The sequence below is a fragment of the Embleya sp. NBC_00896 genome, assembly GCF_045207785.1.
In the GTDB taxonomy this organism is placed as follows: Bacteria; Actinomycetota; Actinomycetes; order Streptomycetales; family Streptomycetaceae; genus Embleya.
Window position 1 is genome coordinate 4235978 of the sequence record NZ_CP108776.1, and the last position, 228200, is coordinate 4464177.

Sequence of the window (228200 nt, forward strand, 5' to 3'; positions counted from 1 at the left end):
GACGCGCGGCGGGTGGCCGACTTCGACTTCTTCATCCAGCGCGAATTCACCGCGATCGTCGAGGACTTCGTGGATCTCGCGGAGCTGCGGAACAGCACCACGCGCATCGTGCCCGCCACCGGCGCCGACACGCCGCGCACGGTCTTCGACCACCGCGCGGCGGCGGAGCTGGCCGCCCTGGTCGGCGTCGAACTCGCGATCTTCCCCGGCGGGCACAACGGCAACACCTCGCACCCGCGGGTCTACGCGGCTCGCCTTCGGGAGGTGCTGGGCGGGTAGGGGCGCGGTGATCCACCGGTTCGGGCATCGGTCACTCGTAATCCGCCGCGGCCGCCGGCGACCAAGCCGGCCCTGGCCGGAGGCTGATTGGCCTCAAGCGCCGGCCAGGCTGGGTGGCCTCAAGCGCCGGCCAGGCTGGGTGGCCTCAAGCGCCGGCCGGGCTGGGTGGCCAAGCGCCGGCCGGGCTACTTGGCCTCAAGCGCCGGCCGGGCTGGGTGGGCTCAAGCGCCGGCCGGGCTGGGTGGGCTCAAGCGCCGGCCGGGCTGTTTGGGCTCAAGTGTTGGTTGGGCTGTTTGGGGTTGGGTGTTGGTGGGTTGGCTGGGTTGCTCCGGGGCCGTCAGGGCATGTCGTGTGGCGGGCGGTTCGTTTGGGTTGGGGGGTGGGGGTGCGGTAGACGTGGTCGTTTTCGATCCAGGTTGTGTATGTGCGTAGGGTTCGGCAGGGGATGTCGCCGATCGAGCGGCCCGTGGTGATTTCGAAGACTCCCTTGTGTGCCGGGCAGGTCAGTTGCTCGCCGACCAGCACTCCGCGCGACAGGATTGCGCCGGCGTGCGGGCATCGGTCCTCGAACGCGTGCACCGTCTCCCCGTGTCGGACCACCGCGACCGGCGGGCTCGTGCCGACACGCTTGGGTACGTCTTCGGGAAGGCTCGCGAGCGTGCCCAGGCACACCGGCGGCCGATCCCGGCGAAATGGCGACATCCGGCCCCCGGGGGTAGGCGGTACCGCCTCAGGCTAGGCAGTCCGACCCGACTTGGCCAGCGCCGGTCACGGCCGTGACGGGCCCGGTTGTGATGCGCGTGACCACGCGAAGTCTTTCTTCCCGCAAAGCTTCTGACGTACCGTCAGCTCAGCACCAGGCTCTGGCTTCGCCATGTCCTGGCGCCGTACCCCCGGCCCAGCTTCCCGCGCGGAGGACACGTGTCTGACCCGATCTACGACGCCACCACTCTCTGGGAGCTGGTGGAGCGCCGCGCGGCGGCGACTCCCGATGTCCCGATGCTGCTCGACCCGGAGGACCGCAGGGTCACGTTCGGCGAGTTCAAGGCATGGGCGGAGCGCGTGGCCGCGGGCTATCACGCGCTCGGGATCACCGCCGGAACACGCGTGACGTGGCAGCTGACCACCCGCATCGAGTCGATCGTGGCGTCGTTCGCGCTCGCCCGGCTCGGCGCGGTGCAGAACCCGATCATCCCGTTCTACCGGGAGAAGGAGGTCGGCTTCTGCCTGCGGCAGACCCAGGCGGAGTTCTTCCTGTGTCCGCGCTCGTGGAAGGGCTTCGACTTCCTCGCGATGGGCGAGGCGCTGGCGAAGGACCTGGACCGGCCGCCGACCGTGCTGGTCGCGTACGACGAGCTGCCCGAGGGCGATCCGGCCGACCTGCCCGCCGCGCCGACCGACGGCGACGAGGTGCGCTGGCTCTACTACACCTCCGGCACGACGTCCGACCCGAAGGGCGTCCAGCACAGCGACTCGACGCTGCTCGCGGGCGGCAAGGGCCTGGCGATCGCGCTCGACATGTCGCAGACCGACGTCGGTTCGATCGCCTTCCCGTACGCGCACATCGCGGGCCCCGACTACATCGTCACGGTGCTCGCCTCGGGCTTCCCGGCCGTGATCGTGGAGAACTTCGACCCGGCCGGCGTGGTGCCGGTGTACAAGCGGCTCGGCGTCACGATGGTCGGCGGCGCGACCGCGTTCTACGTCGCCTTCCTGAACGAGCAGCGCAAGCAGCCCGGCGACAAGATCATCCCGACCCTGCGGATCGTTTCCGGCGGCGGCGCCCCGAAGCCGCCGGAGCTGGTCGCCGAGGTGCGCGACGAGATGCGGGCCATCCTGTGCCACGGGTACGGGATGACCGAGGTCCCGATGATCGCCCAGGGCGGCCCGCACGACTCCGAGGACCAGCGCTCGTACACCGAGGGCAAGCCGGTCAGCGGCATCGAGGTGCGGATCGCGCGGGCCGACGGCAGCGTCGCGGGTACCGACGAGGAGGGCGAGGTCCGACTGCGCGGGCCGATGGTGTTCAAGGGGTACACCGACCCCGCGCTCACCGCCGACGCGTTCGACGAGGACGGCTGGTTCCGCACCGGCGACCTGGGCAAGCTGCGCGCCGACGGGCACCTCTCGCTCACCGGTCGGCTCAAGGACGTGATCATCCGTAAGGGTGAGAACGTCTCCGCGCGCGAGATCGAGGATCTGCTGTTCGCGCACCCGAAGGTGGCCGACGCGGCGGTGATCGGCCTGGTCGACCGCGAGCGCGGCGAGCGGGTGTGCGCGGTGGTCGAACGGCAGCCGGGCGAGCCCGATCTGGAATTCGCCGAGATGGTCGCCTACCTGCGCGAGGCCGGTCTGATGCGGCAGAAGATCCCGGAGCAGCTCGAACTCGTCGACGCGCTTCCGCGCAACGAGACGCTGCGCAAGGTACTGAAGTTCAAGCTCCGCGAGGAATACGACAAGAAGCCCTGGACGCCCGGGTACTGACGATCGGTCAGATCGCTTTCGGCGCTACTGATGCCCCGTCACTTACAAAGTGACGGGGCATCAAGTTTCAGTTCCAGGCATTCAGTACGGCGTCGACCGTGGTGATCGTCGCGATCGCGTTGAACGTGTTGGCCAGCACCGCCTCGGCGTACTCGGGGGGAAATCCGGCCACCGCCTCGCGCGGCAGGACGAACTGGAAACCGGCGTTGACGGCGTCCATCGCGAAGTTGAGCATGCCGACGTTGAGCGAGACGCCGACCCCGACGATCGTGCGCACGCCCATGTTCCGCAAGGTGGCCGCGAGACCGGTGTCGGCCATCGGGCCGAGCCCGTGATACCGGGAAAGCACCAGGTCGGAGGGCTCGACGGTGATGCCGTCGGCGACCGCGGCGGCGTGCGAACCCGGCTCCAGGAGCACCGGCGCCTTGGCCGCGGCGCCGAACATCCGGGCGTTGGTGTTCGCGCCGAGCCCGTCGGGGCGGCGGACCGCGAGGCAGTGCACGACCGGGAGTTCGGCCTTGCGGGCAGCCTTCGCGAGCCGGTCGACGGCCGGAATCAGCTCCTTGGTGTGCGCGGTCAGCGCGGGGAAGACCGCCTGTGCGCCGATCACTCCGTTCTGGCATTCCTGGGTGATCAGCGCGGTGTGTCGGGGGGCGATCAGTTCTTCGAGGCGCAGGGCCATCCGTGATTCTCCTGACGTTGTGTCAGCTTGTGGTTCCCTCCGCCCAGAGATTACGCTAAATCTGACGGTCCATCAGATTTCAGTGAGCGGGAGGGGCCGATGAGCACCAACCAGCCCGGGCAGGCTGCTACGCAGTCCGGAAACTCCTTCGGTGAGCTGCCGAAGATCATCAGCGTCGATGACCATGTCATCGAGCCGGCGCACCTGTTCGAGCGCTGGCTGCCGAAGAAGTACCACGAGCGTGGCCCGAAGGCGGTCACCACGGGTATCGGCACGCTGGAGTACACCGGCGCGAGCTACAAGATCACGACCGACCCGAACGGCCCGCTGGCTGACTGGTGGTTCTACGAGGATCTGCGCTTCCCGTACAAGCGCAACATCGCGGCCGTCGGCTTCAGCCGCGACGAGATGACCCTCGAAGGGATCACGCGCGCCGAGATGCGCCCCGGGCTCTACGACCCGGCCGAGCGCCTCAAGGACATGGACGTCAACCATGTCGAGGCCTCGCTGTGCTTCCCGACCTTCCCACGGTTCTGCGGCCAGACCTTCTCGGAGGCCTCGGACAAGGAGGTCGCGCTCGCGTGCGTGCGCGCCTACAACGACTGGATGGTCGAGGAGTGGTGCGGCGACTCGGGCGGTCGGCTGATCCCGCTGATCATCATCCCGCTGTGGGATGTGCAGCTCGCGGTCGAGGAGATCAAGCGCAACCGGGCGCGCGGCGTCACCGCCGTGTGCTTCTCCGAGATCCCGGCCTTCCTCGGCCTGCCGAGCATCCACACCGGCTACTGGGACCCGTTCTTCGAGGTCTGCGCGGACCTCGGCGTGACGATCAACATGCACATCGGCTCGTCGTCGACGATGCCGGCCGCCTCGCCCGACGCCCCCGCCGCCGTGCAGGCCTCGCTGAGCTTCAACAACGCGATGGCCTCGATGGCCGACTTCATCTTCGCGGGTATCCCCGCCCGATTCCCGAAGATCAAGCTGGCCTACTCCGAGGGCCAGATGGGTTGGATCCCGTACGCCCTGGAGCGGATGGACGACGTCTGGCTGGAGCACCGCGCGTGGGCGGTCACCGGTGAGGTCCTGCCACAGGCGCCGTCGTACTACTTCCGGCGGAACATGTTCGCGTGCTTCTTCCGGGACCGGCACGGGGTGAACTCGCTCGACGCGATCGGCGAGGACAACGTCACGTTCGAGACCGACTACCCGCACGTCGACTCCACGTGGCCGCACACCAAGAAGATCGCCGAGGAGCACCTCGCGGGCCTGAGCGAGGAGACGGTCTACAAGATCATCCGGGGCAACGCGATCCGGATGCTCGATCTCGACTTCGACCGGGACCGGGTGCCCTCGGTCTGACCGTTCGTCGGTTCATCGGCATCGACGCGAGATCGGGACCCGGTCCCGGCAGCGCGGCAGGGAGCGGCTCGTCGAATCCTTCGGCGGGCCGCTTCCGAGGTATCCGACTCGTCGTCGGCGCACGTCGTCGGCACACCAGAGACACCAGAGACACCACAGACACCAAAGGGGCCTGGAATGAGTGGGATCTGCGAGGGGCGCGTCGTCATCGTCACCGGTGCCGGCGGCGGCATCGGGCGCGAGCACGCGCTGGCATTCGCCCGTGAGGGCGCGCATGTGGTGGTCAACGACATCGGTGCCTCGCGCCAGGGCGACGGCCGGTCGCCGGGTCCGGCCCAGCAGGTGGTGGCCGACATCGAGGCGATGGGCGGCCGGGCCGTCATCAACGCGGACGACGTCGCGGACTGGGCGGGCGCCGAGCGCCTGGTACAGACCGCGATCGACGCCTTCGGCCGGCTCGATGTCGTGGTCAACAACGCGGGCTTCCTGCGCGACCGGATGATCGTCTCGCTCGGCGAGGACGAGTTCGACGCCGTCGTGCGCGTACACCTCAAGGGCCACTTCGCGGTGATGAAGCACGCGGGCGCCTACTGGCGCGCGCAGGCCAAGGCCGGCAACCCGGTCGACGCCCGGCTGATCAACACCACCTCCGGCGCGGGCCTGATGGGCTCGGTCGGCCAGGGCAACTACGCCGCCGCCAAGGCCGGCATCACCTGCCTGACCCAGATCGCCGCGGTCGAGATGGGCCGCTACGGCGTCACCGCCAACGCCATCGCGCCGGCCGCGCGGACCCGGATGACCGAAGAGGCCATGCCCGACATGGTGCGCAAGCCCGAGGACGGCAGCTTCGACTTCTACGACCCGGCGAACATCTCGCCGCTCGTGGTGTGGCTCGGTTCGCCCGAGTCGCGTGAGGTGACCGGTCGGGTCTTCGAGGTCGAGGGCGACAAGGTCTCGGTCGCGACGGGGTGGCAGCATGGCCCCGAGGCCAGGGCCGGCCGCCGCTGGGACCCGGCCGAGCTGGGCCCGGTCGTGGCGAAGCTGATCGACGAGGCGCCCGCCCCGACGCCCGTGTACGGCGCCTGAGTCCGAGTTCCGACAGGGAGTCGAAAGCCATGGATCTGCGGTACACAGAGGCCGAGGAGAGCTTCCGCGCCGAACTGCGCGCGTGGCTCGACCGGGCCATCCCGCTCCTGCCCGCCAAGCCCGACCGCAACGACTGGCCGGGCCGGCGCGCGTACGACACGGCGTGGCAGCGGCTGCTGTTCGACGCCGGGTACGCGGGCCTGCACTGGTCGGTCGAGGCCGGCGGCAAGGGCGCGACGCCGACCGAGCACCTGATCTTCCTGGAGGAGACCGAGCGCGCCGGCGCGCCCTACGTGGGCGCGAACTTCGTCGGCCTGCTGCACGCGGGACCCACGATCGACGCGGCCGGCACCGAGGAGCAACGGCGCAGGTACCTGCCGGGCATCCTGAGCGGGGACGACGTCTGGTGCCAGGGCTTCTCCGAGCCGGGCGCGGGCAGCGACCTCGCCTCGTTGCGCACGCGTGCGGTGCGCGACGGTGACGACTACGTCATCAACGGGTCGAAGATCTGGACCTCGCACGCGGAGGTCGCGGACTACTGCGAGATGTTGGTGCGCACCGACCCGGAGGCCCCCAAGCACAAGGGCATCACCTGGTTGATCGTGCCGATGGACACGCCCGGCATCACGATCCGTCCGCTGGAGACGGTGATGGGCACGTCCGAGTTCGCCGAGGTGTTCTTCGACGACGTGCGGGTGCCGGTGGCGAACCGGGTCGGCGAGGAGAACGACGGCTGGCGCGTCACGATGGTCACGCTGTCCTTCGAGCGCGGCACGGCCTTCGTCAGCGAGGTGGTCGCGTGTCAGCGGCTGCTGCGCGAACTCGCCGCGCTGTCCAAGAAGGTGACGCGTCGTCAGGCCAGTGCCTGGGACGACGTCGCGCTGCGCCGCGAACTCGGGCACCTGACCGCCGAGTTCGAGGCGCTGTGGGCGCTGACCAAGTGGAACGTGTCCGAGGCACAGCGCTCCGGGGTGCCGGGTGTGGGCGGCTCGGTGTTCAAGCTGCGGTTCTCCGAGACGAAGCAGAAGGTCTACGACCTGGCGCACCGGCTGCTCGGTCGGGCCGCCCTCGCCGTGGACGACGTCGCGGGCCTGCCCAGCGGCACGCTCATGGACGAGCGGCTCTCGTCGCTGTCGTACACGATCGCGGCGGGCACGTCGCAGATCCAACGCAACATCGTGGGCGAGCGGATCCTCGGCCTGCCGAAGGAACGGTGATCGGGGCATGGATTTCCAGCTGAGCGAGGACCAGCGCGATCTGCGGTCCGGCGTACGGGAGTTCTGCGAGGGCCGGTTCGACCGGGACCGGATGCGGGCGCTCGTGGACACCGCTCCGGTGCCGGGCATGGTGGACCGCGCGCTGTGGAAGGAACTGGCCGAGACCGGCTTCTTCTCGCTGCGGGTCGCGGAGGAGGACGGTGGCGTCGGGCTCGGCGTGGCCGAGGCGGCGCTGGTGTACGAGGAGGCCGGGCGGGTGCTGTTGCCCGGGCCGCTGGTGGCGACGCACCTGGCCGCCTCGCTGCCCGGTGACCTGGGCACGGACGCGGCGTCGGGCGTGGCCGTGGTCGGGCTGGTCGACGGCGACGTGTGGCCGCTGCTGATCGAGCACCTGGACGCGCTGGACGCGCTGCTCGTGCTGACCGACGAGGGCATCCGGCTGGTCGACCCGTCCGCGGTGCAGGGCGTGCCGGTCGGGCATCCGGTGGATCCGTTCACACCGGTCACGGCCGTGGACGAGTTGCCCGCGGGCGAGTTGGTGGCCGACGTGGCGACCGCGGAGCAGTGGCGGCGGATCGGGGCGGTGCTCACGGGCGCGCTTCAGCTCGGGATCGCGGGCAGGCTGACCGAGATGGCCACGCAGTACGCCAAGGAGCGCGAGCAGTTCGGCCGGGTCATCGGCGGCTTCCAGGCGGTCAAGCACCTGTGTGCGGAGATGCTGGTGCGCACCGAGATCGCCCGGGCGGCGGTGTACGCGGCGGCCGTGACGCTGGACGACCCGGCGGTGGGCGACCCGGAGGTGGCCGTGCTGACGGCCAAGATCATGGGCGACGACGCGGCGACGAAGAACGGCAAGGACGCGACGCAGGTGCACGGTGGCATGGGCTTCACGTGGGAGGTCGACGTACACCTGTACCTGAAGCGCGCCTGGGTCCACGCGACCCAGTTCGGCGGGGCCGAGGAGAACGAGGAAGCGTTGGCGGCGACGCTTTAGGCCGTGAGCCGGGGTGGCGTCGAGCGCCGACCGGGCCGTCCATGGTGCGGCCGGCGCTCGACGCCGCGTGCGGCAGCCGGGTGCCGGCGGCGTCGGATCAGGGCAGGACGACCAGCTCGCAGTCCGCTGCCGTCACGTCCAGGTCGGGGTCTGCCATGACGACGTCGAAACCGGGGCCGCATTCGATCCGGTCGAAGCCGCCGTTCAAGCTGATGATCTCGTCGTCGCCGGCGTGCCCGGAGAAGCTCGGCGCGTCCGGAAGCGCGGGCCATCCGTCCGGGTCGGTCAGCCGGTCGTCGCCGTTGCCGCCTTCGACCTGGTCCCTGCCGGGACCGCCGTCGACCTCGGCCGGAATCGCCAGGTCGGTGATGCCGACGTAGTCGTCTTGGTCTCCGGCGTCGAGGTGGAGCCCGCTGGTGCCGGCGACCGGCCCACAGGTGACGTCCAGGGCGCTGAGCGCGGTACACCCGGGGCCGGCGGAGATGCCGTTCAGGTCCACGACCTGGACCTGGTCGGTGTACTGGCCCATCCAGGCGAGGTTGGCCTCGCCGTCGGGTGCGGTCCAGCGCACTTCGGAGTCCTGGCGGGTGACGGTGGACGGGTTCGCCGATGCCGGGGTGGCGATCGCCATGGTGAGTGTCAGCGCCGCGGCGATCGGTCCGAGCACGCGTGTCGGGCGCAGCAGGGATGCAGTGTTCACGTCGTGTTCCTCCGCGTGGTGATCCCCGAGAAGGTTGCCGCGGGCACTCGTGTGACGGCCGGCGGTTCGGGCGACGGTCGATACGGCGGGTACGAGCCGCAGGTCGCCGTCGCTCTGCTACCCGACCGGCGAATCCGGCATGCCGGTTCGCCCCGGCACCGCCCGATCGGCCCGATCGGGTCGAGATCTTTCACGGGGCCGGTTCCCGACGGATCGCGGGCGTGCGGCGTCGGGGCGGTGATCGGGCCCCGCTGGACGGGCGGCGAAACGCACGGTGGTGGTGTATGTGCCGACCCGAGTGCCCGGGCGCGCCGACGGCGACCTCGGGCATCCGGTCGGTTTCGCTGTTTGGGCAGGTCAGAGGCGTGATCCATTGACAGTTTGCGACTGCCCGTATATTTCTGACTAACCGTCAGATCAGTGGGGCGCCGACGCAGGGAGCCAGTCATGGAGCGCGACTTCGAGAGCCGGACCGGTGCGGTCGTGGTGGTCGGGGCCGGCGGTGGGATCGGGGCCGCGATCTGCCGGATGTTCGCCGAGCGGGGCGCGGACCTCGCGGTGACCTACCGGCGCGGGGCCGCCGCGGTCGAGGCGGTCGCGGAGGAGGCCCGGGCCGAGCACGGCCGGCGGGCTTGCGCGTGGCAGGTGGACCTGACCGACGCGGACGCCGTGGCGGCCTTCGTGGACGCGGCGGCGGCGGAGTTCGGCGGCGTGCACACGGTCGTGTACGCGGCGGGGCCGCATGTACCGATGCTGCACCTGAGCCGGGTCTCGCCGGCCCAGTACCGCGAGCAACTCGACGGCGACGCCGCGGCGTTCTTCAACCTCGTACACCCCTCGCTGCCGCACCTGCGCACGGCGGGCAACGGCAGCCTGGTCGCGGTCACGACGGCCGCCACGAGCCGCTTCCCGGTCCGCGACGGCTTGTCCTCGTGCACCAAGAGCGCGGTCGAGGCGGTGGTACGCGGAATCGCCGCGGAGGAGGGCCGGTTCGGGGTGCGCGCGAACTGCGTCGGCCCCGGCATGCTCACCGACGGCATGGCCGCGCGGTTGATCGACAGCGGCGACCTGGACGAGCGGGCGCTCGACGTGGCCCGTCGCAACATCCCGCTGCGGCGCTTCGGCGGGGCGGGGGACATCGCCGAGGCGGTGTGCTTCCTGGCCTCCGACCGGGCGGGCTTCATCAGCGGCCAGAAGCTGGACGTGGACGGCGGATACGGGGTCTGACCCCGACGGCGACAAAGCCTCGGCCGGTGCCCGGGTCGCGGGCGGGGCCGACCGGTGATCGGTCGTCATCCCACGACGTGCACGCCGGCCGGCATCCTGGACTCGGACCGCCGAAGTCGCCCGCGCGCCGTACCCGAACCGCCGGAGGGGTCGATGACGAAATCGCTGCTGGACAGGATAGGTCGCGAGCGAGTCGACGAACTGATGACCGAAGCCGTTCGCCAGGCGGTCGCGGAACTGCACGCGGCGGGCCTCCCTGCGGTCGGCGGCGATGAGGGCGGCGTGTACAGGGTGTACCCGGACGGCACCAAGGTCTACGTCGAAGAGGAATGACCCCGGCCGCTGTTCCGGGCCGGGATGGCCGCTGCTCTCAGAATTCGGGATCCGGCAATTCGTCGTGAATGCCCGCCTCCAGGCCTGCCATGATGCGCCGCTGTGCGGCTCGCGCTGCTACCTGTCGAAGCGCCTCGTTGACGGTGTCCTCTGCCGTGGTGGTTCCGAGTTCTTCGGCGGCCACGCGGAGCAGGCGGTCGTCCACCTCGTCCACGTCGATGACAGTGCGGGCCATGGCATGCCTCCAGCGAGATATCTCTCGCTCAGTGTGTCAGGCGGCCGGCACATAGCGTCCGTATCCGAAAGGATCGGAACCGGACAGGCAAACGGCCGCCCCATCCAAGGATCGGGGCGGCCGTTCGGGGATCGGGTGTCAGTCCTTGTCGAGGACGTCGGCCGCGATCAGTTCCTCCAGGTAGCGGTCGTCCCACCAGTTGAGCTGGAGGGACTTGGCGCGGCGGAAGTACAGCTGGACGTCGCACTCCAGGGTGAAGCCCATGCCGCCGTGCACGTGCACCGCGAGGTCGGTGACCTCGCGGTAGGTGCGGGCCGTGAAGAGCTTCGCCATCGGGGCCAGGCGGGCGGTGTCCCGGCCCTTGTCGCGGGACCAGGCGGCCTCCCAGACCAGGGTCTCGGCGCCGAGGACGGCGGTCGAGGCGTCGGCCAGGTTGTGCGCGATCGCCTGGAAGGCGCCGAGCGGCTTGTCGAACTGCTTGCGGTGCTTGGCGTATTCGACGGTGATCTCGAGCGCGCGCTTGGCGCCGCCCACGGCCTGGGCCGCGAGCAGGATCAGGCCGTCGTGCAGCACGTCGGACCACACCGGCCAGCCCGCGCCGGCCGAGCCGACCAGCTCGCCGCGGACGTCGGCGAACTCCACCCGGTACTGGGTGTCCGAGGCGATCGTGGTCTGCTGCGTGAGCGTGACCCCGTCCGCCTTCGGGTCGACGAGGAACAGCGAGACGCCCTGGGCGGGGTCGCCGGGGGTGCCCGCGGTGCCGGTCCGGGCGAGCACGAGCAGTACGTCGGCCGCCGACGCGTACGCGACGTGGCGCTTGGTGCCCGACAGGAGGTAGCCGTCGCCGTCCGCCCGGGCCGCGAGCGCGACGCCCTTGCCGCCGTAGCCGCGGTCCGGCTCCAGCCACGCGACGCTCGCGATCGTGGTGCCGGCCGCGATGCCCGGCAGGTACGCGTCCCGCTGCGCGTCGGAGCCGGCCGCGACGAGCACGCCGCCGACCAGGACCGAGCTGACGAAGTGCGGAGTCGGCACGAGCGAACGCCCGAACTCCTCGTAGACCACGGTCGCGTCGAGCGTGGTCATCTCCGACCCGCCCCACTTCTCGGGCAGCGTCAGGCCGGTGAGGCCGGACTCGCCGAGCTTCTTCCAGAAGTCCTGGGGGTATCCGACCGGGTCGTTCTCGAGCTCGCGAACGACACCGAGGTCGGCGTGCCGGGCCGTCAGGCCGCGCACGGTCTCCCGGAGGATGTCCTGTTCCTGGGTGAAATCGAGGTCCATCGCGCGTCTCCTCTAGGGCTTCCAGCGCTCGCCGCGCCGGTCCCACGGGTTGTCGTCGGGGGTGGTGGGCAACGCGATTCGCGCGGTGGCGGTGGTGCGGGGCTCGCCGTCCACGGTCAGCGAGATCTCGGCGCGGACCCAGCCGCAGCCGGCCTCGTCCACCGAGACCTCGTCCACCGTGCCGGTGAGCAGCATGTGGTCCCCGGGGAAGACCGGCTTGGTCATCCGGAACACCATCCGGCCGATCCGGCCGCGGGGGCCGGTCCAGTCGTTGAGGTAGCGCTCGAACCAGGCGGCCTGGTTCGGGGTGTTCAGGAAGATGTCCTGGACGCCCTGGCGCTCCACCGCGAACTTGTAATCGTGGTGCATCGGCCGCCAGTCGCGGCTGGCCAACGCGCCCAGGATGACCGTGGTCGCGGTGACGTCGACGCCGAACGTGGGCAGCGCGTCGCCCTTGGTCAGCCGGTCGAGGGTGAGGTCGCTCATGCGGTGGCCTCCCGCCGGTAGCCGTAGCCCGTGTAGGACTCGGTGCCCAGGAGGGCGCCGTCCTGGTTGTGGTACTCGACGTCGATCACCCAGAAGCGGCCGACGCCGAGCTTGGTGCGCTTCTCCGGGCTGACCGACTTGAGCACCTGACGCGACGTCACGATGTCGCCGAGGCGCACCGGTTCGTAGAACACGTTGGTGTTGTCGGTCATGATCGCCTCGGGCAGTTCGAAGCGGATCTTGAGGTCGAAGTGCACCTGGAGGGAGAGCTGTTCGCCCTCCGCGCCGGGCGCCCAGTAGTGCGGGCGGGCCCAGGCCGAGAGCAGGCTGAGCGGGGCGATCCGACCGCCCGTCAGTTCCTCGGCGACCCGCTCGTCCCAGAACAGCGGGTTGCCGTTCCGGACCGACGCGCACGAGGTCCAGATGTAGCCGCGTTCGGCGGGGAAGTCACCCCGCTTCTCGTACTGGAACTTGCCGATGAGCGCCGCCACGTCCTCGGGCAGCGCGGTGTCTTGTGCCGTCATGCGACCACTCCTGAAGCGCGAAGCTCGGCGACGCGTTCGGGACTGAGCCCGGCCGCGGTGAGCAGCTCGTCGGTGTCGGTGATCTCGGATTCCCGGACCGGGTACGGGTCGACGGGCGCCCGCTGGCCCGCGAGGACCGGACCCACCTGGCGGAACTCGCCCTGTACCGGGTGCTTGGCGGTGGTGAACGCGCCGCGCGCCCGGTACTGCGGGTCCTCCAGCAGCTCCGGTACGGACAGCACGGCCGACACGCAGGTGTCGGCCGGCGCCAGCTCGGCCACCCAGTCGTCGCGGTCGCGGGTCGCGAACGCGGCGGCCAGGTCGGCTCGGATGGCGTCCTGCGCGTCGTCGTCCAGCTGTCGCGGCGCCCACTTGTCGAGACCGGTGAGCCGGCACAGGTTCGCCCAGAACCGGCCCTCGATCGCGGCCACCGCGAGCCACTTCCCGTCGCGGGCGCGGTAGGTGTCGTAGCACGCGTAGCGGCCGGTCAGAATGCCGTGCCGGGGCTCGGGCTCGACACCGGTGGCGAGGTATTCGTCCACGCCGAGCGCCATCAGCGCGAGCATGCCGTCGGCCACCGAGACGTCCAGGCGGGCGCCTTCGCCGGTGTTCTGCCGACGGAAGAGGGCGCCCATGATCGCGATCACCGCGTGCATGCCACCGCCCGCGCTGTCGGCCACGGTCGCGCCGGGGATCGGCGGACCGCCGTCCGCGCCCGGACCCGACATGTGCAGGAAGCCGCCCACGCCGAGGTAGTTCAGGTCGTGCCCGGCCTGCTGCGAGTGCGGGCCGTCCTGGCCGAAGCCGGACGTCGAGCAGTACACGACGCGCGGGTTGCGCGCCGCGACCGCGTCCGGCCCGATGCCCAGCCGGTCCACGACCCCGGGCCGGAAGCTCTCGATCACCACGTCGGCGCTCTCGACCAGGGTCAGGAACGCCTCGCGGCCCTCGGGCGCCTTCATGTCGACCAGCACGCGCTTCATCCGCCGATGCGCGCTGTACGAGTAGTAGGGGGGCGCGATCTGCACGCCGCTCTTGGCCGGGACCGGGCCGACCTTGATCACGTCGGCCCCGTAGTCCGCCAACCAGCGCGAGGCGCGGGCGGCGGGGCCCACGCTCGCGAGATCCAATACGGTGACGCCTTCCAGGAACTCTCCGGACACGACCTGAGGTCCCGTCAGAAGTTCTTGGGAAGGCCGAGACCGCGGCGGGCGATGATGTTCTTCTGCACCTCGGAGGTGCCGCCGCCGATGGTGTCGAGCACGGTGTAGCGGTAGGTCGAGTCGGCGCGACCGGTCATCGGCGCGTCCTCGGTGCCCACCCGCAGCTGGGTGCCCGGCGAGGCGATGTCCATCGACGCGTTCGCGAGCCGCTTGGACAGCTCGGTGGCGTACAGCTTGTAGCCCGACGCCTCGACCGTGGGCGGTTTCCCGCCACCGGCCGCGGCGGCCACCACGCGCAGCCCGAGCAGGCGGGCGACGGCGGCCTCGGTCACCAGGGTCGCGACCTGCTTGCGCACGATCGGGTCCTCGCGCAGCGGCTCGTCGTCGCGCGTGGCCGTACCGACGTAGTCGACCAGCACGTTCAGCCGCTGCTGGATCGGGGCGAACGAGAACATCGTGAAGCGTTCGAGGTCGAGCGCCTGCGAGATGTACTGGAAGCCCTTGTTCAGCTCGCCGACCACGTACTCGTCGGAGACCCAGACGTCGTCGAAGAAGACGTCGTTGGTGCGCTCGTCGCCCATCGTCCAGATGCCGCGGACGGTGATGCCCGGGTGGTCCATCGGGACCAGGAAGAGCGTGATGCCGTGGTGCTTGGGGGCATCGGGGTCGGTGCGCGCGCCGACCCAGTACCACTCGGCGAAGTGCGCCGACGTGGTCCAGGTCTTCTGGCCGTTGAGCCGCCAGCCCTCGCCGTCGCGGACGGCGCGCAGCTTCATCGACGCGGCGTCGGAGCCGGCCTCGGGCTCGCTGTAGCCGACCGCGAACTCGACCTCGTTGTTGAGGATCTTGGGCAGGAACTCGGCCTTGAGCTTCTCGCTGCCGTGCGCGAGCAGGGTCTTGCCGATGATGCCGACGCCCTTGCCGATCTGCGGTCCACCGCGCCCGGCGAGGGCTTCGTTGAGGAGGTATTCGTAGACCCCGTCGCCGTCCTGGCCGCCCCACTCTTGGGGCCAGGTGATGCCGAGCCAGCCCTGGTCGGCCATCTTGCGCATGTACGCGCGGCGTGCGGGGGTGTCGACGACCTGGGCCATGTTCTCCCGGGTCACGTCGAACACTTCGGAGTCGGGATTGGCGTCGAGAAACCGCTCGACCGTCTCGCTGAACGCGGTCTGGTCGGGGGAGAAGTCGAAGTCCACGGGTCGCCTTTCGGGGCGCGCCCATGCCGGCAGCCTCACCTGTGTACGTGCAGGTGAGGCAGCCGGCACAGAACCTGACGGATAGTCAGATCAAGGTAACACCGGCCTGGGTTCATTTCGAGTGGCGGTCGCCACAAGATGTGTGGGCCCCGTCTCGGTCCCGCGCGCGCGAACGGTGCGGCGGACGAAGTGGTTCTGGACAAGTCCGGAAAAGTTACGGCGCGTCCGCGATCGACCACCTATCGTTGATGGACATGAGCGGAAATGCTTGTCCGCAATGTGGTCGAGACCACCCGTGGTGCGAGGTCGAGTGGTCGGCGCGGGAGCCGGACGACTCGGCCGGCTCGGGGTCGGACGGTGCCGACGCCGAGGGACCGCCGTACCGGGTCTCCGAATTGCTGCCCGACATCCTCGACCTGCTCGCGCGCGGCAGTCGCGGACCCGACTGGGCCGGCGCGCGCGAGAGCCCGGGCAGGTCCCTGCGGGGACTGATACCCGGGCCCAGGCACCGCTCTTGACGTGCCGTCAGGAGCGGTGCGCGCGGCACTAGGCGCGCTGCGAGCTGACCGAGACGACCTCGCCGGTCATGTACGACGAGTAGTCCGAGGCGAGGAAGACCATCACGTTGGCGACCTCCCACGGCTCGGCCGCGCGGCCGAACGCCTCGCGTGCGGACAGCTCGTCGAGCAGCTCCTCCGACGACGCCTTGGCCAGGAAGGCGTGCATCGCGATGCTCGGCGCGACCGCGTTGACCCGGACGCCGAACTCGGCCGCCTCGACCGCCGAGCAGCGGGTCAGCGCCATTACGCCGGCCTTGGCCGCCGCGTAGTGCGCCTGGCCCTTCTGCGCGCGCCAGCCCAGGACCGAGGCGTTGTTGACGATCACGCCCTTGCCGCGCGGCTGCATGTGCCGCAGCGCCGCGCGCGTACAGCGGAAGGTGCCGGTCAGGGTCACGTTCATGACGATGTCCCACTGCGCGTCGGTCATGTCGACGAGGTTCGCCTCGCCGCCGAGCCCGGCGTTGTTGATCAGCACGTCGATGCCGCCGAGTTCGCGCGCGGCAGTGTCGATCAGGTTCTGCACGTCCTCCTCGACGGTGACGTCGCAGGGAACGGCCAGCGGACGCGAGCCGATCAGCTTCGCGAGCTCGTCGGCGGCCTCGCCGAGCCGGCGCTCGTGCTTGTCGCTGATCGCGATCACGGCGCCTTCTTCGGCGGCCCGCTTGGCCGCGGCGAAGCCGATCCCGGTGCCCGCCGCGGCGGTGATCAGGACGGTCTTGCCGGCGAGCAGGCCGTGGCCCTCGACGTAGGCGGGGGCGGGGGTGGGGGTCACTTGGCGTCTCCTCGCGGTTCACGGGGCATGCCGAGGACGCGCTCGGCGATGATGTTGCGCTGCACCTCGTTCGACCCGCCGTAGATGGTGTCGGACTTGGTGAACAGGAAAAGCCGCTGGGCTTCCGAGAGTTCGTAGGGTGCCTCGGCGGCCAGCGTGGCAACGGCGCCGCCGACGTCCATCGCGAGCCCGCCGAGCCTTTGGTGCCAGTTCGCCCACACCAGCTTGGCCACCGAGGCCGCGCCGGGGTCGGGCGAGCCGAGCGTGCGCAGCGCGTTGCAGCGCAGCACCTTGAGGTCGATCCAGCTCTGCAACAGCCGGTCGCGCAGGACCGGGTCCTCGATCGCGCCGTTGGCCTTCGCCTCGGCGACGACCTTGTCCAGCTCGATCTCGAAGCCGATCTGCTGGGCCAGCGTGGACACCCCGCGCTCGAACGCGAGCAGACCCATCGCGACGCCCCAGCCGGCACCGACCTCGCCGACCACGTGCTCGGCCCGCGCGCGGGCGTTGTCGAAGAACACCTCGTTGAACTCGCTCGTGCCGGTGAGCTGGACGATCGGGCGGATCTCGATGCCCGGCTGGTCCATCGGCGCGAGCAGGAACGTGATGCCCTTGTGCCGCTGCGACGCGGGGTCGGTGCGGGCCAGCACGAAGCACCAGTTCGCCTCGTGCGCGAGCGAGGTCCACACCTTCTGGCCGGTGATCAGCCAGTCGCCGGACTCCTCGTCGACGACGGCCGAGGTGCGCAGGTTGGACAGGTCGGAACCGGCGCCCGGCTCCGAATAGCCCTGGCACCACAGCTCCTCGCCGCGTGCGATCGCGGGCAGGAAGCGGGCCTTCTGCTCGTCGGTGCCGAACGCGAGCACGGTCGGGCCGAGCAGGTTCTCGCCCATGTGGTTGACCCGGCCCGGCGCCTGGGCGCGGGCGTACTCCTCGCCGAAGACCACCTGCTGCATCAGGGTCGCCTCGCGGCCCCCGTACCGCTTGGGCCAGTCGAGGCCGATCCAGCCGCCCTCGCCCATCCGCAGTTCCCAGGCCCGGCGGATCTCGAAGTGCTCGTGCTCGCTGCCGGGACCGCCGGTACCGACGGCCGCGGCGAATTCACCGGAGAGGTTCTCCCGGAGCCACTCGCGGACCTCGGCCCGGAACTCCTCGTCCTCGGCGCTGTACCGGAAATCCACAGCCTGTCCAATCTCTTCTGCTGCGACGGCGACGTGCGCGCGCGGGGTTCGCGACACCGAACCCCGCGCGCGTGCCGGCCTGCCGAGTGGGCGTCAGTTGCCGGCGGCGGCAGCGGCCTCGGCGGCCTTCTTCTTCGCCGCGGCGGCCGCGTACTCCTTGAGCTGCGCCAGCACCGGCATCGGGTCCTGGCCGATCTGGGTGGGCAGCTTCTCGGCGATCTCCTCGGCCGTCCAGCGGTCGGCCGCGTACATCGTCTTGATCTCGTGCGGCTGGTCCCAGAGCGCGATCTTGGGGCCCGCGGTCGTGTACACCTGACCGGTGATGTTCTTGGCGTGGTCGGAGAGCAGGAAGACCACCAGCTCCGCGACGTCCTCGGGGTCGCCGATCTCCTTGAGCGTCTGCGGGACGCCCTCGGACATCCGGGTGCGGGCGACCGGCGCGACGCAGTTGGCGTTGACGCCGTACTTGTTCAGGCCCAGCGCGGCCGAACGCACGAACGACACGATGCCGCCCTTGGCCGCCGCGTAGTTCGCCTGCGCGACCGAGCCGAGCGCGTACACGCCGGACGTGAAGCCGACGATCGAACCGAAGCCCTGGGTCTTCATCACCTTCGAGGCGGCCTGCACGACGGTGAAGGTGCCCTTGAGGTGGGTCGCGATGACGCTGTCCCACTCGTCCTCGGTCATGTTGAACAGCATGCGCTCGCGCAGGTTGCCCGCGACGGTCACGACGCCGTCGATCCGGCCCCACTTCTCGACGCCGGCCTGCACGATCCGGGCGCCGCCCTCCATCGTGGCCACGGAGTCGGCGACCGCGACGGCCTCGCCGCCGAGCGCCTCGATCTCCTTCACCACGGCGTCGGCGACCTCGCTGGTCGGCTCGCTGCCGTCCATCGCGACGCCGTAGTCGTTCACGACGACCTTGGCACCGTGCGCTGCGGCGGCGAGCGCGACGGCCCGGCCGATGCCGCGGCCCGCGCCGGTGACCGCGATTACCTTGCCCGTGAGGAAGTCACCCATGTGTTGTCCGCTCCTTGTCGGTGGCCTCGTGGTAGGCCCCGGAAATCGAGGGCCGCAGGCCCAGGTCGGGTCGGTCGGTGTGCGCCGCACAGCCCTGTGGACGCAAGGTGCGCGGGCTGTGAGAACGACCTCTCGACATTATCTGACGATCCGTTAGTTTTCCTGGGTAGAGTGCCGCAGCACACAACACTTGACAGCGCGATCATCGGATTCCGAGAGTGCGCCTGTCGGTATTTCGCCTGTGTGAGCACGTGTCACCACCGCCTGGAGGAGGCCCCCTATGTCGCTGCCCCCCGAGTTCCATGAACTGGCCGCGCGCGTCAACAACTGGGGCCGTTGGGGCCAGGAGGACGAGATCGGGACGATGAACCTGATCACGGCCGACGTGGTCAAGGCGGCGGCGGGCTGCGTGCGTACCGGCAAGCGTTTCTCGCTGGCCGTGGAACTGCGCGAGGACGGCATCCAGAACGGGATGATCCCCGGTCGCGACAACCCCAAGCGGACCACGTTCCTGGTCAACCACGAGGTCTTCGGCCCCGGCACGGTGGCCACCAGCGACGACTCCGTGGTGATGGGCATCCAGGCGGGCACACACTGGGACGGGCTGACCCACGCGACCTACGACGACCGCCTGTACAACGGCCACTCCGCCAAGGAGACGGTCACCGCGGAGGACGGCGCGCGCAAGCTCGGCATCCACAACGTCAAGACCCTCGTCTCGCGCGGCGTGCTGCTCGACGTGGCCCGCGCGAAGGGCCTGGACATCCTGCCGCCCGAGTACGCGGTGACCCCCGCGGACCTGGAGGCGGCCGAGGAGTTCGGCAACGTCAAGGTGCGCGCGGGCGACATCGTGCTGGTGCGGACCGGCCAGATCCGGCAGTACTTCGCGGGCGAGAAGGACATGTACTTCTACGGTCCCGGCCTGTCGGTGTACACGCCGGAGTGGTTCCACGCGCGCGATGTGGCGGCGGTGGCCAACGACACCGTGACGTTCGAGGTCTTCCCGCCGGAGATCGAGGACTGCTTCATGGCGGTGCACGCGCTGCACCTGGTGGAGATGGGCATGCTCCAGGGCCAGAACTGGAACCTGGAGGAGCTGTCCGCGGACTGTGCCGAGGACGGCGTGTACGAGTTCTTCCTGGAGGCCTCGCCGGAGCCCTTCGTGGGCGGCGTGGGCACGCCGGTGAACCCGGTGGCGATCAAGTAGGGCGATCGATCCGCTCGATCGAGCGGATACCGTCCGTCGCGCGCCGAACACGCGTAGACGGACGGCACGCGGGCCCCGGACAGGATTGTCCTGTCCGGGGCCCGCGCGCGTTCCGGGCACCGCGACGAGGCCCGGAACGGCGACGGTCCCACTTCGTCGAGGAAACCCGGGGCACTTCCCGGGCGCCTCGTCGTCCCCTCGCGAACGACCGCCACACTCAGGGTGATCAGTGTCGGACGGCGCGTCAACACCCTGCGGGGATCGGATTGCGGTCCCCTGATCACGATTCGTCTGCGTCGCCGGGACGGCGGCGCAGCGGCAACTCCCGTACCACCGGCACCAAAAGCACCACGGCACATCGGCACATCCGCACGTCGGCGCCTTCGCGCCGGTGCATCAGTTCAGCGAGGCACCACATGAAGTTCTGGCAGTCCATGGCGTTCCTGGAAGTGGAGAACCTGACCAGGATCGCCCAGGTGGCCGACACACACGGCTACGAGGGCATCGCGGTCTCGGATCACCTCTTCTTCCCGGAAGTCCTCGATTCGCATTACCCCGTCTCCGCGGACGGCAAGCCTTTCTGGTTCCCGGACACGCCGTGGCCGGACCCGTGGGTCGCGATCGGCGCCATGGCCGCCGTCACCGAGCGCCTGCGCTTCACCACGAACGTGTACGTCGCCCCCGCGCGGGACGTGATGACCGTCGCCAAGCTCGTCTCCACGGCCGCGGTGATGTCGGGCAACCGGGTCGCGCTCGGCGTCGCGCCGGGGTGGTGCGCGGAGGAATTCGCGGCCACGGGACAGGACTTCCGTACCCGCGGCAAGCGCCTCGACGAGATGGTCCCCGCGCTGCGCGCGTTGTGGCGGGGCGGGATGGTCGAGTTCCACGGCCGGTACGTGGACTTCCCCGCGGTGCAGATGGCGCCGGTACCCAGCGCGCCGATCCCGGTCTACTTCGGCGGCGAGTCGGAGGCGGCCCTGCGGCGCGCGGCCCGGCTGGGCGACGGCTGGATCGGGGTCGAGTACGACGAGGAGGGCGCCGAGGCGATCATCGGCCGGCTGCGCGGGCACCTGGCCGACGCGGGGCGCGCGGGCGAGCCGTTCGAGATCATCCTGGCGATGCGGGGCGCGCCGGACGTCGAGGTGTACAAGCGCTGGACGGACAAGGGCGTGACCGGCTTTCAGGTCGCGCCGTGGATGATCGCGAACAGCGCGTACAACCCGTACACGGCGACGCTGGAACAGCGCCTGGAGCGCAGCCGGTGGTTCGCGGACACGATCATCGACCGGATCTGACGGGGTGCGCCCGTCTCGCCCGCCGCGCTTCCATGCCGAATAGTCGAATAGTCGAATATGCGAGATATATACTTGATTGTATGGATGGGTTCCGAGTGCTCGGGACCGAGCCGGAGGGCCCGCCCGGGCGAGCGTGAGCACGCGCACGAAGGGAGATCCTCATGAGCCACCCGCGATGGAAGCTCATCCGCGATTGGAAGCTCCTGGAGAGCCCCACCGGATCGCCGGAGGCCGACGCCGCGCGCTTGGAGGGCATCATCGCCTTCGAGCTCGGGCGGGCGGTGCACGAGCGGCGGACCGCGCTGGGTGTCTCCCAGGCCGAGCTCGCCCGGAGCGCGGACATGACACAGCCGCAGATCTCCAAACTGGAACTCGGCGACACCGTGCCCACACTCCCCCTGCTGTCCCGACTGGCGAAGGCGCTCGACGCATCGCTGCACATCACCCTGAACGGCGACGGTGCCACCATCACCTGCACCCCACACGCGGCTTGAGGCGCACAGAGGTTCGGTCCGAGAGGCCAAGCCCGGTGAGCACGGGCGCTTTTGCATCCTGCCGCACTCTTGGGCAACCCTCGTGCGGGCCCTCAAGGGGCGGCCCGTACACCGCCGTTGACGGACGACAGCCCCACGCGGCCTGAACCCCGGAAGCCAACTCCTTGCCGGCGCCACCCATGCCGGCCACGCAGAGCACGCACCGGCGACACTCAGAACGGCGGTGCGTGGTTGCCGTAGCGCGGCTTGCAGAGTGTGCACGGGATCGGTCGGCCCTCGCGGTCCTCGCCGCGCCAGCCGCGTGTGCAATCGCATGCGGATGCGGGGTCGGGGGTGGGCGTCGGGTCCGGGTTGATGGATCGTCGGAATGTCTCCCGCATGGTCGCGTGCATCTCGATCGCCTCGTCCACGCGATACAGGAGGACGGCCAGCGGTGAACGGATTCCGGGGCCGGTGAGCGGTCCGCGCGTTCGGATGGTGTCCGCGAGGTCGTGGATCAGCACGGTCCGGTCGGCGCGTTGTGCGAGCTTGAGCGCGACCCGATGCAGGCCGGGCAGCAGGAATTGGTGTGACTCCGGAGGGAGTTGTTCGATCAGGACCTTTGCCGCTCGAAACGACGCGGTGTCGGGTGGGCTCGGGCGGGAGGGAGTGGGGGGAGACCCCGTTCCTTCCCTGATAGAGGTAAGTACAGGGAGCGGCTCATCCGGATGAACCGTTGAGGCGGTGCGGTGAGCGGTTGAGTGCTTCCGGGTCGGGTCCGGCGAGGCGCTCTGCGGTTCATCCCGGTGAGCGGCTGAGCCGCCCCTCAAGGATCCACCGGGGTGAGCCGTTGAGGGCAGGAGCAGGGTGTACTCGCTGAGCGACGAGTTGCCGTCCCCGAGCCGATGGCCGCGGTGGACCTGAAGCAGGAGCCCGCGCCGTTGCAACGCGTCGAGCGCACGGCGAACGGTGGAGAGGTGGAAGCCACCTTCGGCGGCGAGGATGGCGTGCGTGACGCGGATGCCGGTGCCGTCGGACTTCGCGTGGGAGGCGAGCAACAGTGCGAACAGCAATAGCGTGCGCTCGATGCCCGGATCGCGGCGCACGGTATCCAGCCACATGGCGCGACGCGCATATGGGGGAATCCTGCCGGGGTCGCTGGTCGGAGAGGAACAGTTCGGGCATGCTTGGGCGTGAGGATGCGCCGGGAACACGGCGTTGCCTTTCGGTTGGTGCGCTGCCTTAACAGCGGGCTGACTAGCGGCGATCACCTTCAGCGAGGTGATCGCCGCTTTCCGTAGTCGAACCGTAACGGCCGTTTGCCCGCCGACGCCCGACTTTCACCCGATCGAGCGACCAACCGTTTCTGACGTTCCGTCACCAAATAGCGTTATCCGACATCATTGCGTGACGGACGTCCGGCGTCACGAACTGCGCTCGCAACATCCCGAGTTCGCAACCGAACGCTGATCCGATGTGGCGCCACCCTTCCCTCGGATTCGGCCTCGGCTCGCCGGGCAGCCCGCGCCGGCGCCGGCTGGGATCGATCAACGCGCCACACTCCGAACGCCTCGACGCCGGAGCGAAGGCCTCGGCTGGACAGCCGATTCCGGAAGCCCGAACAAAACCCCTTGCCCAATGGTCAAGAAGTGTTGACCATTGGGGTCATGCCTACCGATGATGTTCCCGAGACGTTCCATGTCACCACTGACGAGCAGCTACGCGCCGTTTCCAATCTCACGCGTCACCGGATCATGGCCGTGCTCCGCTTCGAGCCCGCGACGATTACGCAGATCGCCGAGCGAGTGGGCCTCGCGAAGGGGAGTTCCAGCTACCACGTACGGCTGCTCGAACGGGCCGGCCTGGTGAAGGTGGTACGAACGCGGAAGGTCCGGGGGGTCACCGAGCGGTACTACGCGATGGCCGCGCGGGCGATCGTGCTGCCGGATCCGGGCGAGGGAGGGCCGGATGTGCTGATGCGGCATGCGGTGGCGGACCTGGAAGCAGCGCCGGTGGATGGCGAGCGGCACGTACGGATGGCGCATCTGCGGCTCACCGAGGAGCAGTTCGCGGAGCTGGGGGCGCGGCTGAAGGCACTGGCGGACGAGTACCGGGAGCTGTCCGATCCGTCGCTGCCGGACGCGTCACTCGTCTTCGCACTGTTCCACCCGACACCGCGCGAGCAGGCCGAAGGGGACGCCAAGTGACCTCAGACGTTCGGAAGTTGCCCACCGGGTTCGGACGGCTGTGGACCGCGCAGACGGTGTCCTCGCTCGGTGACGGGGTGTCGCATGCCGCGCTGCCGCTGCTCGCGTTGACGTTGACGCGGGATCCGATGGCGCTCGCCGTCGTCACGGCCGCCGGAACGCTCCCGTGGCTGCTCTTCGGGGTGCTCGGCGGTGCGCTGGTGGACCGCTGGGACCGTCGGCGCACGATGTGGGTCACGGACGCGGCGCGTGCGGTGCTGCTCGCGATACCGGCGGCAGCGGCCGCGCTCGACGTGCTGAGCATTCCACTGCTCGCGGCCGTCGCCTTCCTGCTCGGCCTCGGCGGACTCTTCTTCGACACGGCCGCCACGGCCTATCTGCCGGATCTGCTCGGCCGCAACCCCGCGCTCCTGGAGCGCGCCAACTCCCGCCTGCGCGGCGCCCAGACCGCCGCGTCCGGCTTCGCGGGGCCGCCTGCGGGCAGTGCCCTGCTCGCGCTCGGGCGGGCGGTTCCGCTGCTCGCCGACGCGGTGTCGTTCGCGCTCTCCGCACTGCTCGTACGGTCGCTGCCTGCCGCACCCCGGCCCGTACCGCAGGCCCGTGAGTCGCTGCTGCGGCAGGCGCGGGCCGGCGCCTCGTACGTATTCCGTGATCAATTGCTGCTCGGGCTCGCGCTGCGTCCGGCGGTCGGGAACATCGCCTTCCTCGCCGTGGAGACCGTGCTCGCCCTCTTCGCGCACGATCGTCTCGGCATCGACACCTTCGGCTTCGGCCTGCTCCTCACGGCGGAGGCCACCGGCGGTCTGCTCGGCGCGGGCATCGCCTCCTTCCTCGGCCGACGACTCGGCACCGGCACCGCACTTACCTGCACGGCCGCAGTCGAGGGACTCGCCATCCTGGGTCTTGCCGTCGCCCCGAACCCGTACGTCGCCGGCCTCGCGCTCGCCGTCTGCGGAGCGGGCATGGGCGCCACGATGGTGCTCGGCCCCTCCCTCCGACAGGCGATCGTCCCCGCCCACCTGATGGGCCGGGTCACCTCCACCTCCCGCATGCTCGCCATGTGCGCCGCCCCGTTCGGCGCCTTCCTCGGCGGCTGGCTGGCCACCACCTACGACGTACGCACCCCGCTCTACACCGCCGCCGGCCTCCTCCTCACCATGACCGCCGTCACGTCGACCATGACCAGCAACCGCCAGGTTGAGGCGGCGCTGCGTGCCGCCGCCCCGGCCGATGATCCAGATCACCCGGAATCCCGGGATCCCGTTCAGGAAAGTGCCATTTAGGGCTCCGCGATCCCCGGCGCCACCGCACCCCTTCGGTCGATCGGGCAGCCGTCCACAGGGTGTGGGCGGGCCCGAAAAATTGTCGGCGTCAGGCGGTCACATTTCTTCGGTGGGCTCCGTCAGTGCTGTGACGGACAAGAACGGGGCGGGCGGTTCGGTGCCGGCCCCGGAGCCACTTCGAAGGAGATTCGGTCATGAGCGCACGTATGGGCAACCCCGCGATGGTCGTCCCCGGTGCCTTCCAGGCGCTGCTGGGGCTGGGCAAGGTCACGAGCAAGGTCGGCCTGTCGCCGGTCCTGACGGAACTGGTCAACCTGCGGGCGAGCCAGATCAACGGCTGCGGCGTATGCGTCCACGGCCACGCCCGCGATCTGCGCAAGGCCGGCGAGAGCGACGAGCGCATCGACACCGTCGCCGGCTGGCGCGACACCCCCTGGTTCACCGAGGCCGAACGCGCGGCCCTCGCCCTCACCGAGGCGGTCACCCGCATCGCCGACCGCCCCGACCCGGTCTCCGACGAGGTCTACGCCGAGGCCGCGAAGCACTTCAACGAGCAGGAACTCGCCGCCCTGCTCCTCACCATCGCCTCCGTCAACGTCTGGAACCGCATCAACATCGCCACCCACCAGGTCGCCGGCGCCGACTGGAGCTGAACCACCACCCGCCCCGAAACGCCCCGGACCTACCCTCCGGGGCGTTCGGCGTTGTCGGGTCGGTTCGCTGCCCATCCCGGTCGAGTCGGCGCCGGCGGTTCGCCGGACCGCAACCGCCGGCCCGCCTCACGCCCCCGGCGGGCCGGGTGCGACATCGGGACGGGATGCGGCCGTCGGGCCGTATCGGGCCAGGAACATGTCGACGCCGCCGGTGATCAGCCGGGCGGTCAGATCGGCGTCGGGGACGGCACCCGCCGACCCGTACGCGATGTGCGGCAGCAGGACCAGACCCGAGAGCTGCATCGCGGCCAAGGGGACGTCGTCGATGGCGAGTTCGCCCCGCTCGACGAGTTCGCCGAGGGCGGTGCGGACCACGACGTGGAACCGGTCCGGCCCCAACTCCCGCCAGGTGCGGCCCAGGTCGGGCAACCGCGGCATCGAGCCCATCACCACGTTGTGCAGCGTGAGCACCTCCGGTGTGGCGTGGCCCGCGACCCACGCCTCGCAGATCGCGGTCAGGTCGGCCCGCACGTCCGTCGAGGAGCCGAGCCGCTCCTCGATCAGGTGAGTCGACTCCGCCAGCGCGCGTTCCAGGATCTCGCCGACGATCGCCGTGAAGAGGGCTTCCTTGCTGCCGAAGTGGTTGTAGACGGTCACCTTCGCGACGCCGGCCTCGGCGGCGATGGTGTCCATGCCCACGCCGTAGCCCTCCCGCAGGAAGGCGTCCGTGGCCGCCTTCAGGATCGCCTTGCGCTTGCCCGCCGCACGATCGCCCGAGGGGATCCGCCTGGGGGCCTGCTCGGTTGTGGGCACCGTCGCCTCCTTTGTCGTCTGGTCGCAGTCTAGGCGAATCCGAACCGAACCGGTGAGTTCATCTGAACTGCACTGTTGAGTTCATGTGAACCGCACTGTATGGTTCAGTTCTCGGCGGGCGCCCCGCCGAAGCAGCCGAAGAGCGGGGGACCAGGACAATGAACCACGACCAGGCCGTGCGGCCGGTACGAACAGGGGCGGCGTTCGCCCTGCTCGGGACGGTGCAGGCGATCCTCAACACCGCCGTCACGATCACCTCGGCGGCAGGGCCCGACATCGCCGCCGACCTCGACCTCGGCGCGTCGGGCCTGGTGTGGTCCGGCGCCGCGTACACCCTGGCGTTCAGCGGTCTGCTGCTGCTCGGCGGCCGCATGGCGGACCTGCGCGGACGGCGCGCCGCCTTCCGCGTGGGCACCGCGGTGTTCGCCGCGGCGTCGCTCGTGGGTGCGCTCGTTCCGGGCGGTGCCTGGCTGATCGCGGCACGCCTCGCCCAGGGCGCGGGTGCGGCGGTCGCCGCACCCGCCGCGATGGCCCTGGTCGGCGACGTGTTCCCCGGCAACGCCGCGCGCGGGCGGGCGATGGCCGCATGGGGCGGACTGTCCGGCGTCGGCGCCGCACTGGGCATGCAACTCGGCGGCGCCACCGCCACCTGGGCCTCGTGGCGGTGGGCGTTCGTGACGCTCGCGGTGGCCGGCTTCGCCGTCGCGGCCCTCGCCGGCCGGCACCTGCCCGCGGGCCCGGCGCCGGTACGCGGCCGTGTGGACGTTCTCGGCGCGGCCCTGGTCACCGGCGGTGTCGCGCTGCTCAGTCTCGGGCTCGTGGCCGTGGGAACGCACGGTTGGCTCGCCCTCGCGGTGCTCCTGCCGCTGGGCGCGGGACTCGTCCTGCTGGCGGCCTTCGGCGTCGCCGAGAGCCGGGCCGCGGCACCCCTGATGCCGCTGCGGTTCCTCGCTTCGGGCCGTCGCGTCGCCGGGCTCGCCACCGGCATGCTCGCGCCGATCGCCGGGTCGACGGCCGCGTTCTTGATGTCGCTGTACTTCCAACGGGTCCTGGGGTGGTCCGCGTTGCGCTCGGCGATGGGCTTCGTCCCGTACACGCTCGTGCTGATCGCCGTCAGCGTGGCCGGCATCCGGGTCGTTGCCCGCCTGGGCGCCCGACGGACCGCCGCGCTGGGCCTGGCGACGATGGCCGTGGCCTTCCTGCTGTTCGCCCGGATCGGCGCGGACGCGGCCTACGTCGGCGCCCCGCTCGCGGGCATGCTCGCCCTTCCCCTCGGCATCGGCCTGACCGCGGCCGGTGCGGTGGTCGCCGCGACCGGAGACGTACCGCCCGCGCAAGCCGCCCTCGCCGGCGGCGCGTTCAACACGACGATGCTCATGGGCCCCACCATCGGCATGGCCCTGTTCGCCTCACTCGCCGACGCCCACACCGGCAACGGCCCTTCCCCCGAACAAGCCGCCACCGACGGCTACACCTTCGCCTTCCAGGCCGCGGCAGCGCTGTTTGCCCTGGCCGCCCTGGCCGCGGCGGGCCTCCGCGCCCGGCGTACGGTCGGCCGCCCCCGACCCGCCCGCGTCTGACCATCACCCCTGCCGATCAACCACCCCTTCACGTCAAGGAGTTCACGGATCATGACGAAGACAACCTGGGTCGCGGGCTTCCGTTCGGCCGTGCTCAGCCCGCACGAGGGCATTCAGATCCAGCCGTCCCGCGGTTTCCACGACCAGACGTTGCGCCAAGTCCTCCACCTCGACGGCGGCGGCACCGCAGTGCGGGTCCTGCTCGACAACGAGTACGGCAAGGAACCTCTCGTCATCGGTGCCGCACGCCTGGCCGTGAGCGCCGGGGGCAGCGCCGTCGACCCCGCCACCGACACCGAGCTGCGCTTCGACGGCGCGACCCAGGTGACCATCCCCGTCGGCGGACGGGTCCACAGCGACCCGGTCGACCTGGCGGTGCACGCCGGAACCGATCTGGCGCTGACCGTGTACCTGCCCGGGGACACCGGCCTGGCGACGTACTCCCACACCCCGTCGCAGAACGCCTACGTCGCGTCCGGCAACGCCGTTTCGGCGGCCTTCGACGACGCCGAGGAGGCAGCCGGCCGCTACTACGTCGCCGGCGTCGATGTCCTCGCCCCCGAGGGCACCGCGATCGCCGTGGCGTTCGGGGACTCCTGGTTCGAGGGCGTCGGCACCTCCATCGGTACCAACCAGCGCTTCCCCAACCAGCTGAATCGGCGGCTCGACCGAGGCTGGGTGGTCAACCAGGGCATCGGCGGCAACCGGCTGCTGACCGACGAGGTCGGCCTCCGCGGACTCGCCCGCTTCGACCGCGACGTCCTCGCGGTACCCGGGGCCACGCACGTGCTGTTCCACTTCGGCCTCAACGACCTCGGACTGCCGGGCATGTCCGGTGAGCCCCCCGCCACCGCCGAGGACCTCATCGCGGGCTTCACCGCGCTCGCCGCCCGCGCGCGTTCGGCGGGACTGACCACCATCGGCATGACGATGGGGCCCTACGCCGGCACGATCTACCCCGGCATCGACAGCCCCGAAGGACGGGTGATCCGCCGGCTTGTCAACGACTGGATCCGTACGACGGCCGTCTTCGACGCGGTCGTCGACGTCGCGGCGGCGGTCCAGGACCCCGACGCGCCGGACTTCATCCGGCCCGACCTCGACAGCGGCGACCACCTGCACCTCAACGACTCGGGTGCGCGAGTGATGGCCGACGCCGTGGACTTGGCGTACCTGCGACTGTGAGCGCGACGGCAAGTCGCCCGCGGGCGGGCCCGCCGCCGAGGGCGGCCCGCACCGGGCATCCCGGGGCTCGGGGCTCGGAGCTCCGGGCCCCGGGCTCCGGGTTCCGGGCTCGGTGCTCCGGACCCGGGCGAGAGCCGTCCACCCGGATGTGGCCGGCGGCTCGTGTGGGGCTGAAGTACCCGCTGTGGTACCGGTGATGAACCCTCCGTCGATGCGACACGTGTGTGATCGACGGGCTGCTCAGAGGCGGTTTCGGTGGGGTACGAGAGGACTGTCACAACCGGCTGACTGAGCATCAGTTCCGGGCTAGAGTGCCGCGCGGGTACGCGTGCGCGCTTGAGCTCCGGAGCCGTCGAACCGGCCACCCGTCGAGCGCCCCGGCTCATCAGCCCATTTCCGATGGAGGAGGAACCGGTGAAGGGCGTTCTTTTCGACGGCAAGGAAGCCTCGATCGTCGATGACCTCGAGGTGCGTGCACCCGGGGCCAACGAGGTCCTGGTGAAGATCGGTGCGGCCGGTCTGTGCCACAGCGACATCTCGGTGATCAACGGCACCATCCCCTTCCCGCCCCCGGTCGTGCTCGGGCACGAGGGCGCGGGCATCGTGGAGGCCGTCGGCGAGCTGGTGACGCACGTCAAGGTCGGCGACCACGTGGCGCTGTCCACGCTGGCGTCGTGCGGCGCGTGCCGCGAGTGCGACCGCGGTCGGCCCACCATGTGCGCCAAGAGCTTCGGCCAGCTCAACCAGCCGTTCACGCGCGGCGGCGACCCGGTCTACAACTTCGCGGGCCTGTCGGTCTTCGCGGAGAAGATCGTGGTCAAGGGCGTCCAGGCGGTCAAGATCCCCAAGGACATCCCGCTCGCCTCCGCCGCGCTGATCGGCTGCGGCGTGCTGACCGGCGTCGGCGCGGTGCTCAACCGGGCCAAGGTGCAGCCGGGCGACACAGTGGCGGTGATCGGCACCGGCGGCATCGGCCTGAACGTGATCCAGGGCGCGAAGCTCGCGGGCGCGGTACGGATCGTGGCGGTGGACGCGAACCCCGCGAAGGAGGCGGTGGCGCGGGAGTTCGGCGCGACCGACTTCGTGGACGCGCGCGCGGTCGAGGACTCGGTCAAGGCGGTCCAGGCGCTGGTGCCCGGCGGCGTGGACCACGCGTTCGAGTGCGTCGGCCACGTCGCGGTGATCCGCAACGCGATCGACATGCTCGGCCGGGGCGGCCAGGCGATCATCCTGGGCGTCGCGCCGTCGGACGCCGAGGCGTCGTTCCACGTGTCCTCGATGTTCCTGGACAAGTCGATCATGGGTTGCCGCTACGGCTCCTCTCGCCCGCAGTACGACATCGCGCGCTACGCCGACCTGTACAAGACCGGCGCCCTGAAGCTCGACGAACTGGTCACCCAGACCTACGCCCTCGACGACTTCCACCACGCGGTCGAGGACGCCGAGGCCGGCAAGATCGCCCGGGGCGTCTTCGTCTTCTGATCCCCGACCGACCCTCCGTCGAAGCGCGCCGTTCGTGATCGGAACGGCGCGCTTCGTCGTGTCCGGAGCGCCGGCGGCGCGCACGGATCCCCGCTGATCGATCGGTTTCCTGCCGTGTCGGATATTGATCGAGACATGCGTGAGTGAGCATTTCAGGTAATGGTTCGGTCGACTGTGGAGTTTCCAGCGACAATTTTGCTCAATTCTGTGGTTCGCGTGGATTCATTGTTTATCCGCGTAACCAGCCAGTCCCGCTTTCAGTTGATCGGATAGGTTCCGCGCGTCCTTGCGGCACCTCTAAACTCGCTCCGCTGCGGCCCCAGGTCCCACGGACCGCGGTCTGGTACCCGATCGGCGCTCCGGGCCACGCGCGGGGTGTCCGCTGGAGAGGAGCCCTACCGCCCCATGCCGACTCCGCACGAGGAAACGCACGAACGACCGCCCGAGCGTGACCCCGCATCGTCGCCGGGTGACGGGAAGCCCGGTGTTCCGCACCAGCGCGCCGAATACGTGGACGACCGCACCGGCTACTTCGAGATGGAGCAGGATCCCCGCTTCGTCGGCCTGAAGAAGCGGCAGCGGTCGTTCATCTTTCCGGTCACCGCCGCGTTTCTCGCCTGGTTCCTGCTCTACGTGGTCATGTCCGCTTATGCGCGCGACTTCATGGCCAAGGAACTCTTCGATCACATCAACGTCGCCCTGGTGTTCGGGCTGCTTCAGTTCGTTTCGACGTTCGTGATCGCCTGGGCCTACTCGCGATTCGCGCGTATCCGGCTCGACCCCGTCGCCATCGAACTGCGAGAGGAACTGGAAGCATGAATCCCTCTCTCGACCTCGCCGCGGAGTCCAGCAACAGAGGCTGGACGTTCGCGATGTTCGCCGTCCTGGTCGCGGTGACCCTCGGCATCACGTTCTGGGCGAGCCGCAAGAACCGTACGGCGTCGGACTTCTACGCCGGTGGCCGCTCGTTCTCCGCCCTCCAGAACGGCATGGCGATCGGCGGCGACTACATGTCGGCCGCTTCCTTCCTCGGCATCGCCGGCATCCTGGCGCTGTCGGGCTACGACGGATTCCTGTACTCCATCGGCTTCCTGGTCGCCTGGCTGGTGGCGCTGCTGCTGGTCGCCGAACCCATGCGCAACTCCGGCCGGTTCACCATGGCCGACGTGTTGGCGAACCGGATGCGCGAACGCCCCGTGCGGATGGCCGCGAGCGTCTCCACCATCGTCGTGTCGATCTTCTACCTGCTGGCCCAGATGGTCGGTGCGGCCTCGGTGGTGTCCCTGCTGCTCGACGCCAAGAGCGACACCGCGCAGATCTCGGTCATCGCCGTGGTGGGCGCGCTGATGATCGTGTACGTGACCGTGGGCGGGATGAAGGGCACGTCCTGGGTGCAGATCGTCAAGGCCGGCCTGCTGATGGTGGGCGCGTTCGTGATGTGTGTCTGGGTGCTGGCGAAGTTCAACTTCGACATCGCCGACCTGCTCGGCACGGCCGCGAGCAAGTCCGGTGCCGGGGAATCCTTCCTCCAGCCGGGCCTCAAGTACGGTGCCACTGACGGCTGGTCGAAGATCGACCTGATCTCGCTCGGTCTGGCACTGGTACTCGGTACCGCGGGCCTGCCGCACATCCTGGTGCGCTTCTACACCGTGCCGGACGCCCGCACCGCGCGTAAGTCGGTCACCTGGGCGATCGGCATCATCGGCGTGTTCTACCTGATGACGCTGATCCTCGGGTTCGGCGCGGCGGCCCTGATCGGCAGCAAGGAGATCAAGTCGGCCGACCCGACCGGCAACACCGCCGCGACCCGCCTCGCCGAGCACCTGGGCGGCGGGGCCGGCACCACCGGCGGCGCGCTGATGCTGGCCTTCATCGCGGCCGTCGCCTTCGCGACCATCCTCGCGGTGGTCGCGGGCCTGACCCTCGCGTCCTCCTCGTCGTTCGCGCACGACCTGTACGCGAACGTCTTCCGCAAGGGCCGCACCACCGACGCCGAAGAGGTCAGGGTCGCGCGCGTCTCGGCGCTGGTGATCGGCTCGGCGGCGATCGTCCTGTCGGTGTTCGCGCGCGAGTTGAACGTCGCGTTCCTGGTGGCCCTCGCCTTCGCGATCGCGGCGTCGGCGAACCTGCCGGCGATCGTGTTCTCGCTGTTCTGGAAGAACTTCAATACGCGTGGGGCGGTCTTCGGCATCTACGGCGGCCTGGTCACGTCGGTGCTCGTGGTGGCGCTGTCCCCGATCTGCTGGGGCGGGGCCACCGAGACCAAGCCCGCGATCAAGCAGCTCAACGCGAAGCAGGCCGAGGACTGCGGCGTGTCGATCGACACCAAGAACATCGGCAACGCGACGGCGCTGTTCAGCTGTACGACCAAGGCGCCGATTCCGCTGGAGAACCCCGGGATCATCTCGATCCCGGTCGGCTTCGCGTGTGCCGCGTTCGGGGCGCTGACCGCCCGGCGTCGCCGAGACGATGACGACGACCGCAAGTTCGCCGAACTCGAGGTCAGGGCACTGACCGGAGCCGGCGCGCACTGACCCGCGTCCTCCCGCCGAAATGATCTTGGACTTATGAGTGTGCGCCGCGGTTCGGCGGCCTCATGAGTCCGAGATCATTTCTAGGCGTTGTCGCTGGGGTGGCCGAACCGGCCCTTGTAGAAGAGCAGCGGCGCGCACTCCACGCGCGGGGCGGCCAGCGCCTGGACGCGGCCGATCACGATCTCGTGGTCGCCGCCGTCGACGACGCTCTCCAGCGTGCAGTCGATCCAGGCGAGCACGTTGTCGAGCCTGGGGGACCCGGTCGGCGCGGGGGTGTGGGACACGCCCGCGAACTTGTCCGCGCCGCTGACCGCGAAGCCGCGGCACAGGAGTTCCTGGTCCTCGGCGAGCACGTTCACGCAGAATCGGCCGCCCGGCCGGATCCGCGGCCACGTGGTCGACGTCTTCGCGACGAAGAACGTCACGAGCGGCGGGTCGAGTGAGAGCGATGCGAACGACTGGCACGCGAAGCCCACCGGGGTGTCGCCGTCCAGTGCCGTGATCACCGTGACACCGCTCGCGAAGTGGCCGAGGACGTGCCGGAACGTGGCGGCCTCGACGATGGCCCCGCCCTCGGGCAGGGCGATGGCCGCGGGATCCGCCGGCTTCGTGCTCGCTGCGTCGATCTGGCCCATGGTGGACTTCCTCGCAGGTGTCTTGGGGCGTCGGGTCTGTGACGCTACGTCACCCGATTTCCTTGCGTCAATCAAAGGAGAACGGGTCCTTCGTCACACCTGACGACTCGTCAGTTGTCTTGTGGCGTAAGGCACAACGGTCGAACGGTGGGCCCGCCGGGGCCCATCCGCCCGCCGTCGTGGGTGTGCACGCCCGTCGACTACCAGCCGTAGTACTCGGGCTTGCGCCGCTCCATGAGAGATGCGACACCCTCGTTCGCGTCGCGCGAGGTCATGTTCAACTCGACGATCTGCGCCTCCTCGTCGAACGCGGCCACCCGGTCGCTGTCGAGCGAGCGGTTCACCAGCTGCTTGGTGAACGCGTACGCCCGGGTCGGGCCGGTCGCGAGCCGCTCGGCCCATTCGCGAGCCACGGCCTGCAGTTCGTCGTCCGCGACGACCTTGTTGACGACCCCGATCCGGAGCGCCTCGGCGGCCGGCAGGTCGTCGCCGAAGAACATCAGCTCCTTGGCCTTCTGCGGGCCCACCAGGCGCGGCAGCAGGTACGCGCTGCCGCCGTCCGGCACGAGGCCGCGACGGGTGAAGATCTGGATGAAGCGCGAACTCTCCGCGGCGATCACCAGATCGCACGCGAGCGCGAGGCTCATCCCGTAGCCGGCGGTGGTGCCGTTGACCGCCGCGATGACCGGCTTCTCGCAGTCCAGGACGGCGTTGGTGAGGCGTTGCACACCGGTCTTCATCATCCGGGTCGCGTAGCCGGTGGGGCGGGCCGGGGGCTTGGGCGCCGCGTCGTCGTCGGCCGCGTCGGGGGCGGCGAGCAGCGACTTGGTGCCGGGGGAGCTGCGGAGGTCCATGCCGGTGCAGAAGTGCTTGGGGCCTGCGGCGGTGAGGATCACTGCGCGGACTGCCTCGTTCGCGGAAGCCTCGCCGAGGAGTTCGATGAGCAGCTCTCGTTGGGCCCAGGTGATTGCGTTGCTGGCCTTTGGGCGGTTCAGGGTGAGCCAGAGCACGCCGTTCTCGATGCGGTGGAGCAGTTCGGGTTCGGGTTCGGGTTCGGTGGTGGGCATGTGCGGTTCGGCTCCCTGATGTCGTTTGGTGTTGTGCGGCCCGTCCTCAATCGCCGGACGGGCTTGTCCTCAAACGCCGGACGGGCTGGAATGCCTGGCCTCAAGCGCTGGCCAGGCTATTTGGCCTCAAGCGCCGGCCGGGCTATTTGGCCTCAAGCGCCGGCCGGGCTGGGTGGCCTCAAGCGCCGGCCGGGCTATTTGGCCTCAAGCGCCGGCCGGGCTGGGTGGCCTCAAACGCCGGCCGGGCTGTGGATGGTTCGGCTGGGTTGTGGATGTGCTGGTTGGGCAGTGGAGGGGTTGGTCGGTTGTGGATGCGTGGGCTGGGGTGGCCGGGGTCAGGATGGCTTGGGTGGGTCGGGTTGCGCTTGAGTGTCGGTCGGGACGTAAGTAGCCCGGCCGGCGTTTGAGGCCGCCCAGCCCGGCCGGCGTTTGAGGCCGAAGAGCCCGGGCGGCGTTCGAGGGCATTGTCAGCGCCCCACGGCGAGCGCGTCCAAGGCGACCGTGCCGCCGCCGCGCGGCATCACCATCAGCGGGTTGATGTCCAACTCGGCCAATTCGTCGCCCAGTTCGAGCGCCATGCGCTGAACCCGCATGACCACGTCCACGAGCGCGTCCAGGTCGGCCGGCGGCTGCCCCCGCAGGCCCTGGAGGCACTTGAGGCCGCGCAGCTCGCCGAGCATCCGCTTGACCTCGTACGCGCCGAACGGCGGTACCCCGATCGCGATGTCGTCGAAGACCTCGACGAAGATCCCGCCGAGCCCCACCGACACGGTCGGCCCGAACAGGTCGTCGTGCGAGATGCCCACCACCATCTCGACGCCGCGATCGACCTGCTGGCACACCAGCACGCCTTCGAGGCGTCCCGCCCCGGCCTCCTTGGCCGCGTCGGTGATCTCGCGGTACGCGTCCCGCACCTGGCTGGCCGAGCGCAGCCCGAGCTTGACCAGGCCCAGGTCGCTCTTGTGCGGCAGCTGCGGACCGCACGCCTTCATCACGACCGGGTAGCCGATCAGCCCGGCCGCGCGCACCGCCGCAGCGGCCGAGGTCACCAGCTGCTCGCGCGGCACTCGGATCCCGTACGTGCGCAGCAGTTGCTTCGCGGAGTGCTCCGACAGCGGCTTGCCCGACGACAGCAGCCGCTTGGCCTTCGCGGCGGCCGGCGACGCGGTACGCGGGACGTCCTCGAACGGCGACGCGTACTGGGTGCGGAAGCGGTGGTAGTCGAAGTACGCCCGCAGCGCCCGCACGCAGTTGCCGAACGTACGGAAGACCACGACCCGGTTCGACTTGAGCAGGATCTCCCGATAGGCGTCCTCGTCGGCCACCGGGGAGCCCCAGACCACGCATACGACCTTGTCCGTCGCCTCCGCCGCGTCGACGAGGTCCTGCGCGAGCCGGTCGCTCATCGGCGGGAACGCGCCGGTGATCGGACACACCAGCACCCCGATCGAGGGGTCGGCCAGGATCGTGTCGATGATCTTGCGCCCGCGCTCGTCGCCCGCGGGGTGCCCGCCGTTGTCCACCGGGTTGGACACCGTCAGGTACGGCGGGATCCACTCGTGCAGCCGCTCCTGCGTGGAAACCGCCAGCTGAGGGACCGTCAGGCCCTCGGCGGCGGCGAGGTCGGCCATGTGCGCGCCGGTGCCCCCGGAGATCGAGTACACGCACACCCCCTGTGCGCGAGGGGTCTTGGTGCGCGCGAACAGCTGTGAGGTGTCGATCAGTTCGTCGAGACCGTCGACGCGGGTGACGCCGTACTGCCGGAAGACCGCCGAAGCGGTCCGGTCGCCGCCGGTCAGCTTGCCGGTGTGCGACTGCGCCATCCGCGCGCCGGTCTCGGTTCGCCCGACCTTGACCACCACGACCGGTACGCCCTGCCGGGCGGCGTGGTCGGCCGCGAGCGCGAACGTGCGTCCGTCCTTGAAGCCCTCGACGTACGCGGCGATCACGCCGACCTCCTCCTGGTCGGAGAAGTGCCGGATGAAGTCCGCGATTTCGAGGTCGGCCTCGTTGCCGACCGGGGCCCAGTGCGAGACCCGGATGCCGATCTCCTGCGCCGCGAAGACCGGCCGGCCCTGGTGGCCGCTCTGGGTGATCAGCGCGATCGCGGGGCCTTCGAGGTCGGTGCGGAACTCCTCGAACGCGTTGAGGTTGGTGTTCGGCCCGAGCAGGCGCAGCGAGCCGCCCGACGTGAGCTGGGCGAGCCGGGCCTGCGCCTCGGCCCCCGCGGCCCCCGACTCGGCGAATCCGGCCGCGAACACGACCGCGAAGCCCACCCCCGCTCCCGCGAGTTGCTCCAGCACCTCGGCGGGGTCGCCGACCAGGACGACCGCGAGGTCGATCGGCTCGGGGACGACCGAGATGTCGGCGTGACACGGCAGTCCGGCGATCCGCTCGTGTTTGGGGTTGACGGGGAACAACCGCGCGCCCACACGCTCGGCCCACGCGATCAATTGCGCGGTGATGCGCGCGCCGGGTCGGCCCTCGGTGTCCGAGGCGCCGATCACGGCCACGGTGCGCGGTCGGAAGAAACGATCCAGGTCGGCGGGGCGGAGCGCGAGTGGTCGGCCGGTCACGTCGAGTTCGGCCGCCGGATCAGCGTTCGCGGTGACGCTGGTTCGAGTGTGCCCCGGGAAGTGGTGTCCTCTGCTGTCGTGAAGCATCATCGCGCCCGTCCCTTTTTCGATCTTTCGTCGCCGCCGGATCCGATCGACACGCAACCGAGCCGGAATCGAGCTGACGGTTAGTCAGTTAGCTTGCTGATGGGACGTCAGGGCTGTCCACTGTCTCACCGGCCCGGTCCCCACGCATCTGTCCGATCACCTGGACATTTGCTGACTTGGTCAAACATGTAGCGGATATCTGCTGGTCATCGCGCGGTTACTAAACGTCCCCGAACGACTTCTCACGTTCCGTCAAGGATCTGCGGTCCACCTTGTCCATGCCGGTCAACGGCAACTCGGGAACGATGCGGATCGCCTCGGGGAGCTTGTACGTCGACAGTCGGGAGGCCGCGAACTCGCGCAACGCGGCGAGTGACGGCTCGGATGCGGCACGTGACACCACGACCGCGACGCCGATCTCGCCCATCACCCGACTGGGCCGCGGCACCACCGCCACGGACGCCACATCGGGGTGGTCGAGCAGGACCGCCTCCACCTCTTGCGGGTACACGTTGTACCCGCCGCGGATGTACATCTCGGTCATCCGCCCGGTGATCCGCAGGCAGCCGGCCTCGTCGATCCGACCGAGGTCGCCGGTGCGCAACCGACCGTCGCCGTCGAGTGCGGCCGCGGTGGCCTCGGGGTTGCGCCAATAGCCCGCCATCACGGCGGGCGAGCGCAGGCAGATCTGCCCCTCCTCGCCCGCGGGCCGGATCGCGCCGCTGATCGGGTCGCGAATCTCCAACTCCGTGCCCGGTCGGGGACGGCCGACCGTGTGCAGGGCCTCGGAGTCCGGGGCGTCGAAGGCGGTGAGGGTGCCGAGTCCACCGGACTCGGTGGACGAGTAGCGAATCGAGTAGCCCGCCCCGAACCGGGTCCGGGCCTCGTGCACGACGGGGGCGGGGGAGGGGCCGCCGCCGACGATCAACCCGCGCACGTGCGCGAGGTCGTACGTGTCGAACTCCGGCCGGCCGAGCAGCAGGGAGACCTGCGCGGCGACGCCGCCGAGGTAGGGGATCCGCTCGCGGGCGACGACGCGCAGGGCGTCCTGGGCCCGCCATCGGCCGAGCATGTGCAGGGTCGCGCCCATCTTGAGATAGCCGGCCAGCTTGGTCATGAAGCCGACGTGCGGCAGGCCGGTGGCGACCAGTTGCGGGCCGCCCCCGCCCCAGTGGTCGCCGGTGTCCAGGGCGGTGATCGCGGCGATCTGGCGGGACGTGAACAACGCGCCCTTGGGAATCCCCGTGGTGCCCGAGGTGAACACGACCGTCTCGGGCAGGTCCGGGTCCTGATCCCCCGTCACCGGCGGTGCGGGCGGGATCTCGTCGAGCCGAAGTTCGGCCCAGACGTCGTGCGCGCCGGCGGCCGGCACGCAACGCACGAGCTCGGGGCCGGCGGGGACGCCCTCGGTCAGCTCGTCGGTGGCCAGCACCAGGTCCGGTGCGGCCTGGGCGAGGATCGCGGCGCGTTCGGCGGGGGTGTAGCGCGGTCCCACCCCCGTGGTGATCGCGCCCAGTCGGGCCAGGGCCGTGTAGGCGACGACGTACTCGAGCCCGGACGGGAGCACGAGTGCGACCAGGTGTCCCGGCCGCACGCCGCGGCGGGCCAGCCCGGCGGCGACCTGGTCGGTCACCGCGTCCAGGCCCCCATAGGTGAACCCGCTTCCGCCGTGCACGAGGGCCCGGCGCTCGGGGAAGCGTCGGGCGGCCTCTCGAAGCACCTGGGCGAGAACGGTCACAACGGGGTCCCTTCGGCCTGCGCGCGCAAGAAACGGCGTGGGGGTGGTCTATGCCACACAACACGACACGCCCGGGGTAACGCGACGTTTCAGAGGTGTGACGAAAGCAATGTTCCAAGGGTATGACGGTGTGTCAGATACTGGTGCTCGCGGGCTGCCGGATCGTCAATGGGGCCGACCGGAACTCGGGCCGGGCAACCGACCCGGACCCGCGTGACATGAGTGCCAAGGAGTTGCGGTACGTGGACGTCGAGTTCAGCGATGAGCAGCAGGAGATCCGCAGAGCACTTCGGGACGTGTTCGACAAGCACAGCGATTCGCCCGCGGTCCGGGCCGTGATGGCCACCGAGACGGGCTACGACGCCAAGGTGTGGCGGCGCGTGTGCGAGCAGACCGGGCTGCCCGGTCTCGCGGTTCCGGAAGAGTACGGCGGGGTCGGCTTCGGCTTCACCGAATTGGTCGTGGCCCTGGAGGAGATGGGCCGGTCACTGTTCCCCTCGCCGTTCCTGGCGTCGTCGGTGCTGACGGCGTACGCGCTCGTGCACGCGGGCGACGAGGACGCGCGGGCCGAGTACCTGCCGGGGATCGCGGCGGGCACCACCCTCGGCGCGCTCGCGCTGGCCGAGCCGGGACGGCGGGACGTGCGCGCGGTGGAGACGACCGCCCGCGCCGAGGGTGACGGATGGCGCCTGGACGGCGTCAAGACACACGTGATCGACGGGCTGATCGCGGATCTGATCGTGGTGGTGGCACGGGTCAATGGCGACCTCGCGCTGTTCACTGTCGCGAAGGACGCCGCCGGGCTGACCCGCGCGGCGCTCCCGACCCTGGACCAGACCCGCAAGCAGGCCCGTCTGACGTTCGCGGACACGCCCGCCAGGCTCCTGGGTACCCCCGGGGCGGACGCGGCCCTGGAGCGGGTGCTGGCGCTCGCCGAGATCGCGGTGGCCGCGGAGGCGGTCGGCGGTGCGGCGCGCTGCCTGGAGCTCACCGTCGAGTACACCAAGGGCCGTGTGCAGTTCGGCCGCCCGATCGGCTCGTTCCAGGCGATCAAGCACCGCTGCGCGGATCTGTACGTCGAGGTCGAGACGGCTCGCTCGGCGCTGTACTACGCGGCCTGGGCGGCCACCGAGGCGGAGGCCGCGGGGCTCGCGACGCCCGGCGAACTGGCGGTGATGGCACCGCTGGCGATGACGACGGCGACGGCCGCGTACCGGCACGTCGCCGAGGCGATGATCCAGCTGCACGGCGGGGTCGGCTTCACGTGGGAGTACGACTGCCACCTGTACCTGAAGCGGGCCACCACGTCGGCGCTGCTGTTCGGCGACCGCACGGCGCAGCGCGAGCGGATCGCGGAGTTGGCCGGCATCTAGGGCCTCGGCCGGCCTGCTGTCCTCGAACGCCGGACGGGCCGAATTCGGCCCGTCCGGCGTTTTCGCGGGCGGCGTGGTCGAAGACCGGGTCGAGCGGCGGCTTCGACGCGCCGACCGGCTCAGCGAGTCGGCGGCTTCTTGCCCGTGACGCCCATGTAGACCAGCGTCGAGAGCGCGGGGCGGACGTCCTTCATCTTGATGTTCCAGGACTCGAAGCCCTTCTGGTGCCCGGCGACCGCCGCGAGCATCGCGACGAGCGTGCCCGCCATGGCGTTGGGCTGCACGTCGTCCGCGACCTTGCCCTTGGCCTGCATGGCCTCGATGGCCTCGGTGAGCGATCCGGTGACCGCCGTCAGGATCTTCTGACGCACCTTGTAGAAGCGCTTGTCGCCCTCGGCCGAGGCCAGGTCGACGACGCGCAGGATCGGCTCGTAGTCCCGCCAGAAGTCGAGGAAGCCGTCGGCCAGGGCCTCGGCCGCGGCGTAGCCGCCCTTGCCGGCCCAGTTCTGGTCCTCGGCGAGAGTCTTCAGACGCTGGCCGTCCTTGGCCATGTCGTTGGCGATCTCGAGGATCGCGCTCTCGACGTCCTGGAAGTATTGGTAGAAGGTGGCGGGAGAGGTGCCTGCCATACGGGCGACGTCGATGACCTTGACGTCCCGGTACGGAGACGTGTCGAGCATCTCGCGGAGGCAGTCGAGCAGCTTTTGCCGCGTCGCCTGTCCGCGTCGCCCGGCGACGCGGCCGTCGACGGTGCGAACTTGTCCTGTCATGCCGTCAGTTTACGGGCGCATGATCGGTTTCGCTGTCCGCCGCACGGAGGAAAGCGGGCATTTCCCCGCCGCCGTGCATGAGCAGTTCGGCTCCACTGACGTACCGTGACATGGGCGACGCGAGGAACAGGCAGACGTCCGCGACGTCCGACGCGTCGGCCAGCCGACCCAGCGGGATGGTGTCCGCGACGCGCTGCACGCCGGCCTCGTCGCCGTAGTGCAGGTGCGCCTGTTCGGTCCGTACCAGGCCCACGATCACGGAGTTCAGCCGGATCTTCGGCGCCCACTCGACCGCGAGGGAGCGGGTCAGCGAGTTCATCCCGGCCTTGGCCGCGCCGTACGCCGCGGTGCCGGGCGAGGGCCGTACGCCGCTCACGCTGGAGATGTTCACGATCACCCCGCCGGTTTCTTGACGGTGCATCAAGCGGTGGGCGGCCTGCGCGAAATACAGCGGACCGAGCAGATTCAGCTCGATGATCGCCTTCGAGAATCGCGGCGACGCGGTGGCGGCGTCGGTCTGCGGTGCCCCGCCCGCGTTGTTCACCAGCACGTCCAGCCGGCCGAACCGCTCCTCGATGAACTCCACGGCGGCGAAGGCCGTGTCGGGGTCGCGCACGTCGGCGGGGGTGTAGACCGCCGTCCGGCCGCCCGCGCTCGGCAGGGTCTCCGGTTCGCTGCGCGAACACACCACGACGTCGGCCCCGGCGGCCAGGAAGCGTTCGCTGATGCCGCGTCCGATGCCCTTGCCGCCGCCGGTCACCAGGACGACGCGCCCGGTCATGTCGAGCGGGTTGGTGGAGGACGTCATGGCCTGCTCCTGAAGGGCTCTGGTGTCGTGGGCGCCACGCTCGGTTCGTCTGGCGTGGGTCGCTCGGGGTCAACTATGGTGGCAGAAATCTGACGATCAGTCAGATCGGGTGGTGATGTGCCTCTCACGACCGGACGGCCGCGTCGGCCGCACCCGCCGGTACATGGGTACGTGACCAGCCGATCCGACGCACGCGGCCGAATGGATCTGGTTGCCATGGCTATCCGTTACGAGGTGCGTGAGGGCATCGCCGAGGTGGTGCTCGACGCACCCCCCGTCAACGCGCTCACCGTCGCCGGCTGGTTCGAACTCGCGGACCGACTCCGCGACGCGAGCCGCGACCCGCAGGTCCGGGCCGTCGTGCTCCGGGCCGAGGGGCGCGGTTTCAACGCCGGCGTCGACATCAAGGAAATGTCGAACACCGAGGGCTTCGACGCGCTCGTCGCGGCCAACAAGGGCTGCTTCGACGCGTTCGCGGCCGTGTACGACTGCGAGGTGCCGGTGATCGCCGCGGTGCACGGCTTCTGCGTCGGCGGCGGGATCGGCCTGGTCGGCAACGCGGACATCATCGTCGCGTCGCACGACGCGTTCTTCGGCCTGCCCGAGGTGGACCGCGGCGCGCTCGGCGCGGCCACGCACCTCGCGCGGCTGGTCCCGCAGCACCGCATGCGTCAGATGGTCTACACGTCGGAGAACGCCCCCGCGGCCGAACTCCACGCGTACGGCTCGATCTACAAGCTGGTGGACCGCGACAAGCTGGTCGAGACCGCGTTCGAGGTGGCCCGCAGCATCGCCGCGAAGAGCCCGACCGTCATCCGCGCCGCGAAGGCGTCGCTGAACGGCATCGACCCGGTCGACGTCAAGCGCTCGTACCGCTATGAGCAGGGCTTCACGTTCGAGCTGAACCTGACCGGTGTGTCGGACGAATTGCGCGATGCCTTCACCGAGGGTCGCGACGCGGACACCTCGAAGTAGACGGGAGCAACCATCCATGGCCGACAAGCGCATGACGCCCGATCAGGTCGTCGCACAGCTCTCCGACGGGATGACCGTCGGCATCGGCGGATGGGGTTCGCGGCGCAAGCCGATGGCCCTGGTCCGCGCGATCCTGCGGTCCGACCTCAAGGACCTGACCGTCGTCTCGTACGGCGGTCCCGACGTCGGGCTGCTCGCCCGGGCCGGCAAGGCGAGCAAGCTCGTCTACGCGTTCGTGTCGCTCGACTCGATCCCGCTCGAGCCGAACTTCCGGTACGTCCGCGAGAACGGTCTCGTCGAGGCGGTCGAATACGACGAGGGCATGTTCCTCACCGGCCTGCGCGCCGCCGCGCAGCGGCTGCCGTTCCTGCCCACCCGCGCGGGTCTGGGCTCGGACATCCTCAAGGTCTCGCCGCACCTGAAGACGATCGAATCGCCGTACGGCGACGAGACGTTGGTGGCGATGCCGGCGCTGAACCTGGACGCCGCGCTGATCCACGCGAACGTCGCCGACGAGCGCGGCAACGCCGCGCTGACCGGCCCCGACCAGTTCATGGACGACCTGTTCTGCCTCGCGGCCGAGAAGGCGTACGTCTCGGCCGAGCGGATCGTGCCGAGCGAGGAACTGCTCAAGGCGGCCGGCTGCGTGCACACGCTGACCGTGCACCGCTACATGACGCACGGCGTCGTCGAGGCCCCGAACGGCGCGCACTTCACCGAGTGTCCGCCGGAGTACGGCCGTGACGAGGCGTTCCAGAAGGCGTACGTCGCCGCGGCGGCCGACCCCGAGGCGTGGGCCGCGTTCGAGCGGCGATTCCTCAAGGTCGAGAGCGAAGCGGCGTACCAGGCCGCCGTCGAGGAGTTCAAGAAGGAGACGGCCAAGTGAGCACCGAGACCCTGACCGAGGCACCGGGAGTCGCGAGCCGCGCGGACATCTGCGTCGCGGCCGTCGCGGACTGCTTCCGCGGCGACGGCGAGATCATCGGCAGCCCGATGGGCACGATCCCCACGATCGGCGCCCGGCTCGCCCGCGCGACGTTCGAGCCGGACCTGATGCTGTCCAACGGCGAGTCGTACTTCTTCGAGGGCGACGCCCGACTGGGCGCCAAGCCGGACGAGTTCGCCGTGGTCGGCTGGATCCCCTACCGCCAGGTGCTGGACGTGCTCACCTCGGGCCGCCGGCACGTGATGATGGGCCCGGTCCAGATCGACCCGCACGGCAACGCCAACATCTCGGCGATCGGCGACTGGGCCAAGCCCAAGCGCCAGGTGCTCGGTTCGCGCGGCGGCCCGGGCAACACGATCAACCACACCACCAGTTACTGGATCCCCAAGCACTCGGCGCGCGTGCTCACGCCCAAGGTGGACATGGTCTCGTGCGTCGGTTACGACCGCGCGGCCTCGGTCGGCAGCGCCGGCCGCTTCCACGAGGTCCGACGGGTCGTCACCAACCTGTGCGTGATCGACTTCGAGACCGAGGCGAAGGTGATGCGGCTGCGGTCGCTGCACCCGGGCGTCACGGTGGCGGAGGTCGTCGAGGCGACCGGCTTCGAGCTGGTGATCCCGGCGGACGTGCCGACCACGCGGGTGCCCACGGACGAGGAGCTGCGGATCATCCGCGACGTCATCGACCCGCGCGGCATGCGGCTGCGCGAGGTGCCGGCGTGACGGGCTCCGCGGTGACACCGCACCCCGCGCTGCGCAACGGGTTCACCGAGAAGTTCGGCGTCGAGTACCCGATCGTGCAGACCGGCATGGGCTACGTGTCCTATCCCAGGCTGGTCGCGGCGACCGCCGAGGCCGGCGGTCTGGGCATCCTGGCCTCGGCCACGATGACGTACGACGAACTCGTCGCGGCGATCGCCGCGGTCAAGAAGACGACGGCCAAGGCGTTCGCGGTCAACCTGCGCGCGGACGCGCCGGACGCGGCCGAGCGGATCGACCTGATGGGCCGCGAGGGCATCCGGGTCGCGTCCTTCGCGCAGGCGCCGAAGAAGGACCTGATCAAGCGCGCGCACGACCTGGGCATGCTGGTGGTCCCCTCGATCGGGGCCAAGCGGCACGCGCAGAAGGTCGCCGAGTGGGGCGTCGACGGCGTGATCGTGCAGGGCGGCGAGGGCGGCGGGCACACCGGCTCGATCCCGACCACGCTGCTCCTTCCGCAGGTGACCGACGTGCTCAGGGGCAGCGACGTCACGGTGATCGCGGCGGGTGGCTTCTTCGACGGGCGCGGCCTGGTGGCGGCGCTGGCGTACGGCGCGGACGCGATCGCGATGGGCACCCGCTTCCTGCTGACCTCGGACAGCCCGGTGGGCACCGCGGTCAAGGAGGTCTACCTCGCGACCGACGTCAACGGCACGGTGGTGTCGAAGGAGGTCGACGGCGTCCCGCACCGGGTGCTGGCGACCGATTTCGTGAAGAGACTCGAACAGCGGTCCGTGGTCGCGCGCTACCCGCGCTCGATCGCCAACGCCCTGAGATTCCAAAAACTGAGCGGGACCAAACTCACCGACATGGTCCGCGAGGGCCTGGCGATGAAGAAGTCGCAGGGGCTCAGCTGGCCGCAGGTGCTGATGGCGGCCAACACCCCGATGCTGCTCAAGGCCGCGATGGTCGACGGCCGTCCGGACCTGGGCGTGATGGCCTCGGGCCAGGTCGTCGGCGTGATCGAGGACCTGCCCTCGTGCGCGGAGTTGATCGTCCGCATCACGGCCCAGGCGAGCGAGATTCTGCACGACCTCGAATCGCGGGAAAGTTGATGACGCAATAACCCTGCCCGGGGCCTGAGTTCCCGTCGAGTTTGCTCCGAGAAAATCAAGATCGTTTACGTGATTCTCGGGGTATTCTCGGACGCCCCGTCAATGTGCCTGCGTGGTGTCGCCGTTCCTTCGGCGGCACCACGTTGTGCTGTCCGCACGGGGTGAGGAAACCGTCGCGGGGGTGGGTCCAGACCCACCGCGTTTGGGGGCCGGCTCCAGTGTTCACGGCCGCTCGCGACGACAGACTCGATCTTGTCAGCGCAGCACGCGGTGAATCACGAGGGGACCAGACGATGGCGAAGCACCCGGCGACCGTTCGCGTCGCACGATGGAGTGCCACACACCCGTGGCGAGCGATCGGTATGTGGGTCGCGTTTATCGTCGCCTGTCTGGTCCTCGGCGGGATGGTGGGGACGGAGAAGACCCACGACAAGGACTTCCGCTTCGGCGAGTCGGGTCGCGCCACCGAGATCCTGGACCAGTACGGCATGATCGGTGCGGCCGACGAGAACGTCCTGATCACCGCGAAGGACGGGGCGAAGCTGGACCCGGCCGCCGCGAGCAGGGCCGCGGCCGATGTCACGCAGCGCCTGCGGCAGCTCAAGGAGGTCGACAAGGTCGGCGAGCCGGTCACCGCCGACAACGGCTCCGGGGTGTTGGTGCCGCTCACGATGAGGGGCGACCCGGAGAAGGCGAAGGATCACATCGATCCCCTGCTGAACGCCACGAAGGCGGCCCAGAAGGCCAACCCCGACGTGCGCATGGCGGAGATCGGTGACGCGTCGATGAACGTCGCGCTCACCGAACAGATCGGCAAGGACCTCGGCCAGGCCGAGCTGTTCAGCCTCCCGGTCACGCTGATCATCCTGATGGTCGCGTTCGGCGCGATGATCGCCGCCGCCGTGCCGGTGCTGCTCGCGATCACCGCGGTGGTCGGATCGATGGGCCTGTACGGTCTCGCGTCGCACGTCTTCCCCGACGCGGGCAGCGTGGCCAGCGTGGTGATGATGATGGGCATGGCGGTCGGCGTCGACTACTCGCTCTTCTACGTCAAGCGTGAGCGCGAGGAGCGGGCCAAGGGCCGGAACCGGATCGACGCCATCGAGATCGCAGCGGCGACCTCGGGGCACGCGGTCGTGGTCTCCGCCGTCGCGGTGGTCGTCTCGATGGCCGGCATGTACCTCGCCGACGACGCGGTCTTCGCGGGCCTGGCCACCGGTGGCATCATCGTCGTCGCGGTCGCCATGATCGGTTCGCTGACCGTGCTGCCCGCACTGCTGGCCAAGCTGGGCAACAAGATCGACCGGCCGCGGATCCCGATCCTGTGGCGTCTGACGGCCCGTGAGGACCGCGAGCCCCGGGTGTGGAAGGCCCTGCTGCGGCCCGCGCTGCACCACCCGGTGATCACGCTCGTGGTGTCGGTCCTCGCGCTCGGCGCGCTGGCCCTGCCGGCTTTCGACATGAAGCTGCAGAACACCTCCTCGGACGACTTCCCGCGCGACATGTCGATCATGAAGACCTACGACCGGATGACCGAGGCGTTCCCGAACAAGAACACCCCGAGCGACATCGTCGCGCTGGCCCCCGCCGACAAGAAGGCCGAGACGAAGGCCGCGGTCAAGCAGGCCCTCGCCCGTACCGAGCGGAGCCCGCTGTTCGTGCACGGCTCCGACCCGAAGATCGAGGTGTCCACAGACGGCCGGGCGTTCAAGGTCAGCGTCACCACGCCCAACCGCAGCTCGAGCACCGGGGCCAAGGACGCGCTCAAGGAACTGCGCGAGGTGATCCTGCCCGAGACGGTCGGCAAGGTCCCCGGCGCGGAGAGCGCGGTGTCCGGTGAGACCGCGCAGAACAAGGACTACGCCAAGCGCGTCATGGGCAAGCTGCCGCTGGTCATCGGCTTCGTCCTGCTGCTGACCTTCATCATGATGTCGGTGACGTTCCGCTCGGTGGTCGTGGCACTCACCGCGATCGGCATCAACCTGCTGTCGGCGCTGGCGTCCTTCGGCTTCCTGGTCCTGGTCTTCCAGCACGAATGGGCCGAGGGGATCCTGGACTTCAACTCCAACGGCACGATCATCTCGTGGCTGCCGCTGTTCCTGTTCGTGGTCCTGTTCGGCCTGTCGATGGACTACCACGTCTTCGTGGTCAGCCGGATCCGTGAGGCCGCGCAGAGCGGCCTGAACACCCGGGACGCGGTGGAGAAGGGCATCACCGGCTCGGCCGGCGTGATCACCAGCGCGGCGATCGTGATGGTCTCGGTCTTCGCGGTGTTCGGCACGCTGAGCATGATGGACATGAAGCAGATGGGCGTCGGCCTGGCCGCCGCGGTCCTGATCGACGCGATCGTGGTCCGCATCGTCATCCTCCCGTCCCTGATGACCCTCCTCGGCACCGCCAACTGGTGGCCCAGCCGCATCCCGAGGATCCACGCCCCGCAGCACGCGGTCCCGCAGCAGCCGGCCGACTACGAACCCCACGTGTACGAGCGCCAGTTCTGATCCGACCCGCGAACCCTCGAAGGCGCGGCCACCGAAATCGGTGGTCGCGCCTTTCGGCGTGCATCCGCCGGTTCCGTGCCTGCGCACCGGGATTGCTCGTTGCTCGGTCCGAACTGGTCTGTCCAACAACGGTGTTGATGTGCCGTCAGGTTTCGGGAAACGTGCTTTCGCGGGTGGGGTGGGGGCGCTACGCTCGGCGCGGACCGGTCCGGCTGGTTGGGGGCGTGGGTGTCGGACGGTCTTGTTGATATGTGGCCCGGGGCCCGCCGCGACGCATCGGGGGATGTGCTTGTCGCCGGCCGTCGTTCACTTTTGCGAAAGATGATTGCCTTGACCTTGAAGAAACCTTCATTCAGGACCGTCGGTGCCGTGTGCACCACGGCCGCGCTCGCGCTGACCGCGACCGTCGTGGCCATGCCGGTCGCACAGGCCGTGCGGCCCACTCAGGCCGCGCCGGGTGACCCGGTGGAGCTGGTCTACACCTCGGGTTGGGTATCCGGAGGGTTCGGTCTGCTCCGTGCGGACGGCGGCGGCGGCCGCTCGCCGGTCGCCGAAACCGGGCTCAACACCCTCGACGCCGTGTCCAAGGACGGCAAGCGACTGGCCGGTCGTTCCAGCGCGGCGAACGACTTCCGGTATCGCACGGTCGACGCCGACGGGACCAGGGCCGCGCACATCGTGGTACCCCGCGGCCACGGTCAGGACTCGGCCTTCTCGCCGGATGGTTCGACGCTGTACCTGTCCGGCGACGTTGTCGGGGATCACACCGGGACCCAGTCCCAACTGCTGACGGCTCCCGCGGATCGGGACGCGACCGCCCAGCCACTGCTGCCGGCGCAGACGATCTCGTGCGACCGTTTCCTGTCCACATCGACGGGTCGGTACGCCTTCTCCCGGAAGGCTCCGATCGGCGACCGCTGCGGCGGTGCGTCGTCGGTCATGCTCTACACCCCGGGAACGGGCGCGGTCGAGACCGCCGTCGAGCTGAACGACGCGGGCGTGGAGGTTCCCGTCGAGGGAGTCTTCCCGAGCATTTCCCCGGACGGGACGCGCCTGGTCTACATGCGGATGCTGCCCGGCGGCGAGCGTGCCGAGTTGCGCGTCCTCGATCTGGCCACCAAGCGCAGCAAGGCCGTGTACGAGGACTCCAACCTCTGGCCCGCGCGGTGGTCGCCCGACGGCCGGTTCCTCGCCTTCGGCGTCTTCAACGTCAGTAAGCGCCTCGACCTGGTGACGGGTGCGGTGAACCTCATCGGCCCGAACGGCGGAGAGGTCCAGCCGATCTGGGCGAACCGGACCGTGACGCCGTCGGTGGGCGTGCGCGTGCACGGCGCGAACGCGATCGAGACGGGTGTGGCGACGTCGCGGTTCAAGTACGACGCGGCCGGGACGGCGACGGGTGCGCGCAAGGCGAAGGTCGCGGTGTTGACGCGCTCCGACGCGTTCTATGACGGCCTGGCGGGTGCGGGTCTGGCGGGTGCCAAGGGCGGCCCGATGCTGCTCACGCCGAAGGCGGGTCTGGCGCCGGCGGTTTCGGCCGAGTTGGCGCGGATTCTGGCGCCGGGCGCGATGGTGTACGTGCTCGGCGGTGCGGACGTGGTGTCCACGGCGGTCGACAACCAGGTGCGGGCGCTCGGTTTCGTGCCCAGGCGGCTGGAGGGCGACGCGGTCGCGGATACCGGCGTGGCGATCGCGAACGAGATGACCACGGCGCCGAAGCGCGTGCTGGTCGCGACGGCCGAGGAGCACTACGACGCGCTCGCCGCGGGTGCCGCCGCCGGGTCGCGCTCGGACACCACGGTGGTGTTCACGTGGGGCGAGACGCTTCCGCAGGCGACCGAGGACTACCTGCGCTCGCTGGATCGCTCGGTGACCAAGGTGACCGCCGTCGGCGGACCCGCCGTGACCGCGCTGGAGGACGCCGGACTCCCCGCCGATCTGACCGCGAACGGCACGGACGCGGCGGATACCGCGCGCCTGCTCGCGACCGGGTTCATCGATCGGCCCAAGGCCGCCGCGCTGGTGAACCAGGAGTCCTGGCAGGACGCCTTGACCGGCGGCGCGTTGATCGCCGGCCACGGCCCGCTGCTGCTGACCACCGAGGACGGGCTGCCGGAGGCGACCACCGACTACCTCACCACGACGGCCCCCTCCCTGGACCGGCTCGTGATCGTCGGCGGGCAGTCGGCGGTCGGCGACGCCCAGGCCCGCGAGGCGACCGCGCTGACCGAGCCGGGCGCGATGTACGACTTCGTGGACTCGCCGAACGGCGACGTGAAGGTGCCGCTGGGCTAGGACCGACCGAACGCGGGGGATCACCTCCCGCGTCCGGTGCCGCCCGACGGCGATCCGACGGCGTCCGATCGCCGTGTCGGATCGCCGTCGGGCGGCAAGTGCGTTCATTGGTGGACGTCGTAGTACGGGAGCGAGTCGCCCGCGACACCGATCGCCGTCCGCCTTCGGCGGCGCGGACGGGCCCGGCGCGACCCGCCGCGCCGCAAGTCGTACTCGGCTCCGGCCGGCGGCGGTGAGCCCGCCCGACCCCTGTTCCCGAGTGACCGAGCCCAGTGCGCCGAGCGGTGGCGATCGGCGGGCCCCCGGGGGTGTGGTGACGGTCCGTCAGCTCGGGTGTTCGGGGCGCGTTCGGTGGCCTCGGGGGACGGATGCGGCTCTCGGTGACGGATTTCGTGCTTCGAACAAGTTGGCCGAGCCCCACTCGGGCGGGAGCGCGCCATGCGTGCTTGGATGGGCGGCGACTGGTGGGGCGCGCCGAAACGGCGCGTTGGTCATGGGGCCCTTCGGGGGCGCATCGGATGTGGGTGGCGCACGACCTCGCGCTGCCGAGAAAGGTTGGGCGTCGTGCCCTTGCAAAGTGGTGCGGGGAAGATCCGTCCGGTGTGGTTGACCGCGACGCTGGTCACGCTGATGTGCGCGGCAATGGTGGCCTGGATGCTCGTCCGGGCCGATCACGACTCCCGGGCCCAAGCCGCCCCGGGTCGGGACACCGTGCCCTCGAACGGTCCGCGGACGGACGCACCCGGCGCGGCCCGGACGGCGACGGGCGATCCCACGCCGACGGGCGCGCCCGGCGTGGCCGTGCCCCCGGCGGACGACGATGCCAAGCCCGGTGCGACGACCGATCCGCAGAACGCCCGAATGATCCTGAACATCGACGGTCGGTCGGTGGTCACCGATCGCCGGGGTCTGCAAGGAGCCCGCGCCGAGGTCCCCGCGCGCGACATCCGGATCGAGGCGATCTCCCCGACCGCCGACCGGGTCGCGGGGAACGTCCTGACGGCCGGCGACACGACCGGCCCCGGGCTGCGCGTGGAGTCCCTCGACGGATCCGACCCGGTGAACCTGACGCCGAAGGACGGCGCCTACATCCAGCCGGAGTTCTCCGCCGACGGCGGGACACTGTTCTTCACGCACACGGTCGACCCGCGCGGCTCGGCCGGTCTCGGCGCGCGGATCATGTCCGTCCCGGCGAAGGGCGGCTCGGCGCCCAAGCAACTCTTCGACAACGCGAACGAGTTCTGCGATTCGACGTTCGCCGCGTCCCGGGCCGGGGTGTACTCCTTCACCCGCGCGCGGAAGGCCCCTCGCGACGCGAGGCGGCCCGACGCCGCGCCGACGTGCGAGAGCACGGGTGGTGTCGTCGCGCTGTACAACGCGAAGGACGGCTCCGTCACCGATGTGCCGCGCCCGAAGGAACTCCCCCCGGTGAACCCGCTTTCGGCCATCTCGCCGGATGGCAAGCAGCTCGCGATCGTCTCGGTCGTCACCCACTCGATCCGGCTGTACGTCCAGGATCTGGAGTCCGGCAAGCTGACCCTGATCCCCGGCAACGCGACCAACATGGGCGGCGGCGTCCGCCCGGTCTTCGACTGGTCCCCCGACAGCCGCCAGATCGCGATCGACCATCAGGACGCGGGGGCCGCGGGCATCTCTCGCACGGTGGCCTACGACAGCCGGACCGGCAAGAGCAGCACGGTCTGGCCGGACGGCAGCCGGACCCCGGTCTGGCAACCGGAGCGGTCTTCCTAGATCCGAGCAGACCGAGCAGACCGAGTAGCCCACAGGGCCCTTCATACTCGCGCGACGGGCGCGGCCACCGATCCGGTGGCCGCGCCCGTGTGTGTTCGTGGTCCGTCAGCCCAGGCGTTCGATGATGGTGACGTTGGCCTGGCCGCCGCCTTCGCACATGGTCTGGAGGCCGTAGCGGCCGCCGGTGCGCTCCAGGTGGTGGAGGAGGGTGGTCATCAGGCGGGCGCCGGTCGCGCCGAGGGGGTGGCCCAGGGCGATCGCGCCGCCGTTGGGGTTGACCTTCTCGTGCGGGGCCTTGATGTCCTTCATCCAGGACAGCACGACCGGGGCGAAGGCCTCGTTGATCTCGACCGCGTCGATGTCGTCGATGGTCAGGCCGGACTTCGCGAACGCGTACTCGGTGGCCGGGATCGGCGCCGAGAGCATCTCGATCGGGGACGCGCCGCGCACGCTCATGTGGTGGATCCGGGCCCGCGGGGTCAGCCCGTACTGCTTGAGCGCCCGCTCCGACACGATCAGCAGCGCGGCCGCGCCGTCGGAGATCTGCGACGCGACGGCGGCGGTCATCCGGCCGCCCTCCATCAGCACCTTGAGCCCGGCCATCTTCTCCAGGGTGGTGCCGCGACGCGGCGGCTCGTCGACCGAGACGAGTGTGCCGTCCACGTCGATCGGGGCGATCTCGCGCTCGAAGTACCCGTTGTCGATCGCGTGGATCGCGCGGTCGTGCGAGGCGAGGGCGAACTCCTCCATCTCCGACCGGGAGATGTCCCAGCGCTTCGCGATCAGCTCGGCGCCGTGGAACTGGTCCACCGGCTGGTCGCCGTAGCGCGCGACCCAGCCCTTCGACCCCGAGAACGGGTCGGTGAAGCCGAACTGCGCGGCCGAGGTCATCGCGGCCGCGATCGGGATCTGGTTCATGTTCTGTACGCCGCCGGCCACGATCACGTCCTGCGTGCCGGACATCACGCCCTGTGCCGCGAAGTGGATCGCCTGCTGCGAGGACCCGCACTGCCGGTCGATCGTGACGCCGGGCACCGCCTCGCTGTAGCCGGCCGCCAGCCACGCCGTGCGCGCGATGTCGCCCGCCTGCGGCCCGATCGCGTCCACGCACCCGAACACCACGTCCTCGACCACGTCCGGGTCGATCCCGGTGCGGGCGACCAGCGCCCGGATCGCGTGCGCGCCCAGGTCGGCCGGGTGTACGCCCGCCAGGCTGCCCTTCTTGCGGCCGACCGGCGTGCGGACCGCGTCGACGATGTATGCCTCGGCCACTGGGGCCCCCTCTGGAATTCGACCGATCGAGTATTCGACCGTCTCGACTGACGTTCGGACTGCCCGCGTGTCGGATCGCACGCTCCGTATGGTGTCGCGACACCGTGCGAAGCGGTTAACCTGACGACCCGTCAGTTATGCTACCCGTGTCCGACCGGGTTTCGACCTGTGTGTCCTCGGTCTCACACCCGTCGAGGGAGTCGCCCAGTGGATCTCGAATTCACCGAGCAGGAGCAGGAGTTCCGCCGGGAGGTGCGCGCCTGGCTCGAAGCCAACGTGCCCGCCGAGCCACTGCCGTCGATGGACACGCGGGAGGGTTTCCTCGCCCACCAGGCGTGGGAGAAGCAGCTCTTCGACGCGCGCTGGGCCGTGGTGTCCTGGCCCAAGGCGTACGGCGGACGCGAGGCCGGCCTCACCGAGTGGCTGATCTTCGAGGAGGAGTACTACCGCGCCGGCGCCCCGGGCCGGGTCAGCCAGAACGGCATCTTCCTGTTCGCGCCGACCGTCTTCGAGTTCGGCAGTAAGGAGCAGCAGGACCGCTACCTGCCCAGGATGGCCTCCGGCGAGGAGATCTGGGTCCAGGGCTGGTCCGAGCCGGAGGCCGGCTCCGACCTCGCCAACGTGCGCTCGCGCGCCGACCGCGACGAGGAGCGCGGCGGCTGGCTGCTGAACGGGCAGAAGATCTGGAGCTCGCGCGGCACCTACGGGCATCGCCTGTTCGGCCTGTTCCGCACCGATCCCGAGGCGCAGCGGCACCGCGGCCTCACCTACTTCATGGTCGACCTCGCGTCCGCGGGCGTGACGGTACGGCCGATCCCACAGCTGGACGGGGAGCCGGGCTTCGCCGAGGTCTTCCTGGACAACGTCTTCGTGCCCGACGCCGACGTGCTCGGCGGCGTGAACGAGGGCTGGAAGATCATGATCGCCACGACCGGCAGCGAGCGCGGCCTCAACCTGCGCAGCCCGGGCCGCTTCGTGGCCCCCGCGAACAGGCTGATCGAGCTGTACAAGGACAGTCCGCGCCCGGCCGAGCGCGACGCGGTCGTGCGCGCGTGGATGGACGCCGAGGCGTACCGGCTGTTCACGTTCGGCACCGTCACCAAGCTCCAGGCGGGCGGCGCGATCGGCGCCGACTCGTCGATCAACAAGGTCTTCTGGTCCGAGATGGACGTCGAGCTGCACGCGACCGCGCTGCGCCTGCTCGGCGAGGCGGGCGAGCTGGACGACGGCGACGGCGGCTGGCTGGACGGCTTCCTGTTCGCGCTCGGCGGCCCGATCTACGCCGGCACCAACGAGATCCAGCGGAACACGATCGCCGAACGCATCCTCGGCCTGCCCCGAGCGAAGTAGAAGGATTCCGACGATGCGTCTCGCATACACCGAAGACCAGGAACTGTTCCGCGACACGGTCCGCGACTTCCTCGCCGACCAGTGCACGACCACGCACGTACGCGCCGCGTGGGCGGCCGACAGCGCGATCTCCTCGCGCTGGCAGGAGCTCGCGAAGGTCGGCGTGACCGGCATCGTGGTCCCCGAGGAGCACGACGGCCTGGGCATGGGCGACGAGGAGCTCGCCGCCGTGCTGGTCGAGACCGGCTACGCCGCGCTGCCCGAGCCGCTGCTGGAAGCCGCTGTCGCGGTCGGCCTGCTGGCCGAGTTCGCGCCGGACGCGGGGTGGTTGGCCCGGATCGCGTCGGGTGCGGCGACCGCCTCCGTGCTGTTGCCCGGTCAGCGGCTCGCGGTCGAGGCCGCCGCCGCCGACCTGCTCGTGATCGGGCTCGACAACGGCGACGTCCACGTGGTGAACCCGGCCGACTGCGAGCTCACTGCGCAGCGCTCGGTCGACCGCAGCCGCAAGCTCTACACGGTCGGCTTCGAGCCGGTCCCGGAGACCCTGGTGGCCTCGGGCGCGCAGGCGGCCCTGGCCCGCGCGGCCGACCGCGGCGCGCTCGGCGCCGCCGCACAACTGCTCGGCCTGACCCGACGGATGCTCGACATGACCGTCGAGTACGCCAAGCAGCGGGTCCAGCGCGGCGTGCTGATCGGCACCCACCAGTCGGTCCAGCACCACCTGGCCAACGTGCTGATCAAGCTGGAGTTCGCCAAGCCGGTCGTGCTGCGCGCGGCCTACTCGCTCGCGCGCGACCTGCCCTCGGCCGCCCGCGACGTGTCGATGGCCAAGATCTACGCGACCGAGGCGGCCGATCTCGCGGCCCGCAACTGTCTCCAGGTGCACGGCGCGATCGGCTACACCGAGGAGCACGACCTCCAGCTGTTCATGAAGCGCGCGTGGGCCCTGGGCACCGCGTGGGGCGACGTGGGCACGCACCGCGACCGGGTGGCGACGGACCTGCTCGGCGACACACCGGCGCCGACCACACCGTCGTTCTGATCACCCCATGAACTGACGACGCATCAGGGCGGCCGTCGTCACGCGCGAATGCCTCCGGTTCATTCTCGAATCGGGGGCATTCGTGTCGATCACGGCAACGACTCGATCAGCGGACGATCCTGTGCGAGGACCCCGACGGGCCGGACCCGTTCGGGAGCGTCGACGAGGGGCCGGGCATTGCCCGCAGCGGGCAACTCTCCCAGTAGGCTCATCGATTCGGACCCGCGCATTCCCGATACCTGTGTGTACCGGAATGGATCACAGTGCCCAACGCCATCACCGATCACGTCCGTGGTCGGAAACTCCAGGGCAGCGCCTGGCTGGAGAGCGACGAGCGATTTCGGGTCGAGTATCGCCGGATGCGTCGTCGGGTCCCCGTGTACCGGGCGATCATCGGGGGACTTCGCCTACTGCACAGGCTCACAGCCGACGAGACGCAGAAGCGCGCGGACATGAGTGTCAGATGGTGGCCCCGGATCGGCCCACACGGCGAGATCTACGCCATGCCGAAGTTGTGGACCATGAAGGAGGGCGACGACACAAAGCCCGATCCGCCCGCGACCGAGGCCGAGATGTGGAAACAGCTCGAGTCCGGCAAGCTGAGCCCGCCGATCGTCGAGGATGGCGTGCGACCGTCCGGAAGCGCGGATGAACTGCGCAGGAACGCCTCCTTCGCGGCCCGCCTGGCTCGCGCCATCTCGGCTGACGAATGGCCGCAGATAATCCACGAGTACGAGCGCCGCAAGGAGATTCTCAAGCAACTTCGCAAGGGCGTCATTCCGGAGGGCAATTGGCTCGTCGAGACCGGTGCGGTCCCCGAGGGCGTTCGGCCGCCCCTCTTCGGCTACGCCCGCTACCACTGGGTCGGCGATCGACCGTTGGACCAGGCATCCGACCGACTCATGGACGAGGCGTGGGTGCTGAACCGGACGCCTCCGAGGCTGCACATCCCCTGGAGTCGCGGCAGGCGGCGATACTCGGGTGCGTTCTTCGGCCCGATGTTCGGCGAACTCGGTCGCACGGTTCCGGGCGCGGAGGCCAACCCGGAATTCCTGAGCCTGCGGGCCGCCTACGGCGTGTGGTGGCCGCACCACGCCTCCAAGAAGAACGAGGCCCGAGTGCTGCGCGGGTCGCGGGTCGTGCGAGCGAAGGACCTGGTGAGGTTCGCCCACACGGAACTGCATTGGCATGGCCTGGCTCCGGAGCCCAAAAGGGGACCCGCGTGGGTACGACCGTGGGAGCCTCCGAGACCGGTCGAGATCACGGACGAAGTGGTCACGACGATGGCCCGGGTCGCCAAGTCGGAGCCCGCGAGCAGTCCCACCGCGCAGCGGGCACCGTCGCGGGACGCCGTCGCGGCCGTCGTCGCGGCACACGGACTCGCCGCGCCGTTGCCCCAGCGAGTACAGATGCCCGTCCGTCGCGCCTATGACCGGAAGGCACGGGCCGGTGGCGCCCTCGACCAAGCCATCGCCCGGGCCGTCACGACCGGCGACGGGGTGGTCCGGGCAAGACCCTCGCGGGGACTCCCGGCCATCGACCCCGCCCCCGACGATCGGCCCGCCGGCGTTCATCCATGGCAGTCCACGCCGGGACCGCCCGGTGGCTCGCCCGACGTGGTTCGCGGCACGTTCTCGTCCGGTAGGTCGCGGGACGTCGATCGCGGCAAGTCCTTGGATCGATAGCTCGCCCCGTCGCGGTGGGACATGCACGGTGGGTCGCGGGGCGCGTTCGGGTGAGCCGGCGTCGGTTCGCGCGGATCACCCGAACGAGTGGGCCGCCTCAGCGGACCCGGTACTCCTTGCTGCGGCCCTGGAACAGGCCGGCCTGCTCGGACCAGTCCAGGTTGCCCAGTTCGATCATGTGCGGGGCCATGCTCAGGGCCTGTGCGCGGGTCAGGTCGCGGGCGGCCCAGATCGAGCGGATCGAGCCCTGGACGCCGTGCGGCGGGTAGGACGCGATCGTCTCGGCGGCCCAGCGCGCCGTTTCGAGCAGCTCGGCGGCCGGGACGACCTGGGAGACCAGTCCGGTCTCGTACGCGCGCTTGGCGCTCATCCGCTCCGCGTTGCCCAGCAGGGTGAGCCGCATGACCTCGCCGAGCGGCATCCGCTGCGCGAGGTGCATCGACTCGAATCCGGACACCATGCCGTACGTCGTGTGCGGGTCGAAGAAGGTCGCCTCCTCCACCGCGATCACGAACTCGCACTCGCCGAGCAGGTAGAACGCGCCACCGCAGGCCATCCCGTTGACCGCGATGACGACCGGCTTCCACAGGTCCGAGAACTTCGGCCCGATCTTGAGCATCGGGTCGTCGATCATGAACGGCGACGACGGCTGCGGGATGTCCACGCCGCGGTCGATCCCGGTGCAGAACGCCTTGTCGCCCGCGCCGGTCAGCACGACGCAGCGCACGTCGTCGTCGTGTCGCAGCGCACGCCACAGCGTGTGCAGTTCGTCGATCATCGTGACGTCGAACGCGTTGTGCCGGTCCGGGCGGTTCAGCGTCACCCACGCGACGCCGTTCTCCTGCTCGTAGCCCAGCGTCTCGAACTTGCGCATGCCTCAACCCTCAATCATCGGTGACCACCACATCGCGGTGGTCTGCGTCTCGATCGCCGTTCCGCCGCTTCCCTCCCCGCCATGATCTGACGTACCGTCAGGTTCAATCAACCTCTGGCCTCTCCGGGAGCGATCATGCAAGGGGACCTTGAGTCGGGGAGCATTCCCTCTCTCGTCGACAGGGCGGCGGACCGCTTCGGTGACCGCGAGGCCGTGGTCGACGGCAATGTACGGGTCACCTACGCCCAATTGCGGGACCGCGTCCGGCGTGCCGCCGGTGCGGTCATCGCGGCGGGCGTCGTCAAGGGCGACCGGGTCGGCATCTGGGCGCCGAACTCGCTGGACTGGATCGTGTCCGCGCTCGGCACGCTGACCGCGGGCGGCGTGGTGGTGCCGATGAACACGCGGTACAAGGGGGCCGAGGCCAAGTACGTGCTGGCCAAGACACGCGCCAAGGTGTTGTTCGTCTCGGGCACCTTCCTCGGCTCGTCGTACGTCGGGATGCTGCGCCAGGCGGCCGGCGGTGCGGCCGAGGGTCTCGCCTTCGCGGACCTGCCCGACCTGGCCCGCGTGGTCGTGCTCGCGGACAGCGCGCCGGACGACTGCGTCGCGTGGGCGGACTTCCTGACCGGCGGCGACCGGATCACCCCCGCCGAGATCGACGCGCGCAAGGCCGGCGTCGGGCCGGACGACATCGGCGACATCATCTTCACGTCCGGCACCACCGGGCAGCCCAAGGGCGTGCTCACCACGCAGGCGCAGACGCTGCGCGTGTTCGACACGTGGGCGTCCGTCGTGGGCGTCGTCGAGGGCGACAAGTACCTGATCGTCAGCCCGTTCTTCCACACCTTCGGGTACAAGGCGGGCCTGATCGCGAGCCTGATCAAGGGCGCCACGATGGTCCCGCAGGCGGTCTTCGACCTGGACGCCACGTTGTCGGTGATCCAACAGGAGAAGATCACCGTGCTCCCGGGCGCGCCGACGATCTACACCTCGCTCCTGGACGCGGTGGCGCGCGAGGGCGGCGGCAAGTACGACCTGTCCTCGCTGCGGCTCGCGGTCACCGGCGCGGCGGCCGTGCCGCTGTCCCTGGTCACCCGGATGGCGGACGAGCTGGGCTTCGACTCGGTGCTCACCGCGTACGGCCTGACCGAGTCGTGCGGCACGGCGACCATGTGCCGCCAGGGCGACTCGGCCGAGATCATCGCGTCCACGTCGGGCCGGGCGATACCGGGCGTAGAGGTGCTCACGGTGGACGCCGAGGGCAAGCCGGTGCCGGTCGGCGAGTCGGGCGAGGTGTGGGTGCGCGGCTACAACGTCATGAAGGGCTATTTCGAGGACGCGGAGGAGACCGCCAAGGCGGTCGACGCCGACGGTTGGCTGCACACCGGCGACGTGGGCGTGCTCGACGAGCAGGGCAACCTGCGGATCACCGACCGGATCAAGGACATGTTCATCGTCGGCGGCTTCAACGCCTACCCGGCCGAGATCGAGTCGGTCCTGGCCGGCCACCCGGCGATCTCCGAGGCCGCGGTGGTCGGCGTTCCGGACGCGCGGATGGGTGAGGTGGGCAAGGCCTACCTGCTGCTGCGGCCGGGGGCTGCGGTCACCGCCGAGGAGGTCATCGCGTTCTGTCGCCAGGAGATGGCGAACTACAAGGTGCCGAGGACGGTCGAGTTCGTCACCGAGCTGCCGAGGAATCCTGGCGGGAAGGTGCTCAAGTTCGAACTGCGGGCGCGTGCGGCCGAGGAGGCGGCGCGTCGCTAGGGCGCGGGGCCTTCGGGCGGCTCTTGGCCTCGAGCGCCGGCCGGGCTGGTTGGCCTCAAGCGCCGGCCGGGCTGATTACCCGGCCTTCGGCCGAGGTGGCCTCAGGCGTCGGTCGGGCTATTCGTAGCCTGGCCGGCGCTTGAGGCCGAGTTCGGCCGGCTACTTGCCTTCGAATTCGGCTGTGCTGCGGATTGCCTTGGCTGCGTAGCCCGCTACCGAGTCCTCGGATACCAGTGTGAGGGCTGCCGACATTGCCGTCAGGCCCAGGGCCGCGTCCAGGTTGGCGTCGGTGAAGGTGTCGATGCTGCGTTTGATGCCCTGGACGGCCAGGGGGGCGTTGGCGGCGATCTCCTCGGCGAGGGCGCGGGCGGTCTTGTCGAGGTCGGCCAATGGGACCACCTCCTGGACCAGGTTGAGTCGCTCGGCCTTGGCCGCGTCGATCCGACGGCCCGTCAGGGACAGCAGCTTGGCCCAGCCGGCGCCGGCCTCGCGGGCGATCCGGATGTCGCCGCCGGCGTCCACCGCGACGCCGATCTGCGCCTCGGGCAGCGCGAACTTCGCGTCCTCCGCGGCGATCCGGATGTCCGCCATCAGCGCGAGCTCGAAACCGAAGCCCAGGCAGTAGCCCTGTATCGCGGCGACCACCGGCTGCGGCAGCCTGGCGAACACCCGGAAGCGCTCGTGCACCCAGCGCAGGCCCTCGTAGTAGTTGCGGGTCCGCTCGGCGACGGAACGGCCGGTGATCGCGCCGCCCGGCGCGGTCACGTCGATGCCCGCGCAGAACGCCCGGCCCTCGGCCCGGAGCAGCACCACCCGCACCCGTTCGTCGAAGCGGATCCGGTCGGCCATGATCCCCAACTGACGGGTGGCCTCCCAGCTCCACGCGTTCAGCTTGTCCGGTCGGCACAGCGTCAGGACCGCGACGCCGGTGGCCTCCTCGACCTCCAGACGCATCCGGACCTCGGCCTCGTCGACGCTCGGATCGGTGGTGTTGATCACGGTCCGGTTCCTCCAGGAGCGGTGCTTCGGCCTTGTCTGACGACCCGTTAGATCGGAGTATGTGACACGCGTTCGCCACAGTCCAACGATCCCCCTCGATCCCTCGGAGGCTCTTCCATGGCCGCGATCCTGCCCCCGGGCACCCTGCACGTCGGCATGCAGTTGCCCATCCAGTCGCAGAGCAAGCTGTACGCGGAAGCCTGGGAGGAGACCTCGGGGCCCGACGAGCTTGGCCGGATCGCGCAGGCGTGCGACCGGGCCGGCTTCGCCTACATCGCGGTCTGCGACCACACCGCGATCCCGCGCAGCCACGCCGGGGCGATGGGTACCGAGTGGTGGGACACGATGACCACGCTCGGCTGGCTCGCGGGGATCACCGAGCGGATCCGGCTGATCAGTCACGTGTCGGTTCTCGCGTACCGCCACCCGATGATGTCGGCGAAGGCGTTCGCGACACTGGACAGGATCTCCGAGGGACGCGCGATCGTCGGCGCCGGCGCGGGGCACGTCGAGGCCGAGTTCGAGATGCTCGGGGTGGACTTCAAGACCCGCGGCAAGGCGCTCAACGAGGCGCTGGAACTGCTCGACCTCGCGCTGCGCGACGAGTACGTGACCTTCGCGGGCGAGCGCTGGCAGGTCTCCGACATGGGTGCGCTGCCGCGCCCGGTACAGACCCCGCGGCCGCCGATCTGGATCGGCGGCTCGGCGGGAGCGGCCCTCAAGCGGGTCGCCAAGTACGGCGACGGCTGGCTCCCGCAGGGCAGCCCGCGTGGGACGTACCCGGCCCAGCTGGCCGAACTCAAGGGCTACATGGCGGAGTTCGGCCGCGCCGAGGAGCGCCTGGACATCGGTGCGATCACCGAGATCATGTACGTCGGCGAGGCCGGCTGGGACGTCGGCGCGCACACGCTCACCGGCAGCGCGGACAAGATCGCCGAGTCGCTGCGCTGGTACGGCGAGCAGGGCGCGAACCAGATCCAGGTCCGCTTCCGCAGCCGTGACCTGGCCGAGCTGCTCGACCAGATCGCGCTCTTCGCCGCCGAGGTCGCCCCGAACCTTTCCTGACGCTTCATCAGTCCGCTTGATTCGAAAGGAACTTCGTATGGGCAGGCTCGACGACAGGGTTGTTCTGATCACCGGTGCGGCGCGCGGCCAGGGCGTGGTCGAGGCCCGCCTGTTCGCGGCCGAGGGCGCACGTGTCGTGCTCGCCGACATCCTCGACGAGGCCGGCGAGGCGGCGGCCAAGGAGATCGGCGACGCGGCGCGGTACGTGCACCTGGACGTCTCGAACGAGGACGACTGGAAGCGCGCGGTGCGAGTCGCCGTCGCCGAGTTCGGCAAGCTCGACGGGCTGGTGAACAACGCGGGCATCCTGGCCTTCGAGGCGATCGAGGAGATGTCGCGGGAGGCATACCTGCGGATCGTCGAGGTCAACCAGCTCGGCACGTTCCTGGGCATGAAGACCGCGCTGCCGGCGCTGCGCGCGGCGGGCGGTCCCGGCACGATCGTGAACATTGCGTCGTACGCGGGCCTGGCCGGCATGGAGGGCCTGGTCGCGTACGCCTCCACCAAGGGCGCGGTGATCGCGATGACCCGAGTGGCCGCTCTGGAGGCCGCGCCGCACATCCGGGTCAACGCGATCTGCCCCGGCGGCGTCCGCACGCCGATGACCAACCCGGGCGACATCGAGGGCCTGCACACCCCGCCGCCCGCGCCGGGCGAGCCGGACCCGGTCAGCGACGTCTTCGCCGGCATCCCCCTCGCCCGGATCGGCGAACCGGACGAGATCGCCGCCGCCGCCCTGTACCTGACCAGCGCCGACAGCTCGTACATGACCGGCACCCACATCGTCGTCGACGGCGGTTGGATGGCGGGCGTGAAGTTGTTCTGATTCGGGAACAGGTTGTTCTGATTCGGGGATGAGATATGCCCCAGCGGCATGACTCGGGTGAGACCGGTCTCATCGTGTCGGGAGCCCTGGCGGCCTCGTATATCTGACGTACCATCAGGTCCGTGGGTGTACGAGGCCGTGCATGTGGATGGCCGCGTTCGCAGGCAACACCGAGGGCAGAAGGAGCTTCGCCATGCTGGACCACGTCATCACCGGAGCAACCGTCGTCGACGGGACGGGCGCGCCGTCCTTCCTGGGTGACGTGGGCATAAGGGACGGCCGCATCGTCGCGGTAACCCCCGCCGGCGGCATAACCGAAGAGGCCGCGAGCACCGAGAACGCCGAGGGCCTGATCCTGGCTCCCGGGTTCGTCGACCCGCACACCCACTACGACGCCCAGCTGCACTGGGACCCGTACGCCACGCCTTCGGTCAACCACGGCGTGACCACGATCATCGGCGGCAACTGCGGCTTCACGCTCGCGCCGCTCAAGGCCGAGGACGCCGACTACACCCGCCGGATGATGGCCAAGGTCGAGGGCATGGCCCTCCCGGCGCTGGAGAACGGCGTCGACTGGAGCTGGGAGACCTTCGCCGAGTACCTCGACAAGCTCGAGGGAAAGATCGCGGTCAACGCGGGCTTCATGGCCGGCCACTGCGCGATCCGCCGCTACGTCATGGGCGGCGACTCGGTCGGCAAGGAGGCCACGCCGGAGCAGGTCGCGGCCATGGTCGTCGAGCTGGGCAAGGCGATGGACGCCGGCGCGCTCGGCTTCTCCACCGGCCAGTCGAACCACACCGACGGCGACGGCAACCCCGTACCGTCGCGCGCCGCGACGCCGGCCGAGATCCTCGCGCTGTGCGAGGAGGTCGGCAAGCACGAGGGCACCCAGCTCGAGGTCATCGTCGCGGGCTGTCTGGACAAGTTCTCGGACGAGGAGATCGACCTGCTGGTCAAGATGACCACCACGGCCGGCCGCCCGATGAACTGGAACGTGCTCACCGTCGACGCCGCCGCGCCTGACCGCGCGCCCCGGCAGATCTACGCGTCGGAGAAGGCCAAGGAGGCCGGTGGTCGGATCGTCATCCTGACCATGCCGGTCCTGGTCCCGATGAACATGTCGTTCCTGACCTACTGCGCGCTCAACCTGATCCCGAACTGGGGCCCGATCCTGTCGCTGCCGGTCCCGGAGCGGATCGCCAAGCTGCGTGACGCGGACGTGCGCACCGAGATGCTGCGCAACGCGGACAGCCCCGAGGCGGGCGTCTTCCGCCGGCTCGCGGACTTCGGCCGCTACGTCATCGGCGACACCTACTCGGAGGCGAACGAGGGCCTGTCCGGCCGCGTCGTGGCGGACATCGCCAAGGAGCGCGGCCAGGACGACTTCTGGACGCTGGTCGAGATCTGCATCAACGACGACCTGCGCACGGTGCTGTGGCCGATGCCGACCGACAACGACACGGCGTCGTGGGACCTGCGTCAGCAGGTGTGGGACAACGAGCACGTGATCCTGGGCGGCTCGGACGCCGGCGCGCACCTCGACCGGATGTGCGGCGCGACCTACACCACGCGCTTCCTCGGCGACATGCTCCGCGGCCGCAAGCTCGTCTCGCTGGAGCGCGCGGTGCAGATGCTGACCACCGAGCCGGCCGAGCTGTTCGGCCTCAAGGACCGCGGCCGGATCGCCGAGGGCTTCCACGCCGACCTGGTCCTGTTCGACCCGGAGACGGTGGGCTCGGGCCCGGCCCGCCTGATGCACGACCTGCCGGGCGACAGCCCGCGCCTGACCAGCGAGTCGACGGGTGTGGTCAGCGTGCGCGTCAACGGCGTCGAGACCATCCGCGACGGCGAGACCACGGGCGCAGCCAACGGCACGCTCCTGCGGTCCGGCAAGGACACGGTGACGGTCTCCGTCTGACGGTCTCCGTCCGGCGGTTCATCGATCGACGCGGCGGCGTACGGGAGTCCTCCCGTACGCCGCCGTTCCACGTCCGGGGCGCGGGGTTTCGCGCGGACTGGGATCAGGTCGGGCCGAGGAGGACGGTCAGCAGGCGGTCGAGGGAGCGGGCGAAGACCGCGTCCGGTTCGAGTGGGGGACCGCCGGCGGCCATCGTCGCCGCGAGGTGCGGGTAGTTGCCGCTCGCCGCGACGCCGTAGAGGTACTTGATCAGGTCGGCCTGCCAGGTCTCGCCGCCGGCCGGGGCCGCGTTGGCCCGCTCCCACTGGGCGAACTGGGCGACGAAGCCGTTGAGCATGGACAGGGCCTCCATCTTGGCGGAGCCGTCCAGGTCGGTGCCGGCCAGTGCGGCCAGGAAGAACTCCATCACGCCCAGCGAGTTGGGGCCGAACGACGGGCGCTTGACCAGGAGTTCGACCATCCACGGATGCCGGCGCGAGACAGCCAGCTGCTCGTGCGCGAGCAGTGCCAGGTCGGCACGCGGGTCGCCCGACGGCGCGTCGGGGATGCGGTACTCGCCGACGATCGCGTCGAGCATCAGGTCGAAGAGGTGCTCCTTCTTCGGCACGTAGTTGTACAGCGACATCGTCCCGGCCCCGAGCGATGCGGCGACCCGCCGCATCGCGACGGCGCCGATCCCCTCGGCGTCCGCAAGCGCGATGGCCGCCGCCGCGATGGCCTCGCGGCTGTGCGCGGGCGTGGGACCGCGGCCGGTGCGTTCGGGGCGGAGCCAGATCAGCTCGGGTACGCCGGTGGAGCCGCTGTTTCCCGCGGCGGATGTGGATTTGGCGGATGCCACCGAAGATCACCTCACCCTCATGTTAGTTACGTACGTGGTACGTAGTAGAGTGACGTCGACGCGCTTCTACGTACGCTGTACCTAGTAGGAAAGTGGGAGGTCGGCATGGAATCCATCAGCCTGGTGGCCGAGGGCCTGCACAAGAAGTTCGGCAGGACTCCGGCCCTGAACGGGTTCGACCTGGCCGTCCCGGCCGGTACCGTGTGCGGCCTCCTCGGCCCCAACGGCGCCGGCAAGACCACCGCGGTGCGGGTCTTCGCGACCCTCGTCGCGCCCGACGCCGGACATGCGCGCGTCGCGGGTTTCGACGTCGTGCGCGACGCGGACCGGGTCCGCGGCGTGATCGGACTCGCGGGGCAGCACGCGGCCCTGGAGGAGGGGGTGACCGGGCGCGAGAACCTCCAGCTCTTCGGCCGCTTCCACCACCTCGGTGCGCGCGAGGCCAAGCGCCGCGCGGACGAACTGCTGACCCGCTTCGGTCTGGCCGACGCGGCCGACCGCCTGGTGCGCACCTACTCGGGCGGCACGCGTCGCCGGCTCGACCTGGTCACCAGCCTGATCACCACGCCGCCCGTGCTGTTCCTCGACGAACCGACCACGGGCCTGGACCCGCGCAGCCGCAACGACATCTGGCAGGTCGTCAGAGAGCTGGCGGCACAGGGCACCACGGTCATGTTGACGACCCAGTACCTGGAGGAGGCCGACCGGCTGGCGGACGCCATCGCGGTGGTCGACCACGGCCGGGTGATCGCCTCCGGGACGCCCGAGCGGCTCAAGGCCGGGATCGGGACGAGTGTGGAGGTCGCCGTCTTGCGCCCGGCCGATCTGGAGACCGCCGCCGGCGTGCTCGGCCGACTCGGCACGGGGGAGCCGGACTACGACCGCGACGACCTGCGGGTGCGCGCGATCACCCGCCCGGGCGTGGGCCTGTCGATGCCGCACCTGGTCCGCGAACTCGATATCGCGGGCGTGACCGTCGTGGACGTGGCGCTGCGCGCGCCGAGCCTGGACGACGTGTTCCTCAGCCTGACCGCCGACACCGCGACCGACACCGACACCGAGACGGAGAGGGCCGCCTGATGAGCACCCGCCACGCACTGTCCGACACCACGACCCTCGCCACCCGGATCCTCCTCTACTACCGCCACTCGCCCGGCCTGATCGTCGTGAGCCTGGTCACCCCGGCCGCGCTGGTCCTGGTGTTCGGCTACGTCTTCGGCAGCGCGATGAGCGTGCCCGGCGGCGACTACCGCGAGTTCCTGATGCCCGGCCTGTTCGCCCTCGTCGCGGTGAACACGGTGATGCCCACGATGATCGGCTCCGCGCGCGACGTGGGCCTCGGGGTGACCGACCGGCTGCGCTCGATGCCGGTGTCGCGCCCGGCCCTGCTGCTGGGCCAGGCGGTCGCGGACGCCGTGGTCGGCATGGTCGTCCTGATCGCCGTCACCGGTCTCGGCCTCGCCGTCGGCTGGCGGATCCGGGACGGCTTCGCCGACGCGCTCACCGCGTTCGCGTTGCTCGTCCTGTTCCGCTTCGTGATGACCTGGGTCGCCATCCACCTGGGCCTGCTCGCCGGCCGCGAGGACGTCGCCGGCCAACTCGGCGTCATGGTGCTCCCGATCGCGATGATCACCAACGCCTTCGTACCCACCGAAGGCATGCCGACCTGGCTCCGCGCCATCGCCGACTGGAACCCGATCAGCGCGCTGGTGGCCGCCTGCCGCGACCTCTTCGGCAACCCGGGCGCCCCGACCGCGGACGCGGCCCTACCCCTGCAACACCCGGTGGCGGCGACCCTGATCTGGTCGGCGGCCCTCCTGCTGATCTTCGTCCCGCTGTCCGTACACCGGTTCAACACGCACGGCCGCTGACCGGGTTGTGCCATTCGGGTGACCTCGGGACGACCCGCTCGTTGGTCCGTACGGACCAGACAAGGACCGTGCCGGTGGTCGCGGCGAGTGTCACAATCGGGGCAGGTCGGGGCGACAAGAAGGCGGTGCTACGAATGGCGGCTCTCCCCGCGCAGTCGCACGTCCAGCCCTGGACTGTGGACGAATGGATCGCTCTCAACGAGGACGCGCCGGACGGCAGCCGGTACGAACTCGTCGACGGGAGCGTGCTCATGAGCCCGCCGCCATCCATGGGCCATCAGCTCGCCGGGGATCGGCTTGCCCGGATCCTGACCGATGCTGCCCCAGCAGGGCTCATCCCGGTGACAGCCACCGGGATCCCCATGGGCGACCGCACGGCCTTGATCCCCGACCTGCTGGTCGTTGATCTCGCCGCCTTCGCCGACGGCGCCAAGATGCCCGACCCCTCCCAGGTCCACCTCGTCGTCGAGATCGTCTCGCCCTCGACCACGACCACCGATCGCACCCTCAAGCCGGCCAAATACGCCGCCGCCGGCATCCCGCACTTCTGGCGTCTGGAGACCGCACGGTTCCGCGGGCTCGGGATCGATCGGCTCCCCATCCTGTTCACGTACACGCTCGACGCCGAGGGCGAGTATCAGCTGACCCGCAGGCTCGCGGCCGGCACCACCGCCCGGATCGAGGACCCCTTCCCGGTCCACCTCGACCCCGCCGACCTCGTCGTTTCGTAGCCACCCCGCAGGCTTGTCGAGCCGCTCTCGTTCGGATGATTCCACGCGAAATATCGGGCGAATCACCCGACCGCTGTCTACCATGTATGCGACACATACTGGAGGCATACATGAGCAACACCGTGATCGACATAGACGATGACGCACTGGCCGAGGCCATGGTGCTGCTCGGCACCAAGACCAAGAAGGACACGGTGAACACGGCATTGCGCGAGGTCGCGATGCGCCGCCGTCGTCGGCAGGCCATGGTCGAGATGCAGAAGTCCGCCGCCGAGGGTGGGATCGACCTGGAATTCCTGAGTGACAAGCGGAACTACCGCAGTTGATCGTCGCCGACTACCTCATCGACACGAGCGCCGTCTGGCGGCTTCTGCGGGATACCGCCCTGGTCCTGCCGTGGCATGCCTCGATCGAGGCCGGGCTCGTCGGGATCTGCCCGATCACGGAGCTGGAGATCCTGCGCAGCGCTCGAAGCGCGCGCGAGGCCGCCGATCTGGACGACTGGCTGGGCAATGTCTACCTGCCCTACGAAACGGACGAGCGCGATATCCGACGAGCGCGAACCGTGCAGCAGAAGTTGATGCACACCGGCTCCCACCGCGCCCCGGGGCCGAGTGATCTGATCATCGCCGCGACCGCCGAACGGCACCGGCTGGCCCTGTTGCACGATGACAACGACTTCGAGGCCATCGCGAAGGTGACCGGGCAGCCGCTGGCGCGTGTGACCGGCTCATTGCCGTAGTCGCCGCCCTCTCGGCGCGAGGTCGCGTCGCCCACGTGACGTGCGACACGAGTCGCAATGCCCTCGATCGAGCACGCCTACCCTGGGTCTGTTCGGGGGGCGACGTCGCGTCGGCTCCCGTTTGTCGGTTGGTCGGAGCGTACGAGGTGCGGTCGGCCCGCCGGTACAGCCCGAGCACAGCGACGACAGCGAGGTGTCGCATGACCCCGACCCCCAACGAGGGACGTCCCACCGAGAGTTCGATGCGGCGTGCGCTGCGGCGAGCCCGAGACGGGGTCATGCTCGACGTCTCGGAAGCGGCGGTCCTGCTGCACGCCCGAGGTGCCGATCTGGAGGACCTGTCGGCGTCGGCCGGCCGGGTGCGCGACGCCGGCCTCGAAGCCGTCGGACGGACCGGCGTGATCACCTACAGCCGAAAAGTGTTCATCCCCCTGACGCGGCTGTGCAGGGATCGCTGCAACTACTGCACCTTCGTCACCGTCCCCGGCAAGCTCAAGCGCGAGGGCCACGGGATGTTCCTCAGCCCCGACGAAGTGCTGAAGATCGCCCGCGACGGCGCCGCGCTCGGCTGCAAGGAAGCCCTGTTCACCCTCGGTGACCGGCCCGAGGACCGCTGGCCCGAGGCCCGCGAGTGGCTCGACGCGCACGGGTACGACGACACGCTCTCGTACGTCCGGGCGATGTCCATCCGGGTGTTGGAGGAGACCGGCCTGCTGCCGCACCTCAATCCCGGGGTGCTGTCGTGGACCGACTTCCAGCGACTCAAGCCGGTCAGCGCGTCGATGGGGATGATGCTGGAGACCACCGCCGGCCGGCTGTGGTCCGAGCCGGGCGGCCCGCACTACGGCTCGCCGGACAAGGACCCGGCCGTGCGGCTGCGGGTCCTGGAGGACGCCGGGCGCTCGAACGTCCCGTTCACCACCGGCATCCTGATCGGCATCGGCGAGAACATGACCGAGCGGGCCGAGTCGATCTTCGCGATGCGCAGGGTCGCCCGGCAGTACGGCGCGATCCAGGAAGTGATCATCCAGAACTTCCGCGCCAAGCCGGACACCGCGATGCGTTCGACCCCGGACGCCGACCTGGTCGAGCTGGCCGCCGCGATCGCCGTCACCCGGATCGTGCTCGGCCCCAAGGCCCGCGTGCAGGCCCCGCCGAACCTGATCGGCGAGGAGTACGCGCTGATGATCCGGGCCGGCATCGACGACTGGGGCGGCGTCTCGCCGCTCACCCCCGACCACGTCAACCCCGAGCTGGCGTGGCCGCAGATCGAGCACCTCGCGGCGCACACCGCCGAGGCCGGCTTCACCCTGCGCGAGCGGCTCAACGTGTACCCCGAGGTCATCCAGCGCGGCGAGCCGTGGGTGGACCCGCGCGTGCTGCCGCACGTGCGCGCGCTGTCCGACCCCGACACCGGGCTCGCGATCGAGGGCAAGTGCCCCGAGGGCCTGCCGTGGCAGGAGCCGGACGACATATTCGCGGCCGCCTCCGGGCGCACCGACCTGCACGTGAGCATCGACACGACCGGCCGCACCACCGACCGCCGCGACGACTTCGACAACGTGTACGGCGACTGGGAGTCGCTGCGCGAGCAGGTCGCCGACAGCGTGACCGGATCGGTCGTCCGGCTCGACTCGGAGGTCCGGGCGGCGCTGGTCCAGGCGGCCGCCGACCCGACGAGGCTGACGGACGATCAGGCGCTCGCGCTGTTCCACTGCTGCGGTGCGGCGATGGACGAACTCGCCAAGATCGCAGACGACTTGCGCCGCGACGTCAACGGCGACGAGATCACCTACATCGTCAATCGGAACATCAACTTCACCAACGTCTGCTACACCGGCTGCCGGTTCTGCGCGTTCGCCCAGCGCCGCACCGACGCGGACGCGTACACGCTCTCGCTCGACCAGGTCGGCGAGCGCGCCGAGCAGGCGTGGGCGGTCGGCGCGACCGAGGTCTGCATGCAGGGCGGCATCCACCCGGACCTGCCCGGCACCGCGTACTTCGACATCGCCCGCGAGGTCAAGAAGCGCGTCCCGGGCATGCACGTGCACGCGTTCTCGCCGATGGAGGTGGTCAACGGCGCGACCCGCACCGGGTTGTCGATCCGGGACTGGCTGACCGCCGCCAAGGAGGCCGGCCTCGACACCATCCCCGGCACCGCCGCCGAGATCCTCGACGACGACGTGCGCTGGATCCTGACCAAGGGCAAGCTGCCCGCCGCGACCTGGGTCGAGGTCGTCTCGACCGCGCACGAACTGGGCATCCGCAGCTCGTCGACGATGATGTACGGCCACGTGGACACACCGTCGCACTGGCTCGCGCACCTGCGCCTGCTCGGGCAGATCCAGGACCGCACCGGCGGCTTCACCGAGTTCGTCACACTGCCGTTCGTGCACACCAACGCGCCGGTCTACCTGGCCGGCATCGCCCGCCCGGGCCCGACCCTGCGGGACAACCGGGCCGTGCACGCGATGGCCCGGATCCTGCTGCACGGCAAGATCGACAACATCCAGACCAGCTGGGTCAAGCTCGGCGTCGAGGGCACCAACATGATGCTCGAAGGCGGCGCGAACGACATGGGCGGCACGCTCATGGAGGAGACCATCTCCCGGATGGCCGGGGCCGACAACGGCTCGAAGAAGTCGATCGCCGAACTGGAGGCGATGGCCGCGTCGCTCGGCCGGCGGGCCCGGCAGCGGACCACCACCTACGGCGAGGTAAGCGCGGAGCGCCAGGAGGTCGCGCGCCGACACGACGACGAGGTCGAGAAGATCATGCTGCCGATCCTCACGAACTGACCCCGACGGCGCCCTCGACGGCGCCGTCGACGCAGCGCGCGCGAGAACGCGCTCGGGCCCGAGGGAACCGCGACACGATGTGTCGCCCCTCGGGCCGGGAGCTCGCATTGCTTTGGAGTAGCCACCCGGTGGCCGACTGCCGGGCGGCGAGCGTGACTACCAGCACCGCCTGGTCGGCGCGCCTGCTCCGCGCCTGCTCCGCGCCTACTCCGAGCGTGCCCTGTCGGACGGGTGTACGACCCTTCGACGACCCTCCGCCGGTACGCTGCGGTGGGGTGTCGGGGGAGGGGAGCACACACATGGCCGCACTCTGGTCCAGAGACCGGCTGCAGGATTTTCGGGCACGGGTACGGGGTTGCCTCGTCGGTGGCGCGATCGGTGACGCGCTCGGCGCGGGAATCGAGTTCCTGAGTCTCGCGGAGATCCGCGGACAGCACGGATCCGACGGTGTCACCGGGTATGTGACGGCGTATCACCGGCACGGCGCGATCACCGACGACACGCAGATGACACTGTTCACCGTCGAGGGTCTGATCCGCGCGCACGTGCGGCGCGACACCGGCGCGTGGCATCCGCCGACCGACCTGCACCGCGCGTACCTGCGCTGGAAGGCCACCCAGAGCGAGTGGGGGCCGGACGAGCGCAAGGACGAGGGCTGGCTGGTCCGCGAGGAGTGGCTGTACAGCTCGCGGGCCCCGGGGTCCGCGTGTCTGCGCGGTCTGGAGGACGAGAGCGTGATGGGCACGCTCGAACTGCCCAAGAATCCGGATTCGAAGGGCTGCGGAGCGGTGATGCGCTCGGCGCCGTTCGGCCTCCTGGTCGGCTGGCGGCCCGAGCTGGTCTTCCAACTCGCGGTGGAATGCGCGGTCCTGACGCATGGTCACCCCACGGGCTACCTGTCGGCGGGCGCGTTCGCGGTGATCGTGCACGCGGTGATGCAGGGCGCGCCGCTGGAGGAGGGCGTGCGGGTGGCGCTCGAACTCGTCAGGTCCCGTCCGGAGCACGCCGAGACGTCCGCCGCGATCGAGGCCGCGCTGGCCGCGGTCCGGTCCGGGGTGCCGAGTGCGGAGCTGGTCGAGGCGCTGGGCCAGGGGTGGACGGCCGAGGAGGCGCTGTCGATCGGGCTGTACTGCGCGCTCGTGGCGCCGGACATGCGCACCGGGCTGCTGCTCGCGGTCAACCACGGCGGGGACAGCGACTCGACCGGGTCGATCTGCGGCAACCTGCTCGGTGCGATGCACGGCGACACCGTGCTGCCGGCCGATCTGGTCGCCGAACTCGAAGGCCGGGGCGCGATCCTGGAGTTGGCCGACGACTTCGCGATGGAGATGACACAGGGCACGACCCTGCACGGGTCGGAGGCGGGCGAGACCTCCTGGGCCAAGCGCTACCCGCCGAACTAGTGCGGCACTAGGACCCGCCAAGACTCCGGACAGGGCCTGGGCGGCGGCCCTCCGCGGAGCGGCCGCGCGTCACGTCACGGGCGGCGGGCGTCCACCCACGCGCCCGCCGCCATCACGGCGCGGACGTTCAGGGCGTCGTCCAGGACCACCAGGTCGGCTCGCTTGCCCGGTTCCAGGGTGCCGACCCGATCGGCGATCCCCAGTGCCCGCGCGGGAGTCGCCGACAGCGAGCGGACCACGTCGGCGATCGGCAGGCCGCCCGCGACGCTGTTGCGCAGGGCCCGGTCCAGGGTCAGCGTGCTGCCCGCGATCGAGTCGCCGTCGGCGAGCCGGGCCACGCCCTCGACCACGTCCACGGTCATCACGCCCAGCGGGTACACGCCGTCCGGCATGCCCGCGGCGCCCATCGCGTCGGTGATGAACGCGACCCGGTCCGGGCCGGCGCTCGCGAACGCGAGGTTGACCACGCTGGAGTGCAGGTGCACGCCGTCGTTGATCAGCTCGACCACCGCGTCGCTGTCCTGGAGCAGCGCGGTGACCGGGCCCGGCTCGCGGTGGTGCACGCTGCGCATCGCGTTGAACAGATGGGTCGCCACGCTCGCGCCGGCGGCCAGCGCCGCGCGGGTCTCGCGATGCGTGCCGTCGGTGTGCCCGACCGCGGCGATCACGCCCTCGTCGGCGAGCCGGCGCACCAGCTCGACGCCGCCCTTGAGTTCGGGAGCGAGGGTGACCATCCGGATCGCGCCGTCGGCCGTGCGCAGAAGCGTGGTGACCTCGTCGCGGTCGGGCGCGCGCAGCTGGGTCGGGTCGTGCGCGCCGCAGCGGGCCGCGCTCAGGTACGGGCCCTCCAGGTGCAGACCGGCCAACCGGCCGTCGTGCACGAGCGGGGCGAGCTCCGACACGATCCGCAGCAACTCGGTGGGGGAGGCGGTGACCAGGCTCGCGATCGTCGTGGTGGTGCCGTGCGAGCGATGGAATTCGGCCACGCGCAGGGCCTCTTCCGGATCCCCGGAGGTGTACGAACCGCCCCCGCCGCCGTGTACGTGCATGTCCACGAAGCCGGGCACGATCCAGCCGCCGGCGACATCGATCACCGGTTCGGGGCCGGCGGGAACTCCCGTACCGGCGAAGGCGATCCGGTCGCCGACCACCCCTACCGAAGCATTCTCGACCACCCCGGAGGGCAGTACCACGCGCGCATTGCCGAGCACCGTCACCCGCGTACCTCCAAGGCGTCCCACGCGATCAGGCCGGCGCCGCGGCAGCCGGCCTCGTCCCCGAGTGCCGCCGTCACGATCGGCGGCACATGCTGCACCACGGCGCGCTCCGCGAGCAGCGTGCGCAGTGGGCTGAACAGTTGCTCGCCCGCGAGCGAGAGTCCGCCGCCGATCACCAGGAGCCGCGGGTCGTACAGCGCGAGACCGGCCAACAGGCCGTCCGCGAAGGCCGATACGCCCTGCCCCCACACCGCCGCCGCGACCCGGTCGCCGGCCACCACCCGGGCGACCACCTGGGCCGCGCTCAGCGGCGGATCGTCACCCGGCGCGGCGTCCGCGAAGGCGTGTGCGATCGCCGGGCCGGAGAAGTGCGCCTCCAGGCAACCGACCGCGCCGCACGTGCACTTGCCGCCGCCGGGGCGCACCGTGATGTGGCCGATTTCGCCCGCCTGCCCGTGCGCGCCCGGGTAGGGCCGCCCGTTCAGTACGAGCACCGACGCGAGCCCGGTGCCGATCGCCACGAACAGGAAGTTGTCGCAGTCCCGGCCCGCGCCGAGCCGACCCTCGGCGAGCGCGCCGGTGCGCACGTCGTGGCTGAGCGCGGCGGGCAGGCCCAGCCGGTCCGCGACCAGCGAGCGCAGCGGGACCTCGCGCCACTGGATGCTGGCCGACCACACGGCGACCCCCGCCGCGTCGTCCACGATCCCCGGGACCACGACGCCGGCCGCGCGCGGCACGCCACCCAGCTCGACCGCGCGCTCGCGCAGCTCGGCGGCGAAGTCGACGATGCCCGCGACCACCGCGTTCGGGCCGTGGGTGCGACCGGTCGGGCGCCGCTCCGAGTAGACGAGGTTGCCGCCCTCGTCCACGACGCCGCCCTTGATGTCGGTTCCGCCGACGTCGAGTGCGACGACGCAGTCCGCGCCGGACAGGTCGGACGGCGAGGGGTTCACTTGCGGCATCGGCGTCTCAAGTCTGGTGTATGGGGCCGGAAGGGCGCCCGATGGCGGATGGATCCGGGAATGCGCGTTTGTGCTCACTGGATAGCAGTTGAAAACATGAACATGCAACAGCATCGTTGAGTGAGCACGGTGTCACCGCCGCCCCGGCGCACGACACGTGCGGGCCGCCCGCGAGGATGTCCCGAACAATCCCGACGAAGCTCGGGCATGGCTGTCGGATCGGGCTGGAGGTCACGGGTGAGTCGCTACGAGCGGTGGGGTTCGCTCCTCGAACTGTTGGCCAAGCACGGCCGGCTCGAAGTCGAGGACGTGGCCGCCGAACTGGACGTCTCGCCGGCCACGATCCGGCGCGACCTGGACCAGCTCGCGCAGCAGCAGATGCTGACCCGCACCCGCGGCGGCGCGGTCGCGCACGCGGTGTCCTACGACCTCCCGCTGCGCTACAAGACCGCGCGGCACGCGTCCGAGAAGCAGCGCATCGCGCAGGCCGCCGCGGCCCTGGTCAAGCCGGGCGAGACGGTCGGGCTCAACGGCGGCACCACGATGACCGAGGTGGCCCGGGCCCTGGTCGCCCGGGCCGACCTGCACACCGAGGGCGACTCGACCGCGCAGGCGTTCACGATCGTCACCAACGCGCTCAACATCGCGGGCGAGTTGGCCGTCCGTCGACACGTGAAGATCGTCGTCACCGGCGGGGTGGCCCGCCCGCAGTCCTACGAGCTGATCGGCCCGCTCGCGACCGGCATCCTGCACGAGGTGGCCCTGGACGTGGCGATCCTGGGCGTCGACGCGATCGACGTCGAGCACGGCGCGAGCGCCCACCACGAGGGCGAGGCGAGCATCAACCAGTTGATGGCGGCCGGCGCGGGCCGGGTCGTGGTGGCCGCGGACTCGTCCAAGCTCGGTCGCCGCGCGTTCGCCCGGATCTGCCCGCTGGATCGGGTCGACGTCCTGGTGACCGACACCGCGGCCCCCGAGGCGGCCACGTCCGCCTTCGCCGAGGCGGGCGTCCGGGTCATCCGGGTCTGATCCCCGCGGTGCCACGCCGCGCGCCGAGCGCCCTGCCCGCCCAGGCCCGAGCGCCCGCCCCGCCCAGGCCCCGAGCGCCCCGCGCCCCGGGGTCCCGGGCGGGGCGGGGGCAGTCACGGCACCCGGCTTCCCACCGGCGCGACGAATCTTTTGGCCGGATCGAACCGACACCCTGTGTGTCGGTTCTTCGGCATGCGCGCCCGCATGGGTAACGAATTGCTCTGCAAACTTCCTCGACCCCTCCTCCGAATCCCAGGATTGGTGTAGACCTTTCTTCCAGCGAGGTGTTGACTGCCGACACGGCGAGTCCGCAAAATGCTCGATGCTGCGCAAGGGTTTTCCCGGAGCCCGGTTTTCAAACAGTTTCGCGCATGGGTGTCCAGTTGGCTTTGCATGACGAAACCCGGTTCAACGGTCCTGTTTCCCGAAGGCATGAAGGCGGTTCTGCGATGAAGCGGCACCAGATGGCATTGGCGGCGACAGGACTGTCGGCCGCTCTGCTTCTGTCAGCGTGTGGTGGCTCGGACGATGACAAGAAGGACGACGGCACGGGCGCGGCCGGCGCCCCGAAGGACGGGACGATCAAGCTGGTCGTCGCGGACTACGGCAGCGGCGACGGCAGCATGCAGAAGTACTGGGACGGGGTCATTTCGAGCTTCAACCAGAAGACCCCCGGCATCAAGGTGAACCTGCAGGTCGTCAACTGGGATGACATCGACAAGCAGGTCGCGACCATGATCCAGAACAACGACATGCCCGATATCCTGCAGACCGGCGGTTACGCGGACAAGGTCGTCGACGATCTGCTTTACCCCGTGGACGACGTCATGTCGCCCGCCACCAAGGCCGACTTCGTCGAGTCGTTCACGCCGGCCGCGACGGTCAAGGGCAAGCAGTACGGCATTCCCTTCACCTCCAGCACGCGCCAGTTGATCTACAACACGGATCTCTTCGCCAAGGCCGGCATCACCGAGCCGCCGAAGACGTGGGACGAGCTCAAGGCCGCCGCGGTCAAGCTCAAGGCCGCCGGCGTGGCGACCCCCTTCGGCCTCCCGCTGGGCAAGGAGGAGGCTCAGGGCGAGTTCATGAACTGGGCGCTGGGCAACGGTGGCGGCTACCAGACCAACGGCAAGTACACGGTCAACAGCCCGGCCAACGTCGAGGCCCTCAACTGGGTCAACGACAACCTGGTCAAGGCCGGCCTGACCGAGTCGAACCCCGGTACCAAGAACCGCAAGGACGTCTACACCGACTTCTACGGCGGCAGCGTCGGCATGGTGAACAGCAACCCCACCATGATCGCGACGCTGAAGAAGGACTACCCGAACCTCAAGTACGCCACGGCGATGATCCCGGGCAAGACCGGTCCGATGACCGAGACCCTCGGTGTCGCCGACTGGATGATGGCGTTCAAGAAGAACGGCCACAAGGACCAGATCAGGGCCTTCCTGGACCACGCGTTCAGCACCGACCAGCAGATCAAGTTCCAGGAGCAGTACAGCTTCCCGCCGGTCACCACGTCGGTCATGGCCAAGATGACGGCCAACCCCGCCAACGCCGGTCTCAAGCCGTACATCGACCTCCTGCCCAAGGCGAAGTTCTACCCGCTGAACGACGTCGCCTGGGACGTGCTGTCGCCGAAGATCAAGGAGCAGCTCGGTAGCGCCGTCTCCGGCAAGTCGCCCAAGGACGTGCTGGACCAGCTGCAGAAGGAAGCCGAATCGGCGGTCGCGCAGCAGAAGAGCTGACGCGGTACCGAACAGTCCGAGCACCGAAGGAGGAGGACGGCCCCGTGGCCGAAACCGCCGTACGCAGAGCGCCAACCGTCGTCACCAGAGTCAAGAAGACGCTGGCCCCGCTGCCGTGGATCGGTCCCGCCGTCCTCCTCATCGGCGTGGTCGTGTTGTGGCCCGTCGTCGTGATGATCTGGAGTTCGTTCCAGCGCATCCGCCGCACCGGCATCGTCGTGGGCCCGAACGGCACCGACAACTACACGAAGCTGTTCGACGAACCGGACTTCGTGGCGATCCTGTGGAACACCGTCGTCTGGGTGTTGGTCGTCGTCGCCGTGACCCTCGTGTTGTCGCTGTTCCTGGCGCAACTGTTCAACCAGCACTTCCCCGGCCGGCGCTTCGCGCGCTGGGCGATGATCGTGCCGTGGGCGGCCTCGGTCTTCATGACCGCCGTCGTCTTCAAGTGGATGCTGCACGAGACCCACGGCGCGATCAACACGGTCATGGTCGACCTGCACCTGATGGACGCGGGCAAGGACTGGCTCGGCAAGCCGTCCACGGCGATGCCGTGGATGATGGCGGTCGCGGTCTTCGTGTCGCTGCCGTTCACCACGTACACGCTGCTCGCGGGTCTGCAGACGGTCCCCGGTGAGGTGTACGAGGCGGCCAAGATCGACGGCGCGTCCACGTGGCGCACCTACCTTTCGATCACGCTGCCGCTGCTGAAGCCGGCGATCCTGGTCGCGGTGGTGATCAACCTGATCAACGTCTTCAACTCGTTCCCGATCATCTGGGCGATGACCAACGGTGGTCCGGGCTACGAGACCGCGACGACCACGGTGTTCATGTACCAGCTCAAGGCGTCCGACATCGGGGAGAGCGCCGCGATGTCCGTGGCCAACTTCGCGATGATCATCATCCTGGTCGCGTTCTTCCTCTTTGTCAGCCGTGGGAACAAGGAGACCGACCGATGAGCACCGCCGTCAGCGACAAGCCGGGCGCCGGGGGCGCGAAGCCCATTCCCGACGGGTCGAACTCCGGGGGCACGTCGTCCGGGGCGAAAAAACCCAGGGTCAGGGGCACGAAGTACAGCCAAAAGCAGTTGTGGTTCGGCGCGCTCGCGTGGGTCATCGCGATCGTCTTCGTGCTGCCGTACGTCGAGATGCTCATCACGGCACTGCGGCCCAAGGACGAACTGACCAGCGACGGCTACGTGCCGTCCAAGTTCGAGTGGGCCAACTTCATCGACGTGTGGGACAAGTCCACACTCGGCGACAACCTCAAGGTCTCGCTGCTCGTCGCGGGCATGTCGACGCTGCTCGTGCTCGTGGTGTCGCTGCCCGCCGCGTACTACACCGCGCGCAAGCGCTTCCGCGGGCGCGGAGTCTTCCTGATGCTCGTGCTGGTCACCCAGATGTTCCAGCCGACGTCACTGCTGGTCGGGCTGTACCGCGAGTTCTACATCCTCGACCTGCTCGATTCGTACTGGGCGCTCGTGCTCGTCAACGGCGCGTTCAACCTGGCCTTCTCGGTGTGGATCCTGACCGCCTACTTCAGCGCGATCCCGGTCGAGCTGGAAGAGGCCGCGATGATCGACGGTGCCTCCCGTCTCGGGGCACTGCGACGGGTCACGCTGCCGCTCGCGATGCCCGGCATCGTGACGGCGGTCATCTTCACCTTCATCGCCGCGTGGAACGAGTTCACCGTCGCGTTGGTCCTGGTGACCACGCCCGACAAGCAACCGCTCACGGTCGGGATCAACAGCTTCCTCGGCGCCTACCGGGTCGAGTGGCAGTACCTGTTCGCGGGTTCCGTGGTCGCGATCGTGCCCGTGGTGATCCTGTTCGCGTACATCGAGAAGCACGTCGTGTCCGGTCTCACCGCGGGCTCGGTCAAGTAGCCCGAGCGGGCCGAATGGCGCGGGGAAGCACGAAGCCCACAGGCTCGGGGCCTGTGGGCTTCGGCGCGTTCGGGTTCGCACTCGTGTTTGCGCCCGTGTTCGCGCTCGCGTCCGGTTCGGGGGCTACGGCAGGGTGATGTGGTACGCCTTGCGCAGCGTCTCGTGCACCGTCCACACGGTCTCGTCGCCCTCCTGGAGCACGCACGCGTCGCCCGGGCCGACCTCGATCGTGGCGCCGCCGCGGATCTCGATCGTCGCGCGCCCGGAGACCACCACGAACAGCTCGTTGGCCTCGGTGTCGGTGGCCACGCCCGGCGTGATCTGCCAGATCCCGCGGATCTGCTTGCCGTCCTCCGACTCCCACAGGACCTTGCCTGAGACCTCGGGGGAACCGGAGACGATCTGGGCCGGGTCGAGCGGGTCGGCTTCGAGTTCGGCGTCGGCGATATGGACGGCAAAAGTAGACATGCGGCGGAGCTTATAGGCCATCCCGGGCACCTCGCCCCGCGGGTGATTCGTGGGCTTTTCCGGCGAATCGCCGCGCCGGTGCGCTCGCCCGTCCGTACGGACGGGCACAATGCCGGAGGCGGGTCGACGGGCCCGTCCGAGGCATGGAAGAGGTGACCGATGGGTGAGGAGCACGACGTGCGGCCGGAGACGCCCCTGATTCCCGGGCAGAGCGCTGCGGAGACCTCGCCCGAGCACGTCCCCGCCGGCGGCCTGTCCGAGCGGGACCGGGACATCCTCGAATTCGAGCGCCAGTGGTGGAAGCACGCCGGAGCGAAGGAGCGCGCCGTGCGCGACCGCTTCGGGTTCTCCGCGACGCGCTACTTCCAGGTCCTGAACGCGCTGCTGGACCGACCGGAGGCGCTCGAACACGATCCGATGCTCGTCCAGCGCCTGCGCCGGCTGCGCGAGGCCCGGCAGCAGGCCCGGTCGACCATGCGTCGTACCGGGCGCTAGGGGCGTCCGGTGTCGATGCGCCGCAAGGACGAGTACGACGTTTTCACCGGATTCAGGCGATACGGCCTGATCTGGGCCAATCCCGACCCGGGGACCGACGAAGCCGAACCGGCCGGCGCCGGGGCCGACGAACCGGCGGCCGGGCTCGCCGGCGCGCGCGACCTCGTGGCCGGGCTGTGGGCCCGCCGCGCGGCCCCCGTGCTCCGGTCGCGGCGTGGCCTGATCCCGGTGGCCGCGCTGCTCGTGCTCGGCGCCCTCGCCGGCGCGCTCGCGATCGGCGCGGAGGAGCCCGCGTCGCGGATGGTCGCCGACCGGGCCCATCACGACGCCCCTGGGCAGGTGCCGGGCGCCGCGCCGAGCGGCTCCGCGCGGCCCGTACCGCCCGCCCGCGCGCCGGCCGTGCCCCGGGGCGCGCACGGCAAGGTCGTGCTGCTCGACCAGAGCAAGGTGCCCGCGCTCGCGCAGCGGATGGCCCGTCGGCTGGAGGCCGCCGGGTGGGAGGTCACCGGGACCGACGTGTTCCGCGGCGTCGTCCCCGCGACCACCGTGTACCACCCGGCCGACCAGGAGAAGCAGGCCCGCGCGCTGGCCGCCGACCTGCCCGGGATCGGCCGGATCAAGCCGACCTTCCCGGGCATCCCGCACAATCGGCTCACCGTGATCGTCGTCGACGACCAGGCGGTCCCACTCGCGGATCGTCTGCTGGGGTCGTTGACTACTCGCTAGTGCCGGGCGCCGAGAACCGGTGAACCTTTCCGGTCACGGCGGCACCAGCGCCACGACCGGCACCGAACACCGAGAATCGGCAAACCTTCCGGACACGGCGCTAGGTTGGACGGTATGTCCATCAACCGGTCCACGCTTCCCGAACCCACCACACCGGCCGGGCGGGCGGGGCTCGCCGCGTTGCTCGAGGAGCCGGCGCGTGCGGTCGTCGCGCTCGACTTCGACGGGACGCTCGCCCCGATCGTCGACGACCCCGAGAAGGCGAGAGCCGACGTACGGGCGGTCGAGGCGCTGTCCCGGCTGACCCCGCACCTGGAAGCGGTCGTGATCGTGACCGGCCGACCGGCCGCGGTCGCCGTCGAGTACGGGCGCTTCCGCGGCGTCGCCGGGCTCGAGAATCTGGTCGTCCTGGGCCATTACGGCCTGGAGCGTTGGGACGCGACGACCGGCCGGGTCAGCGCGCCCGAGCCGCCGCGCGGCGTCAACGAGGTACGACTCGCGCTGCCGGGCCTGATCCAGGGCCTCGGTCTGTGGAGCGCCACGTGGGTGGAGGACAAGGGCAGCGCGCTCGCCGTACACACCCGCCGCGCGCCCGACCCGGACGCCGCGTTCGAGCTGCTGCGCGACCCGCTCGCCGAGCTGGCGGCCCGGCACGGACTCGTGGTCGAACCCGGCCGCTACGTCCTGGAGTTGCGCCCCGCGGGGATGGACAAGGGCCGCGCGCTCACCGGCTTCCTGAAGGAGCGTCAGGCCAAGTCCGTACTGTTCGCCGGCGACGACCTGGGCGACCTCGCCGCCTTCGACGCCGTCGAGGAGCTCCGCGGCCAGGGCATCGCCGGCATCACCGTCTGCAGCGGCTCCGAGGAAGTGGCCACCCTGGCCGACCGCGCCGACCTGGTGGTCCCGGGCCCGGAAGGCATCGCCCAACTCCTCTCCGCCCTCGCCACCACGATCACCCCCTGACACCCACACCCCACCCCGCCGCTCCAGCCGATCCGGCACTTCAGGAACAAGCCTCATCCGGCACCCATCCAGCCCGTCCGGCGTTTGAGGACAGGCTTTTCGAGCCGGTCCGGCGTTTGAGGACGACATGCTTCATCCGGCACGCATCCAGCCCGTCCGGCGTTTGAGGACAGGCTTTTCGAGCCGGTCCGGCGTTTGAGGACGACATGCTTCATCCGGCACCCATTCAGCCCGTCCGGCGTTTGAGGACAAGCCTTTCAAGCCCGTCCGGCGTTTGAGGACACCCGGCACCCGGCCGGGCCCAATCCCTATGCCCGCCCGCCGGCACAGTCCGCAGGTTCCGCCTCGGCCACCGCAAACCGAGCCCGTGCATCCAGAAGCAAGGCGACCACCACCCCAGCCGGCTGCGCGGTCTCGACCCGCAAATCGGCCCCGACCACTATCCCGTGCGCGGTCAACGCGGCCCGAGCCCGCGCGTACTCCCCAGGCGTCAGCCGATACGCACACGGCGCCCGAGCCGGCTCGACCCGCCCCACCGGCGCGTTGTCGGCGCCGTCGAAGTGCACCTGCACACCACCCCGTTCGGCCCGCTCCCGCGAGACCCGCACCGCCTGCGCGATGGCGTCGCCGCGCTCCGCGGCCATCCGCAGGGTGGACCGCGCCGCGACCATGTGCGCGGCCACCCGGCGCCGCCCGAGCAGCCCCGCGTCGGTCCGCTCCAGCGGCGACGCGGGCTCCGATTGCACCTCGACCAGCACCGCCACCGCGTGGTCGATGCCCGCCGCGTTGCGCAACAGCCGCTCGTCCGCGTCGCCGGCGACCTGGCGATCCGTACGGTCCTGTCCGTACACGCCCGATCCCCAGCCCGCCGCGCGCAACGCCGGGCCGATCCGGTCGCGGGCGAGCTCGACCGCGAGACCGCGCAACTCCGGGGCCACGTTGAGGTTCCTCGGCCACAGGAACAGGGTCGGGGTGTCGTACACGCCCGCCGGCGTGTCGAAGTCGTGCAGGTCGTGCACGATGTGCGGCCGCAGCTCGCGCAGCACTCGGCGGAGGGCGCGGGCCTCCGGCGTGCTCACCGCGAGGTGGTCGCGATTGAGGTCGACGCCGTCGGCGCTCGCGCGCGTGCCGGCCACGAGCCCGTCCGGATTAGGCGTCGGCAGCACCATGACCGTGACCCGTTCGAGCAGTCGGCGACCGGCCGGCGAGCGGTCGGCGGCCAGGTCGCGGACCAGCTTCAGGCACGCCTCCCGGCCGGCCGGCTCGTCGCCGTGCTGGCCGCACACGAATAACACCCGGATCGGATCGGCCACCGTGCGCGCGCCGGTGAGCGTCACCAGGTCCAGCGGGCGCCCCCGCGCACTCGTGCCGACCCGGGTCAGCGTGATCCTGGCGGCCTCCCACGTGGGCCGGCCCGTATCCGGTTCCGCGACGAGCGAGCGCAGGTAGTCGCGCTCCTCCGCGAGCGTCGTCCAGGTCGTGCCGCCGCGTCGCTCGAACCCGGTCAGGTTCCGTCCGCCCCGCGCGGCGCCCGCCGGCACCAGCGCGAGCGCGACCCCGGCCACCAGCGCCAGCGGGAGCACCGCTCTCGCCGCCCAAGCCCTCATCCCCGAAACACCGTCCCCTTCACCGAGATCGACGCACCGTCACCGATCCGTCGTCCATCGAGCATGGCGGGGGAGCGGGGGTTGATGGGAGAGCGGGACTGGCCTAGGCTCTCCCATTCCGCTGTCCCACCCCGTGCCGAACCCCGAGAACCGGAAGACGTTCCCGGCCACGGCACCGGTGGGCCGCGCGGGCCGGATGTCCGAGAGCGCGCACACCGTCGCGAACCGGGCACAGCGGCCCGTGTCCTCTGCAGGGGCGCACCAGGACGTGGCATCGCGCACGGCCGGGCTCCAATCCGCCGTCGCCCGATCCGGAGAGTCATGTCCGTCCATGCCAGCACCCCCGGCTCCGCCGTGCCCAATCCCGACGCACTCCCCGACGACGCGCTCGCCGTCGAACGCGCCTACCTCGACGCGTCCCGCGCGGCCCTGCGCCGCATGCGCGAGGAGACCGAGGCGCTCGACCTGCGCGACGTCGGCGCGACCGCCGTGGCCAACGAGACCGCGCAGCACCTGATCGCCAAGCGGATCGCGGCGCTCGCCGACCACGCCGGCTCGCCGCTGTTCTTCGGCCGCGTCGACGGCCGCTTCGCCGACGGCGTCGAGGGCGTCGAGCCGGTCGAGGTCACCGCCGACCCGAGCAAGGACGTCGAGTCCTTCTGGATCGGCCGCCGGCACGTACACGACGAACTCGGCGACCCGATGGTCGTGGACTGGCGCGCGCCCCTGTCCCGCGCGTTCTACCGGGCCAACCGGGTCGACCCGCTCGGCGTCGAACTGCGCCGCCGGTTCGGCTGGACCGCCGGCGAACTGACCGCGTTCGAGGACGAACACCTCACCGACGCCGAGGAGACCGACACCGCGAGCGGGATCCTCGCCGCCGAGATCGAGCGCCCCCGCGTCGGCCCGATGCGCGACATCGTCGCCACCATCCAGCCCGAACAGGACGAGATCGTCCGCTCCGACCTCGGACACACGCTGTGCGTACAGGGCGCGCCCGGCACCGGCAAGACCGCCGTCGGCCTGCACCGTGTCGCCTGGCTGCTGTACGCCTACCGCGACCGCCTCGCCCGCACCGGCACCCTCGTGGTCGGCCCGAACCGGTCCTTCCTCGACTACATCCAGCAGGTGCTGCCCGCGCTCGGCGAGGTCGAGGTCGGCCAGACCACCGTCGAGGACCTGGTCACCCGCACCTCCAAGATCACCATCCGCGCGCTCGACGAAGCCGTGCCCGGCACGGTCAAGGGCGACGCGCGGATGGCCGAGGTACTGCGCCGCGCGGTGTGGTCCGGCTTGAGGGACCCGCAGGAGTCGGTGGCCGTGGTCCGCGACTCGCGGACGTGGCGGCTGGCGGTGTACGAGATCGAGGAACTGGTGACCGCGCTGCGCACACGCGACGTGCGCTACGGCGCGGCGCGCGACATGCTCCGGCAGCGGCTCGCGCACGCGCTGTTGTCCAAGATGGAGGAGCGCGGCGAATCCCCCGACGACCGGGTACAGGACGCGGTCGCGCGCAGCCGTCCGGTCAAGGCCGCGGTGGACGCGATGTGGCCTGCGGTGGACCCGCTCAAGCTGGTGTTCCGGCTGCTGAGCGACGCCGCGTTCCTGGCCGCCTGCGCCGACGGGATCCTCACCGCCGACGAGCAGGCCGCGATCCTGTGGGCCAAGCCGCCGCGTGGCGCGGGGTCCGCGCGCTGGACCGTGGCCGACGCGGTGCTCGTGGACGAGACGGCCGACCTGCTCTACCGCACCGGCGGCTACGGCCACGTGGTGATCGACGAGGCGCAGGACCTGTCGCCGATGCAATGCCGGGCGGTCGGGCGGCGCTGCTCCACGGGCTCCGCCACGGTGCTCGGCGACATCGCGCAGGGCACCACGCCGTGGGCGACGCCCGGGTGGGAGGAGACGCTGCGGCACCTGGGACACGAGGGCGCGAAGGTCGAGGAGCTGACCAGGGGCTTCCGGGTACCGCTGCAGATCCTGGAGTTCGCGAGCCGACTGCTGCCACTGATCGCGCCGGAGCTCTCGCCCGCCTCGTCGGTCCGGCGGACGGCGGGCGCGCTCGAACTGCGGGCCGTCGAGGCCGAGGAGCTGTCCGCGCGGGCCGCGGCGGCGGCCGTCGAACTGCTCGACCACGAGGGCTCGATCGGGCTGATCTGCGCCGACGAGCGGGTGCCTTCGGTCGCGGCGGCGTTGCGTGCTCTGGACGCGGCGCATCGGGTCCTGGGCGGCGACGGTGGTCCGGGCGAGGCGCGGATAAGCGTGGTGCCGGCGTCGTTGGCCAAGGGTCTGGAGTTCGACCACGTCGCGGTCGCGGAGCCGGCGGAGATCGTCGACGCCGAGGCCCAGGGATTGCGTCGGTTGTACGTGGTGCTCACGCGGGCGGTGTCGGGGTTGGTCGTGTTGCATGGGCTGCCGCTGCCTGATGCGTTGTCCTCAAACGCCGGACGGGCTTGATTGGTTCGTGGTCGGGCTGCGGATGGGCGTTGGTTGGGGTTGTCCTCAAACGCCGTACGGGCTTGAGCGGTTCCTGTTCGGTGGTTGGGGACAAGGCATCCAATACGAGTGAACTGCGTGTGTCGAAGTGGTTGGTGGTCGGCTTCGCTCGCTCGTTCTGCCATGCTGGCCCGGTGGAACGCATTCAGGAGTCCGCGACCGTGACGCTGCGGGATCAGTGGGCCCGCCTCGTCGGCGAGCACGCCGAGGCCGGCGCAGTCGTCGAGAGCCTGCTCGCGCGCTATGCCGAGCCGCACCGCCGCTATCACGGCACCGAGCATCTGCGCACCGTGCTGGACCTGATCGGCGAACTGGCCTACGAGGCCGACGACGTCGACGCGGTCATGCTCGCGGCGTGGTTCCACGATGCGGTCTACGACCCGGCCCGGGCCGACAACGAGGAGCGCAGCGCGCGCCTCGCCGAACGCGGCCTGCGCGAGGCGGGCGTCGCCCCGGAACTGGTGGCCGAGACCGTGCGCCTGGTCCGGGTCACCGCCGAGCACGCGCCCGGCGAGAGCGACCGCAACGCGCATGTGCTGTGCGACGCCGACCTCGCGATCCTGGCCGCCGACCGCGAGCGCTACGAGGCGTACACGGCGGCGGTCCGCGAGGAATACTCGTTCGTGCCGGACGAGGCGTTCCGGGCCGCGCGCGCCGCCGTGCTGCGCGACCTGATGTCGCTGCCCCGCCTGTTCCACACCCGCCTGGGTGCGGCGCGGTACGAAGAGGCGGCCCGCTACAACATGCGCGCCGAGCTGGAGCGTCTCGAAGGCACCATCCCGCGCCAGCAGTCCTGACCAGCCCGCCCCGCGTCAGCGCGGGGTGTACCGCTTGCGCTGTCGCAGCCCCGCGGCGGTCAGCCGGACCACCAGTTCCCGACTGGAGACCGGCAGGGCGCCGCTTGCGAGTGCCCGCTCGTACAAATCGGCGGGTACGTCGTAGTGATCCCGGTCGAACGCGCGCTCCGGCGCCCCGAGTTCGCGCGCGAACGCGTGCAGTTCGGCGTGCGAGACGTCGCTGACGAGATGCGACCACAGTCGCCCGCGTCCGGGCCAGGCGGGGGGATCGATGAGAAGTGCCACGCGTTCGATTCTCGTATACGCCGCGATCCCGCACACTTGTGGACCATGAGCAAGGACCCGACCGACGTCGCGCTGCTGACCGCCCGCTCCCTCGTACTCGCGGACCTGCGGGTGCACGACGTCGAGACCCCCGAGACCGTGACCGTCGTCGAGCACGCCCTGGTCGAACGCAAGTGGTGGGTCGAGCAGTGGCCCGAGGGCGCCGCGTACGTCCCGGGCCTGATCGGGCAGGACGTCCAGGAGGCGCTGGCCGAGCAGGGCACGATGTGGCCGCGCTGCCCGCTGCACGGCGACCACCCGCTCTACATCGAGCCCGAACTGGGCGAGGACCCGCACTGGGTCTGCGAGAAGGACGCGGTGGCGGTCGCCGCGCTCGGCGGCCTGACGGTCGGGTAGGCCGAGTCAGATTTGGAACATCGCCGTATCCAGGTCGATGCCGAAGGGCTCGGGGATGGCGATCGACGCGCCGATCGGTACCTGAAGACGCCCGTGGTACTTCTTGCCGTCGGGCGCGGAGAAGAGCGTCACGGAAGGGCCCTCCTTGTCCCAGCGGTCGACGAGCAGGTAGAGCGGAACCTGAGCCCTCGCGTAGGCCTCGAGCTTGGTCACCCGATCGTGGTTCGCATTGTCCTTGGAGGTGACCTCGGCGATGAGGAGGGCGTACCGCGCCGGAGTCGGCGCCGTGTCGTGCTTGGCATCCACCCTGATGTCGTCGAGCGGCATCACGACGACATCGGGAATGTAGAGCCGAAACAGCGGCGCGATACTCACACCGAGGGTCTGGAAGATTTCACAGTTCTCCGGGGTGACCGGAACCAACGCTCGCTGGATGCGCGCGGCGATCACATTGTGCGTATTTGCCGGCGGCGGCGACACGATGATCTTCCCCCCCTCGATCTCGACGCGCCAGCCGTCGGGCACGTCCAGCTCCTGCCGTGTGGACACCAGTCGGTGCCAGGTGTCGCTCGCCTCGATCACGGGTGTGGTCATGTCGTCCACCTCATCCACCTCGGTCCGCGCGCGGTACAGGAGCGACGCTACGAGTCGCCCGGAGACCATTTCAGAGTAAGTCGCCTCCGCCACTCGAAGGAGCGAACACGCATCGAACACTCCGGGAAGACCCCAACAGGGCACGGTGTGGCCGCGCTGCCCGCTGCATGGCGACCACCCGCTCGACATCGAGCCAGAACCGGGCGAGGACCCGCACTGGGTCTGCGAGAAGGACGCGGTGGCGATTGCCGCGCTCGGCGGGCTGGGCACCGATCGACCGCCGAACGAGGGCGCCGTCGAGGACGTGTAGCGCGGCCGGCGAGTTCGAGTCTGGCGAATATCGGGTCAGTGAGGGAAGTTCGAGGTGTCCAGGTCGACCCCGAAGGGCTCGGGGATCGTGATCGTTTTTCCGAACGCGATATGGAGAAACTGCCGGTACTTTCCGCCGTCGGGTTCAGAGAACAGAGTCACGGACGGACCTGTGGGATCCCATCGATCAATGAGCAAGTAGAGCGGAACCGGTGCCTGCGCATAGGCGTCGCGTTTGGTCTCTCGGTCGTGATTCGCGTTGCCTTGCGAGGTGACCTCCGCAACCAGGAGGGCGTGGTGGGCCGGAGTCGGGGTCGCGGTGTCTTCGCGAGGGACGATTGCCACGTCGGGGACGTAGAGCCGACCGAGCGGAACGATCTCCACACCGAGGTTCGTGAAGGCTCCGCAACCTCTCGGGGCGGCCTGCCGCAACAATGCGGCGATCTCGTCGACGATCAATTCGTGTGTGTGCACGGGCGGCGGCGACACCGTGATGTTCTCCCCGTCTACCTCGACGCGCCAGCCTCTGGGCACGTCCAACTCTTGCCACATGGCCACCATCTGGTGCCAGTGGGCGCCCGTCTCGATCACGGGTGCGGTCATGTCCTTCACCTCGCCCACCTCGATCCACGCTGTACAAGAGCGATGCTGACGCCGCTCGGAGACCATTTCAGGGTAAGCGGACTGTGCCACTCGAACGAGCGAACACGCATCGAACACTCCGGGAAGACCCCAACACGCGAAAGAGGCGGCCCCCCGAAGGGGACCGCCTCTTTCGTACAGCGACTGACTGTGCGTCAGGTCAACCGATCCTCAGCGGATCAGAAGTCCATGCCGCCCATGTCCGGAGCGCCGCCGGCCGGGGCCGGGTTCTTCTCCGGCTTGTCGGCGATGACAGCCTCGGTCGTCAGGAACAGCGCGGCGATCGACGCGGCGTTCTGCAGAGCGGAGCGGGTGACCTTCGCCGGGTCGATGATGCCCTCGGCGATGAGGTCGACGTACTCGCCGGTCGCGGCGTTGAGGCCGTGACCCGGGGTCAGGTTGCGCACCTTCTCCACAACCACGCCGCCCTCGAGGCCGGCGTTGACCGCGATCTGCTTGAGCGGGGCCTCGACGGCCAGACGCACGATGTTCGCGCCGGTCGCCTCGTCGCCTTCGAGCTCGAGCTTGTCGAACGCGATGGTCGACGCCTGGAGCAGAGCCACGCCACCACCGGCGACGATGCCCTCTTCGACGGCGGCCTTCGCGTTGCGCACCGCGTCCTCGATGCGGTGCTTGCGCTCCTTGAGCTCGACCTCGGTCGCGGCGCCGGCCTTGATGACGGCCACGCCGCCGGCCAGCTTCGCGAGGCGCTCCTGGAGCTTCTCGCGGTCGTAGTCCGAGTCCGAGTTCTCGATCTCGGCGCGGATCTGGTTCACGCGACCCGCGACCTGGTCCGAGTCACCGGCGCCGTCGACGATGGTCGTCTCGTCCTTGGTGACGACGACCTTGCGGGCGCGGCCGAGGAGTTCGAGACCGGCGGTGTCGAGCTTGAGGCCGACCTCCTCGGAGATGACCTGGCCACCGGTGAGGATGGCGATGTCGCCGAGCATGGCCTTGCGACGGTCGCCGAAGCCCGGAGCCTTGACGGCGACGGACTTGAAGGTGCCGCGGATCTTGTTCACGACGAGCGTGGCCAGGGCCTCGCCCTCGACGTCCTCGGAGATGATCATGAGCGGCTTACCCGACTGCATGACCTTCTCGAGGAGCGGGAGGAGGTCCTTCACCGAGGTGATCTTCGAGTTGACGATGAGCACGTAGGCGTCTTCGAGGACGGCCTCCATGCGCTCCATGTCGGTCGCGAAGTACGGCGAGATGTAGCCCTTGTCGAAGCGCATGCCCTCGGTGAGCTCGAGCTCGAGACCGAAGGTGTTGCTCTCCTCGACGGTGATGACGCCTTCCTTGCCGACCTTGTCCATGGCCTCGGCGATCATCTCGCCGATCAGGGGGTCAGCGGCGGAGATCGAGGCGGTGGAGGCGATCTGCTCCTTCGTCTCGACGTCCTTGGCGAGCGCGAGCAGCTGCTCGGAGACGGCCTCGACGGCCTTCTCGATGCCGCGCTTGAGGGCCATCGGGTTCGCGCCGGCGGCCACGTTGCGCAGGCCTTCGCGGACGAGCGCCTGGGCGAGGACGGTCGCGGTCGTCGTGCCGTCACCGGCGACGTCGTCCGTCTTCTTGGCGACCTCCTTGACCAGCTCGGCGCCGATCTTCTCGTACGGGTCCTCGAGCTCGATCTCCTTGGCGATGCTCACACCATCGTTCGTGATGGTGGGCGCACCCCACTTCTTCTCGAGCACGACGTTGCGGCCCTTCGGGCCCAGCGTGACCTTGACGGCGTCGGCGAGCTGGTTCATCCCGCGCTCGAGGCCGCGGCGCGCTTCCTCGTTGAACGCGATGATCTTGGCCATGTGGTGAAGTCCTCCCAGAACGGGGGTGAGTGCCGGACCGCACAGGTGCCCGCGACGGACGACCCGACCACCGTGAGGATCCCTCCCTCACGGGCGCCGAGCCTCACCGGCCCGGTCCGTTTCTGTCACTCTCACATCCAGAGTGCTAACGCCAATGATTAGCACTCGACCATGCCGAGTGCAAGCGCAACGGCCGGTCCCGACCCGCACGCGCCCACCCGCGCGCGTGTCGCACGAAGAACCCGTGCGCGAGCACCGGTGCGTGGACCGGCGCGCGGCGCGTGACGGCCATCCGGCGGGAGGCGGCGCACAACGACCGGGGCCCGGCCCCCGCATGGCGGGAAGCCGGGCCCCGGTCACCGATCACATAGGAGCGTGTGATGCGTGTGTCGTGCAGTCCGTGGTGTGGACCGTTTCAAGCAGAGGAGCGGATAGCCCCCTGGTTCAGGCGGTGACGCGGACCATGTCGGCCTGCGGCCCCTTCTGCCCCTGCGAGATCTCGAACTCGACTCGCTGCCCCTCCTCGAGCGTCCGGTACCCGTCCATCTGGATCGCGCTGTAGTGGACGAAGACGTCCGCACCACCGTCGACCGCGATGAAGCCGTACCCCTTCTCCGCGTTGAACCACTTGACGGCGCCCTGAGCCATTCCTAACTCCCCTGTTACTGGCCCTTTCACGGATACTGCACGCCGCAGCTCCGGGTTCGTATCCAGAAGGTCCCGGCCTTCTGCTACGACCGCGGCTGAATGTATCCGGACGGATGCCCGGAGCAACAGGTCAATCGGACGAGAATTCCCGGATGAATAAAGCTCTCATATTCCGCAAATCAACAGGAAAGCCGTATTTCAATTCATCAGGAATGCGATCTTCGGAACATATCGGATGTGATCCCGACCACGGGTTTACCGACATGCCGCCGTCAAAGGCAGGAAATGGGCCCGGGTAAACCCGTGTATCGCACAACCGTCGGGGGAACCAAGAAATCCGCCACACGGGGCTCCGTGTGGCGGATTTCTTCATTCCGTTTCGGGTCCGGACGATGAAGATCCGGGCCGTCGGCCTATGTCGTCAGCAACCGCCGGCGACCGCCGGGATGATCGAAACGCTGCCGCCATCGGGGATGGCGGTGGCGAGACCGTCGGCGAAGCGCACGTCCTCGTCGTTCACGTAGAGATTCACAAAGCGGCGCAGCTTGCCCTCGTCGTCGAGGATGCGCGCGCGAATTCCGGTGTTGTCCTTTTCCAGGCTGTCGAGGACCTCGGCGAGGGTCGTCCCCTCGACCGCGACCTCGGCCGCCCCACCCGTGTAGGTGCGCAGGATCGTCGGGATGCGAACGGAGACGCTCATGCCAGGCCGGCCTTTCGGAAGGAATCAAGGGTGGGTCGAATGGTCGCGGTGGGGCCGGTGGTCGGCGTGACCGCGTCCAACGTCTTGAGGCCGTCACCCGTGTTGAGCACGACCGTCTCGGCGTCCGGGTCCAACTGCCCCGACGCGATCAGCTTCCGCAGGCAGCCGACCGTGACACCGCCGGCCGTCTCGCCGAAGACGCCCTCGGTGCGGGCGAGCAGCTTCATCGCCTCGACCACCTCGACGTCGTTCACGTCCTCCACCGCGCCGCCGGTGCGCTTGCACACGTCCAGCACGTAGGGACCGTCGGCGGGGTTGCCGATCGCGAGCGACTTGGCGATGGTGTCCGGCTTCACCGGGCGGATCACGTCGTGTCCGGCCTTCCACGCGGCCGACACCGGGGAGCAGCCCGTGGCCTGCGCGCCGAAGATCCGGTACGGCGCGTCCTCGACCAGGCCGAGCGCGATCAGCTCGCGGAAGCCCTTGTCGATCTTGGTCAGCTGAGAACCCGACGCGATCGGGATCACGATCTGCTCGGGCAGTTTCCAGCCGAGCTGTTCGGCGATCTCGTAGGCCAGCGTCTTGGAGCCCTCGCCGTAGTACGGCCGCAGGTTCACGTTGACGAAGCCCCAGTCCTCGCCGGCCGGGTCGCCGATGAGCTCCGAGCAGAAGCGGTTGACCTCGTCGTACGTGCCTTCGATCGCGACCAGCTCGCCACCGTAGACCGCCGCCGTGACGACCTTGCCGGCCTCCAGGTCGGAGGGGATGAACACGCAGCTGCGCAGCCCCGCGCGGGCGGCAGCGGCGCCGACCGCGCCGGCCAGGTTGCCGGTCGAGGAGCACGAGAGGGTGGTGAAGCCGAAGGTGCGGGCGGCCTCGACGGCGATGGCCACCACACGGTCCTTGAACGAGTGGGTCGGGTTCCCGGAGTCGTCCTTGACGTGCAGGTTCCGGACGCCCAGCTCGCGGCCGAGGTTCTCGGCCCGGACGAGCTTGGTGAAGCCGGGGTTCAGGTTGGGCCGCGACGCGACGTCCGCGGACACCGGCAGGAGCGGCGCGTAGCGCCAGATGTTGTTCGGGCCCGCCTCGATCTGCTCGCGCGTCACGGTGCCGAACTCGTAGGCGATCTCGAGCGGTCCGAAACAGGACTCGCACGCGTACTTCGGGCCGAGCCCGGTGCGTTGACCGCACTCGCGACACGACAGTGCGACGGCGGGGCCGAAGGAGGTGGGGGTGGCGCTGCTGGTGCGGGTGGCGGTGGGTGTCGCCATGGCGAGGGCCTTTCTGTCCTCATCTTTACCCGTGGGTTTCCACGGGCCGGACTTGGCACCTGTCCGATCCGTCAGCACTCGCTCGCGCCGAAAGCGCGTCACGAGGAATGACGATCGGATGGTTGCCGGGGCTTCAACGGGCCGTTCCCTCTGCCCCTCTGGATGAGCTGCTATGGCGGTGGACACACCCTTCGCCGGGTGGCCGGTCCGCGTTTGTCCGGCGCGACGTGCGATCGTCGTATCCGGTGACGACGACTGTAACCGAACCGGTGCCGCGTCGATCATCCGGTCCACCTCGCGAGACGATAAAGGGTGGAAACGACCGAGGCCGGAACGTCGGCCGACGACAGGGGATTTTCGAACGTGCAGCCCGAGGTGAGTGCCTGGCTTCGGCGACGGTCTTCCGTCGCCGCCGACTGGCCCGTCGACCAGCTTCTTGACGCCAAACGTGACACCCGGGTCAGCGTCGTCCTGCCCGCGTTGGACGAGCAGGCGACCGTCGGCGACATCGTCAAGATCATCCGGACCGAGCTGATCGAGCGCGTGCCGCTCGTGGACGAGCTCGTGGTCGTCGACTCCGGATCCGCGGACGACACCGCCCGGGTCGCCGCCGACGCGGGGGCGCGGGTCGTGCACCGCGACGAGATCCTGCCCGCCGTACCGGCCGTGCGGGGCAAGGGCGAGGTGCTGTGGCGCTCGCTCCTGGTCACCGACGGGGACGTGGTCGCGTTCGTGGACGCGGACCTGAAGGACTTCTCCGCCGACTTCGTGACCGGCATCCTGGGCCCGTTGCTGACCGACCCGTCGGTGCAGCTGGTCAAGGCGATGTACGACCGCCCGCTCGAGATCGGCGACACCATCGTCCCCGCCGGCGGCGGTCGGGTCACCGAGCTGGTCGCGCGGCCCCTGCTCAACCTGCACTGGCCCGAACTCGCGGGCTTCGTCCAGCCGCTCGGCGGCGAGTACGCGGCCCGTCGCTCGCTGCTCGAACAACTGCCCTTCCCGTGCGGCTACGGGATCGAGACAGCGATGCTCGTGGACACCCTGCGCCTGGTCGGCCTGGACGCGATGGCGCAGGTGGACGTGGGCGTGCGGCGACACAGCCACCAGGACGAGGCGGGTCTGGGCCGGATGTCGGCCGAGATACTCCAGGCCGTCGAGCGCCGCCTGCGACGCGGTCCCACCGGCACGCACCCGGTCGAGCTGAGCACCGCGCTGACCCAGTTCGAGCGGGACGAGGGCGGCTTCCGGCAGCGCACGCACGACGTCGCGGCTCGGGAGCGGCCGCCGATGGCGACCGTCCCCGAATACCGCGAGCGCACCCGCCACGCGCTGCGCTGACCGCCGCCGATCAGCCGCGGACGACCTCCGCGGCCTTGCGCGCGGACGTCTCGTTGTTCGCCCGCACCCGTGCCAGCGCCTGCGCGTCGCGCTCGATCGCCTGCCGCTGGTAGGCCGCGTCGACCGTGAACCACGTGCCCACCACGTTGTGCTCGGTCTTGCACGCCACCGTCGCGGTCGCCGCCGCGATCTCGCGCGGGGTCGGCTGCGCGGTGTCCCAGCTCGGGTCGCCGCCGGCCGCCAACGGATCGGGGTAGTCGTACCCCTTGGCGCGCATACAGCCCGACCACAGCGCGAGCACCCGCGACACCCGCGGATCGGCCATCGAGTGTTCGAACGCCTCGACGTCGATGTGGCTCGCGAGTGCCTCGGTGTCCAGCGCGAGGTCCTCGCCGAGCGCGAACCGGGCCTCGCCCAGGCAACCGGGCCCCGGTTTCCCGGCGCTGCCCGCCGGCGCCGTCGGCGGCACCCCGTCGGTCGCGGCCGCGCCGAACATCGCGACGCTCAGCTCGCGACTCATCGGCGGTTCGACGGGTTTCGGCCTGCCCGTCGCGACCCCCGGCGGGCGGAAGCCCCAGCCGGCCGCCTCGACCGGATCGGACACCCCGTAGCGCCGCTCGGTCCGGGATTTGAGAATCGGGTCCGCGTCCGCGGCCCCGGGCGGCACGTACGTGAACCCCAGACGGACCAGGCAGTCCCGGGTCAGCACCCGCTCGGCCGCGGCCAGTCGGGTCTGCTGCTCCCGCGTCGGCAGGTAGGCCTCGATCGGCAGCGCGAGGTCGGTCGCGGAGGTCAGCAGCGGGATGGGCCCGATCGGCGGCGGGGTGAGCGACGCCGGGGCGCCGGCGCCTTCCCGGTCGCCCGCCGCGGTGCAACCGGCCGACCCGACGCACAGCGCGACGAGCAGCACGACGAGGCCGGCGGGCGCTCTCGACGGCCGCGTCACGGAGAATTCCAACTGCCCGAGGCGTTGTTGTTCTTCACCGCCGCGCTCAGATTGGCCGTGCTCTTCGCCTTGATGTCCTGGACCGGCCCCTGGTAATTGCTGTGGTAGTAGATGTGCACGAAGTGCGTGGGGTCGTTGTTCCAGATCGAGGCGGCGTTGTTCTTCACCGGCTGACCGGCCCCGCTGCTGCCCTGCGGGGACGGCATGAGCGTGTATCCGACGTAGTTCGCCACGTTGTTCCGGTGGTCGAACCACGCGCCGCGCGTATTCGAGTTGTAGTACAGACACGCGTCGCCGTCGTCGCACCGGCCGTCCCCCTCGGCGACGGCCGGCGACGCGCCCGCCGCGAGTGTCACGGCGGCCGTCACGGCGGCCGCCGCGAGACCGTGTTTGCTGCGCATACTCGATTCCCCCTGGATCGATGCGAACCGCAAGAAGTCCAAGAGAAATCACATCTCGACTACTCCCGGTAATGACTCGGTCGCGTGATACTCGCCACACCGCTGCGGGCAGGGCCGCCGTCGAGCCGGGTTTGCGCGCCGACACGTGTGGCTAGGGTCGGGACATGAGTGTTCCCCCTCCCGCCGGTGTCCTGGTCGCCTCCAATCGCGGTCCCGTGTCCTTCTCCCTGGAGGACGACGGCACGCTTTCGGTGAGTCGCGGCGGTGGCGGCCTCGTCTCCGGCCTGTCGACCGCGGGGCAGGGGACCGGTGCCGTGTGGGTGTGCTCGGCGCTCGGCGGGGCCGACCGTACGGCCACCCGTGCGGCGCCTTCGGGCCGGCTGGATCTCGCCGGTCACGACACCGGCGGTCTCGCCGTCCGGATGCTCGACATCGACCCGGGGACGTTCGCGCGGGCGTACAACGCCATAGCGAATTCGACCCTGTGGTTCGTCCACCACCTGCTGTACGACACCCCCTCCAAGCCGGTCTTCGACGCGCGCTTTCGCAAGGAGTGGGCGTCGTACGAGGCGTACAACGAGGCGTTCGCGACCGCGCTCGCCGAGGAGGCCGCCGAGGGCGCGAAGGTGGTCGTGCAGGACTACCACCTCACGCTGGTGCCGGTAATGCTCCGCCGGCTGCGGCCCGACCTGCGGATCGGGCACTTCTCGCACACCCCGTGGGCGCCGCCGGACTACTTCCGGCTGCTGCCCGACGACATCGCGCGATTCGTCCTGGAGGGCGTGCTCGGCGCCGACCACGCGGGCTTCTTGACCAAGCGCTGGGCGCTCGCCTTCCTCGACTGCTGCGCGGACGTGCTCGGCGCGGAGGTCGACCGCGACGCGTTGACCGTCACGCACGCGGGCCACGTCACCGAGATCGGCGTGCACGGCCTGGGCGCGGACGCCGAGTTCCTGCGCGAGCGCGCCTCCCGGGCCGACGTGGACACCCGCCTGGCCGGGCTGCGGGAGGCGGTCGGCGATCGCAAGGTGATCGTGCGGGTGGACCGTACGGAGCTGTCCAAGAACATCGTCCGCGGCATGCTCGCCTACCGCGAACTGCTGCGCACCCGCCCGGAATGGCTGGGCCGGGTCGTGCACGTCGCGTTCGCGTACCCCTCACGTCACGACCTGCCGGAGTACCGGGAGTACACGGCCGCGGTGCAGCGGGTCGCGAAGGAGATCGACGACGAGTTCGGCACCGGCGACTGGCAGCCGCTGATCCTGCACGTCAACGACGACTTCCCGCGCTCGCTCGCGGCGTACCGGCTCGCCGACGTCGCGCTGGTGAACCCGATCCGGGACGGCATGAACCTGGTCGCGAAGGAGATCCCGGTGGTCTCCCTGCTCGACGAGGCGCATGGCGGCTGCGCGTTGGTGCTGTCCCGCGAGGCGGGCGCGTTCGAGGAGTTGGGCGCCGACTCGATCGTGGTCAACCCGTTCGACGTCTCCCAGACGACGGAGGCACTCCACGAGGCCCTGACGATGGACCCCGCGGACCGCTTGTCCCGCACCAGGCGACTGGCCGCGGCGGCGGTCGCGCTGAACCCACAGCAGTGGTTCCTGGAACAACTGGACGCGCTTGAGCCGTAGGCGCGGGGTGGGTGGCCTCAGGTGCCGGCTGGGGTGGGTGGCCTCAGGTGCCGGCCGGGCTGGGTGGCCTCAGGTGCCGGCTGGGCTGGGTGGCCTCAAGCGCCGGCCGGGCTGCTTGGCCTCAAGCGCCGGCCGGGCTATTTGGCCTCAAACGCCGGCCGGGCTAATCGACGTGGGCCGAGCTGTTTGTAGTCCGTCCGGCGTTTGAGGACGAATCGGCCGGGGGCCTACGGCCACAAGCGCGGCGCCCACCGCACCAGCCGTGGTGACCCCGGCCGCATTGGTGATCGGCAGGCTGCCGCCGCCGGACTTGCCCGCGTCCCCACCCGTGGCGTTCGTGCCACTGGTGCCTGCCGGGTAGGGGAGCGGAGTGCGTCACGTCCGGGCGTGGGTGGAGATCCCTTGCCTATGCGGGGTTCTGACGACGATTCAGACGCCAGAGGAGGTACAGCGACACGGCGACCGCGGCCACCCGGACCATCGCCGGCAGCAACTCGCCGTACCGATCCCACGCCTGATCGCGGGTCAGATCCGTGCCCATGTTCCCGGTGGCGCGCAGCCACATCCCGATCGCGAACGCCAGCGCCATCCCGCCGGGGATGTAGAACGCGGCGAATCGGCGCTCCTTGAGCGACCACGCGCCGGCCGTGAAGACCACGAGAACGCCGAGCAGCACCACCACGGTCGAGGCGGTGATCGCCCCGACCGCCATCAACGCGATCGCGAACACCTCGCGCACCTGGGTGCGCAGCGAGCCCGGACCGCCGAAGATGCCGATGGCCGGCGTCGGTTCGGTGAGCGCGTCGTCGTCCCAGGTCGCCGACGTGTCGGAGGCCACCCCGATCGGATAGGCGGGCGCGTGCAGGGAGCCGTCGCCGTAGCTGCCCGGGTCCGGCCGTTCGGGCGGTAGCGGGCCCTCCGGCGGGGTCCGCCACCACAGGGGCTCGTCGTCCGGGTCGGCCAGGGGCGTGGGTTGGGTCGCGGCGGGGGCGGCCCCGGGGCTCGTTCCGGCGGCGGTCTCGGCGAGGGTGGGCGGCCCGGCGTCGGGGGAGACCCGCGGTGCGGGCGTACCCGGCTGCGGGCGGGAGGGGTCGAGCACGGCCGGTATCGGCGTCGCGTCGGCCCGAAAACCCATCTGGCGGGCCACGGTCGCGTACCGCGAGCCACGCATCGACATCGCGCCGACCCCGTCGTCGGCACCGGTGTCGCGCAGGTCGCCGAGCCGGTAGAGCTCGTGGCCCACGACGGAGTCCGGGCTGCCGAGCCGGTCGAGGATGACCTGCACGGTCCCGGTCGTGTGCGCGTTCAAGCGCTCGCGCTCGCTGTTGATCTGACTTCGCAGCCGCTCCACGAGCCGAGCCCGATCCGCGGGCCGAAGCCGCCGCTGCGCGGCGTCGCCGACTTGACCGAGGTACTGCAGGACCAGGTGATCACTCTCGAAGTTCACGGCCTTGCCTCCGGTGAGGGACCACCTGCGGGGTGCATTGCGTGCGCGCACTACATCGCCAAAGCGACAACTAAGCCTAGGGGGAGGAAGGCCAACGGAGCGAGAGCTTGACCGGAATGGGGCGGGCGGGGTGGGGAGTTGGGGGCGTGGGGGTGGGGGTGGGGCGGGCGGGCGCGGGGGCGCGGTGTGGGAGGCGGGGGCGCGGGCTGGGGTGTGGGGAGGCGTGGGGGCGTGGGTGTGGGGGTGTGGGGGAGGGGCGGCGTGGGTGTGGCGGAACTGGGTAGCCGGTGACGCGGGTTCAGGGGTACGGGGTGATTTGGGACGTAGGCGTGGCGGGAGGGGGAGGGCTGGGTCGTGGGTATGGCGGGGTGAGGAGGCCGGGGGCGCGGGCTCGGCGGAAGCGGGATGTCGGTGACGCGGGTGCGGCGGCGCGGGGAGGCCCGCATCGCGGGTGTGGCGGGGCGGGGAGCTGGCGACGTAGGCGCGGCGGGGGGTGGCGGCCGGTGCGGGGGCGCGGCGGGGGTGGGAGGACCCGTGTTGCGGGTGCGGCGGGAGGGGGAGGCCGGGGTCGTGGGTGCGGCGGACCTTCTTTTTGGGCGGCGGGGCCGCCGGCTCCCGAAGCACCACTTTTGTTCCGCTGGCGCTCCACAAAAGCGGCACTCCGCTCGCACGTCGCTGTCCCTCCGCAAGCTCCGGGCCATCGACGTCGTGAAAAGCACAGGCAGCGGCCTCCGGCCGCTCTCCTCGCTGCGCTCGTCGATCACGACCCCGACCCGATCGGTGGGCGCTGACGCGCCAGGACCGCAGCCAAACCCGGCGACCCAGGGCCGGCCCACACGGTAGAACCGCAGCCCAACCCACCCGAACTCGCGCAGCCACACCGGTGGCCACCAGGCCCGACCGGACCCACCGGTCGCCTGAAGAACCGCAGCCCGAGACGCATGACGCAACGGGCGGAGCGGGTGGGCGCAACATCCCAACCCGACCAAAACGCAACCGCAGCGACCCGCACACCACGCACCAGGCAGCGAGGCGCGACCGGGCCCGCCGGTCGCCTGAAGAACCGCAGCCCGAGACGCATGACGCAACGGGCGGAGCGGGTGGGCGCAACATCCCAACCCGACCAAAACGCAACCGCAGCGACCCGCACACCACGCACCAGGCAGCGAGGCGCGACCGGGCCCGCCGGTCGCCTGAAGAACCGCAGCCCGAGACGCATGACGCAACGGGCGGAGCGGGTGGGTGCAACATCCCGAGCCGACCAAGACGCAACCGCGGCGACCCGCGCATCGGCGGGGAGGCCGGGCCGGGTCTGCCGGTTGCCTGCGCAGTCCGCGACGTATAACGCAACGGGCGGGGCGGTCCAGGGGGCTGCGGCCTCGAGCACCGTCTAACGTTGATGGGATGACCACAGCTGCGTCGCCCACCCGATCCGAGGCGGATCGGACCGCCCAGTCCGGACCCCGGACGCTCGCCGAGGATCTGCGGGGGCGCACCGATGCGGCGCTCGGCGCCTTGTTGCGGGTCCGGCCCGACCTGACCACGCCGGTTCCGGTGGACCTGACCCAGCTCGCCACGCGGGCCACCACGCGGGCGTCGATCGCGCGGGCGCTGGAGCGGTTGGATCGGTTCACGCTCCAGGTCGTGGACGCGGCCGTGGTGCTGCCGGACGGGTTTCCGGCGGAGCGGCTGCACGCGTTGATCGGGGTCGAGGAGGCGCCCGCGGCGTTCGAGCGGGCCGTGGGGCATCTGCGGGAGCAGGCGCTGCTGTGGGGGCCCGACGACGCACTGCGGGTGGTGCGCACGGTTCGCGACCTCGTGGGTGCGGGGCCCGCCGGGCTCGGCCCCACACTGGCGGGCGCGCTCGCGCCGACCGCGCCGTCGCGGCTGCAGGAGTTGCTCGCCGACCTCGGGCTCGGGTCCACCCACGACGCGGTGTCCGCGATCACCGCGATGACCGACCTGTTCACCGGGTCCACGCTCGACGCGTTGCTCGCGCAGGCTCCCGAGGCCGCGCGCGAGGTGCTCGACAAGCTCGTATGGGGGCCGCCGACGGGGAGCGTGCGCGGCGCCGATCGGCCGGTGCGCGCCGACGCGGCCCGGACGCCCGTCGAGTGGCTGCTCGCGCGGGCCCTGCTCGTCCCGGCCGGGCCCGACGCGGTCGTGCTGCCGCGCGAGATCGCGCTGCATCTGCGCGGTGGTCGGGTGCACCGCGCGCTCGAACCGGCGCCGCCGGCCCTGGTCACCCGCGCGCACGATCCACAGGCTGTGGACAGCCTCGCGGCCGGCTCGGCGTTCACCGCCGTGCGCCGGGTCGAGGACCTGCTGGAGCTGTGGAGCGCCGGCGGCCCCTCCGTGCTGAGGGCCGGCGGGCTGGGGATGCGCGAGTTCAAGCGGACCGCCGCCCAGCTCGACGTGCCCGAGGCCGAGGTCGCGCTGTGGCTGGAAATGGCCTACGCGATGGGCCTGGTCGCGGGGGACGGCGAGCCCGACGAGCAGTGGCTGCCCACGCCCGCCTACGACACATGGCGGCGGACGCCGGTCGGCACCCGCTGGGCCGCGCTCGCCGGCACCTGGCTGGACACCACCCGCGTGCCCGCGCTGGTCGGCTCGCGCGACGACAAGGACCGGCCGATCGGCGCACTCGGCATGCAGGTCGACCGCACCGCCGCGCCCGAGGTGCGCCGCCGGATCCTGGCCACGCTCGCGACCCTGCCGGCGGGCTCGGCCACCGACGCCGACTCGCTGCTCGCGCACCTGACGTGGCATCAGCCGATCCGGGCCGCGCGGCTGCGCGAGGACCTGTTCCGGGCCATGCTCGTCGAGGCCGAACTGCTCGGCATCACCGGCCGAGGCGCGCTCGCCGACTACGCCCGCACGCTGGCCGACGGGCGCGTGTACGAGGCCGGCGACGCGCTCACCCCGCTGCTGCCGCAGCCCTTGGACCACGTCCTCCTCCAGGCCGACCTCACCGCCGTGGCGCCCGGCCCGCTGGTCATGGAGCTCGCCCACGAACTGCACCTGGCCGCCGACGTGGAGTCCACAGGCGGTGCGACCGTGTACCGCTTCACCGAGGATTCGGTGCGCCGCGCGCTCGACGCCGGCCGGACCGCGACCGACCTGCACCACCTGCTCGCGACCCACTCGCGCACCCCCGTGCCGCAGCCGCTCAGCTACCTCGTCGACGACGTGGCCCGCCGGCACGGCCGGATCCGGATCGGCACCGCCGCCGCCTTCCTGCGCTGCGACGACGACGCGCTGCTCGGCGAACTGCTCGCCGACCGCCGCGCCGCCGGGCTGCGCCTGCGCCGGCTCGCGCCGACCGTGCTCGCGGCCGAGTCCGCGCCCGACTCGGTCCTGGAGAAGCTGCGGGCGATGGGCTTCGCGCCGGTGGCCGAGTCCGCGACCGGCGACCTCGTGCTGACCCGCCCCGATTCCAGACGCACCCCGCCGCGCTCGGCCCCGCCGCGCGTCGCGGGCGAGCCGCCGGCCCCGAGCGAGGCCCTGCTCGGCGCGGCGGTCACCGCGATCCGCGCGGGCGACGCCGCCTCGACCGGCCGTGCCGACGAGGGCGCGGAGCGCGACGGCGAGCCGGTCGAACTCCCGCGCACCTCCGCCGCCGAGACGCTGCTCGCCCTCCAGGCCGCCAACGCCGACCGTCGCGCGGTGTGGATCGGCCACGTCACCCGCGAGGGCCGGGCCACCCAACACATCGTGCTCCCGCTGCGGCTGGAGGGCGGCTACGTCACGGCCCACGAGCAGGGCACCGGCGAGATCCACACCTACCCCCTGCACCGCATCACGGGCGTCGCGGAGGTGAGCTAGCCCCGGGCCTCCCCGGCTCCCCGGCGTCGTGGCTCCTCGGGCTTCCCGATCTCCGCGGGCTCCGCGGGCTCCCCGGGCTCCGCGGGCTCCCCGGGCTTCCCGGGCTTCCCGAACTCCGCAGGCTCCGCGGGCTCCCTGGGCTTCCCGAACTCTGCGGGTTCCCCGGCTCTCCGTGTTCCCCGGCTCTCCGGGCTTCGCGGGCTTTGCGGGCCCCAGGCTTCCCCGGTTTCCCAGGCTCTTCGGCTCCTCGGTTTCCCAAGCTCCCCGGTTTCCCAAGCTTCCCGGGCTCCCCCGCCCTCCGGCTCCCCCGGAGCCGCCCCCTACATCTCCCGCCGCCCGATTCGCCACACCGCGAACCACACGAACGCGGCCGACAGGATGAGCGCGACCAGGAGGCTCTCGCCGTACTCGCCGGGGGTGTGCCCGCGGAGCAGTTCCACCGGTGCGTCGCTCAGCGAGCTCGGCACCCAGCGTCGCAACGGCCGCCACAGCTCCGCGAGCGGGAACAGGATCATCGCGACCAACGCCGCGCCGAAGATCGCCACCGGCCGGCGCAGGAACGCGGCCATCGCCGCGACCACGCTCAGGCTCGTCACCGCGGACACGACCCCGTAGAACGCCCCGTAGAGCACGGACTCGGCGGGCAGCGGGCCGAACATCCAGTGCACCTGGGCCCACGCGATCAGCGTGCCCAGGACGTAGGCGATCGACACGGCCGCGGTGGTCATCGTGTACCGCGGCCACACGAGGTCGCGTGGGCGGTGCAGGCGGGTGCGGTGGAACGCCGCGAGCCCGGGGCGGTGGTCGACCGCGAGCGCGCTCGCCATCAGCGCTATCCCGACCAGGATGGCGACATTCGCGGTGGTGTACGTGTACACCGCCATGCCGCTGTCGGCGCGCATCCCGGTCGCCGGTGGCACCCCGTCGATCCGCAGCGCCCTCAGGATCTCGTCGCGATGCTTGGCGAACGCCGGCCCGACCAGGCCCACGCCCGGATAGGCCACCAGCAGCAGGAGCCACCGCCGGGTGCGCACGAGCCGCAGCCATTCCAGCCGCCACAGCCCCAACCGGCGCGGCCCGCGCGGGCGGCGTTCGCCCGTGGCCACCACGACCGGTGCGGCGGGCGCCGCGGAGGCGGGAGCCTGTACGGCTCCGGAGCGCGTCATCGCGGGCCTCCCGTGATCGACAGGAACGCCGCCTCCAGGTCCGACTCCTCGGGCGCGACCGACACGACCCGCGCCGAACTGCGACTGAGCACCTCCGCGAGATGCCGCTCGCCCGCCTCCAGGGAGCGCGCCTCGACCCGGAACAGCCCGGGACGCAGCGACGACACCCGCGCCACCCAGTGCTCCGCCGCGAACGCGCGCAACAGGTCGGAGCCGCCGCCGCGCACCCGGACCAGCCAGCTCGGCCGCATGTGCGTGTCCACGAGCTGGGCGGTCGGCCCCTGGTACAGCAGCCGACCCGCGCGCACGACGCCGACCTGATCGCAGACCCGCTGTACGTCGGCCAGGATGTGGCTGGAGAAGACCACTGTGGTGTTCCCGCGCAGACTCGCCACCAGGTCCAGCACGTCGGCCCGCCCGCGCGGGTCGAGCGCGGACGTGGGCTCGTCCAGGATCAGCAGTTCGGGATCGGCGACGAGCGCCGCGGCGAGCCCGAGCCGCAGCGTCATGCCGCGCGACAGCGAGCCGGCCTTGCGGTCGGCGCACCCGGACAGCCCGGTCCGGTGCAGCGCGACCTTGACCTTCTCGCGCGGCAGCTGCGGGTCGACGAGGTTTCCGGCCAATTCGATCACCTCGGACGCGGTCAGCCACGGCTCGAACTCGGGCACGTCCGTCGACACCGCGACGCGCCGCCGGTCGACGCCGAAGATCACCTCGCCCGAATCGGCCCGCCGGGTCCCGCCGACGATCGACAACAGCGTGGTCTTGCCCGCGCCGTTCGGCCCCACCAGGCCGTACACGCTGCCGCGCGGCACCACGAGGTTGATCCCGAAGACCCCCGCGCCACCGCCGTAGTCACGGGTCAGGGCACGCGTGGACACGGCGGGACCATTCGGTTCGCCGGGCTGCTCGGGGGTCTCGGCGGCGTCCTGATCGGGACGGGGAACCCGATCGTTGGAGGCCGACGACGTTTGTTGCGCCATCAAGTATCCAGGGTAGGTAGGCCGGCCTGTTTGTGTGTTCCTCCGTAAGGATGGGTCTCCTGCTCCTCCCTGGGCAGTACGGTCCCTAATAGCTGCTCCTCGTGATGACAAGTGGTTTTTGGAACACGGTCGGTCCGCGGATGGTTGAGACTGGTTGGTCCCCACCCCTCCTCCGTGCGGAAAGGCTTGCCCGTGCCCGATGGCCCGTTGATCGTCCAGTCCGACAAGACCCTGCTCCTCGAAGTCGGTCACGAGGCGTCCGCCGACTGCCGGCGGGCCATCGCGCCGTTCGCCGAGCTGGAGCGCGCGCCCGAGCACGTGCACACCTACCGGCTGACCCCGCTGGGCCTGTGGAACGCGCGCGCCGCGGGCCACGACGCCGAGCAGGTCGTGGACGTCCTGCTGCGCTACTCGCGCTACCCGGTGCCGAACGCGCTGCTCGTGGACGTCGCGGACACAATGGGGCGCTACGGTCGGCTGCAGCTGTCCAAGCACCCCACCCACGGCCTGGTGCTGACCACGACCGACCGCGCGGTGCTCGAAGAGGTGCTGCGCAGCAAGAAGATCGCCCCGCTGGTGGGCGCGCGGGTGGACGCGGACAGCGTCGTCGTGCACCCCTCCGAGCGCGGCCAGATCAAGCAGGTGCTGCTCAAGCTCGGCTGGCCCGCCGAGGACCTCGCGGGCTACGTCGACGGCGAGGCGCACGCGATCGAGCTCGCCGAGGACGGCTGGAGCCTGCGGCCCTATCAGCAGGAGGCCGTCGAGGGCTTCTGGCACGGCGGCTCCGGCGTGGTCGTTCTGCCGTGTGGCGCGGGGAAGACGCTGGTGGGCGCGGCGGCGATGGCCACCGCGAAGGCGACCACGCTGATCCTGGTCACCAACACGGTCTCGGCCCGCCAGTGGAAGTCCGAGCTGGTCAAGCGCACGTCGCTGACCGAGGACGAGATCGGCGAGTACAGCGGCACCCGCAAGGAGATCCGCCCGGTCACGATCGCCACCTACCAGGTGGTGACGACGCGCCGGAAGGGCGTGTACAACCACCTGGAGCTGTTCGACTCCCGGGACTGGGGCCTGATCGTCTACGACGAGGTCCATCTGCTGCCCGCTCCCATCTTCCGGTTCACCGCCGACCTCCAGGCCCGGCGTCGGCTCGGCCTGACCGCGACCCTGGTGCGCGAGGACGGCCGCGAGGGCGACGTGTTCTCGCTGATCGGCCCCAAGCGCTACGACGCGCCGTGGAAGGAGATCGAGAACCAGGGCTACATCGCGCCGGCCGACTGTGTCGAGGTGCGGGTCACCCTCACGGACGCCGAACGGCTCGCCTACGCGACCGCCGAGCCGGAGGAGCGGTACCGCTTCTGCGCCACGACCGCGACCAAGACGCGCGTGGTGAAGGAACTGGTCGAGCAGCACCGCGGCGAGCAGACCCTGGTGATCGGGCAGTACATCGACCAGCTCGACGAGCTGGGCGAGGTGCTGAACGCGCCCGTGATCAAGGGCGAGACCACCAACAAGGAGCGCGAGCGGCTGTTCAACGCGTTCCGGACCGGCGAGGTGCAGGCGCTCGTGGTCAGCAAGGTCGCGAACTTCTCGATCGACCTGCCGGACGCGACGGTCGCCATCCAGGTGTCCGGCTCGTTCGGCTCGCGCCAGGAGGAGGCCCAGCGGCTCGGCCGGGTGCTGCGGCCCAAGGCCGACGGGCGTGGCGCGCGGTTCTACTCGGTCGTCGCGCGGGACACGATCGACCAGGACTTCGCGGCGCATCGGCAACGCTTCCTCGCGGAACAGGGGTACGCGTACCGGATCGTCGACTCGGACGATCTCGACAAACAGAAGTAGCAGCGGCGACCGTCGGGCGGATCGGGCGGGTCGATCAGGAGGGGTCCCCGGCCGCCTGATCGGTCCGCCTGCGGCGCCGCAACCATCGTGTACGCCGGGGGTGGACCCGGGCGGCCAGGTGGCGGCCGACGAAGACGTAGGCCAGGCACGCGCCGGCCGCGTTCAGGATGACGTCGTCGATGTCGAACGCGCGGCCGACGATGAACCGACCCTGTACGGCCTCGATCACGAGCATCACGACGCCGACGGTGAGCAGGATCCGGATCGGGCCGCGCAGTCGGGCGGAGACCACCGGCAACAGCACGCCGAGCGGCATGCACATGACCAGGTTGCCGCCGATCTGCTTGACGGCGTCGCGGACCTCGGGGCGATCCAGGTAGGACTCGATCGAGCTGCCCGGGTCGGTGTTGCCGGTGACCAGCTCCTCGGAGCCGGGCTGCGGGGTGAGCGTCGCCCGGGCGAGCACCAGCGCGAACAGCACCAGGGCCAGGACGCCCGCGCCGATCGCGATGGCGCGCAGGATCCGCGCGCCGCGCGAGCGGGTGGGGTCGGGCGGCTCGGCGGGGTCGTGGACCGTCGTCTTCGCGGTCCTCGTGTCCGCACTGCCCACCGCGTCCACCCCCGGGTTCGGTTCGTGCCCTGAGCGGGCGTCTGCCCCGGCGGGCCCGGACCATGCGGGGTCACGGCACCGCGTGCCGCCCGAGGAGGGTCACCCGGACCGCGGTACCGGTGAAGATCCAGGTGCCGCGCGCGACCGTCGCGGTCATGTGCGCGGGCCTGCGCAGCCGGGCTCGGACGATCTCGGCGAAGGGGAGGCCGGTGGCGGAGGCTCCGCGCAGCGACGGCATCCGGAGGGCGTGGGGAGCGGGGAGGTGCGTCATCGTGCTCATGTCCTCGACGCTACGCGGGCCGACATGACAGGCACGTCAGCAAAGAGGCTCCCGTCGTGCTACCCCTCGCGGATGATCGCCCCCTAGGGGTTTGGCCGCGTGGCCGACTCGGCGGCAAGGGTGCCGGGGGTGCCGGGGCCGTCTCCGTGCGCCGCCGACGAGCCTCATGTGTCGGCGGGAACGCCTCAAACGCGCCCTTGACAACGATTTCGCCGTAATGGCCGAGGAACTCCCAGTTCACGGCATTGCCCTCGGAGGGACATCGGCCCGCAATGCCGTGCGTCGTACGCTGAACGAGTGAATGCCCTCACGGTTGGTTTCGACCTGGACATGACGCTCGTCGATTCCCGTCCCGGCATCGGGGCGGCGTGGTCCGTACTCGCCGAGGAGACCGGCGTCCCGATCGACATCGCGCTGGTGGTCTCCCGGCTCGGGCCACCGTTGGAGACAGAGGTCGCGGAGTGGTTCCCGACCGCCGACGTCACGGCGGTCTCGGCGCGCTACCGCGAGATCTACCCGCACCACGCCGTGCGCGGGACGGACGTGCTGCCGGGCGCGCGCGAGGCGCTCGCGGCGGTGCATCGGCACGGCGGGCGCACGGCGGTGGTGACCGGCAAGCACGAGCCCAACGCGCGGCTGCACCTGGACCACCTCGACCTGGCCGTGGACCACCTGGTCGGCGACCTGTGGGGCGCGCAAAAGGGCACCGCGCTCACGGAGTTGGCCGCGAGCGTGTACGTCGGCGACCACCTCGGCGACCTGATCGGGGCGCGCGTCGCCGGCGCGATCGCGGTCGGTGTCGCGACCGGCCCGATCTCCGCCGAGGACCTGCGCGCGGCCGGGGCCGACGTCGTGCTGACCGACCTGACCGAGTTCCCGGCCTGGCTGGACGCGCACGTCGCCAACCTGCGACTGGCGGCCCTGCGCGAGCGGTTGCGCGGGCTCGGCAGCGTCGCGGTGGCGTTCTCGGGCGGCGCCGACTCGGCGTTCCTGCTCGCGGCGGCGGTGCGCACGCTGGGCCCGGACAACGTGCTCGCGCTGACCACCGACTCGGCGAGCCTGCCGGCGGCCGAGCGGGACGCCGCCCGGGCCTTCGCGGCGGACCTGAGGGTGCGTCATGAGCTGGTGCCCAGCGACGAGATGGCGCACGCGGGCTATCGCGAGAACAACGGCGACCGGTGCCGATTCTGCAAGACGGAGCTGATGGGCGTGCTCGGGCCGGTGGCCCGTGCGGCGGGGCTCGCGTACCTGGCCACCGGGACGAACGCCGACGACGCCCGCGTGGGCTTTCGACCCGGGATCGCCGCGGCGGCCGCGGCGGGCGCGGTGACCCCGCTGTTGGACGCCGGCCTGACGAAGGCTCAGGTCCGCGCGCTGAGCCGGGACTGGGGCCTGTCGACGTGGGACAAGCCGGCGGCGGCCTGCCTCTCCAGCCGGGTCGCGTTCGGCATCGGGATAACCCCGGCCCGGCTGGCCCGGGTCGAACGGGCCGAGACCGCGCTGCGCGTTGTGCTCGCGCAAGGCGGGATTCCGGTGCGCAACCTGCGGGTCCGCGACCTGGGGAAGTACGCCCGGATCGAGGTGGACGCGGCGCTGAGCAAGGCGGTGGGCGCGTACGAGCCGGCCCTCGCGGCGGTCCTCGACGCGGGCTTCGCCACCGTCGAGGTGGATCCGCTCGGCTATCGAGAGGGCGCGATGAACGAGCTCCTGCCCGATCCCGAGCCGTACCGCTGAGGCGCGCCCCGATCGCCCCGGACCCGTGCGGGCCGGCTACAGCAGCTCGGGCACCGGCCGGCGTCGGCTGCGGGCCGACCGGAACAGGCCCGCGCCCGCGAGCGCGAAGCCGAGCGGCATCAGCGCGCTGACCAGATAGACCGCCGTCGGCAGCGCGTTCGCGCCGATCAGCAGGGGCGTGACGGTCGCGAGCGTCGCGATCGTGCCGATGGCGAAGAGCACCGCGCCGACGCGGACGAGCCGGTCGCCGGGGCCTGCGGAGTCGTTGTACACGTGACCAGGGTAGATGCCCCGATCCGTACCGGACGCGCCCGGGGCGGGATCCCCATGTCCGGCCGAGAACGCGACCATTAGCCTGGAAGGGTGAACGGGGTGACTACGCGTTCCTGCTCGGATTCGATGTGTGCGCCCTACCCAGCCTGGTAAATGCTCGTAAAAGTCCCGACGAAGCCGTCCCGACACGATCGAGGTCTCCCGTGCCCACCGGCAAGGTCAAGTGGTTCGACACCGAGAAGGGCTTCGGGTTTCTCTCCCGGGACGACGGGGGCGACGTGTTCGTACACGCCTCGGCGCTGCCGCAGGGCCTGGAGACGCTCAAGCCGGGCACCCGGGTCGAGTTCGGCATCGTCGAGGGACGCCGGGGCGAACAAGCGCTCTCGCTCCGCGTCCTCGACCCGCGCCCGTCCGTCGCCGCGGCGACGCGCAAGAAGCCGGACGAGATGAGTTCGATCATCCAGGACCTGCTGAAGGTCCTCGAAGGCGTCGACAAGACGCTGGAACGCGGGCGCTACCCCGACAAGCGCGCGACCGGCAAGGTCGCCGAACTCTTGCGGGCGGTGGCGGACGAACTCGACGCATGACGTCGCGCTGCGGTGGGGGCGCGGTCTGGCGGCCGGCGCGGTGTCCTCAAGCGCCGGACGGGCTGATTGTGTTGGTTGAGTAGCGCGTTCGGCGAGCGTTGCGGGGTGGTGTCCTCAAGCGCCGGACGGGCTGATTGTGTTGGTTGAGTAGCGCGTTCGGCGAGCGTTGCGGGGTGGTGTCCTCAAGCGCCGGGCGGGCTGGTTGTGTTGGCTTGGTGCTTGTTGTATGTGCCTAGGGGAGGGTCAGGGCGCCTGGTGGGAGTGGTGGGACCAGGGCCTCGGAGGCGGCTCGGGTCAGTAGGGCGGTGACCGCCGCGTGGCCGTCCGGGCCGAGGTCGCGGGTGAACTCGTTGACGTACAGGGCGATGTGGCGATCGGCGACGGCCGGGTCCATCTCCTGCGCGTGTTCGAGGACGTAGGCCCGCGACGCCTGCGGGTTCGCCCACGCGTGCTCGACCGACGCGCGCGTGGCGGCGGTCAGCGCGGGCAGGTCGAGGGAGCGCTTCGCGATGATCGCGCCGAGCGGGATCGGCAGGCCGGTGTCCGACTCCCACCAGTCGCCCATGTCGGCGAGGCAGGTCAGGCCGTACCGCTCGTAGGTGAACCGGGCTTCGTGGATCACCAGTCCGGCGTCGACGAGCCCGTCGCGGACCGCGGGCATGATCTTGTCGAACGGCAGCACGCGGATCTCGCCGACGCCGCCGGGGACGTTGTGCGCCGCCCAGAGTCGGAACAGCAGGTACGCGGTGGAGCGTTCGCCGGGCACCGCGACCACCTTGCCGGCCAGCGCCCGCGGCGTGGTCGCGCCCAGGCTCAGCACCAGCGGGCCGCAGCCGCGACCGAGCGCGCCGCCGCACGGCAGCAGCGCGTACTCGTCGAGCACCCACGGCAGCGCCGCGTAGGAGACCTTCATGACGTCGAGTTCGCCGCGCTCGGCGAGGCCGTTGGTGACGTCGATGTCGGCGTAGCGCACGTCGATCGGCGGCGCGTCCTCGATCAGTCCGTGCGTCCACGCGTGGAAGACGAAGGTGTCGTTGGGGCACGGCGAGTAGGCCATCGACAGGGTCATGGCGTCAGGCTCCCTTCGAGCGCGGCGAAGGCCGTGGTGAGTGCGCGCAGCGCGTCGGGGATGCGCCACGCCGCGCGATCGCGCGGGCCCACGGCGTTGGAGATCGTGCGCAGTTCGAGCACCGGCACCCCGAACGCGGCGGCGGCGGTGGCCACTCCGAAGCCTTCCATCCCCTCGACCGCGGCGCCCGGGTGAGCGGCCGTCAGCTCGGCGGCGCGCTCGGCGGTTCCGGTCACCGTGGAGACGGTGAGCGCGGGGCCCAGGACGAGCGGGACGCCCGCGGCGCGCAGCGCGTCACCCACGCGGGTGACAAGTCGCCGGTCCGCCTCGAACGCGCTCGTCCCGAAGCCCAGTTCCTCGATCGGCACGAACCCGTCGGCGGTCTCGGCACCCAGATCGGCCGCGACCACGCGGGTCGCCAGCACGGTCGAACCCACCGGCGCGACCGCGAAGCCGCCGCCGATGCCGGCGTTGACCACCAGGTCGTAGGACCCGCGCGCGAGCGCCGCGGCGGTCCCGGCGGCCGCGGCGGCCGGACCCGCGCCGACGGCCAGCACGGCCGGCTCGGGGGTGCTCTCCGAGGCGTGCCACGAACGCGTACCGCCGAGCACGGCGTCACGCTCCGCGGCCACCGCGGTGATCACCAGGATGGGCAAGAGCTACTTCTTCTCGACCAGGAACGTCCAGACGCCGCGGATCTTCTCGCCCTTGCGCTCGATGATCTGGACCGGCAGCGGCTTGCTGCCTTCGGCGGGCTCGCCGTAGGACAACCGCAGACCCGAGTAGTAGGTGGTCTTCATCGTCGCCTCGGTCTGCTCCTTGCCGTTGACCAGCACCTGCCAACCGGTGTCGGCGATGTCGTTGTCGACGCCGATCGAGAAGCTGTTGCCCTCCGGGACCTTGATCGTCTTGGGCTTGGAGTCGGCGAGGCACTTCTCGATCCGTGCCTCGTCGAGGCCCTTGGTGTCGTAGCAGTCGGCCTCGCTGTGGACCGACGTGCTCCCGGCGACCAACGTGACGAGCGGGGTGGGCTTGTCGACGGAGCAAGCCGTCAGGGCGAGCGCGCCCAGGACGGCGGCGCCGGCGAGCGCGGCAGGGCGGCGAGTCTTCATGATCGGAAGATTACCGGGCGGTCCGCAGCCGGACGCCGGGGGACCGCTTGCGGCGTGCCCGGCGAGTCGTCAGTTTGCGGCCCACGACCACCAGCGCGAAGGTGAGCACGCCGGCCGCGACGCTCATTCCGAGCGTGCCGTTCAGGGGCAGCGAGATGCCGATGCCGCCGCCGATCACCCACGCCACTTGAAGCGCCGTCTCCGTTCGGGCGAACGCGGACGTACGCACCTCTTCGGGGATGTCGCGCTGGATCATCGCGTCGAGCGACAGCTTGCCGAGCGCCTGCGCAAGCCCGGCCGCCGTCGCGACCGCGAGCACCGTGACCAGGCCGTACATGACCGCGGCCCACGCCGCGCACCCCGCGGACAGCGCGAGCACCCCGACGATGATCGCCTCGGGCGCGCGGGACTTGAGCCACGCGCCGAGCCCGGTGCCGACCGCGTTGCCGACCGCCGCCGCGATGATCACCGCGGTGATCGCCTGGGTGGCGGACAGGTCGGCGATCGGGTGCTTGCGCATCAGGAAGCCCAAGAACATGATCAGGAACCCGGAGAACCCGCGCATCGCCGCGTTGGCCCACAACGCCTGGACCACCGACGGGCCCACGCTGCGCAGCCGCCGCGACGTCTTGACCCGGACGGGCTTGCGCTGGGGTGCCGGCTCGGGTTTGCGTTCGGCAGCCGGCTCGGCCGGTTCCTCGGCCGGTTCCTCGGCCGGTTCCTCGGCCGGTTCCGTGGCAGTCTCCTCGGAACCCGGTTCCGGCACCGCCTCGGTCTCCGGCGCGTCCTTGCCGGGCCGCAGCTTGGTCAGCGACACCTTGCGCTCGTGGTCGACGCCGGGCGCCTCGGCCGTGAAGGAGGCCCGGTCCTCGCCCTCGGCGGAGTCGACCTTGGCCGGCAGCGTGAGCGCCAGGACCGCGCCGAGCGTGAACACCACACACGCGCCGTACAGGATCCAGGGCGTGCCGAACGCGTACTTGAGGCCACCCGCGACCGGCACCGCGGCCATCGTGCCGATCAGGCCGAACATGGTGATCCGCGAGTTCGCCTTGACCAGCGACACCGAGCGCGGTTGGAGCCGGGGCACCACGGCGCTGCGGCTGACGCCGTACACCTTCGACGAGACCAGCACCCCGAACGCCGCCGGATACAACTCCAGGCCGCCGTCGTTCACCGAGCCGGCCATCAGCCAGCACAGGTACACGCGGACCAGCATCGCCAGGGCCATCGCGACCCGTCGGCCGCGCCGCATCCGGTCCAGGATCGGACCGAGCACCGGGGCCAGGAGCGCGAACGGCGCGAGCGTGATCAGCAGGTACATCGCGACCCGGTCGCGCGCCTCGCCGGTGGGAACCGAGAAGAACACGGTCGTCGCGAGTGCCATCGTCACCAGCGCGTCGCCCGCGCAGTTGATCAGATGCAGCTCTATCAGCTTCGCGAGGCCGCTCTCGCCGGCCCCCTTGGCCCGGGCGGCGCCGCGTAGTTTTCCGAAGCCGCCGGTGAACAGTCCGCCGAACCAACCCAGCGCGCGACGCGCCGGACCTCGGTTCCTGGCGGACGACCCACGGGCCGAGCCGGGCGCACGAATTGTGCGCCTTGATGCGGTGCTGGTCTTGGAGGCTGACACGCCGGGATCCTGCCCTCACTCCCTCGGATGATGCGGTCACGACACGCCAGGAAGGGCTCGCTCCGCGCGTCCGTTCGGGAATCGGACGTGTTTTGAGGGTATCGACGGCGAAGACCTTCGGTGCGTGAGAGAGAATCACTCTCGTGAGTGCCGCGACCCGTAGTCGAACCCCGGACCGCCTCTGCGCCGAGGCGGTTGATCTTGCCTTCGCTGCTGCCGAGGAAGCCGCAGGTCAGGACTCCGTCGGCGAGCATCTGGGTGTTCAGGTGGATGGTGATCGCCTGGTCACCCACCTGTTCGCGTGCCGCGAGTCCGCCTACCACGGCTGGCGCTGGGCGGTGACCGTTGCCCGTGCGCCCCGCGCCAAGCTCGTGACCGTGGACGAAACAGTCCTGGTCCCGGGACCCGAGGCGCTGCTTGCGCCTGCCTGGGTGCCGTGGAACGAGCGCCTTCGTCCCGGCGACCTCGGCGTGGGCGACCTTCTTCCCACCGACGCCGACGACACCCGTCTCGAATTCGGTTACACCGGAGCGGACGAGACAGAGGAGGAACTGACCGAACCGATCGGGTTCGGTCCCAAGGCGGTCGCGTACGAGTCGGGGTTGGGGCGCGTGCGCGTCCTGTCCCCGGTCGGACGCGAACTGGCCGCAGACCGCTGGGAAGAACAGTTCGGCCGGACCACGCCGATGGCCCAGGCCGCCCCGGCGCACTGCACGAGTTGTGGATTCCTGGTCAAGATCGGCGGTCCGCTCGGACAGGCGTTCGGAGTGTGTGCCAACGAGTACTCGCCGGCCGACGGTCGGATGGTCTCGCTGGCCTACGGCTGCGGCGGTCACTCCGAGGCGGCCGTGATGCCCGCCGCGACGCCCGCCGCCGAGCTGTCCCTCGACGAGTACCGGATCGAGACCGTGCGGATTCGCCCGGTCGAGAGCTCGGTGGACGAGGACGGCCTCCAGCCCGGCGAGGACCAGCTGGGCCACTCCTGACCGCCGGGCGTGTCCCGGAGGGCACGTCCCGGCGCGCAGCGTGTTCGCACGACCTGCGCGACACGCCCGACATGCCGAAGCCGCCACCGATCCGGTGGCGGCTTCGGTGCGTTCCGAACCGCGGTCAGCGGGCCTGGCCGCGATAGCCGACCGGGCCCTCGCCCGGGAACTGCGCGGAGCCCTGGAACCCGGCGCCGTCGTCGAAGAAGGTGATGGTCGCGTTGCCCTCGGGGCCGGACCAGGTCAACTGGGTGCCGGTCGCCGGGCGACCCTTCTCCGGGATCACCGAGTTGCGGTTCTGAACCACGATCGAGAGATCCGCGTCGTCGTGCCAGTCCGCGTTCGGCCCGCCGTACTGGATCTGCGTGCGGTAGGTGGCCACGTGTGTCTCCTTCCGTCGCTGCGGGGGGTTTCCCCCGACCCTGTGTCTACTCCCGTCCCACGGACCGCGGCTAGAGGAGGGAGCTCTGTTGTTTGTGATGGTTTGGTGTGACTTGATCCACTGCCCGTCGTACGGTGGGAACGCCGAGGGGCCTCGCGCTCGGAAACGCAATAGGGTTCCGGCCACATCCGCGAACGAGGGACGGCGCACGGCATGGGCATCGAGGACCGCTTTGGCACCGCATCGCTTCGGCGAGCCGTACTGGACGCCTGGGCCGCATCGCCCGCGCGTTTCCGGGAGGACGCGAACGCCGAGGAGGAACTCGCCCTCGGCGGCTATCGGGACCGCCTCGTGGTCGAACTCGCGCAAAACGCCGCCGACGCGGCCGCGCGGGCCGGGGTGGTCGGTCGACTCAGGCTGACCCTGCGCGACGGCGTGCTGGTCGCGGCCAATACCGGCGACCCGCTGCACGCACAAGGCGTCGAGGCGCTGTCCACGCTGCGCGCGTCCGCCAAGCGCGACGACGGGCCCGACGCGGTCGGCCGGTTCGGGGTCGGCTTCGCCGCGGTGCTCGCGGTCAGCGACGAGCCGTGTGTGATCTCGCGCACCGGCGGCGCGCGCTGGTCCCTCCAGGAGGCCCGCGACCTGGTCGCCGAGCGTGCCCGGGGCAACGCCGGCCTCGCCGACGAGCTGGCCCGGCGGGACGGCGGCGTGCCGGTCCTGCGACTGCCGATGCCCGCCGAGGGGACCCCGCCCGAGGGCTACGACACCTGCGTCGTGCTGCCGCTGCGCGACGGCGGCGCGGTGGACCTGGCCGCGCGCCTGCTCGCCGAGATCGACGACGCGCTGCTGCTCACGCTCCGCCGGATCGGCGAGATCGTGATCGAGACCCCCGACGGGGTGCGCACGCTCACCTGTCGCCAGGACGGCGGCGCGCTCGTGGTCGCCGACAACGGCGTCGAGACCCGCTGGTGGGTCGGCCAGGACGGCGGCGCCCTGGAGCCGGCGCTGCTCGCCGACCGGCCGACCGAGGAGCGCCGGCGCGCCGCGTGGTCGGTGCTGTGGGCCGTCCCGCTCGACGCCGCGGACAATCCGCGCCGGCCGTCCGTACGGCCCGTCGTGCACGCGCCCACGCCCACCGACGAGCCGCTCGGGCTGCCCGCGCTGCTGGTGGCGTCCTTCCCGCTCGACCCGACCCGCCGGCACACCGCGCCCGGGCCGCTGCGCGACTTCCTGATCGAGCGGGCCGCCGACGTGTACGCCACGCTGCTCGGCGGCTGGCCGACCACCACCACCGGCATCCTGAGCCTGGTGCCGGGCCCCACCGCCGAGGGCGAGCTGGACGGGCTGCTGCGCCGCGAGGTGCTGAGCCGGCTCGCGAACACCGCGTTCCTGCCCGCCGCGGCGCCCGTCTCCGAGGCCGAGCCGAACGACCCCGACGCGTTGCTGCTGGACCGCGGCACCGCCGCGCGCGATCGCGACCTGCTCAGGCCGCGCGACGCGGTGCTGATCGAGACCGCGGGACCGCAACTGGTCCACGCGCTCGCGCCGGTGGTCGGCGGGCTGCTGCCCGCCGGCCTCGACCGCAGCGCCGCGCTGCGGGTGCTGGGCGTGCGCAGGCTGCCGCTCGCCGAGGTGGTCGACCAGCTGGCCGGCATGGACCGCGAACCGGCCTGGTGGAGGGACCTGTACGACGCGTTCGACCCGGCCGCGCGGGACGCGCTCGGCGCGCTCCCGGTGCCGCTCGCGGACGGCCGGATCGTGCGCGGACCGCGCGGGATCCTGCTGCCGTGCCCGGACAGCCCCGACCTCGCGGCCCTGGAGGTGCTCCGCCTGCGGGTCGCCCACCCGGACGTGACCCACCCGCTCTTGGAGCGGCTCGGCGCGATCCGCGCGACGCCGCGCGCGGTGCTCGCCGACCCGGCGGTGCGCGCGGCGGTGACCGACAGCGAGGACGGCGACGACATCTCCGAGGCGATCCTGGAACTGGTCCGGGCCGCCCGGATCGGCCCGGGCGACGAGCCGTGGCTGTCCGCGCTGCTGTTGCCGGACGTGGACGGCGACGCGGTCCCGGCCGGCGAGTTGATGCTGCCGGGCAGCCGGATCGCGGCCGTGGTCGAGCCGGACGCGCTCGGGATCGTCTACCCGGACCTGGTCGAGCGCTGGGGCGAGGACGTGCTGGAGGCGGTCGGCGTGCTCGGCACGTTCGGCCTGGTCCAGGAGGACGACGTGGTCCTGGACCACGACGGCTGCGACCACGACCTCGACGCCGAGGACGACTGGCTCGACGACGTGCTCGACCACGTGCCGGACCAGGGCGTGCCGCCGGTGCTGGCGACCTTCACCGCCGTGCGCGACCTCGACCTGGTCGCGGACGACGCGTGGGACGAGGCGCTCGAGGTGATCGCGACGCCGCCGTTGCGGACCGCCGTGATCGAGCCGGCGCACGTGCTGCTGCCGGACGGCGGCCGGGCCCGGGTGCCGTCGTACACGGCGTGGTGGCTGCGCGGGCACCCGGTGCTCGGCGGGCGGCGCCCCGCGGGGCTGCTCGCGGCCGACGGCGACCGGTTGCTGCACGGGCTGTACGACGAGGTGCGGGCGACGCTGGACCCGGTGTTCCTGACGGCCCTGGGGGTGCGTACGACGCTCCCGGCGCTGCTGGCCGACCCGGACGGCCCGGACGAGCTTCTGGAGCGCCTGGCGGACCCGGAGCGGCCCGTGACGCGGGATCAGCTGCGGGCGCTGTACACCGCGCTCGCGGAGGTCGCGCAGGAGCGGCTGTCCGCGCCGACCGAGCTGCGCGGCGTCAGTGGCGGGCGGATGACGGTCGCCGACATCGGGGACGCGCTCGTGGGCGACGCGCCGGACCTGGCGGCGCTGGTCGCGGGCGACTCGGCGCACGTGGTGCTGCCGGTGCGCCCGGACCGCGCGGAGGCGTTGGCGGACCTGCTGGACGTGCCGCTGCTGTCCGAGACGATCCCCGGCAAGGTGCTTTCGGAGGGCACGCTCCACGAGGTCCCGGACGACGTGCTGACCGCGATGCCGGACGCGCCCAAGGAGTACTTCGAGCACGAGGAGCTGATCGTCTCGGGGCCGAACGAGACCGAGCTCGAGGCGGACTGGCGCTATGTCGACGGCCAGGTGCACGCGACCACCTTCGAGGGCGTGGCGCGCGGGCTCGCCTGGGCGGCGGGGGAGTGGCACCGGCGGTTCGAGGTCGAGCAGCTGCTGACCCACCCGGAGAACGCCGAGCACTTCGCCGGCGAACGCGACTTCGACGGGGTCTGAGTCCGCGGGACGGGCGGGGACGGCCCGGGCTCACGCCCGGACGTCCCCGTTCCTCCTGCGCCGTACCCAGCCCGATACGTGCCAGCCCAGTTCCAGCAGCGCCGCGCCGACCACCGCGATGCCCACCGCGGTCCCGTTGTTGCCCTGGTGCTGGGGGTACAGCGCGAAGAAGTCGGCCACGAAGGGGATGTACAGCGCCATCAGGAACGCCGCGCCCATCGCCGCGATCAGCGCGATCCGCCACCACGTGTACGGGCGCGCGACGATCGCCAGGATCCAGATCGCGACCAGGAAGAGCGTGATCACGGCGGAGGTGCGGTCCTGGGCGAGGTTCGAGCCGTGGTCGAGGTGCGCGAGCCAGTAGGACAGGAACGTGACCAGAGCCGCGACCACGCCGCCGGGGATCGCGAAGCGCAGGACGCGCGGGACGAAGCCGGCGCGGGCGCGTTCGGCGTTGGGCGCCAGGGCGAGGAAGAACGCCGGCACGCCGATCGTCAACGAGCCGATCAGGGTCAGGTGCCGCGGCAGGAACGGGAACACCACGCCCACGACGCCGGTCAGCAGGGACAGCAGCAGCGCGTAGACGGTTTTGGTCAGGAACAGGTTCGCGACCCGCTCGATGTTGCCGATCACCCGGCGGCCCTCGGCGACCACCGACGGCAGCGTCGCGAAGCTGTTGTCCAGGAGCACGATCTGCGCGACCGCGCGGCTCGCGCCGCTGCCCGAGCCCATCGCGACGCCGATGTCGGCGTCCTTGAGCGCGAGCACGTCGTTGACGCCGTCGCCGGTCATCGCGACCGTGTGCCCCGTCGACTGGAGGGCCGTGACCATCTCGCGCTTCTGCCGCGGGGTGACCCGGCCGAAGACGGTGCCGTCCTCCAACGCCCGGGCGAGTTCGGCGCGGTCCGCGGGCAGCCGGCGGGCGTCCACCGGGTGGTCGGCGCCCGCGAGGCCGAGCCCCGCCGCGACCGCGCCGACCGAGAGCGCGTTGTCGCCGGAGACGACCTTGGTCGCGACGTCCTGGGCCGCGAAGTAGCGCAGCGTCGCGGCGGCGTCCGGGCGCACCCGCTGTTCGAGCACCACCAGCGCGACCGGACGAGCCCGGGTGCCGGCGTCGTCGGTGAGCTCGTCGGCGGTCGCCAGGAGCAGTACGCGCAGGCCCCGCGCGCCCAGTTCGTCCACGTCGGTGAGCACCGGGTGGCCGTTGGGGAGGAGCACGTCGGGCGCGCCGAGCAGCCACGTGCCGCGGTCCGCGAAGCTCGCGCCGCTCCACTTGCGGGCCGACGAGAACGCCGCCACGTCGGTGACCTGCCAGCCGACCGGCGCGGGGTAGGCGTCCACGATCGCCTGGAGGCTCGCGTTCGGGCGCGGGTCACCGGCGCCCAGCGCGCCGAGCGCCTCGGCGATCGGGAGCGCGGCGTCGAGCGGTCGGACCTCGCCGACGTCCATGCCGCCCTCGGTGAGCGTGCCGGTCTTGTCCAGGCAGACCACGTCCACCCGGGCCAGGCCCTCGATCGCCGGCAACTCCTGGACCAGGCACCGCTTGCGGCCGAGCCGGACCACGCCGACCGCGAAGGCGACCGAGGTCAGCAGCATCAGGCCCTCGGGGACCATGGTGACCAGGCCCGCGACCATGCCGCGCAGCGCGTTCGGCAGACCCTCGTCGGTCCTGAGCTGACTGATGATCAGCAGGATCCCGACCGGGAGCATGAGCCAGGTCACATAGGTGAGGATCCGGTCGAGCCCCTTGCGCAGCTCGGAGTCGACCAGCGTGAACCGGCCGGCCTCCGCGGCGAGCTCGGCGGCGTACGCGTCGCGGCCGACCCGGGTCGCCCGGAACGCGCCGTTGCCGGCGGCCACGAAGCTGCCCGACAACACCGGATCGCCGACCTTCTTGCGCACCGGGTCCGACTCGCCGGTCAGCAGCGACTCGTCGAGTTCGAGCGCGTCGACCTCCAGCACCTCGCCGTCCACGAGGACCTGCTCGCCGGCGCCGAGTTCGCACACGTCGTCCAGGACCAGTTCGCGCGCCGACAGCTCGGCGGTCCGCCCGTCGCGGCGCACGCGCGGCCTGGCCTCGCCGACCACGGCCAGCGCGTCCAGGGTCCGCTTCGCGCGCAGTTCCTGGACGACGCCGATCGCCGTGTTGGCGACGATGACCAGGCCGAACAGGCCGTCCTGGATCGGGCCGACGATCAGGATCACCACGAACAGCGTGCCGATGATCGCGTTGAACCTGGTGAAGACGTTGCCCCGGACGATCTCCGCGACGCTGCGGGAGGCTCGCGCCGGCACGTCGTTGACGCGGCCGTCCGCGACCCGTTCCGCGACATCCGAGGCGGTCAGCCCGGTGATGGTGGCGGGGGCATCGATCATGCCCTGAAGCTACGTCAGTTAATGTCTGATTTTGCGGTGATTTTTGCTAGTCCTCGCGCGCGTTTTGCAGCCTGCGGCAGTACCAGAGCCCGAACAGGCCCAGACCCGCACCGGCCAGCGCGCACCACGGCCACCAGCCGTGGCCGTCCTGTTCGAGTGTGTCGCGCTGGAACCACGCGACGACGAACAGCGTGAACCAGATCAGGCTGCCCGCGGAGACGAGCTTGATGATGTCGCCCTCGAGCGGCGGCGGGGCGGGGCGCATGCCGGTCCCCGGATCGGCGGTCGCGGCCGCGGCGGGGCGGTCGGCGGGCTCGTCCGGGTCGTCCGGCTCGTCGGCGACCGCGGCGAACTCGGCGGTGTGGCCGCCGAGCGCCGGGTCGGTGCTCGGGTCGTACGCGCTCGCGCCGTAGGCGGCCGCCTCGTAGGACTCGGGTCGGTAGGGCTCGGCCGCGAAGGGCTCCGGCTCGTAGGTCGCGGGCGGCGGGTACGACTCCGGCTCGTAGGACTCCGGCTCGTACGACTCGGGCCGGTACGCCCCCGGGTGGGAGGGCTGCGGCTCGGGCGACTCGGTTCCGTACGCGTTCGGGTCGTACGCCGTCGGGTCGTACGTCGCGGGGTCGTAGGCCGCGGGATCGTACGGCTCGGATCCGTACGTCGCGTACTCGCCGCTGCCGTAGGAGCCGGCGTCGAAGGAGTCGTCGACGTGGCCCGATTCCGGGTTCGGGGACGCGTCCGGGTGCGCCGCACCCGTGTCGTTCGGATCCGGCGAGGTACGCCGTCGTTTCCCGCTCCCGTGCCTGCTCACGAAAGACAAGGCTACTTGGCCGCCGATTCGGTGCCCGCGTGTGCCCCGACGACTGTGCGGAGGGACCGGTTCCCGATTCGGGTAGGCGTCTGGCACCCTTTCAAGGTCTCCCGGCAACGTCCCCACCGATGCCGTGCGCGTGTCTCGACTCCCCGTTCCCACGCTCCGAGGATCCGCATGTCCCCGCAGGCCGCCGTCGCGACCGACAAGACCGCTCCCGAGGTCGACCCGACCACGAGGAACGGCCTCGACCGCTTCTTCAAGATCTCCGAGCGCGGTTCCACGCCGTTGCGCGAGGTACGCGGCGGGCTCGCCACATTCTTCGCGATGGCGTACATCGTCGTCTTGAATCCCATCATCCTTGCCTCGGCCGAGGACAAGTACCACGAGCACCTGTCCCAGCCGCAGCTGGTCACCGCGACCGTCCTGGTCGCCGCGGTGATGACGATCCTGATGGGCCTGATCGGCAACATGCCGCTCGCGCTCGCGGCCGGCCTCGGCATCAACGCCATGGTCGCGTTCCAGATCGCGCCGCAGGTGAGCTGGGACGAGGCGATGGGCCTGGTGGTCCTGGAGGGCATCGGACTGTTGATCCTGGCCGCCACCGGGCTGCGCGAGGCGATCATGAACGCGATCCCGCTCGCGCTCAAGCAGGCCATCGGGGTCGGCATCGGGCTGTTCGTGACCCTGGTGGGCCTGGTCAGCGCGGGCGTCGTGACCCGGGTTCCGGACGCCGCGAACACCACCGTGCCGGTCGCGCTCGGTTCCGGCGGCACGCTCAAGGGCTGGCCGGCCCTCGTCTTCTGCTTCGGCCTCGTGCTCACGTTCGTGCTGCTCGTGCGCAAGGTGTCCGGCTCGATCCTGATCGGCATGGTCGCGTCGACGGTCCTCGCGGTGGTCGTGCATCACGCCGCGGGGCTGGACCGGGCGGACTGGGGCCTGACCGCGCCCGAGGCCGACGGCGTGGTGGACACCCCCGACTTCGGGCTGATCGGTGACGTCGACCTGGTCGGCGCGTTCGGTCAGGTCGGCTTCATCTCCGCGTCGCTGCTGATCTTCACGCTGCTGCTGTCGAACTTCTTCGACGGCATGGGCACGATCATCGGCGTGGGCCGCGAGGCGGGACTGCTGGACGCGCAGGGCAAGGTGCCGGGGCTGGGCCGGATCCTCACCGTGGAGTCGGTCGGCGCGATCGCCGGCGGCGGCGCGTCGGCGTCGTCCAACACGGTCTTCGTCGAGTCCACGGCGGGGGTCGGCGAAGGCGCGCGGACGGGGCTGGCCAACATCGTCACGGGCGGCCTGTTCGCGCTCGCGCTGCTGTTCACGCCGCTCGCGAAGCTGGTGCCGGCGCAGGCGGCGACGCCGGCGCTGGTCGTGGTCGGCGCGTTGATGATGGCGCAGGTCAAGCACATCGACTGGGACGACGTGACGGTGGCCGTGCCGGCGTTCGCGACGATCGTGCTGATGCCGTTCACGTACAGCATCACGACCGGGATCGGGGCGGGGTTCATCCTGTACGTGGTGCTCAAGGCTGCGACCGGGAAGGTGCGGGAGGTTCCGGTTTTGTTGTGGGTCGTGTCCGCGTTGTTCGTGGTGCACTTTGCGATTGATCCGGTGGAGCAGGTGCTCGGGGTCAAGTAGGGCCGGGGTGGCCTCAATCGCCGGCCGGGCTGGTTTTGGCCTCAAGCGCCGGCCGGGCTGGGTGGGCTCGGCCCATGCCTTTGTCCTCAAGCGCCGGACGGGCTGGGTGGGCTCGGCCCATGCCTTTGTCCTCAAGCGCCGGACGGGCTGGGTGGGCTCGGCCCATGCCTTTGTCCTCAAGCGCCGGACGGGCTGGGTGTGGGCCTTGTCACGGGGTCCTCAAACGCCGGACGGGCTGAGGTGGCCTCGTCACGGGGTCCTCAAGCGCCTGATGGATCGCTTACGGCCGCTTACCGTCCCACCGGAGCCCGACCCGTTCACCCGGCCGGGACCGGCGGCACGTATCCCAACTCGACCAGCGCGTCCTCGCGCGACATCGTGACTCCGCGCTCGTACGCGCTCGCGAACGCCCGGTCGCCGATCAGCGCCCGGGCGCCCGCGGTGACCCGGTCCACGTCCGGATCCCCGGTCGCGCGCGCCCCGCGCAGCGCCGCGCCGATGCCCAGGAACAGCGCGGCCCGCTCGCCGTTGCCGTCGAGCAGGTCGGCGCCCGCCAAGCCCTCGGCCGCCTCCGATGCCACCGGCACGATTCCGCCGCCGATCACCACCCCGAGCGCCTCGCGATGCCGCGTCCGGGCCCCGCGCGCGTTGCCCTCCGCCTCGGCGACCCGGCCGAGCGCCACCAGCACCGCCGCACGCGTCGTGCCGGAGGTCACCCACCCGCTGACGCAGCCCTTGAGCGCGAGCATCAACAACCGATGCCCCTCGGCGACGTCCCCGCGCAGCCGGGCCAGATTGCCCAGCCCGAGTCGGGCCCCCGCGAGGCCGCCCGCGGTGCGCGCGCGCCGGGCGGTCTCGGCGGCGCGTTCGTACTCGACGGTCGCCGCGTCGAAGGCGCCGCCGCGGACCAGTCGAGCCGCACGCCGACAGAGCAGGTCGGCGGTGTCCTCCACGGCGTCCAGGAGCGTGAGCAGGTCGAGCGCCTCGTCCGACAGCGCGTCCGCCCGCGCGGTGTCGCCGCGCCAGTCGGCGAAGTCGGCCAGCTGTTCGAGAGACGTGGCCAGCCCCCAGCGCTCGCCGACACCGCGGAAGCCCGCCGCGGCCGCCTCGAACATCGACTCGGCCTCCGCCGAGCCGCCGCCGCCGTACAGCAGCACGTAGCCCGCACCGAGCCGGTACAGCGCCTGCGACCACGGATCGGGCCCGATCGTCCGCGGATCGGCGGCCTCCACCACGTCGCTCGGTCCCGTCGACATCGCCCACAGGTAGGTCAGGAGCGGTTGCCTGGGGGCCTCGGTCCGGTCGCGCATCATCGCCTCGGCGCGCTCCACGTGGGCCCGGAGCCGGTCGTCGATCGAGGGCGCCGCGCCCATGGCGTACACGACGCACAGGACGTACGCGTCGTCGAGCGCGCGCGGATCGTCCGCCGGTGCCAGGCGGGCGGGCGCGTCGGCCCCGATCGCGTCGAGCAGGTCGTTCGCGGGCGCGGTGGCCTCGCTGCGCTGTCCGCGCATCCACCAGTAGGCGGTCAGCGCCGAGATCATCAGCATCGCGCGCGCGGGATTCGTGCGGACCGAGCGGTGCAGTGCGGCGAGCAGGTTGTCGTGCTCGGCCACCAGCCTGTCCCGCCACACCAGTTGCTCGGCGCGTCGCAGGTACGGATCGGCGACGCGGGCGAGTTCGGCGTAGTGGCGGGCGTGTGCCTTGTACAGCGCGTCGGCCTCGCCGGCCTCGGCGAGCCGCTCGGCGCAGAACTCGCGGATCGTGTCGAGCAGGCGGTATCGGCCGTTGCCCGGGGCGTCCACGAGCGACTTGTCGGCCAGGCTCTGCAGGAGTTCGTCGGCGTCCTCCGCATCGAGGCCGCACACGCCCGCCACCGCGTCGAGCGTGAACGTGCCCGCGAACACCGGGAGTCGCCGGGCCAGTTCGCGCTCGGCCTCGTCGAGCAACCCCCAGCTCCACTCGACCACCGCGTGCAGTGTGCGGTGTCGGGCCACCGCCGTGCGGTCGCCGCGCGAGAGCAGCCGGAAGCGGTCGGCCAAGCGGAGCGCGACCTCGTCGATCGACAGCGAACGCAGTCGGGCCGCGGCCAGTTCGATCGCCAGCGGCAGCCCGTCGAGGCCGGCGCACACCCGCAGGATCGGCCCGAGCGTGTCGGCGTCCGCGGTGAACCCGGGGCGCACCGCCGCGGCGCGCTCGACGAACAGCCGCACCGCCGGGTAGTCGAGCGCGCCCTCGGGGGTGCTGTCCTCTGGCGCGACGGCGAGCGGGGCGAGTGGGCACAGCGACTCGCCGGTGATCCCGAGCGCCTCGCGGCTGGTGGCCGTCAGCGCGCGGCGGCCGGCCGCGGCGAGCCGGGTGAAGCGGTGCGCGTCCACGTCGTCGGGGTCGACGGCGAGTAGGTAGCCCGCCGGATGGAACTCGATCGGCCCGTCGGGCCGGGCGCCGGTGCGCAGGCTGCGCCGGAGCCGGGAGACCTGCGACTGGAGCGCGTTGGCGACCCCGGTCGGCAGGTCCTGCCCGTACAGGTCGTCGATCAGTTGCTCGGTGGTGACGACACGACCGGCGTTGAGCAGGAGGAGCGCGAGGAGCGAACGTTGACGCGGGCCGCCGACGGCGACCTGATCCCCGTCGGCGGTGCGGATGTCCATGGGGCCCAGGATGCGGAACGTCACCGGGCGATTGTGGCCCACGAGCGGGGTCCGGAATATCTCCGCGACCGAATCCATTGGAAGTTAGCGAGAGTAAAGAGTTAAGCTAAGGAACGTGTCCCTGTCCGAACCCGACCGCGCCACGGTGGCAGCCCTCCGTGCCTCGGTGTTGAAGCTCTCTCGTCGCCTGCGCAACCAGCGGGCCGACGAGACCCTGAGCCCCACGCAGCTCTCGGTGTTGACCGTGCTCGTCGTGCGCGGCGCCATGACTCCGGGCGAACTCGCCCGGCAGGAAAAGGTGCAGCCGCCGTCGATGACGCGCGTGATCGCCGGCCTGGAGGAACGCGGCCTGGTCCGGCGTGAACCGCACGCCGACGACCGCAGGCAGGTCGTGGTCTCCGCGACCGAGCCCGCCGCCGCCGTCGTCGAGGAGAACCGCAGGCTGGGCAACGCCTGGCTCGCGGAACACCTCGCGCAGCTCACGCCCGAGGAGAACGAGGCGTTGCGCGCGGCCCTGCCGGTGCTGGAGAAGCTGGCGCAGGCGTAGGGCCGGTGCGAGTCCGGCGCCCCGCGTCGCGGTTCGGTCGTACAGGGACGGGAGTTCATCCGGCCCAGGCCGATCCGTACGACGAAAGGGGAGCCCGTGGCGGCGACAGCCGGCACCTTCTCATCACTTCGAAACCGCAACTTCCGGCTGTTCGCCATGGGCCAGACGGTGTCCAACACCGGTACCTGGATGCAACGCATCGCGCAGGACTGGCTCGTACTGCAGCTCACCGGCAGCGCGACCGCGCTCGGTGTCACCACCGGCCTCCAGTTCCTGCCCATGCTGCTGTTCGGCCTGTGGGGCGGCGTGATCGCCGACCGCTACCGCAAGCGGCTGCTGCTGATCGGCACGCAGACCGCGATGGGCCTGCTCGCCGCCGTGATGGCGGTGCTCGTGCTGAGCGACGCCGTGCAGGTGTGGCACGTGTGGCTGCTCGCGTTCGGGCTCGGCCTGGTGACCGCCGTCGACAATCCCGCGCGCCAGGCGTTCGTGATCGAGATGGTCGGTCGCAAGGACCTCGCCAACGCGGTGAGCCTGAACTCGGCCAACTTCCAGCTCGCCCGGATCGTCGGACCCGCGGTGGGCGGCCTGCTGATCACCGCGATCGGTACCGGCTGGGTGTTCGCGGTCAACGCGGTGTCCTACATCGGTGTCCTGCTCGGCCTGTTGGCCATGCGCGAGGCCGAGCTGCGCACGATGCCGGTGGTGGCGCGCGAGAAGGGTCAACTGCGCGAAGGACTCCGGTACGTCCGGGGCCGGCCCGATCTGCTCGTGGCGATCGCCCTGGTCGGCTTCATCGGCACCTTCGGGTACAACTTCGCGGTCACCCTCGCGACCTTCTCCAACGACGTCTTCCACGCCGGACCGAGCTCGTTCGGACTCTTGAACACGGTGTTCGCGGTCGGTTCGCTCGCGGGCGCGCTGCTCGCCGCCCGGCGCGGCCCCACCCGGCTGCGGGTCCTGGTGGCCGCCGCGATCGCGTTCGGCCTGCTGGAGACGATCGCCGCGCTGATGCCGGGGTTCTGGAGCTTCGCACTGATCCTGGTGCCGATCGGGATCGCCGGTCTGACCTTCAACACGGCCGCGAACTCGACCGTGCAGCTCGGCAGCGACCCGGCGATGCGCGGCCGGGTGATGGGCATCTACATGCTGGTGTTCATGGGCGGTACGCCGCTCGGCGGCCCGCTGACCGGCTGGCTCGCGGAGAGCTTCGGACCGCGAACGGGTCTGCTCGTGGGCGGCCTGATCTCGCTGGCCGCCGCGCTCGTGGTCGGCGTCCTGCTCGCGCGGCACGCGGGGGTTCGGCTGCGGCCGAGCACGGTGGTCCGGGCGATGCGGCCGGTCGGGTCCGCCGACGGGGCTGTCGCGCCGACACGGTCCGAGTTCGGCAATCCCGTGGTCAAGACCTGATAGAGCGTCAGCACGGGTGTGCGACAGGGTGGTTCTTGTCGCAGGATTCACGCCCTCGGGTGACCCAGACCATCGACACTCGACCCGGAACGCTGGAATCCTCGACACATGGACTACGTGCGGTTCCAGCACCTGTTCCAGGCGGAGGGTCTTCGCCTGGGCCAGGCGGCCGTCACGGACATGGACGCGCCGGTACCGTCCTGTCCGGGTTGGACGGTCGCCGACGTCGTACGACATTCCGTGGTCATGTACACCAGCGCCACCGGGCAGCTTCGCCCGGCGCGCCGCCCGAGCGCGGGCGACGCGAGCAAGGGGGATCTGCTCGACACGTACACCCGAGCGCACGCGGAACTCGCGAGCGAGATGGCCGGGCGAAGCCCGCTGGATCCGATCGAAGGGGAGGAATTCGACCCGAGCGTGGTGGATCCCGCCGACGGGGACGGGCCCGAGCCCGGCACCGCCGGCTTCCTGTTCCGCAGGATGGCGCGCGAGGCCGCCGTGCACCGCGCCGACATCGAGATGGCCGTCGGCACGCCCGGCCCGCTCGACAGCCAACAGGCCCTCGACGGGATCGACGAGGTGCTGACCGTACTGCTGCCGACCCACTACGACGGGCACGCGCGCGACGGCGCGACCGGTCGCACGATCGGCGTGCACAGCAACCGGCACCACTGGCGGCTCACCATGCACCGGTCGGGCATCACGATGTCGCGCGACCCGGGCTTCGCGGACGCGGCGGTCAGCGGCGAACCCGACGAACTGCTGCTCTACCTGTGGGGCCGCAGGCCCGGCACGATCGTCTCGCGCACCGGCGACCGGACCGTCCTCGCGGCCTTCCGGCGCCGCCTCGCGGCCTCGATGGTGTGATGGACGCGGCCTGATCCACCGGAATCTCCCGGGCGGGGCCTCCCGCGCGGCGGGTGCGCATGGCCGGAATTCGGCCGCGCGGACCCGCCGCGTAGGCTCTGGGGCGTGAATCCCCGCACCAGAACCCGCGTCGTCACCGCCACCCTGGCCCTGCTGCTCATCGCCGTGATCATCGGCGCGCTGATGCGTTGACCGATGGAGGCTCGAAGAAACGCGCTAGTGCGCGTTGCCGGCCGGGCGGGCCGCGCGGGCCCGATCCACCGCGATCCGCACGAGTGTGGCATTGCCCGCGACCTTGCGGCCCTGTGGGTCGTAGAGCGTGTCCTCCAGCCCGATCCGGGTGTCCAGACCGGCCGCGATCGCCGCGTCGAGCACCGGCCACGCCGACGCGTTCGCGGCGTGCAGCAGCCGCGGCACCGCGACGCCGTGCCGGTCGAGCACGGCTTGGATCCGGTTCGCCTCCGCCAGCGCGGCCGCGGGCTCGCCGACCTCGACCTCGATCAGGACGCGGGTACAGACCGCCGCGAGGTCGTGCTCCACCAGCCGCTCCGCGTCGGCCTCGGTCCACACCCCCGCCTCGACCCCCACGCCCAGGTGCGCGAGCGCGTAGGCGAGTTCGATCGACCCCTCCTCGGACAGGTTCACCGACGCGAGGTCGGGCAGCACCGTCCACGAGCGCACCGCCGCGAGCCGGGCGGCGGGGTCGGCCTCGATCCAGGCACCCGTACTGACGCCGATCGGCACCCCGGGCGCCGCGCCGCGGATCGCCCGGACCACGGCGGTGAGCACGTCCGGCGCGAGGGTCTCGCGGCCTCCGCGATCCCGCGGGTGCACGTGCACGATCGACGCGCCGGCGGCGACTGCGGCTCGACTGTCCGCCGCGATCTGAGCCGGCGTCAGGGGTAGCGCGGGGTGCTCTTCCGGTCGCCGCGTTCCGTTCAGACAAGCCTTGATCAGTGTCATGGGAGGACTCCGGATGCCGTCGTCGCACGAGCCCCCATCCCATCCCCGAATGGCGGCAAACCGCAATGGATTCGGCCGAGCTGTCTCGATATGGTCCGGGATTCGTGCGGGGTCGAACACGGGCTCGGACAGGACCGTCGCCGGGCCGGCAGGCTGGGCACATGACACGGCGGTACGCGTGAAGCGCGCGACAAGAGGGTGGCTGCGCACGTCGGGCGCCTTGACGGCGGCCGTTGCCCTGACCCTGGCGGTGCCCGCGTCGGCCGTGGCCGACTCCGACGTGCTGCTCACGATCAAGGACGAGCGGATCACCGAGTCCAGCGGTCTGGTCGCCAGTGGGTTGCACCCCGACGTCTACTGGACGCACAACGACAGCTCGGACTCGCCCAGGGTCTACGCGATCGGCAAGGACGGCAGTACGAAGGCCACGATCACCCTCTCCGGCGTGGACGCGCGGGACTGGGAAGCGATCACGATCGGCAAGGACGACGCCGGCAACCCGGCGATCTTCGTCGGCGACATCGGCGACAACCTGCACGGCAAGTGGCCCGAGGTGTGGATCTACCGCTTCGCCGAGCCCGCGACGCTCGCCGACGCGACGGTCAAGGCGACCAAATTCCGGGTCAAGTACGACAACGGCCCGCGCGACGCCGAGGCACTGATGATGGACCCGCGCACGAACAAGCTCTACATCGCGAGCAAGGAGTCCGACGGCGGGCTGTACGAGCAGCCGGCGAAGCTCACCACCGGCGGGATCAACACGTTCACGCGGATCTCCTCGGGCGGCTCGACGGTCACCGACGGCGCGTTCGCGCCGGACGGTTCGCGCTTCGTGCTGCGCGGCTACTTCTCGGCCACCGTGTACTCCGCGCCCGGCAAGGAGCTCGACGGGGTGAGCGTGCCGATCCAGCGTCAGGGCGAGTCGGTCGCGTGGAGCAGGGACGGCAAGGAGCTGCTGTTCGGCAGCGAGGGCAAGGGCAGCCAGATCCGCCGGGTCGACCTCAAGGGCGACAACCGCCCGGACTCGGTGCGCGCGGCGCCCGCCGGCGACGGCAAGTCCGACCCGCGGCAGGACGGTTCGAGCGCCGGCGCGCGTGACGGGAGCGACTCGAAGTCCACGTCCGACCAGGCCAAGACCTACGGCCCCGGCCTCCTGGCGGTGGCCGGCCTGGTGGTGCTGTTCGTCGCGTACCGCAAGCTCGGCGGCCGGAAGGGCTGAACCGGGAGGGGCCGAACGGCGGCGCGCCGCCGCGGAACCGGGTCGGCTCCGGGGCGGCGCGTCATGCGCTGCGGACTCGGATCAGAGCTGCTCGATCACGTAGTCGACGCAGGCCGTCAGGGCCTCGACGTCGGCCGGCTCGACGGCCGGGAACATCGCGACACGCAGCTGGTTGCGGCCCAGCTTGCGGTAGGGGTCGGTATCGACGATGCCGTTGGCGCGCAGCGCCTTGGCGATCGCCGTGGCGTCGATCGAGTCCGCGAAGTCGATCGTCCCGACGACCTGCGAGCGGGCCGCGGGGTCGGTGACGAACGGGGTCGCGTACGACGACTTCTCGGCCCAGGCGTACAGCCGGCCGGACGAGTCGGCGGTCCGCGCGACGGCCCAGTCCAGGCCGCCCTGGCCGTTGATCCAGTCCAGCTGGTCGGCGAGCAGGAACAGCGTGCTCAGCGCCGGCGTGTTGTAGGTCTGGTCCTTGACCGAGTTGTCGATCGCGGTGGCCAGGTCGAAGAACGGCGGGATGTACCGGTCCGACGCGGCGATCCGCTGGGCGCGCTCCAGGGCCGCCGGCGAGAACGCGGCGAGCCACAGGCCGCCGTCGGCGGCGAAGCACTTCTGCGGGGCGAAGTAGTAGACGTCGGTCTCGGCCGCGTCCACGGGCAGACCGCCCGCGCCCGAGGTCGCGTCGACCAGCACGAGCGAGCCCGCGTCGGCGCCGGCCGGGCGCGCGATGGGCATCGCGACACCGGTCGAGGTCTCGTTGTGGGTCAGGGCGTACACGTCCACGCCGGCCTCGGCCCGGGGCAGCGGGTGCGTGCCGGGCTCCGACTTGATCACCGTCGGCTCGTCCAGCCACGGCGCGGCCTTGACCGACGTGGCGAACTTGGACGAGAACTCGCCGAAGGACAGGTGCTGGGACTTGCGCTCGACCAGGCCGAACGCGGCGATGTCCCAGAAGGCGGTGGCGCCGCCGTTGCCCAGGACGACCTCGTAGCCCTCGGGCAGGGAGAACAGGCTGCTGACACCCTCGCGAACCCGGTGGACCAGGTTCTTCACCGGCGCCTGCCGATGGGAGGTGCCCAGGAGAGAGGTACCGGTCGCCGCGAGAGCGGCGAGCGCCTCGGGACGTACCTTGGACGGGCCCGAACCGAACCGGCCGTCGGCGGGCATGAGCGCTGCGGGAATCTGGATCTCGGCCACGCGGAGAGCGTAGTGGTGTCCGATTCGTGGGTGATGTGTATTCCGCACAATGAGACGACCGCGCCCACGATGTGGCGCGGCCGGTCTCGACCCGTGGTCGGTTTCGAGGGGACACGTGGTCGGTTCCGGTCGGTTTCGGACAGTTTCGAGTGAGGATGGCGTGGTGACCGAACAGCCCGGGGACCTCGAAGGCGCGCTGCGGGCGCGGGTGCGCGGCGAGGTCCGCTTCGACCCGCAGGCCCGCGCGCTCTACTCGATGGACGCGTCCAACCACCGCCGGGTGCCGCCCGGCGTGGTGGCGCCGCTGGACGCCGACGACGTGCTCGCGGCGCTGGCGGTGTGCCGTGAACTGCGTGCGCCGGTGACCGTGCGCGGCGGCGGGACGAGCATCGCCGGGCAGGCCACCGGCAACGGCGTCGTCCTGGACCTGGCCCGCCACCTGACCCGCGTGCACGACGTGGACCCGGTGACCCGGATCGCGCACGTCGAGCCCGGCGTCGTGCTCGACGACCTGCGCCGCGAGGCCGGCCGGCACGGGCTCACCTTCGGCCCCGACCCCTCCACCCACAGCCGCTGCACGCTCGGCGGGATGATCGGCAACGACGCGTGCGGCTCGCACTCCGTCGCGTGGGGCCGGACGAGCGCCAACGTCGTGTGGCTGGACATCGCGACCATGGACGGCACCCGCATGCGGGTCGGCCCCGGACAGCCGGTGCCCACCACCGGCCGCGGGGCCGAGATCCACGCGGCGCTCACCGCGCTCGCGGACGCCAACCTCGCGCTGATCCGGCGGGGCTTTCCCGCGTTGCCGCGCCGGGTGTCCGGGTACGCGCTCGACCGGCTGCTGCCGGAGAATGGGCGCGACGTGGCCCGGGCCCTGGTCGGCACGGAGGGCACCTGCGTCGTCGTGCTCGGGGCGGGCGTGCGCCTGGTCGAGGCCCCGAAGGCGCGTGTGCTCGCGGTGCTCGGCTTCGCGGACGACTTCGCCGCGGCCGACGCGGCGCCCCGGCTGTTGGCGCACGGCCCGCTGACCGTGGAGAGCCTGAACGCGGGCCTGGTCGCGCTCGCCGCGTCCGCGCGCGACGTCGAGCTGCCGGCGGGCGCCGCGTGGCTGTTCGTCGAGGTCGGCGCGGACACCGTCGCCGAGGCGGAGGCGCGGGCGCACGCGCTGACCGGCGCCGATCCCGCGCTGGTGGTGAGCGACCCGGCCGGGCAGCGCGCGCTGTGGCGGATCCGCGAGGAGGCGTCCGGCACCGCGACCCGGATGGCCGACGGGTCGGAGGCGTGGCCCGGGTGGGAGGACACCGCCGTGCCGCCCGAGCGGCTGGGCGCGTACCTGCGCGAGCTGGCCGCGCTGCTGGAGCGGTACGACCTGCGCGGCCTGCCCTACGGCCACTTCGGCGAGGGCTGTGTGCACATCCGGATCGACTTCGACCTGCTCTCCGCCCGCGGGGTCGCGGCCTATCGCGCGTTCTCCGCCGAACTGGCCGATCTCGTGGTCGCGCACGACGGCTCGCTGTCCGGCGAGCACGGCGACGGCCAGGCCCGGGCCGAGTTCCTGCCCCGGATGTACGGGCCCGAGATCGTCGAACTGTTCGGTCGGTTCAAAGCGATCTGGGACCCGGCCGACCTGCTGAATCCCGGCATCCTGGTTCATCCACACCCTGTGGACGGCAATCTGCGTTTCACCGGCATGCGCACACCCGTCGCGGTGGAGTTCGGCTATCCGGCCGACGGCGGCGACTTCGCGGCCGCCGTGCGCCGCTGCGTGGGCGTGGGCAAGTGCCGCGAGTCGGCCGACACGGCGTCCGGCGGCGTGATGTGCCCATCGTTCCGGGTCACCGGCGAGGAGGCGCACTCGACCCGCGGGCGGGCCCGGCTGCTGCACGAGATGCTGATCGGCGACGTGATCACCGACGGATGGCGCTCGACCGAGGTCCACGACGCGCTCGACCTGTGCCTGTCCTGCAAGGGCTGCCGCAGCGACTGCCCGGTGGACGTGGACATGGCCACCTACAAGGCCGAGTTCCTGCACCACCACTACAAGGGCCGGCTGCGGCCCGCGGCGCACTACGCGCTCGGCAACCTGCCGCTTTGGGCCCGGGCCGTCGGCGCGCTGCCGGGCCTGGCCGGCGCGGTGAACGCGGCGGCGGGAGTGCCGGCCCTGCGGCGCGCGGCGCTCGGCTTGGCGGGCCTGGACCGCACCCGGGAGATCCCGCCGTTCGCGGCCGAGCCGTTCACCCGCTGGTGGCGCGATCGGCCGCGCACGCACGGGAGTTCACGGCCCCGGGTGGTGTTGTGGCCGGACACGTTCACCAACCGGTTCACGCCGGAGGTCGCACGCTCGGCGGTGGCGGTGCTCGAAGCCGCCGGGTTGGCGGTCGTGGTGCCGCCGGGCCCGGTGTGCTGCGGGCTCACCTGGGTCTCGACCGGGCAACTGGGGATCGCCCGGCGGGTGTTGGCGCGCACGCTGCGCACTCTGCGCCCGGCGCTGGACGCCGGCCTGCCGATCATCGGGCTCGAACCCTCCTGCACGGCCGCGCTGCGCACCGACGTGCCCGAGCTGATGGGCCGCGCGGCGGACGGCCTCGCCGCCTCGGTCAAGACGTTCGCGCAGGCCCTGGAGGAGTACGCGCCGCACTGGTCGCCGCCGGTGCTGGATCGCGAGGTCACCGGCCAACTGCACTGCCACCAGCATGCGGTCCTGGGCGACGCCGCCGACCGCAGACTCCGCGCCAGGGCCGGCCTGACCGGCGAACTGGCGGGCGGCTGCTGCGGGTTGGCCGGCAACTTCGGCTACGAGGCCGGGCACGGCGACCTGTCGCGCGCGGTCGCCGCCGACCGCCTGCTGCCCGCGCTCGCGGCTGCGTCGCCGGACGCGGTGACATTGGCCGACGGCTTCAGCTGCCGAACCCAGATCACCCACGTGAGCGAGCGCCGACCGCGACACGTGGCCGAACTCCTCGCCGCCGGCCTGCCCGCGCCCGCCGACCGGACCCCTCCGAGCCCGTCCGGGGTCTGAGGCCGGCCCGGTCGGGGGGACCGGAAAGGTTCACCGGTGCCGTGGCCGGTACTCCCTAGACCAGGTCGCCCGGGTCGGTGTTGGCGCCGCACAGTATGACCGCGACCTTCTCGCCGGGGCCCGGTGTGTACGCGCCCGAGGAGAGGGCGGCCAGCGCGGTGGCCGCGCCGTGTTCGACCACGATGCGGAAGTTGTCCCACAGCGCCTGCCGGGACTCGACGATCGCCTTGTCGGACACCAGGACCGAGAACGCGCCGGTGCGCTGGGCGGTCGCGAGCGCGGTCTGCGAGACCCGGCGCGCGCCGAGCGAGTCGGCGGCCACCGAGTCCACCGGCACGTCCACGACCTCGCCCGCCTCCAACGCGGCGTTGAGCGCGCGGCAGTTCTCCGGCTCGACCGCGACCGTGCGGATCCCGTGCTCCTCGGCCGCGGTGGCGACACCCGAGAACAGGCCGCCTCCGCCGACCGCGACGATGATCGTGTCGAGTCGCCCCGGCACACCCGCGACGATCTCCGGCACGACCGTGCCGGCGCCCGCCGCGATCAGCGGGTTGTCGTACGCGTGCGACATCAGCGCGCCGGTGTCCTGGGCGAACGCCCGCGACGCCTCCAGGGCCTCCGCGTACTCGCGACCCACGAGCAGTACATCCGCCCCGTACGAGCGCAGCCGTTGCACCTTGACGCGCGGTGCGGTCTCCGGCAGGAACACCGTGGCGGTGACCCCCGCGCCGCGCGCCGCCCACGCGCACGCGAGCCCCGCGTTGCCGCCGGAGGCGATCACGACGCCGGCCTCGGGCATGGTGCCGGCCTCGACGTGCGCGGTCGTGAAGTTCGCCGCGCCGCGCGCCTTGAACGACCCCGTGTGCTGGATGTACTCCAGCGCGAGCCACACGTGCGGCGAGGGATGGATCGGCATCAGGGTGACGGGCTGGGTCAGCCCCACGATGCGCTCGGCGGCGCTCCTGATGTCGCCGTAAGTCAGTTCGGACCCGGAGTTCTCCATCGTCAGATCTTCGCAGGAACGCCGACCGCCGATCGTGGCGCGGGGTCTTGGGCTCGGAACGACACTCGTCGCGGGGCGGGAAGGCACGTCCCGACACGGGGGAGCCGGTCGACGAGCCGGTGAGGGTTCGGCCCGCCGCGTCCGGGGGCTTGCGGGCCCGTCCCGGGGGCGTGCGACGCGATCGCGCGCCCCGGAACAGGCTCCCCCGCACGGGTGGGCCGGGGCGACATGATCGGATACTCCGGGCGGTCGTGTGGACACTGGGTTAGGCAAGCCTTACCTTCGGGTCATGACCGTGCTCGATCTTCGGCAGCCCGTGCCGTGCCCCGCCTTCGCGGACACCTTCCGCGCACTGGGCGTCGCGTGTCCGCTGATCACGGTCGAGCCGGGGCACCCGGGCGCGGGCATGCTGCACGCGTCGCGAGTGGCCGAGGACCCCGCGGTGTTGGCCGACGTGCTGGCCGCCGAGCGCCGGCGGATCATCGCGACCCTCGACGCCGACCCCCGGGCCGACGCCGTCGCGATGTGGGCCCTGCACGGCTATGCGTGGTACGCGTGCCTGATGCTCGCCGGCCCGTGGTTCCTGCAACGCAGGGTCCCGCGGGTGACCCTGGACGACGTGTGGATCGACACCGCCGCCGACCGCCTGCGCCGCTCCTTCACCGTCACCGCCGGCACCTTCGCGTGCCTGCCCGACGATCCGGCCGCCGGAGCGCCCGGCGCGCGGGTGGTGGCCGACCCGGCCGCCCTGCGCGCCGAGCTGCTGCGCGGGGTGTCCGAGCACCTGGAGCCGCTGCTGACCGCGTTCCGACCGCACCTGCGGCGCGGTGAGCAGGTCCTGTGGGGGATGGTGGCGGATGAGGTCGTCAGCGGTGTCTGGTACCTCGGCCGGATCCGCGGCGAGGACGAGCGCGCGGTCCACGACCTCGGCGAACTGCTGCCCGGCGACACCGGCCGGTTCAAGCGCGACGCGGGCTTTCGCGTGCTGCCGGGCACGAAGGGGCGCAGCCACTGCAACCGGACGCAGAACGTGTGCTGCCTCTGGTACACGCTGAACCCGGACTCGCTGTGCTCCACCTGCCCCAGGGCCGACGACGAGCGCCAGGTCCGCATCCTGGAGGGCCGGGCCTGACCGCTCGACCGGCCCGGCGCGTCGGCCCCGCGGCCGGGCTCGGGCCGGGGAGCGGACGCGGCGGAACCCCGCTCCCTTGTGGGGAACGGGGCTCCTGGGTGCGGGTCGAGAATCCGCGTCAGCCGTTCAGGTTGCGCACCGTGTGGTCGTAACCGGGGACCTCGGTGATCGGGCGGGCGCCCGGGCCGACGTACAGCGCGGCCGGACGCACGAGGCGCGAGGTGCGCTTGTGCTCCAGGATGTGCGCACTCCACCCGGCGGTCCGGGCGCAGGTGAACATCGAGGTGAACATGTGCGCCGGCACCTCGGCGAAGTCCAGCATCACCGCGGCCCAGAACTCCACGTTGGTCGCCAGGACCCGGTCGGGGCGACGAGCCTGGAGCTCGTCCAAAGCCGCCTTCTCCAGCGCCGCCGCGACCTCGTAGCGAGGCGCCCCCAGTTCCTTCGCGGTACGGCGCAGCACGCGCGCGCGGGGGTCCTCGGCGCGGTACACCCGGTGGCCGAAGCCCATCAGGCGCTCACCGCGGTCGAGGACGCCCTTGACGTACGCCGTGGCGTCGCCGGTGCGCTCGATCTCCTCGATCATGTGCAGCACGCGCGAGGGCGCACCGCCGTGCAGCGGGCCGGACATGGCGCCGACCGCGCCCGACAGACACGCCGCGACGTCCGCGCCGGTGCCCGCGATCACGCGCGCGGTGAACGTCGAGGCGTTCATGCCGTGCTCGGCCGCCGACGTCCAGTAGGCGTCGACCGCCTTGACGTGCTGCGGATCCGGCTCGCCGCGCCAGCGGATCATGAACCGCTCGACGATGGTCTGCGCCTTGTCGATCTCGCTCTGCGGGACCATCGGCTTTTCCAGGCCACGGGCCGACTGGGCGACATACGACAGCGCCATCACGGCGGCCCTGGCGAGGTCGTCCCGCGCCTGGGCGTCGTCGATGTCGTGGAGCGGTTTCAGACCCCACACCGGGGCGAGCATGGCCAGCGCACTCTGCACGTCTACGCGGACATCGCCCGAGTGGATCGGGATCGGGAACGGCTCGGCCGGCGGCAGGCCGGGGTTGAACGCCCCATCCACCAGCAGGCCCCAGACGTTGCCGAACGAGACGTGGCCGACGAGGTCCTCGATGTCCACACCTCGGTACCGGAGCGCGCCACCCTCCTTGTCGGGTTCGGCGATCTCCGTCTCGAACGCTATGACTCCTTCGAGCCCGGGTACGAACTCGGACATCAGGCGGCTCCTCATGCGATCTCGACTGACTTGTGGCCGGGTCCTTCATACCCCGCACTACCACACCATGTCTTCCCCGAACGAGGCCGGGGCGCACGGTGCCGAGAAGGCTCCGCACCTGGGGTCCGCCGGTGGTTCGGGGAGGTGTCTCGGTCGGTCCGGGCGAGACCGGGGTGGGGTCTCGCATGAAGGAATGGACCGATCGAAGTCCGCTGGCAGGATATCTCTCGATATCGAGACGACCTACATCGGAACACGCCGGGGCGAGTGAGGTCCGGCACAACGCGAAACCGGATCGCATGTCCCGGACGTCATCCGAACGGGGGTAGGTGCGCCCTTCGGCGCCTTCGAGTGGTACTCGTTGTGCGTGGAGTTCACCGAGCTTGCCGCCATGCGCCGGCAGTACCGAGGCGAAGGCATCGACGTCGGCGCGTTGCCGCCGGCCCCCTTCCCGCTGTTCACCGCCTGGCTGGCCGAGGTGGCCGCCGCCGAACTGCCCGAGCCGAACGCGATGGTCGTCGCGACGGCCACTCCCGACGGCCGGCCGAGCACGCGCACCGTGCTGCTGAAGGAGTTCGACGAACGGGGCTTCGTCTTCTATACGAACTACGGCTCCCGCAAGGGCGCCGAACTCGCCGCGAATCCGGCGGCGAGCCTGCTCTTCCCGTGGCACGCGCTCGACCGCCAGGTGATAGTGACCGGTTACGCCGAACGGGTGTCGCGCGAGCAGACCACCGCGTACTTCCGCTCCCGCCCGCGCGGATCGCGGATCGGCGCGTGGGCCAGCGAGCAGTCGAGCGTGGTCTCCGGGCGGGAGCAACTGGAGAAGCGGTACGCGGAGGCCGAGGCCGGATTCGCGCACATCGACGACATCCCGGTGCCGGAGTTCTGGGGCGGCGTTCGAGTCGTGCCCGACGCGGTGGAGTTCTGGCAGGGGCGGGAGAACCGGATGCACGATCGGCTGCGCTACCTGCGCGCGGGCGCGGAGGGCGCCGGGGGCGCCGGCGGCTCGGTGTGGCGGCTCGAGCGGTTGAGTCCGTGAGTCGTGCCGGGACCCGGGTCCCGGGACCTGCGGCAGAGTCCGAATCGGTCCTCGAACCGGTCGAACCGGTTCCGAAACGACAACGACCCGCAGGTCGCTTCTCCGATCACCTCGGTGAGGTGGGACGGAGGCCGGGGGACGATCCCGGCGACCTGCGGGTCGGGTGTCTGCCTGGTGTTGCCGGCCGCCTGCCTGCTTCCGTCGCGGTGCACTCACGACGGGGCCTGCCGAGCCGGTAAACCGGAGTGGCGGCTAGCGGGCAGCCACCTCACGCGTCCGAATGCTATGCAACTTCAGACCACCTCCTCTCCCGTGTGCCAGTGAGGTTAGATCGGCGCTCGGCAGCGTGCAACGCATTTTCGAGGTGCCCGATCCCACACCGGAATCAGGAATAGATGTAGGGCGCATTGGGCTTGGATGACGAGGGTGTCCCCTGCCTCTCAGCGCGTCTCGAAACGCATAGCCGGAGCCGTCCTCGCGGACGTCACACCGCTGCGCGAGTTCCCCGACTTCCGACGGTTGTGGTTCGGCCACTCGGTGTCCTCGCTCGGCCAGCAGATGACCGCCGTCGCGGTCGCGATCCAGGTGTACTCGCTGACCGAATCCAACTTCGCGGTCGGCCTGGTGGGACTGTGTTCGGTGATCCCGCTGATCGTGTTCGGGCTGCTCGGCGGCGCGATCGCGGACAGCGTGGACCGCCGGATCGTCGGCCTGGTGAGCGCGGTCGGGCTCGCGTCGGTGTCGATCGTGCTGGCCGCGCAGGCGGTGCTCGATCTGGGACTCGTGTGGCTGCTGTACGCGGCCGTCGCCGTGCAGTCGGCGTTCTTCGCGGTGAACAACCCCGCGCGGACGTCGATGATCCCCAAGCTGTTGCCGCCGGAACGGCTGCCCGCGGCCAACGCGTTGAACTCGATAGCCATGGCGCTCGCGATGACGATCGGGCCGATGCTCGGCGGGTTGGTGATCGGGCTGTGGAGCTTCCAGGCCGCCTACCTGATCGACGCGCTCGCGTTCTCGGCGGCGCTGTACGCGATGTGGCGGCTGCCGTCGATGCCGCCGACGCGGGCCGAGGACGGGCGGAAGCGGGCGTCGGTGCTGGACGGGCTGCGGTTCCTGCGGAGCCGGCCCAATATCCGGATGACCTTTCTCAGCGACATCGTCGCGATGGTGTTCGGCATGCCGCGCGCGCTGTTCCCGGCGATGGCCGCGACGTTGTACGGGGGCGGGGCGACCACGGTCGGGTTGCTGGTGGCGGCGCCCGCGGTGGGGGCGCTCGCGGGTGGGCTGTTCTCCGGGTGGCTGGGGCAGGTGCGGCGGCAGGGCCGGGCGGTGGTGATCGCGGTGATCGCGTGGGGTTCGTGCATTGCGGCCTTCGGCCTGGGCGGGCCGCTGTGGCTGGGGCTGATCCTGTTGGCGTTCGCCGGGTGCGCGGACACGATCAGCATGGTGTTTCGCAACACGATCATGCAGGTGGCTACGCCCGACGAGATGCGGGGGCGGTTGGCCGGGGTGTTCATCGTGGTGGTCGCGGGTGGGCCTCGGCTCGGGGACTTCGAGGCGGGGTCGGTGGCGGCGTTGAGCACGGAGCGGATCTCGGTGGTCAGTGGGGGACTTGCGTGTGTGGTGTTGGTGATCGCGCTTTCGCTGCGTTGGCGTGGGTTTTGGCGGTATGACGCGCGGGACCCGCAACCGTAGGGGGACGGTGGCCTCAAGCGCCGGCCGGGCTGAAAGGTGGCCTCAAACGCCGGCCGGGCTGTTTGGCCTCAAACGCCGGCCGGGCTGAAAGGTGGCCTCAAGCGCCGGCCAGGCTGTTTGCCTCAAACGCCGGCCAGGCTGTTTGGCCTCAAGCGCCGGCCGGGCTGGAAGGTGGCCTCAAGCGCCGGCCGGGCTGAGTGGGTTGGGCGGCTTGGGGTGGGTCAGTGGTGGGACTTGGTTTGGCGGCGGCGGGCCCAGTACAGGGATGTGATGCCCAGGGTCAGGACTGTTGCGGCGGTTGTGGCTATGACAGGGAGGGATTGGTTGTCGGTGCCGGTTTCGGCCAGGTCGGGGTGCTTGGGGGCGGCGGCGATCGGGGTGGTGGTGTCGGCGGTGGGGGTGGGGGCGGAGGTGGGGGTGATGGCGGTGGTTGGCTTGGTGGTGCTTGGGCCGCCGGGCTTTTGGTATGCCTTGTCCGCTGCTTCCTGGGCTTCCTTGCCCGTGGTGGTCCTGCCGCTGCCGTCGAAGACGACGTCGGAGCACGAGTAGAACGCCTCGGCGCTGTCCGTGCGCTGCCAGATGACGTAGAGCAGGTGCCGGCCCGACCTGGCCGGCAGCTTGCCCTTGAACGTGTAGGTGCCGGCGTTCACCGTCGGACTACCGGTCAGGAACGGCTTGGCCTCCAGGTCCGACCACTTCAGCGGCTTGGTCGGGTCGTAGCCGTCCTTGGTGAGGTAGTACTCGAAGCCGCCCTTGTGCGGGGCCGACGCGAAGTACTGGAACGTGTACTCCTTGCCCGAGGGCAGGTTGGTGGTCGGCCAGTCGGTGCGCGGCAGGTCCAGGCCCTTGTACACCGGGTTGCCCGCGCTGCACAGCTCGCCGTCCTTGATCAGCTCGCGGTGCCGGCCGTTCGCCTGGCCGATGGAGACCGCGTTCGGGTCGTAGAACGCCGCGGCGCTGCCGGTCGCGGCCTTGGCGGCCCGACACGCGGAGTGTTGGGGGTTCTCCGGCGTCTCGCCGCCCTGCGCGGAGCAGATCTGGATCCGGCTCGGCGGATTCGAGGACGTGCCGTGTGCCGAGGCGCTTCCCGTCGCGAGCGACGTGAGCAGGAGGGGCGCGGTCGCCAGGACGGCGACGGAGGCCTTGCGTCGAATGCTCATCAGACTTCCTTACGAGTACAGCAGATGCCGCCGGGGACCGGGCAGCACGCTCGGCGTGCTCCCGGTGCCTGGAAGCTAGCGCCGACTCGAAAGGAAAACCGCTGATCAGAGGCCCTGCCGGGATCCTTATGGCGGGCTTAGGGCCCGGATCGGCGGCGGTTAAGGCTGCCTTGGGAATCGGGTCCCGGCAGGGCCTTGGTACGGCCGGCCCGCCCTACGCGCGCGGGGCGATCCACACCTGTTCGGCGTGCGCGGCGACGCGGCCCTCGGCGTCGTACAGCGTCGTCGCGGTGCGCACCTTGCGGCCGTCCCGGCCGAGTCGGCGGCCGACCACGACGCACGGCTCGTCCGGATACGGCAGCGCGTACACGTGCGCGGTCATCCGGCCGAGCAGCAGCGCGGTGTCCTGATCCATGCCGGTCCAGCCGCCGGGACAGTCGAGCGCGGCCCACACGAACTCGCCCGCGATCTGCTCGGTGTCGGGCGCCACGAGCGAGGCGTGCGGGATCCACAGGCACGCGTCGGTGTCCGGGCGGTCCTCGAGCATCCCCGGGAACAGCCGCAGGCCGTCGCCCTCGGCCCGATCCGGTCCGCACACGAAGCAGTCGGTGTACGGATTCCACGCGGCGAAGCCGGCGAACGCGGCGCTCGCCTCGCGGGCCTGGTCGGGGGTGACCGGGTCGATCGGCGTCGGCAGCGTCGACGCGGCGTCGACCGCGATCGCCTCGGCGATCGGGCCCTCGCCCTGATGCAGCGTCAGCGGACCGCCCTCGGCACCGAAGTCCACCGTGAGGGAGCGGTCCAGTGGTGCCGGGCGGCGCAGCGTCACGGTCACCCCGGCCGCCGGCTCGCCGGCCACGCGCGCGGCCAGCAGGCCGGCCACGTAGCCGCCGTTGCCGCTACCCGGCGGTCCGTTGAACCTGGCCGGCACCACGATCGTGGCCGATCGCGGATCGGATGGGCCGGGCTGCTCGGACACCTGCTCGGGCCGACTCGGCGACGAGGACTGGGACCGCGCGTCGGTATGCACTGCCGGGTTCACCTCAGGTAGAAGATCCGGTCCGCGTGTTCGGCCAGCAACCGCTCGTTCCACGCGGCGCCGCCCTCGATGTTCGCGGACATGAACACCGGGGGTTCGAGCCCCCGGGAAACCAGATGGCCGATCACGCCGACCATGAGCGTCTGCATCACCGCCGAGCACACCACGCCCGAGGTCGGGCCGATCCGCTGCGGCACGCCATCCGCGTCGAGGGCGGCGTCACCGGGCGGGATGGCGGTGTCCAGGACGAAGTCGCAGTTGTCGAGGAGTCTCGTACCCGAGGGATGCCGCGGGGACTCGGCCTCGCTCGCCGCGATCGATGTGACGCCGACCACGAGCGCGCCGCGCTCGCGCGCCTGGCGGGCCATCTCGACGGGCAGCCCGTTGCGTCCGGACAGCGAGATCACCACGAGCACGTCGCCGGCCCGCAGGTCCGCGCCGTTCAGGACCGGGCCGGCCAGCTCGGGGAGCTTCTCGATCGCGCTGCTGGTGGTGATCGGCCGGACCGCGAGGTCGTTGCCGGGGGCGATCAGGGGGTTGGCCAGAATCAGACCGCCCGCGCGGTAGACCACGTCCTGCGCGGCGAGCGCGGAGTGCCCGCCGCCGAACACGAACAGCCGGCCCCCGGCGGCCAGCGCGCCCGCGACACGGTCGGCGGCCCGGTCGATGGTGGACAGCTCGACGTCCCGCAGTCGCTCCAGCAGCCCGATCGCCGCGTCGAGGTAGCGTGCGCCCAGCTCGACCATCCCCGGTCCTTCCCTTCGTTCGTGCACGGATCCGGCACCTTACCGCCGGATGGCCCGGTCGCGACGTGTACACGATCGAGGGATCCCGAGGGAATGCGGGTCTTCCGGGATGGCAATGGCATATCGGAACGTTATGAACGTACGCACTCGACATCGTGGGCCCACACGGGCGGCACACACGTACGGATGACGTGCGGGAGCGGGCGGGACGGCACGAGAACGGGCAAGCCGCGCGGACCCGATCGGCCGGACGTCCGCATGGGGGGTCCAGGTGCGTCAGAATTGGACGGCAGGACCACCAAGAACGGAGCCGCTGGTCGTGAGTGGACTCATCGACACCACGGAGATGTACCTCCGGACGATTTTCGAGCTGGAGGAGGAGGGTGTGGTCCCGCTGCGGGCGCGGATCGCGGAACGGCTGGAACAGAGTGGGCCGACCGTGAGCCAGACCGTGGCACGAATGGAGCGGGACGGGCTGTTGACGGTCGAAGGTGACCGTCACCTGGAACTGACGCCCGAGGGGCGGGGAATCGCGACTCGGGTCATGCGCAAGCACCGGCTCGCCGAGTGCCTGCTCGTGGACGTCATCGGATTGCCGTGGGAGCAGGTGCACGCCGAGGCGTGCCGCTGGGAGCACGTCATCAGTGAGCAGGTGGAACGTCGCCTGCTCGAATTGCTGCGCTACCCGAAGGAATCGCCGTACGGCAACCCGATCCCGGGCCTGGAGGAGTTGGACCAGGAGCTGCACGCCGACTCGTTCAAGGAAGGCGGTCTGGTCACGCTGCTCGAGTCGGCGGGACCGGAAGGCAAGAACGTCGTGGTGCGGCGGCTCGGCGAGCCGCTGCAGACCGACGCGCAGCTGATGTACACGCTGCGCAGGGCCGGAATTCGGCCCGGCGCGGTCGTGAGCGTGCACGAGTCCGCGGGCGGGGTGATGGCGGGCAGTGGCGGCGAGGCCGCGGAACTGTCGCCGGAGGTCGCCTCGCACGTGTTCGTCGCGGCGCGGTAGTTGCGTGTCCGCGCGAGATTAGGGGCCCTCGGAGCCGAGTCGATCGGTTCCGGGGGCCTCTGCCGTGCCGCTGCGGGTGCGTCTTTGGTGGCTTGGGTGAGGTGATCCCACCCGCACCACCCGTTGCGTTCAGTGGGAGGGCTGGGGTTTTTACAGCCCGGGGGAGGCGTGATCGGGCCTCGTGGCCCGGGCGGCGGGTCTTGCGCTACCTGGCCTCGGCCACCGCTCGGCCGCAGGCGTAGGCGATCGGGCTGACCAACTCGCGGGCCTCGGGGAGCCAGCGGTTGAGTTCGGTGGGTTCGCGGGCCCAGGAGGCGCTGCCCGAGGTGCCCATCCGGGACGGCGGGGCGACGACCCAGTCGCCCTCGCCCTTGGGGATCAGGTCGATCGGACTGGAGCCCCAACCGATCCGGCGCAGCATCTCGCCCATCTTGTCGCGCGCGCCGGGCAGTACCAGGAACTGGAGCCGCCGGGTCGGGGTCGCGATGACCGGACCCATGGGCAGGCCCATCCGCTCCAGCCGGGCCAGCGCGAGGCAGCCGGCCTGCTCGGGGACGTCGATCACGTCGAAGCCGCGGCCGGTCGGCAGCAGGATCGCCGCGTCCGGGTGCTCGCTCCACCAGCGCCGCACCAGCACGGGCGAGCTGGCGGCCTGGACCGCCCAGTCGCGCAGAATCGGGTGCGCGCCCGGGGTGGCGCATCCCGGATGGCCGCAGCTGCAACGACGCCCCACGCTGTTCTCGACGACCGAGGCGCCGGGAACCACGTCCCAGTGCCGATCCTCGGCGTAGCGGACTGCGGTATCTACAAGCGTGTCGCGGGCGAGCTGCCGGGCCCCCAGGGTGTCTTCCACGTGCTGCACAACTGCGGGGCCCCGGGATGGTTACGGCCGGCCGCCGCCCCGCTGATCGTCACCCGTACGGTGCACGCCCGGCGGGGCCCGGTCGTGCGCCGCGAGCGCGCGCTCCGGGTGGGCGAAACGGGATGATCAGGGGTGATGGGATCACCGGCGGCCATCCGGCGCAAGGGGGGCGCATAGGTGCAGAACGGGGGGCGCAGCGAGAGGTGCCCTATCCGCTGCTCTATACGGGTCACTACGCTCCGTACTCGGATGACAGTTCATACGACCGCCGGGCAACGTCCGCCATTCCGTCCACGACCGCCCCCCGGCAGGTCGACCGCGTCCGCTTGATACGCATACGGACCGACCAGGCATCAGGGCCCGGACACGACGGCACCGAGCACACCCCCGTCGCGCCGATCCCGCATGCCGGGACCGCACCAACGGTCGGGGAGGGAACGCCGATGGCCGCGCGAACGCAGGCGACAAGGCAGCCCAACGAGAGGTTGACGGCACTGATCCAGGAGGCCGGCTGTTCGAACGCCGGGCTCGCCCGCCGGGTCAACATGTGCGGGGCCGAGCACGGCATGGACCTGCGCTACGACAAGACCTCGGTGGCCCGCTGGCTGCGCGGCCAGCAGCCGCGCGGCGCGGTGCCGAACCTGATCGCCGAGGCGATCGGCCGCAAACTCGGCCGACCGGTCACCGTCGAGGAGATCGGCATGGCCGACGGTCGCAGCCTGGCGACCAACGTGGGCCTGCAGTTCGCCGCCACCCCGGCGGCCACCGTCGAGGTGGTCACCGAGCTGTGGCGCAGTGACGTCAACCGCCGCGACTTCCTGCTCAACTCGTCGGTCGCGGTGGCCGCGCTCGTCGCGCCCAGCCGCGACTGGCTGATCACCGAACCCGACGCGCAGGTGGCCCGGATCGGCGGGCCGCGGGTGGGGGCGTCCGACATCGAGGCGGTGTGCGCGACCACGGACATGCTGTCCGCGCTCGATCACCGCTTCGGTGCCGGGCACATCCGCCCGGTCGTCGTGCACTACCTGGGCAGCGTGGTGACCCAGCTGCTCAACGGGACCTACTCCGACGAGACGGGCCGCGCGCTGTTCGCCGCCGTTGCCCGACTCACCGAGCTGGCCGGTTACATGGCCGTGGACACCGGCCAGCCGGGTCTCGCCCAGCGCTACTACATCCAGGCCCTGCGGCTGACCCAGGCGGCGGGCGATCGCGCCTACGGCGGATACGTGCTCGCGGCCGGGATGAGCCACCTCGCCGGCAGCCTCGGCAACCCGCGCGAGATCACCCAGCTCGCGCGCGCCGCGCAGGAGGGCGCGAAGCACGAGGCCACGCCCACGACCCAGGCGATGTTCCACGCCGCCGAGGCGCGCGGACACGCGCTGCTCGGCGACGCGCGCGCGTGCGAGGCGTCGCTCGCCCGGGCGCGGTCGGCGATGGACGTCGCCATGCCGGACGACGACCCGTCCTGGATAGCGCACTTCTCGCAGGCCTACCTCGCCGACGAGTTCGCGCACTGCTACCGCGACCTGGACCGGCCGCGCCAGGCCGAGGCGGCGGCCCGCGCCGCCCTGGAGGGGCACGCCGACACCCGGGTCCGCAGGCGCGCGGTCGACACGCTCCTGCTCGCCACCGCGCACCTGCAGCAGAACCGGCTCGACGAGGCCTGCGCGGTCGGCGCGGACGCGCTCGACCTGGTGGGCCGGCTGCACTCGGCACGCGGCCTCGAATACCTCAAGGACTTCCAGCGGCGGCTGGAGCCGTACCGGGACGAGCACGTGGTCCGGGAGTTCGCCGAGGCCGCGCACGCCGTCCCGGTCTGACCCCCGCGACACCCCCGAACCGGAGCCGTCTCGTCGTCCGTCGCACAGTCGTGGGCGCACCGCCCGACGGCGAACCGCTGTTCGTCTCTCGAACGTCTGAGTTACCGTCGGGCGGCAGGGGTATCGGTCGCCGGGCGATCCGCGTGATCGCACGGCCGCCGGGGGCAACGGTTCTCGAGGTGACGAACGGGTGGGTGGCATGGGATCCGGTGGAACGGACGGCGGCGCGGGACGGGGGCCGAACGGCGGGGGGCCGGGGCCGTCGCCTTTCGGCCCGCTCGAACTCCCGCGCGACGAGACCGAGGTGCTGCCCAGATTCGACGAGTACGCGGACCAGGGACCACCGCCGCAACAACAACAGGGGTACGACCCTCGCCAGTACCCCCCGAACGCTCCATACGATGCGAACGCGCCCCACAACCCGGCCGGCCGGGCCGGCGCGGCCCCGCTCGGGCCGCCGCCGAACCTCGCGCCGCCCGCCGCGCCGTCGTATGTACCGCCCCGGCCCCCGCACGCGCCACCGGGTGCGCCGGGCGCCGGGGCTGCGCAGCCGGGTGCTCCGGGGCCGGACCCGTACCGCCCGAGCCCGCCGCCCGCCGCCGGACCGGCCGACGCGACGCAGGTCTTCCCGGCCAACCTGTTCCGGGACGGCCCCGGCACACCGCCAGCCGGATCCGCGCAGCCGATGCCGCCGGCCCGCTCGGCACAGCCCGCCGGGTATCCCGGACCGCAACCCGCCGGATACCCCGCGCCGCAGCCCCACACCCCGCAGTACGCGCCCCCGGCCGGCCCACCGCGCGGACCCGCCCCCGGCGACTACCGCGACGGCGGCGGCCGGAACCGGACACCGCTGATCGCCGCCGGTGTCGGCGCGCTCGTCGTGATCGCCGCGATCGGCGTGTTCGCGAGCGGCGCGTTCGGCGAGAACGACAAGAACGACAAGAACGACAACGCGGACAAGAGCGGCGCCTCCACGAGCGCGCCGCCCACCCCGTCGGGAAGCGCCGCGCCCAAGTCCGCCGAGCCGCCCGCCAAGGCCGACGACTCCGCCGGCCAGGCATCCGCCGTCGACCGCCTGCTCCAGATCAGCGCGGGCTCGCGGCAGACCGTGTCGCAGGCGGTCCAGAAGATCCAGCGCTGCGACGACCCCGCGGGCGGCGCGCAGTCCCTCGGCGAGGCCGCCCGACAGCGCGACGAGCAGATCGCCGGGCTGGACAAGCTCAAGACCGACAAGCTCGCCCGCGGCCCCGAACTGGTCAGCGGGCTGCGCACCGCGTGGACCGCGTCCGCCGAATCCGACCGCGAACTCGCCGCCTGGGGGACCGAGATGGCCCAGGGCGGCTGCGCCGACCACAAGGCCGAGAACACCGAGCACAAGCGCGCCGCCGACCGCGCGAGCGGCCGGGCCACCAGCGCGAAGAGCCAGGTGGTGGCCATCTGGAACCCGATCGCGGCCGACAACAACCTCAAGAAGCGCGGCGCCGGCGAGATCTGACCCGGCGTCGACGCGCTAACTCCCGCGTGACCGTCCGGCAACAGCGCCGTAACACGCGTCGGCGAGTCTCACCCCATGGAGACAGGCACGGGGGCCGAACCGCTCATCGGGTTCACCATCGGCGTCACCGCGGCCCGGCGCCGCGAGGAACTCGTCGCGCTGCTCCAGGCGCTCGGCGCCAAGGTCGTCGACGCGCCCACCGTGCGCATCGTGCCGCCCGCCGACGACCCGGTGCTGCGCCGCGCCACGGAGCAGGTCCTCGAACGCCGACTCGACTACGTCGTCGCCACCACGGGCGTGGGCTGGCGCGGCTGGCTCGGGGCCGCCGAGGGGTGGGGCAGGGGGGCTCGCGTGATCGCGGCGTGCCGGGCCGCCGTACTGGTCTGCCGTGGACCCAAGGCCACCACCGCCGTGCGCGCGTACGGCCTGCGCGAGGTGTACTCGCCCGGCTCGGACGCCGGCGACGAAGTGCTCGCGTGGCTGCTCGCGCGCGACCTGCGCGGGCGCCGGATCGCCGTCCAGGAACACGGCGCGCCCCTGGAGGGCTTCGCCGACGCCCTGCGCGAGCGCGGCGCCGACGTGATCGAGATCCCCGTGTACCGCTGGGGCCCGCCCGACGACCCGGGCGTGGTGCGCCGACTCGTCGAGCAGACCGCGCGCCGCGAGATCCACGCGCTCACCTTCACCAGTGCCCCCGCGATCGGCGCGTTCCTGGAGACCGCCGAGGAACAGGGCAGGCGGGCCGACGTGTTGGCCGCGCTGCGCGGCGACGTGCTGCCGGTGAGCATCGGCCCGGTATGCGCGCGGCCGCTCGCCGAGCAGGGCGTCGAGTCGGTGTGGCCCGAGCGGGGCCGACTCGGCTCGCTGGTCCGCACGATCGCCGAGACGCTGCCCGCGCGGGCCCGCCGCGAATTGGACACCGGCAAAGAGCGACTCGTCCTGCAGGGCAACGCGCTGCTGGTCGACGGCCGGACGATCTGGCTGCCCCCGGTGCCCGGCGCGGTCCTGCGCGCGCTCGCCGAGAAACCCGGCTGGGTGCTCAGCCGGGCGGAGTTGCTGCACCGGGTGTGGGCCGACTCGCGCACGGACGAACACGCGGTCGAGGCCGCGATCGCGCGGCTGCGCGGCGCACTGGGGCCGTACGCGGGGCTGGTGCGAACGGTCACCAAGCGCGGGTATCGGCTGGCCGTGGATCCGTGAGCAAAGCGGTATATTTCCTCCGCGCGTTACCCCCCGCCTGGTAGGAGCAGAGGACCAACCCGCACCATGGCTGGGTGACAGGGGGTGAACACGAGCCTTGATACGCATTCGAAGAGGGGTACGACTGCCGGCCGTCGTGCTGCTCGCCACGACCCTCGCCGGCACGGCCGCGTGCTCCGGATCGCCCGAGACACGCCAGGCCGCCGAGACCGTCTCGACGGTCGCACCGAGTTCGGTGGTCGCCCCGTCGGGCGGCCCGAAGAACCCCACCGCGCCACCGGTCGTCCCGCCCGCGGCCGCGGGCGACACGCCCGAGTCGGGCGCGTACGGGACCGAGTTGCTGACGCATCTGCGCACGACCCCGCACGGGGCCCACGTCACGAAGGTGCGCGTGGCGACCTCTTACAAGGTCTACAAGGTCACGCTCGAAACCGACCTGGTCCGCGGCAACGGTTCCGACGTGCAGGCCGAGGCGATCGTGCGGGACCTCTCGGGCAAGCTGCTCACCGCGACCGCGCAATGGGCCGAGGACCATCCGGCGCTCTGGGTCGGCGGGATCGAGATCCTGGACTCGGACCGCGACGCGATCGACTTCCGGCTCGGCGCCGAGCGCGACGACCGCAGGCCGGCCGCGGACGACTACGGGGCCACGCTGCTCGCGGCGCTGCACACCACGGCGCAGGGGCCGCACGTCGGACAGGTCCGGTTCACGCTGGACCACAAGGGCCGGTACGAGGTCGCGGTCAACACCGATCTGTCCTCGCACCTGCCGGGGGACTACTCGACGGAATCGGCGCAGACGTTCAACACCGCGGACCGGATCGTGCTCGCGGCGCAGAACTGGATCCGCGACCACCCGGGCTTCGACGTGGCCGCGCTGCGCGTGTACGACGTCGAGCGTGGACTGATCACGATCAAGGTCGTCGGCTGACCGTCCGGCACGCGGGCCGGGCCGGGACCGAGGACGGCCCGGCCCGGCCCCCGTGCCGGGATCCGTCCGGTCTGCGGCATGATCGGGTGGAATTCGCGGTGATCTGCGGGGATCCCGTCCGGATCCGATCGCGATCGGATCGCGGAAACCGAAGCGCAGACAGGGGAGGAAGCGCCACGATGGCTCGTATGCGCCAGAGCACCGTTCCGTGGTGGCGTTGGCGGGCCCACGTCCGTTCCGCGCTGCACATGTTCGGCGACCCGACGTTCCAGCGTGAGTGCTGGCTGCCCGGCCGCCCGGAGTACGGCACGATCACCGACGCCGTCTACCGCCTCGTCGGCGACTCGTGGCTGGACCGCTGGTCCGCGCGCACCTACATCGGCTGCCTGTTCGTCGACGACGACGAGGCCGCCGCGGTGGACGCCGCCGTGGTCGAGATCCTCGCCGTGCTGCACGAGATCGGCGAGGACGCGCCCGCGCCCGCCTACCTCACGCACGCGCGCTGGCCGCAGGTCGTCGGTGCCTCGCGGGCCGCGCACGTCGCGCTCGCGAAGACCGACGAGGACGATCCGGACGCCTCCCCGGATTCGCTCGACGTCCTGCGGATCCGTACCGGCGGGCGCTGAGCCCGCGCGCGACGTGGGATCCTGTACGACCGGCGGTTTCTCCCGGAGTCCCCGAACAGGCCCGGACGCCGCGTAGGCACGGAAGTCCCGTAGGCCCGGATGTCATGTAGGAAAGGCGCGTCCATGACCGAGCAGACCAAGCCCCTCGGCGGCACCGGCGACGCGTCCACCGGCGGCGGACAGTACGTGCTGACGCTCTCCTGCCCGGACAAGCGCGGCATCGTGCACGCGGTCGCCAGCTTCCTGATGATGACCGGCTGCAACATCGTCGACAGCCAGCAGTTCGGCGACCGCGACACCGGGCTGTTCTTCATGCGCGTGCACTTCACCGCCGAACAGGGCGTCGAGCTGGACGCGCTGCGGGCCGGCTTCACCGCGGTCGGCGCGTCGTTCCACATGGACTGGCAGATCCACGACGGGGACGCGCGGATGCGGGTGTTCGTGATGGTCAGCAAGTTCGGCCACTGCCTCAACGACCTGCTGTTCCGCAGCAGCATCGGCGCGCTGCCGATCGAGATCGTCGGCGTGGTGTCCAACCACCGCGACTTCGAGGAGCTGTCCCGCTCGTACGCGGTGCCGTTCCACCACATCCCGGTCACCCGCGAGACCAAGCCCGAGGCCGAGGCGCGGCTGCTCGCGCTGGTGCGCGAGAACGAGGTCGAGCTGGTGGTGCTCGCGCGCTACATGCAGGTCCTGTCGAACGACCTGTGCAAGCAGCTCGAGGGGCGCGCGATCAACATCCACCACTCGTTCCTGCCGAGCTTCAAGGGCGCGAAGCCCTACCACCAGGCGCACGCGCGGGGCGTGAAGCTGATCGGCGCGACCGCCCACTACGTCACCGGCGACCTGGACGAGGGCCCGATCATCGAGCAGGAGGTCGAGCGCGTGGACCACGCGGTCACCCCCGCGGGACTGGTCGCGGTCGGTCGGGACGTCGAGTGCCAGGCGCTCTCGCGCGCGGTGAAGTGGCACTCCGAGCGGCGCGTGCTGCTCAACGGGACGCGCACGGTCGTCTTTACCTGAGCGTGCCGGGTCTCATCTGACGCACATGACGAGGGCCGCGGAACCCACCAGGGCCGCGGCCCCGCCGGCGATCCACCCGATCCGCGCGGGCCGCGGGAACTCGGTGCGCTCCAGGGGTCCGTCGCCGTCGAAGTCGCGCACGACGGGCGGTACGCGCACCCGACGTCGATCACGCCCGAACACGACACAGGCGACGGCGGTGATCCACGCGCATACCCCGACGACGAACATGCCTTGGGAATGTACGCCCGACCCGGTTGGCTGTCACAGCGGCGCGCGGTGTGTACCGGGGGCGCGCACGAGGGCTCGCCCACTCCTTCCCGAAAACCCTTTGCGGCGTCGGGCGTTGCCGTGGCTTGATGGAGGCCGAACCACGACGGGGCCTTCCGTGTGCCCTGTCCCCGTAGGGAGAGGAGCGAGCCGGTGCGGTTCCGTGACAACAGCCGACGCCCCGTCAGGAGCGCTGCGGCCCGCCGCGTGTAACCCCTGCTTCGCTTCTCTCCGCGGGTCCCGCAGTCGCCAAACCCTGCGGTCCCCGCCACCGGCTGCCCTGTGCCGCACCCGGGCTCACTATCCGGCGTGCGCCGGGGCAGCCACCCAAGTCTTCGAGCCTTCGCGCTCAGTTTCAGCCGTACCCACTCAGGAGAGTGACTCAGTCATGTCGTACACCGAGGTCCCGGGCGCCCGGGTGCCGATCCGCATGTGGACCGACCCCGCCGCGGTCGAGGGCCAGGCCATGCAGCAGCTCCGCAACATCACCACCCTTCCGTGGCTGCACGGCCTCGCCGTGATGCCCGACGTCCACTTCGGCCGCGGCGCCACCGTCGGCTCGGTCATCGCCATGCGCGACGCGGTCTGCCCGGCGGCGGTGGGGGTGGACATCGGGTGTGGGATGAGCGCGGTCAAGACCTCGCTCACCGCGGCCGACCTGCCCGACGACCTGTCCCGGGTGCGGTCGAAGATCGAGCAGGCCATCCCGGTCGGCATGGGCATGCACGGCGAGGCGGTCGACCCGAGCAAGCTGTACGGCCTCTCGACGGCGGGCTGGGCCGAGTTCTGGGCGCGCTTCGACGATGTCGCGGACGCGGTGAAGTTCCGCCGGGAGCGGGCCACGAAGCAGATGGGTTCGCTTGGATCCGGGAATCACTTTGTCGAACTTTGTGTAGATATGTCCGGTTCGGTATGGCTCATGCTGCACTCGGGCTCGCGCAACATCGGCAAGGAACTCGCGGATCACCACATGTCGGTGGCTCGTTCGCTGCCGCACAACCAGGGCATCGTCGACCACGACCTCGCGGTGTTCATCAGCGACACCCCGCAGATGGACGCCTACCGGTCCGACCTGTACTGGGCCCAGGAGTACGCGGCGAGGAACCGCGCGATCATGATGGCGCTGTTCCAGGAGGTGATCCGGCGCGAGTTCCGCAAGGCGCGGGTGAGCTTCGAGGAGCCGATCAGCTGCCACCACAACTACGTCTCGGAGGAGACGTACGACGGTGTGGATCTGCTCGTGACCCGCAAGGGCGCGATCCGGGCGGGCGTCGGTGAGCTCGGCATCATCCCCGGCTCGATGGGGACGCGTTCGTACATCGTCCGCGGACTCGGCAACGTGGACGCGTTCAACTCGGCCTCGCACGGCGCCGGTCGCAAGATGAGCCGCAACGCGGCAAAGAAGCGCTTCACGGTCGAGGACCTCGCCAAGCAGACCGAGGGCGTCGAGTGCCGCAAGGACTCGGGCGTCGTCGACGAGATCCCCGGCGCGTACAAGAAGATCGAGCAGGTCATGCGCCAGCAGCAGGACCTCGTGGAGGTCGTCGCCGAACTGCGTCAGGTCGTCTGCGTGAAGGGCTGACGACGCTTCCGGGGCGCGAGTGCGGAGGGTCCGAGCGATCGGGCTCTGCGCACTCGCAATGCCCTGAAGATGAGCAATGCCACAATTGGTAGTACCGTTGATCCATGAGTGAGGCACGCAGCGGACCCCGCGGTGGGGTGAGCAAGAAGTACAGCGTTTCGCTTCCCGAGGCGTTGGCCGAGGAGGTGCGGGAGCGCATCGGCCCCGGTGCCTTCAGCAGCTACGTGGCGACGGCCATACAGCGCCAGTTGGAGAACGACAAGCTCGGCGAGTTCGTCGACGCGTACATCGAGGAGCACGGGCCGCTTCCCCAGGAATTCCTGGACGAGGCCGCGGAGGCGTTCCGCGACGCCGATCGGTTGAACGAGGCGCACCAAGGCGAGCAGTGGCACGCGAACCGCAGCGCCTGACGGGCGGGTGTCTCGTCCTCGACAGCGCGGGCCTGTCCCTCGCCGTCGAGCGGGACAAGCGGGTGATGTCCTATCTCGGCTACGCCCGGGAACACCGGATCCAGGTGATCGTCAGCGTGATCACGCTGGTGGAGGTACAACACTCCCGACTGAGCGCGTCCGCCCTCTCATATGCCCTGTCCCTGCTGACCCTCGAACCGGTGACGGAGCGCGTGGCGCGGGACGCCTCGGATCTGTTGCGGGCCGTCGGACTGCACGGCCACAAGTACGCCATCGACGCCTTGGTCGCTGCGACGGCGCTTGCTCGGTCCGGGGCGCTGACCATGCTGACCAGCGATGTGGACGACATGCAGCGGCTGTGTGGCAAGCGTGTGCGTCTGGTGCATGTCTGAGCCGAGCGCGTCGGTCGAGCCGTGGAACGTCGAAGTCCCGCCCGGATCCGGGCGGGACTTCGACGTTCCGGGGTGTGGTCAGCGGTTGCGGGTGGCTCGGCCGTGCAGGATCGCGGCTCGGGTGAGGGCGGCCAGGGCCGCCGTACCGGCCAGGGTGCGGGTGATGTTCCAGGCGTTCCAGGTGTTCTCGACGGATTCGCGCAGGGCGGCGGGGTCGGCGATCTTCGCGGGGTCGCCGGCGTCGGCCAGCTTGTTGTTGAGCGGGATGTTGCCGCCGATGGTGACGAGCATGCCGAGGACGGAGAGGGCCACGCCGGCGATGATCCAGCGGGTCGCGTCCTTGTGGCCGAGCTTGCGGTGTTGATGTATGGAGATCGCGCCGAGGATCGGGGCTCCGAAGAAGCTCGCGAAGAAGAACGGGTTCTCGATCTTTTCGTTGACCTGCTGCAGGACGTCGACGAAGGTGCGGTCGTCGACCTGCGCCAGGCCGGGCATGATCGCGACGGCGAAGCAGTAGTAGACGCCGGCCACCAGGCCGGTGGTGACAAGGGTGGCGCCCAGCAGGATGCCGGGGACGCGGGACGATCCGGTGGTGCTCGGAGTGGCGGATGGGTGGGTCATGCCGGGATCCCCGTTTTCGAGTGGCTCGGGTGTTATTTGGTGAGGGCGAGCACGAGGCAGGCCGCGGCCGCGATCCCGGAGAGGGCGCGGAGGTGGTTCATCCGCGTCCACTCGGCGAGGTACGTGGCCCAGAGCCGTTCCTCCGCCTGGGAGTTCGGCTGGACGGCCTCGAGCGCGTTGTTGCGGGGAACGTGGTACCCGGCGGTGATCACGATCGTTCCGACGAGGTAGACCAGTGCGCCGGCGAGCAGGTAGACGGCGTACGCCTCGCTCCACGAGACGATCGCCACGATCCCGACTCCCAGGCAGAGCAGGGCGGTTCCGAACAGGCCGGCCATGAAGGGGGCGGTCACGGCCGTGATGTTGATCGATCGCATGGCCGCGGCCCCCTGAGCCGAAGGCAGCCGGCCGAGGCCTGCCATGACGAACGAGGAGAAGCCGAAGAAGACTCCGCCCATGGTGGCGCAGCCGATGGCCGCTACGAGGGTCAGGACGAACAGGGGGCCGCTCATGGTCACACCTTCCAGACGCCGCGTGCTGCGGCGTCACGTGCGTAGTCGGAGAAGTCGCGGGGGGCCCGACCGAGCGCGCGCTGCACACCGTCGGTGACGTGCGCGTTGCGTCCGTCGAGCACCTCGCCGAACAGGAAGCTCAGGAGGTCGATGACCTCCTGCGGCACCTGGTGTTCGGTGAGGACGGCTGAGTATGCCGCCAACGGCACCTGGACGAAAGTGATCTCGCGGCCGGCGGCCCTGGCTATCTCGGCCACCGCGTCGGCGAAGGACAGCAATCGCGGCCCGGTCACCTCGTAGAGCTGACCCTGGTGGCCGTCCTCGGTCAGCGCGGCCACCGCGACGTCGGCGATGTCGTCCACGTCGATGAAGGGTTCGCCCACGTCGCCGACCGGCAGGGCCATCTCGCCGTCGAGGATCGGGCCGAGGAACTCGCCCTCGTCGAAGTTCTGGGCGAAGAAGCTCGCCCTGACGATCGTCCAATAGGTGCCTGCGGCACGCACCCGGGCCTCGGCGTCCTGTGCCTCGGGCTCGCCGCGCCCGGACAGCAGGACCAGGTGCCGCACACCGCTGTCCGCCGCCAGGTCGGCGAAGGCGCCGACCGTGTCCGCGCCGCCGGGGGCGGCGATGTCGGGCTGGAAGGAGATGTACACGCTGTCCACGCCGCGCAGGGCGGGCGCCCAGGTCGTGCGGTCGGTCCAGTCGAACGGGATGGCCGCGGAGCGCGAGCCGATCCGAACCGAACGGCCCAGCGCGGTAAGCCTTTCGGCCACCCGGCGGCCGGTCTTGCCGGTCCCGCCGAGCACGAGCGTCGTGCCGTCGGAGTGGTCGGTGGTGCCGGTGGGGTTCTGCTCGCTCGTCGTCATGCCCATATTCAAGTCGAGCGGAGTGAGACTGAACATCGCTGAGGCGCGCAATTACATGTTTGATCGTCTACGGTTTCGGGATGGACGCTCTCGCGAGTCTGCTCAACGGCCCCCGAGCACAGGGGGCCTTCCTGCTTCGCTCGATGCTGAGTCCGCCGTGGTCGATGCGCATCCACGACGAGGCCCCGCTGACCCTGGTGGCGATCGTGCGCGGTCACGCGTGGATCAACCTCGATCGCGGCGACGCGAAGCGGTTGGAGGCGGGGGACGTGGCGATCGTCAGCGGCCCCGACCACTACCGGATCTGCGACGATCCGACGTCGCTGCCGCAGATCATCATTCATCCGGGACAGCGCTGTACGACGCCGGACGGACAGGACCTGGCGAAGGCCATGGCCCTGGGGGTGCGGACGTGGGGCAACAGCGCGGACGCCGAGACGATCATGCTGACCGGCACCTATCAGCTGGCCGGCGAGGTCAGCCGCCCGCTCCTGGAGGCGCTGCCCAGGCTCCTGGTGGTCCGGCCGGACGAGCGGGACTGCCCGGTGATCCCGCTCCTGGCCTCCGAGATCGTCAAGGACGAGCCGGGCCAGGAGGCGGTCCTGGACCGGGTGTTGGACCTGCTCCTGATCGCGGTGCTGCGCACGTGGTTCGCGGAATCGGGGCGGGACGCCCCCGGCTGGTACCAGGGCTATCGGGATCCGATGGTCGGCCAGGCCCTGTGCCTGATCTACAACAACCCCGAACAGCCGTGGACCGTCGGTTCGTTGGCCTCCGCCGTCGGAGTCTCGCGGGCCTCCCTCGCGCGCCGGTTCGCCGACCTGATCGGCGAGCCGCCGATGGCCTTCCTCACCTCCTGGCGTCTGGCGCTCGCCGCCGACCTGCTGTGCGAGCCGGGGGCCTCGGTGGGCGGGGTGGCCGAAAAGGTGGGATACGGCGACGCGTTCGCGTTCAGCACGGCCTTCAAGCGGGTGCGCGGGATCAGCCCGCGCGAGCACCGCACGCGCGCGTTGCGGCGCGAGCGGGTCGGCGTCGACGGGTCGCTGCACCAGATGGCGGCGAGGTGAACCGACGCGGTGCGCGCCGGGCCGCGTGTGTCGCGCTGCGCGCGCCGCGCACCGGCGGGGTCGGTCCGGGCCGACCCCGCGCGACCCGCGACGGCCCCGCCGCCCGGCCTCAGCGCGCCTCGAAGCGCATCCGGAACAGCGCCCCGCCGCCCGGCGCGGCCTCGGCGGTCAGCGCGGCGCCGTGCGCCTTGGCGATCTGCCGGGCCATCGCCAGGCCCAGACCCGAACCGGGCAGCGCGCGCGCCGCGGACGCGCGGTAGAAGCGGTCGAAGACGTACGGCAGGTCCTCGGGGGCGATGCCGGGGCCGTGGTCGCGCACGGTCAGTTCGAGGTCGGCGGCCAGCATCACCTCGACCGGGGCGCCGGGCGGGCTGAACTTGGCGGCGTTGTCCAGCAGGTTCGACACGAGCCGGGCCAGCCGAGCCGGCACGCCCGGGATCGTGCGGCCGTCCGCGAGGTCGACGAACGCGAAGGTCGCGGTCGGCCAATGGCCGCGTGCCGCCCCGACGCAGTGTTCGACGAGCGCGCCCAGCGGGACCTGCTCGACCAGCGGCAGCGGCTCCTCGTCCCGGGCGAGCTCGATCAGGTCGTTGACCATGCCGGTCACCTCGCGCAGTTGGCGTTGCAGCCCCGCGGTGGCGCGTTCGCGCTGACTGTCGGTCAGGCGGTCGGCCCTGGCCAGGAGTTCGGCGTTGGTGCGGAGCGCGGTCAGGGGAGTGCGGAGTTCGTGCGAGGCGTCCGCGACGAGTCGGCGCTGGGCCGCTACCGACTGCTCCAACTCGCCGAGCATGGTGTTGAAGCTCTCGGCCAGGCTGGTGAGTTCGTCCTCGCGGTGACCCGGCGGCAGTTCGATCCGCAGGCTCGCGTCGCGGGTCGCGGCGATCCGTTTCGCGGTCGCGGTCAGTCGGGCGACCGGCGCGAGGCCGGTCCGGGCCACCGCGTAGCCGAGCCCGGCCGCGAGCAGCACGCCGGTCGCGGCCACGGCCGCCATCAGCTCGCCGGCCTGCCGCACGCCCTGGTCCACGGTGTCCGAGCGCAGCGCGACCTGGACGGCCTTGCCGGGGCCGGCGTAGGTGGTCAGCATCCTGGCCTGCCGGCCGCCGACGGTGATCTTCGTGTAGAACGCGCGGCGCTCGCCGGCCGCGACCTCGCGGGTGGCCCGGTTGATCGGCAGCACGTACGGCGCGGCGGGGTCGGCGGCCGGGTCGGCGGGCACGATCTGGGTGCAGGGCGGGGCCGCGAGGTAGGCGCACTCGCCGTGCAGGACCTGCGGCGGTTCGGTCCGGTTCTGCTGCCGGACGAGGGTGGCCTGCTGGGTGAGGTTGAGGTCGAGCTGGTGTACGAGTTCGTAGCGGATGATCGTGTAGGCCGCCGCGCAGACGCCCAGCACGACCAGGGCCACCGCGGCGGTGCACGCGAGCGCCAGGCGGGTGCGCAGCGGCCGGCGCCGGCGCCACCGCGCGTGCGCCCTCATCCGCGGTCCGGGTCGCGGTCGAGGCGGTAGCCGACACCGTGCACGGTGTGCACCAGGCGCGGTTCGCCGCCCGCGTCGAGCTTGCGGCGCAGGTAGCCGATGTACACCGCGAGCGAGTTGGAGTCGGGGCCGAAGTCGGCGCCCCACACCCGGTCCATGATCACTTCGCGCGGGAGCACCTGTCCGGGGTGCAGCAGCAGGAGTTCGAGCAGCGCGAACTCGGTGCGCGAGAACTCCAGCGGCCGACCGGCCCGATCGCCGGTGCGGGTGAGCGGATCGACGGTGAGGTCGCCGTACGTGTAGGCGCGGTCCTCGGCCGGGGCGGGGGCCGCGCGCCGCAGCAGCGCGCGCAGCCGGGCGGTCAGCTCGTCGAGCGCGAACGGTTTGACCAGGTAGTCGTCGGCGCCCGCGTCCAGGCCGTCCACCCGATCGCTGACCGAGTCGCGCGCGGTCAGCACCAGGATCGGCGTGCGGTCGCCGAGCGCGCGCAGCCGGCGGCACACGGCGAGGCCGTCGAGCACCGGCATCAGGATGTCGAGCACGATCGCGTCGGGCTGCCAGCCGGCCACCTCGCTCAGCGCCGCCGGTCCGTCGGCGGCGCCGCGCACGCGGTAGCCCTCGACGGCGAGGCCGTCCTCGACGGCGGCGCGCACCTCCGGGTCGTCGTCCACGACCAGCACCTTCAGCCCGTTGCCCATGGGGCCAAGGTTCTCAAAAGCGACGCTTAGAACTCTCTTATCCCGCCCCGTGAGGCTTCGGTGTCATGCGGACACCACACGGGGAACCCGAGGTTCAATCGGCCGACACACGCCGGGACGGCCCGCTTTCGGTGCTGATCGGCGCCGGTGGCACCGGCGGACACATCTACCCGGGCCTGGCGCTCGCCGACGCGTTGCGCCGGGCCGATCCGCGAGCGGTGATCGCGTTCGTGGGCACCGACCGCGGTCTGGAGACCCGGCTGATCCCGGCGGCGGGATACCGGCTGCACACCGTCGACATGATCCCGTTCGACGCGGCGTTGGGCCTGCGGCGCTATCTGCTGCCGGCCGCGCTGCTGCGGTCGGGTCTGCGATGCCGGGAGATCCTGCGGGCGCAGGGCGCGCAGATCGCGGTCGGCATGGGCGGCTATCCCAGTGCCCCGGCGATCGTCGGCGCCCGGCTCGCCGGGTTGCCGAGCGTCGTGCACGAGTCGAACGCGGTACCGGGTCGGGCGAACCGGTTCGCGGTCAGGCTGACCCCGAACGTCGCGCTCGCCTTCGATCGCACCCGCGCCCACCTGCCGGCGGGCATCACCGCCGAGACGGTCGGGATGCCGCTGGTGGGCGAGGTGGCCGAGCTGGACCGGACCGCTCTGCGGGACCGGGCGCGGGCCCGGTTCGGCGTGCCGCGCGGGGCCCGGCTGGTGCTGTTCAACGGCGGCAGCCTGGGCGCGACCCGGCTGACCGAGGCGGCGGTGGCGTTGGCCGAGCGCTGGCGGGACCGGATCGACGTCCGGCTCCTGGTCAAGACCGGCCCGGCCGCGTTCGACGAGGTCCGGTCCCGGCTCGCGGGCATCCGGGTCGCCGAGGCGGTCGCCTACCTGGACCGGATGGACCTCGCGTACGCCGCCGCCGACCTGGTGGTCTGCCGGGCCGGTTCGGCGACCGTCGCGGAGCTGGCCACGGTGGGCGTCCCCGCCGTGCTCGTGCCGTACCCGCACGCGCCGCACGACCACCAGACGCACAACGCCCGGGTGCTCTCCGACGCGGGCGCGGGGCTGCTCGTGCCGGACGGCGCGTGCACCGGCGACCACCTGGCGAGCCTGCTCGAACCGCTGCTCGCCGACCCGTCGCGGCTCGCCGCGATGGCCCGCGCGGGCGAACCGGGCACGCACGCCCGGGCGGCGGACCTGCTCGCCGCGAAGGTGCTCCGCACCATCGGCCGGATCCCCCGGCCGGCGGTCGAACCCACTCACGAATCCCGGAGGATCGCATGAACGACTGGACCGGACGCACCGTCCTCGTCACCGGCGCGGAGGGCTTCATCGGCAGCACGCTGGTCGATCTGCTGATCGAGCGCGGCGCGCGGGTGCGGGCCCTGGTGCACTACAAGCCGTACGCCGAACGCGGCTACCTCGCCGACCACCTGGCCGCCGGCCGGGTCGAGATGCTCGCGGGCGACGTCCGGGACGCGCACCGCGTGCTGGACGCGGTCGAGGGCTGCGACACGGTGTTCCACCTGGCCGCGCTGATCGGGATCCCGTACAGCTACCAGGCGCCCGAGGCGTACGTGCAGACCAATGTGGTCGGCACGCAGAACATCGCCGCGGCGTGCGTGCGCCACGGCGCGCGGCTCGTGCACACCTCGACCAGCGAGGTGTACGGGACCGCGATCACCGTGCCGATCAGTGAGCGGCACCCGCTTCAGCCGCAATCGCCGTACTCCGCCTCGAAGATCGGCGCGGACATGATGGCGCTGTCCTACCGGCACGCGTTCGAGCTGCCGGTGTCGGTGGTGCGGCCGTTCAACACCTACGGACCGCGCCAGTCGGCCCGCGCGGTGATCCCGACGATCCTGGCCCAGCTGCACGCGGGCAGCCGCGAGGTGCGGCTGGGCTCGCTGACCCCGACCCGGGACTTCACCTACGCGACCGACACCGCCGAGGGCTTCCTGGCGGTCGCGCTCGCGGACGCCACGCTCGGTGAGGTGATCAACCTGGGCACCGGCACCGAGGTCTCGATCGGCGCCCTCGCGCAGGCGCTGATCATCGCGTCCGGCCGGGACGCCGAGGTCGTGGTCGACCCGTCCCGGCTGCGTCCGGGCGGCAGCGAGGTGGAGCGGCTGCTCGCCGACAACACCAAGGCGCGCGAACTCGCGGGCTGGAAGCCGCGGGTCGAGCTGATCGAGGGCCTGCGCCGGACCTCGGAGTGGATCGCGGCGAACCCGCGGGCCTTCGCCGCGGACCGCTACCAGGTCTGAACCGCCCGGGTGGGCCCGATGTGGTGGGGCCGAACCGATGGGGCAACCGACGAGGCGATGCGTTCGTGGACGCGGAGGGCCGCGACGTGTACATGCTGCCGCGGGGCGAGGGGCACGCCCCAGGGTTCGAAGACGGCTAGCACGCCTCGGCGCGCGCGGCGAAGACCTCGCGGGCGACGGCGATCGCGTTCAGCGCGGCGGGGAAGCCGGCGTAGCTCACCATCTGGGTGATCGTCTCGACGACCTCCTCCTCGGTGCCGCCGACATTGAGCAGGCCGTGGATGTGCACCGCGAGCTGCGGCGCGGCCGTGCCGAGTGCGGTGCACATCGCGACCGTGGCCAACTCCCGCGACTTGAGGTCGAGTCCGGGGCGCGAGTAGACGTCGCCGAACGCGAACTCGACGATGTAGCGGCCCAGGTCGGGCGCTATGTCGCGCAGCGACGCGAGCACCGCCTCGCCGGCGTGTCCGTCGATCTCGGTCAGCGCGGCCAGGCCGCGGTGGTAGCGATCGCCGTCGGCGGGCCCGACCTGCTCCGGGGCCGCGGTCTCGGCTGCCGCAGGGTGCGTCTCGAACACCTCGCGGGCGGCGCCCATCGCGTTCAACGCCGCCGGGAACCCGGCGTACAGGCCGACGTGGATGAGCGTCTCGACGATCTCCCGCCGCGTGCACCCGACGTTGAGCGCGCCGGCCAGGTGGAAGCGCAGTTGCGGCGCGGCGTTCCCGAGCGCGGCGAGCGCCGCGACGGTGGCCAACTCCCGTTGCGGGAGCGTCAATCCGGGGCGGGAAAGGATGTCGCCGTAGCCGAACTCGACGGTGTAGCGGGCCAGATCGGGCGCGATGTCGGCGAGGCTGTCGAGCACGGCGGGCCGCTCGACGCCGGTTACCCGGCGCAGCACGGCCAAGCCGCGGCCGTAGCGGTCGTCGGAGCCGGTCGGGTCGGCGTGGGCGATGGTGGCGCTGGTGGAGTTCATGGTTCGGACTGTACGAGTTGGAGTGAACTCGAAGTCAACCGATCGAGGCACCGAGCCGGGCCGAAATCGGCTTGCCCGGCGCGGCACTAGAACAACTCCTCCTGCACCGACCCGTCCGGTGCGCGGCCGGTGTCCAGTGGCTTGACGGTGACGCCGGACGTGCGGCCCCGGTCCGGGGTCAGGTGCCAGCCGGTGAGCAGGCGCAGGTCCACGAACAGCGGGCCGGTGTCCGTGGTGATCAGCGCGTCGTGGCCCGCGACGCAGGTGAACTCGCCGTGCAGCAGGGCGTCCTGGGCGAGCGACGCGGCCTGGTCCCGGGTCGGCGGCGGCGCGTCCGTGAGGCCGTAGAAGCCGGTCAGGTCCTGGATGTCGCAGGGGGCCGGGGTCAGAGTGTCCGGCAGCAGCGGCGTCAATCGGGCGTGCGCGTCCGCGAGTTCCTGCGGTGGGCCGGCCACCCGGGGGCGCCACCAGGCCGCGGCCTTGGCCCGGTGCGGTATGCGTTCGCGGACCGTCCCGGTGGCCGAGCACTTGCGTTCGGTGCCGCGCACGGCGACCAGCGGACCGTGTGCGAGCCAGGTGAACATCGGCGCGCCCTGGTCGGCGAGTCGGGCCGCGCGGCGTTCGGTGGCGGTCAGGCCGACCTTGACCAGGCCGGGGCCGAACCACGCGAGGTAGAGCGAGAAGGGCCGCGGATCGTCCATCGCCTGATCGCGCGCGAGGGCCCGGCTCGGGTCGGCGAGCGCGCACCGCTCGCACTGCGCGCGCGGCGCGGTCTCCGGCAGCGCGGTGCTCCGGGGGCACGGCACGCGCCGGCCCGCCTTGGCCCGGATCCCCACGCAGGTGCGTGGGCCGTCGAGCCGCCAGCCGGCGATCGTGCCGGGAGTCAGCGGCTGGAGGGTCTGCTCGTCGGCCGGATCGGTCAGCACCAGGTTCGCCCGGCCGTCGCGCCAACGGATCCCGGTGGCGAGCAGGCCGGTTCGCGGCGGGGGAACGGTCATGGCAGCACGATAGCCGGGCGGCCCCGACGTCGGCCGGGCTCGATCGCCCACGGTCGCCGGCCGGGCCGATCCCGCCCCGGCCGGCAACCGCGGACCGCATGCCCTCAGGCCGACGGCGCCGCCGCGGCCGTCGTCTTGGCCCACCGGTAGTCCGGCTTGCCCGCCGGCGTCCGCGGCACCTCGGCGACCACGACCAGGTCGCGCGGAATCTTGTAGCCCGCGATCTGCCCACGCGCGTGCTCGGCCAGCTCCTCGATGGTCAGCGCGTGGCCCTCGCGCAGCGACACGACCGCCGCCACCCGCTCGCCGAAGCGCGGGTCGGGGAGGCCGACCACGACCGCGTCGTACACCGCCGCGTGCGCCTTGAGGACGCCCTCGACCTCCTCCGGGAAGACCTTCTCGCCGCCGGTGTTGATGCACACCGAGCCGCGCCCGAGCAGCGTCACGTCGCCGTCGTCCTCGATCCGCGCGAAGTCGCCGGGGACGACCCAGCGCACCCCGTCGGGGTCGACGTGGAACGTGTCCGCCGTCTTGACCGGGTCCTTGTAGTAGCCGATCGGGATGTAGCCGGTCCGCGCCAACCGGCCGCTCTCGCCCACGCCCACCGGGCGCAGGTCCTCGCCCAGGACCGCCGTCTTCGGCTTGAGCGGGAACCGGCCGCCGGCGGTCTGCGAGCTGCCCGCGCCGAACTCCGAGGCGCCGAAGCTGTCGGAGATGTACAGGCCCGGGATCAGCCGGGTCAGCTGGGCCTTGACCGACGGCGACAGCAGCGCGCCCCCGGAGCCGATCACCTTGAGCGTCCGGACGTCGTACGCGCCGCTCTCCAGCTCGTCCGCGATCGGCCGCGCCATCGCGTCGCCGACCAGCATCATCGTCACGCAGCCCTCGCGCTCGATGGTGCGCAGGATCTCCGCCGGGTCGTAGCGCAGACCGGTCCACATCACCGCCGTGCCCGCGCTGAACAGCGTGATCCAGGTGACCCACTGGCCGTTGCCGTGCATGAGCGGCGTGGTCAGCATCTGGACCAGCGGCGCGCCCTCGGCCTTTCGGGCGAGCAGCTCCGGCTTCTCGATCGGCTCGCCGCCGAAGTTCCCGCCGCCCATCGCCGAGCAGAAGATGTCGTGCGAGCGCCATTCGACACCCTTGGGGAAGCCGGTGGTGCCGCCCGTGTAGACCATGTACCGGTCGTCGGGGGAGCGCGGCCCGAAGTCGCGGGTGCCGCTCTCGGTCGCGAGCGCCGCCTCGTACTCGATCGTGTCGTCGAGCTTCTCGTCGAACTCGTCCGCGAGCACGAACACGTGCGCCAACGCGGGCGCGTCGGCGCGCACGGCCGCGACCTTCGGCAGGTAGCCGCGCTCGACGACCAGTCCCACCAGGTCGGCGTTGTCGACGATGTACCGCAGTTCGTCTTCCACGTACCGGTAGTTGATGTTGATCGGCACCATCCGCGCCTTGAACGCGCCGATCATCGCCTCCAGCCACTCGGCCCGGTTGCGCGAGTAGATGCCGATGTGGTCGCCGGGGGCGAGGCCCGCCGTCGTGAAGGCGTGCGCGACCCGATTGGCCCGGGCGTCCAGTTCCGCGTACGTCAGGCGCACGTCGCCCGCGATCAGCGCGAGGCGATCCGGACAGGCGTCCACCACGACCTCGAAGAGGTCCGCCAGATTGAAAACGCGCTGAGTCATCGTCAGTTCCCTTCGGCAGCAGGTGCGGGCGCGACGATCCCGCGCAGCCCGTCGGCGCCGAAGACCGGCTCCAGGAAGGCCCGGAAGTCCGGGCCGCGGCGCAGGTGGTGTCCGCCGTCCACGTTGATGTTCTGGCCGGTGATCCAGGTGGACTCCGGACCCACCAGGAAGGCCGCGAGCGAGGCGATGTCCTCGGTCTGTCCGACCCGGCCCAGCGGCGTGCACGCCATGTAGTCGTCGAGCACGGGGCCGCCCTGGGTGACCGCGTCGACCATGTCGGTCGCGACCAGGCCCGGCAGGATGCTGTTGACCCGTACCCCGCTCGCGCCCAGTTCGTCGGCCGCGAGCTTGACCAGGTGGTCGATGCCGGCCTTGCTCACGCCGTAGGCGCCGAACCAGCGGTGCGTGTTCGAGGACGCGATCGAGGAGATCGCCACGAACGACCCGCCGCCCGCCCCCGCCATCAGCCGGGCGGTGTGCTTGAGCACGAGCATCGTGCCGGTGACGTTCAGTTCGACCGTGTCGCGCCACTTGGCGGTGTCCATCTGGGTCAGTGGACCCATCGTGGTGTTGCCGCCGGCCGACGCGACCACCGCGCGCAGCGGCCCGAGCCCGGCGGCCTGCGCCACCGCGGCCTCGACCTGCGCCTCGTCGGTCACATCCGTCACGGCGTACGCGACCCGCACGCCGGCCGCCGCGACCCGTTCGATCTCGGTCACCGCGCCGCGCAGTCGATCGAGGCTGCGGCCGGCGATCACGACGTGCGCGCCGTCGGCCGCGAACCGCAGCGCGCAGCCGAGCCCGATCCCGCTGCCGCCGCCGGTCACCAGCGCCACCGAGTCCTTCAGCGGCAGGTCGGCACGTGTCACTTGACGTCTCCTTCGACCGGGGCGGGGGCGGGGGCGTACGCGGCGCCGTCCGCGGGCCACAGCGGCTGCGCTACCTCGAACCCGATCGGCTCGCCCCACGTGTTGCGATACGCGACCTCGTGCGCCGAGGTCCTGGGCGCGACCCCCCACTTGCCGGTCGGATACCCGAACGACACGCAGCACGCCATGTGCCAGCCCTCGCCGGCCGGTACCCCGAGCACCTCCAGGACGGCGTCCCGGTGCGAGATCCCCAGCACCGCGGTCAGCGCCGTGCCCACACCCTCGGCACGCGCGGCGAGCATCGCGCTCCACACCGCCGGGAAGATCGAGCCGCCGGTGGGGTCGTGCCGGGTGAAGCCGAACATGAACAGCGGGATCCGCTCGAAGTTGTCCGCGAGCCATTGCGACGAGCGCCGGACGCGGATGAACGACCTGCTCTCCGCGCTGTCGGGATCGGCCTCGGCGGCGGCCACGCGCGGTGCGTAGATGGTCTTCCACAGGGCGTCCATGGCGTCCCGGTACAGGGGACCGAGCCGGTCCTTGACGCCCGGGTCGTCCACCAGCAGGAAGCGCCAGCCCTGGGTGTTGCCGCCGCTGGGGGCACGCACCGCCGCGTCCAGGATGCGGGCCTGGACGTCCTGCGGGACGGGGTCCGGCTTGACCCTGCGCATCGCGCGGGTTGTGTACAGCGCCTCGTGAAGTTCCATGGAGCCCCTTCGTTTTGCTGCCGCTGCTGCCTCTGTTGCCGCTACTGCCTGTGCTGCCTGTACTGCCTGTGCTTGCCTGCGCGCATCTACACGTCTACTGCGTCCACCGGGTCGTGACGTTGCGTCAGACGACCGCGCCGGCATCCCGGAGGCGTGTGATCTCGGCCTCGGGGACGCCCCACGCGGTGAGTGCGGTGTCGGTGTCGCCGCCCTGCTCGGCCGGGCCCGGGTGGACGGGCCGGTCGGGCACCGCGGCGGGGGTCCGGGAGAAGCGCGGCGCGGGCGCGGGCTCGGGCAGCCCGTCGGCGTGCAGGAACGTCCCGCGCGCGACGTGGTGCGGGTGCGTGGGGGCCTCGGCGGGGGAGAGCACCGGCGCGAAGCACGTCTCGGTGCCTTCGAGCAGCTCGCACCACGCGTCGCGGGTGCGGCCCGCGAACACCTCGCCGAGCCGGGCCTTCATCGCGGGCCAGTGCGCCGGGTCGTGCTGCTTCGCGAGGTCGGCGAAGACCGGGTCCTCGGTGAGCCCGAGCCGGTGGATCAACTCGGCCCAGAACCGCGGCTCGATCGCGCCGACCGCGACGTACCGGGCGTCCGAGGTCTCGTACACGTCGTAGAACGGCGCGCCGCCGTCGAGCATGTTCGTCCCGCGCGGCCCGAGCATCCCGGCCGCCCCCATCGTGAACCAGGTCGCGCCCAGCGCCGCGGCGCCGTCGATCATCGCGGCGTCCACCACCTGGCCCCGCCCCGAACGGGCGGCCTCCAGCAGCGCCGCGACCAGGCCGAAGGCGAGCAGCAGTCCGCCGCCGCCGAAGTCGCCGACCAGGTTGAGCGGGATGCTCGGCGGTTGGCCGGCCCGGCCGATCGGCTCCAGCATCCCGGCCAGCGCGATGTAGTCGATGTCGTGCCCGGCGGCCGAGGCGAGCGGGCCGGTCTGGCCCCAGCCGGTGAGCCGCCCGTAGACGAGCCGCGGATTGCGCTCGGCGCACACGTCGGGGCCCAGCCCCAGCCGCTCCATGACGCCCGGCCGGAACGGCTCGATCAGCGCGTCGGCGCCCTCCACCAGGCGCAGCGCGAGCGCGACGCCGTCCGGGTGCTTGAGGTCGACCGCGATCGAGTGCTTGCCGCGGTTCATCGGATTGCGCGGCGGCTTGGTGTAGCCCTTGCGGGCGTCGGCGGCGCGGTCGATCCGCAGCACCTCGGCGCCCAGGTCGGCGAGCAGCATCCCGCAGAACGGGCCCGGCCCGAGGCCGACGAACTCCACCACGCGGATTCCCGCGAGCGGTCCTTTTCTGGCGGTCACGGCGTCTCCGGCGTTCGATCGGGCCCCGGTGTCACCCGGAAATTACTGGAACACGTTCTCACTGGATCTGACGAGACGTCAGACTAGACTTCCGTCTCATCCGTAGGCAAGATCACCGCGGAACCAGTCGCAGCACCCGGTTGAAAGCCCGCACCGCACAGTTCCCGAACGCACAACCCAGAGGACAGGCTCAGCCGTGGCCGAACCCCGCACCAGCTCGACGATCACTCTCACCAGGTCGCTCACCCGCGACCAACAGGCGCGCCGCGAGCGACTGGTGCGCGCCGCGTGCGACCTCGCGCTCGTGGGGGGCTACGCCGCCGTGACGATGCACGACGTCGCGGATCGCGCGGGGGTGGCCCGGGCGACCGTGTACCGCTACTTCACCTCGAAGAACCACCTCCTCAGCGAGGTGTCGGCGCTGTGGATCGGCGAGCTCTCGGACGAACTCGCCCGGCAACCGCTGCCCGCCGACCCGGCCGGGCGGCTCGCCGCGCTGTTGTGTCGGATCGTCGAGGTGAGCGCGGAGAACCGGCTGCTGACCGAGGCCGTCGTGCAGGCCGCGACCGCGCCGGACCCGTCCGCCGGCCAGTCGCAGGAGACGTTCCACCAGAGCATCCACCGGATCACCGGGCTCGCGTTCGGCGAGGCCGGCGACGACGAAAGCGGGACCGATCCGGCCCGGCGCCGCGACATCGAGACGGTGCTCGGCCACGTCCTGCTCTCCGGGCTGGTCAGTCTCACCGCCCGCGGCCGCGCGCTCGACGAGGTCCAGGACCTGATGCGCACCGCTGTCCGACTCTTCGTTCCGCTCGACACGTGACCACATCGGAGGCTTGCCATGACGGCTCCCACCACGCGGGACATCCACCTGCTCGACCGCGACTGGTACGCCGGTGACCCCTACGCCGACTACGCCTGGCTGCGCGCGAACGCGCCGGTCTACTACAGCGAACGCGCCGGCGTGTGGGGGCTGACCCGGCACGCCGACCTGTCCTGGGCCGAGCGCAATCCCGAGCTGTTCTCGTCGGCCAAGGGCTCGCGTCCGATCGGATACCCGCAGCCCTCGATGATCGACGCCGACGACCCCACCCACTACCGCCGCCGCAAGCTGGTCTCCAAGGGCTTCACACCCCGGCAGATCGCGGCGATGGAGGACCACGTCCGGGACATCGTCACGACGCTGATCGACCGGATGATCGAGGGCGGCCGCAGCGCCGACCTGGTCCGCCAGTTCTCCGCGCCGCTGCCGATGACGCTGATCGGCGAGATGCTCGGGGTCGGCGCCGAGCACCGCGACCAGCTCCAGCACTGGGCCGACGTCATGGTGATGCTGTCCGACGGCGGCGAGATGAGCCACAAGGCGGGCGAGGCGTTCGCCGAATACGTCGCCTACACCACGCAGGTGATCGAGGACCGGCGCAAGACCCCCTCCGACGACCTGATCGGGATTCTGGTCGACGCCGAGATCGACGGCGGGAAGCTGTCCTTCGACGAGCTGATCGGTGAATCCCTGCTGCTGCTCGTGGGCGGCAACGAGACCACCCGTAACGTGATATCCGGCGGCATCGCCGCGCTGCTGGCCAACCCCGACCAACTCGCCGCGCTGCGCGCGGACCCGACGCTGATCCCGTCGGCCGTCGAGGAATCGCTGCGCTGGGTGTCCCCGGTGGTCAACATGGCCCGACACACGACACGTGACGTGGAACTGCACGGGACGGTGATCCCGGCCGATTCGACCGTGATGATGCTCTACGGGGCCGCCAACCGGGACACCGAGGTGTTCGCCGACCCCGAGCGCTTCGACGCGTTCCGCACGCCCAACCAGCACATCGCGTTCGGCACCGGACCGCACTTTTGCCTGGGCTCCTCGCTCGCGCGCCTGGAGATCCGGGTCGCCTTCGAGGAACTGCTGCGCCGACTGCCCGACCTGCGCCTGGCCCCGGACGCCGAGCTGGTGCACGGGCCCTCGTCGTTCATCCGGGGCCTGGTCGCCATGCCGGTCGAGTTCTGAGCCCGGGTCGCGGCCCGGTTCCGTTTCGGCCCGGCCCGGTTCCGGTTCGGCCCCGGCCCGGGCCGGCATCGAGGGAAGGACCTCGGATCCGGCCCGGACGGGCTGCCGGGGCGGCCGCAAATGCGGACACCCGCGTATTGTCTGGCCAACTGCCGGAGGACGAGGGGGACGCGTTGTGAAACCGCTCGAAGCCGGGGATCCGCGGCAGATCGGCGGCTACCGCGTGCTGCGCGTCCTCGGTGCCGGCGGCATGGGTCGGGTCTACCTGGGCCGCAACCGCGGCGGACGAGTCGTCGCGATCAAGGTCGTGCGCTCCGAGTGGGCCGACGACCCGGGATTTCGCGAGCGCTTCCGCCGCGAGGTGGACGCCGCCCGCCGGGTCGGCGGCGCCTGGACCGCGCCGGTCCTGGACGCCGACACCGAGGCCGCGACGCCGTGGGTGGTCACCGGCTACGTCGCGGGCCCCAGCGTGTACGAGGCGGTCGCCGGGCGCGGCCCGCTGCCCGAGGCGACCGTGCGCACGCTCGGTGCCGGGCTCGCCGAGGCGCTGACCGCGGTGCACGCGGCCGGGCTCGTGCACCGTGACATCAAGCCCTCCAACGTGCTGCTGTCCCTGGACGGGCCGCGCGTGATCGACTTCGGCATCTCGCGCGCGATGGACGCGTCGGTGCTCACCCGCACCGGGCACGCCGTCGGATCGCCCGGCTTCATGTCGCCCGAGCAGGTCGACGGGCGCGACGTCGGACCGCCGACCGACGTGTTCTCGCTCGGCTCGGTGCTGGTGTTCGCCGCGACCGGCACCGGCCCGTTCGGCGAGGGCAGCGGCCAGGCCCTGATGTACCGGATCGTCGCGCAGGAGCCCCGGCTGGAGGACCTTCCCGCCTCGCTCCGCGAGATCGTGGCCGCGTGCATGACCAAGCACGCGGCCTCCCGGCCGACGCCCGCCGAGGTGCTCGCGGCGCTCGCACCGGCGGGGACGACCGACCTCGTGGCGGGCAACTGGCTGCCGGCCGACCTGACCACGGCGCTGTCCCGGCGTGCGGTCGAGCTGCTCGAACTGGACGACGACGGGGTCGCGGACGCCTCGGCCGGGTTCGTGTCGGCCGGTACCGGGCCACCCACGTGGGACGACCGGACCACGTCGTCCGGATACACCCCGGCCGAGCCGACCGAACCCTCGTACGCCCCGCCCGGCCCCGCGTCCGCGCCCGGCCTCGCAACCCCGCCCGGTCCCACGACCCCATCGGCCGAGACCTACGTACCGCCGCCGAGCGACACGCGGGCCAGGCCCTGGTGGCGGCGCCCGTGGGTCTTCCCGCTCGCGGCCGTCCTGATCGCCGGCGCCGTCGCGGCGGCGCTGCTGCTCCCGTCCGACGGCGACAAGGACGAGGCAGGCTCGCTTGGCCAGGCCGGCTCCTCCGGTCGGCCGAGCACGTCCGCCTCCGCGTCGGCACCGACCGACTCGTCCCGTCCGTCGACCGGCGCCACCGGCACCGGCAAGCCGCCGACCGGCGCGGGCACCCTGCCGCCGGCCTACTTCGGCACCTGGAAGGGGACCACGACCTCGCAGTTCGGCGGCAGGTCCGAGGTCACCGTCCGGCTGACCGGCGGAAAGGTCGGCGACACGGTCGGCGTCAGCACGCTGACCGCGACCGGGCTGTTCGGCGAGAAGGCCGACTGCGAGGCCGACCTGGAGCTGCTCACCGTGTCGGCGGACTCCGGGATCAAGCTGACCAGCCACCTGACCCGCAACTCCGGCTGCGCGGACGGCGACGTCGAACTCAAGCAGCAGTCGGCCACGACGCTGTCCTACGTGTCGCCCGGAAACGGCGTGAGCACCAGCACGTCACAGGGCACGCTCACCCGCGAGGCCGGTTGAGCGCCGGCCCGGCCGGGAACCATCGTGCTCGGCCCATGCGTCAAACTGATCACCTGTCGAATGTGCACCGGCCAGTCGGCCGACAAGGGCCGATCGAGTGGGGAATGGCGAGTTCGGACATGCGGCACAGCCCGGAGAACGCGGACGGCGAGCCCGACCCGCAACTGCTCGACGAGCGTTTTCGCGAACTCGTCGTGCAACTCGTACCGCAGGTCCGCAGGCCCCCGGTCGAGACTGTCCACCGCGCGGTCCGGCGTCGACGCGTGCGCAACCGGATCGTCGCCTCGGCGGCCTCGCTGGTGGTGATCGCGGGCGGTGCGACCCTCGTGCACGGCGCGGTGTCCGAGGACTCCGGGCCCGGGCGCCGAGAGGCCGCGGCCACTCCCGTGCTCTCCTCGTCGGCCACCGCGTCCGATCCCGCGCCGCAAACCCCGCCCGCGAGCACCTTGCCACCGTTCCCGGACGCGATGTATCCCGCCGCCTCGGAGTTCCCGGTCGTCACCGGCGCCTACGAGAACTGGCACGTCGCGGACACCCGCGCCGCGTTCGGGGACACCCTCGGGCCGTGCACGACGCAGACCATCTCGGGTCTGGACGCGGTCGCGGCGCAGGAGCGGCTGTACCTGCACGACGGGCAGGGTGGCGGACTGGTGGTCCTGGTCCGGTATCCCGACGAGCGCACGGCCGAGCTCGCGAGCGCGGACTTCACGAAGGGGTTCGCCGGCCCGTGCTCGACGAACCCGCCGAATCCGGACGCGAGCGGCCGAACCAACATCACCGATCTGGCCGTGAACGGTGCCGCGTGGCGCACCCAGGGCGTGGTCAACGGACAGACGCAGTACGTGGACTACGGGATCGCCCGCGACGGCGCGGTGGTCGGCGTGGTGACCCGAACGGTCATCGGCCCCGAGAAGACCCCCGCGGCGAGCACGATCCGGCCGCTGCTGGACGCCCTGGAGTTCCGGCTGGCCGGCGGCGTGCTCCCCACCCGGTCGGTCGGCTGAATCGCCCGAAGATCGAAATCGCCTTTTCTTGTGGCTCCGGACACGTTTCCGGCTCCTTTTCCCTAGACTGGCCATTTCGTAGAGTTTCCCGGGGGCGGATGTGTTCGATCGTCGAATCGCCGATCGGAACCCGGTGACGCAAAGCGCCACCGGTCGATCTGCCAGGTGGCTTTCCGCCGTCATCCGAATTGCCGAGCGGATATGTGCATTTGTTCGAGATGCGCTCCGGCCGATGGCGACGAGGCCGCGTAGCAGACGAGTGAATGCCTTGCGCGTCGATCGAGGCGTGCGCGTCGACACTGGTGCGGCGCGATACACTTTCCCCGCTTCCCGTATCGGCGAACCCGGGGTCGGTGGAGTTCCCTTGCGTGCTCGCTTGTCGATCCGACGGAGGTCACCGCAAGTTTGTATGTTTATTCGTGTTCATCTCTTGGAGGACAAGCCATGGCGGAGTTCAGGCCGCTCGGAATCGCTTGGCGCAAGTCCAGCGCCAGCGCCGCCAGCAACTGCGTCGAGGCCGCTGCCGTCGACGGCGTGCTGGTCAGGGATTCCAAGGCGACGCAGGGGCCGATCCTTGCGTTCGGGCCTGCGCCGTGGGGGATGTTCCTGGATCGCACGCGACCCGCTTCCGACCCGCGGCGCTGAGTCGGCATATTCGAAGCGGCCTGCCGGATTGATTCGACAGGCCGCTCGTTGGGGCCTCGGCCCCGTGGGTTCCCGTTACGCGATGAGAGTGAGCAGTCCGGCGGCTCGAAGCGTGTAATACAGAGCTCCGGCGGTTACCGCGGCCACGGCAACCAACAAGAAGATCACCCGGAGCATGCGCTCGAAGTCATCCTGCACGCGTTCACCCCCTTTCTCGGTGTTCGGTCGTCCGCCGATAAATGGTGGGGCGACAGGGACGACGCTGGCGCCCTGTAATAGATTGTGCATGGAACAAGGGGGATGCGCCATATCCGGCGTATCGACCACGCGGGCCCGGGGTCGGAGAAAATAAAAAGTTGCCCCGAATGTCACCAAATGTGACCCTCGGGGCAACTCTTGTCCGACTTCGCGGTGGCCGCCGCGTCGCCGTGCTGCTCATCGACATCGAGCAACGGATACCCACTTGCCATTATGCGTTGCCTTGCGCAATCAGCCAAGTGTCTCTTTGTAAGTTCTCAGGTGGCGGCGTGGCCGCGAGCGGGCACGCAGAACGCTTTGCGCTATCGGATTACTGGCCGGTAGGTGGTTCCGTCGCCGGCGGGGCCGTGTTTCGCCGGTCGCGGAGCCCCGCGAGCGCGTCCTCGAGCAGGCCCGGCGTCGCGTCGATGGGCGCGAGCTGCTCCAGCTGCCAGAACGTCTCCAGGTACGAGACCGGCGAGATGAGCTCGGACTCGTCGTCGTTGCTCTCGCGAATGACGACGTCGTCGGTCACGGTCTCGATGAACAGGACCGTCTCCTGCTCGACCTCGGGGAACTCCAGGAGCACGTAGGCGATCCGGGAACGGGTGTACAACCCCACGTCGAACGGCACGATCCGCAACGTGAGGTTGGGCCACTCCATCACCTCCTGGAGCCGGCGGATCTGCTCCCGCATCAGGCCCTGCGAGTCGGCGGATCGACCGCGCACGTCCACCGGGCCGTACACCTGTCTGCGGATCACGGCCTCGTCGATGATGAAGTGCATCGTCTGACCGTCGGGCCGCATGATGCGTTCCTGACGTTCGAGGCGAAGACTCACCAGGCCCTCGACGTCGAAGGGCGCGGTCGCCCGCTCCCCGACGATCTGCAGGCTGGCCCGCGCGTACTCCTCGGTCTGCAGCAGACCGGGCACCAGTAACGGCTCGAAGGTGCGCATCACGTCCGCCGCGGCCTCGTAGCCGAGGAGCACCCGGAACTCGGGCGTGATGAGGTTCCGATAGGGGAACCACCAACTTCGCTGCTTGGCGGCCCGGGCCATCTGGACGAACTCGTCGACGTGGCCCCGGTCCGTGACGTGGTAGTACGCCAGGAGGGCGCGCAGGTCGGTGGTGGAGATCTTGACCTGCCCGGACTCGATCCGGATGAGCTTGGACAGCGACCAGTCCATCTCGGAGGCGACTTCGCGCTGGGTGTGTCCCGCCTCCTCTCGCGTCCTGCGCAAAATGGCTCGGAGCTTGCGGCCTTGGAACATCGGATCTCTGCTGGTCGGCATGGCCGGTCCCCCAACGGCTTGGACAGCGATCTCGCATGTAGCGAGGGCGCAGAGCGAGTGGTGCACAAAAGCCACCCGGAGAACAGGATCGCGTCGGAAAGGTGGTGCCGACAAGACCTGTCGCTCATGTCCGGCTCGCAGATCCGACGCTCCGTCAGGTAACCGGAGCGTCGGACCCGTGGATGGGGGCGCGGTGGTCAGTTCTCCAGCGCGTAGGCCTGCGCGCCGTCGGGGCCGACCGAGTTCACGCCCTGCAGGGTGATCCGCTGCATCGAACGACGCATGCCCGCAGGCACGTCGGTGGGCACCAGGTGCACGGTCGCGCGGTTGTCCCAGAACGCGATGCTGCCCGGCTGCCAGCGAAAGCGCACGCCGAACTCCGCGTCGGCGATGTGCTTGTAGAGCAACTCCAGGATGTGCGCGCCCTCTTGGCGGGTCAGCTCCAGGATGTGGCTGGTGAAGTTCGGGTTGACGAACAGCACCTTCTCACCGGTCTCCGGGTGCACGCGCACGACCGGGTGCACCGCGCGCAGACCCTCGCCCAGGAACTGCTTCGCGAGCTTGCCCGGCAGTTCGCCGCGCTTGACCGGGAGCGCGTTGTGGTGCACCGCGTGCAGTCCGTCGATCAGGCCCTTGAGCGGGTCGGACAGCCGCTCGTAGGCGAGCGCCAGGTTGGCCCACTGGGTGTCGCCGCCGTAGGGCGGGACGATCACGCCGCGCAGGATCGAGGCGGTCGGCGGGTTCGGGATGAACGTGACGTCGGTGTGCCAACGGCTCTCCACGAAGCTGCCGCCCCCGCCTGTGCCCAGCTGCTCGTTGTCGAGCAGCAGGATCTCCGGGTGTTCGGGGAACGCGGACGGCAACGTCGGGTGTCCCGGGGCGAGTTCGCCGAATTGCCGGCCGAACGCGATGTGCTGCTCCTGGGTCAGGTGCTGGTCGCGGAAGAAGACGACCTTCCACTTGAGCCAGATCGCCCGGAGCTCGGCGACGACCGCGTCGTCCTGCGGCCGGGTGAGGTCGACGCCGAATATCTCGGCGCCGATGTACCCGGCCATCGGCCGGACTTCGATCCCGAGTGCGGCGGCCGCCGCGGGGGTGGGGTCCTCGTAGGTGGGCTGCTCGATGATGGCGGTCATTGCCGAACCTCCTGAAAGCGGAGCGAGGTCGCGCAAGTGCGGGACCTATTGGGGCCGTTCGATCAGTGCCGAGGTCTCGATGGAGACCGGGGCCAGGAAGAGCGCGACGGCGGTGTCGACCAGGTGCGCGAGAAAGACCCGACGGTCGGTCGGGCGGCGCGAGACGGGGTGGTGGATCGCCATCTCGCGGTCGGCGAGGGCGTGTGTGAGGTACGACGACAGCAACACCCAGCGCTCGTCCCGGATCCGGGCGGGCAACTCGGCGAGCAGGTCGAGCAGTCGCTCGCGCACCGTGTACACCCCGCGCGTCCACTCCTCGCGGGCCAGGTCACGCGCCGCGGTGCCCTCGACGAAGGCCGCGTGTACGCAAAAGCGCAGGTACCAACTCGGCTTGCCGGGCTCGCCGAGCATGTCGGCGAGCGGGTACAGGAACGCCTCGACGAGACCGCGGGGGTCGTTCTCCCGCCCGGCGTCGTCCAGTTCGTCCAACATCGCCAGGCGCCGCGCGTTCACGGGCTCCATGCGATGCCGGAAGACCGCGTCCACGAGGGTCTCCTTGGACCCGAAGTGGTAGCGCGCGGCGGCGGTGTTGCGCTGGCCCGCCTGGGCGCCGATCTCGCGCAGCGAGACCCCGTTGATCCCGCGCTCGGCGAACAGCCGTTCCGCGGCCTCGATCATCAGAAGGCGTGCGCCGGCGCCGCGGTCCGGCGCCGGAACGCCGTGCGTCCCTGTCATGGACCGCACGTTAAACCGCGTGGGTTAATAACTCAAGTGGGTTAGGCGTTCGGCGATCGTCCGCCTCACGAGTGCATCAGGCAGTAGAGCTGATGCCCGGCGTGGTGCAGTTCGCGCGCGAACTTCGTCCAGTCGTGCAACATCCGGTACAGCAGGTACGCGTCGCGCGGGACCCGACGGTCCGGGAACGTCGACCAGATGAAGGCCGCGGCCCCCAACTCCTCCTCGGTCGCGTTGCGCAGCACGTCCATCAGCATCGGCGGCAACTGCATCACCGCGTGCGCGGGGTGCAGCACCACCAACTCCAGCGGCGGCGTCGCGTCCTGCGGGGTGTCCCCGAGCAGTGACAGCACCATCGCGCTGACCGTCTCCGGCTTCACGAAGGACACGTAGGAATTGCTGGGTCGTTCGACCGTGTCGGTCGGATCGATCAGCGGCGGCACCCGGGCGGCGGTCGCGCGATCGGGTGCGCCGAAGTATTCGTATGTCACGCCCACGTGTGCACCTCCCGACGAAGGTCGGCTCCGTGACACGTGCGCACACCCGTGGCGCCCGACGCCATCGCTCCCTGCTCGCTTGTCTTTGTCCGGTCGGTTGTCGACGGGACTCGTTGAAGATCGTCGCAGGTCGCCCGGGCATCCCGTACCGCGGTTGGGTAACAGGTGTGCACCACTCGGAACCGGTCCTGCCCTGGCATGCGTCAGGACTCCCGGCCAGGTGGTCCGTCCGCGAACACCAGACCGAGCGACATGTCGTTCAACGCCTTGAGGAGTACACCCGTTCGCACTCGACCCGAGGGACGCGCGGTGATCTTGACCACGTTCTCGCCGACCACCTCGGCGCGCACGTCGGCGAGCACCGTGTTCCACGGCACACCCGACGCGGTCGTGCCGCCGCCGCCGAGCAGCGCGCGCAGCCGATCGGCCTCGGCCTTGGCGGCCGGAGCCGACGCCGTCGCGACGCACAGCACCTCCGTGCCCGGCGCACCGGCCTTGCCCCGCACACCGACCGCGAGCCGCGGCCCGTTCGCCTTCTCGCCGCCGCCGACCCGGTCGGTGAGCACCGCCGTCAGCGGGTTGTCGAGGCAACTCGTCAACGCCCGCAGGCTCGCGTCGTCGCCCAGGTGGGCGCCGCCGCGCGTGAGGTTGGCGGCCCGCGCGGTCGAGCCGTAGCCGACCTGCTTGTCCGAGACCCGGACCGCGTTGAAGTGATTGGTCGCGAGCGGCAGTTTCTGCGCCAGCGGGTCGTCCAGGCTCAGTTCGTTGTCGGGTCGCAGGCGGTACACGCTCGGGTCGCCCGGATCGGGCTTGCCACCCAGCTCCTTGAGCTTGCCGACCACGGCGTCCTTGCCGAATCCGCCGACCAGCACACCGCCTTGGTCCGGTGGCCGGCCGGCCACCCACGCCTCGCGCGACTTCGTCGGATCGAACCCGAGGGCCGGCGGCAACTGCTCCCGCATGGACGCGAGATCGGGGTATCCGATCCCCAGCAGCGAGCCGTAGGGCCCCGCGGCATCGAGACCGCCGTTGGCCTTGACGATCGCGGCCGTGTCGGCGTACTCGAACCAGGCCCGGGTCGAGGTGTCGTCGCGAACGGCGTCGAGCGCGCCCTCGATTCCCGACTTCCCGTCGCCGGAATCCCCGCCGCACGCGGCCGTCGTGGCCATCAACAGCGTCGCGAGCACCGGTACGAGACCGCCGGCTATCCGGTGGTGTCGCCCGGACCGCCCACTTCGACGTGTTCTCGCCGCCACGCGCGCACCCCGATCGTCGTGCTGCACCCCGCCGGACATGCCTCACCCGTGGGTACGGGTCCGGGTGACCCGATCATACTGCTCCCCCCGCCCGGTTTCGGTTGGCGGATCCCCGGGAACGAACGCGGATCGGTTCGGGGCATGTCGGGTGTCCATGCGGTTGGTCCGCGCACCCCGCTTCCTCCCCGCGAGCGGCGGGGACCGCACCTCGCTCCCTCGGCGCGTCGAGCCCCGGACGGGGCGGCTCGGTTTGTTTGAGAGCATGACGGGGTGAGCTCTGCCAACGAGAACCCCGCACCCGTTTCCGCCGCCCTGTTCGCGCGTGCGCGGGCCGTCACCCCCGGCGGGGTCAACTCGCCGGTGCGTGCCTTCCGCGCGGTCGGCGGCACACCCCGCTTCATGGTCTCGGGCCGCGGCCCGTACCTGACCGACGCGGACGGCCGCGAATACGTGGACCTGGTGTGCTCGTGGGGACCGATGATCCTCGGCCACGCGCACCCCGCCGTGCAGGAGGCCGTCCAGCAGGCCGTCGCGCGCGGCACGTCGTTCGGTACGCCGGGCGCGGGCGAGGTCGAACTCGCCGAGGAGATCGTGTCCCGGATCGCGCCCGTCGAGCAGGTCCGCCTGGTCAGCTCGGGCACCGAGGCCACGATGTCGGCGATCCGACTCGCGCGCGGCTTCACCGGCCGGGCCAAGATCGTGAAGTTCGCCGGCTGCTACCACGGCCACGTCGACGCGCTCCTGGCCGCGGCCGGCTCCGGACTCGCGACCTTCGCGCTGCCCGACACGCCCGGGGTGACCGGGGCCTCGGCGGCCGACACGATCGTGCTGCCGTACAACGACCTCGCCGCCGTCGAGTCGGCGTTCGCCGTGCACGGCGACGAGATCGCGTGTGTGATCACCGAGGCCGCGCCGGGCAACATGGGCGTGGTCACGCCCCGCCCGGGCTTCAACGCGGGCCTGAAGGAGCTGTGCGAGCGACACGGCGCGCTGTTCGTGTCCGACGAGGTGATGACCGGCTTCCGGGTGTCCAAGGCGGGCTGGTTCGGCATCGAGGGCGTGGTGCCCGACCTGCTGACCTTCGGCAAGGTGATGGGCGGCGGCTTCCCGGCCGCCGCGTTCGGCGGGCGCTCCGACGTGATGGCCCACCTCGCGCCGCTCGGTCCCGTCTACCAGGCCGGCACGCTCTCCGGGAACCCGGTCGCCACCGCCGCCGGCGTCACCACGCTGCGACACTGCACCGACGCGGTGTACCGGCACCTCGACCGGGTCTCGCTCGCGCTGCGCACGGAGGTGTCCGCGGCGCTCGGCAAGGAGGGCGTCGCGCACACGGTGTCCACCGCCGGGAACATGTTCTCGATCTTCTTCACCGATCAGCCGGTGCACGACTACGACCAGGCGCGGACGCAGGACGCGTTCCGCTTCTCGGCGTTCTTCCACGCGATGCTGGACGCCGGCGTGTACCTGCCCCCGAGCGCGTACGAGGCGTGGTTCCTGTCGGCCGCCCACGACGACGCGGCCGTGAACCGTATCCTCGACGCGCTGCCGGCCGCAGCCCGCGCCGCAGCGAGTGCCCAGGAGAACTGACGATGGCTCAGAAGCCGCAGAACAACAGCGACGTGACGATCGTCCACCTCATGCGCCACGGCGAGGTGCACAACCCGCACGGAATCCTGTACGGCCGCCTGCCCGACTACCACCTGTCGGACCTCGGCCTGAAGATGGCCGAGCGGGTCGCCGACCACCTCGCGGAGCGCGACATCACCCACGTGGTGTCGTCCCCGCTGGAGCGCGCCCAGGAGACCGCCGCGCCGATCGGCCTCCGGCACGGCCTGGAGATCGCGACCGACGAGAGGCTGATCGAGGCGGAGAACATCTTCCAGGGCAAGACCTTCGGGGTCGGCGACGGTTCGCTGAAGAACCCGAACCACTGGAAGCACCTCACCAACCCGTTCAAGCCGTCGTGGGGCGAGCCCTACATCGAGCAGGTCGTGCGGATGATGGGCGCGCTCGGCGCGGCCCGCGACGCCGCGCGCGGGCACGAGGCGGTGTGCGTGAGCCACCAGTTGCCGATCTGGGTGACCCGCTCGTTCGTCGAGCGTCGCCGGCTCTGGCACGACCCGCGCAACCGGCAGTGCTCCCTCGCGTCGCTCACGACCTTCACGTACGAGGGTGACCGGATCGTCTCGGTGGGCTACAGCGAGCCCGCTCGCGACCTGCTGCCGGCCAAGCTCGCGGGCAAGTCCAAGAACAAGAGCTTCGGGGCATAGCGGCCTATTTATTTAGGACGAATCGGGATGATCTGACGAAGTGTCCATGGCACGACGGACCCCGCGCGGAGCGGCCGTGGGGGCATGCGAAACTTTTCACATGCTCACACGCCGCCTGCCTCGTCGTGCCGCGCTGCTCACCGCCGCGGCCCTGCTCGCCCTCACCGGATGCAGTGGAATGAGCGCCGGCGGCAAGAGCGGCGGCGACGGCAAGGGCTATGTCGACAGCGACAAGAGCGGCATAGTCCGGGCGAAACCGGCGGACCGGAAAACGGCCCCGAAGGTGACCGGTCAGACGCTCGAGGGCAAGGACATCAACCTCGCCGACTTCAAGGGCAAGGTCGTGGTCCTGAACGTGTGGGGGTCGTGGTGTCCGCCGTGCCGCGCCGAGGCCGCCGACTTCCAGCGGGCGCACGTCGAGACCGAGGCCAAGGGTGTGCAGTTCCTCGGCATCAACACGCGTGACTCCACGCAGGCCAACGCGCTCGCGTTCACCGCGAGCAAGGGCGTCACGTACCCGAGCCTGTGGGACCCGGACGCGCGCGAGATCATCAAGTTCACCGGCAACCTGAACCCGAACGCGATCCCCAGCACGCTGATCATCGACCGCGAGGGCCGGATCGCGGCCCGTGTGCTGCGCGCGGTCACGATCGAGGAACTGCGCTCGATGATCGACCCCGTCCTGAACGAGACGGCCTGATTCCGGTGCTGGTCGCAGCCGAAGGGATCAACGGCACGGTCTACACGGGGTCGCTCCTCGCGGCCCTGCCGATCGCGCTCCTCGCCGGCCTGATCTCATTCTTCTCCCCATGCGTGCTGCCGTTGGTGCCCGGCTACCTGAGCTACGTCACCGGCGTCTCCGGCGCCGACCTCAAGGACGCCCGGCGCGGGCGGCTGTTCCTGGGCACGCTGCTGTTCGTGCTCGGCTTCACACTCGTCTTCGTCTCCACCGGCGCGGCGTTCGGTGCCTTCGGCCGGAGCATGGTGGCGCACCAGGGGACGATCACCAGGATCTTCGGCGCCGTCACGATCGTGCTCGGACTGTCCTTCATGGGGGTGATCCCGGGCCTGCAGCGCGAGTTCCGGCTGCACAAGCGTCCGACGATAGGGCTGGTCGGCGCGCCGCTCCTGGGCATGGTGTTCGGCCTCGGCTGGACGCCGTGCATCGGGCCGACGCTCTCGGCCGTGCTGAGTCTGTCCGCGAACGAGGCCAGTGCGAACCGGGGCGCGCTGCTCACCGCGGTCTACTGCCTCGGCCTCGGCGTGCCGTTCCTGCTCACCGCGCTCGCGTTCCGCAAGGCACTCGGCGCGTTCGCGTGGGTCAAGAAGCACTACGTCTGGGTCATGCGCCTGGGCGGCGGGATGCTCGTGGCCCTCGGCACCCTGATGCTGACGGGTGTGTGGGACCAGATGATGCGCGAGATGCAGACCTGGGCAACGCAATACACGATCGGAATCTGATGTGAGCGCCGAGACCCGAACCGACGACGACCTCGAACGGCTCGAGCTGCCCGAGGCCCGGGCGGACGCCGGGATGTCCACGGCGCCCGCACAGGACGACGACGGCGCCGAGGAGATCCGCCAGCCGCAATTGGGCGTGGTGGGTTGGCTGCGGTGGCTCTGGCGGCAACTGACCTCGATGCGGGTCGCGCTGATCCTGCTGTTCATGCTGTCGATCGCGGCGACCCCGCCGACGCTGATCCCGCAGCGGCCGGTCAGTCCGATCAAGGTCTCGCAATACTTCCGCGACCATCCGACCCGCGCGAAGATCATGGACAAGTTCCAGCTCTTCGACGTGTTCGCGTCGTGGTGGTTCGCGTCGATCTACATCCTGCTGTTCATCTCGCTCGCGGGCTGCATCGTGCCGCGCGTGTGGGCGCACGCCAAGACGCTGCTGTCCAAGCCGCCGGAGGCGCCGCGCAACTTCGCCCGGCTGCCCGCGTACGCGCGCTGGGAGACCACGGCCGATCCGGACGCGGTGCTCACCGCCGCGCGTGCCGCGCTGAAGAAGCGCCGGTTCCGGCTCAACCCGGGCACGGGCTCGGTCTCGGCGGAGAAGGGCTACGCGCGCGAGACCGGCAACCTGCTCTTCCACATCGCGCTGTTCGGCATCCTGGTCGCCTTCGCGCTCGGCAGTCTCTACAGCGTCAAGGGCGGCAAGATCGTCGTCGAGGGGCAGAGCTTCGCGAACGTGCTCACCCAGTACGACGACCGCCAGTTCGGCGCGCTCGTCGACGAGGACAACCTGGAGCCCTTCGGGTTCCGGCTGAACGCGGTCGAGCAGACCTTCCAGGCGACCGGCGCCAAGCGCGGCGAGCCGCGCTCGTTCACGTCGCACATCGAGTCCTGGTACGGGCACGAGGGCAAGAACAAGAAGGGGACCATCAAGGTCAACGAGCCGCTGCAGGTGGGCGACACGAAGGTCTTCATGATCGCGACCGGCTACGCGCCGGTCGTGACGGTGCGCGACGCCAAGGGCAAGATCGCCTACTCGGGGCCCACGGTGTTCCTGCCCCAGGACGGCAACCGCACCTCCACCGGCGTGATCAAGGTCCCGGACGTCAGCGCGGGGCTGAAGCAGTTGGGCTTCGACGGCATCTTCGTGCCGAGCACCCCGATCAAGCCGGACGGGTCCTTCTACCAGGACCCGGTCCGCGGTTGGGTCTCCGCCTTCCCGGCGCTGCTGAACCCGGCGCTGGTGCTGAGCGCGTACGAGGGCGACCTCGGGATGGACTCCGGGGTACCGCAGAACATCTACGCGCTCAAGCCCGACAAGATGACCCAGTTCAAGTCCGGTGACCAGCCCTGGTCGGTGGCCCTCAAGCCCGGCCAGGCGGTCGACCTGCCCAACGGCGCGGGGTCGTTGACCTTCGAGGGCGTCAAGATCTGGGCCAACTTCCAGGTCGCCAGCGAGCCCGGCAAGGGTCTCGCGCTGGTCAGCGTGGTGGCCGCGATCGTCGGCCTCGTGCTGTCCCTGTTCGTACGTCGCCGGCGCATGTGGGTGCGCGCGGTGGAAGGTCCCGACGGCAACACGGTCGTCGAGGTCGGCGGGCTTGCCCGCACCGAGGGCGGGGGCCTCGGCGATGAGGTACAGGAGTTCGTGGACGCGTTGCGCGTGGCCGCGCCGGCGAACTCACCCGGCACCAAGGTCAAGGAGTGAGCGTGGGCGTCAACGAGAACCTCGCCCAATTCAGCAATGTGCTGATGTATTCGGCGATCGCCGTCTACCTGATCGCGTTTTTCGCGTACTGCATGGAATGGACGTTCGGCAGCAGCGGGGCGGTCGCCCAGCGGTCGGCCGACCTGGCCGTCGAGGTCCGCGAGCCGGTGGCCGCGGCCGCGAGCGGCGGCGTCGCGCTGGCCGAGCGGCCGATCGTGGTGGTGCGCGACGTCGGCCACGACGGTGGCGACGTCGACGACCAGGGCAACGTGGCGAACGGCAACGAGCGGGCCGACCGGATCGGCCGGGTCGCGGTCTCGCTGACCGTGCTCGGCTTCCTGCTGCACGCGGGTTCGGTGCTGACCCGTGGCATCGCGGCGGAGCGGGCCCCGTGGGGCAACATGTACGAGTTCTCCACGGCCGTGTCGATGGTCGTGGTGGCGGCTTTCCTGGTGCTGCTGTGGAAGTACCCGGTGCGCTGGCTGGGCCTGTTCGTGACGCTGCCGGTGCTCACCACCCTCGGCGTCGCGGTGACGGTCCTGTACACCGACTCCGACCAGCTGGTGCCGGCGCTCAACTCGTACTGGCTGTGGATCCACGTCGCGTCGGCGATCGTGTCCTTCGGCGCGTTCCACATCGGCGCGCTCGCGTCGATCCTGTTCCTGTTCCGGCAGAAGCACGAAAGCAACCTCGCCGACCCGGCCAAGTCGACCGACGGCCGGTTCGACAACATGATGGCCCGGCTGCCCGGCTCGGCCTCGCTCGACAAGACCGCCTACCGGGTCAACGCGATCATCTTCCCGCTGTGGACCTTCGCGATCGTGTGCGGCGCGATCTGGGCCGAGAACGCGTGGGGCCGCTACTGGGGCTGGGACCCCAAGGAGGTCTGGTCCTTCATCACGTGGGTGGCCTACGCGGCCTACCTGCACGCCCGCGCCACCGCCGGCTGGAAGGGCACCAAGGCCGCGGTCGTCTCGCTGATCGCGTTCGCGTGCTTCCTGTTCAACTACTACGGCGTGAACATCTTCGTGAACGGCCTGCACTCGTACGCGGGCGTCTGAGGTCTCGCCACAGCGGGGTCGGCCCGGTCGCCCACGTGGGCGACCGGGCCGACCCCGCTGTTGTTCGTCGCCCAAGTGCCGATCGTGGCGTCCAAGGCCACGGGTGCGTCGGGCCTTCCACCGGCGCGCTCGTACCGCCGTGTCACCGTCAAGCGCACGCCCTACGCCGAGCGGGGTTGGCCTCCGTACGAGTAGGCGCGCGTCGACCCGCGCTGCTGCCTCGCCGCACTCCGTGCCGCCGGCGAGGCAGGCGAACCGACTGCGCCCGGGGGGCTGGGAAGCTTCCGCTGGTTGGTGCAGGGTGTAGTCAGAGAGGTCCTGCACTCTTGTGATGACTCCGTGAAGGCGATGCACAGTGGCGAAGCTGAACGAGACCTGGACGATCGTCGACACCGGCATGAGGGAGTTCGGTGCCAAGGTCGCCAAAAAACTCTTCGGCCAGAAGGCCGCACCGCCATCGGTGGGTGAGGCGGTCGGCACAGCTATGAACGGCCTCTCAGTCGGGCCACAGCAGCGCATGGCCGAGGTGCGAAGGCAGGGCGCCGCCACGCACAACCAGCGGCGGTTTCCCCCGGAATCCGCGGCAAAGCTGGGCGAGGGGGTGGATTCCGCGAAACTCGTGCTCCCGGGGCGCGAGCTATCGGTGGCCGAGGTGGCACAAGCCATGCGGGAGGAACTCCAGGAGGACGCCCGCAGGCGCAGGGCGGGGTTGCGCGAGAAGCCCGCCCCCCAGGCCGCGGCCGCGCGGCCGGTCAGCTTGGTCAAGGAGGGGCGCGCGGCGACCTCGGCCAGGGCGCCGGCCGACAGCAAATCGTTGGCGAAGAGTGCGGCTGCGGGCTTCGCGCCCGCCGCGGGTCGCGGAGCGTCCGGCCGTTCGTCCGCCGCCGTGGCGGTCAACCGCAGCGGACCGGCGCCCGGTGTCGGCGTGAGCAGGGACAGCGCCGGGAGGGAACTGAAGTCGAGCCTCGAAAAATAGCGTCAGGTCCGACGGTCTCTGTGCGGACCCTGCGGTCGTGCGGGAACGCAGCGCCGACATCCCGGGCCTACTGATCACGAGCGTCCCGCGCTTCGGATCGAGGTACACGGTCGGGGAATCGGGCCGGGCCTCTCGGAACCGCTCGGGGCGAGAGGCCCGACTCCCACGGGGTGGTCAGCGCGCTCCGCGCACCAGTCGTCCCGGACGCGCCCCGGTGTCGACGCCGTTTCGCCGGGTCACCTGTCCGGCCACGATCGTGGCGAGGTAGCCGGACGCGTCCTGGAGCATCCGGCCGCCGCCGGCGGGCAGGTCGTGGACCATCCGCGGCCGGTACAGGGTGAGCGACTCCAGGTCGATCACGTTCAGGTCGGCCCGCTTGCCCTCGGCCACCACGCCCCGGTCGCCCAGGCCGTACAGCGCCGCGGTGTCCATGGTCTGCTTGCGGACCAGGAACTCCAGTGGCAACTGCTCGCCGCGGCTCCGGTCCCGGGCCCAGTGCGTGAGCAGGAAGGTCGGCTGCGAGGCGTCGCAGATCATCGAGCAGTGCGCGCCGCCGTCGGCCAGGCCGAACACGCTCGCGGGGTGCGTGAGCATCTCCCGGATCGCCTCGTGGTCGCCGTCCGAGTAGTTGAACATCGGGACCATCAGCGTGGTCCGCGCGTCATCCGCCAACTGCAGGTCGTACAGCGTCGAGAGCGGCTCCTCGCCGCGCGCCTTCGCGATCGCGACCACCGTGCGGTCGGGCAGCGGCTCGTAGTCCGGGACCGCGTCCATCGGGTACATCCGGTCCATCATGAACTGCATCGCCAGGTTGACCGAGTCGCCCGGGACGGTCGGGTCGCTCGGCAGGTCGGTCTCGGCCAGGATCGCGGCCTTGACCTCGGGCCGGGCCAGTTCTTCGGCGAACGCGGCGTCGTCCAGCTCGCCCGCCTCGCGCCGGTCGTTGATCGCCTTGAAGGTCGGCCGCTTGCTGAACGCGTTGCGGGTGCCGAAACCGGTCAGCATGCCGAACGGGCGGCCGGCGATCTGCGGGTGCAGCTGCGCGCCCGCCTCGTTCGCGGCCTGCGACTCGGCCATCAGTTCGCGCCACAGCTCGGGCGCGGCGTTGACCTGGAGCAGTGCGAACGAGACCGGCATGCCGATCTCGGCGGCGAGCCGGCGCATCCAGGCGACCTCGGAGGCCGGCTTGACGATGTCCTCGCCGGACGAGCCGGTCGGTGCCAGTTCGAACACGGCCCGGCCGCCTGCGGCCATCGCCCGTCCCAGGCCGAACAGTTCGTCCTCGCCGGCGAACGTGCCGGGGACCGGCTCGCCGCCCATCGCCTTGTGCGCGACCGTGCGCGAGGTGGAGAAGCCGAGCGCGCCGGCCTCGATCGCCTCCTTGACGATGACCGCCATCGCCTCGATGTCCGCGGCCGAGGCGGGCTCGTTGCGCGCGCCGCGGTCGCCCATGGCGTACGCGCGGACCGCGCCGTGCGCGACCTGTACGCCGATGTCCGCGGCGAACGTGCGCCGCGCCAGCACGTCCAGGTATTCCGGGAAGGTCTCCCAGCCCCACGTCATGCCCTCGGCGAGCGCGGTGCCGGGGATGTCCTCGACGCCCTCCATCAACCGGATCAGCCAGTCCTCGCGGCCCGGCCGCACCGGCGCGAAGCCGACGCCGCAGTTACCGGAGACCACCGTGGTCACACCATGCGACGTGGACGGGTCGAGCACCTCGTCCCACGTGGCCTGGCCGTCGTAGTGGGTGTGGATGTCCACGAAGCCCGGCGTGACGATGTGACCCGTCGCGTCGATCGTCTCCGCGGCCTCGCCGTCCAGCGCCGGGTCCGCGCCGTCGTGCCGGCGCACCGCGACGATCAGGCCGTCCCGGACACCGATGTCACCGACGAACCGATCCTCGCCGGTGCCGTCCACGATCGTGCCGTTGATGATCTTGAGGTCGTACATATGAGCCTCCCCGGTAACGTGAGGCAGACCGTACGGCTGCGCATTGTGCGAGTCAATATGCGCACTATGCGAAATGATCCAGTAGGGTTTCACCATGGCCCCACGACCCTCGCCGCAGACCGACCGGCTCGTCTCCCTCGTCGACGCGATCGCCGGGCGGCCGGCGGAGGGGCTGACCCTGTCGGAGATCGCGCGGCACCTCGCGGTCACCCCCGCGACGTGTCATCCGATGCTCGCGAGCCTGACCTCGCTCGGCTGGCTGATCCGCCACCCCACCCGGCGGACCTACCGCCTGGGCCCCGCGCTGGTGGCGGTGGGCCGAGCCGCCGCGCGCGGGCTCGGGGTGCTCGACGTGGCGCGCCCGATCATGGGGCGGCTGCGCGACGAGACCGGCCTGACCTGCTTCGCGATGACGCCGGGGGAGCACCACGTGGCGATCGCGGAGGTGGTCCGCGCGCCGGGGCCCGAGCTGCACCGGTTGAGCATCGGCGCGCAGGCACCGATCACGCCGCCGCTCGGGATCGGCTACGTGCCGTGGGCCGACGAGCAGACGGTCCGCCGCTGGCTCGACGACGCGGACGATCCGGCGGCGCGCGGGCGGATGGAGCGCGCGATCGACAACGCGCGGCGCCGGGGCTTCGCGATCGAGCTGGTCACCGACGTCGAGACCCGACTCGGCGAGACGCTCGGCGAGCTGGACGAGCACCTGGAGGGATTGGACACGCTGGGCGCGGGAGCGGCGGCGGCGCGGTTGCGCACGCTGTTGGAGGAGATCGCGGCCGAGATCGGCGGGTCCGACGGCGGGCAGATCGACGAACTCGAACCGGACCGGGACTATCGCGTGGGAGCGATCAGTGCGCCGGTGCATGATCGGGGCGGTGACCTGGTGTTGATCCTGAGCTTGCGCGGGTTCGCGCCTCGTACGGATGGGCGGGCGTTGGAGCGGACGGGGCGGTTGTTGGCCGCGGCGGCGGCGGAGGTGGCGGTGGCCACCTGAGCGCGGCCTGCGGCCGGCGCGGCCTCAAGCGCCGGCCGGGCTGGGTTTGACCCGGCCTTCGGCCGAGGTGGCCTCAAACGCCGGCCGGGCTGGATTCGAGCCGGTTTGCGGTTGAGGTGGCCTCATGCGTCGGTCGGGCTGGATTCGACCCGGCCTTCGGCCGAGGTGGCCTCAAACGCCGGCCGGGCTGGATTCGAGCCGAGGTGGCCCTAGCGCCGGCCGGGCTGTCGGGTGGTCAGTCCTTGTCCTTTGTGCGGCCGTCCGGGTTGTCCTGGTCGGGGCTGCGGAGGTCGTCCTCGCGGTGCTTGAGGTCTTCTTCCCAGCGCTTGAGCATCTCGTCTTCGTCGTTGTCCGACGAGGGCGTGTCGCTCGGCTTGCGGTCGTCCTTGTTCAAGGACGCCAGGAACTCGGGGTCGTCGTCCGGCGCCGGCTGACGGCCGCGGTTGCGACCGCCGAAGCCCATCGAACCGCCCGCATACTCACGCTTGGGCCGCCCGGCGACGAACCAGCCGATCGGTCCCAGGAACGGAATCGGAGAGGAGAGCAGCAGAATCAGGACCCACAGCACCTTGGACAGGTTGCGGACCTTCTTCTCGTCGGTCGTCAGGCAGTCGATGAAGGCGTAGACGAGCACGCCGAGGGCCAGCAGGATTGGCAGGACCCTGAGCATGAATTGGTCTCCCTGGCTGGTACTCGGAATTCCGTATCGCGGTGTGTCTCTCCTCCAGCGTAGACGCTCCGCTCCATGAACACGGGACGACTCATAGGCCGACGACCTTCCCCGACGCGTGCAGCTCGTACACCAGGGTCATCCGCCGCCGTTCCCCCGCGCCGAGACGCACGTCGTACCGGACGATCCCCTGCTCGTCGACCGCGTCCGGCGCGGGGTCGCACAGGTCGCGGCGGATTTTGACCTCGACCGCCGAGACCTCCGAGACCGGCACCCGTTCGCGCACCACGACCGTCCCCGGCGGCTCGGCCCCGGGCGCCGCGATGTGCGATACGAACAGCGTCACCGTGCGGGTCAGCACGGTGCGGCCGGTGATCGCGGCCGTCGTGCGCGACTCGGTCACATCCCGCACCACCCGGAAGTCGTCCTCGCTCCCGAACGGCAGCCGGACCTCCTCGCCCGGCGCGGCGAAGTCGAGCTGCCCGCGCCCGGTGTAGCCGCTGCCCCGGACCAGCTCCACCGGGCCCGCGAGCAGCGCGTGGCCGGCGTCGTTGGCGAACCGCACGACCTGGCTCACGTAATGCGACAGCTCGGGCGAACAGGCCGCCTCGGGCGCGCACTTCGTGGTGAAGGTGGTCAGCCGGACCCGGTGGGGGTTGCCGTCGGAGGGCACCTCCACCGGCGCCGGCGCGGCCAGCACCCGGACCTCGCCGCCGTCGTCGACGCCCGGCAGTTCGGCCGACCGCGCCGCGACCCGGCCGACCGTGGCGATCTCCTCCTCGCGCAGGTCCACCTCGACCTGCTTCCTCTCCACCTGGGTGCGCTCGCGCAGGGTGAGCCGGTCCTCGACCAGGCTCGGCGGCCGCGCGGCCAGGGTCGGGCGCGCGGTGGACAGGGACAGCGCGACGCCGGACCAGTCCTCGCCGGTGAGCTGCCACACCATGGCGTCGCACTCGAGCTCGATCGAGTGGCGGTCGGGCGCGAGGGTCGCGCGGTAGGCGGGCCGCCACAGCGCGCACGGCACCAGGTGGACCACGCGCAGCTCGGCCGAGCCGGCCCGCTCGGCCTCGATCACCACCTCGACGGTCGCGGTCAGCTCCTGCGTCTCCCGCTCGGCCAGGCTCAGGGCCGCCTGCGTGTCGCGCAGCCGGCGATCGACCGAGACCAGCTCGTCCGTCAGCGCGTGCAGTTCGGCGTTGCGGTCCTCGGCCTCGGCGGAGAGTCGATCCAGCTCCCCGGCCCAGCGCTCGGGCTCGGCCGTCCCGAAGCCGGTGTATTCGACGATGTCCCGCCGCAGCTCCGCCCGGGCCTGGGCGATCAGCGCGAGCCGGGTGCGCACCCGCTTCCTGCTGCGGGACAGCACGGTGTTGCGCTCGCCGAGGTCGTACTTCAGGCGGCGCAACTCGGACGCGTCCGGACCGGGGCCGGTCGCGGGTTTGGGTGTGTACATCCGCACCACGCGCGCGTCGATCGCGGTCGCGGTGCCGTCGTCGGCGATCACCTCGGCGCGCAGCGACCGGTCCACCGCGAGCGGGGTCACCGGGCCGACCAGCACCCGCTGTACCCCCTCGCTCACCTCGATCCGGCCGGACCGGGTCACCTGGGCCCGGTCCTCCAGACAGGTCACCGCCGTGATCGGCAGCGGCTCCGGCTTGCGTTCGCCCGGCGTGCTCTGTTCAAGCGTCGGCTGAGTCACCGTCAGACCCTCCTGTTGCCGCCGACCACGGCCTTCGCTGCCGGGATCCGGATCTCGTAGCCACCGGTCAGGTTCTTCCGCTCGCCAGGGGCGAGTTCGACGCGCCACACCCGCGCGCCCGGGACGTGTCGCCCGTCGCGCAGCTCGGTGTCCTCGACCCAGCGCGGGGTGCCGGCGTGTTCCTCGATCCTGACGTCCTTGTCGTCGGTGACCGGGACCCGCTCCAGGATGTCCAGCCGGATCGGTCGGGCGAGGTGGTTGACCGCCTCGATCTCGATCCGGTGGTCGAGCACGGCCGTGCCGCCGCGCAGGCCCGCGGTCGACTCGCGCATGTGCGCGTTCCGCGAGACCTGCACGCTTTCCACGACGCCCACCCCGACCCGTTCGCGCGCGCCCGGCGCGAGCGTCGGCAGCGGCACCGTCATCAGGAACTCGCCGGCCACCGAGACGTCCGCCGGGCCCGCGAGCAGCGCGTGCGGGGACGCGTTGGCGAGCACGACCGTGCCGAACACCGCGTCGTCCAGGGCGGGTACGCAGACGAACTCGGGGTCGAGGCCGACCTCGATCTCGCACACCGGGATGGTGTGCCACACGCCGTCGGCGGACACCTCGACCGGCGCCGCGGTGTCGAAGCGGTAGTCGTAGGACCCGGCCGCGTCGCGCGGGGCACGCGCGTGCTCGGGCAGCGCCAGATAGGCGACCTCGTCGGCGCGCCGGCCGTACTCCAGGGCCGTCCCGCCGGGTCCGTGCGCCGCGGGGCGCAGCCGCCCCGGGCCTCCGCGTCGTCCGCGCCGCGCAGTTCGAGCGCCGCGTAGTCGAGAAGGTCGCCGCGCGGTTCGGGCCGCTCCGGCGGCGCGGGTTTGGCGCTCGGCGACATGGCGTCCTCGTCGGCCGGCGCGGCGAATCCGGCGAGCTCGACCCCGACGTCGGGTGGACCGCCGGGGCCGGTCCGGGCCCGCCGCATCATCGCCGCCGCGGGCGGGCGCGGCGCGGGCGGCGGGGCGCCGTAGCCGCCGGCGGCCTGCATCGGCGGCGGCGGGGCCGTCACCGGTGCGGGCGACGCCATCATGAAGTCCGGCGGCAGCTCGATCTCCGTCGTGTCCCCCGGTGCGGGCGGCACCTCGGGGTATGCCGCCCGATACTCGCGGTGGCTCGCCCCGTCCGCCGCGCCCGCGGCCACGGGGTGGGACGGCTCCGGGCGCGCGGCCCGGATCACGTCGTAGCCCGCGAACAGTTCGGCCAGGCCGGCCGGCGGTTCCCGCCAGCCGGCGTGCGCGGGTGCGCTCTGCCGGCGGCCCAGGCGCAGCGACTTGAGCTCGGGCAGGTCGGTGGCCCGGGCCAGGTCCGCGGTGGACAGACCGAGCCGGACCCCGGCCCAGTCCTCGCCGGTGCGCTGCGCGACACACGCCCGCATGACCAGCGTGCCGCCGGTCATCGCCTCGTCCAGGCGCAGCTGGTACATCGGCGCCCAGCGCGCGCCGGGCACGTGGTACTCCAGCGCGAGCTCGATCCGGCCCGGGTCGCCGGTGTGTTCCAAGGTGACCACCGCGGACCCGGAGACCTGGGCCCGCTCGGTGCGTACCGAGTCGGACGCCGCCTTCAACCGGGCCCGGTACAGCGCGGTGTCGCGCCTGGCCTCGCGCAGTTCGTCGTCGCACGCGCCGATTCGCTCGTACAGCGTCTCCACCCGCTCGTCCACGAACGCGGCCAGGTCCAGCAGCGCCGACACCGGCGCGGGGCGCGGCGGATCGCCTCGGCGGACGGTGGGCGGCACCGCCTCGAGCTTGCCGATCTCCTCCACCTCGGCGTCCAGACGTTGGCGCCGCTCACGCAGTGCCCGCACCCGGGACTCGGCCGCCTCCAGGGCGAGCTGCACGTCGGGCAGGTCCGCGTCCTCGACCACCTCGACGTCGACCGCGGGCCGGACGTCGGTGACCCGCACGCCCTCGCCGCCGGCGACCACGCGCGCGCGCAGCCGATCGCCGTGCGCGGTCAACGGAAACCCGGTCACCCGAACCCGCACCGGACCCGCGGGGCCCGCCGGTGGCTCCACCTCGCAATTCCGCACACACACCGCCCCGACGGCGTGAACGACCACTGAACGCAATTCCGAAGCGACCGTGAGCATGTACCCCTCCCTGCTCGGCACGAGGGTCCAACCTAGCCCGACCGGGCGGGTGCGCGTGCGGCCGCGGCGTGTCCGTATCGGATACTGGCAGGCATGGCATACGGGACCTTGCGCGCTTTCCTGAAGGCACTGGAGAAGCGCGGTGAACTGAAGCGCGTGCGCGCCGAGGTCGATCCGCATCTGGAGGTCGGCGAGATCACCGACCGGGTGAACAAGGCCAAGGGCCCGGCCCTGCTGTTCGAGAACGTCAAGGGCAGCTCGATGCCGCTCGCGATGAACGTCTACGGCACCGACAAGCGGATGCTGATGGCGCTCGGCCTGACGAGCTACGACGAACTGTCGGAGAAGATCGGCGGGCTCCTCAAGCCCGAGCTCCCGCAGGGCTTCACCGGCATCCGCGAGGCGTTCGGCAAGCTCGGTGCGGTCGCGCACATCCCGCCGAAGAAGATCAAGGACGCGCCCTGCCAGGAGGTCGTACTCAAGGGCGACGAGGTCGACCTGGACACCATTCCGGCGCTGTTCACCTGGCCCGAGGACGGCGGCTCGTTCTACAACCTGGGCCTGACCCACACCAAGGACCCCGACACGGGCGTGCGCAACCTGGGTCTGTACCGGCTTCAGCGACACGACAAGCGCACGATCGGGATGCACTGGCAGATCCACAAGGACAGCCGCAACCACTACCAGGTGGCCGCCAAGCGTGGTGAGCGGTTGCCGGTCGCGATCGCGTTCGGCTGCCCGCCGGCGGTGACGTACGCGTCGACCGCGCCGCTGCCAGGCGACATCGACGAGTACCTGTTCGCGGGCTTCATCGGCGGCCGGCGGATCGAGATGGTCGACTGCGTGAGCGTGCCGCTCCAGGTGCCGGCCGAGGCCGAGGTCGTGCTCGAGGGCTGGCTCACCCCCGGCGAGACGCTGCCCGAGGGCCCGTTCGGCGACCACACCGGTTTCTACACGCCGCAGGAGCCGTTCCCGGCGTTGACCATCGACTGCGTGACGATGCGCGAGAAGCCGCTGCTGCAGTCCATCGTGGTCGGCCGACCGCCCACCGAGGACGGCCCGTTGGGCAAGGCGACCGAGCGGTTCTTCCTGCCGCTGCTCAAGATCATCGTGCCGGACATCGTCGACTACGACCTGCCCGAGGCCGGCGGTTTCCACAACTGCGCGATCGTCTCGATCGACAAGAAGTACCCCAAGCACGCGCAGAAGGTGATGAGCGCGATCTGGGGTGCGCACATGATGTCGCTCACCAAGCTGATCGTGGTGGTGGACGCCGACTGCGACGTGCACGACTACCACGAGGTCGCGTGGCGCGCGTTCGGCAACACCGACTACGCGCGCGACCTGCTGCTGACCGAAGGACCCGTGGACCACCTCGACCACGCGTCGTACCAGCAGTTCTGGGGCGGCAAGGCGGGCATCGACGCGACCCGCAAGCTGCCCGAGGAGGGCTACACCCGGGACGGCGGCTGGCCCGAGATGGTCGTGTCGGACCCCGAGACCGCCGCCAAGGTGACTCGTCGTTGGAAGGAATACGGACTGTGACGTCCGCTGCTCTACCCGCTCCCGGGCCGTCGGAGGACAGTCGCGTCAAGGCGTTCCTGCGCCTCGTACTGATCGAACACTCGGTCTTCGCGCTGCCGTTCGCGTACATCGCGGCCTTCACCGCGATGTACGACACCGACGGACACCTGCACTACTGGGAGCTGTTCCTGGTCACCGTGGCGATGGTGGGCCTGCGCACGTTCGCGATGGCGTGCAACCGGATCATCGACCGCGAGATCGACGCGCGAAACCCGCGCACCGCGACCCGCGAACTGGTCACCGGCGCCGTCTCGGTGCGCACCGCGTGGGTCGGCGCGCTGGTCGCGTTGTTCTTCTACCTGGTGGCCGCCGCCCTGCTCAATCCGCTGTGCCTGGCGCTCGCGCCGATCGCGGTGATCCCGATGGTGGTCTATCCGTACGGGAAGCGGTTCACCAACATCCCGCACGCGATCCTCGGCGTCGCGCAGGCGATCGGCCCGATCGGGGCCTGGCTGGCGATCACCGGCGAGTGGTCGTGGAAGGCCGTCGTGCTCGGCCTCGCGGTCGGCACCTGGATCGGCGGCTTCGACCTGATCTTCGGCTGCCAGGACGTCGCGGCCGACCGGGCGCACGGCGTCAAGAGCGTGCCGGCCAAGTGGGGCATCGCCAACGCGCTGAACGCCTCGAAGTACACCCACGTGGTGACCACGCTGCTGTTCGTCTGGTTCGGCGCGCTCACCCAGGCGGGCTTCTTCTGGTGGCTGGGTCTGCTGATCGTGGCGGCGGCGTTCGTGTACGAGCACTCGCTCCTCAAGCCCGACGACCTCTCCAAGTTGAACCGGGCCTTCTTCACCACCAACGGCTTCATCGGCATCGCGCTGTTCTGCTGCGCCCTCCTGGACCTGGCGGTGCGGGGGCTGCGGCTGTAAGGCGTGTCCCGGGTCCGGCGCCGGCGCGAGGCGGCGAATATACGTGTGGGGCCCCGGCGTTCGCGCCGGGGCCCCACACGTATAGCGCTGTACCGCGGCTTGCTCAGACGTTCGGGGTGTCGGCCCCGAAGAGGCCCTCCATCTTGCTGCCGAAGGACTTCATCAGCTCGTTCAGGTCGATCGTGTCGCCCGCCGCCGGGGCCTTGGGGGCCACGCCGTTCGGCAGCTTCGAGTACTTGAGGTCCAGCGAGAACTCGACGGTGCCGTCGCTCCCGTCGTCACCGGTCACCCGCACGGGGTACGGCTGCCCGTTGGCCGGCACGTACATCGTGAAGGTCGAGTTGTCCTCGTCCTTGGAGATCAGCGGGATGACCTTGACCCCCTTGATCTCGGTGACGGGACCCTTGGTGACCGGGTCCTCGTCCTTCGAGTCGGAGTCCGAGTCCGAGTCGGAATCCGAGCCGAACAGGCTGTCGAGGGACGGGGTGCCGCCCTTGAGCATGTCCCCGCCGAGCTTGCTCGCCTCCGAGCCGCCGATCTTGAGGTACTTGCCCTCGACCAGCTTGGCGCTCTCGGTGAACATCTTGGTGAACTCGTCGCCGAGCTTGAGGTCCTCGGGGGACTCCGTGGCCCGCGTCTTCGCCTCAGCGCGCTTGCCAAGCTCCATCAGCAGCTCGACCGTGCCCGGCTGGACCTTGATGTACATGGTCTTGTCGACCGCGATCAGGTCGATGCCCTTGTTCTCGAGGGTGACCCGGCCCTCGGCCTGCTCCCCGGAGCCGAACCTGAGGTCGACACCCAGCGGCATGTCGTACATCTTGCCGGTGCCCTCGACGTGCAGGTTGGAGAAGTCCTCGAGCTTGACGTCGTTCGCCTTCTTGGACAGCTCTTCCGCGCTCAGCCCCTCGTTCGACGGGCCCTTGGAGTCGATGGCGTCGCCGACTCCGTCGCCCTTCGCGGAGTCCTTCGACGAGTCGCCGCAGCCCGAGGCCAGCAGGACCAGTGGTACGGCCAGGGCCGCTACGGATATGCGGAGCGAACGCACAGCTGAACTCCCGATCGAGAAATGGGAACAAATGAAAGCTAAAGATTGCCTGCCCGAATGCTATGCAGCGATGTCCACCGGTTTACCCGATCGGTACGCCGCCGGGCGAGATCTGCGACACAGCGCGGCGACGGCGGAAGACCAGCGCGGCGAGCACGCCGCCGATCAGGCCGAAGAGGTGTCCCTGCCACGAGATGCCGTTGTCGGTGGGCAGTACGCCCACCGCGAACGAGCTGCCGTAGACGCCCAGGACGACGAAGCCGATCAGCACGTCCAACAGCCTGCGATCGGCGAATCCCCGCACGACGAGGTAGCCGAACAGGCCGAAGACGAGGATGCTCGCGCCCGCCGAATTCGACCCGGATGGAGAGGTGACCCACACGCCGAGGCCGCCGACGACGATGATCACGAGCAGGACGAGCAGGAAGCGGCCGACCCCGCGCAGCGCGGCGAGGAAGCCGAGCACGATCAGCGGGAGGGTGTTGGAGACGATGTGTCCCGTGCCGAAGTGCAGGAACGGCGCGGTCAGGATGTCGGGTAGTTCGTCCGCGCGGCGCGGCGTTATGCCGTGCGTGAGCAGTGAGTCGTCGCTCGTGTAGTTGATCAGCTGGACGACCCAGATCGCGCCGGTCAGCACGGCGGTCACGAGCACCGCGTCGCGGACGCCCGACACGGATATGCGAGACATGCACACCCCTCCCCTGCGGTCGGCGAGACCGCCTCGAAGCCACAATAGGAGGCATGGACCAGGAGCGGGGCAGTGTGGGAGGACGGCGTCCGTGGATCGTCGGCGTATCGGGGGCGTCGGGCACGCCCTACGCGGCCGCGGTGCTGCGCGGGCTGCTCGACGCGGGTGAGTCCGTGGACCTCGTGGTCAGCCGCGCGGCCCGGTTGACGCTGATCGACGAGACCGGCATCGCCTTCCGCGACGCGCACTGGCGCGAGGACCTCGCCGCCTGGACGAAGCTCGACGAGGCCGCGCTGGATCGGGTCCGCTACTGGCCGGCCGGCGACCTCGGGGCCGGGCCCGCGAGCGGTTCGTATCCGTCCCGGGGCATGGTCGTGGTCCCGGCCAGCACGGCCGCGGTCGCGGGCATCGCGATCGGCCTGTCCAAGGACCTGCTCCAGCGCGCGGCCGACGTGACGCTCAAGGAGCGCCGCCCGCTCGTCATGGTGCCGCGCGAGACCCCGCTGACCGGCACCACCCTGCGGCACCTGGTCCGCCTCGACGACGCCGGCGCGGTGATCCTGCCGGCCTCCCCGGCGTTCTACGCGGGTGCCCAGGACGTCCAGCGGTTGGTCGACTTCGTGGCCGGGAAGACGCTGGACGCGCTCGGCGTCGCGCACACGCTGTACCGCCGTTGGGACGGCGAACTGGGCGGGGCCCGACGCGAGGCGGGGGGCGGGTGAGGGGTGGCCGAAGACCGCCGGCGGCCGTACCCGCGCCCGAACCGCCCGCGCCCGCCCGAACAACCACGCCTACCCGGAAAACCACGCCCACCCGGACAACCAAAAAGGCCCCCGTGGTGACGGGAGCCTTGGCGGGTCTTGCCGGATCTGCCGGTGCGGTCAGCGACCGGACTTGCGGCGGCCGACCAGTCGCTTCACACGCGTCAGCGTGCTCGACGGCTGGGTGGCACGTGAGCGTTCCGCGATGGCATGCAGTTCCTGCATGTGTGCGCGGGCCATCTCCAGGGTGTACACGGTGAGTTCTCCCAACGAGTCGTTATCGGAGGCTCGTGACTTCCGATGCCTTTGATTCTAAGGGTTAGAATCAGAATCGTCCAATGAATTACAGGCCCTGTTGGGTTTACACCTTTGTCATGTCGTGGATCCCTAGTGGACACCATCGATTTATCTGGAGGAAACGGACATGGATGCCGTCGACCGCAAGCTGATCCAGGCGCTGCGCGGCAACGGGCGGGCGTCGTACGCGGAACTTGGCCGGCTCGTGGGCCTGTCCGGGCCGAGCGTGACCGACCGGATCAACCGGCTCGAACAGGCCGGCGTGATCACCGGCTACCGGGCCTCCGTCGACCCGGTCTCGCTCGGCCTGGGCGTGACCGCGCTGATCGGGATCCAGCTCTCCGACGCCGCCGACCACGACGACGTGAGCCGCCGGCTGCGCGACCTCGACGAGATCGAGGACTGCTGGTTCATCGCCGGCGACGACTCGTTCATGCTCAAGGTCCGGGTCTCCGACATGGAGGGCCTGGAGAACGTGGTCCGCCGGCTGTCGGGCACGCGCGGAGTGGCCCGCACGCGCACGACGGTCGTGCTCTCGACGAAGTGGGAGTACCGCGCCGCCGAGTTGCCGGAACCCACCGAGTAGCCGGCCCGCGTCCGCGGGGCCGAGCCGCCTCGTAGGCTGGCCGGCATGACGAATCTGGTGACCCTCGAAGACCTGCGGGCCGCGCAGAAGCGGATCGCGGGCACCGCCGTCCGCACTCCGCTGCTGCCATCCCTGCACGGCGACGCGGACCGGCCGCTGTGGTTCAAGCCCGAGAGTCTCCAGCCGATCGGCGCGTTCAAGATCCGCGGCGCGTACAACGCGATCGCGGCGCTGACCGACGCCGAGCGCTCGCGCGGGGTCGTCGCACACTCGAGCGGCAACCACGCGCAGGCGGTGGCGTACGCGGCCCGCCTGTTCGGCGTCAGGGCGGTCATCGTGATGCCCGACACCACGCCGCCGGTCAAGATCGACGCCACCCGCGCGCTCGGCGCCGAGGTCGTCATCGTCACCCCCGACCGGCGCGACAGCGCGGCCGGCGAGCTGGCGCAGGAGCACGGCTACGCGTTCGTGCCGCCCTACGACCACCCGCGGATCGTGGCCGGCCAGGGCACGGCCGGCCTGGAGATCGTCGAGGACCTGCCCACCGTCGACACCGTGCTCGTCCCGGTCAGCGGCGGCGGCCTGATCGCCGGGGTCGCCGCGGCGGTCAAGCTGACCAGCCCGCGCACGAAGGTGATCGGCGTCGAGCCCGAGCTGGCCGCCGACGCCGCCGAGTCGTTCCGGACCGGCGTGCGCGCCACGTGGCCCACCGCGGACACCTACCGCACCATCGCCGACGGCCTGCGCACCACGTCGGTGGGCGTGCTCCCGTTCGAGCACATCCAGGCGTACGTCGACGACATCGTCACCGTGACCGAGGACCAGATCCGCGCCGCGATGCGCTTCCTGGCCCTGCGCGCCCGCCTGGTCGCCGAGCCCGCCGGCGCGGTCGCCACCGCCGCGTACCTCTTCCGGCGGGACGCGCTGCCGGCCGGCCGCGAGCACGTCGCCGTGGTCAGCGGGGGCAACGTGGACCCCGCGCTGTACGCCGAGGTGATGGCCTGAGCGAGCGCGGCCCGTACGCGGCGTAACCTCGTACGAGCTGTGCAGCGGCGGCCCGTACGGCCGAGCAGCCGTGGAACGAGAACACCAAGAGGGAGTGCTGACGCATGGACGCGGGCCTGCGCAAGGAGATCGAGGACAAGGTATTCGCCGGGGAGCGACTGAGCCGTGAGGACGGCATCGCGCTCTACGCGAGCGACGACCTCGCGTGGCTCGGCGGGCTCGCGCACCACGTGCGGACGGTGAAGAACGGCGACAAGGTCCACTTCAACGTCAACCGCCACCTCAACATGACGAACGTGTGCAACGCGTCGTGTGCCTACTGCTCGTTCCAGCGCAAGCCGGGCGAGAAGGACGCGTACACGATGCGCATCGAGGAGGCCGTGCGGCTCGCGAAGGAGATGGAGCCGGACGGGATCACCGAACTGCACATCGTCAACGGCCTGCACCCGACCCTCCCGTGGCGCTACTACCCGCGGTCGCTCAGCGCGCTCAAGGAGGTGCTGCCGAAGGTCGCGCTCAAGGCGTTCACCGCGACCGAGATCCACTGGTTCGAGAAGATCTCCGGCCTGCCGGCCTCGGACATCCTCGACGAACTGATGGACGCGGGCCTGGAATCGCTCACCGGCGGCGGCGCGGAGATCTTCGACTGGGAGGTCCGGCAGCACATCGTCGACCACGACACCCACTGGGAGGACTGGTCGCGGATCCACCGCCTCGCGCACTCCAAGGGGCTCAAGACGCCGAGCACGATGCTCTACGGGCACATCGAGGAGCCCAGGCACCGGGTGGACCACGTGATCCGGCTGCGCGAACTCCAGGACGAGACCGGCGGCTTCCAGGTCTTCATCCCGCTGCGCTACCAGCACGACTTCCACGACAGCAAGGACGGCATCGTCCGCAACCGGCTGCAGGCCCGCACGAACATGGCCACCGGCGCCGAGGCGCTCAAGGTGTTCGCGGTCTCGCGGCTGATGTTCGACAACGTCCCGCACGTGAAGTGCTTCTGGGTCATGCACGGCCTCGCGACCGCGCAGCTCGCGCTCAACCACGGCGCGGACGACCTGGACGGCTCGGTCGTCGAATACAAGATCACCCACGACGCGGACGACTTCGGCACGCCGAACAAGATGACCCGCGACGACCTGCTCGAACTCATCCGCGACGCGGGCTTTCGCCCGGTCGAGCGCAACACGCTCTACGAGACGCTGCGCGAGTACGACGGCCCGGACCCGGCCCGACGCGACACGCCGCAGCCGATGAAGCTCTGACCCGCACCACCGTTTTGGCGGCCGCGCCGACCGGCGTGCTCGCGACGTTCGATGCGTTCGGCGGGCGGGCAGAGTTCGACCACGGCTGGAGTTACCGGCCATTCGTGTTCGACGACCAGGCGGGGAGCCTGCTCTGTGGCTGAGGAATTGCGGATCCCGGTGACCCGGCACGAGGCCGAGGAGTGGTTCGGGGAGGTGGTCACCCACGACCTCCCCGAGATCGCGCACGAGCCCACCCGGCGCTTCCTGGCCGAGGTCGGCCTGCCGCGCGAGGCGGCGCTGATCCGGTTCGCGCCGGGTGGGACGCGGGGTGTGTCGATCGTGCTCGGCGAGTACGGCCTGCCGTGCACGGCCGCCGGGACGGTGCTGCTCGACGGCGCGACCGGCCGGGTCTACGAGCAGGGGCGCTACGGCGGTCCCGGACGGATGTCGGTGGACGTGTCCACCCTGGTGCGCGACGCCGGCATCGTCGAGGCGATCCGCACCGGACGCGGGCCGATCCGTACGGCCGAGGAACTGTTCGCGTTGCTGGCCGGAACCGAGCCGGAGATCGAGCTCGGGGGATCGTTCTGGCACACCTCGTTCGCCCTGTGGCAGCTGAGCCGCGCGGCGGTGCCGGGCGAGGGGCTGGCGGTCCGGATCACGCCCGCGATGCTCGACCTCGTCTACGAGAACGAGTTCGCCGGCTACGCCGAGGAGCAGGTGCCGGCCGCGATCGTGCACGAGCCGACCCGGCGCTTCCTGCGGGAGGTCGGCCTGGTCGACGCGTGGGCGTACCTGGACATGCGCAGCGACGGCAAGCCGCTGCCCACGCTGGCCGAGCTGGCCGCCGAGCGCCGGGCCGACTGGGACGACGCGCCCGAGCCGCCGGCCGACGCCGAGCACCTGGTCGTCCTCGGCTATGTCAGCGAGGACGGCGACCTCCTGGTGGACGGCCGTACGGGTGTCGTCCGGCGCTGGTACTACGGCGGCGACGAACCGGCCATGGACACGCTCAACACCGACCTGTCCGCGCTCGCCTTCACGATGTGGGTGGTCGGCCGGATGCGGCAGCAGAGCGCGCGGTTCGGGATGGCCGTGCACGACGTCTGGGAGACGATCGCGGTCGACCTGCTGTCCTCGGTCGACCCGGGCGCGTGGGCGGAGCCGTCCGGCTATTGGGAGAACATGATCCTGGACGGCATCAACGGACTGGGTCCGTGAGCCGCCGCGACACGGCTCCGGTCGGCTCGGGACCACCCGGATCCGCGTCGCGGATGCGGGATGCTTGACTGGTGGGGGCGGCCCGGAACGCTCGTGCCGCCACTCGTACCGCTATCGCTAGGGAAACCGAAGGTGACCATGTCGAATCCCGCGCTGCGCTACTCGCTCTACCGGCTCGGCATCTTCGCCGCGGTGTTCGCCGCGGCAATGGTCGTGTTCGGGCTGTTCGACCTGGACGGGCGCGGCAACATCTTCCTCGCGATCGGCATCGCCGCAGGGGTGTCGGCGCTGATCAGCTACAAGTTCCTGAACGCGGAGCGGGACGCCATGTCCGAGGCCCTGTACAACCGCATGCAGCGGGCCAAGGAGCGCATCGCCGAGGACAACCGGGCCGAGGACGCGAACACGGCCGCGATCGCCAGGGAAGCGCTGTAATCGCCGTAATCGCCGTAATTGCCCGGGAAGCCCGGTAGGGGCGCGTGGGTAAAAGTGCGTAAGCGAGCGTAAGCGCTCGTACGCGAGGTGTGGCCGGCGGTGTCCGTTCCGTAATTCTTTGCGCTTATCGGTTTGCTGTGGCTATCCTCGCTCTCGTGATCGGTGCAGGCAACACACAGATGATGCGCGAAGCGGTGGGTTACCCGCTCGTGTCGCGTCGTCATGTGGACCTGGGCCGATGCGCCACCGCGCTGTGTTGCGGCTAGCCGCCGCCGTGCCCCGATCGGGCTGACGCCTTCACGCTCGTCACTTCCCGACCGCCTCGCACGCCGGCCTTTTTGCGGCCGTTCTGCGCGAAGTATCGCTTCTTCGTAGTTTCTCCTGCGGGCACTCGCGTGCCCATTGATGCGCAGGATCACGGCCGCTCCGGTACAGCCACCCCCGTCCCCCACGGTGCCGTTCAGGAGCCCCGCCTTGTCTGCAGTCGATTCGTTCAAGTCTCTGAAGAGAACGCCCTTCTGGGCCCAGATAGTCATCGGCCTCGTCCTCGGTGTCGTGCTCGGCTTCGTCGCCAAGGAATTCGAGTACGACTGGCTGACCGAGACCCTCACGCAGATCGGCACGATCTTCGTCCAGCTGCTCAAGCTGGCCGTTCCGCCGCTGGTGTTCACCGCGATCCTGGTGAGCGTCGTCAACCTGCGCAACGTCAACAACGCGGCCCGGCTCGCCGCGCGCACGCTGCTGTGGTTCCTGATCACGTCGCTGATCGCGGTCGGTGTCGGCCTCGCGCTCGGCCTGCTCACCAACCCCGGCGGCGGCATCGACAAGCCGACCGACGCGAAGGCGCCGAAGACCAACGGTGACTGGCTCGACTTCATCACCGGGATCGTCCCGAAGAACATCGTCACGGCGTTCTCCGAGGTCAACGTCCTCCAGATCGTCTTCCTGGCGGTCGTCACGGGTGCCGCGATCCTGTCGGTGGGCAAGAAGGCCGAGCCGGCCATCAACGCCGCCGAGATCGGCCTGGAGATCGTCCAGAAGGCCCTGTGGTGGGTCATCAAGCTCTCCCCGCTGGGCACGCTGGGCCTGATCGGCAAGTCGGTCGCCACCTACGGCTGGGACCTGGTCAAGCCGCTCGGCACGCTCACCGCCGACATCTACATCGGCTGCGCCATCGTGATGTTCGTCGTCTACCCGCTGCTGCTCGCGGTGGTCGGCAAGGTCAACCCGCTGCACTACTACAAGGGCGCGTGGCCGGCCATCCAGCTCGCGTTCGTCTCGCGCTCCTCGGTCGGCACGATGCCGGTCACCCAGAAGGTCACCGAGCGCCTCGGCGTGCCCAAGGACTACGCCTCGTTCGCGGTGCCGTTCGGCGCCACGACCAAGATGGACGGTTGCGCCGCGATCTACCCGGCGATCGCCGCGATCTTCGTCGCCGACGTCTGGAACGTGAACCTCGGGATCAAGGAATACCTGCTGATCGCGTTCGTCTCGGTGGTCGGCTCGGCCGCGACCGCCGGTCTCACCGGCGCGATCATCATGCTGACCCTCACGCTCAGCACGATCGGCCTCCCGCTGGAGGGCGTCGCCCTGCTGCTCGCGATCGACCCGATCCTGGACATGATCCGTACCGCCACCAACGTGGCCGGCCAAGTAGTAATACCGATCCTGGTCTCGTCCCGCGAGAAGACGCTGGACCTGGAGAAGTACAACAACCCGCTCGACCTGGAAGCCCCGGACGAGCCGGCCGACAAGCCGAGCGTCCCGCACCAGAAGACGTCGGAGCGCGAGCCGGTCTCGGTCTGACGCTCCCTCGGACCGCGCCCCCGACCCCTTCGTGCCGAAGGGGTCGGGGGCGCTTTCGTGCTCCCGGTCATTCCCCGGGCGCGGGCGCGGGCTCGGGTTCGGTCTTGGGTTCGGTCCCGGTCTCGGCGCCCGCGGTCGGAGTCGCCTTCGCGTAGCGTCGCGCCAGTGTCCGGATGTACGCGACGAGTTCCGGCGGGTCCTCGATCTCGAAGTCGGCGTCGAGCAGGCTGACGTAGACGGCCAGGCTCTCGATGCTGGACGCGGTCGTCTCGAACACGCACGTGTGGTCGTCGACGACCGCGAACGAGCCGAAGGCGGGCGGTACCCGCTCGCCGACCACCGCGGCCGGCGCGTGCACCAGGACGCGGGCCCGGATCTGGCCGCGCGCGCTCTGTACGCCCTGGTTCACGAACTCCGCGACGTCGCCGTCGGCGGGCAGTTCGCGGGGGGTGAAGCGCGGGCCGTGCGGCGGGCGCGGGGTGATCCGGTCCATCCGGAAGGTGCGCCAGTCCTCGCGCTTGATGTCCCACGCGACCAGGTACCAGCGGCCCATCCGGTGCACGAGCCGGTACGGCTCGACCACACGGGAGGTCTCCTTGCCGTCGTGCGAGCTGTACCGGAAGCGCAGCTGCTCGTGGTCGCGGCACGCGCCGGCCAGGACGGTCATCACCTCCATGTCCACGCCCGGCCCGGTGTGGCGGACCGGGACGGTGTACTTCTGCAGCGCCTTGACCCGGCGGTGCAGGCGGGACGGAAGCACCTGGTCGAGCTTGGCGAGCGCGCGTAGCATCGCCTCGTCCATGCCGTCCACGACGCTGCCCGCGGCGATCCGCAGGCCGACCACGATGCTGACCGCCTCCTCGTCGTCCAGCAGCAGCGGGGGCAGCGCCTTGCCGGCGCCCAGGCGGTAGCCGCCGACGACGCCGCGGCGGGCGTGCACGGGATAGCCGAGGCTGCGCAGCCGTTCGACGTCGTAGCGGACCGTGCGCCCGCTGACGCCGAGCCGTTCGGCCAGCTCGGGGCCGGTCCAGTCGGGCCGCGTCTGCATGAGCGAGAGCATGCGCAGGAGTCGCGCGGAGGTTTCCAACATGCGCCGAAGTCTGCCGGCTCCCGGAGGCGAAACAGGAACGTACCTTGCCTGTTCCCCATTTAGTTTGGAGAGGTGGAAAACAGCCGCGAGCAAATCCTCGCAACCCGGTCCTCCGTAGGCCCCAAGCAGCGCTGGCTCGGCCTCATGGCGGTGCTGGCCGCCACGTTGATGAACCTGCTCGACTCCAGCGTGGTGGGCGTCGCGGCGCCCGCGATCCGCGAGGATCTGGGCGGGAGCTACTCCAGCCTCCAGTGGATCGCGGCCGGATACACCCTGGCGCTCGCGGTGGGTCTGCTCACCGGTGCGCGGCTCGGCGACATGTACGGCCGCAAGTTCATGCTGATGGTCGGCGTGGTCGGCTTCGTGGTGATGTCGGTGGCGTGCGCGATCGCGTGGTCGCCGGAGACGCTGATCATCGCGCGGGTGTTGCAGGGTCTGCTCGGCGCGCTGATGATCCCGCAGACCTTCGGGCTGATCCGGGACCTGTTCCCGCCGGCCGAACTCGGCAAGGCGTTCACGGTGTTCGGCCCGGCGATCGGGCTGTCCACGGTGCTCGGTCCGATCGTCGCGGGAGTGCTCGTGGACGGCGACCTGTTCGGCACCGGGTGGCGGATGATCTTCCTGATCAACATCCCGTTGGGCGCCTTCGCGCTGATCATGGGGTGGCGGACGCTGCCGACGGTGAAGCCGACCGAGAGCGGCGGCCGGTTGGACACGGTGGGCATGGTGCTCGCGGGTGTCGGTACCTTCATGCTGGTCCACCCCCTGGTCCAGGGGCGCGAACTCGGCTGGCCGACCTGGTCGTTGATCGAGTGCGCGGCCTCGCTCCCGGTGCTCGCGGCGTTCGCGGTGTACCAGCTGCGGCGTGAGGCGGCGGGCAAGGTGCCGCTGATTCGGCTCGGGGTGTTCAAGCACCGCTCGTACTCGTCCGGCATCGGCTTCGTGATGGTGTTCTTCGGTGCGATCGTCGGCATCTCGATGGCGGTCGGTCTGTTCCTGCAGCTGGGCCTCGGCTACACCCCGACCCGGGCCAGCCTGACGATGGGCGCGTGGGCGGTCGGCGCGTTCCTCGGCTCGGGCTTCAGCGGCGCGGTGATGAACAAGCTGGGTCGACGCATCCTGCACATCGGCCTGACCGTGATGGCGGCCGGTATCGCGTGGCTGTACCTGGTGTTCGACGGCGCCGGCGTGGGGATCGGCAGCGGCGACCTGATCGCGCCGCTCGCGCTGTTCGGGCTCGGGATGGGCATGATCTTCGTCCCGGTCTTCGACATCATCATGGGCGAGGTCGAGGACCACGAGGTGGGCTCGGCGTCCGGTGCGTTGGAGTCGCTGCAGCAGCTGGGCGCTTCGCTCGGGATCGCGATCCTGGGCACGGTGTTCTTCGGCGTGATCGGTACCCAGGCCACGCAGAACTTCGACGCCTCGGCGGCGCCGAGGCTGCGGACGGAGCTGTCGGCGGCCGGTGTGCCGGTGGGCACGCAGGACGCGATCGTGTCCGGCCTGCGGGCGTGCGTGGACGCGCGGGAGAACTCGGTGGACCCGGACAGGATCCCGGCGAGCTGCACCTCGTTCCCGGTGCCGGCGGCCGCGGCGGGAGCGGTGGCGGAGGCCGGTGCGGACACCCACACGCGCTCCTCGATCGACGCGATCAAGCGCACGACGCTGCTCACCCTCGGCCTGACGGCGGTGGCCTTCGCCCTGGGCTTCCTGCTCCCGAAGCGGGCGCGGGAGAACCAGTTCGCGGCGGAGTCCGAGGCCGCGGGTTCGGCCTCGGAGGAGCGGGAGCCGGCCCTGGTCTGAGCCGCGTGACCGAACGCCGACCGGCGCGGGCCTCTTGCGAGGTGGCCCGCGCCGGTCGGCGTTTCGCGTTCCCGCGGTGATCGCGTAGAGCCCATCCGAGAACGATGCGGAATCAGCCGGCCGGATGGGCTCTGTGCGGATCCGCTGCCGGCGAGCGCCGTGTCATGCGTGGTGCCGGTGTCGGGGGCTCAGATCGCGGTGATCTTGCCGCATTGGCGGCAGGCGAGGTTCACCTGGTCGAGGACCCAGCGTGGGTTCTTCAGGCCGGCGGAGTTGCCGACTGTGACGACGGATTTGTCGTCGACGATGAAGCCGACCACGCCGGTCAGGGCCTCGACGTCGCTCACGTACGACCGGGCGCCGGCCTCGTCGGTGAAGGTCAGGTACGCGCCGAGCTTGGCCAGGGCGGGCTTGGTGTCGGTCGCCTTCGTGTAGCAGTCGTAGCTGCGCATCTCGACGATCCGGCGCTGGTGGGCGACCGGCACGCGGGTCTTGAGGTCGGCGTCGGTCCACTTGCCGACTCCGCAGGTCGGGACGCCCGCGTACGCCTTCTCCATCGCCCGGTTCACGTCGTCGAAGTCGAACGACCCGGTCGCCGGAGGCCGGGTCGAGGCGGGAGCGGTCGGCGTCGAGGTGTAGGAGGACCCGCCGGACGTCGAGCCGGAGGAAGACGAGCCGGACGAAGACGAGCCGGACGAGGACGATTTGCCCGAGGACGAGTGCGAGCCGCCACCGCCGCGGGAGCGGTGCTTCTTCCCGCCGCCGCTGCCGCATCCGGCCGCCAGGCTCCCGGCCACGACGACCGCGAGCGCTACCGTCCCCATTCGCCCCATCCGCACCCGCCGGCTCCTTTGCCTCGTTCACCGCCACTTCGCCGGCCGACCGCCCCGACGCTCCGCGGAGACGCTATCGACCGGACGCCGCGGCGGCACCGGGGCAATCCCTCGTCCTCGACACCGCGAGGACGAGGTCGAGCGGAGAAGCCGATCCTCGAGCGTCGGTCGGGGCCGGTTCCGGTGTCGAAGTCCTGGTCAACCGTGAGAGATACGACCGCGCGCACTGAGCGCCGGCAGCGACGGCGAGCCAAGGGAATCGCCTTTCGGGGCCGGCCCGGCGACCGGTCCCGGGTCGCGCGAGAATAGGTGTCATGACACCCGTCCGGATCAGCGCCATCGACCTCGTCACGTACACCCCCGGCCTGGCCGCGCTGCTCGTGGACGCGGTCGACGACGGTGCCGGGGTCGGCTTCCTGGCTCCACTTCCCATCGACGCGGCCGCGGAGTGGTGGGCGGGGCAGGCGGCCGACATACGCAACAACCGGACCATCGTGTGGGTGACCGCGGACCACGAGGGCGTCACCGGCACCATCCAGCTCCGGCCCGCCACCATGCCCGACAGCCGGCACCGCGCCGCGATCGCCAAGCTCCTGGTCCACCGCCGCGCGCGGGGCAACGGCCTGGCCCGCCGGCTGCTCGCCACCGCCGAGGGCTTCGCCGGCGCGTCCGGCCGGACGCTGCTGCACCTGGACACCCGGACCGGGAGCGCCGCCGAACGCTTCTGCAAGCGCGCCGGCTGGACCGAATCGGGCTCGATCCCGGGCTACGCCACCGACCCGTCGGGCGTGCTCCAGGCCACCACGATCTTCCACAAGAACCTCGGCTGACGCCGACCGGCTACCGTGGAGAGCGATATGACCACCAAAACCTCCAGGGGCGCCAGGCCCGAGCCGCTCGACGCCCGCCTGGACGCCATCGCCAAGCTCCCCTCCCGCGGCAAGTTCCACCTCCCCGGCCGCGAGCGCACCGTGGCCCAGACGCTGGGCGAATCCGGCGTGCGCTGGTACGCGTACGACCTGGTCGCCAGGCGCCTCGGCCCCGCGAAGCCCGCCAGGGAGGGCCGGCAGACCCCTTACCGCGGCCACCCGGTCTTCGTGGCCCAGCACGCCACGGGCACCTGCTGCCGAGGCTGCCTCGAAGAGGTGCACCGCATCTCCACGGGCCACCAGCTCACCAAGGCCGAGCTCAACTACGTCGTCAACGTCATCTGCCTGTGGCTGACCCGCGAGATCGGCCCCGTCGCGAAGCCGACCCGCCGCGCCGCCCGCACCCCGCGCTCGGCGATGCCGGCCATCCCCGAGAACCCGACGGGCGCGCGCTCGACGCGGGCGACGAGGTCCCGCTCCAAGGCGTGACCCCGCCGCTCACGGGCCGGCGGGCGCGACCGTCCGCTCGGCGGAGAAGTCGCCCCACTTCCCATCGGGCAACCTCGCCCGGATCTTCAGGGCGTGTGCGGCCGGCGGCGCGTCGCCGAGCGGGAGGCTGTACTGCGCCGTCCCGGTCGGCGGGTTCGCGCCCCAGATCACGGTCGTGAGGAACCGCCCGTCCAGGTACACCTCGTAGGCGGCGACGGTGCCGTCGACGACCGGCGGCGTCCAGCTCAGGTCGAGGTAGGTGCCGTCCTCCGCCACCCGCGGCGTCGCGGTCAGGCCGCCGGGCGCGGTGCTGCGACCGTCCGGCGCGCCCTGTTCGGTCAGCACGCGCACGGCGTTGCTCTCCGGCGACGAGTTGTCCGCCGCGTCGCGCGCGATGACGGTGAAGCTGTAGTCGGTCCCGGGGCGCAGCCCGGTGACCACCGCGGTGGTCCGGTCGCCCGCGACGCTGTGCACCCGCACGCCGCCCTGCCGGACGTCGTACGCGGTCACCCCGACGTCATCGGCGGCCGCGTCCCACACCAACACCGCCGCGCCGGGCCCCTGCGCCTGCCCCCGCGCGTTCCCCGGCGCGCTCGGCGGCACCCGCTCGCCCTCGGCCACCGACAACGTCGTGGCCGGCACCGCCGCGCTCGCCGCCGACACGTTCCCGGCCCTGTCCCGGGCCCGCACCGTGAACGAGTACGCGGTCCCGGGCGCGAGCCCCCCGACGTCGACCATGTGCCGCCCGCCGGTCACGTCGAGCACCTTCACGTCCCCGCGGTACACCTCGAACGCGGCCACCGCCGTGTCCGCCCGCCACATCACGTGCACCGACACCGAACTCGAGGCCAGCGCCGTGACCTCCCCCGGCACAGCCGGCGCCGTCGTATCCCGCCCATCCTCGGAACACCCCACCACCAACCCCGCAACGACCAACCCAGCCAAGCCGATCCCGGTCATCCGCCGTCGCACAACGCCTCTCTCCACCGAGAGCAATTGGTCTAGACATGTATGACACAGCCCCTGCCTCCAGGACAACGGCCCGGATCAACGAAAAGAGCGTCCACGGCAAGGCCGCAGACGCTCTGACGCAGCCGGCGTAGCTGCCGTCAGGCTGCCGTACGGGGGGTCAGCCGCACGACCAAGTCGGCCCCCAATGCCTTGGCCAGGCGTTCGAGGACCTGAATCGTCGGCACCGTGCCCCCTGCCTCGAACCGCGCGACGGCAGATTGAGTCATGCCGGCAGCCACAGCCAGGCGTGTCTGCGTCATTCCGAGGGCTTCCCGCATCTCCCGCACGCTCCGGCCGAGTTCATAGGCGATCCGCGTGGCCTCGTACGCCTCCTCCGCGCCGGGTTCGGCCATGCGGCGCCGGCGGATTTCCTGCCAATCGCTGCGGCCCACCATGAGATCACTCCTCGCTCTTGTCGACCGTATGAGCCTGATCGATGCATCGCTGTAGTGCGTGCTTGGCGCGTTGGACTTCGCGTTCTTCCCGCATCCGTGTCTTGCGGAACACGGTCAGCAGGATGATCCTGCGGCCGGAGGCGATCCAGTAGGTGACGCGGATTGCATCGCCGTCCGGATGGAAGCGGAGTTCGCGGAGCTTGCCGTCCAACTGTCGCGTGTAGGGCTCGCCGAGCAGAGGGCCTCGTGCTGCGATCAGGTCGATGTAGAAGGCGGCCGTGGCGAACCGTGTCGTCGACAGATGCTCCAGCCAGTGTCGGACTTCCGGCTCCAGCTCAACGGTACCCAGTTCATAGCGTTGATGCTATGAATCGCATTGTGTTTGCGTAGCCCCGATCGGCAGATCGTCACCCGATCGTGCGGCGCCCCCACCTGTGACGGGCGACCCACGCGGGGCTATCCGTCTCGGGTGGTGGGCGCCTCGGCGGTTCGGTGTCGTCGCGCCGACGGGGTCAGCCATCGGATCGCGACGACACCGAAGGTGTACCGGATCAGCCGCCGGCCTTGGCGACGCCCACCGGGCAGCTGACGCCCGTGCCGCCGAGCGTGCTGTGCCATGTGACCCGGTCCGCGGGCTATCAACCGTGGGCGCACCGGTTACTTCGGCTGACGTTTGTAGCGGTTGGCCCGATACTGTTCGACCCAGTTTTTCGTGCTGCGCCAGACGCCATCGTCACCCTTGGACGCTCGTAGCCGGCCACGGCTGGCGGCGACTCGCAATGCGCTCTCGGTCAGGTCGGAAGCTGAAAGCGCGGCCAGTGGAACAAGTCGGACCGGGCCGGCCACCGCTGGGATGACGAACTTGTGCAAGTTGCTGGTGACGCTGCGCGCGATTAGTTCCCCCAGCGGGCCGAGGTCACCGGTGTCGGCTCGGCGCATGGCCTTCAGGTACTTGTCTCGATCGCGCTTGTAGATGATGGCAGGCGGATAGCCGAGGCGTCCGAGCAACAGGTTGAGCAACAGGCGACCGGCTCTGCCATTGCCGTCGAGAAAGGGATGGATGCGCTCGAACGAATTGTGGACGCGTGCAAGCGACTCGGGGAACGGTTGCGAGGCTGGGTTGCGTAGCGCATCGACATCCTCGATCCACTGCCGCATGAGAAGGTCGACTTCGGTCCAGAGCGGGGGTTTCATCCCGCCGGGGAACCGGGCGATCTCGTGACGGCGAAATCCCCCGGGCCCTTCCGCGTCCGAGGCATGAGGATGAGGATCGACTGTCCATACGGGCGTCATGGCCATGTGGTGGACCGAGCGCACTTCATGGAGCGAGAGAAGCTCTCCGTTGTGCCATCCCCCGGGCTCGAGTGCTTGGCCGTAGACCCAGCGTGCGGCGTCTCCGTAGCCTCGAACTTCCATGTAGTCGCGCAACGGCTTGGAACCGACGGCTTTGCCTTCGTCCAACAGTTTTTCGACCTCACGCAAGATGAGGGTGTTGCCCTCGATGGCGGTGCTGTTGTGTGCTTCCTGATGCCAGATGTCGGCCCAGATGTCTTCCGCTTCGGTGGGTGTTGGTAGCCCGCCGAGCCGCTCCCGCAGCTCGGCGACCGCCTCTTCCAAGCGTTGGTACACGGTTGTCCGTGATGGGCGACCTGGCGGCACCTGTACTCCCGAATGTGTTCGGCTGGGGCGAAAAAACCGTACCGAACACTTTGGGGGCACGCCGGTCATGCAGACCCGTCAACACCCGACCGAGTGACGCAAGGGCAGGCACCCGAACCGTTGGTGCCGTCGCTCGCGGGATCTGCTTCCCGAAGCGGGACGGCACCGTCGGAGCGAGGGCGTCAGTCGCCGGCCGGGGCGATGCCGATGGGGCAGGAGGCGCCCCAGTTCTCCGAGGTGGGGTCACTCAGGTTGACGCCCGTGCCGCCGAGGCCGCAGTAGCCGTTGGGGACTCGGTCCAGGTATTGCTGGTGGTAGGCCTCGGCGTAGTAGAACTCGTCGGCCGGGCGGATCTCGGTGGTGATGGTGCCCAAGCCGGCCTTGGTGAGGACCTCCTGGTAGGCGTCGCGGGAGGCTTCCGCGGCGGCCTGGTCCGCGGCCGAGTGGGTGTAGACCGCGGAGCGGTACTGGGTGCCCTCGTCGTTGCCCTGGCGGTGGCCCTGGGTCGGGTCGTGCGACTCCCAGAAGAGCTTCAGCAGCTCCGGGTACGAGACGACGGCCGGGTCGTAGACCACGCGGACCGCCTCCGTGTGGCCGGTGCGGCCGCTGCAGGTCTCCTCGTAGGTCGGATGCGGTGTGTAGCCGCCCTGGTAGCCGACGGCGGTGGTCCACACCCCTCGGGTCTGCCAGAACTTGCGCTCCGCGCCCCAGAAACAGCCCAGCCCGAAGTCGGCTGTCGCGAGCCCCGCCGGGAACGGCGGCTCCAGGCGATTGCCCAGCACCCTGTGCAGTTCCGGAACATCGAAGGGGCGCGTGTCGCGGCCCTTCAGGGCCTCGTCGCGCGTCGGCAGGCGCGGCTCGAAGTCCTTGCGATTGAAAAGCACGCGTGCCTCCGTCGTCGTAGTGCGGCAAAGAGCCTCGTAGAGCGGCAGTTCCCGCACGGGAGCCCCCGCCACCGGCTTCAATGGTCCCTACGGAAACGTTCGCGGAGGCGGGGGCATTCCATGAAGCGTGTGTTGGCAGTCGGAGCTGCCCTGATCGTGAGTGGTGGGCTCACGGTCGGGTGTCAGAGCGAATCATCCGGGAACAGCCCATTCGGGCCGACGACGAGCGCCTCGCCGTCGGTGCGCCCGGAGGTGGACCGGGAAACCGAAGCGCTCCCGCCGCCCTCACCCGACCACCCCACCACCAGGCCGCCCGTGACCACGCCCGGGCCGACCACGACCACCACCCGGCGCCCCGATGTACAGCTCACCCCCGCGCAGGCGCAGACCCTCGCCGCGGCGGTCACGCTCAACGACAAGGACTGGGGCCCGACCTACGTGCCGCAGGAGAAGACCTACGAGTACACCGCGCTCGACCGGATCATCACCGGCACCGACTGCAAGCAGGCCCTCCAGGGCACCGTCCCGGGCGGCCTCGCCACGATGGCACGCTACGTGTACATCCCGGACGGCAAGGCCGGCGTCGACAACCTCAGCAAGACGCTCGCGACGTCCTCCACGACCGTGTACGCCTCGACCGCCCAGGCCGACGCCGACATGGACCTCGCCATCGCCGACGCGAAGCGTTGCCCGAACCAGGTCCTGGGCGGCGACGAGAAGCTGAACGCCATCCAGGTCATCGACCTGACCGTCGGGGGCATCGACGAGGTGCACGTCGCGCGCGCCCAGTGGATCGCCGGGCACGGCGGAGCGCCGTTCCAATACGTGTGGGTGACGGCTCGTCAGGGCCAGGTCGTGCTGACCGCGGCGGTCGTCGACCGCGGCGACAAGACCTTCGAGTCGGCCAAGGACCAGGCCATCGACGCGGTCGGGCTGATGATCGCCCGTACCAACGCGAAACTGCGCTGACTACCATGGGCGGGCACGTTCACGGGGGTCCGACACGGGGGTCGACGACATGTACGGGATGAGAACCACGGCGGTGCGTGCGGCGGCACCGATCGCCGCGATCCTGCTGCTCGCGGGGTGCGCCGACGGCGGCGAGGACCCGTTCGCGGTGACCGCGGGCGGCGCGAGCGCCAAGACGACCACGACGACGACCACGAGCCCGGTCGGCAAGGGCCCCACCGACAAGGCCCCCACCGCGACCACGGCCCCGTCGTCCCGCACCCCCGAGCAGGCGCAGGCGCTCGCCACGACACTCGCGTTGACCCCCGAGGACTGGGGCACGGGCGTCGTCAAACAGAGCACCTACGAGTACGCCGGCGAGACCTGGACCGACTACGCCGCCGACTGCACCCAGCAGAGCGTCCCGCTGCCGGCGACCCTGGTCGGCCAGTGGGTGCGTCAGGTCCAACTGCCGCCGGACGCCGCGAACCCCGGCCGGCTCTCCAGCGGCAGCACCAGCGTGATCGTGCACAAGGACGTCGGCGGCGCCCACGAGCAGGTGCAGAACGCGCGCCAGGTCAAGGACCGCTGCGCGACCCGGATCTACACCGACGGCACCCAGGCCAAGGACACCCCGGGCGCCGCACAGCCGTCCCTTCCCGAGGCCGACGAGGTCTTCGCCGAGGAAGGGCAGATGTTCGACAAGAGCGGCGCCGGCCCGTGGCCCTACGTCGTGTTGACCGTTCGCAAGGACACCGTGGTGTTCTCCGCCTACTTCACCTCCACCACCGCCGACCGCCTTCCCGAGGTGCGCACCCGCACCACCCAGGCGGCCCGCCTGATGCTCGACCGCCTCCTGCGCTCCTGAATCGAGTCCGACGAGTCTTCCGAGGGTCCGGCGGGTCCGGCGGGCCCGGCGGGTCCGCGAGTTCGGCCGCGCGACCCGGCGCCGGCCCGCCGGAAGACGCGCCGGCCGGCCCGGGCGGCTAACGTTCCGGTCATGACCCAATCGCACGGCTTTGAGACCCTGGCGATCCATGCCGGGCAGGAACCCGACCCGCTGACCGGGGCCGTGGTTCCGCCGATCTACCAGGTGTCCACATACAAGCAGGACGGCGTCGGCGGACTGCGCGGCGGCTACGAGTACAGCCGCTCCGGCAACCCGACCCGTACCGCGCTCGAAGAGTGTGTCGCGGCCCTGGAGGACGGCACCAGGGCCCTCACCTTCGCCTCCGGACTCGCCGCCGAGGACTGCCTCCTGCGCGCCCTGTGCGCGCCCGGCGACCACGCGGTCATCCCGGACGACGCCTACGGCGGCACGTTCCGGCTGTTCGCGAAGGTCGTCTCCCGGTGGGGGATGGCCTACACCCCCGCGCACGCCGGCGACCTCGACGCCGTCCGCGCCGCGATCCGGCCGGGCGTCACGAAGATCGTGTGGTGCGAGACGCCCAGCAACCCGCTGCTCGGCGTCGCGGACATCGCCGCCCTGGCGAGCGTCGCGCACGACGCCGGCGCGCTGCTCGTCGTCGACAACACGTTCGCCTCGCCCTACCTCCAGCAGCCGTTGACCCTCGGCGCCGACATCGTCGTGCACTCCACGACGAAGTACATGGGCGGCCACTCCGACGTCATCGGCGGCGCGCTCGTCGTCAAGGACGCCGGTCTGGCGGCCGAGTTGACGTTCCATCAGAACGCGATGGGCGCGGTGCCCGCGCCGATGGACGTGTGGCTGACGCTGCGCGGCATCAAGACCCTCGGGGTCCGGATGGACCGCCACTGCGCGAACGCCGAGCGGGTCGTCGACCTGCTGTCGCGTCACCCGCGGGTGGTCGAGGTGCTCTACCCCGGGCTGCCGGGCCACCCGGGACACGACGTCGCGGTCAAGCAGATGAAGGCGTTCGGCGGCATGGTGTCGTTCCGCGTCCGCGGCGGCGAGGAGGCCGCCGTGGAGGTGTGCAACCGCACCGAGCTGTTCATCCTCGGCGAGTCGCTCGGCGGCGTCGAGTCGCTGATCGAGCACCCGGGCCGGATGACCCACGCGTCGGCCGCCGGTTCGCCGCTGGAGGTGCCGGGCGACCTGGTCCGGCTCTCCGTCGGCATCGAGTCCGCGGACGACCTGCTCGCCGACCTCGAACGGGCCCTCGGCTGACGCCCGACGCGGCGCCTAGCGGGTGCTCTCGGTACACGCCGCGCACGCCGTGACGATGTCGCCGTTGCCGTCGTAGACCGTGATCGAGACCGGCCCCCCGGTGGTGAAAGCCCACAGGTATGCCACCCCCGGCAGCCCCGGGGGCCGGTCCAGGCGCATCTGCCGCGGACCGGCCGTGTCCTCCAACTCGGCACGCACCGCGGGCCCGGGCGGGCTCTGCCCGATCAGGACCGCGACCACCAACCGCTCTCCCGCCGGCGCGTAGACGCCGGGGTTCAGCGCCGCCGCGTCCAGCCGGCCCGGCGTCGGCAGGAAGCGGCACAGCGCGACGGCCGTGCTTTTGCCCGCGTCGTTCGGCGCGCCCAGACACCACGCCGAACCGTGCGTCGGATCCGAGGAGCCGATCCACGCCGAACCGCCGAGGCCGACATCGGTCCGCGGCGTGGGCGGTCCGCCTTCGTCGACCGGCCACATCGGGGTGGGGTCGAGCGGCGCCGGCGGCAACCCGCCACCGGCCTCGTGCCCCGGGGTCGCGAGCCACAGCGTGCCGAGCGCGCCGACGGCCAGCGCGAACGAGCCCAGGAGGTGCCGCAGCCGGCGCAGGTGGGCGCGCCGGCGCACCCGGCGGGTCAGGTCGGCCGGCAGCGGCCGGTAGGGGAACTCCGGCGGCTCGGGCACGGCCTCCGCGTCGTCCGCCCCCGGCGGCAGCACCGTCACGCTCATCGGACCGGCTCCGCGGCCCGCCGCGCCCGACCGGCCGACAGCACCTCGGCCATGCCGCGCCGCCACGCGCCGGCCACCGTCTCGATCGGCAGCCCCATCGCCTCGGCCGCGTCGTGCTCGTCCAGGCGCGCGTACAACCGCAGCACCACCGTCGCCCGCTCGACCCGGCCGAGCCGGTCCAGCGTGACGAACGGCTCGCCCGCGTCCGCGAGTTCGCCCCGATACTCGCGCGGCCCCGGGCGCCACGGGTCCAGGTAGCCACGCATCAGCGCGCGCCACGCGGTGCGGACCGGATCGTGGTGCGAGACCCGGTTCCACTTCAGGAAGGTGGCCGCGAGCGCGCGCTCGACCCGTCGCTCGGCGCGCAGCCGGTCACCGGTCAGGAGGTCGGCGGCATGCAGCAGTTGCGTGCCGACCGTGTGGACGAAGACGTCGAACTCGCGAGCCTCGCGCTTGCGCACGGTCCCCTCCCGCAGATCTGCCGAGCGGAGGCCATCGGGCCGGACCCGGGCCGTTGCCGCTCTCCATCGTGCTGCTGCCCCGCACCCGTTCGGGTAGTCGCGTGTCGCGACATATCGCCCCTCGGCACCGCATCACCGACACCGGACCCGCCTTTCGGTGACGGCACGAAAACCCTCCGTCGACGCAACGGTAAAACCCCGGCCACCCATTGCGGGGTGGAATCGCCCAGTCGGGACCCGGTGGTCCCGGTCCGCGCAATATCCTCGGAGCAACACATCGGATCGACGAACGAGCGGCGATGACACCGGATCAGGCCCAAGACGACCCCACCGGCTCTGCCGACCCGCTCTACGACCGCCTCCAGCACGAGGTCGCGTTGTTCGCCCGTCGGGCCGAGCAGACCCGGCTGGGCGCCGTCGGCGAACTGCGCAACTCGATGGACCGCGCGGCCTACCTGCTGCTCGGCCGGCTCGAGGCGGGTGGCGCGATGGGCGTGAAGGCACTCGCGCAGGCGATGACCATCGACTCCTCCACGGTGACCCGCCAGGTCACCCCACTGGTCGAGCAGGGGCTCGTGGACCGGGTGCCCAACCCCGACGACGGGCGCGCCGTGCTGCTCGAACTCTCGGTGGAGGGTCGGGATCGGCTGCACCAGGTCCGGCGCGCCCGGCAGCGCCTGATGGCGGAGATCTGCGAGGGCTGGAGCACGGACGACCGCGAGCGGTTCACCGAGCTGCTCACCCGCTTCAACAGCTCGATGGAGCGGCGCCAGGCCCGGACCCCGGGCGGTTCCTGAACTCCCGGCGGCTACTCCCCGGTAGCTCGGGCGGGGACCGCGCGGCGGCCTCCGAGTCGATCCCGGGGACTCCCGGGGCGGATGGGACCGACCGCGTACGGCCGGGCGGTTGGTGCGACACTCGGCGTATGAGCAGTCCTGCCCAGGCCCCGGTGACCCTGCACGACATCCGCATCGCGCGAAAGATGCTCGAAGGGGTCGTCCGCGAGACACCGATGAGGACGTGTCGGGCGCTGACCGATCGCGTCGGCACACCCGTCCACCTCAAGTGCGAGAACCTCCAGCGCACCGGTTCCTTCAAGATCCGCGGCGCGTACGTGCGGATCGCCGGCCTGAACGAGGCCGAACGCGCCCGAGGTGTCGTCGCGGCGAGCGCCGGCAACCACGCTCAGGGCGTCGCGCTCGCGGCCCGCACGCTCGGAGTCGCGTCCACGGTGTTCATGCCGGCCGGCGCGCCGCTGCCCAAGGTGGCCGCGACCCGCTCCTACGGCGCCGAGGTGATCCTCGGCGGCGACAACGTCGAGCACGCGCTGACCGCCGCGCGCGCGTACGCGGACGAGACCGGGGCGGTGTTCATCCACCCCTTCGACCACCACGACGTCGTGGCGGGCCAGGGCACGGTCGGCCTGGAGATCCTGGAGCAGTGCCCCGAGGTCAAGACGATCCTGGTCGGCACCGGCGGCGGCGGCCTGCTCGCCGGAATCGCCGTCGCGGTCAAGGCACTTCGCCCCGACGTCAAGGTGATCGGCGTCCAGGCGGCGTCCGCCGCCGCCTACCCGCCCTCGCTCGCGGCCGGCGCGCCCGTGTCGTTGCCGTCGTTCGGCACGATGGCCGACGGGATCGCCGTCGGTCGCCCCGGCGAGGTCCCCTTCGCGCTGATCCACGCGCACGCGGACGGCGTCCGCACGGTGGGCGAGGAGTCGCTGTCGCAGGCCCTGTTGCTGTGCATGGAGCGGGCCAAGCTGGTCGTGGAGCCGGCCGGCGCCGCGTCGGTGGCGGCCCTGCTCGAAGCCGGCGAGCCGATCGAGGGCCCGGTGGTGGCGGTGCTCTCCGGCGGGAACGTGGACCCGCTGCTGATGCTTCGGGTGCTCCGGCACGGGCTGGCCGCGGCCGGCCGCTACCTCTCCCTGCGGGTCCGGATCCCGGACAGCCCCGGCGCGCTGGCCACGCTGTTGGGTCGGTTGGCGGAGACCGACGCCAACATCGCGGCGGTGTCGCACGTGCGCACCGACGCGACGCTGCGGGTCGGCGAGGCGGACGTGGACCTGCAGTTGGAGACCAAGGGGACCCGGCACTGTGCGGCCGTGGTCGAGGCGCTGTACAGCGCCGGCTACACCGTCAGCAAGACCTGAGGCCGTTTGTCGTAGGCGTGTTGTTGGCTCGTCGCACGAGCCATGCCCACCCACGGAGGACGCGGTCGAGCGACGTCAACGTTCGTCGTACCGCTGTCAACCCGTCACGAACAGTTGTGCTTCCGGTGAAAAACAGTCGCACGCTCGGCGCGTTTGGGCGCATGGTGGGAGATCAGAATCGACCGGCCACCCCCTCCCCGACCGCACGAGGAGTGATCCACCGACATGCAGGAAGCGATCGTCGCCGAAGGTCTCGTCAAGACCTTCGGCTCGGTCCGAGCGCTCGACGGCGTGGACGTGAGTGTGCCGACCGGCACCGTCCTCGGCCTGCTCGGACCGAACGGCGCAGGCAAGACGACATGTGTGCGCGTACTGACCACCCTGCTCAAACCCGATTCCGGGCGGGCGATAGTGGCGGGTCACGACGTGCTCAAGAACCCCAACGCGGTCCGCCGCTCGATAGGCCTGTCCGGGCAGTTCGCTGCCGTGGACGAATATCTGACCGGTCGGGAGAACCTCCGGATGGTCGGCGAGCTCTACCAGCTCAGCGGCAAGGACGCCAAGCATCGGGCCGGCGAGCTGTTGACCCAGTTCGACCTGGCCGCGGCGGCCGACCGGCCCGCCAAGACCTACTCGGGCGGCATGCGCCGCCGGCTCGACCTGGCGGCGGCGCTCGTGGTCAGTCCGCCGGTGATGTTCATGGACGAGCCCACCACCGGCCTCGACCCGCGCAACCGGATGGCGCTGTGGCGGGTCATCGAGGAGCTGGTCGCGGGCGGCACGACGCTGCTGCTGACCACGCAATACCTGGAGGAGGCCGACCACCTCGCGAACGACATCGCCGTGGTGGACCACGGCAAGGTGATCGCGCGCGGCACGGCCGACCAGCTCAAGGCCAAGGTCGGCGGCGAGCGCGTCGAGGTGGTCGTGCACGACGCCGAACGACTCGGCGACGCGAGCGAGATGCTCGGCGCGTTCGGCAAGGGCGAGCTGGGCGTGGTCAAGCTCCAGCGGCGGATCACCGTCCCGGTCAGCGGCGGCGCGAAGCTGCTGGCCGAGATCATCCGCGAACTCGACGCCCGCGGCATCGAGATCGACGACATCGGCCTGCGTCGGCCGACCCTGGACGACGTGTTCATCTCGCTGACCGGGCACGCCGCCGAGACCGAGAACGGCAACGGCGACAGCGGCGGCCACGGCGACGGCGAGAACGGCGACATCGGCGACGAGGACCGCGTGGACAGCGGCAAGGCGGTGCGGAAGTGACGGCGACCCTGACCGCCCCCAAGGGCGCACCCGCGACCCGCGGGGGCATAGCGCAGTCGGTGCGCGACTCGATCGTGATGACCCGACGCAATCTGATCCGGATGATGCGGATTCCGGAGATGATCATCTTCGGGATGATCCAGCCGGTCATGTTCGTGCTGATGTTCGCGTACGTCTTCGGTGGTGCGATCGGCATCCCCGGGGTCGAGGACAAGACCGCGTATCGCGACTACGTGATGGCCGGCATCTTCGCGCAGACCGTCACGTTCGCCACGGCGGGCGCCGGCGCGGGCATCGCCGAGGACATGCACAAGGGCCTGATGGACCGGTTCCGCTCGCTGCCGATGTCGCGCGGCGCGGTGCTGACCGGGCGCACCATCGCCGACGCCGTGCAGACCGCGCTGACCATGGTGGTCATGGTGATGTGCGCGCTGATCGTCGGCTGGCGGATGCACGACGGGCTGCTCAAGGGCCTCGGCGGGCTCGCGCTGCTCCTGCTCCTCGGCTACGCGTTCTCCTGGATCGGCGCGCTGATCGGCCTGTCGGTGCGCACTCCGGAGGCGGCCACGTCCGGGGGTCTGATCTGGCTGTTCCCGCTGTCGTTCCTGTCGATCGCGTTCGCGCCGCCGACCACGCTGCCCACGTTCCTGCAGCACGTGGCCTACTGGAACCCGTTCAGCGCGACGGTCCAGGCGGCCCGGGTGCTGTTCGGCACGCCGGGCGCCGACGCGGTGTCGGACGCGTGGCCCATGCAGCACCCCGTGTGGGCGTCGCTGATGTGGTCGCTGCTGATCATCGTGGTGTTCCGCACGTGGTCGGTGCGCAAGTACCGCTCCGCGGTCTCCTAGACGCGAGAAGGCCCGGCCCCGCGTGGGGGCCGGGCCTTCTCGCGTGGAGCTCAGCCCTTGTAGGGCTTGGCGTCCGTGACCTCGACGCTCGTGCTCTTGCCGTTGGGCAGCGCGAACGTGGCCTTGTGGCCGACGGTCTTGCCGTTGATGGCCTTGCCGAGCGGCGACTGGGGGGAGTAGACCTCGACGTCGGTCACGGCGTCCTCGCGCGAGCCGAGCAGGAAGGTCGTGGGGTCATTCTTGTCGCCGTTGAAGACGACGGTGACGACCATGCCGGGCTCGACGATGCCGTCGTCCGCCGGGGCCTCGCCGACCTTGGCGTTCTGGAGCAGGCCGATGAGCTGGCGAATGCGCAGCTCCTGCTTGCCCTGCTCCTCCTTGGCCGCGTGGTAGCCCGCGTTCTCCTTGAGGTCGCCTTCCTGGCGGGCCTCTTCGATCTTCACGGCGAGCTCGGAACGGCCGGGACCCGACAGGTGTTCCAGCTCGGCCTTGAGCCGGTCGTACGCCTCCTGGGTGAGCCAGGTGACGCTTTCGCTGGTCTGGGTCACGGGGTGCTCCTCGTAGGTCTGCGACAGGGACTGCGTACACGGTGCTGCGTACAAAGGAGGTGCATGCGGCCCGACCCGACGAGCGGGGTCACGGGTCACATACACCAGCGCCCCCTCACCGTCCGCGGTGTGAACACCTCGGGTCGTGAGGGGACGAAGCTTCGAGAGTAACAATCTCCCGACGTCTCGGGCAGTCACGCACGAGTGGGTGAATCGGCACCCGGCTCGGCGCCCGGCCCGGCACCCGGCTCGGCGCCCGGCCCGGCACCCCGCTCGGCGCCTCGGCTCGACATCCGATCGGGGTACACCGCTCAGCCGACGGTGTGACAGTCCTCCAGCTCGGCGGTATTGGGCTTGCCCGCCGTCTGCAGCGTCTCGGTCCGGTCGACGCGCTTCTCGCCCTTGGCGAAGCGCAGCTCGCGCCGACCGACCTCGGCGCCGTCGCGGTCGCGCGAACGCAGCACGCAGACGGCTTCCTTGTCGGCGTCCTTGCGGATCTCGACCTGTGCCTCGAGCGAGGAGTCGGATGTGACGCGGAAGCTCGGAATAGACCCGCGGACCCCGGGGTTCGCCACATCGAGGCCGATCCACACCGTGCCGGCCACGAGCAGCACCATGAAGACCGCGAAGGCGATCTTCAGGCCCCGGTCGTTTCGGGTGGCGCCCTTGCCGTAGCGGGTTACGGGCGTTGCGCTCACCGTGTCTCCTGCGGGGACGGGCCCGGGTTTGCGCCCGGGCGAGATCTATCGGCCACTATATGTCCGGTGCAAGAGCGCCCTTCGACAGGTCCCGGCGGAACGACACGGCGGCCGGGACACGGGGGCACGAATGAGGAGCGACGTTCCGGTGAGTGACGATCGGCTGAGGCTGATGGCGGTGCACGCGCACCCCGACGACGAGTCCAGCAAGGGTGCGGCCACCATGGCGCGCTATGTCGCCGAGGGGG

At 70.9% G+C, this 228200-nt stretch carries 210 protein-coding genes, 1 pseudogene and 1 riboswitch (2 of these 212 running past the window's edge); of the genes and pseudogenes, 116 read left to right on the plus strand and 95 right to left on the minus strand.

The window, feature by feature from the left end:
* On the plus strand, positions 1 to 279 hold the 3' end of the coding sequence (locus OG928_RS19350; RefSeq protein WP_406285386.1) for an alpha/beta fold hydrolase. The gene continues 546 nt to the left of window position 1, outside the view; 279 of the gene's 825 nt are visible here — the last part of the coding sequence; its start codon lies off the left edge, out of view; it ends in the stop codon at positions 277 to 279.
* Positions 280 to 552: 273 nt separating this feature from the next.
* Here OG928_RS19350 and OG928_RS19355 read toward each other — a convergent pair whose 3' ends face one another.
* Positions 553 to 981, minus strand: a complete 429-nt coding sequence (locus OG928_RS19355) for a Rieske (2Fe-2S) protein (RefSeq protein WP_406285389.1) — start codon at positions 979 to 981, stop codon at positions 553 to 555.
* Between the two features lie 219 nt (positions 982 to 1200).
* Between OG928_RS19355 and OG928_RS19360 the strand changes: the two genes are divergently transcribed.
* Positions 1201 to 2763: a class I adenylate-forming enzyme family protein gene (locus OG928_RS19360; RefSeq protein ID WP_406285391.1), complete on the plus strand. Its 1563-nt coding sequence runs from the start codon at positions 1201 to 1203 to the stop codon at positions 2761 to 2763.
* A 67-nt stretch (positions 2764 to 2830) separates the two neighbouring features.
* On the opposite strand, the gene OG928_RS19365 is transcribed toward OG928_RS19360, so the two are convergent.
* A complete protein-coding gene (locus OG928_RS19365) occupies positions 2831 to 3445 on the minus strand; it encodes a cysteine hydrolase (protein WP_406285393.1) in 615 nt (204 codons plus the stop codon).
* 99 nt (positions 3446 to 3544) lie between these two features.
* Here OG928_RS19365 and OG928_RS19370 point away from each other — a divergent pair, with 99 nt between their 5' ends.
* From OG928_RS19370 to OG928_RS19385, 4 genes are all read left to right on the plus strand, one after another.
* A complete protein-coding gene (locus OG928_RS19370; RefSeq protein ID WP_406285395.1) occupies positions 3545 to 4804 on the plus strand; it encodes an amidohydrolase family protein in 1260 nt (419 codons plus the stop codon).
* A 177-nt stretch (positions 4805 to 4981) separates the two neighbouring features.
* Positions 4982 to 5890 carry an SDR family oxidoreductase gene (locus OG928_RS19375; protein ID WP_406285397.1) on the plus strand — a complete coding sequence of 303 codons (909 nt, stop codon included), beginning with the start codon at positions 4982 to 4984 and terminating at the stop codon, positions 5888 to 5890.
* A gap of 29 nt (positions 5891 to 5919) precedes the next feature.
* Positions 5920 to 7107 (plus strand): acyl-CoA dehydrogenase, encoded by a 1188-nt coding sequence (locus tag OG928_RS19380; RefSeq protein ID WP_406285399.1) that lies wholly within the window; start codon positions 5920 to 5922, stop codon positions 7105 to 7107.
* A gap of 7 nt (positions 7108 to 7114) precedes the next feature.
* Positions 7115 to 8101, plus strand: coding sequence for an acyl-CoA dehydrogenase family protein (locus OG928_RS19385; protein WP_406285401.1), 987 nt, complete (start codon positions 7115 to 7117; stop codon positions 8099 to 8101).
* A 97-nt stretch (positions 8102 to 8198) separates the two neighbouring features.
* Here the strand turns inward: OG928_RS19385 and OG928_RS19390 are convergent, their stop codons facing one another.
* Complete coding sequence (locus tag OG928_RS19390; protein ID WP_406285404.1) at positions 8199 to 8801, minus strand: hypothetical protein; 603 nt, start codon at positions 8799 to 8801, stop codon at positions 8199 to 8201.
* Positions 8802 to 9248: 447 nt separating this feature from the next.
* Between OG928_RS19390 and OG928_RS19395 the strand changes: the two genes are divergently transcribed.
* On the plus strand, positions 9249 to 10028 hold the full coding sequence (locus OG928_RS19395; RefSeq protein ID WP_406285406.1) for an SDR family NAD(P)-dependent oxidoreductase: 780 nt from the start codon (positions 9249 to 9251) through the stop codon (positions 10026 to 10028).
* A 153-nt stretch (positions 10029 to 10181) separates the two neighbouring features.
* Positions 10182 to 10361 carry a hypothetical protein gene (locus OG928_RS19400; protein ID WP_406285408.1) on the plus strand — a complete coding sequence of 60 codons (180 nt, stop codon included), beginning with the start codon at positions 10182 to 10184 and terminating at the stop codon, positions 10359 to 10361.
* A gap of 37 nt (positions 10362 to 10398) precedes the next feature.
* Here OG928_RS19400 and OG928_RS19405 read toward each other — a convergent pair whose 3' ends face one another.
* The 6 genes from OG928_RS19405 to OG928_RS19430 form a co-directional block, all read right to left on the minus strand.
* Complete coding sequence (locus tag OG928_RS19405) at positions 10399 to 10596, minus strand: type II toxin-antitoxin system VapB family antitoxin (RefSeq protein WP_406285410.1); 198 nt, start codon at positions 10594 to 10596, stop codon at positions 10399 to 10401.
* A gap of 138 nt (positions 10597 to 10734) precedes the next feature.
* On the minus strand, positions 10735 to 11874 hold the full coding sequence (locus OG928_RS19410) for an acyl-CoA dehydrogenase family protein (RefSeq protein ID WP_406285412.1): 1140 nt from the start codon (positions 11872 to 11874) through the stop codon (positions 10735 to 10737).
* A gap of 12 nt (positions 11875 to 11886) precedes the next feature.
* Positions 11887 to 12360, minus strand: a complete 474-nt coding sequence (locus tag OG928_RS19415; RefSeq protein WP_406285415.1) for a hypothetical protein — start codon at positions 12358 to 12360, stop codon at positions 11887 to 11889.
* Positions 12357 to 12884, minus strand: a complete 528-nt coding sequence (locus OG928_RS19420) for a MaoC family dehydratase N-terminal domain-containing protein (protein WP_406285418.1) — start codon at positions 12882 to 12884, stop codon at positions 12357 to 12359. Before OG928_RS19420 ends, OG928_RS19415 begins: the two co-directional genes overlap by 4 nt.
* The gene (locus OG928_RS19425; protein ID WP_406285420.1) at positions 12881 to 14047 is read right to left on the minus strand and encodes a CaiB/BaiF CoA transferase family protein; all 1167 of its coding nucleotides are present in this window, start codon (positions 14045 to 14047) and stop codon (positions 12881 to 12883) included. The genes OG928_RS19420 and OG928_RS19425 overlap by 4 nt, the downstream gene beginning before the upstream one ends.
* A gap of 14 nt (positions 14048 to 14061) precedes the next feature.
* Positions 14062 to 15243, minus strand: coding sequence for an acyl-CoA dehydrogenase family protein (locus tag OG928_RS19430; protein ID WP_406285422.1), 1182 nt, complete (start codon positions 15241 to 15243; stop codon positions 14062 to 14064).
* A gap of 254 nt (positions 15244 to 15497) precedes the next feature.
* Here OG928_RS19430 and OG928_RS19435 point away from each other — a divergent pair, with 254 nt between their 5' ends.
* Positions 15498 to 15761, plus strand: coding sequence for a hypothetical protein (locus OG928_RS19435; protein WP_406285424.1), 264 nt, complete (start codon positions 15498 to 15500; stop codon positions 15759 to 15761).
* Positions 15762 to 15789: 28 nt separating this feature from the next.
* On the opposite strand, the gene OG928_RS19440 is transcribed toward OG928_RS19435, so the two are convergent.
* The 3 genes from OG928_RS19440 to OG928_RS19450 form a co-directional block, all read right to left on the minus strand.
* Positions 15790 to 16575 carry an SDR family oxidoreductase gene (locus tag OG928_RS19440; protein WP_406285427.1) on the minus strand — a complete coding sequence of 262 codons (786 nt, stop codon included), beginning with the start codon at positions 16573 to 16575 and terminating at the stop codon, positions 15790 to 15792.
* On the minus strand, positions 16572 to 17756 hold the full coding sequence (locus OG928_RS19445; protein ID WP_406285429.1) for an acyl-CoA dehydrogenase family protein: 1185 nt from the start codon (positions 17754 to 17756) through the stop codon (positions 16572 to 16574). The genes OG928_RS19440 and OG928_RS19445 overlap by 4 nt, the downstream gene beginning before the upstream one ends.
* A gap of 93 nt (positions 17757 to 17849) precedes the next feature.
* Positions 17850 to 18776 (minus strand): SDR family oxidoreductase, encoded by a 927-nt coding sequence (locus OG928_RS19450; RefSeq protein WP_391586514.1) that lies wholly within the window; start codon positions 18774 to 18776, stop codon positions 17850 to 17852.
* Between the two features lie 280 nt (positions 18777 to 19056).
* Between OG928_RS19450 and OG928_RS19455 the strand changes: the two genes are divergently transcribed.
* The 3 genes from OG928_RS19455 (at position 19057) to OG928_RS19465 (ending at position 21772) form a co-directional block, all read left to right on the plus strand.
* On the plus strand, positions 19057 to 19983 hold the full coding sequence (locus OG928_RS19455; protein ID WP_406285432.1) for a cyclase family protein: 927 nt from the start codon (positions 19057 to 19059) through the stop codon (positions 19981 to 19983).
* A gap of 416 nt (positions 19984 to 20399) precedes the next feature.
* Positions 20400 to 21278: a TIGR03619 family F420-dependent LLM class oxidoreductase gene (locus tag OG928_RS19460; RefSeq protein WP_406285435.1), complete on the plus strand. Its 879-nt coding sequence runs from the start codon at positions 20400 to 20402 to the stop codon at positions 21276 to 21278.
* Between the two features lie 161 nt (positions 21279 to 21439).
* The gene (locus OG928_RS19465) at positions 21440 to 21772 is read left to right on the plus strand and encodes a helix-turn-helix domain-containing protein (RefSeq protein ID WP_406285436.1); all 333 of its coding nucleotides are present in this window, start codon (positions 21440 to 21442) and stop codon (positions 21770 to 21772) included.
* 212 nt (positions 21773 to 21984) lie between these two features.
* On the opposite strand, the gene OG928_RS19470 is transcribed toward OG928_RS19465, so the two are convergent.
* On the minus strand, positions 21985 to 23022 hold the full coding sequence (locus OG928_RS19470; RefSeq protein WP_406285438.1) for a hypothetical protein: 1038 nt from the start codon (positions 23020 to 23022) through the stop codon (positions 21985 to 21987).
* 396 nt (positions 23023 to 23418) lie between these two features.
* Between OG928_RS19470 and OG928_RS19475 the strand changes: the two genes are divergently transcribed.
* The 3 genes from OG928_RS19475 to OG928_RS19485 all read left to right on the plus strand — a co-directional run bounded on the left by OG928_RS19475 (position 23419) and on the right by OG928_RS19485 (position 25894).
* Complete coding sequence (locus OG928_RS19475; protein ID WP_406285440.1) at positions 23419 to 23958, plus strand: ArsR/SmtB family transcription factor; 540 nt, start codon at positions 23419 to 23421, stop codon at positions 23956 to 23958.
* The gene (locus OG928_RS19480; protein WP_406285443.1) at positions 23955 to 25241 is read left to right on the plus strand and encodes an MFS transporter; all 1287 of its coding nucleotides are present in this window, start codon (positions 23955 to 23957) and stop codon (positions 25239 to 25241) included. Before OG928_RS19475 ends, OG928_RS19480 begins: the two co-directional genes overlap by 4 nt.
* A 194-nt stretch (positions 25242 to 25435) precedes the next feature.
* On the plus strand, positions 25436 to 25894 hold the full coding sequence (locus OG928_RS19485) for a carboxymuconolactone decarboxylase family protein (protein ID WP_406285445.1): 459 nt from the start codon (positions 25436 to 25438) through the stop codon (positions 25892 to 25894).
* 126 nt (positions 25895 to 26020) lie between these two features.
* On the opposite strand, the gene OG928_RS19490 is transcribed toward OG928_RS19485, so the two are convergent.
* The gene (locus OG928_RS19490) at positions 26021 to 26707 is read right to left on the minus strand and encodes a TetR/AcrR family transcriptional regulator (RefSeq protein WP_406285447.1); all 687 of its coding nucleotides are present in this window, start codon (positions 26705 to 26707) and stop codon (positions 26021 to 26023) included.
* Positions 26708 to 26865: 158 nt separating this feature from the next.
* Between OG928_RS19490 and OG928_RS19495 the strand changes: the two genes are divergently transcribed.
* The 5 genes from OG928_RS19495 to OG928_RS19515 all read left to right on the plus strand — a co-directional run bounded on the left by OG928_RS19495 (position 26866) and on the right by OG928_RS19515 (position 33488).
* Entirely contained in the window at positions 26866 to 28287 is a 1422-nt protein-coding gene (locus tag OG928_RS19495) for an MFS transporter (RefSeq protein ID WP_406285449.1), read from the plus strand.
* 51 nt (positions 28288 to 28338) lie between these two features.
* Positions 28339 to 29472, plus strand: coding sequence for a GDSL-type esterase/lipase family protein (locus OG928_RS19500; RefSeq protein WP_406285450.1), 1134 nt, complete (start codon positions 28339 to 28341; stop codon positions 29470 to 29472).
* 414 nt (positions 29473 to 29886) lie between these two features.
* On the plus strand, positions 29887 to 30954 hold the full coding sequence (locus tag OG928_RS19505; protein WP_406285453.1) for a Zn-dependent alcohol dehydrogenase: 1068 nt from the start codon (positions 29887 to 29889) through the stop codon (positions 30952 to 30954).
* A 405-nt stretch (positions 30955 to 31359) separates the two neighbouring features.
* Entirely contained in the window at positions 31360 to 31773 is a 414-nt protein-coding gene (locus tag OG928_RS19510) for a DUF485 domain-containing protein (protein ID WP_406285456.1), read from the plus strand.
* Complete coding sequence (locus tag OG928_RS19515) at positions 31770 to 33488, plus strand: cation acetate symporter (protein WP_406285458.1); 1719 nt, start codon at positions 31770 to 31772, stop codon at positions 33486 to 33488. Before OG928_RS19510 ends, OG928_RS19515 begins: the two co-directional genes overlap by 4 nt.
* 80 nt (positions 33489 to 33568) lie before the next feature.
* Here OG928_RS19515 and OG928_RS19520 read toward each other — a convergent pair whose 3' ends face one another.
* The 4 genes from OG928_RS19520 to OG928_RS19535 form a co-directional block, all read right to left on the minus strand.
* On the minus strand, positions 33569 to 34123 hold the full coding sequence (locus OG928_RS19520) for a flavin reductase family protein (protein ID WP_406285459.1): 555 nt from the start codon (positions 34121 to 34123) through the stop codon (positions 33569 to 33571).
* A gap of 200 nt (positions 34124 to 34323) precedes the next feature.
* On the minus strand, positions 34324 to 35190 hold the full coding sequence (locus OG928_RS19525; protein WP_406285461.1) for an enoyl-CoA hydratase/isomerase family protein: 867 nt from the start codon (positions 35188 to 35190) through the stop codon (positions 34324 to 34326).
* 467 nt (positions 35191 to 35657) lie between these two features.
* Complete coding sequence (locus OG928_RS19530) at positions 35658 to 37853, minus strand: acetate--CoA ligase family protein (RefSeq protein WP_406291077.1); 2196 nt, start codon at positions 37851 to 37853, stop codon at positions 35658 to 35660.
* A gap of 220 nt (positions 37854 to 38073) precedes the next feature.
* A complete protein-coding gene (locus OG928_RS19535) occupies positions 38074 to 39591 on the minus strand; it encodes a class I adenylate-forming enzyme family protein (RefSeq protein ID WP_406285464.1) in 1518 nt (505 codons plus the stop codon).
* A 128-nt stretch (positions 39592 to 39719) separates the two neighbouring features.
* On the opposite strand from OG928_RS19535, the gene OG928_RS19540 reads away from it, so the two are divergent.
* Positions 39720 to 40964 carry an acyl-CoA dehydrogenase family protein gene (locus OG928_RS19540; RefSeq protein WP_406285466.1) on the plus strand — a complete coding sequence of 415 codons (1245 nt, stop codon included), beginning with the start codon at positions 39720 to 39722 and terminating at the stop codon, positions 40962 to 40964.
* Between the two features lie 119 nt (positions 40965 to 41083).
* On the opposite strand, the gene OG928_RS19545 is transcribed toward OG928_RS19540, so the two are convergent.
* Both OG928_RS19545 and OG928_RS19550 read right to left on the minus strand, forming a co-directional pair.
* Positions 41084 to 41734 (minus strand): TetR/AcrR family transcriptional regulator, encoded by a 651-nt coding sequence (locus tag OG928_RS19545; RefSeq protein ID WP_406285469.1) that lies wholly within the window; start codon positions 41732 to 41734, stop codon positions 41084 to 41086.
* Between the two features lie 4 nt (positions 41735 to 41738).
* Positions 41739 to 42542: an SDR family oxidoreductase gene (locus OG928_RS19550; RefSeq protein WP_406285471.1), complete on the minus strand. Its 804-nt coding sequence runs from the start codon at positions 42540 to 42542 to the stop codon at positions 41739 to 41741.
* Between the two features lie 216 nt (positions 42543 to 42758).
* Between OG928_RS19550 and OG928_RS19555 the strand changes: the two genes are divergently transcribed.
* The 7 genes from OG928_RS19555 (at position 42759) to OG928_RS19585 (ending at position 52824) form a co-directional block, all read left to right on the plus strand.
* Entirely contained in the window at positions 42759 to 43517 is a 759-nt protein-coding gene (locus OG928_RS19555; protein WP_406285474.1) for an enoyl-CoA hydratase family protein, read from the plus strand.
* A 16-nt stretch (positions 43518 to 43533) separates the two neighbouring features.
* Entirely contained in the window at positions 43534 to 44403 is an 870-nt protein-coding gene (locus OG928_RS19560; protein ID WP_406285476.1) for a CoA transferase subunit A, read from the plus strand.
* The gene (locus OG928_RS19565; RefSeq protein ID WP_406285479.1) at positions 44400 to 45185 is read left to right on the plus strand and encodes a CoA-transferase subunit beta; all 786 of its coding nucleotides are present in this window, start codon (positions 44400 to 44402) and stop codon (positions 45183 to 45185) included. The genes OG928_RS19560 and OG928_RS19565 overlap by 4 nt, the downstream gene beginning before the upstream one ends.
* Entirely contained in the window at positions 45182 to 46276 is a 1095-nt protein-coding gene (locus tag OG928_RS19570) for an NAD(P)H-dependent flavin oxidoreductase (RefSeq protein WP_406285481.1), read from the plus strand. Before OG928_RS19565 ends, OG928_RS19570 begins: the two co-directional genes overlap by 4 nt.
* Positions 46277 to 46638: 362 nt before the next feature.
* Entirely contained in the window at positions 46639 to 48777 is a 2139-nt protein-coding gene (locus tag OG928_RS19575) for an MMPL family transporter (RefSeq protein WP_406285483.1), read from the plus strand.
* A 369-nt stretch (positions 48778 to 49146) separates the two neighbouring features.
* Positions 49147 to 51072 (plus strand): cell wall-binding repeat-containing protein, encoded by a 1926-nt coding sequence (locus OG928_RS19580; protein ID WP_406285485.1) that lies wholly within the window; start codon positions 49147 to 49149, stop codon positions 51070 to 51072.
* 564 nt (positions 51073 to 51636) lie between these two features.
* Positions 51637 to 52824 (plus strand): hypothetical protein, encoded by a 1188-nt coding sequence (locus OG928_RS19585; RefSeq protein ID WP_406285487.1) that lies wholly within the window; start codon positions 51637 to 51639, stop codon positions 52822 to 52824.
* 105 nt (positions 52825 to 52929) lie between these two features.
* On the opposite strand, the gene OG928_RS19590 is transcribed toward OG928_RS19585, so the two are convergent.
* Positions 52930 to 54096 carry an acetyl-CoA C-acetyltransferase gene (locus OG928_RS19590; protein ID WP_406285490.1) on the minus strand — a complete coding sequence of 389 codons (1167 nt, stop codon included), beginning with the start codon at positions 54094 to 54096 and terminating at the stop codon, positions 52930 to 52932.
* A 207-nt stretch (positions 54097 to 54303) separates the two neighbouring features.
* On the opposite strand from OG928_RS19590, the gene OG928_RS19595 reads away from it, so the two are divergent.
* From OG928_RS19595 to OG928_RS19605, 3 genes are all read left to right on the plus strand, one after another.
* Positions 54304 to 55446, plus strand: coding sequence for an acyl-CoA dehydrogenase family protein (locus OG928_RS19595; RefSeq protein WP_406285492.1), 1143 nt, complete (start codon positions 54304 to 54306; stop codon positions 55444 to 55446).
* A 13-nt stretch (positions 55447 to 55459) separates the two neighbouring features.
* On the plus strand, positions 55460 to 56488 hold the full coding sequence (locus tag OG928_RS19600; RefSeq protein ID WP_406285493.1) for an acyl-CoA dehydrogenase family protein: 1029 nt from the start codon (positions 55460 to 55462) through the stop codon (positions 56486 to 56488).
* A gap of 263 nt (positions 56489 to 56751) precedes the next feature.
* Positions 56752 to 58173: a hypothetical protein gene (locus tag OG928_RS19605; protein ID WP_406285496.1), complete on the plus strand. Its 1422-nt coding sequence runs from the start codon at positions 56752 to 56754 to the stop codon at positions 58171 to 58173.
* Positions 58174 to 58270: 97 nt separating this feature from the next.
* Here the strand turns inward: OG928_RS19605 and OG928_RS19610 are convergent, their stop codons facing one another.
* The gene (locus OG928_RS19610) at positions 58271 to 59047 is read right to left on the minus strand and encodes an enoyl-CoA hydratase/isomerase family protein (protein ID WP_406285499.1); all 777 of its coding nucleotides are present in this window, start codon (positions 59045 to 59047) and stop codon (positions 58271 to 58273) included.
* Positions 59048 to 59182: 135 nt separating this feature from the next.
* On the opposite strand from OG928_RS19610, the gene OG928_RS19615 reads away from it, so the two are divergent.
* Entirely contained in the window at positions 59183 to 60814 is a 1632-nt protein-coding gene (locus OG928_RS19615) for a FadD3 family acyl-CoA ligase (RefSeq protein ID WP_406285502.1), read from the plus strand.
* A gap of 159 nt (positions 60815 to 60973) precedes the next feature.
* Here OG928_RS19615 and OG928_RS19620 read toward each other — a convergent pair whose 3' ends face one another.
* A complete protein-coding gene (locus OG928_RS19620; protein WP_406285504.1) occupies positions 60974 to 61813 on the minus strand; it encodes an enoyl-CoA hydratase/isomerase family protein in 840 nt (279 codons plus the stop codon).
* A gap of 117 nt (positions 61814 to 61930) precedes the next feature.
* On the opposite strand from OG928_RS19620, the gene OG928_RS19625 reads away from it, so the two are divergent.
* From OG928_RS19625 to OG928_RS19635, 3 genes are all read left to right on the plus strand, one after another.
* Entirely contained in the window at positions 61931 to 62878 is a 948-nt protein-coding gene (locus OG928_RS19625; protein WP_406285507.1) for a TIGR03619 family F420-dependent LLM class oxidoreductase, read from the plus strand.
* A gap of 37 nt (positions 62879 to 62915) precedes the next feature.
* Positions 62916 to 63704, plus strand: coding sequence for a glucose 1-dehydrogenase (locus OG928_RS19630; protein ID WP_406285508.1), 789 nt, complete (start codon positions 62916 to 62918; stop codon positions 63702 to 63704).
* Between the two features lie 193 nt (positions 63705 to 63897).
* Entirely contained in the window at positions 63898 to 65622 is a 1725-nt protein-coding gene (locus OG928_RS19635; protein ID WP_406285509.1) for an amidohydrolase family protein, read from the plus strand.
* 103 nt (positions 65623 to 65725) lie between these two features.
* On the opposite strand, the gene OG928_RS19640 is transcribed toward OG928_RS19635, so the two are convergent.
* Positions 65726 to 66460 (minus strand): TetR/AcrR family transcriptional regulator, encoded by a 735-nt coding sequence (locus OG928_RS19640; RefSeq protein WP_406285512.1) that lies wholly within the window; start codon positions 66458 to 66460, stop codon positions 65726 to 65728.
* A 105-nt stretch (positions 66461 to 66565) separates the two neighbouring features.
* Between OG928_RS19640 and OG928_RS19645 the strand changes: the two genes are divergently transcribed.
* The 7 genes from OG928_RS19645 to OG928_RS19675 all read left to right on the plus strand — a co-directional run bounded on the left by OG928_RS19645 (position 66566) and on the right by OG928_RS19675 (position 74005).
* Positions 66566 to 67540 carry an ATP-binding cassette domain-containing protein gene (locus OG928_RS19645; RefSeq protein ID WP_406285514.1) on the plus strand — a complete coding sequence of 325 codons (975 nt, stop codon included), beginning with the start codon at positions 66566 to 66568 and terminating at the stop codon, positions 67538 to 67540.
* Positions 67540 to 68331 carry an ABC transporter permease gene (locus OG928_RS19650; protein WP_406285516.1) on the plus strand — a complete coding sequence of 264 codons (792 nt, stop codon included), beginning with the start codon at positions 67540 to 67542 and terminating at the stop codon, positions 68329 to 68331. Before OG928_RS19645 ends, OG928_RS19650 begins: the two co-directional genes overlap by 1 nt.
* A gap of 134 nt (positions 68332 to 68465) precedes the next feature.
* Positions 68466 to 69062, plus strand: a complete 597-nt coding sequence (locus OG928_RS19655; RefSeq protein WP_406285519.1) for a Uma2 family endonuclease — start codon at positions 68466 to 68468, stop codon at positions 69060 to 69062.
* 110 nt (positions 69063 to 69172) lie between these two features.
* Positions 69173 to 69388, plus strand: coding sequence for a type II toxin-antitoxin system VapB family antitoxin (locus OG928_RS19660; protein ID WP_406285521.1), 216 nt, complete (start codon positions 69173 to 69175; stop codon positions 69386 to 69388).
* The gene (locus OG928_RS19665; RefSeq protein WP_406285522.1) at positions 69385 to 69804 is read left to right on the plus strand and encodes a PIN domain nuclease; all 420 of its coding nucleotides are present in this window, start codon (positions 69385 to 69387) and stop codon (positions 69802 to 69804) included. Before OG928_RS19660 ends, OG928_RS19665 begins: the two co-directional genes overlap by 4 nt.
* Positions 69805 to 70004: 200 nt before the next feature.
* A complete protein-coding gene (locus OG928_RS19670; RefSeq protein WP_406285524.1) occupies positions 70005 to 72602 on the plus strand; it encodes a bifunctional FO biosynthesis protein CofGH in 2598 nt (865 codons plus the stop codon).
* Positions 72603 to 72901: 299 nt separating this feature from the next.
* Positions 72902 to 74005 (plus strand): ADP-ribosylglycohydrolase family protein, encoded by a 1104-nt coding sequence (locus tag OG928_RS19675; RefSeq protein ID WP_406285526.1) that lies wholly within the window; start codon positions 72902 to 72904, stop codon positions 74003 to 74005.
* A 74-nt stretch (positions 74006 to 74079) separates the two neighbouring features.
* Here OG928_RS19675 and nagA read toward each other — a convergent pair whose 3' ends face one another.
* Both nagA and OG928_RS19685 read right to left on the minus strand, forming a co-directional pair.
* Positions 74080 to 75222: an N-acetylglucosamine-6-phosphate deacetylase gene (gene nagA / locus OG928_RS19680; RefSeq protein ID WP_406285528.1), complete on the minus strand. Its 1143-nt coding sequence runs from the start codon at positions 75220 to 75222 to the stop codon at positions 74080 to 74082.
* Entirely contained in the window at positions 75219 to 76184 is a 966-nt protein-coding gene (locus tag OG928_RS19685) for an ROK family protein (protein ID WP_406285531.1), read from the minus strand. Before OG928_RS19685 ends, nagA begins: the two co-directional genes overlap by 4 nt.
* Before the next feature lie 237 nt (positions 76185 to 76421).
* Between OG928_RS19685 and OG928_RS19690 the strand changes: the two genes are divergently transcribed.
* From OG928_RS19690 to OG928_RS19705, 4 genes are all read left to right on the plus strand, one after another.
* Positions 76422 to 77213, plus strand: coding sequence for a DeoR/GlpR family DNA-binding transcription regulator (locus OG928_RS19690; protein WP_406285533.1), 792 nt, complete (start codon positions 76422 to 76424; stop codon positions 77211 to 77213).
* Positions 77214 to 77662: 449 nt separating this feature from the next.
* Positions 77663 to 78961 (plus strand): extracellular solute-binding protein, encoded by a 1299-nt coding sequence (locus OG928_RS19695; RefSeq protein ID WP_406285535.1) that lies wholly within the window; start codon positions 77663 to 77665, stop codon positions 78959 to 78961.
* 44 nt (positions 78962 to 79005) lie between these two features.
* Positions 79006 to 79920, plus strand: a complete 915-nt coding sequence (locus tag OG928_RS19700; protein ID WP_406285537.1) for a carbohydrate ABC transporter permease — start codon at positions 79006 to 79008, stop codon at positions 79918 to 79920.
* Positions 79917 to 80846 carry a carbohydrate ABC transporter permease gene (locus OG928_RS19705; RefSeq protein ID WP_406285540.1) on the plus strand — a complete coding sequence of 310 codons (930 nt, stop codon included), beginning with the start codon at positions 79917 to 79919 and terminating at the stop codon, positions 80844 to 80846. The genes OG928_RS19700 and OG928_RS19705 overlap by 4 nt, the downstream gene beginning before the upstream one ends.
* Before the next feature lie 123 nt (positions 80847 to 80969).
* Here OG928_RS19705 and OG928_RS19710 read toward each other — a convergent pair whose 3' ends face one another.
* Positions 80970 to 81314, minus strand: a complete 345-nt coding sequence (locus tag OG928_RS19710) for a cupin domain-containing protein (protein WP_406285542.1) — start codon at positions 81312 to 81314, stop codon at positions 80970 to 80972.
* A gap of 159 nt (positions 81315 to 81473) precedes the next feature.
* Here OG928_RS19710 and OG928_RS19715 point away from each other — a divergent pair, with 159 nt between their 5' ends.
* The 3 genes from OG928_RS19715 to otsB all read left to right on the plus strand — a co-directional run bounded on the left by OG928_RS19715 (position 81474) and on the right by otsB (position 83498).
* Positions 81474 to 81809, plus strand: coding sequence for a DUF3263 domain-containing protein (locus OG928_RS19715; RefSeq protein WP_406285544.1), 336 nt, complete (start codon positions 81474 to 81476; stop codon positions 81807 to 81809).
* Positions 81810 to 81824: 15 nt separating this feature from the next.
* Positions 81825 to 82535, plus strand: a complete 711-nt coding sequence (locus tag OG928_RS19720; RefSeq protein WP_406291079.1) for a LytR C-terminal domain-containing protein — start codon at positions 81825 to 81827, stop codon at positions 82533 to 82535.
* A gap of 114 nt (positions 82536 to 82649) precedes the next feature.
* Positions 82650 to 83498: a trehalose-phosphatase gene (gene otsB / locus OG928_RS19725; protein WP_406285546.1), complete on the plus strand. Its 849-nt coding sequence runs from the start codon at positions 82650 to 82652 to the stop codon at positions 83496 to 83498.
* Between the two features lie 308 nt (positions 83499 to 83806).
* Here otsB and OG928_RS19730 read toward each other — a convergent pair whose 3' ends face one another.
* Entirely contained in the window at positions 83807 to 85105 is a 1299-nt protein-coding gene (locus tag OG928_RS19730) for a M14 family metallocarboxypeptidase (RefSeq protein ID WP_406285548.1), read from the minus strand.
* A gap of 321 nt (positions 85106 to 85426) precedes the next feature.
* Here OG928_RS19730 and OG928_RS19735 point away from each other — a divergent pair, with 321 nt between their 5' ends.
* Positions 85427 to 87562 (plus strand): HelD family protein, encoded by a 2136-nt coding sequence (locus OG928_RS19735; RefSeq protein WP_406285550.1) that lies wholly within the window; start codon positions 85427 to 85429, stop codon positions 87560 to 87562.
* A gap of 173 nt (positions 87563 to 87735) precedes the next feature.
* Positions 87736 to 88398, plus strand: coding sequence for a metal-dependent phosphohydrolase (locus OG928_RS19740; protein ID WP_406285553.1), 663 nt, complete (start codon positions 87736 to 87738; stop codon positions 88396 to 88398).
* A 15-nt stretch (positions 88399 to 88413) separates the two neighbouring features.
* On the opposite strand, the gene OG928_RS19745 is transcribed toward OG928_RS19740, so the two are convergent.
* A complete protein-coding gene (locus OG928_RS19745; RefSeq protein WP_406285555.1) occupies positions 88414 to 88683 on the minus strand; it encodes a DUF4031 domain-containing protein in 270 nt (89 codons plus the stop codon).
* A gap of 45 nt (positions 88684 to 88728) precedes the next feature.
* Here OG928_RS19745 and OG928_RS19750 point away from each other — a divergent pair, with 45 nt between their 5' ends.
* Positions 88729 to 89079 (plus strand): hypothetical protein, encoded by a 351-nt coding sequence (locus tag OG928_RS19750; protein ID WP_406285557.1) that lies wholly within the window; start codon positions 88729 to 88731, stop codon positions 89077 to 89079.
* Between the two features lie 6 nt (positions 89080 to 89085).
* On the opposite strand, the gene OG928_RS19755 is transcribed toward OG928_RS19750, so the two are convergent.
* Positions 89086 to 89673 carry a Uma2 family endonuclease gene (locus OG928_RS19755; protein WP_406291081.1) on the minus strand — a complete coding sequence of 196 codons (588 nt, stop codon included), beginning with the start codon at positions 89671 to 89673 and terminating at the stop codon, positions 89086 to 89088.
* A gap of 145 nt (positions 89674 to 89818) precedes the next feature.
* Between OG928_RS19755 and OG928_RS19760 the strand changes: the two genes are divergently transcribed.
* Positions 89819 to 89983, plus strand: coding sequence for a hypothetical protein (locus tag OG928_RS19760; protein WP_406285559.1), 165 nt, complete (start codon positions 89819 to 89821; stop codon positions 89981 to 89983).
* Between the two features lie 35 nt (positions 89984 to 90018).
* Here OG928_RS19760 and OG928_RS19765 read toward each other — a convergent pair whose 3' ends face one another.
* The 5 genes from OG928_RS19765 to thrC form a co-directional block, all read right to left on the minus strand.
* Entirely contained in the window at positions 90019 to 90585 is a 567-nt protein-coding gene (locus tag OG928_RS19765) for a Uma2 family endonuclease (RefSeq protein ID WP_406291083.1), read from the minus strand.
* A gap of 218 nt (positions 90586 to 90803) precedes the next feature.
* Positions 90804 to 92429 (minus strand): chaperonin GroEL, encoded by a 1626-nt coding sequence (gene groL / locus OG928_RS19770; RefSeq protein WP_406285561.1) that lies wholly within the window; start codon positions 92427 to 92429, stop codon positions 90804 to 90806.
* 444 nt (positions 92430 to 92873) lie between these two features.
* Positions 92874 to 93077 (minus strand): cold-shock protein, encoded by a 204-nt coding sequence (locus OG928_RS19775; RefSeq protein ID WP_020557826.1) that lies wholly within the window; start codon positions 93075 to 93077, stop codon positions 92874 to 92876.
* Between the two features lie 421 nt (positions 93078 to 93498).
* Entirely contained in the window at positions 93499 to 93777 is a 279-nt protein-coding gene (locus tag OG928_RS19780) for a ubiquitin-like small modifier protein 1 (protein ID WP_406285563.1), read from the minus strand.
* A complete protein-coding gene (gene thrC, locus OG928_RS19785) occupies positions 93774 to 95048 on the minus strand; it encodes a threonine synthase (RefSeq protein WP_406285566.1) in 1275 nt (424 codons plus the stop codon). Before thrC ends, OG928_RS19780 begins: the two co-directional genes overlap by 4 nt.
* A gap of 16 nt (positions 95049 to 95064) precedes the next feature.
* Positions 95065 to 95217, minus strand: a riboswitch (SAM riboswitch).
* A 194-nt stretch (positions 95218 to 95411) separates the two neighbouring features.
* Here thrC and OG928_RS19790 point away from each other — a divergent pair.
* Positions 95412 to 96389: a glucosyl-3-phosphoglycerate synthase gene (locus OG928_RS19790; protein WP_406285568.1), complete on the plus strand. Its 978-nt coding sequence runs from the start codon at positions 95412 to 95414 to the stop codon at positions 96387 to 96389.
* 10 nt (positions 96390 to 96399) lie between these two features.
* Here the strand turns inward: OG928_RS19790 and OG928_RS19795 are convergent, their stop codons facing one another.
* Positions 96400 to 97335, minus strand: a complete 936-nt coding sequence (locus OG928_RS19795; protein ID WP_406285570.1) for a hypothetical protein — start codon at positions 97333 to 97335, stop codon at positions 96400 to 96402.
* Entirely contained in the window at positions 97332 to 97736 is a 405-nt protein-coding gene (locus tag OG928_RS19800) for a peptidase inhibitor family I36 protein (RefSeq protein ID WP_406285572.1), read from the minus strand. The genes OG928_RS19795 and OG928_RS19800 overlap by 4 nt, the downstream gene beginning before the upstream one ends.
* 164 nt (positions 97737 to 97900) lie before the next feature.
* Between OG928_RS19800 and OG928_RS19805 the strand changes: the two genes are divergently transcribed.
* Entirely contained in the window at positions 97901 to 99367 is a 1467-nt protein-coding gene (locus tag OG928_RS19805) for a trehalose-6-phosphate synthase (RefSeq protein WP_406285574.1), read from the plus strand.
* Between the two features lie 406 nt (positions 99368 to 99773).
* Here the strand turns inward: OG928_RS19805 and OG928_RS19810 are convergent, their stop codons facing one another.
* Positions 99774 to 100814: a hypothetical protein gene (locus OG928_RS19810; RefSeq protein WP_406285575.1), complete on the minus strand. Its 1041-nt coding sequence runs from the start codon at positions 100812 to 100814 to the stop codon at positions 99774 to 99776.
* Between the two features lie 1404 nt (positions 100815 to 102218).
* Here OG928_RS19810 and OG928_RS19815 point away from each other — a divergent pair.
* The gene (locus tag OG928_RS19815; protein WP_406285577.1) at positions 102219 to 104639 is read left to right on the plus strand and encodes a helicase-associated domain-containing protein; all 2421 of its coding nucleotides are present in this window, start codon (positions 102219 to 102221) and stop codon (positions 104637 to 104639) included.
* 320 nt (positions 104640 to 104959) lie between these two features.
* Here the strand turns inward: OG928_RS19815 and OG928_RS19820 are convergent, their stop codons facing one another.
* Together OG928_RS19820 and OG928_RS19825 are read right to left on the minus strand one after the other, a co-directional pair.
* Complete coding sequence (locus OG928_RS19820) at positions 104960 to 105805, minus strand: hypothetical protein (protein ID WP_406285578.1); 846 nt, start codon at positions 105803 to 105805, stop codon at positions 104960 to 104962.
* On the minus strand, positions 105802 to 106686 hold the full coding sequence (locus tag OG928_RS19825; RefSeq protein WP_406285580.1) for an ABC transporter ATP-binding protein: 885 nt from the start codon (positions 106684 to 106686) through the stop codon (positions 105802 to 105804). Before OG928_RS19825 ends, OG928_RS19820 begins: the two co-directional genes overlap by 4 nt.
* 294 nt (positions 106687 to 106980) lie before the next feature.
* Here OG928_RS19825 and OG928_RS19830 point away from each other — a divergent pair, with 294 nt between their 5' ends.
* On the plus strand, positions 106981 to 108627 hold the full coding sequence (locus OG928_RS19830; protein ID WP_406285582.1) for a DNA repair helicase XPB: 1647 nt from the start codon (positions 106981 to 106983) through the stop codon (positions 108625 to 108627).
* Positions 108628 to 108661: 34 nt separating this feature from the next.
* Here OG928_RS19830 and OG928_RS19835 read toward each other — a convergent pair whose 3' ends face one another.
* Both OG928_RS19835 and OG928_RS19840 read right to left on the minus strand, forming a co-directional pair.
* Complete coding sequence (locus tag OG928_RS19835; RefSeq protein WP_406285584.1) at positions 108662 to 109237, minus strand: VanZ family protein; 576 nt, start codon at positions 109235 to 109237, stop codon at positions 108662 to 108664.
* Between the two features lie 70 nt (positions 109238 to 109307).
* Positions 109308 to 109517 carry a hypothetical protein gene (locus OG928_RS19840; protein WP_406285586.1) on the minus strand — a complete coding sequence of 70 codons (210 nt, stop codon included), beginning with the start codon at positions 109515 to 109517 and terminating at the stop codon, positions 109308 to 109310.
* Positions 109518 to 109814: 297 nt separating this feature from the next.
* On the opposite strand from OG928_RS19840, the gene larE reads away from it, so the two are divergent.
* Positions 109815 to 111251: an ATP-dependent sacrificial sulfur transferase LarE gene (larE, locus tag OG928_RS19845; protein WP_406285589.1), complete on the plus strand. Its 1437-nt coding sequence runs from the start codon at positions 109815 to 109817 to the stop codon at positions 111249 to 111251.
* A gap of 36 nt (positions 111252 to 111287) precedes the next feature.
* Here larE and OG928_RS19850 read toward each other — a convergent pair whose 3' ends face one another.
* A complete protein-coding gene (locus OG928_RS19850; protein ID WP_406285591.1) occupies positions 111288 to 111524 on the minus strand; it encodes a hypothetical protein in 237 nt (78 codons plus the stop codon).
* A 203-nt stretch (positions 111525 to 111727) separates the two neighbouring features.
* Between OG928_RS19850 and OG928_RS19855 the strand changes: the two genes are divergently transcribed.
* Entirely contained in the window at positions 111728 to 112111 is a 384-nt protein-coding gene (locus OG928_RS19855; protein WP_406285593.1) for a cold-shock protein, read from the plus strand.
* 232 nt (positions 112112 to 112343) lie between these two features.
* Here OG928_RS19855 and OG928_RS19860 read toward each other — a convergent pair whose 3' ends face one another.
* Genes OG928_RS19860 through OG928_RS19875 form a run of 4 tightly spaced genes read right to left on the minus strand, consistent with a single transcriptional unit; the run spans position 112344 to position 115919 of the window.
* Positions 112344 to 113180, minus strand: coding sequence for a 1,4-dihydroxy-6-naphthoate synthase (locus tag OG928_RS19860; protein ID WP_406285595.1), 837 nt, complete (start codon positions 113178 to 113180; stop codon positions 112344 to 112346).
* Positions 113177 to 113836, minus strand: coding sequence for a futalosine hydrolase (locus tag OG928_RS19865; protein ID WP_406285597.1), 660 nt, complete (start codon positions 113834 to 113836; stop codon positions 113177 to 113179). Before OG928_RS19865 ends, OG928_RS19860 begins: the two co-directional genes overlap by 4 nt.
* Positions 113837 to 113839: 3 nt before the next feature.
* On the minus strand, positions 113840 to 114292 hold the full coding sequence (locus OG928_RS19870; protein WP_406285600.1) for a DUF2771 domain-containing protein: 453 nt from the start codon (positions 114290 to 114292) through the stop codon (positions 113840 to 113842).
* Positions 114293 to 114302: 10 nt separating this feature from the next.
* Positions 114303 to 115919, minus strand: a complete 1617-nt coding sequence (locus OG928_RS19875; protein ID WP_406285602.1) for an MFS transporter — start codon at positions 115917 to 115919, stop codon at positions 114303 to 114305.
* Between the two features lie 134 nt (positions 115920 to 116053).
* Between OG928_RS19875 and OG928_RS19880 the strand changes: the two genes are divergently transcribed.
* Positions 116054 to 116905, plus strand: a complete 852-nt coding sequence (locus OG928_RS19880) for a DUF3027 domain-containing protein (RefSeq protein ID WP_406291084.1) — start codon at positions 116054 to 116056, stop codon at positions 116903 to 116905.
* A 124-nt stretch (positions 116906 to 117029) separates the two neighbouring features.
* On the opposite strand, the gene OG928_RS19885 is transcribed toward OG928_RS19880, so the two are convergent.
* The gene (locus OG928_RS19885) at positions 117030 to 117287 is read right to left on the minus strand and encodes a hypothetical protein (protein WP_406285603.1); all 258 of its coding nucleotides are present in this window, start codon (positions 117285 to 117287) and stop codon (positions 117030 to 117032) included.
* 213 nt (positions 117288 to 117500) lie between these two features.
* Here OG928_RS19885 and OG928_RS19890 point away from each other — a divergent pair, with 213 nt between their 5' ends.
* Entirely contained in the window at positions 117501 to 120575 is a 3075-nt protein-coding gene (locus OG928_RS19890) for a sacsin N-terminal ATP-binding-like domain-containing protein (RefSeq protein WP_406285605.1), read from the plus strand.
* A gap of 30 nt (positions 120576 to 120605) precedes the next feature.
* Here OG928_RS19890 and OG928_RS19895 read toward each other — a convergent pair whose 3' ends face one another.
* Complete coding sequence (locus tag OG928_RS19895; protein WP_406285607.1) at positions 120606 to 122951, minus strand: cation-translocating P-type ATPase; 2346 nt, start codon at positions 122949 to 122951, stop codon at positions 120606 to 120608.
* 46 nt (positions 122952 to 122997) lie between these two features.
* Positions 122998 to 123759: a hypothetical protein gene (locus OG928_RS19900; protein ID WP_406285610.1), complete on the minus strand. Its 762-nt coding sequence runs from the start codon at positions 123757 to 123759 to the stop codon at positions 122998 to 123000.
* Positions 123760 to 123936: 177 nt separating this feature from the next.
* Between OG928_RS19900 and OG928_RS19905 the strand changes: the two genes are divergently transcribed.
* On the plus strand, positions 123937 to 125400 hold the full coding sequence (locus OG928_RS19905; RefSeq protein WP_406285611.1) for an NCS2 family permease: 1464 nt from the start codon (positions 123937 to 123939) through the stop codon (positions 125398 to 125400).
* A gap of 317 nt (positions 125401 to 125717) precedes the next feature.
* Here OG928_RS19905 and OG928_RS19910 read toward each other — a convergent pair whose 3' ends face one another.
* On the minus strand, positions 125718 to 128075 hold the full coding sequence (locus OG928_RS19910) for an AfsR/SARP family transcriptional regulator (protein ID WP_406285613.1): 2358 nt from the start codon (positions 128073 to 128075) through the stop codon (positions 125718 to 125720).
* A 91-nt stretch (positions 128076 to 128166) separates the two neighbouring features.
* On the opposite strand from OG928_RS19910, the gene OG928_RS19915 reads away from it, so the two are divergent.
* From OG928_RS19915 to OG928_RS19925, 3 genes are all read left to right on the plus strand, one after another.
* On the plus strand, positions 128167 to 128598 hold the full coding sequence (locus OG928_RS19915; RefSeq protein ID WP_406285615.1) for a MarR family winged helix-turn-helix transcriptional regulator: 432 nt from the start codon (positions 128167 to 128169) through the stop codon (positions 128596 to 128598).
* A gap of 96 nt (positions 128599 to 128694) precedes the next feature.
* Positions 128695 to 130008, plus strand: a complete 1314-nt coding sequence (locus tag OG928_RS19920; RefSeq protein WP_406285617.1) for an MFS transporter — start codon at positions 128695 to 128697, stop codon at positions 130006 to 130008.
* A gap of 108 nt (positions 130009 to 130116) precedes the next feature.
* The gene (locus tag OG928_RS19925; RefSeq protein WP_406285619.1) at positions 130117 to 130875 is read left to right on the plus strand and encodes a maleylpyruvate isomerase family mycothiol-dependent enzyme; all 759 of its coding nucleotides are present in this window, start codon (positions 130117 to 130119) and stop codon (positions 130873 to 130875) included.
* A 216-nt stretch (positions 130876 to 131091) separates the two neighbouring features.
* Here OG928_RS19925 and OG928_RS19930 read toward each other — a convergent pair whose 3' ends face one another.
* Entirely contained in the window at positions 131092 to 131838 is a 747-nt protein-coding gene (locus OG928_RS19930; RefSeq protein WP_406285620.1) for a 3-keto-5-aminohexanoate cleavage protein, read from the minus strand.
* Between the two features lie 178 nt (positions 131839 to 132016).
* Between OG928_RS19930 and OG928_RS19935 the strand changes: the two genes are divergently transcribed.
* Positions 132017 to 133057: a hypothetical protein gene (locus OG928_RS19935; protein WP_406285622.1), complete on the plus strand. Its 1041-nt coding sequence runs from the start codon at positions 132017 to 132019 to the stop codon at positions 133055 to 133057.
* Between the two features lie 81 nt (positions 133058 to 133138).
* Here the strand turns inward: OG928_RS19935 and serC are convergent, their stop codons facing one another.
* On the minus strand, positions 133139 to 134257 hold the full coding sequence (serC, locus tag OG928_RS19940) for a phosphoserine transaminase (RefSeq protein WP_406285624.1): 1119 nt from the start codon (positions 134255 to 134257) through the stop codon (positions 133139 to 133141).
* A gap of 160 nt (positions 134258 to 134417) precedes the next feature.
* Between serC and OG928_RS19945 the strand changes: the two genes are divergently transcribed.
* A complete protein-coding gene (locus OG928_RS19945) occupies positions 134418 to 137279 on the plus strand; it encodes an FAD-binding and (Fe-S)-binding domain-containing protein (RefSeq protein ID WP_406285626.1) in 2862 nt (953 codons plus the stop codon).
* A gap of 55 nt (positions 137280 to 137334) precedes the next feature.
* On the opposite strand, the gene OG928_RS19950 is transcribed toward OG928_RS19945, so the two are convergent.
* A complete protein-coding gene (locus OG928_RS19950) occupies positions 137335 to 138282 on the minus strand; it encodes a threonine/serine dehydratase (protein ID WP_406285628.1) in 948 nt (315 codons plus the stop codon).
* A 289-nt stretch (positions 138283 to 138571) separates the two neighbouring features.
* On the opposite strand from OG928_RS19950, the gene OG928_RS19955 reads away from it, so the two are divergent.
* On the plus strand, positions 138572 to 139414 hold the full coding sequence (locus tag OG928_RS19955) for a (2Fe-2S)-binding protein (RefSeq protein WP_406285630.1): 843 nt from the start codon (positions 138572 to 138574) through the stop codon (positions 139412 to 139414).
* A 118-nt stretch (positions 139415 to 139532) separates the two neighbouring features.
* On the opposite strand, the gene OG928_RS19960 is transcribed toward OG928_RS19955, so the two are convergent.
* On the minus strand, positions 139533 to 140645 hold the full coding sequence (locus OG928_RS19960) for a citrate synthase 2 (protein WP_406285632.1): 1113 nt from the start codon (positions 140643 to 140645) through the stop codon (positions 139533 to 139535).
* 391 nt (positions 140646 to 141036) lie between these two features.
* Here OG928_RS19960 and pdxH point away from each other — a divergent pair, with 391 nt between their 5' ends.
* Together pdxH and OG928_RS19970 are read left to right on the plus strand one after the other, a co-directional pair.
* Positions 141037 to 141687: a pyridoxamine 5'-phosphate oxidase gene (gene pdxH, locus OG928_RS19965; RefSeq protein ID WP_406291086.1), complete on the plus strand. Its 651-nt coding sequence runs from the start codon at positions 141037 to 141039 to the stop codon at positions 141685 to 141687.
* A 417-nt stretch (positions 141688 to 142104) separates the two neighbouring features.
* A complete protein-coding gene (locus OG928_RS19970; protein ID WP_406285634.1) occupies positions 142105 to 143382 on the plus strand; it encodes an MFS transporter in 1278 nt (425 codons plus the stop codon).
* Between the two features lie 221 nt (positions 143383 to 143603).
* On the opposite strand, the gene OG928_RS19975 is transcribed toward OG928_RS19970, so the two are convergent.
* The 3 genes from OG928_RS19975 to OG928_RS19985 all read right to left on the minus strand — a co-directional run bounded on the left by OG928_RS19975 (position 143604) and on the right by OG928_RS19985 (position 146327).
* Positions 143604 to 144542, minus strand: coding sequence for a lytic polysaccharide monooxygenase (locus tag OG928_RS19975; RefSeq protein WP_406285636.1), 939 nt, complete (start codon positions 144540 to 144542; stop codon positions 143604 to 143606).
* A gap of 214 nt (positions 144543 to 144756) precedes the next feature.
* On the minus strand, positions 144757 to 145572 hold the full coding sequence (locus OG928_RS19980; protein ID WP_406285638.1) for a hypothetical protein: 816 nt from the start codon (positions 145570 to 145572) through the stop codon (positions 144757 to 144759).
* 8 nt (positions 145573 to 145580) lie between these two features.
* Positions 145581 to 146327: a sugar isomerase domain-containing protein gene (locus OG928_RS19985; RefSeq protein WP_406285640.1), complete on the minus strand. Its 747-nt coding sequence runs from the start codon at positions 146325 to 146327 to the stop codon at positions 145581 to 145583.
* A 319-nt stretch (positions 146328 to 146646) separates the two neighbouring features.
* Here OG928_RS19985 and OG928_RS19990 point away from each other — a divergent pair, with 319 nt between their 5' ends.
* Positions 146647 to 147336 (plus strand): iron dependent repressor, metal binding and dimerization domain protein, encoded by a 690-nt coding sequence (locus OG928_RS19990; protein ID WP_355538171.1) that lies wholly within the window; start codon positions 146647 to 146649, stop codon positions 147334 to 147336.
* A gap of 205 nt (positions 147337 to 147541) precedes the next feature.
* On the opposite strand, the gene OG928_RS19995 is transcribed toward OG928_RS19990, so the two are convergent.
* Positions 147542 to 148198, minus strand: a complete 657-nt coding sequence (locus tag OG928_RS19995; protein WP_406285643.1) for a bifunctional DNA primase/polymerase — start codon at positions 148196 to 148198, stop codon at positions 147542 to 147544.
* A 443-nt stretch (positions 148199 to 148641) separates the two neighbouring features.
* On the opposite strand from OG928_RS19995, the gene OG928_RS20000 reads away from it, so the two are divergent.
* The 6 genes from OG928_RS20000 to purU all read left to right on the plus strand — a co-directional run bounded on the left by OG928_RS20000 (position 148642) and on the right by purU (position 155293).
* The gene (locus tag OG928_RS20000; protein ID WP_406285645.1) at positions 148642 to 150018 is read left to right on the plus strand and encodes a transcriptional regulator; all 1377 of its coding nucleotides are present in this window, start codon (positions 148642 to 148644) and stop codon (positions 150016 to 150018) included.
* A 199-nt stretch (positions 150019 to 150217) separates the two neighbouring features.
* Positions 150218 to 151513 (plus strand): hypothetical protein, encoded by a 1296-nt coding sequence (locus tag OG928_RS20005; protein ID WP_406285647.1) that lies wholly within the window; start codon positions 150218 to 150220, stop codon positions 151511 to 151513.
* A 75-nt stretch (positions 151514 to 151588) separates the two neighbouring features.
* Positions 151589 to 152713, plus strand: a complete 1125-nt coding sequence (locus OG928_RS20010; RefSeq protein WP_406285649.1) for a uroporphyrinogen-III synthase — start codon at positions 151589 to 151591, stop codon at positions 152711 to 152713.
* 97 nt (positions 152714 to 152810) lie between these two features.
* A complete protein-coding gene (locus tag OG928_RS20015) occupies positions 152811 to 153644 on the plus strand; it encodes a hypothetical protein (RefSeq protein WP_406285651.1) in 834 nt (277 codons plus the stop codon).
* Positions 153645 to 153832: 188 nt separating this feature from the next.
* Entirely contained in the window at positions 153833 to 154270 is a 438-nt protein-coding gene (locus OG928_RS20020) for a hypothetical protein (RefSeq protein WP_406285653.1), read from the plus strand.
* A gap of 123 nt (positions 154271 to 154393) precedes the next feature.
* Entirely contained in the window at positions 154394 to 155293 is a 900-nt protein-coding gene (gene purU / locus OG928_RS20025; RefSeq protein WP_406285654.1) for a formyltetrahydrofolate deformylase, read from the plus strand.
* Between the two features lie 12 nt (positions 155294 to 155305).
* Here the strand turns inward: purU and OG928_RS20030 are convergent, their stop codons facing one another.
* A complete protein-coding gene (locus OG928_RS20030; RefSeq protein WP_406285657.1) occupies positions 155306 to 155524 on the minus strand; it encodes a hypothetical protein in 219 nt (72 codons plus the stop codon).
* A gap of 427 nt (positions 155525 to 155951) precedes the next feature.
* On the opposite strand from OG928_RS20030, the gene OG928_RS20035 reads away from it, so the two are divergent.
* The 3 genes from OG928_RS20035 to OG928_RS20045 all read left to right on the plus strand — a co-directional run bounded on the left by OG928_RS20035 (position 155952) and on the right by OG928_RS20045 (position 157947).
* Positions 155952 to 157145: an RtcB family protein gene (locus OG928_RS20035; protein ID WP_406285658.1), complete on the plus strand. Its 1194-nt coding sequence runs from the start codon at positions 155952 to 155954 to the stop codon at positions 157143 to 157145.
* 104 nt (positions 157146 to 157249) lie between these two features.
* On the plus strand, positions 157250 to 157555 hold the full coding sequence (locus OG928_RS20040; RefSeq protein ID WP_406285660.1) for a hypothetical protein: 306 nt from the start codon (positions 157250 to 157252) through the stop codon (positions 157553 to 157555).
* On the plus strand, positions 157531 to 157947 hold the full coding sequence (locus OG928_RS20045; RefSeq protein ID WP_406285662.1) for a type II toxin-antitoxin system VapC family toxin: 417 nt from the start codon (positions 157531 to 157533) through the stop codon (positions 157945 to 157947). Before OG928_RS20040 ends, OG928_RS20045 begins: the two co-directional genes overlap by 25 nt.
* Before the next feature lie 78 nt (positions 157948 to 158025).
* On the opposite strand, the gene OG928_RS20050 is transcribed toward OG928_RS20045, so the two are convergent.
* The 3 genes from OG928_RS20050 to OG928_RS20060 are packed head-to-tail and all read right to left on the minus strand — an operon-like array spanning position 158026 to position 159946.
* Entirely contained in the window at positions 158026 to 158568 is a 543-nt protein-coding gene (locus OG928_RS20050) for a DUF1772 domain-containing protein (protein ID WP_406285664.1), read from the minus strand.
* Positions 158569 to 158600: 32 nt separating this feature from the next.
* Positions 158601 to 159080: a DUF1772 domain-containing protein gene (locus tag OG928_RS20055; protein ID WP_406285666.1), complete on the minus strand. Its 480-nt coding sequence runs from the start codon at positions 159078 to 159080 to the stop codon at positions 158601 to 158603.
* Positions 159081 to 159082: 2 nt separating this feature from the next.
* Positions 159083 to 159946 (minus strand): NAD(P)H-binding protein, encoded by an 864-nt coding sequence (locus tag OG928_RS20060; RefSeq protein ID WP_406285668.1) that lies wholly within the window; start codon positions 159944 to 159946, stop codon positions 159083 to 159085.
* Between the two features lie 80 nt (positions 159947 to 160026).
* On the opposite strand from OG928_RS20060, the gene OG928_RS20065 reads away from it, so the two are divergent.
* The gene (locus OG928_RS20065; RefSeq protein WP_406285670.1) at positions 160027 to 161013 is read left to right on the plus strand and encodes an AraC family transcriptional regulator; all 987 of its coding nucleotides are present in this window, start codon (positions 160027 to 160029) and stop codon (positions 161011 to 161013) included.
* 109 nt (positions 161014 to 161122) lie between these two features.
* Here the strand turns inward: OG928_RS20065 and OG928_RS20070 are convergent, their stop codons facing one another.
* Positions 161123 to 162487 carry a sensor histidine kinase gene (locus OG928_RS20070; protein WP_406285671.1) on the minus strand — a complete coding sequence of 455 codons (1365 nt, stop codon included), beginning with the start codon at positions 162485 to 162487 and terminating at the stop codon, positions 161123 to 161125.
* Positions 162484 to 163185, minus strand: a complete 702-nt coding sequence (locus tag OG928_RS20075) for a response regulator transcription factor (RefSeq protein WP_406285673.1) — start codon at positions 163183 to 163185, stop codon at positions 162484 to 162486. The genes OG928_RS20070 and OG928_RS20075 overlap by 4 nt, the downstream gene beginning before the upstream one ends.
* 65 nt (positions 163186 to 163250) lie before the next feature.
* On the opposite strand from OG928_RS20075, the gene OG928_RS20080 reads away from it, so the two are divergent.
* Both OG928_RS20080 and OG928_RS20085 read left to right on the plus strand, forming a co-directional pair.
* On the plus strand, positions 163251 to 164462 hold the full coding sequence (locus OG928_RS20080; protein WP_406285676.1) for a UDP-N-acetylglucosamine--N-acetylmuramyl-(pentapeptide) pyrophosphoryl-undecaprenol N-acetylglucosamine transferase: 1212 nt from the start codon (positions 163251 to 163253) through the stop codon (positions 164460 to 164462).
* Complete coding sequence (locus OG928_RS20085) at positions 164459 to 165445, plus strand: SDR family NAD(P)-dependent oxidoreductase (RefSeq protein ID WP_406285678.1); 987 nt, start codon at positions 164459 to 164461, stop codon at positions 165443 to 165445. Before OG928_RS20080 ends, OG928_RS20085 begins: the two co-directional genes overlap by 4 nt.
* Before the next feature lie 136 nt (positions 165446 to 165581).
* Here OG928_RS20085 and OG928_RS20090 read toward each other — a convergent pair whose 3' ends face one another.
* The 6 genes from OG928_RS20090 to OG928_RS20115 all read right to left on the minus strand — a co-directional run bounded on the left by OG928_RS20090 (position 165582) and on the right by OG928_RS20115 (position 171977).
* Positions 165582 to 166418, minus strand: coding sequence for a carboxymuconolactone decarboxylase family protein (locus tag OG928_RS20090; protein ID WP_406285680.1), 837 nt, complete (start codon positions 166416 to 166418; stop codon positions 165582 to 165584).
* An 86-nt stretch (positions 166419 to 166504) separates the two neighbouring features.
* Positions 166505 to 167416, minus strand: coding sequence for a DUF2797 domain-containing protein (locus OG928_RS20095; RefSeq protein ID WP_406285682.1), 912 nt, complete (start codon positions 167414 to 167416; stop codon positions 166505 to 166507).
* A 104-nt stretch (positions 167417 to 167520) separates the two neighbouring features.
* A complete protein-coding gene (locus OG928_RS20100; RefSeq protein WP_406285684.1) occupies positions 167521 to 169101 on the minus strand; it encodes an acyl-CoA synthetase in 1581 nt (526 codons plus the stop codon).
* Between the two features lie 2 nt (positions 169102 to 169103).
* The gene (locus OG928_RS20105; protein WP_406285686.1) at positions 169104 to 169970 is read right to left on the minus strand and encodes an SDR family oxidoreductase; all 867 of its coding nucleotides are present in this window, start codon (positions 169968 to 169970) and stop codon (positions 169104 to 169106) included.
* Positions 169967 to 170677, minus strand: coding sequence for a nitroreductase family protein (locus OG928_RS20110; RefSeq protein WP_406285688.1), 711 nt, complete (start codon positions 170675 to 170677; stop codon positions 169967 to 169969). The genes OG928_RS20105 and OG928_RS20110 overlap by 4 nt, the downstream gene beginning before the upstream one ends.
* A gap of 124 nt (positions 170678 to 170801) precedes the next feature.
* Positions 170802 to 171977, minus strand: coding sequence for a CaiB/BaiF CoA transferase family protein (locus OG928_RS20115; protein WP_406285689.1), 1176 nt, complete (start codon positions 171975 to 171977; stop codon positions 170802 to 170804).
* 196 nt (positions 171978 to 172173) lie between these two features.
* On the opposite strand from OG928_RS20115, the gene OG928_RS20120 reads away from it, so the two are divergent.
* The 5 genes from OG928_RS20120 to OG928_RS20140 all read left to right on the plus strand — a co-directional run bounded on the left by OG928_RS20120 (position 172174) and on the right by OG928_RS20140 (position 177519).
* On the plus strand, positions 172174 to 172800 hold the full coding sequence (locus tag OG928_RS20120; protein ID WP_406285691.1) for a TetR/AcrR family transcriptional regulator: 627 nt from the start codon (positions 172174 to 172176) through the stop codon (positions 172798 to 172800).
* A gap of 18 nt (positions 172801 to 172818) precedes the next feature.
* On the plus strand, positions 172819 to 173991 hold the full coding sequence (locus OG928_RS20125) for a cytochrome P450 (RefSeq protein WP_406285693.1): 1173 nt from the start codon (positions 172819 to 172821) through the stop codon (positions 173989 to 173991).
* Between the two features lie 175 nt (positions 173992 to 174166).
* Positions 174167 to 175870, plus strand: a complete 1704-nt coding sequence (locus OG928_RS20130) for a serine/threonine protein kinase (RefSeq protein ID WP_406285695.1) — start codon at positions 174167 to 174169, stop codon at positions 175868 to 175870.
* A 104-nt stretch (positions 175871 to 175974) separates the two neighbouring features.
* Positions 175975 to 176874, plus strand: coding sequence for a hypothetical protein (locus OG928_RS20135; protein WP_406285697.1), 900 nt, complete (start codon positions 175975 to 175977; stop codon positions 176872 to 176874).
* Positions 176875 to 177318: 444 nt separating this feature from the next.
* The gene (locus tag OG928_RS20140; RefSeq protein ID WP_406285699.1) at positions 177319 to 177519 is read left to right on the plus strand and encodes a DUF397 domain-containing protein; all 201 of its coding nucleotides are present in this window, start codon (positions 177319 to 177321) and stop codon (positions 177517 to 177519) included.
* Positions 177520 to 178087: 568 nt separating this feature from the next.
* On the opposite strand, the gene OG928_RS20145 is transcribed toward OG928_RS20140, so the two are convergent.
* From OG928_RS20145 to OG928_RS20165, 5 genes are all read right to left on the minus strand, one after another.
* On the minus strand, positions 178088 to 179050 hold the full coding sequence (locus OG928_RS20145; protein WP_406285701.1) for a helix-turn-helix domain-containing protein: 963 nt from the start codon (positions 179048 to 179050) through the stop codon (positions 178088 to 178090).
* Between the two features lie 197 nt (positions 179051 to 179247).
* Entirely contained in the window at positions 179248 to 180186 is a 939-nt protein-coding gene (locus tag OG928_RS20150) for a TauD/TfdA dioxygenase family protein (protein WP_406285703.1), read from the minus strand.
* A 45-nt stretch (positions 180187 to 180231) separates the two neighbouring features.
* Positions 180232 to 180921 (minus strand): TetR/AcrR family transcriptional regulator, encoded by a 690-nt coding sequence (locus OG928_RS20155; RefSeq protein WP_406285706.1) that lies wholly within the window; start codon positions 180919 to 180921, stop codon positions 180232 to 180234.
* A gap of 65 nt (positions 180922 to 180986) precedes the next feature.
* Positions 180987 to 181418 carry a hypothetical protein gene (locus tag OG928_RS20160; RefSeq protein ID WP_020556484.1) on the minus strand — a complete coding sequence of 144 codons (432 nt, stop codon included), beginning with the start codon at positions 181416 to 181418 and terminating at the stop codon, positions 180987 to 180989.
* Positions 181419 to 181621: 203 nt separating this feature from the next.
* Positions 181622 to 182587: a hypothetical protein gene (locus tag OG928_RS20165; RefSeq protein WP_406285708.1), complete on the minus strand. Its 966-nt coding sequence runs from the start codon at positions 182585 to 182587 to the stop codon at positions 181622 to 181624.
* A 357-nt stretch (positions 182588 to 182944) separates the two neighbouring features.
* Here OG928_RS20165 and hemL point away from each other — a divergent pair, with 357 nt between their 5' ends.
* The 7 genes from hemL to OG928_RS20200 all read left to right on the plus strand — a co-directional run bounded on the left by hemL (position 182945) and on the right by OG928_RS20200 (position 190141).
* Positions 182945 to 184261, plus strand: coding sequence for a glutamate-1-semialdehyde 2,1-aminomutase (gene hemL / locus OG928_RS20170; protein WP_406285711.1), 1317 nt, complete (start codon positions 182945 to 182947; stop codon positions 184259 to 184261).
* Between the two features lie 2 nt (positions 184262 to 184263).
* On the plus strand, positions 184264 to 184944 hold the full coding sequence (locus OG928_RS20175; RefSeq protein ID WP_406285713.1) for a histidine phosphatase family protein: 681 nt from the start codon (positions 184264 to 184266) through the stop codon (positions 184942 to 184944).
* 100 nt (positions 184945 to 185044) lie between these two features.
* Positions 185045 to 185644 carry a TlpA family protein disulfide reductase gene (locus tag OG928_RS20180; protein WP_406285715.1) on the plus strand — a complete coding sequence of 200 codons (600 nt, stop codon included), beginning with the start codon at positions 185045 to 185047 and terminating at the stop codon, positions 185642 to 185644.
* A gap of 5 nt (positions 185645 to 185649) precedes the next feature.
* On the plus strand, positions 185650 to 186405 hold the full coding sequence (locus tag OG928_RS20185) for a cytochrome c biogenesis CcdA family protein (protein ID WP_406285717.1): 756 nt from the start codon (positions 185650 to 185652) through the stop codon (positions 186403 to 186405).
* A 1-nt stretch (position 186406) separates the two neighbouring features.
* Complete coding sequence (locus OG928_RS20190) at positions 186407 to 188104, plus strand: cytochrome c biogenesis protein ResB (protein WP_406285719.1); 1698 nt, start codon at positions 186407 to 186409, stop codon at positions 188102 to 188104.
* Positions 188105 to 188148: 44 nt separating this feature from the next.
* Entirely contained in the window at positions 188149 to 189165 is a 1017-nt protein-coding gene (gene ccsB / locus OG928_RS20195) for a c-type cytochrome biogenesis protein CcsB (protein ID WP_406291088.1), read from the plus strand.
* 355 nt (positions 189166 to 189520) lie between these two features.
* Positions 189521 to 190141: a hypothetical protein gene (locus tag OG928_RS20200; protein WP_406285722.1), complete on the plus strand. Its 621-nt coding sequence runs from the start codon at positions 189521 to 189523 to the stop codon at positions 190139 to 190141.
* Between the two features lie 174 nt (positions 190142 to 190315).
* Here OG928_RS20200 and OG928_RS20205 read toward each other — a convergent pair whose 3' ends face one another.
* On the minus strand, positions 190316 to 192091 hold the full coding sequence (locus tag OG928_RS20205; protein ID WP_406285724.1) for an amidohydrolase family protein: 1776 nt from the start codon (positions 192089 to 192091) through the stop codon (positions 190316 to 190318).
* A gap of 94 nt (positions 192092 to 192185) precedes the next feature.
* Between OG928_RS20205 and OG928_RS20210 the strand changes: the two genes are divergently transcribed.
* Positions 192186 to 193088, plus strand: coding sequence for an IclR family transcriptional regulator (locus OG928_RS20210; protein ID WP_406285727.1), 903 nt, complete (start codon positions 192186 to 192188; stop codon positions 193086 to 193088).
* A 235-nt stretch (positions 193089 to 193323) separates the two neighbouring features.
* On the opposite strand, the gene OG928_RS20215 is transcribed toward OG928_RS20210, so the two are convergent.
* The 4 genes and pseudogenes from OG928_RS20215 to OG928_RS20230 all read right to left on the minus strand — a co-directional run.
* A complete protein-coding gene (locus tag OG928_RS20215; RefSeq protein WP_406285730.1) occupies positions 193324 to 193758 on the minus strand; it encodes a PLD nuclease N-terminal domain-containing protein in 435 nt (144 codons plus the stop codon).
* Positions 193759 to 193849: 91 nt separating this feature from the next.
* Positions 193850 to 195454 (minus strand): mucoidy inhibitor MuiA family protein, encoded by a 1605-nt coding sequence (locus tag OG928_RS20220; RefSeq protein WP_406285732.1) that lies wholly within the window; start codon positions 195452 to 195454, stop codon positions 193850 to 193852.
* A gap of 2 nt (positions 195455 to 195456) precedes the next feature.
* On the minus strand, positions 195457 to 196719 hold the full coding sequence (locus OG928_RS20225; protein WP_406291090.1) for a DUF4139 domain-containing protein: 1263 nt from the start codon (positions 196717 to 196719) through the stop codon (positions 195457 to 195459).
* Positions 196677 to 197762 (minus strand): annotated as a pseudogene (locus OG928_RS20230) (DUF4139 domain-containing protein); the annotation flags it as partial. The gene OG928_RS20225 and the pseudogene OG928_RS20230, both read right to left, overlap by 43 nt.
* Between OG928_RS20230 and OG928_RS20235 the strand changes: the two are divergent.
* Together OG928_RS20235 and mqnP are read left to right on the plus strand one after the other, a co-directional pair.
* Positions 197676 to 199127, plus strand: a complete 1452-nt coding sequence (locus OG928_RS20235; protein WP_406285734.1) for a menaquinone biosynthesis decarboxylase — start codon at positions 197676 to 197678, stop codon at positions 199125 to 199127. The pseudogene OG928_RS20230 and the gene OG928_RS20235 overlap by 87 nt on opposite strands.
* On the plus strand, positions 199124 to 200035 hold the full coding sequence (mqnP, locus tag OG928_RS20240) for a menaquinone biosynthesis prenyltransferase MqnP (RefSeq protein WP_406285736.1): 912 nt from the start codon (positions 199124 to 199126) through the stop codon (positions 200033 to 200035). Before OG928_RS20235 ends, mqnP begins: the two co-directional genes overlap by 4 nt.
* A gap of 103 nt (positions 200036 to 200138) precedes the next feature.
* Here the strand turns inward: mqnP and OG928_RS20245 are convergent, their stop codons facing one another.
* Both OG928_RS20245 and OG928_RS20250 read right to left on the minus strand, forming a co-directional pair.
* A complete protein-coding gene (locus OG928_RS20245) occupies positions 200139 to 201080 on the minus strand; it encodes a hypothetical protein (protein WP_406285739.1) in 942 nt (313 codons plus the stop codon).
* An 82-nt stretch (positions 201081 to 201162) separates the two neighbouring features.
* Positions 201163 to 201768 carry a rhomboid family intramembrane serine protease gene (locus OG928_RS20250; protein ID WP_406285741.1) on the minus strand — a complete coding sequence of 202 codons (606 nt, stop codon included), beginning with the start codon at positions 201766 to 201768 and terminating at the stop codon, positions 201163 to 201165.
* Positions 201769 to 201821: 53 nt separating this feature from the next.
* Between OG928_RS20250 and OG928_RS20255 the strand changes: the two genes are divergently transcribed.
* Positions 201822 to 202490, plus strand: coding sequence for a UbiX family flavin prenyltransferase (locus OG928_RS20255; protein ID WP_406285743.1), 669 nt, complete (start codon positions 201822 to 201824; stop codon positions 202488 to 202490).
* A 159-nt stretch (positions 202491 to 202649) separates the two neighbouring features.
* On the opposite strand, the gene OG928_RS20260 is transcribed toward OG928_RS20255, so the two are convergent.
* Positions 202650 to 202799: a hypothetical protein gene (locus tag OG928_RS20260; protein ID WP_406285745.1), complete on the minus strand. Its 150-nt coding sequence runs from the start codon at positions 202797 to 202799 to the stop codon at positions 202650 to 202652.
* Positions 202800 to 202953: 154 nt separating this feature from the next.
* On the opposite strand from OG928_RS20260, the gene OG928_RS20265 reads away from it, so the two are divergent.
* From OG928_RS20265 to OG928_RS20290, 6 genes are all read left to right on the plus strand, one after another.
* Entirely contained in the window at positions 202954 to 203412 is a 459-nt protein-coding gene (locus OG928_RS20265; protein WP_026219445.1) for an Lrp/AsnC family transcriptional regulator, read from the plus strand.
* 45 nt (positions 203413 to 203457) lie between these two features.
* Entirely contained in the window at positions 203458 to 204417 is a 960-nt protein-coding gene (locus OG928_RS20270; protein ID WP_406285748.1) for a threonine/serine dehydratase, read from the plus strand.
* A 104-nt stretch (positions 204418 to 204521) separates the two neighbouring features.
* Positions 204522 to 205685: an aminofutalosine synthase MqnE gene (mqnE, locus tag OG928_RS20275; protein ID WP_406285750.1), complete on the plus strand. Its 1164-nt coding sequence runs from the start codon at positions 204522 to 204524 to the stop codon at positions 205683 to 205685.
* Between the two features lie 135 nt (positions 205686 to 205820).
* A complete protein-coding gene (locus OG928_RS20280; protein ID WP_406285752.1) occupies positions 205821 to 206888 on the plus strand; it encodes an SUKH-4 family immunity protein in 1068 nt (355 codons plus the stop codon).
* 138 nt (positions 206889 to 207026) lie between these two features.
* On the plus strand, positions 207027 to 207323 hold the full coding sequence (locus OG928_RS20285; RefSeq protein ID WP_406291092.1) for a DUF4229 domain-containing protein: 297 nt from the start codon (positions 207027 to 207029) through the stop codon (positions 207321 to 207323).
* A 405-nt stretch (positions 207324 to 207728) separates the two neighbouring features.
* Positions 207729 to 209129 carry a dicarboxylate/amino acid:cation symporter gene (locus OG928_RS20290; RefSeq protein WP_406285754.1) on the plus strand — a complete coding sequence of 467 codons (1401 nt, stop codon included), beginning with the start codon at positions 207729 to 207731 and terminating at the stop codon, positions 209127 to 209129.
* A gap of 67 nt (positions 209130 to 209196) precedes the next feature.
* Here OG928_RS20290 and OG928_RS20295 read toward each other — a convergent pair whose 3' ends face one another.
* Positions 209197 to 210219: a helix-turn-helix transcriptional regulator gene (locus OG928_RS20295; RefSeq protein WP_406285757.1), complete on the minus strand. Its 1023-nt coding sequence runs from the start codon at positions 210217 to 210219 to the stop codon at positions 209197 to 209199.
* Between the two features lie 72 nt (positions 210220 to 210291).
* Between OG928_RS20295 and OG928_RS20300 the strand changes: the two genes are divergently transcribed.
* Positions 210292 to 212022, plus strand: a complete 1731-nt coding sequence (locus OG928_RS20300) for an MFS transporter (protein ID WP_406285760.1) — start codon at positions 210292 to 210294, stop codon at positions 212020 to 212022.
* Between the two features lie 188 nt (positions 212023 to 212210).
* On the opposite strand, the gene OG928_RS20305 is transcribed toward OG928_RS20300, so the two are convergent.
* Positions 212211 to 212846 (minus strand): hypothetical protein, encoded by a 636-nt coding sequence (locus OG928_RS20305; RefSeq protein ID WP_406285762.1) that lies wholly within the window; start codon positions 212844 to 212846, stop codon positions 212211 to 212213.
* Between the two features lie 323 nt (positions 212847 to 213169).
* On the opposite strand from OG928_RS20305, the gene OG928_RS20310 reads away from it, so the two are divergent.
* Positions 213170 to 213685, plus strand: coding sequence for a GNAT family N-acetyltransferase (locus OG928_RS20310; RefSeq protein ID WP_406285765.1), 516 nt, complete (start codon positions 213170 to 213172; stop codon positions 213683 to 213685).
* Between the two features lie 27 nt (positions 213686 to 213712).
* On the plus strand, positions 213713 to 214213 hold the full coding sequence (locus OG928_RS20315) for a DUF4186 family protein (RefSeq protein WP_406285767.1): 501 nt from the start codon (positions 213713 to 213715) through the stop codon (positions 214211 to 214213).
* A 9-nt stretch (positions 214214 to 214222) separates the two neighbouring features.
* Here OG928_RS20315 and OG928_RS20320 read toward each other — a convergent pair whose 3' ends face one another.
* From OG928_RS20320 to msrA, 5 genes are all read right to left on the minus strand, one after another.
* Positions 214223 to 215086: a fibronectin type III domain-containing protein gene (locus OG928_RS20320; protein WP_406285769.1), complete on the minus strand. Its 864-nt coding sequence runs from the start codon at positions 215084 to 215086 to the stop codon at positions 214223 to 214225.
* A gap of 236 nt (positions 215087 to 215322) precedes the next feature.
* A complete protein-coding gene (locus OG928_RS20325; protein ID WP_406285771.1) occupies positions 215323 to 215619 on the minus strand; it encodes a multiprotein-bridging factor 1 family protein in 297 nt (98 codons plus the stop codon).
* Positions 215620 to 215623: 4 nt separating this feature from the next.
* The gene (locus OG928_RS20330) at positions 215624 to 215968 is read right to left on the minus strand and encodes a type II toxin-antitoxin system RelE/ParE family toxin (RefSeq protein ID WP_406291094.1); all 345 of its coding nucleotides are present in this window, start codon (positions 215966 to 215968) and stop codon (positions 215624 to 215626) included.
* Between the two features lie 308 nt (positions 215969 to 216276).
* Positions 216277 to 217248, minus strand: a complete 972-nt coding sequence (locus tag OG928_RS20335; RefSeq protein WP_406285773.1) for a Fic family protein — start codon at positions 217246 to 217248, stop codon at positions 216277 to 216279.
* A gap of 212 nt (positions 217249 to 217460) precedes the next feature.
* The gene (gene msrA / locus OG928_RS20340; protein ID WP_406285776.1) at positions 217461 to 218162 is read right to left on the minus strand and encodes a peptide-methionine (S)-S-oxide reductase MsrA; all 702 of its coding nucleotides are present in this window, start codon (positions 218160 to 218162) and stop codon (positions 217461 to 217463) included.
* Positions 218163 to 218477: 315 nt separating this feature from the next.
* Here msrA and OG928_RS20345 point away from each other — a divergent pair, with 315 nt between their 5' ends.
* From OG928_RS20345 to OG928_RS20355, 3 genes are all read left to right on the plus strand, one after another.
* The gene (locus OG928_RS20345; protein ID WP_406285778.1) at positions 218478 to 219131 is read left to right on the plus strand and encodes a hypothetical protein; all 654 of its coding nucleotides are present in this window, start codon (positions 218478 to 218480) and stop codon (positions 219129 to 219131) included.
* A gap of 49 nt (positions 219132 to 219180) precedes the next feature.
* Positions 219181 to 219978 (plus strand): hypothetical protein, encoded by a 798-nt coding sequence (locus OG928_RS20350; RefSeq protein ID WP_406285780.1) that lies wholly within the window; start codon positions 219181 to 219183, stop codon positions 219976 to 219978.
* 132 nt (positions 219979 to 220110) lie between these two features.
* A complete protein-coding gene (locus OG928_RS20355) occupies positions 220111 to 221259 on the plus strand; it encodes a cystathionine gamma-synthase (RefSeq protein WP_406285782.1) in 1149 nt (382 codons plus the stop codon).
* Between the two features lie 15 nt (positions 221260 to 221274).
* Here OG928_RS20355 and OG928_RS20360 read toward each other — a convergent pair whose 3' ends face one another.
* Together OG928_RS20360 and OG928_RS20365 are read right to left on the minus strand one after the other, a co-directional pair.
* Positions 221275 to 221982: a hypothetical protein gene (locus OG928_RS20360; protein ID WP_406285784.1), complete on the minus strand. Its 708-nt coding sequence runs from the start codon at positions 221980 to 221982 to the stop codon at positions 221275 to 221277.
* Complete coding sequence (locus OG928_RS20365; protein WP_406285785.1) at positions 221979 to 222443, minus strand: RNA polymerase subunit sigma-70; 465 nt, start codon at positions 222441 to 222443, stop codon at positions 221979 to 221981. The genes OG928_RS20360 and OG928_RS20365 overlap by 4 nt, the downstream gene beginning before the upstream one ends.
* Before the next feature lie 299 nt (positions 222444 to 222742).
* Between OG928_RS20365 and OG928_RS20370 the strand changes: the two genes are divergently transcribed.
* From OG928_RS20370 to OG928_RS20385, 4 genes are all read left to right on the plus strand, one after another.
* Positions 222743 to 223240: a MarR family winged helix-turn-helix transcriptional regulator gene (locus OG928_RS20370; protein WP_406285788.1), complete on the plus strand. Its 498-nt coding sequence runs from the start codon at positions 222743 to 222745 to the stop codon at positions 223238 to 223240.
* A gap of 128 nt (positions 223241 to 223368) precedes the next feature.
* Positions 223369 to 224592, plus strand: a complete 1224-nt coding sequence (gene ilvA / locus OG928_RS20375; RefSeq protein WP_406285790.1) for a threonine ammonia-lyase — start codon at positions 223369 to 223371, stop codon at positions 224590 to 224592.
* A gap of 225 nt (positions 224593 to 224817) precedes the next feature.
* Entirely contained in the window at positions 224818 to 225858 is a 1041-nt protein-coding gene (locus OG928_RS20380; protein ID WP_406285793.1) for an ATP-binding cassette domain-containing protein, read from the plus strand.
* A complete protein-coding gene (locus tag OG928_RS20385) occupies positions 225855 to 226706 on the plus strand; it encodes an ABC transporter permease (RefSeq protein ID WP_406285795.1) in 852 nt (283 codons plus the stop codon). Before OG928_RS20380 ends, OG928_RS20385 begins: the two co-directional genes overlap by 4 nt.
* 50 nt (positions 226707 to 226756) lie before the next feature.
* On the opposite strand, the gene greA is transcribed toward OG928_RS20385, so the two are convergent.
* Both greA and OG928_RS20395 read right to left on the minus strand, forming a co-directional pair.
* Complete coding sequence (greA, locus tag OG928_RS20390; RefSeq protein WP_406285797.1) at positions 226757 to 227254, minus strand: transcription elongation factor GreA; 498 nt, start codon at positions 227252 to 227254, stop codon at positions 226757 to 226759.
* A gap of 311 nt (positions 227255 to 227565) precedes the next feature.
* Positions 227566 to 227952 carry a DUF4307 domain-containing protein gene (locus OG928_RS20395; RefSeq protein WP_406285799.1) on the minus strand — a complete coding sequence of 129 codons (387 nt, stop codon included), beginning with the start codon at positions 227950 to 227952 and terminating at the stop codon, positions 227566 to 227568.
* Positions 227953 to 228124: 172 nt separating this feature from the next.
* On the opposite strand from OG928_RS20395, the gene mca reads away from it, so the two are divergent.
* Positions 228125 to 228200, plus strand: partial view of a mycothiol conjugate amidase Mca gene (mca, locus tag OG928_RS20400; RefSeq protein WP_406291096.1) — the 5' end (the start) only. It continues 779 nt past the right edge of the window; 76 of the gene's 855 nt are visible here — the first part of the coding sequence; its start codon is at positions 228125 to 228127; its stop codon lies beyond the right edge, outside the window.

Excerpts from the sequence above, each read along its gene's own strand:
- OG928_RS19575 (WP_406285483.1), top strand. The coding sequence starts at position 46,639 with ATGTGGGTCGCGTTTATCGTCGCCTGTCTGGTCCTCGGCGGGATGGTG.
- OG928_RS20210 (WP_406285727.1), top strand. The coding sequence starts at position 192,186 with ATGGCCCCACGACCCTCGCCGCAGACCGACCGGCTCGTCTCCCTCGTC.
- OG928_RS20080 (WP_406285676.1), top strand. The coding sequence starts at position 163,251 with ATGCGGACACCACACGGGGAACCCGAGGTTCAATCGGCCGACACACGC.
- OG928_RS19970 (WP_406285634.1), top strand. The coding sequence starts at position 142,105 with ATGACGAGGGTGTCCCCTGCCTCTCAGCGCGTCTCGAAACGCATAGCC.
- OG928_RS19610 (WP_406285499.1), bottom strand. The coding sequence starts at position 59,047 with ATGCGCAAGTTCGAGACGCTGGGCTACGAGCAGGAGAACGGCGTCGCG.
- OG928_RS20360 (WP_406285784.1), bottom strand. The coding sequence starts at position 221,982 with ATGAGCGTGACGGTGCTGCCGCCGGGGGCGGACGACGCGGAGGCCGTG.
- OG928_RS20140 (WP_406285699.1), top strand. The coding sequence starts at position 177,319 with ATGGCGGAGTTCAGGCCGCTCGGAATCGCTTGGCGCAAGTCCAGCGCC.
- OG928_RS19695 (WP_406285535.1), top strand. The coding sequence starts at position 77,663 with ATGAAGCGGCACCAGATGGCATTGGCGGCGACAGGACTGTCGGCCGCT.
- OG928_RS20270 (WP_406285748.1), top strand. The coding sequence starts at position 203,458 with ATGACGAATCTGGTGACCCTCGAAGACCTGCGGGCCGCGCAGAAGCGG.
- OG928_RS20055 (WP_406285666.1), bottom strand. The coding sequence starts at position 159,080 with ATGAGCGGCCCCCTGTTCGTCCTGACCCTCGTAGCGGCCATCGGCTGC.
- OG928_RS20075 (WP_406285673.1), bottom strand. The coding sequence starts at position 163,185 with ATGGGCAACGGGCTGAAGGTGCTGGTCGTGGACGACGACCCGGAGGTG.
- OG928_RS20145 (WP_406285701.1), bottom strand. The coding sequence starts at position 179,050 with ATGCCGACCAGCAGAGATCCGATGTTCCAAGGCCGCAAGCTCCGAGCC.
- OG928_RS20310 (WP_406285765.1), top strand. The coding sequence starts at position 213,170 with ATGACACCCGTCCGGATCAGCGCCATCGACCTCGTCACGTACACCCCC.
- OG928_RS19560 (WP_406285476.1), top strand. The coding sequence starts at position 43,534 with ATGGCCGACAAGCGCATGACGCCCGATCAGGTCGTCGCACAGCTCTCC.
- OG928_RS20180 (WP_406285715.1), top strand. The coding sequence starts at position 185,045 with ATGCTCACACGCCGCCTGCCTCGTCGTGCCGCGCTGCTCACCGCCGCG.
- OG928_RS20060 (WP_406285668.1), bottom strand. The coding sequence starts at position 159,946 with ATGACGACGAGCGAGCAGAACCCCACCGGCACCACCGACCACTCCGAC.
- OG928_RS19645 (WP_406285514.1), top strand. The coding sequence starts at position 66,566 with ATGGAATCCATCAGCCTGGTGGCCGAGGGCCTGCACAAGAAGTTCGGC.
- OG928_RS20305 (WP_406285762.1), bottom strand. The coding sequence starts at position 212,846 with ATGGGGACGGTAGCGCTCGCGGTCGTCGTGGCCGGGAGCCTGGCGGCC.
- OG928_RS20315 (WP_406285767.1), top strand. The coding sequence starts at position 213,713 with ATGACCACCAAAACCTCCAGGGGCGCCAGGCCCGAGCCGCTCGACGCC.
- OG928_RS19630 (WP_406285508.1), top strand. The coding sequence starts at position 62,916 with ATGGGCAGGCTCGACGACAGGGTTGTTCTGATCACCGGTGCGGCGCGC.
- OG928_RS20065 (WP_406285670.1), top strand. The coding sequence starts at position 160,027 with ATGGACGCTCTCGCGAGTCTGCTCAACGGCCCCCGAGCACAGGGGGCC.
- OG928_RS20070 (WP_406285671.1), bottom strand. The coding sequence starts at position 162,487 with ATGAGGGCGCACGCGCGGTGGCGCCGGCGCCGGCCGCTGCGCACCCGC.
- OG928_RS20100 (WP_406285684.1), bottom strand. The coding sequence starts at position 169,101 with ATGACTCAGCGCGTTTTCAATCTGGCGGACCTCTTCGAGGTCGTGGTG.
- OG928_RS19715 (WP_406285544.1), top strand. The coding sequence starts at position 81,474 with ATGGGTGAGGAGCACGACGTGCGGCCGGAGACGCCCCTGATTCCCGGG.
- OG928_RS19555 (WP_406285474.1), top strand. The coding sequence starts at position 42,759 with ATGGCTATCCGTTACGAGGTGCGTGAGGGCATCGCCGAGGTGGTGCTC.
- OG928_RS19890 (WP_406285605.1), top strand. The coding sequence starts at position 117,501 with ATGGGCATCGAGGACCGCTTTGGCACCGCATCGCTTCGGCGAGCCGTA.
- OG928_RS19635 (WP_406285509.1), top strand. The coding sequence starts at position 63,898 with ATGCTGGACCACGTCATCACCGGAGCAACCGTCGTCGACGGGACGGGC.
- OG928_RS19655 (WP_406285519.1), top strand. The coding sequence starts at position 68,466 with ATGGCGGCTCTCCCCGCGCAGTCGCACGTCCAGCCCTGGACTGTGGAC.
- OG928_RS19800 (WP_406285572.1), bottom strand. The coding sequence starts at position 97,736 with ATGCGCAGCAAACACGGTCTCGCGGCGGCCGCCGTGACGGCCGCCGTG.
- OG928_RS19355 (WP_406285389.1), bottom strand. The coding sequence starts at position 981 with ATGTCGCCATTTCGCCGGGATCGGCCGCCGGTGTGCCTGGGCACGCTC.
- groL (WP_406285561.1), bottom strand. The coding sequence starts at position 92,429 with ATGGCCAAGATCATCGCGTTCAACGAGGAAGCGCGCCGCGGCCTCGAG.
- OG928_RS19400 (WP_406285408.1), top strand. The coding sequence starts at position 10,182 with ATGACGAAATCGCTGCTGGACAGGATAGGTCGCGAGCGAGTCGACGAA.
- OG928_RS20010 (WP_406285649.1), top strand. The coding sequence starts at position 151,589 with ATGGAGACAGGCACGGGGGCCGAACCGCTCATCGGGTTCACCATCGGC.
- OG928_RS19370 (WP_406285395.1), top strand. The coding sequence starts at position 3,545 with ATGAGCACCAACCAGCCCGGGCAGGCTGCTACGCAGTCCGGAAACTCC.
- OG928_RS20165 (WP_406285708.1), bottom strand. The coding sequence starts at position 182,587 with ATGGCCACGACGGCCGCGTGCGGCGGGGATTCCGGCGACGGGAAGTCG.
- OG928_RS19775 (WP_020557826.1), bottom strand. The coding sequence starts at position 93,077 with ATGGCTCAGGGCGCCGTCAAGTGGTTCAACGCGGAGAAGGGGTACGGC.
- mqnE (WP_406285750.1), top strand. The coding sequence starts at position 204,522 with ATGGACGCGGGCCTGCGCAAGGAGATCGAGGACAAGGTATTCGCCGGG.
- OG928_RS19955 (WP_406285630.1), top strand. The coding sequence starts at position 138,572 with ATGACCGTGCTCGATCTTCGGCAGCCCGTGCCGTGCCCCGCCTTCGCG.
- OG928_RS19510 (WP_406285456.1), top strand. The coding sequence starts at position 31,360 with ATGCCGACTCCGCACGAGGAAACGCACGAACGACCGCCCGAGCGTGAC.
- OG928_RS19545 (WP_406285469.1), bottom strand. The coding sequence starts at position 41,734 with ATGACAGGACAAGTTCGCACCGTCGACGGCCGCGTCGCCGGGCGACGC.
- OG928_RS19495 (WP_406285449.1), top strand. The coding sequence starts at position 26,866 with ATGAACCACGACCAGGCCGTGCGGCCGGTACGAACAGGGGCGGCGTTC.
- OG928_RS19475 (WP_406285440.1), top strand. The coding sequence starts at position 23,419 with ATGCCTACCGATGATGTTCCCGAGACGTTCCATGTCACCACTGACGAG.
- OG928_RS20150 (WP_406285703.1), bottom strand. The coding sequence starts at position 180,186 with ATGACCGCCATCATCGAGCAGCCCACCTACGAGGACCCCACCCCCGCG.
- OG928_RS20125 (WP_406285693.1), top strand. The coding sequence starts at position 172,819 with ATGACGGCTCCCACCACGCGGGACATCCACCTGCTCGACCGCGACTGG.
- OG928_RS19550 (WP_406285471.1), bottom strand. The coding sequence starts at position 42,542 with ATGACGTCCTCCACCAACCCGCTCGACATGACCGGGCGCGTCGTCCTG.
- OG928_RS20050 (WP_406285664.1), bottom strand. The coding sequence starts at position 158,568 with ATGACCCACCCATCCGCCACTCCGAGCACCACCGGATCGTCCCGCGTC.
- OG928_RS19520 (WP_406285459.1), bottom strand. The coding sequence starts at position 34,123 with ATGGGCCAGATCGACGCAGCGAGCACGAAGCCGGCGGATCCCGCGGCC.
- OG928_RS19420 (WP_406285418.1), bottom strand. The coding sequence starts at position 12,884 with ATGACGGCACAAGACACCGCGCTGCCCGAGGACGTGGCGGCGCTCATC.
- OG928_RS20255 (WP_406285743.1), top strand. The coding sequence starts at position 201,822 with ATGGACCAGGAGCGGGGCAGTGTGGGAGGACGGCGTCCGTGGATCGTC.
- OG928_RS20005 (WP_406285647.1), top strand. The coding sequence starts at position 150,218 with ATGGGATCCGGTGGAACGGACGGCGGCGCGGGACGGGGGCCGAACGGC.
- OG928_RS20380 (WP_406285793.1), top strand. The coding sequence starts at position 224,818 with ATGCAGGAAGCGATCGTCGCCGAAGGTCTCGTCAAGACCTTCGGCTCG.
- ilvA (WP_406285790.1), top strand. The coding sequence starts at position 223,369 with ATGAGCAGTCCTGCCCAGGCCCCGGTGACCCTGCACGACATCCGCATC.
- OG928_RS20030 (WP_406285657.1), bottom strand. The coding sequence starts at position 155,524 with ATGTTCGTCGTCGGGGTATGCGCGTGGATCACCGCCGTCGCCTGTGTC.
- OG928_RS19365 (WP_406285393.1), bottom strand. The coding sequence starts at position 3,445 with ATGGCCCTGCGCCTCGAAGAACTGATCGCCCCCCGACACACCGCGCTG.
- OG928_RS20370 (WP_406285788.1), top strand. The coding sequence starts at position 222,743 with ATGACACCGGATCAGGCCCAAGACGACCCCACCGGCTCTGCCGACCCG.
- OG928_RS19405 (WP_406285410.1), bottom strand. The coding sequence starts at position 10,596 with ATGGCCCGCACTGTCATCGACGTGGACGAGGTGGACGACCGCCTGCTC.
- OG928_RS20295 (WP_406285757.1), bottom strand. The coding sequence starts at position 210,219 with ATGTTGGAAACCTCCGCGCGACTCCTGCGCATGCTCTCGCTCATGCAG.
- OG928_RS19930 (WP_406285620.1), bottom strand. The coding sequence starts at position 131,838 with ATGACACTGATCAAGGCTTGTCTGAACGGAACGCGGCGACCGGAAGAG.
- purU (WP_406285654.1), top strand. The coding sequence starts at position 154,394 with ATGACCGAGCAGACCAAGCCCCTCGGCGGCACCGGCGACGCGTCCACC.
- OG928_RS19720 (WP_406291079.1), top strand. The coding sequence starts at position 81,825 with ATGCGCCGCAAGGACGAGTACGACGTTTTCACCGGATTCAGGCGATAC.
- OG928_RS19710 (WP_406285542.1), bottom strand. The coding sequence starts at position 81,314 with ATGTCTACTTTTGCCGTCCATATCGCCGACGCCGAACTCGAAGCCGAC.
- OG928_RS19660 (WP_406285521.1), top strand. The coding sequence starts at position 69,173 with ATGAGCAACACCGTGATCGACATAGACGATGACGCACTGGCCGAGGCC.
- OG928_RS20350 (WP_406285780.1), top strand. The coding sequence starts at position 219,181 with ATGTACGGGATGAGAACCACGGCGGTGCGTGCGGCGGCACCGATCGCC.
- OG928_RS19870 (WP_406285600.1), bottom strand. The coding sequence starts at position 114,292 with ATGAAGACTCGCCGCCCTGCCGCGCTCGCCGGCGCCGCCGTCCTGGGC.
- OG928_RS20040 (WP_406285660.1), top strand. The coding sequence starts at position 157,250 with ATGAGTGAGGCACGCAGCGGACCCCGCGGTGGGGTGAGCAAGAAGTAC.
- OG928_RS19815 (WP_406285577.1), top strand. The coding sequence starts at position 102,219 with ATGACCACAGCTGCGTCGCCCACCCGATCCGAGGCGGATCGGACCGCC.
- OG928_RS19735 (WP_406285550.1), top strand. The coding sequence starts at position 85,427 with ATGTCCGTCCATGCCAGCACCCCCGGCTCCGCCGTGCCCAATCCCGAC.
- OG928_RS19530 (WP_406291077.1), bottom strand. The coding sequence starts at position 37,853 with ATGCTTCACGACAGCAGAGGACACCACTTCCCGGGGCACACTCGAACC.
- OG928_RS19435 (WP_406285424.1), top strand. The coding sequence starts at position 15,498 with ATGAGCGGAAATGCTTGTCCGCAATGTGGTCGAGACCACCCGTGGTGC.
- OG928_RS19960 (WP_406285632.1), bottom strand. The coding sequence starts at position 140,645 with ATGTCCGAGTTCGTACCCGGGCTCGAAGGAGTCATAGCGTTCGAGACG.
- OG928_RS20290 (WP_406285754.1), top strand. The coding sequence starts at position 207,729 with ATGCGCAGGATCACGGCCGCTCCGGTACAGCCACCCCCGTCCCCCACG.
- OG928_RS19455 (WP_406285432.1), top strand. The coding sequence starts at position 19,057 with ATGTCGCTGCCCCCCGAGTTCCATGAACTGGCCGCGCGCGTCAACAAC.
- OG928_RS19985 (WP_406285640.1), bottom strand. The coding sequence starts at position 146,327 with ATGGTCGAGCTGGGCGCACGCTACCTCGACGCGGCGATCGGGCTGCTG.
- OG928_RS19395 (WP_406285406.1), top strand. The coding sequence starts at position 9,249 with ATGGAGCGCGACTTCGAGAGCCGGACCGGTGCGGTCGTGGTGGTCGGG.
- OG928_RS20205 (WP_406285724.1), bottom strand. The coding sequence starts at position 192,091 with ATGTACGACCTCAAGATCATCAACGGCACGATCGTGGACGGCACCGGC.
- thrC (WP_406285566.1), bottom strand. The coding sequence starts at position 95,048 with ATGGCGACACCCACCGCCACCCGCACCAGCAGCGCCACCCCCACCTCC.
- OG928_RS19410 (WP_406285412.1), bottom strand. The coding sequence starts at position 11,874 with ATGGACCTCGATTTCACCCAGGAACAGGACATCCTCCGGGAGACCGTG.
- OG928_RS19765 (WP_406291083.1), bottom strand. The coding sequence starts at position 90,585 with ATGACCGCACCCGTGATCGAGACGGGCGCCCACTGGCACCAGATGGTG.
- OG928_RS20265 (WP_026219445.1), top strand. The coding sequence starts at position 202,954 with ATGGATGCCGTCGACCGCAAGCTGATCCAGGCGCTGCGCGGCAACGGG.
- OG928_RS19950 (WP_406285628.1), bottom strand. The coding sequence starts at position 138,282 with ATGGAGAACTCCGGGTCCGAACTGACTTACGGCGACATCAGGAGCGCC.
- OG928_RS19840 (WP_406285586.1), bottom strand. The coding sequence starts at position 109,517 with ATGAGCACGATGACGCACCTCCCCGCTCCCCACGCCCTCCGGATGCCG.
- OG928_RS19730 (WP_406285548.1), bottom strand. The coding sequence starts at position 85,105 with ATGAGGGCTTGGGCGGCGAGAGCGGTGCTCCCGCTGGCGCTGGTGGCC.
- OG928_RS19750 (WP_406285557.1), top strand. The coding sequence starts at position 88,729 with ATGAGCAAGGACCCGACCGACGTCGCGCTGCTGACCGCCCGCTCCCTC.
- OG928_RS19805 (WP_406285574.1), top strand. The coding sequence starts at position 97,901 with ATGAGTGTTCCCCCTCCCGCCGGTGTCCTGGTCGCCTCCAATCGCGGT.
- OG928_RS20285 (WP_406291092.1), top strand. The coding sequence starts at position 207,027 with ATGTCGAATCCCGCGCTGCGCTACTCGCTCTACCGGCTCGGCATCTTC.
- OG928_RS19385 (WP_406285401.1), top strand. The coding sequence starts at position 7,115 with ATGGATTTCCAGCTGAGCGAGGACCAGCGCGATCTGCGGTCCGGCGTA.
- OG928_RS19375 (WP_406285397.1), top strand. The coding sequence starts at position 4,982 with ATGAGTGGGATCTGCGAGGGGCGCGTCGTCATCGTCACCGGTGCCGGC.
- OG928_RS20215 (WP_406285730.1), bottom strand. The coding sequence starts at position 193,758 with ATGCTCAGGGTCCTGCCAATCCTGCTGGCCCTCGGCGTGCTCGTCTAC.
- OG928_RS19670 (WP_406285524.1), top strand. The coding sequence starts at position 70,005 with ATGACCCCGACCCCCAACGAGGGACGTCCCACCGAGAGTTCGATGCGG.
- OG928_RS19905 (WP_406285611.1), top strand. The coding sequence starts at position 123,937 with ATGTCCCCGCAGGCCGCCGTCGCGACCGACAAGACCGCTCCCGAGGTC.
- OG928_RS20325 (WP_406285771.1), bottom strand. The coding sequence starts at position 215,619 with ATGGTGGGCCGCAGCGATTGGCAGGAAATCCGCCGGCGCCGCATGGCC.
- OG928_RS19975 (WP_406285636.1), bottom strand. The coding sequence starts at position 144,542 with ATGAGCATTCGACGCAAGGCCTCCGTCGCCGTCCTGGCGACCGCGCCC.
- ccsB (WP_406291088.1), top strand. The coding sequence starts at position 188,149 with ATGTATTCGGCGATCGCCGTCTACCTGATCGCGTTTTTCGCGTACTGC.
- OG928_RS19925 (WP_406285619.1), top strand. The coding sequence starts at position 130,117 with ATGGACTACGTGCGGTTCCAGCACCTGTTCCAGGCGGAGGGTCTTCGC.
- OG928_RS20085 (WP_406285678.1), top strand. The coding sequence starts at position 164,459 with ATGAACGACTGGACCGGACGCACCGTCCTCGTCACCGGCGCGGAGGGC.
- OG928_RS20095 (WP_406285682.1), bottom strand. The coding sequence starts at position 167,416 with ATGACCGTTCCCCCGCCGCGAACCGGCCTGCTCGCCACCGGGATCCGT.
- OG928_RS20035 (WP_406285658.1), top strand. The coding sequence starts at position 155,952 with ATGTCGTACACCGAGGTCCCGGGCGCCCGGGTGCCGATCCGCATGTGG.
- OG928_RS19685 (WP_406285531.1), bottom strand. The coding sequence starts at position 76,184 with ATGCCGCAAGTGAACCCCTCGCCGTCCGACCTGTCCGGCGCGGACTGC.
- OG928_RS19525 (WP_406285461.1), bottom strand. The coding sequence starts at position 35,190 with ATGCCCACCACCGAACCCGAACCCGAACCCGAACTGCTCCACCGCATC.
- OG928_RS19415 (WP_406285415.1), bottom strand. The coding sequence starts at position 12,360 with ATGAGCGACCTCACCCTCGACCGGCTGACCAAGGGCGACGCGCTGCCC.
- OG928_RS19465 (WP_406285436.1), top strand. The coding sequence starts at position 21,440 with ATGAGCCACCCGCGATGGAAGCTCATCCGCGATTGGAAGCTCCTGGAG.
- OG928_RS20175 (WP_406285713.1), top strand. The coding sequence starts at position 184,264 with ATGGCTCAGAAGCCGCAGAACAACAGCGACGTGACGATCGTCCACCTC.
- OG928_RS19450 (WP_391586514.1), bottom strand. The coding sequence starts at position 18,776 with ATGGGTGACTTCCTCACGGGCAAGGTAATCGCGGTCACCGGCGCGGGC.
- OG928_RS19755 (WP_406291081.1), bottom strand. The coding sequence starts at position 89,673 with ATGACCACACCCGTGATCGAGGCGAGCGACACCTGGCACCGACTGGTG.
- OG928_RS20020 (WP_406285653.1), top strand. The coding sequence starts at position 153,833 with ATGCGCCAGAGCACCGTTCCGTGGTGGCGTTGGCGGGCCCACGTCCGT.
- OG928_RS20250 (WP_406285741.1), bottom strand. The coding sequence starts at position 201,768 with ATGTCTCGCATATCCGTGTCGGGCGTCCGCGACGCGGTGCTCGTGACC.
- pdxH (WP_406291086.1), top strand. The coding sequence starts at position 141,037 with ATGCGCCGGCAGTACCGAGGCGAAGGCATCGACGTCGGCGCGTTGCCG.
- OG928_RS19650 (WP_406285516.1), top strand. The coding sequence starts at position 67,540 with ATGAGCACCCGCCACGCACTGTCCGACACCACGACCCTCGCCACCCGG.
- OG928_RS19485 (WP_406285445.1), top strand. The coding sequence starts at position 25,436 with ATGAGCGCACGTATGGGCAACCCCGCGATGGTCGTCCCCGGTGCCTTC.
- OG928_RS19675 (WP_406285526.1), top strand. The coding sequence starts at position 72,902 with ATGGCCGCACTCTGGTCCAGAGACCGGCTGCAGGATTTTCGGGCACGG.
- OG928_RS20355 (WP_406285782.1), top strand. The coding sequence starts at position 220,111 with ATGACCCAATCGCACGGCTTTGAGACCCTGGCGATCCATGCCGGGCAG.
- OG928_RS19705 (WP_406285540.1), top strand. The coding sequence starts at position 79,917 with ATGAGCACCGCCGTCAGCGACAAGCCGGGCGCCGGGGGCGCGAAGCCC.
- OG928_RS19380 (WP_406285399.1), top strand. The coding sequence starts at position 5,920 with ATGGATCTGCGGTACACAGAGGCCGAGGAGAGCTTCCGCGCCGAACTG.
- OG928_RS19515 (WP_406285458.1), top strand. The coding sequence starts at position 31,770 with ATGAATCCCTCTCTCGACCTCGCCGCGGAGTCCAGCAACAGAGGCTGG.
- OG928_RS20000 (WP_406285645.1), top strand. The coding sequence starts at position 148,642 with ATGGCCGCGCGAACGCAGGCGACAAGGCAGCCCAACGAGAGGTTGACG.
- OG928_RS19625 (WP_406285507.1), top strand. The coding sequence starts at position 61,931 with ATGGCCGCGATCCTGCCCCCGGGCACCCTGCACGTCGGCATGCAGTTG.
- OG928_RS19500 (WP_406285450.1), top strand. The coding sequence starts at position 28,339 with ATGACGAAGACAACCTGGGTCGCGGGCTTCCGTTCGGCCGTGCTCAGC.
- otsB (WP_406285546.1), top strand. The coding sequence starts at position 82,650 with ATGTCCATCAACCGGTCCACGCTTCCCGAACCCACCACACCGGCCGGG.
- OG928_RS19860 (WP_406285595.1), bottom strand. The coding sequence starts at position 113,180 with ATGACCCTGTCGATGGCCTACTCGCCGTGCCCCAACGACACCTTCGTC.
- OG928_RS20155 (WP_406285706.1), bottom strand. The coding sequence starts at position 180,921 with ATGACAGGGACGCACGGCGTTCCGGCGCCGGACCGCGGCGCCGGCGCA.
- OG928_RS20090 (WP_406285680.1), bottom strand. The coding sequence starts at position 166,418 with ATGAACTCCACCAGCGCCACCATCGCCCACGCCGACCCGACCGGCTCC.
- OG928_RS20135 (WP_406285697.1), top strand. The coding sequence starts at position 175,975 with ATGGCGAGTTCGGACATGCGGCACAGCCCGGAGAACGCGGACGGCGAG.
- OG928_RS20110 (WP_406285688.1), bottom strand. The coding sequence starts at position 170,677 with ATGGAACTTCACGAGGCGCTGTACACAACCCGCGCGATGCGCAGGGTC.
- OG928_RS20235 (WP_406285734.1), top strand. The coding sequence starts at position 197,676 with ATGGCATACGGGACCTTGCGCGCTTTCCTGAAGGCACTGGAGAAGCGC.
- OG928_RS19600 (WP_406285493.1), top strand. The coding sequence starts at position 55,460 with ATGCGTCTCGCATACACCGAAGACCAGGAACTGTTCCGCGACACGGTC.
- OG928_RS19460 (WP_406285435.1), top strand. The coding sequence starts at position 20,400 with ATGAAGTTCTGGCAGTCCATGGCGTTCCTGGAAGTGGAGAACCTGACC.
- OG928_RS19615 (WP_406285502.1), top strand. The coding sequence starts at position 59,183 with ATGCAAGGGGACCTTGAGTCGGGGAGCATTCCCTCTCTCGTCGACAGG.
- OG928_RS19895 (WP_406285607.1), bottom strand. The coding sequence starts at position 122,951 with ATGATCGATGCCCCCGCCACCATCACCGGGCTGACCGCCTCGGATGTC.
- OG928_RS19780 (WP_406285563.1), bottom strand. The coding sequence starts at position 93,777 with ATGAGCGTCTCCGTTCGCATCCCGACGATCCTGCGCACCTACACGGGT.
- OG928_RS19820 (WP_406285578.1), bottom strand. The coding sequence starts at position 105,805 with ATGACGCGCTCCGGAGCCGTACAGGCTCCCGCCTCCGCGGCGCCCGCC.